We start from the raw sequence: 230,686 nt of genomic DNA on the forward strand, positions 1-230,686 counted from the left end.
GGCCAACGGATCCATTCCATCCGATTCACTCAAACTAGCCCAGTTCTTCAAGGAAAGCCATCCAGCATATATTAATATGCTCGGTATACCGACCTTGTCTACCGGCGTTTTTGGCGGGATTATCGTCGGGGTATTAGCAGCTTATATGTATAATAAATTTTACAAAATTGAGCTCCCGCAATATCTTGGCTTCTTTGCTGGTAAGCGTTTTGTTCCAATCGTTACTTCTATTTCAGCACTTATTTTAGGGCTATTGATGCTAGTCATTTGGCCGCCAATCCAAGGTGCACTGAACTCATTTTCAACAGGACTGCTCGCAGCGAATGAGCCGCTGGCTGCCTTTGTATTCGGTGTCATTGAACGATCATTAATTCCATTTGGTCTGCACCACATTTTCTACTCACCATTCTGGTATGAGTTCTTTAGCTACAAGAGCTTATCAGGAGAGCTTGTCCGTGGTGACCAGCGTATTTTCATGGCGCAAATCAAAGATGGTGTTCAGCTGACAGCTGGTACATTCATGACAGGGAAATATCCGTTCATGATGTTCGGTCTTCCAGCAGCAGCACTTGCGATTTACCATGAAGCAAAACCAAAGAATAAAAAGCTAGTAGCAGGAATAATGGGATCAGCGGCCCTTACTTCTTTCCTAACAGGGATCACTGAACCGCTTGAATTCTCATTCTTGTTTGTTGCACCAGTATTATTTGCGATTCACTGTGTATTCGCTGGATTATCCTTTATGATAATGGATATTCTAAACGTGAAAATCGGGATGACCTTCTCAGGAGGGTTAATCGACTTTTTCCTATTTGGTATCCTGCCAAATAGAACCGCTTGGTGGCTCGTCATTCCAGTAGGTCTTGTCCTTGCTGTCATTTACTACTTCGGATTTAGATTCGCCATTCGCAAATTTAATCTGAAAACGCCAGGCCGCGAGGATGAAGCAGCAGACGGAGCAAGTGAGGCGAAGTCTGAAAAAGGTAATGACTTGCCTTATGAAATCCTTGAAGCAATGGGTGATCAAGAAAACATTAAGCACCTTGATGCTTGTATCACGCGTTTACGTGTTACTGTCAATGATCAGAAGAAAGTGGACAAGGACCGCTTGAAAAAGCTTGGCGCTTCAGGTGTTCTCGAAGTAGGGAACAACATCCAGGCAATCTTTGGACCGCGCTCTGATAATTTAAAAACACAAATGCAGGACATCATTGCAGGCCGCACGCCTCGTCCAGCGAAAGACCCTTCTGCAAAAGAAGAAGTCAGCCAGCAGGTCGAAGAAGTCATTGCAAAGCCGCTTCAAAATGAGCAAGGGGAAGAAATTTTTGCTTCACCAATTACAGGGGAGCTTCATCCAATTACAGATGTACCAGATCAAGTATTCTCAGGGAAAATGATGGGTGACGGTTTCGCCATCTTGCCAACAGATGGAACGGTTGTTTCACCGGTAAGAGGGAAGATCTTAAATGTGTTCCCGACGAAACACGCCATTGGCCTGCAATCTGATGGTGGACTTGAAATTTTGATCCACTTCGGAATTGATACGGTCGGCCTCAAAGGAGAAGGGTTTGAAGCATTTGTACAAGAGGGAGATCAAGTAGAAATCGGTCAAAAACTTTTAGAGGTTGATATTGATAAAATTAAGTCTGAAGTACCATCTTTGATGACTCCAATTGTATTTACCAACTTAAGTGAAGGACAATTTATTGACCTTCAAGCATCCGGTGAAATCAAAGCTGGACAAGAAAACATCATGAAAATTTCAAAATAATTTTCATAACTGCCGTTCTTGTTAGATGACAAGCTCGGCAGTATGATATAATATTGTGGATGTATTAATTGTATAAAAAGGAGATTGATAAAAATGGCTCAACAAACATTCAAAGTAACTGCAGATTCTGGAATTCACGCACGTCCTGCAACAGTTCTTGTACAAACTGCTAGTAAATATGATGCTGATATCAACTTAGAATATAATGGTAAAACAGTGAACCTGAAATCTATTATGGGTGTAATGTCTCTAGGAATTGCGAAAGGTGCTACAATCACAATCTCTGCTTCTGGTTCTGATGAAAATGATGCACTTGCTGCGCTTAAAGACACAATGAAAAGTGAAGGCCTAGGCGAGTAATGCAACAACTGAAAGGAATCGGTGCTTCAGCAGGCGTTGCGATTGCAAAAGCGTATCGTCTGGAAGAACCAGATTTAACAGTTCACCAAAAAGACATCAATGATCCAGAGACAGAAGTGAAGCGTTTTGAAGAAGCAATTCATGTTTCTAAACAAGAACTTGAAGCAATTAAAGAGCATGCGCTAAAAGAGCTTGGCCAAGACAAAGCAGATATCTTTTCTGCCCACCTTCTTGTGTTAAGTGATCCTGAACTGCTAAGCCCAGTAAAGGATAAAATCAAATCTGATAAAGTAAATGCTGAATTTGCTTTAAAAGAAACAGCGACGATGTTTGTCACAATGTTCGAAGCAATGGACAATGAATACATGAAGGAACGTGCGGCGGATATTCGCGACGTAACGAAACGTGTGATTGGACATTTGTTAGGCGTTGACATTCCAAACCCAAGCATGATTTCTGAAGAAGTCATCATCATTGCTGAAGATTTAACACCTTCTGATACTGCTCAGCTGAACAGACAATTTGTCAAAGGCTTTGCAACAGATATCGGCGGTCGTACTTCTCACTCAGCGATCATGGCAAGATCTATGGAGATTCCAGCAGTTGTTGGGACAAAAGAAGCAACAAAAACGGTGAAAAACGATGATCTGATCATTGTGGATGGTATTACTGGAGACGTCATCATTCAGCCTTCTGAAGATGAAGTGAAAGCGTATCAAAAAAAGCATGAAGACTACTTAGCTCAAAAAGCGGAATGGGCGAAACTTGTTGACCAGCCAACGGTTACAAAAGACGGCGTTCACGTAGAGCTAGCTGCAAATATCGGAACACCTGAAGATGTAAAAGGTGTACTTGAAAATGGCGGCGAAGCAGTCGGATTGTACCGTACTGAATTTTTATACATGGGCAGAGACCAGCTTCCTACAGAAGAAGAGCAGTTCGATGCGTATAAAACAGTTTTAGAGAAGATGGAAGGGAAAGCAGTGGTTGTCCGCACACTAGATATTGGTGGCGATAAAGAACTTCCTTACTTGCAGCTTCCAAAAGAAATGAACCCGTTCCTTGGCTATAGAGCCATTCGCCTTTGCCTGGAAGAGCAGGAGATTTTCAGAACACAACTACGCGCCTTACTTCGTGCAAGTACATATGGAAACTTGAAAATCATGTTCCCTATGATCGCGACGTTATCAGAATTTAGAGAAGCAAAAGCCATTTTACTTGAAGAAAAAGAAGCATTGGTTGCCGCTGGTACAGACGTTTCTGATTCGATTGAAATCGGAATGATGGTAGAAATTCCATCAACAGCTGTCATCGCAGACCAATTTGCAAAAGAAGTAGATTTCTTCAGTATTGGAACGAATGATTTGATTCAATACACAATGGCTGCTGATCGAATGAACGAACGAGTGTCTTACCTTTACCAGCCTTACAACCCAGCGATTTTACGTCTTATTACGCTTGTGATCGAAGCAGCGCATAAAGAGGGTAAATGGGTCGGCATGTGCGGTGAGATGGCAGGAGATGAAATCGCAATACCGCTACTACTTGGATTAGGATTAGATGAATTCTCAATGAGTGCAACATCCATTCTTCCAGCTAGAACGCAGCTAAGCAAGCTTTCTAAAGAAGAAGCTGCATCATTTAAAGAGCATATTTTATCACTTAGCACAACAGAAGAAGTGGTTGATTTCGTCAAGAAGACGTTTCAACAGAACTAAGTGAATGAAAACCAGACAGATGAAACTGTCTGGTTTTTTTGTCGAATTTTATCATATTGAGTCATATTGGGCAGTGAGAAGGGCACCCTATAATTAAAAAATGGAGGTGACCAGATTGCCTTTCTCAGACTACAAACCGGGTGATCAAGTATATGTGATTTATCGAAATCCACATGCTGCAAACGTAGCACAAATTAAAGAAGCAGAAATTGTTTCACATCCATACAACGAAGAAGAGCTTGCCCTCTTTTTGCTTGAAACGTATCATCCACTAGCACCAGATGATGCTGTTTTTCCAACATATGAAGAAGCAGAAGCTCTTTATCAAGACTTGTTTGAATAAGGGAGATTTTAGAAAGGATAAAAGCCATCCTGTGCGGTTAAAGTAACGGTATGAAAACCTTAAAGGTAAGGATGTGCTTAATATGATCAAACCTTTCGTTCCCCAGCTTGTTTACATTGAACCTCGGGCGTTAGAGTACCCGTTAGGACGAGAGCTGAAGGAAAAGTTTGAGGGTATGGGAATCGAAATAAGAGAAACGACTTCACACAACCAGGTCAGAAATATTCCGGGAAAAAATGACTTGCAAAAGTATCGTAATGCGAAGTCAACACTTGTCATTGGTGTGCGGAAGACATTAAAGTTTGACTCGTCTAAACCATCTGCAGAGTATGCGATCCCATTTGCAACAGGATGTATGGGGCATTGTCATTATTGCTATTTGCAAACAACAATGGGAAGTAAGCCGTACATTCGAACGTACGTCAATGTAGAAGAAATATTAGATCAGGCAGATCAATACATGAACGAGCGGGCGCCGGATATCACGAGATTTGAAGCATCATGTACTTCAGACATCGTAGGAATTGACCATTTGACACATACACTCAAACGAGCGATTGAATACTTCGGGCAGACGGACCTAGGAAAACTTCGCTTTGTCACGAAATTCCATCATGTCGATCATCTGTTAGATGCAAAGCATAACGGCCGGACAAGATTCCGTTTTAGCATCAATGCCGATTATGTCATTAAATATTTCGAGCCTGGCACATCACCACTAGATCAGCGGATTGAAGCGGCTGTTAAGGTCGCAAAGGCAGGCTATCCTCTAGGCTTTATTGTTGCTCCAATCTACATCCATGAAGGCTGGCAGGAAGGATATAAAGTTCTTTTTGAAAAGCTTGATGCAGCTCTTCCTGAAGATGTGAGAGACGATATCACCTTTGAGATGATTCAGCATCGCTTTACAAAACCAGCAAAGCGTGTGATTCAAAAAAATTACCCAAAATCAAAATTAGAGTTGGATGAAGAAAAAAGAAGGTACAAGTGGGGAAGATACGGTATAGGAAAATATATCTATCAAAAAGATGAGGAACAAGAACTGAGAGAGACTTTAGAGTCATATATAGATCAGTACTTTCCTTCTGCAAAAATTGAATATTTTACTTAAAACAAGCCTATATGGCTTGTTTTTTCTATTTAAATTTTCTTACAACTATTGAATGCGGTATCATTTTGCCGATATATAAATTAAGGTGTGAAAGTAGATGTAGGGGTGATGAGATGTTTAAGAAACTTCAAGTGAGAATAGCTGTTTTCATCTCAGTTATTTTAATTTTAACCGTCGTGGCTGTTCAAGTGGGTTCCAACTTAGTGTTAAGACCACTGATTGAACGAGATGCAAAAACCACCGCAGCAGCAACGGCAGAAAGTATGAGAGACATTATTACAGAAAAGCTTGATAATTACGGCAATACAATTAATAAACTCGCAACAAGTACAATGACTGAAGAATTTGCGCGAAAACAAACCAAGCAAACATTGGCTTTTGAAAACGATGAACTAAAAAACATGCAGGAACAGGATAAACTCATTTCGTTTGCCTATATAGGTACAAGTGACGGAAAAATGTTCGGCTTTCCGGAGTTCGATCTTGGCGAAGGGTATGATCCATCGAAACAAGGCTGGTTTAAACAAGCAGCCGAAAAGCCTGATCAGGTCGTTTGGACAGATCCATATGTTGATGAAGCAACGAAAAAAATGATTGTCTCAGCCACGAAGGCGATTGTCAAAAATGGAAAAGTCATTGGGGTCGCTGGACTTGATTTGAAGCTGTCCTCCATTCAAACGTATATAAATGAACAAGAGATTCCTTATAAGGGGACCGCTTTCTTAGTTGATGGCACAGGCACCCTTTTGGCGCATCCAACAGAGCAAGGAAAAAACATATCAAAGGTCGCTTCTGTGAAAAAAGCGCTTGACAACTCAGGTGTTGATGACAGCAAAGAACTGACGGTCCTATCTAAAATCAAAGAAGCCGATTGGACGGTTGGTGTCAGCTTTGAGAAAAGTAAACTGCTTTGGATCATAGAACAAATGAATCAAATAAGCATTATTATATCTGTCATTGCCATTATTATTGCGATGATCCTCAGCTTCTTATTGGCAAGAAGTATCACTACGCCAATCAAGCGTCTAATAGAGCATGTGCGTAAAGTGTCAGAAGGCGATTTAACAAGTACGCTTGCAGTGAAATCCCAAGATGAAATTGGTTTCCTCACGAAAAGCATTAATCAAATGACCGAGGATATCAGGGAGTTAATTGAAAAAGTGAAAGGGGCTTCAGATCAAGTTGTGAAATCAGCAGATGAAGTGACCCACATTTCAAATGAGACTTTGCTGTCTAGCGAACAGATTGCAACGGCCATTCAAGAGGTGGCAACAGGAGCGACTAAGCAGGCATCAGATGCAGAAACGATTAATGAAAAATCAGAGCATTTGTATGAGAAAGTACGCCATATGGGTGAGCTTGCCACGCAAATGCAAACCAACTCAAAATCATCTGAAGATGCCAGCTATAAAGGACTTGACGCACTTGGTGTGCTCGTCCAAAAATCAACACAAGCGAACGAAGAATCGAAAAAGGTAGAGCAAATGCTGCTAGACCTTGAGCATAAAACGAAAAATATTGAAAACGTCGTGACTGCTATTTCTGAAATCTCGGATCAAACGAATTTACTTGCACTGAATGCAAGCATTGAAGCAGCGAGAGCAGGAGAAAGCGGACGAGGATTTGCTGTAGTTGCAGAAGAAGTGAGAAAGCTTGCTGAACAATCTGCGCAGTCAACAAAACACATTAGTGAAACCGTCAAACTCATTCAAGATGAATCGAAGAAGGCGGCTGAAGCGATGACAACAGCAAGTAAAATGAATGAGGAACAAGGTGCCGCCATCAATGCAACAGGTGAGGCACTCAGCAGCATCACAATGGAAATGCAGGCACTTGTCGGTTCAATCGACAGCATTCATACACAGATCAATGAAATGACAGAAGAACAGCAGAAGATGAGTGACTCGATTCAAAGCATTGCTGCCATTTCAGAAGAATCTGCTGCCTCAGCTGAGGAAGTGCATGCGTCTACAGATGAACAAGTTCAAGTGTTAGAAAGAACGAAAACCTCAACTGAAATGCTGAACGAATCAAGCCAGGCACTGCGTCAGGCGGTTGACCGATTTAAGGTGTAATGAGCGGAAAGGAACCTTGCGATGTGAGCAAGGTTCTTTTTGTATGATAAAATAAACGAGAGGAGGTGTTGACATGGATGTCAATCTAACTGGAAAAAAAGCATTGGTGGCTGCAAGCAGTCAAGGTATTGGAAAAGCGATTGCCTTTGCTCTAGCAAAAGAAGGAGCAAATGTGATGCTCTCGGGAAGACATGAACAGAAGCTGAAAGAAACAGTCAACGAGCTGTCTCCGCTTGTTAAAGGACAGCTGACTTATCAAGTATGTGATGTATCTGACGCCGGGCAAATCAAGGCGCTTGTACAAGCGGCGGCCGGTGATGAGAAGTGTCTAGACATTCTTGTGAACAATACAGGCGGGCCAAAAACAGGGACGCTCGACACCTTAACAGATGAAGATTGGATCGAATCATTTCAGCTTCATTTACTCAGCTATATTCGATTATTAAAAGAGGCATTGCCTTATTTGAAAAAACGCGGCGCACGTGTGTTAAATATTGCGTCAATGTCAGTGAAAGAACCGATACCGGGCTTGATGCTGTCGAATACATTTAGACCTGCCATTGCCGGCTGGACAAAAACAGCCGCTCAGGAGCTTGCGAAGGATGGCATTTTGATCAATACGTTAGCACCGGGAAAAATCGAAACAGACCGTGTGAAACAGCTGGAAAAGCACCGAGCACAAAGAGAGAATCAAACGGTTGAAGAAATCAAAGCACAGGCTGAACGAGCGATCCCGCTTGGCCGTTACGGACAGCCAGAGGAATTTGCAGCATATGCAGTGTTTCTTTTATCTGAAGCCAATACATATATGACAGGTCAAACACTGATCATTGATGGTGGATTGACAAAGTCTCTTTAAGGAGGAACAAGTGATGGCACAAATCAAAACAGTTGGTTTTATAGGAATCGGTGTAATGGGACGCAGTATGGCAGGGCATTTAATGGATGCAGGCTATGAAGTTATCGTTTATACAAGAACGAAAGCAAAAGCAGAAGCATTGATTCAAAAAGGGGCATCATGGAAGCCGGCAGTAAAAGAGATTGCAGAAAGTGCAGATGCCGTCATCACAATGGTGGGATATCCATCGGATGTAGAAGAGATCTATTTAGGTGAAGATGGGCTTGTGGCACATGCCGCTCCAGGTACATATCTCATTGATATGACGACATCGAAGCCTCAGCTTGCAAAAGAAATTGAGCTGAAAGCGAAGGAAAGAGGTGTATATGCATTAGATGCACCTGTATCAGGCGGAGACATAGGAGCCCAAAATGGCACGCTGGCCATTATGATCGGCGGAGAAAGGTCAGCCTATGAAGCCTGTCTGCCGCTATTTAAGCAAATGGGTGAAAACATTCAATATCAAGGACCGGCAGGAAGCGGTCAGCATACAAAAATGTGTAACCAAATTGCCATTGCAGCGGGGATGGTCGGTGTCGCAGAGGCAATGGTCTATGCCGAAAAATCAGGGCTTGATCCAGAGCAGGTGCTCAAAAGCATCACAACAGGTGCAGCCGGCAGCTGGTCCTTGTCAAATCTTGCACCAAGAATGCTGAAAGGCGATTTCGAGCCAGGGTTTTATGTGAAGCATTTTATCAAGGATATGGGCATTGCACTTGAAGAAGCAGAGCTGATGGGGGAAGAAATGCCAGGGCTCTCACTTGCGAAGTCACTTTATGAAAAGCTGAGCGAAGAGGGTGAAGAAAACAGCGGGACCCAGAGCATCTATAAATTATGGGTCAAATAAATAAACTGCCCCGCCTAGGTGGAATAGTTTGCAGCTTTAAACAAACTCTCAAAACAAACTAAAAACCTGTCCCACATAGGGACAGGTTTTTTTGATATTATTTTCCGATGAATTGCTGCGTCCAGTAGTTGCCAGATTTCACATAACCAACACCGATATGTGTATAGCTTTTGTTTAAAATGTTCGCTCTGTGGCCTTCACTGTTCATCCATGCTGTCACAACTTCTTGAGGGGATCTTTGACCTTGGGCAATGTTTTCACCTGCTGATTTGTAAGTGATACCGAATTGCTTCATTTGATCAAATGGAGATCCATAAGTTGGGCTTGTATGAGAGAAATAGTTTTTATCTTTCATATCTTGAGATTTTGCACGAGCAGATTTGCTTAATTTAGAATCAACAGAAAGTGCCTTTAAGCCTTGCTTTGCACGCTCTTTATTTGTCAGCTCAACCACTTCTTTTTCAAATGCATTTAAGCTGCTGTCTGCTTTTGATGCCGCTGTGTCTTTTTGGTCAGCTTTAGTGTTGCTGCTTGTGTTTTCTTTTGCTGGAGTGCTTGGCTTAGAAGCAGTTGGTTTTTTCACTGATTCTTGTTTTTGTTCTTGTTTTGCTTTGTTTACTTCTTTCACTACTTTTGTTCCAGTAACAGGTTGACCGCTTTTGATCAGTTTGTTTAATAGAGCTTCGATCTCTTTTTGATTCGACTTGCTTAGCTTGTTTACATCTGAAGAGATATGTAATTTTGCTGCTAGTGTATGAAGATCAATGGCTTGATGTTGTACATTTATTACTTGTTTCAGGTTAAGCTCCTTCGCATCAGCTGAATGTCCTCCAGTGAATGTGATGAGTGCAGCAGCTGTCAGCGCTGAAAAAAAGAATGATTTCTTCTTCATATTGTAACTCCTCCTAAAATCTTTGTTTTGTTTTCTCACAAAAAATCATAACATGGACTTTTTGTTATAAACGTACCAGCATCCTCCATTGACAATGCCAGTTTGTCATTTTTGTTAAAGTCATCGTAAGAGCCGCTTCATATCAAAGGATAGGGAATTCTTCCATTTAAAGAAAACGACATAAACATACCAATATTTTAAAGTGTTAGTATATTTTTTTGCAGATTAGGGATTGACAGCTTTTTTTCACTCGTTTCGCTGTAACAACTATTACAAAAGTGTTACAATAATGAGTGGTAATTGTAAAAGATTGAAAAGGATGAGAGGAGCTACATAAGTGGGAGAGAAACAGCATCAAGGTGCTGCCGAGCAAAAAAGAATGAAGCGCCGGAACGCCTGGAGAATTAATCTCTTTTTCTTCGCTGTATTTAGTTTATTTGCTGGACTTGTGATCAAGCTTGGTGTGCTGCAAATCGTCAATGGTGAAGATTATAAAAAGCAAGCCAACCGAACAGAGGTCAAAACAGCATCATACCCGTCTCCAAGAGGAAAAATGTATGACGCGAGAGGAAGAGTCGTCGTTGATAACGAAAGTGTGCCTGCCATCGTTTATACATCAGAAAGCGGTGTGAAAGCGGAGGATAAGATTAAGGTAGCAAGAAAACTTGCGACTTATATAAAAATGGATACTGATTTTTTGAGAGAGCGTGACATTCGGGATTTTTGGCTGGCGAGTCATCCGAAAGAAGCGGATAAACTCATTTCAAAAGCGGAGAAAAAAGATATCGATGCAAAGGATGTCTATCCGCTTCAAGTAGAGCGTGTCCCAAAGAAAGAAGTCAAGGCCATCGAAAAGGATGCAGAGGAAAAAGCTGTTGCAGCGATCTACCGTAGATTTACAGGCGGATATGCCTTTGAGCCCCAAATCGTGAAGGCAATGGACCCAAACGAAGAGAAAAAAGGGGACGAAAAAGTTGCTTTACTCGATGAAACGAAAGAATCAAAACAGACTTCATCCGTGAGTTTGACATATGAAGAGATTTCACTTGTTTCAGAGCATCTTGATGAACTGCCTGGTGTGAACGTCATCAACGACTGGACAAGAAAATATCCGTATGAAAAGACCCTTTATAATGTACTTGGCGGTGTGACGACACCAGAGCAAGGAATTATTAAAGAACGTGAAGATTACTATATGGCAAGAGGCTACTCGCGAAATGACCGGGTAGGGAAGAGCTATTTAGAATATCAGTACGAGGATTTTCTAAACCCAGAGAAAGCGACCGTTCAATATACACAAGTTGGCGGGAAGCTGCTCGATGAAATCAAGCGGACAGAAGGACGAAGAGGACTTGATCTTGCGCTGACATTTGATATGGAGCTGCAAAAGGAAGTCGACAAAATTGTTGAATCAGAGCTTAGATCTGCCAGCGCGAGAAACTATATGATGGATCGTGCCTTTGTCGTCATGATGGACCCTCACACAGGGGATGTTCTCGCCATGTCGGGCAAGAAAATGGACGGCAGAGACGTTACAGATTATGCGATCGGAACATTTACGACCCAGTACGAAATGGGCTCTGTTGTCAAAGGAGCCACAGTACTTGGCGGTTATCAGGACGGGATGTCACACAACCAAGCCTATATGGATACACCTCTCTATTTTGCAGGAAGTAATGGAAAGGCGAAACAGTCTTACAAAGTTCTTGGATGGGTTAACGACATTCAGGCACTCCAAAAAAGTTCCAACGTCTACATGTTCCAAGTAGCGATGAGAATGGCGGGCATCACCTATCAAAAGGATGGTCCGTTACCTGCAAGGCCTGAGCACTTACAAAAAATGAGAAACTACTATGCGCAATTCGGTCTTGGCGTGAAAACGGGGATCGATCTGCCGCAGGAATCAAGCGGGATGCAGACGCATCCTAAGACGGTCGGCGGACTCTTGCTTGATGAAGCAATTGGTCAGTATGACACGTATACACCGCTTCAAGTGGCGCAATACATGTCGACGATCGCCAATGGAGGCAGCCGTATTCAGCCAAGAGTAGTGAAAAGTGTTCATCTTCCAACGAAGAATGATGAAGTAGGCCCAGTCGTAAAAAAATATGAGCCGAAGGTGCTGAATACGATTAACAACTCGAAAGCAGATATTGACCGCGTAAAAACGGGACTGAAAATGGTCACATCAACAGGCGGAACTGCCGCTGGCCGGTTTGGTCAGCATGATGTCGCAGGAAAAACGGGTACAGCACAAACCTTCTACTATGGCGCCAACCGCAGCTGGTGGGGAAATTCAACATACAACTTAACCTTTGGAGGATATTATCCTTCTTCTAATCCAGAGGTAGCTTTTAGTGTCGTGACACCTTATGTTTCAGATAAAGATCCTGTCATCAAAAACATCCCAAGTAAAATTGTGGATAAGTACGTTGAATTGCAAAAGAAATATGAAAAACAATAAACCGCAGGGAGCACAGCAGCAGAAAGTGCTCCCTTTTTGCTGAATTTATGGACGTTTCCCTCGATGACAGAAGGAAAATACGGGTTTTCTAGCGAATCTTTTTTATACATCAATCTAAGGACAACCCTAAAAAATGAAAAGGAGGGTCGGACGACGATGGAACAACAAATGAAAGATTCGAATCAATTATATTCGAACATCGATTTACATGCCGTTCTTTCTTCTAATGGCCGCTTTCTCTACATTTCTTCCAACTGTAAGCAGCTTTTGCTCTATGAACAAAAGGATTTACTAGGGTGTTTTTTGAAAGACTTTGTTCATACCGAAGATCAATTTCTCGTCGAAAGTTATTTTTACAATCAGCACATGCTAGAGGTTTGCCACTTTAGACTGCTAAGAAGTGATCTGACAGCTGTATGGATCGAAGCAAGCATTGATTTTGTTGCTTGTGATGGGTTAGGTAGCGAAGTAAGTAGAGAAATGATCCTGAAAATGAGGGTGCTGGATACTGAGCCCCAAAAAGCAGCATTTCAAACAACATCAAAAGTAGCAGAACAGTCGTTAGGCAGTCTGCCGGCTTTCCAAAATGTCGGTGAAGCTGAACAATTGATTGCCATGCTGCCAAATCCGTTATGTATTACGACTTTAGGGAAAATTGTGTATGCGAATGATGCGATGCTGCAATTAATGGGGGTAAGTGCAAGAGATGACATGATCGGCAAGTCCGCGTTTGATTTTATTGCTGAAGAGTACCATGACATTGTCAGAAGCCGAATAACAAGGCTGCAGCAAGGCCTTCCAGTCGGAATGATTGAACAGATATGGAAGCGTCAAGATGGGAGCAGTATTCATATTGAGGTAAAGTCATCACCGACGATTTATCAAAATCAGCGGGCAGAGCTCTTACTGCTCGTGGACATCTCATCCCGTAAAAAATTCCAAACCGTTCTTCAAAAAAGCCGGGAGAGGTATCAGCTGCTCATTCAAAACTCCATTGATACGATTGCGGTCATTCATGATCACAAGTGGGTATTTATGAATGAATCAGGCATTAAATTATTTGAAGCCGAGCATTACGATAAATTAATAGGAAAGGATATCTTTCATCAAATCCATTCCTGTGATCAGCAAAAGGTCAAAAAGAGCTTATCACGTATTATTGAAAGAGCATCAGATTCCGAGATTGTCACGATGAGCTGTCATACGTTTAAACATAAGCTGATTTATACAGAAATGGTCTGTATCCCAACTACATTTTTTGGAGAAACAGCGGTTCAAATTATTTTAAGAGATATCTCCGAACGTAAACAGACAGAAGAGCTCATGCTCCGCTCAGAAAAATTATCGATCGCAGGTCAATTGGCGGCTGGCATTGCACATGAAATCAGAAATCCATTGACCGCCATCAAAGGCTTTTTACAGCTCATTAAACCGAAAACAAAAGACCGCGATCAATACTTCGAGATTGTTTTCTCTGAGCTGAGCCGAATAGAAATTATCTTGAGTGAGCTGCTAATGCTGGCGAAACCGCAGCAAACGTCCTCAATGCAGACGCTTGATTTGAAAAAAATCATCAGCGAAGTCACAGCCTTGTTAGAAACACAAGCGAACTTAAATGGCATTTTAATGAACACAAGTGAGATAGAGGAAGGTCTCCTGATGAACGGGGATCAAAATCAGCTCAAGCAAGTGTTTATCAATTTAATCAAAAATGCCGTAGAATCCATGCCGGACGGAGGAAAGGTAGACATCACAGCCAAAGCAGAAGGTGATGGAATACTTGTCACCATTCGTGATGAAGGGGTTGGCATTCCTGAATCGGTAATGAAGCGGATTGGAGAGCCCTTTTTAACCACAAAGGAAAAAGGAACCGGACTTGGCCTCATGGTCACATTTAATATTTTAGAAAATCATAACGGGACGATCCGTGTGGATAGTCAGCCTGAAAAGGGCACCGTATTTCACATCATGTTTCCTGCAAAATAAAAACAACGGCAAGAGAGCCGTTGTTTCAATCTAGCGAATGAATGGAACGTTTTTCAAGTACAAATTGTTCTAGCCGGTCAAGTCCTTCTTTCAGCGTTTCAAGTGAATAAGCATAAGACAGGCGCACGTACCCTTCGCCGAGTGGAGAGAAGGCTGAGCCTGGTACGACCGCAAGTCTTGTACTTTCTAACAGCTCCATGCAAAAATCAAAGGAACTCATCCCAAACGATTCAATGGATGGAAAAATATAAAAAGCGCCAGAAGGTTTAATTACCGGAAGCCCCATAGAAATGAGCCGATCATATACATAATCGAGTCTTTTCTTATATTGCTCTCTCATGATCAGTGCATCATCCACACCATTTGTCACAGCTTCAAGTGCCGCCTTTTGTGAGACAGCTGAGGCACAAGACACGTTATATTGATGTACTTTTAATACATGTTTAGCAATTGGAGCTGAAGCAAATAAAAATCCAATTCTCCATCCAGTCATGCTATGAGATTTAGACAGTCCATTGATGACAATGGTCTGTTCTTTTAAGAAAGAGGCAATTGAATGATGCGGCCGGTCAAATGTCAGCTCGCTGTAGATTTCATCGGATAAAATAAAGATGTCTTTTCCTTCAAGGAGCTGGGCAATTTCTTTCAATTCTTCTTCTGAAAGCGTGACACCAGTCGGGTTTGAAGGGTAAGGAAGAACCACACACTTTGTCTTTTCCGTTAACGCATCCTCAATCAGCTTGGCATTCAATTTAAAGCCGGCATTCGTTGTGTCAATATGTACGGGCATGGCACCGCACATTCGAATGATCGGTTCATATCCGGGGTATACAGGTCCAGGTAAAATGACCTCATCGCCTTCTGTTAAAATGGTTCGAAACGCAGCATCAATTGCTTGACTTGCACCTGTCGTCACAATGATTTCTGACTCTGCATCATAATCAAGATTCACTTTCTTCTTGATATAATGCTGGATCGCTTGTCTTAGCTCTAGGAAACCAGCATTGTGAGTGTATGAGGTGAAATTCTCGTCAATGGCTGCTTTGGCAGCTGTTTTGACATGATGCGGCGTATAAAAATCGGGCTGGCCTATCGTCAATGAAACGACATCCTCATATGACGATACGAGATTTGAAAATGTTCGAATGCCTGAAATTTCAATATCCTTTACTCTTGGATTCAGCAAATGCTCCATTTCTCATCACCTTAAAAATTTATGTTTTTATCCTATTTTACCATTCACTGCATAAATGTCACCTGCGAAAGGCACTGGATATCGTTATATGTAGTCTATTCTCCTATCCATCACCGCATGAGTGATATATTGAAGAAAGAGCAACATTTATTATAGCGTAACCTCAAGAGAAAATACAGGCTGTGATGAAGATGATTAGAAAACGGCAAAACTGCGTAAACTGAAAGAACATGAGAATCAGGGTCATGGGAATGGCTTTCATAGACATACGATCTCCTAAAGGAGGACGATAGATGGAACAATCAGCGAAGACATCGAAAATCGCGTTCCTATCCGTGCTGAGCAACACATTTGTGGTCATCTTAAAAATCATTGTGGGTCTTTTAACCGGATCTGTTGCGGTTTTATCAGAAGCCATTCATTCGTTTCTCGATTTAATGGCGTCGTTTATTGCATTTATTTCTGTTCGTATTTCAAGAAAGCCAGCAGATTCTAAACATCCTTATGGACATGGAAAAGTCGAAAATATTTCTGGAACGATTGAGACCCTGCTGATTTTCGTTGCTGGCATTTGGATTATATACGAATGTGTTCACAAATTAATGCATCCAGAGCCAGTCAAGCTGCCTGTGCTTGGTATTGTGGTCATGCTGCTAGGCGCGCTCATCAATTTTGTTGTATCGAGGGTTGTGAACAAAGAGGCTGAGCGAGTACATTCAGTTGCCATGAAATCAAATGCACTGCATCTTTTAACGGATGTGTTTACGTCATTAGGGGTGGCATTTAGTTTATTGCTTGTGGCATTAACCGACTGGTATTTCCTAGATCCGATCATTGGAATGGTTCTGGCCCTCTTTATTATGCGTGAAGCGTTTAAACTCATGAAGGAAGCCTTCCCGCCGCTTGTTGATGCTCGGTTAACACCAGAGGAAGAACAATCAATCGAAGCGATCATTCAAGGATTTAGTCAAGAATTTATTGAATATCATGACTTTCGAACAAGGCGGTCTGGTGCCGAGGAATATATTGATTTTCATTTGATTGTAGATGGAAAGACAACGATTGAAGATGTTCACCAATTATGTGATCGAATTGAAGAGAAGATTCAGCTGGAATTTCCGCATGCACAAATCTTTATTCATGTGGAACCTGAAAGTGAAAGAAGCGCACAAACGTAAAAAAAGGCGATCAACCTATTCTCAGGTTGTATCGCCTTTTTTTACGCTTCATCTATGAAATGAAATCAATATCCATAAGCAGTATCGTAGTCTTCATACCAAGAGATATAAGCTGTGTCATCATTTGACAAACCATGCTTCATATCTAAAAAATCAGCCTCGCAAATATCTTCAATTACAGTCATTTCGTTGTTCTTTAATAATACGACAGTTCCCATCATGAACACCTTTCTTTAAAAAATCCTTGACTATTGTACCATTTGAAGAATCATTGTCAACAGAAGAATGGAAACAAGACGAAAATATCACAAAATGTTAAAAAATCAGGAGGTAAAAGAACTAGAAGTGCCATTTTTTTCACAAATTTTCAGTATTTATTCACATAAATCGCTTAGATCAAACTGATCTAAAATGTATGTAAAAGTGTAAAGCTCCATTGATCTTGCTATATTCATAGGATATAATAACGAATGATTATAAGAAATTTATAGAAAACATACATAATAAAGGAGAAATAGGATGGAAACCAACATAACAGAACCACACATTCAAGAAAAGAAGCATCCTGAGCTAGCAGGTGTAGGCTATCGTTTTCTTGCACACCTTTTGGACGGTATCATTATCGGTGTACCAATTGCATTTATCATGTTTATTTTGGCGTCAGTCTTTTTTATCTCAAGCCCAGAGGCAGCAATGATGATGGATGACGACAGTTATTACTATTCTTCAACCGTCATAACGGATGAGGAATGGGAAGCTATTATGGGACTGATCTTTTTCTATATAGGGGCAATCTTGATGGGTACCGTGGTGACATGGCTTTATTACGCCATCATGGAATCATCAAAATTGCAAGGAACACTTGGAAAGATGGCTCTCGGCATCAAAGTAACAAAAGTCACAGGCGAAAAGGTCACATTCGGACGTGCAACTGGCCGCTTCTTTGCAAAAGGCTTTTTGTCTCCGATCTTATATATTGGCTATATCATTGCTTTTTTCACAGAAAAAAAACAAGCACTTCACGATTTGATTGCAAGTACCATTGTTGTGAAGAAATAATGAAAAAAGCACCTCTGCTATATGGTAAGAGGTGCTTTTTTTCATAGATCGCTTGTATGGATGAGGGAAACAGCACATAAAATAGAATGATAGTGAAAATGAGGCAGGGAAGGGAGACAATCGATTGAGAACAGGAAAAAAAACCGCACAGAAAAAAGGGGCAGGCTTTGGGCTGTTTTTGACAGCACCTGTGTTAGCCTGGGCGTTGTATGATTTTGCAAATACGATCTTTTCATCAAATATGATCACCATTTTCTTCCCGTTTTACTTGCAGGAAACGATCGGGGACAGTGCGAGAATGGACCAGATCGCCAGCACCTTTATTTCTTATGCAAACGCACTAGCCAGCTTTTTTCTCGTCATTTTTACACCTTTATACGGAGTGCTGATTGATCGTACAGGAAAAAAGAAACGCTACATTACGGTGTTTACGTTCATATGTATTGCCTGTACGCTTTTGATGGGGATTTTTGCTGGGATTGATTTCTCAAGTGAATGGTTTGGGCTGCCTGTTTCTTTATTGGTCGTGGTCACCTTGTTTGTGATCGCAAAGTTTTTTTATCATTCTAGTCTTGTTTTCTATGACACCATTTTGCCCGATCTTGGGACAAAGGAAGAAATCCCGCTTATTTCAGGATTTGGTATCGCTGTTGGCTATTTAGGAACACTTGTCGGCCTCTCTGTTTATTTACTTGTCGGCAATGACCAGTTTCATGAAGCATTTATTCCGACAGCTCTTTTATTCCTTCTCTTTTTTCTACCCTTTCTCTTTTTTGTAAAAGATCCTCATCCGCTGCCACAGCGAGAGAAAAAGGCGTCTTTTTTCAGCGGGTATAAAGAGATTATTCACACGTTTAAAGAGATGAAAAAGTACAAGCCAGCTTTTATCTTTATGATTGCTTTCTTTTTTATGAATGATGCTTTACAAACAGCGATTGCGATGATGGCTGTTTATGCCAAAATCATCATTGGCTTTACAGCTGGGCAATTTATTTTGCTCTATCTTGTGTCGACCATTTCAAGTATCATTGGCTCCTTTCTGTTTGGATATATCACAAAAGCGATAGGGGCAAAGCGATCGATTACAGTCGTGTATGTCATTTTAATTGTGGCGCTGATTCTGGCTGTGACAGCGGCAACCGAATGGGTCTTCTGGATAGCGGGCAGTTTATTCGGGATTTCACTTGGCGCAAGCTGGGGGGCATCACGAATCTTGATTATTGAACTGACACCGAAGGAAAAAAGGGGACAGTTTTTTGGCCTCTTTGCATTCTCAGGGAAGGTATCTTCCATTATCGGGCCGATCATTTATGGCTCAGTTACCCTGCTGTTTGCAGAGCACGGAAATCTCGCAAGCCGCCTTGCACTAGGGTCTTTGCTCATCCTTGCAGCGATAGGACTTGTGATTCATCAATTCGTTCGAGAGAAAGCGTAAAGAAACGTCAACTTTTTACCTATGCTGCCGATATAAAAAGTACAATCTTATATTGAAGAATAGAGGGATTTCCGTGGCTTTAAACAAACAAGAAATTTTACTTGACTCTGGTACCAATGAATTGGAAATTGTGAAGTTTGAAATTGGTGCAAATCAATTCGGCATTAACGTCATGAAAGTAAGAGAAATCATTCAGCCGGTTGAGGTGACGGTTGTACCGCACTCTCACCAAGATGTAGAAGGGATGATTAGTTTACGAGGCGAGATTTTACCAGTCATCAATCTATTTTCCTTTTTTAATGTCGAGTCAGATCAGTCAGAACAAGAGAAATATATTGTGACTGAATTCAACCAACGGAAATTTGTGTTCCATACAGGAACGGTATCACAAATTCACCGCGTCAGCTGGGAAGAGATTGAGAAGCCGACTGCACTCAATCAAGGGATGGACCGTCATTTAACGGGCATCATTAAGCTTGATGAAAAAATGATTTTCCTTCCAGATTACGAAAAAATCATTTATGATATTGAATCCGCTTCTGGTGTTGATACGTATCATATGTTTGACGGTGAGAAAGACGAGAGAAGAACAGGGAAGAAGCTGTATGTCGTTGAAGATTCTCCGCTTCTCATGCGTTTATTAACAAATGAATTAACCGAAGCAGGCTATAAAAACATTGTGACCTTTGAAGATGGCAAACAGGCATATGATCATGTCATGGACCTTGTCAGCAAAGGAATCAGTGTCACAGAAGAAATTGATATGATTATTACGGATATTGAAATGCCTAAAATGGATGGCCACCGGCTAACAAAACTGCTGAAGGACAATCCTTTAACAAATTCCATTCCGATTCTTATTTTCTCTTCGTTAATCACTGAAGATTTGCGTCATAAAGGGGAAACGATCGGGGCAGATGATCAAATCAGTAAACCAGAAATTCATCAGCTGATTGAAAAAGTCGATCATTTTATTATCTAAACAAAAAACCACTCGGTATGAGTGGTTTTTTGTTGTTTAAAAATAACTTTCCCCGAGACGTTTGAAGACGGGCTTTGTGTAATGTGATTTTTGTTTTGTGGCGGCAGGTTTTTCTTTTAAACCGACATACGTTTGAAGTATTTGCTTTGCTCGGTTTAATGACATATTCGCTTTCGGATTGCGATATGATTGATTTAAATTTCCTAAGTGTGGCAAAAATTCGAAGTCTTCTTTCGTTGGTGGCAGGTGAAAATAATAATCTCCAATTTCAATCAGCACGTCGGACTGTTGTTGACTATACTTGGGATTGTTAGAGAAATGTAGGCCCACTTTTCTTCCTTTACCTTCTTGCAATAGTTTTTGCAGCGCGCGTTTTTTCAAAAGATAAAGAAACTTGGGGTTTGGTGCGGTTTTAGCATGGCGGTTAACAGTATAAATGGCTTTTGCGATGTTTTCTGCTGTAGGTTCTATGTCTTTAGTATGAGCATAATCGTCCATTTTTTCTCTCCTTTGTCTTTCGTCTTCCTGTGCTTAGTATAAATTATACGTTTTTATTAGTAAATTGCAAATAGAGTTATTGTAAAAAGAAAACCTTTGGTATAAAGGGATTAGGGAGGGTTGAAAATTTTGTGTTTTAGAATCCCCCCAAACATCCCCCAAATTATAAATTCATAGCCTCTGCAAAAACTTCAACTGATTCTATTTCTAATTCTTCAAAGGTATGGCTATATATATCATTAATCATTTGAGGGTTGTTCCCAAGACGATCAGCTATGAATTTGACTGGTATTCTTTTGCTTATCAGTATAGTCGCATGAGTATGTCGTAAACTGTGAACGGTAAATTTTTAGATTAGATTGACAGCATAAAGGAGATGTTAGAGGAACAGTCTCGAAAAGCGTTAAAACAAGTAAAGCTTTTGTCCATAAATGGATAGGGGCTTTAACTGGATAAACTTGGTTATTCGGTTAGTTAAAACGTGATATGATTGTAAAAAGGAGGTAATATCATGACATTCAAAAAAGCGTTCAATATAGGTTATTTTGTTTTGCTTTTATCTTTTATTGTCGTATATTTCTTGCTTCCAGTCGATCAATTATTTACAGCAATTATGATCCTAACCGTATTATTTGGAGTTTATCAATTTGTGATTTTCAAGAAACTAAAAGAACAAAAACAGCAATAAAAAATGCCCTAGTCTGCATTAGGCGAGGGCGATTGAAATGTAGCCATTCTCAGCGTTTGTATTTACAAAAGCCATTTAAGACGCCTTCTGCATTATTTTTCTTTTATCCATTTTATCTGGAGAGAATCCAGCTGTTTTAATTTTCTATATGCTAAAGGTGTCGTATTTTTTATTCTTTTAAACAAATTGATAAAATAGCTTGTGCTGTTGAAGCCTACTTGGTAAGCGATTTCTGTAATAGTGAGATTTGTTTCTTGAAGCAGGATGAGGCTTTGCTGAATTCTATATTCATTTACATAATGCATAGGTGATTTCTTTAAAATGTCTTTGAAGGATCTGCAGCATTCTGAGCGGCTAAGCTGACCTGCACGAGCGATATCTTGGAGAAGGATCTTTTCATGATAATGCTGATGAATCCAATTCAGCATGTGTTTCATCCGTTCATTTTTATCGTGTTTACGCGCATCATGTTTCATTTGGAAGCCATTTTGTAATAAGCTTTTCCAAATGGTGATGAGCTGAATATTGAGTTCAAGTTCATAATAGACTGGAGTTTCATCAATTAATTGTTGAATGGTTTGAATACATTGATAAATCTGCTTTGGCCAGTGATCTTTTCGGTTGAGTAAAATATAAGGTGTCTGGCTCGCATGCATATAAGGATGGACAAAAGTGGTGAATAATTCATTCGCTGTGATGAAAGAGGGAGAGACATTTAAACAAACATAAGTACATGCCGTCCCATTCGCATCTTTTACCATGTGCAGGCAGCCACTATTGATGAAAATGCCATCTCCTTGCTTTACATATAATGTCTCTTCATTAATATGAAATTCAGCCTCACCCTCTAAAATAAAGACAAATTGAAACTCGTCATGCCAGTGAAGAGGAATATAGCCGCTTCTATGATGACGAATTTTCGTATGATAAAGAGCAATAGGCCATGTTGTCGTGGAATGCTCCGTTAATTCTTTCAGGTTGTAGTCAATCAGAAAATGATGGTTGTGCATGATTCTCCTCAATATTCTTTTATTTTTATGTTCAATTCATATATCAATATGTAACAAATTGAACTACTATCAACTATATTATCATGATTTGTTGAGAATTGAGGAGAATGAAAATGAATAGGAGAAAGGGCATTTTACTTGTACTCATAGGCGCCATCTGCTGGGGTGTAGGAGGAACGATTTCACAAAAATTGTTTCAGCAATATGGGATTGATGTCGATTGGCTTGTGACGGTCCGGCTGCTCATCTCAGGGGGATTGCTTTTATTTGTTCATGTGATGACAAAAGAAAAAACACATCTGATGGGTGTGTGGCAAAAGAAGAGGACAGCGATGCAAATCCTTCTATTTGGGCTAATGGGGATGCTGTCTGTTCAATATACGTATATGGCATCCATTCAACATGGAAATGCTGCTGTGGCAACGCTGCTGCAGTATACTGCCCCTGTTATGATTATCGTGTATTTGGTCATTCGCAGGCAATCAACCTTCACTAGAAGAGATCTGGTCACAGTGGTATTGGCTTTAGCGGGTATGTTTTTCTTATTGACGAATGGTTCTATTTCAACATTAACCGTTCCATTTGCGGCAGTGATTTGGGGAATATTATCGGCTGTGGCGCTCTCGTTTTATACGTTATATCCAATTAACCTGTTAAAACAATTCGACTCTCTAGTGATTGTCGGCTGGGCAATGCTGATAGGAGGAGGCGCCCTTAGCTTGATCCATCCCCCATGGAAGGTTAATCTCACTCATTTACCTTTTGAAGCGTATGTCTATTTATTATTTGTGGTCATATTTGGAACGATGATCGCTTTTTGGTTTTACATAGAAAGTTTGCAATACTTATCACCAAAAGAGTCGAGCTTAATTGGAAGTGTTGAGCCCCTTGCAGCAGTCGTTACGACTGTTTTCTGGTTAAAAGAGCCATTCGGACTTTTCCAATGGATAGGGACAGCTTGTATTGTCTATATGATTTTATTCTTGGCATTGTATCAGCCGAAAAATGAGGGGGAGGGGTGTTGAACAATAGAAGGAATGATAAGAAGAATTGACTGAATGAAATATAAATAAAGTGAACTATTAGTTCATGATAACTACCTATTTATTAAAATGGGTAGTTTCTCAAATGATATTTTTTTATATGATGTAAGCAGATGAATTATTTTGTATGAATAGAATAAGCGCAATAAAAACAACCATTAAAGTCAGTTTCATTCGTCATTTGTTTGGCTTCACCCATGGCGCTTTCCCCATTCATATGCATGCCAATCAATGTACGGCTTGCAGCATCACCTAAAAATGCACAATCTTCTGTATGTACAACAAACTGTCCCTGTTCATTCTTTGTATGAATAAAATAGTAACTTTTTAGCATTTCCTTCACCTCCAACCTGACTATCCTACTATAAAACGTTTAATGATGTAAAGGAATTTTATTGTGAAAAACAAGAAAAAATGGATCAACAAAACAAAACGAGAGGTGCTAAAAGGATGGAGGCGTTAGTAAAGCGAGGTATATGTGATTTATTTATGCATGCTTCAAACAGATTCTATGGGCAGAGGAAATGACATGAAGGATGTTTCAGCCATGCAAAAAGGACTTTCCTGAAAAGAAAGTCCTTTTTGCTATTTACTTATTGAACTCCCTGACCCTTTAGTTCACGCTGCACGTCTAAGTCGGCAGCTTCTCTGCTGAACTTTGGCAGTGTAATGAAGTAAAAAAGGAAGACGAGTAAAATAATAAAGCCCATTCCGTAATAAATATAAGAAACATTTGTAATGAGTTTTGGAAATAATACAGCAATCAGACCTAATGTCATCGATTGAGCAAACATAGTGAGCGGATCAACCCATCCTGACACACGGCCCATCAGGCGAGGGTGGACGATTCTAGGCAGCCAGCCGCCAATGACAATGTTGACTGGGCCAATGCATGTACCAATGACAAATGATGTGACATAAAACAACCATAATGTATGGGTAGAGCCAAGGACAAAAATCAAAATACCTGCGACCAGAATTGGAATCGACATGAGATATTGCATCTTTACCTTTTTAGCGAGGACAGAGCCCATTAAGCTTCCAACGAGCAGACCTGCACCAATCGCAATGGTAAAGAAGGATGTATGCAGTTCAAAATGGTCCGGTGAAAGTCCATATTTCATTGTAAACATCGGAAGAACGGCAAATGCGCCATTGACAAGACCGAAAACAAAAAAGCCAAAAATTAAAGAAGCCAATAATTTGTTTTTTAAAATATACAGAATGCCTTCTTTAAAATCTTTCAGAGACGTTTTGATGGTCATGCCTCTCCAGCCAGCTTGTCCATTTGGCTGGCGCGCTTCAATTGGAATGTTACATGAACGAATCAGGATGCCTGAAATAATAAAGCTGACTAAATCAATTGTAATGGCACCGTGAAGTCCAATCGTTTTATACATAATGGCACCAATACCAACGCCAAATACCATAAATAAACTAAACAGCATTTGATTTAAGCCAGCGGCTTTTGCATATTGATCTTTATTTAAAATGGCCTGAACGAGAGAAGCTTCAGCTGGATAGAAGAATTTCGTAATGGCACTTCGAATAAACAAGATCAAGAAAATAAGTGGCAGTGAATTAAAATAAATAACGATGAATAATACAATCGTCAGCCCAGCTCGTATCCAATCACAATTCTCTGCGACTTTTTTACGATCAAAACGGTCTGCGACTACACCGACCATAAAAAAGACAAAGACGGTAGGAAGAGAATACATGAGCTCAGCCAATGTGGCGTATGCGGGCTGATGACTAAAATGGTCGAGCAAATAAAAGGCAAACGCCATATTGCCTACTGTTGTCCCCATTTGCGAAGCAAGTGCTGCAAAAAAGAGACGAACAAAATTTCTGTTTTTAAAAATATCCATAAATACGCTCCTTAACCTGAAGATCCCACTTTATATCATATAAAATTTTAACCATTCGTACAATTGATTTCATCTACTGGCTAATGGTCACAGGTGTTCCGTTTGGAACGAGTGAAGCAAGCTCGATGACATTCTGATTATACATGCGAATGCATCCTCTAGAAACAGCTTTACCAATTGAAGACGGGTTATTCGTACCGTGAATGCCGTAATGAATTTTTGAGAGGCTCAGCCAATAAGCGCCAAAGGGACCTCCTGGGTTTGGCTGTCTGTTGACAATATAATAAGAACCTGTCGGTGTCATATTTAAAATTTTCCCTGTTGCAATCGGATACGAACGAATAAGCTGTGATCCAGAAAACAAAACGAGACGTTTCGTTGAAATCGAAACAAAAATGCGGTAAGGGATCGTATTAGGATCCGGCAAACCAGGAATGATAATGACCTCATTTTGTTCGGGCTCGCGAGCTTGAAATGACGGATTTGCAGCCTTTAAGGCATTTGTTGTAGTTCGAAAATCAAGTGCTATAGAAGCAAGGGTTTCTCCACTTTTCACCGTGTATCGAAGCACCAAAGCACACTCCTTTTACTCAAATAAAAGAAGCCATGATGCCGTCACTTGACATACTATATGGACGGAATCAGGCCCAGTAAGGTTTCTCCTAACATTTGTCATGAGAAAGATCATTGATTATACATATGCAGGAGAGGGCGGTTTGGCTTCTATTTATACGCGAGATGTCAATGTAAAAAAGGTTAACTCGGGTTTGGCTAAAAACCGAAGCGGCAGCCGCGTTGTTCCAAGTCCACGGTTGACATAGATGCGGTGCTGATCGATGCCGTATAAACCTTCTACATATGTACGGCCGTAAGGTGCTGTGAGAACTGGTCCATAGAAAGGCAGCTGCACTTGACCGCCATGCGTATGCCCGGAAAGCTGCAAGTTAATAGGTGTTGTTTTCAGCTCTAAAGCGGCATCAGGCTCATGGACGAGCAGTAACGTAAATAAATCAGATGATACTTCCTGTTTGATTAAATCGTAATCAGGCACGCTCATCATGAGATCATCCAGTGAAGCAATCTGAATATGCGCATGATCTTTTTCTAATAGAAACACATCATTTTTACATATTGTAAATCCACAAGCCTCCATTGTATTCTCATAAAGTTCCACGCCAAATGGTCCGTAGTCATGATTTCCATAGATGGCAAGCTTACCGAACGGAGCATGAAGCTTATTCAAATAAGCCTTCGCTTTTTCATGCTCTTCAGTCGATGCTTGAAAATCAACGAGATCACCTGTGAACACAATGAGATCTGGAGATGCAGCATTGATTTTCTGAACGATGGCTTCTAAATCCTTCGCAGAAAATGTATCACTTAAATGAACGTCACTAAATTGGGCTATTTTAAACTGGTCAAATGAAGCTGGAAGCTGAGCATCTTGAATGGTCAGTGACACGGTATCGATCATGCGCGGCTCAATGTACCTGGCATATCCATATCCACAACTTGCAGCCAAAAAACCGAGAATACTCGCACCAGCTGCTCCTTTTAAAAATTGTCTGCGGGAAAGCTGCTTCATATAAGACTCCTTTATAAATAAAATTAAGTATAGCATCATATTTGGAAAATCTCCCATATGGTGCACCGAGGGTCAATCATGATATGATAGACAATAATGAATGAATAGTCATTCAAATGACACAGAGGGGGAGAACAAATGACGAAACAAACAGTGATTGTCACAGGGGGATCAAGCGGTATGGGGAAGGCGATGGCTGCTCATTTGGCAGCTGAAGGCTGGAATGTCGTGATTACTGGTAGAACGGAAGAGACGCTGGAAAAAGCGGCAAAAGAAATGAAGCAGAAGGGCGGATCGGTCGCTTATTTCCAAATGGATGTACGAAACCCGGAGGATGCTGACCATATGGTCAAGTTTGCAGTGGATACATTTGGTGATGTCGATGCCCTCATTAACAACGCAGCAGGAAATTTTTTAGTGCCAGCAGAAAAACTGTCTCCTAACGGCTGGAAGGCTGTCATTGATATTGTGTTAAATGGTACATTTTTTTGCAGCCATGCAGTGGGGAATTACTGGATTCGTCAAAAGAAAAGGGGAAGTATGATTAACATGGTGGCCACCTATGCATGGGGTGCTGGTGTAGGCGTGGCGCATTCGGCGGCAGCAAAGGCCGGTGTGTTGTCTCTTACTCGAACGCTTGCTGTGGAATGGGGGAAGCAATATCGCATTCGCGTCAATGCGATCGCACCAGGTCCAATTGAGAGAACAGGCGGTGCAGATAAACTATGGGAATCTGAAGAGGCAGCGCAAAGAACATTAGATAGTGTTCCTCTTGGCAGACTGGGCACACCTGAGGAAATTGCAGCGCTTGCGAGCTTTTTATTGTCTGAGCATGCGTCTTATATAAATGGAGATTGTATCACGATGGATGGGGGACAATGGCTCAACCAATCACCATTTTGATTGACGATGTAAGACCTGCTTTTGATGTGGTATAATCACACAAAGAGAGAAGCAGGTGATGAAAATGGTCGATCCATTGGATATTTTAACGAATATTGAAGATGTTTTCCCGCACTATCAAGCAATATTCAGTGCGGAAGAGCAAAAAGTGATAGGCTATGAGATTCTAGGAAGAATGAAGCTTGAGTCAGAAACGGTCAGCCTAGGCTCCTTCTTTACGGATTCATCTATTCCTGACGAATATAAATTGGAAGTAGATCACAAAGTATTGACTCAAGCACTTGATCTCTTCACAACTGCAGATGACGATTTGCTCATTTTTATTAATCATGATGCCAATATCCTTATGCTGGATCATGGTGAAAGCTTTTTAGAACTTTTAAAGGAATATGAAGCAAGGGGCATTCAGCTTAACCGGTTTGTTATTGAGTTTGCAGAGCATACGTTTAGCGGCGACATTGAACAGCTATACCATACGTTAACGTATTATCGTACATATGGGATTAAGATCGCCGTCTCAAATATAGGAAAAGAAAGCAGTAATCTGGACCGGATTGCCTTGCTTTCACCTGATTTATTAAAAATAGATTTACAGGCATTAAAGGCATCGGCTCCATCTCCTTCCTATGAATATGTCTTGTACAGCATTTCATTGCTTGCAAGAAAAATAGGAGCTGCCTTAATTTATGAGGATATTGAAGCAAATTTCCAGCTGCAGTATGCTTGGAGAAATGGCGGGAGATATTTTCAAGGGTTCTATCTTCATGAGCCTGCAGGAGAATTAATCGACCGAAGCCACCGAAAAGATCAGCTTAGAGAAGAATTCCAGCAATTTATTGCCCATGAGAAAAAGAAGCTGCAAGCTGTCTACGAACATTCTGAAACATTCTATAAACGAATTCATCTAGCTGTTACGACTTTAAAGAAATCGTGCAGCACAAATGATGAGCTCATTCAAAAACTGGCACTTGAACTAACAGATTGCAGCTTCCGGATTTATATGTGTAATGAAGAAGGCTTTCAAATCACTGGAAATGTGTTTAAAAAAGAAGAAGAATGGCTGTTTCAGCCGGAGTATATAGAAAAAAACTGGAGCTGGCGTCCTTATTTCCTAGAAAATATTCTTCAAATGAGAATTAGCGGAAAAGGATTTTTCAGCGATATTTACAGTGATTTAGAAACCGGTGAGAGGATACGTACGTTTTCTTATCCTTTAGAGGGTGATATGTATTTGTTTATAGACCTTCCGTATGCTTATTTATATGAGCAAGATGGATTAATTTGAAGACGCGGCGTGAAGACAAACCCTCGCATTCGTTGTCAGTCCTATGTGCCAGTGCTCACGAATGTATAATTCGCTCCGCTCCGGTACTCGTCCTTCCTAGACTTCAAAAGTTTTCTATCACGCTGAAATATAAACAAAAGGCATTTTAGCCTTTTGTCTCAATCTGAGCAGCCTCGCAGGCTGCTTTTTTTGATAGAAAAAAGAAATAAAAAATGGTTGACAATGAAACTGATAATCATTATCATTTAGTTATAGAGAGAAGCTACTCTCTGTTCCCCAACCCCTCTATCAGATCAAGATCCAAAAAACTTGGCGCTACCCCCGCCAAGTTTTTTTTGTGCTTCAATCTTTCCCTTCATGCATAGGACAGCCCAAACTCTCCATACATCTTAAGTGATGATAGTTAGACGGTAGGAGGGAAACATCATGATCAAACGTGACATGCGGCTGCTCATTGATTTGCCAAGACCAGATCACCCAGATGCAAATGGTGCCGCTGCTGTGCAAGAATTACTCGGCGGGAAATTCGGTGAAATGTCCACATTAAATAATTACATGTTTCAATCCTTTAACTTTAGAGGAAAACGAAAACTCAAACCGTTTTATGACCTCGTATCCAGTATTACGGCTGAAGAATTCGGTCATGTCGAGCTCGTAACCACAGCCATCAATCTCATGATTACAGGAACCACCCATGGCGGGGATCCAGATACGACGCCGATGAAGGCAGCTGTCGATAAACGAAATACACAGCATTTTATTCAAACAGCCCAAACAGGCTATCCGTTTGATTCAATGGCAAAACCTTGGACCGGAGAGAATGTGTTCTCAAGTGGCAACCTCATTCTTGATCTCCTCCATAATTTCTTTCTTGAATGCGGAGCTCGTACGCACAAAATGCGTGTATATGAAATGACGGACCATCCTACAGCAAGAGAGATGATCGGTTATTTACTTGTCAGGGGCGGCGTGCATATTGTGGCATATGCAAAGGCACTTGAAGTCGCTACAGGAGTAGATTTAGGGAAAATGCTGCCAATCCCAAATCTCGACAACAAATACTTTGATTCAGCGAGGAAATTTGAAGACCAGAATGTTCATACAAAGCTGTACACATTTAGTGATACGGATTACAAGGATATCAATAAAATTTGGAAAGGCAGCCACCCGATTGATGGAAAGCCGCTGACAGTCATTGAGGGCACCCCGCAAGGAGCACCTGTGCCAGATTATAGAGAATTGCCAGAAGAGTTTGCTCCGGGGATTTCTAAAGAAGATTTTGATGAAATTGCGAAACGGCTGATGAGATCTGCCGGTTTATAAAAATCATGGTGCATGAGATGAGAAAAAAGACTCAAACTAAAAAAACAGATTCTTTTTCTTTTTTTGAATTCAAGAGGAAAAATATCATCTGAGAACACTTTATGGTATGATGCTTTGTAGGACTTGTGTATAATCAATACGGGTTCATCTTGAGTTGTTTTTTTGAAAGGAGTCTTTTTTTAGAATGTCACAATTAATGGGTATCATTACAAGGCTGCAAAGTCTTCAAGAGACAGCAGAAGCTGCAAACGAGCCGGCACAGCGTTATTTCGAAGTGAACGGTGAGAAAATCTGTAGTGTTAAGTATTTCGAAAAGAATCAAACGTTTGAATTGACTGTTTTTCAACAAGGGGATAAGCCAAATACTTTCCCATTTGACAACATTGATATGATTTCGATTGAGATTTTTGAGCTTCTACAATCCTAAGCTGAATCGTATGAAATGTTTTTTCTGAGGATTCCTTCGTTTATTGCGGCAGCATACATGGATCATCATAGATGAGATGTACAAATGGAAGATGATCAATCAGCGCATTTTTCGGATAAGAGACCATTAAAAAGGAGTTCCTTTCTGTGAGTGATTCTTTTTTCTACAATCTTTCTGAAGATCATTTAGCGTTTTCTGATGTCGTCATGAGAATGAAAGACTTTATTCGAAAAGACCCTAGATCCGCCTATGTGTTATCAATTGGTACGGACTCTCAGGTCAATCAAAATGTCACAACATTTATGACTGCAATTCATCTCCACCGGATTGGCAAAGGAGCTTGGGGTTGTCTCACACAACAAGTGATCGAGAGAGCCGTGCAAAGTCTTAGAGAAAAAATTTCATTAGAGACAGCGTTTAGCCAAAAGGTATGTGCAGACATCCTTGAGGGGCCTTTAACAGAACTGATGGATTTGCTTCTTCCGTTTGCTGAGGAAGGGGCAGACCTTCGTTTTGAAGCCCATCTGGATATTGGCAAAAAAGGAAGTACGAAAGAGCTGATTCAGGAAATGACCGGAATGATCACAGCTATGGGAATTGAAGCAAAAATAAAACCCGACTCATATGCAGCATTTTGCTATGCCAATCGATACACAAAATAAATTCCGTCATTTTTCTCCAAACCTTGTCGAAACGTGCGGTTGACGATTCGATTCTAGTTCCTTATTCTAGCTGTATAGAGAGGAAGCAGACATTCAAAAGCCTGCTAATCAATATAAAAGCATATATGAAACAGGGGGCCTGATGTTGAATGAGCGTCATCGAAAATCGTTTTAATGAAGAAGAGAAAAAGCTATTATTAAACGTATTGCTGAATCAGGAATATGCTGTCGAATTACTAAGCAGTGAGATCAATGATATAGAATGTGGAACAAAAAATGTCGACGACAATACGTATAAGCAATTGATCACATTGTATGACAGAGTAAGGTTTGAGAATTAATATTGATTTAACATTCTATTAGATACTCGGGGGCTGAGTATCTTTTTTATGCAGAAAAAATCTTTCGACAAATTTCGTTTTAGTTTATGCTTAATGGTAAAGGGGAATGTATGATTGATGATTGAGAGAAAAGGGGTCGAAGAAACATGATAGAGATAGAACCGACTCAATTGCTTGAGTCAACAGTAGCCGAGCATATGATTGATGCAGATAAGGTGGCACATGTTCAAATTGGAAATAATCTTGAGCATGCCCTATTGGTTCTAACAAAAACAGGATATACAGCCATACCGGTATTAGACGCTTCTTATCATTTACACGGGTTAATTGGAACGAATATGATTATGGATAAAATCTTCGGTTTAGAACGTATCGAATTCGAGAAGCTGGACCAGTTGAAGGTTGAAGAGGTCATGCTGACGGATATTCCGAGACTTAAAACAACAGATCCTGTACTAAAAGGCGTTCACGCTGTGACGAATAATGGATTTGTTTGTGTAGAAAATGAGGAGCAGGTTTTTGAGGGCATTTTTACACGACGAGTTGTATTAAAGCGCTTAAATGAGGTCATTCATTCCGCGAAAAAATGAGCTGCAGCCCAGCTTATTTTTTTTGCCTTCATAAGTTAAAATTTATATAATGAGCATATAGAATAAGAAAAACTTATAGAGAGAAAGGGGACGCCCATGCAGCTTCAGGAGTTACATATGCTTGTTGTGCTAAGTGAAGAATTGAATATGAGAAAGGCTTCAGAGCGGCTCTTTGTCTCTCAGCCTGCATTATCTCAAAGATTGCAGACGATCGAAAAGGAATGGGGAACCAAAATCTTTTTTCGTTCACAAAAGGGGCTGACTGTGACTTCGGCAGGTGAACAGATTATTCAATTTGCAAAAGAGGTGACGGTTGAACAGGATCGAGTGAGAGAGCGAATTGATGAACTTGAGGGTGATATTCACGGTACACTCAAGCTTGCGGTGGCGTCGATTATTGGACAGCACTGGCTACCAAAGGTGTTAAAACGGTATGTTGAAAAATATCCAAATGCCAAAGTATCACTCGTTACTGGCTGGAGCAGTGAAATGCTCAAAAGCTTGTATGAAGATCACGTGCACATAGGAATCATTCGCGGTAACCCTGATTGGAAGGGGACAAAGGAATACTTGATGACAGATCATTTATATTTAGTCGATTCCGTGATCAAGGACGTAGATGAATTAATCAAGACGGAGCGGCCATTTATCCAATTTAAAAGCGACAGCACGTATTATCAGGAAATCCAGCACTGGTGGCACCAAAAATTTAAAGTGTCTCCAAAGCAGACGATTCTCGTGGACCAAATTGAAACATGTAAACAAATGGCCTACCACGGCATCGGCTACGCCATTTTGCCTTCTGTTACCTTATATGACCACGAAAAAAGTGTTTATAAAACACCGCTTGTTGATGTGAATGGAGAGCAAATCGGCCGTGACACATGGCTGCTAGGCTATGAAGCGTCTTTTCAGCTAAAACAGGTGCAAGCTTTTGTCGGTGTGGTTAAAGAAATGCTTGAAAATGATGCGGTGTAAGTACCTTCTTGGAATAGGGAGGTACTTTTTTTTATGAAATCATTTGACAATGAAAATCATTATCATTTAAAGTGTACATATAATAATTGAAAATGATTATCATTTAGATGAGGTGACCGATAGATGAAAGCACTAATTGCATTTGCGAGTATGTCTGGAAATACGGAAGATATGGCAGCGATCTTAAAGCAAACACTTGAAGGAAAAGGGATCGATACAGAGATGATGGAATTTGATGATACGAATGCAGAAGACCTTTCCTCATACGATTACGTATTCATTGGTTCTTATACATGGGGTGATGGAGATTTGCCTTATGAAGCAGAGGATTTTTATGAAGAGGTCTCTACTCTTGAACTTAGCCACATTAAAGCAGCTGTCTTTGGATCGGGTGATTACAGCTATCCGAAGTTTTGCGAGGCTGTCCATACATTCCATGACATGTTGAAATCAACGGGTGCATCCGTTTTTCCTGAAACATTAAAAATGGAGCTTGCACCGGATACAGATGAAGATGTGGCGTGCTGTCAGGAATTTGCAGCGAGCTTTTTAACGTGGGCTGCTTTGTCTGAGAAACGAGTTGAAAATCATGTTTCATAAAGGAGCAACAGCCGTTGCAGCATCTAAAAGTGGTGGATACTTTGTTGCTGTAAAACGTGAAGGCATTTTTCACTATAGTGTGGAGAGCGGATGGCAGCAGCTATTTAAGCTCAAGCATAAAATCCATGCGATCAGCTATATTGGCCCTTATTTATTCGGTGTTGGTGAAAATGGCACAGTAATTAGATCAGGAGATGAAGGCAACACATGGGCGTTATCTTCATTCCCAACAAATGCAGTCGTTTGGTCTATTACAGGACGCAAAGATGGGTTTGTATGTGCGCATGGAAAACATAGTATCTATGTGTCAAATGATTTCGGAATTTCCTGGGAAATTATGAAGCCATTTGCTCATGTGAATCATCCGCCGGTCATTCGTTCTTTATGTGCTGCAGGTGACCATCTTTATATTGGAACACAGATTCATGAGGTTCACGGAGGAATATGGGTGTATGACTTGCAAAGTGAACAGATTTTTCTTCTAAACAGAGAGGAGCACCGCATGACAGCTTCTATGCTGCTCTGTCATGAACATCTTCTTGTTTGTGCGTTAGGTTCAAAAAAAGGCAAAAAAGGATCTGTTCAAATTTTAGATTTACATACAAATATTCTGCATGATATTCAATCACAGGCCTTTGCTAGAGAAGAATCATTTTTGGATGTGTCAGAGGATAATGGCATTGTGTATGTGACCACCTCACAAGACGAACACGGATTTTCTAAAGTGTATCAGCTTGATATTGAGCAAAAAGAGCTCAAATGGTTTGATACGATCAAAGGACATGGTTTTCGTGTAGCCAATCAAAACGAAAACTTTTTCTGTGCGGGTTTATATGAAAGTAAGTTTGTCAGGCCATATGAGGAGCCTGCATTGATTCATTGATAAGGAGGAAGTAAAAGTGACAGAAAAGGTTTTATTGGTATATGCCACGATGTCTGGAAATACAGAAGCGATGGCAGATTTAATTGAAAAAGGGTTAACGGAAGCAGGAGCCAGCGTAGACCGGCATGAAGCGATGGATATTGATGCCGAGCTGCTCAATGATTACTCGCACATTATGTTAGGGGCGTATACATGGGGAGATGGCGATCTTCCGGATGATTTTATTGATTTATATGAAGAAATGGATGACCTTGATTTAACGGGTAAAGCATTTGCAGTATTTGGTTCTGGCGATACATCTTACGAACATTTTTGCGGAGCTGTTGACCTAATTGAAGAAAAAGTGAAGGAGCTTGGCGGTGACATTGTCCTGCCTTCAGTTAAGATTGAGCTGAATCCAGAAGGGGAGGAAGAAGACGAATTAATTTCTTTTGGCAGACAATTTGTTCAGCTTCACCAGCAAGAAGCGGGATAATCGGTCCCGCTTGTTTTATTTTCCATTGCGGAGATGACTCTAACACTTGTCATTAAAACACTCCTTTGGTACAGTAATGAAGTATAAATTAAGAGGAGGACATACATACATGAAACAAATGGACGCTAATGAAATTATTTCATTTATTCAAAATAGTACAAAATCAACACCTGTCAAAGTCTATATCAAAGGAGACTTAGAAGGTATTGAGTTTGGTGAACATGCAAAAACATTCATCACAGGAAACACTGGAGTTGTTTTCGGTGAGTGGAGCGAAATTCAAGAAGCGCTAGCATCTAACAAAGATAAAATTGAAGATGTTGTCGTGGAAAATGACCGCCGCAACTCTGCAATTCCGATGTTAGATTTGAAAAACATTAAAGCCCGTATTGAGCCAGGGGCAATCATTCGTGACCAAGTTGAAATCGGTGATAATGCAGTCATTATGATGGGTGCTTCAATTAATATCGGTTCTGTGATTGGCGAAGGTACGATGATTGACATGAACGTGGTGCTTGGCGGCCGTGCGACAGTAGGTAAGAACTGTCATATCGGTGCTGGATCTGTTCTTGCAGGTGTCATTGAGCCGCCGTCTGCTAAACCAGTTGTTGTAGAAGATGACGTTGTCATCGGTGCGAACGCTGTTGTTCTAGAAGGAGTGACAATTGGTAAAGGTGCAGTAGTAGCTGCTGGTGCGATCGTTGTAAACGATGTAGAGCCTTACACAGTTGTAGCAGGTACACCTGCTAAGAAAATCAAAGACATTGATGAGAAAACAAAAGGTAAGACTGAAATCAAACAAGAACTGCGTCAGCTTTAATTATATAATTCGCAGCTGAAGACAAAGACGTGGATGAGATATCCACGTCTTATTCGTATAGAAGAAAGGAAGTGAGTTCACTTGTTAAATCGTGAGCAATTAATATCAATTCGAAGAGATTTACACCAAATCCCTGAGCTTGGTTTCCAAGAATTTAAAACTCAAGCGTATCTCATTCAGCACCTTAGCACCTATTCAAAAGATCGAGTTGAGATTGAAACGTGGCGAACTGGGCTTTTTGTGAAAGTGAAGGGAACAAACCCAACGCGCGTATTTGCTTATCGTGCAGATATGGACGGTCTGTCTATTCCTGAGGAAACAGGGTATCCATTTGAATCTGTGCATGAAGGAAAGATGCATGCATGTGGACATGACCTTCATATGACCATTGCACTTGGTATCATTGATCATTTCGTTCATGAACCGATCAAAGAAGACGTATTATTTATCTTCCAGCCGGCAGAAGAAGGGCCAGGCGGAGCTGAACCGATGCTTGCAAGTGATGTATTGAAAAAATGGACACCAGACTTTATTACAGCGCTGCATATCGCACCTGAATATCCTGTTGGAACAATTGCTACGAAGCCTGGTTTGTTATTTGCCAATACGAGTGAGCTTGTGATTGAGCTTGAAGGAAAAGGCGGACACGCTGCATATCCTCATTTAGCAAATGATATGGTTGTTGCCGCAAGTGCACTTGTAGGTCAGCTGCAATCGGTCATTTCGCGTAATGTCGATCCCCTTGATAGTGCGGTCATTACAGTCGGTACAATTACCGGTGGAACGGCTCAAAATATTATTGCGCAGCATGCAAAGCTTGACGGTACCATTCGCACACTATCCCCAGAGTCTATGGACAAGGTGAGAAAGCGAATTGAAGCATTGGCAAAAGGCGTTGAAATTGGCTACGAATGCAAGGCAACCGTTCAATACCCTTCATCTTATTACGAAGTGGACAATTCAAAGGATTTGACAGAGGAATTTATGTCATATGTAGCCGAAGAAGGGCTAGCAAATGTGATTGAATGCAGAGAAGCCATGACAGGAGAAGATTTTGGCTACATGCTGAAAAAATATCCCGGCTTCATGTTTTGGTTAGGGGTCGATTCAGAATACGGCCTGCACCATGCAAAGCTCCAGCCTGATGAAAACGCGATTGAAACAGCTGTGAATGTCATGACGGCTTATTTTAAAAAGCAAGCTGGGGAATGAATAATCGAGCTGCCTCCTGTACACCTTATGAACAGGAGGTGTTCTTGATTATGACAAGAATTGGTGTAGAACAATCTTTATCCGATGTAGAAGAACTATTGAAGCAAAAAGGGTATGATGTCGTACGTATTCAAAATGAACAGCAAATGGATCAGTGTGACTGTTATGTCGTCACAGGACTAGATTCAAATGTTCTTGGCATTTCAGACACAACAACAAAGGCATCTGTTATTACAGCATCAGGTATGACGGCTGATGAAATTTGCCAAGAAGTAGAACAGCGTGTTCAATGAAACAAGAAAAAGAACCGGTAGATTATGATCCCGGTTCTTTTTGCTCTTTTTCTATATCGAGTACTTCTTTCATTTTTTTGCGCAAGATTCGTTCCACTCGCCATTGCTCCATTGTTTCAGTTTTCGCTATGATGCGCAGCACAAGGGAAGAGGAACCGAACGCCTCTACGCCGACAACTTGAGGACCTTCGATAATTTGAGGAGTTTCCTCTCGTACCTCATCACAGGCAGCTTGGAGGGCTGTGATCATCTGATCCACATTTTCATCCGGTGACAGCTCAATATCAACGAGTGCCTGCATCGTCCCTCTTGAATGATTGCTCACATTCAGTATGCTGCGATTTGGAATGAAATGAAGGGTGCCGTCAAAGCTTCGAAGCTGCGTGGTTCTTAGGCCAATTTGTTCGACGATCCCATCGAAGCCAGCGACCGTTATATATTCTCCTACATCAAATTGTTTTTCCAATAATATAAAGAATCCAGTCACAATATCACTCACTAACCCTTGAGCGCCAAAGCCGATCGCAAGTCCCACAACGCCCGCACCTGCCAGTAAAGCGGTCGGGTTATAATGAAATAAGTCGAGGATCATCACAACTAGAATAAAAATCAATAAGTAGGCGAAAATATTTAACGTCAAACTTTGCAGTGTCTGAGCTCTTGATAAAGAGACCTCATGCTTTTCAGCGAATGTTGAATAGGCGCGCTTAATCATCTTGTTTCCTATGGCTCTGATGATAAAGTAAATGGCAAAGATGGCGACTAGTTTTAGCAAAATCATACTGCTATTGAGGATAATGGAAACCCAATCTACTTGTTGAAATGCTCTCATAATCTTCAAAACCTTTCTATGTATGCTCTAAAAGAGAAGCTAATCATTTGTTCCCTTATGCAAGTCATGTTAAACTTTTGATAAGTAGAGCAGGAATTGTGACAAATCGTTAATTAAATTTATTATTAATTAATATTGACTAAAAATCGCATAAGTATTATAATTGTAATTGTGAAGTTATTAACTAAATGAGAATTTTAAGTTTTGATTCTCATTTTATATACAGCTAAGAAGACTGTATAAAGATATTATTTTTTGGAGGGATTTACATATGGCAGAGCGTTTTGTAGGAAAACAAGCTCCACGTTTTGAAATGGAAGCAGTACTTGCTAACAAGGAATTTGGTAAAGTAAGTTTAGAGGAAAACATGAAGAATGACAAATGGACAGTTCTTTTCTTCTATCCAATGGATTTCACATTTGTTTGCCCAACTGAAATTACAGCAATGAGCGATCGTTATGACGAGTTCGAAGATTTAGATGCAGAAATCATTGGTGTATCTACTGATACAATCCACACGCATCTTGCTTGGATCAATACAGACCGTAAAGATAATGGTCTAGGTGAATTAAAATACCCGTTAGCTGCTGATACTAACCACACAGTATCTAGAGAATACGGCGTTTTAATTGAAGAAGAAGGAATTGCTCTTCGCGGTTTATTCATCATTAACCCAGAAGGCGAACTACAATACCAAACAGTATTCCACAACAATATCGGTCGTGATGTAGATGAGACATTACGTGTTCTTCAAGCATTACAAACTGGTGGACTTTGCCCAGCGAACTGGAAACCTGGTCAAAAAACACTTTAATTGATAACTGAAGAAACAGGAGGGTCTAACTGATGTTAGACCTTTTTGTTTCGACACATACAATGGATGGAGGCGCTTCATAATGAAATTACGTCAACCAATGCCAGAACTAACTGGTGCAAAAGAATGGTTAAATGGAGAAGTAACAAAAGAAGATTTGATTGGTGACAAACCAACATTGATTCATTTCTGGTCAGTCAGCTGTCATCTTTGTAAAGAGGCAATGCCTCAAGTCAATCAATTCCGTGATGAATACAAGGATCAACTAAACGTTGTGGCAGTTCATATGCCTCGTTCAGAGGATGACCTAGATCTAGAAAAAATCAAAGAAGTTGCGAAAGAGCATGAAATCACGCAGCCAATCTTTGTGGACAGTGATCATCACTTAACAGAAGCCTTTGAAAACGAATATGTACCGGCATATTATGTATTTGATAAAACAGGTGCTTTGCGCCACTTCCAAGCCGGCGGAAGCGGAATGAAAATGCTTGAAAAACGTGTCAATCGAGTGCTTTCTGAGTCTGAAAAGGCTGCAGAATAAGCTTTTCCCCCATAAATGGGGGTTTTTTCATGGACAAAATTAGGAAGCATATGGCTTCGGATGAGTTTTTATGTAGGTGTTATTCCTAAGAAAAGAGAAAATGAGGGAGTTTATTAAAAAATATCCCTGAAACAAAAAGGTATAACGACCTATTTACATTTTTGTTTTGAAATGAAAATGTAAAGATTTTAACTTTTTACTATTCAGAACGTTTTTGCACAAAAGAAATTTCAGTTAGGTAAATAACTATATAAATCAAGTAGTATAAGCGTTTATTCAATTTTTTTACAATATTTTAAGGTTTGTCAAAAGCCTATAGTGGCAATGAAATGGGTGCCGATTTTTCCTCTTTGGCAAAATTTTAGTTGAAAATACCTATCTGTTAGCAAACTGTAAAATGATAAAAAAATAGTTGATAAAATTAGTTTTCTAATCTAATATTTACTATAGAATATTTTTTATATGATGAGGGGGAAATCCATTGTTTAATGAGAGGGAAGCGTTACGTTTACGATTGGAACAATTAAACGAGGCAGAAGTAAAGGTCATCCGTGAATACCAAATTGAGCGAGATGCGATTTATGCAAAATTAAGAGAATTAGACCGTCAAGGAACAGGTCTAGTGTCAGATACAAAAAAAGAAGTACGTACAGAGAGAAAGACGGATTCACTGCCTGTATTAGCTGAGCTTGCTGCGCAAGAAATGAGAAGCTACCAGCAGCCGGCACAACCACAATCATCATCTTTAGGAACAGGACAGCTAAACGGTGCGCCTGTAGGTATTCCGGAAGGATCGACAAGACGCAGAAGAGGCACAGCTCGTCCTGGCTCTAAGGCAGCGAAGCTTCGTGAAGCTGCGATTAAAACGTTAAAGCGTCATAATGCAGCGATTAAAAGCTCAGAGCTTCAAAAAGAGATTGAAAAAGAGAGCGGTCTTGAAATCCCAAATATGACAACGTTTATGCAAAGCTTAATTAAAATGTACCCTGAAGTGAAGAAGCCTTATCGCGGACAGTATATTTTAGAAGGCGACATTCAAACAGAAGACGAATAAATAAAAAACTGCTGGGCATAAAAATCCAGCAGTTTTTTATTTTGAGAATTATTTCTTTTGATCAACTGTATAGACAATTTTGCGTTCCTTGGGCAGGTGATCACGCTGTTTTTTGAAGCTGTCGATTTTGACTGTCATGACCTCTCCATTATGCTGCACTGCATCGACTTGTTCCTGAAGTGTTTGAACTTGTTCGTTGAGTTTCTTCAAGATCGGTTCGATTTCTTCTGTCGTTTGCAGGATGCGGTCTCGTGAGAATGGCTGTGCATTTGTTTGTGCTGACTGGTCAATATCAGCAAAATGAGATGCGATCCATTCTTCGCTTTCTGCTAACTGTTTTTGATAGCTTGTGAGTGTTTCGTAAAAAATCGCTTCTTTTGCTTTTTCAATTTGCAGTAATTTCTCCTGTGTTTCATAAAAACGCTCTTGAAGATGTCTGACGCCTTCCTGTAATACATGGAGCTCTGCGTTTTTATTGCCCAATGTTTGCTGTAGCTTCTCAATCACTGCGGATAAAGTATTTCCTTTTTTCTCCTCTTTTGCAAGTCGTTTATCTTGATCCTCTATCTGTTCATTTAATTGTTGAGAGATTTCTTTATATTTGACAACTTTCAAATGCAGCCTGTGTTTTTCTTCTGTTTCTTTTCTTCTATGATAGGTTTCCTTTTGCAGCATCTCATGGAGGAGGACCATTTTATGTAATAATTCTGATTTGCTGTAGGAGAGTTCCTGTATTTTTGAGGCAGCATCGTGTTGATCATTGGTCATTTCATCCAATTGTTGTTTTAATGTCGTGAAATCCTTTTTCATCTCATGATATTCTTGAGTTAACTTCTTATTTTTAGAATACGTATATGAGGACTGTAAATCAGAGATCATTTGTTGATATTTGGCAGTTTCAGCTTTTAAGTATAAATTCTCTTGAGATAAATCATGGAATAGGGGAGAAGCATGGCGCCTGTTCATCGATAGACCCTCCTTATTCATGTTACCAATAAAGTATGCGAAAGGAGTGCGATTAGAACAACCATATCAAAGGAGGACTTAGAGGATGCACGTAGTGAATGTAATTTTAGCTGGAGGAGCTTCCAGACGCTTTGGAGAGCCAAAGGCAAGTCATATGTATCAAGGGAAACCATTATATGAGCATGTGAAAGAGCAGCTTTTAGGAGGGCAGACGGTTATCATCAGCCATCCGTCGCTTCTTCCTTTTTTCAAAGCAAGAGGTGAACAAAGTGTGTGGTTAGATGATGAAGAGGTGCGCGGATGCGGACCGCTTGCCGGCATATACACGGCGATGCAAAAGCAAAAGGCAGAATGGTATTTAGTAACGGCATGTGACATGCCTTTCATCCGGAAGGAAACAGCGGAAGTGTTATCGTCTTATTGCAGCGAGCACACAGACGCCATCATTCCGCTTGTTGAGGGCAGATTACAGCCTTTGTTTGCGCTTTATCACCGCCGCTCTCTTCCGTTTATTCGCGCGTGTTTAAAAGAGAATCAATTAGCCATTAAAGATTTGCTTCAAAAGCTTCAAGTGCGCATCGTTTCAGAGGAAGAACTGAACGTGACATCAAACGAATTTCGTAATATCAATAAAAGAAGCGATTTACCTGAAAACGGTATGATATGATACATAAAAACGGTAAGGAGAGAGCAGCATTGAATGACCGATATTCAAGACAAATCTTGTTCCCTCCGGTTGGGGAAAAAGGACAGCATGGGCTGGCTGAAAGTCATGTTCTGATCGTTGGAGCCGGTGCTCTTGGTACCGCCTCTGCGGAAGGACTTGTTCGGTCTGGCATCGGTACGCTTACGATTGTCGATCGTGATTATGTGGAATTTTCAAATTTACAGCGGCAGCAGCTGTACACGGAACATGATGCAAAGGCACATGTGCCAAAAGCAGCTGCGGCAAAAAAACGTCTCGAGCAGATCAATCATGAAGTGACGATTCACGCCCTAATTGAAGATGCAGGGGCGGCGCTGTTAAGGCCGTTATTCCAGAGAGCAGATATCGTCATTGATGCAACAGATAATTTTGAGACAAGAATGGTGATGAATGATTTATCACTAGAAACGAAGACGCCGTGGATATATGGCGCTTGTGTGAGCAGTCAGGGGATGTATATGGCCATATTGCCGGATAAAACGCCATGTTTATCATGTGTGTTCACGGCAATGCCTGTTGGCGGCTTGACGTGCGACACAGCGGGGATTATTTCACCTGCCGTTCAAATGGTTTCTGCTTATCAGCAAACAGAGGCACTCAAATATTTAACAGGTCATGAAGAGCAAATCGAGCGGAAATTTGTCACGTTTGATCTTTGGCAGTCTACATCCTTTAAAATGGATTTATCTCGCACGAAGCAGAAAGACTGTCCAACTTGCGGCACGGCAAGAACCTATCCTTATTTACATGACCAGCGTAAAAAATCCACGGTGCTTTGTGGACGTGACACCGTTCAAATTGTATCAAAGGATTTAGCAAAACTATCATTTCAGCATATAAAAGAGCGGCTCTCATCTATATGTGAGGTGGAAGTAAACGACTTCTTAATCCATGTACGCTACGAAAACTACCGAATGGTCTGTTTCAAAGGGGGACGTGCATTAATCCATGGAACAAATGATGAAAAAGAAGCCAATTCATTACTAGCAAGACTGCTAGGGATATAGGAGTGAAGTGTGATGGAAAGACGGCAGCCAATACAAGTAGAAGAGGCCATAAAGAAAGTCCACCAATACGAAAAACATGGAGAAATAGAATGGGTCCCTTTAAAGGACAGCCTTGGACGGTTTATTGCAGAAGATATTTTGGCAGACCATGATGTTCCGGCATTTGATCGTTCTCCGTATGATGGCTTTGCACTTCGGGCAGAAGATACAAAAGAAGCATCAAGCGAGCATCCAGTTGAATTCGAAGTCATTGATCATATTGGTGCAGGAATGGTCTCAGCAAAAACCATCGGTCCCTTTCAGGCCATTCGTATTATGACAGGAGCAAAAATTCCAAATGGCGCAAATGTCGTTATCATGATTGAACTGACGAAGACTTTTGAAAAAGGCGGCAAATCATTCATGTCACTGAAAAGACCGCTGAAAAAGGGAGACAATATTTCTCGTCAAGGAGAAGAGGTACTCAAAGGAAACGTGATGGTCAACAAAGGAACAGATGTCACTCCTGGCGTCACGGCTCTATTGGCGACATTCGGATATGCGGTAGTGCCAGTTGTCAAAAAACCGGTGATTGGCATTATCTCAACAGGCACAGAGCTTCTTCAAGTAAGTGATGCCATGGTGGACGGCAAGATTAGAAATAGTAATCTTAGTATGGTCTATGCGCAAGTACTTGAGGCCGGAGCTGAGCCGCTTGATTTAGGCGGAGTCTCCGATGACTTTGACAAAAGTTATCATGCAGTAAAAGCAGCCATGAGCAAGGTAGACATTCTGATCACAACAGGCGGTGTGTCAGTGGGCGATTTTGACTTTCTGCCTGCCATTTATGAAAAACTGGGAGCCAAGGTGCTGTTTAATAAAGTAGCCATGAGACCTGGAAGTGTGACGACTGTGGCTGCAATGCCAAATGGTCAATTGCTGTTTGGGCTGTCCGGAAATCCTGCTGCCTGTTTTGTGGGCTTTGAATTATTTGTGAAGCCGATCATCTATAAATGGTATATGAAAGAAAATCCATTTCCCGCTTTTGCTGAGGCGAAACTCACACATGATTTTCCAAAAGCCAATCCGTTTACTCGTTTTGTCAGGGCTGCCCTTCAATTCACTGGCAGTCACATCAGTGTGACTCCGACAGGTCTTGATAAATCAAGTGCAGTGACCTCTATTGCAGAGGCTAATTGTTTCATCGTGCTGCCTGGGGGAACAAGAGGTTTTCAAGCAGGTGATCAAGTTGCTGTTCTGCTGTTTCAGCACAAAGGCGGTGGTTCCTCGTGCTGGATGACAAATTAAGCATATTACAGCTGGTCGGTTATCAAAATAGCGGCAAGACCACGTTGATCGAAAAGCTCTGTCAGCTGGCTGAACGTGAAGGGCTGAAGCTAGGCTGCTTTAAACACCATGGACATGGCGGGACACCAGATCGTCTTTTCAAAGAAAAAGATACCGATCGATATGTACAAGCAGGGGCATATGCCGCAGGTGTGGAAGGAGAGGGTGAATTTCACTTTTCGATGCAGCACATCACGTTAGAGCAGTTGCTCAGCATGTGTCAGCATCTTCCGTTAGACGCAGTGCTCATAGAGGGGTACAAACAGGCGACTTATCGCAAAATCGTTTGTGTAAAGAATGAAGAGGAGCTTATTGACCTTTCAACTCTTTCTAATATACAAGCAGCTATTTATTTTTCTCAAGAGGATCCATTAACCGAAAATTACCCGTTTCCTGTGTTTTCATCTTTTGATAAGCGCGGGATGACATTTGCTTTTCACTTATTGAAGGGAGGCGGCACGTTTTGAGCGAACTTTTTAAAATAACAAAAACACCGATTGAGGTAAACGAATTGATTCAGCATGTGACAAGACGAAAGGCAGGAGCGATTACAACGTTTATCGGGACGGTCAGAGAATGGACAAACGGCAAGAAAACATTGCGTTTAACGTACGAAGCATACATACCAATGGCGGAAAGCATGCTAAGGCAGATTGGACAAGAAATGAAGAATCGGTGGCCTGACACTGAAGCAGCGATTGTGCACCGTATTGGAACACTTGAGATAACGGATATTGCTGTTGCGATCGCCGTTTCTTCTCCTCATAGGAAGGCTGCCTACGAAGCCAATGAATATGCTATTGAACGAATCAAGGAAATCGTTCCTATTTGGAAAAAAGAATATTGGGAAGATGGAGAGGCCTGGATAGGTAATCAGCTTGAAACGGTTTCATATCCAGAAGGTAAACCTAGCCATCTTCAACTTGCAGAGAAAGAAGGTGATCAGCATGATTAATGTGTTATTGTTCGCCGGCCTTGCTGAGAAGGCCGGGAAACAACAAATCATCATTCAAAAAGAACAAACAACGGTTGATGAGATTAAAATAGAATTACAGGAGGTATATGGTGTTGATGCTGCACAAAATGTAATGGTTGCAGTCAACGAAATATATACGAGGGAAAATGCTGAAGTGCGTAGCGGGGACACTGTTGCACTCATTCCTCCTGTAAGTGGTGGATAATAGATATTAGAGGATTTGGTTATGGCCGCCCGGCTGTAACCAATTTTTTATGTGTGAAAAGTTTGTAGAGGTACTTGGGTATGATCTTCGTAAATAAAACATCCCCTTCTTGCTTTAGAAATGTGAGGATCGAGCTGCTGAATGAGATCATACAATTCGCTGATTCGTCTCACATTGAAATCTGTTTGGGCTTGAAGCTGTTCCTTTAATTCTTTTGTGCTCACAATGCTTCCCTTTTTCTCTTTGATAATATCTACACATCTTGCAGCGTAGTATATTTTGTCGTTAGAAGGTCTGCTTTCTTTCATATCAAGTAATTTGAGCTCATGATAAATCGATTCTCTTTCCTTTCGAAAGTATTGCCATGCTTCTTGTTCCTTTTCATACAGTAAAATCAATTGCATTTTCAATTTTTCTCTTAACATTCACTTGACTCCATTTCCACTATCATTTAACCTACCTCTATTTTACATTATATGAAAAAATAACTTTTGATCAAGTAAAATCCCTTTATTTTTAATTTTTTAATATGAAAGTATTGATACTAAAGACTTATTTGTTCTGTAAAAGAAACCAATCATAGTCCTATAAAGCCGGGATTTGTCCAAATTACTAGGATTATTTTAACAAAAAATTGTTGTGTCTATCTAAGACCATGCGAATCCAAAAGAAAAGGATATTTATTCCGAAAGACATATTGTTTACTTAATAAAATGTTTTTAAGTCAGTAAAAGCACGATTCTTGATATGAATATGGTCGGATCATGGGGTCATTTGAAGGGTTTCATTCGTGAAAATAGAATAATAGATAAAATTTTTTCTCAACGAAAATAAGAAAATCAAATGATCGATCATTTATTGGCAATCTTTTGATAAAATAGAAAGAAAAAGAGCGTCATTGTGCGTTTGCATATTTGCTTGACATAGAGAGGATGACATTTGGTGAAAAAAAACATGCAAAAACCTACGATCATTGGAGTGAGCACAAGACCATCAGAGCACCTGAAAAGAGTATGGGAAAATCCAGTTGTTTGGTGGCCTTTATCTTGTGTGCTTATTTTAACAGTTGTTGTGACTTATTTGTCTGAGCTCGTAAATAAGGGAATGTGGGCAGATTTAAGTTTGCCGGTACCTGTTGTTTATGTGGTGACGCTCATTGGTCTGGTATTTGGGATTGTCATCAATGCTGCTATATATAAGTTCATCGTATTTTTAGCGAAAGGTGATGCATCATTTCGGCAGCTGTTTTCAGCGGTTCTGTTCATTACACCCGTTACGATCATTGGGACGATTATTTCTCATTTGGCAGTAATCCTTTTTCATGTTCCAAAAGATGTCACGGTTACTTCGTTAAACGCACTCATTCGAATTTCTGGTCCATGGCATGCGGTGTTAGCCAATATCGATCTATTTGTGATCTGGAATCTTGTTTTAACAGGCTTTTTATTCATCCAAGTTGGGCGTATATCACCGAGAATTTCTTGGGTGATTATAGGCGTCTTTTATATCTTATCGTTAATTTTTCAATATGTAGGAACAGCAATTAACATATCAGTAAGCTGGGGGTAGAATGTTTTTATGAGAAAGAAAATCATCATCGGATCTATTTTAATTATTGTGATTGGACTATTTATTGGATTTAATATTGCGAAAAACCAAGCAAAGCCTGTTTCTACAGCAGCGATTAAAACAGTCAAACTCACGCCGAAAGAAATCACATCTACGGTGATGACACCCGGGACACTTTCATTCTCTGAAGAGCAGTTCATCTATGAAGAAGAGGAAAAGGGGAAATTGAAGGGAATTGCTGTGAAAGAAGGGGAAAAGGTAAAGGCTGGAACGCCGCTTCTTACATATGAAAACAAGGAACTGGAGCTTGAGGAGCAGCAGCAAGCATTAGCCGCTGAGTCAAGTACATTAAAATTGGAACAATTGCAAAATAGGCTGAGTGAATTAGATGAGAAAAAAGCAGGCGGTTCTGACGCTAATGCCAAAAGCGAGCGAGATCAGCTTCAATTAGAACTGAAAGCGGCTGAATTAGAACAAAAGCAAGCAAAGATCAGCCAAGAAAAAGTAAAGGCGCAAATAGAAGATTTAACCGTACATAGTAAAATTGATGGAACAGTGATTTCCATTGAGCAAGAGGCCGGAGCAGGGGGGCCGGAAGATAGGCAGCCGATCATCCATATTGGTAATGAGAAAAAAATGATCGTGCGGGGTTTGATCTCAGAGTATGATGCCATCAAAATCAAAAAGAAACAAAAAGTGAAGGTAACGTCTGATGTCATTCGCGGGAAGAGCTGGCAAGGAGTCGTGAAAAAAGTAGGTGCTGTTCCTGTCCAGACTGCGGCCGAAACAACTTCGAGCGATCAAACGGTTCAATATCCTGTTGAAGTTGAAATAAAGGGGAAGAAACCTGAGGCGAAGCCTGGTTTTAAAATGATCATGGAAATTGAAACAGATAAGCGCCAGGCGCAAACAATTCCTGAAACAGCAGTAAAAAAAGAGACTGATGGACAATACGTTTATGTTGTTCGAGAAAATGTACTGAAAAAAGTAAAAGTGGTCATAGGGGAAACGTCAGGTCATGATCTTGAAGTGACAAAAGGTGTCAAGGCAGAGGACCAAATCATTGCTCATCCAACAGATGACATGTATGACGGAATGGAAGTGAATGCTGAATGATTCAGCTTTCCAACGTAACAAAAAGCTATGAGGTCGCACACGAAACATTTGATGTATTAAGTGACATGAATCTTGTCATTGAAAAAGGTGAGTATATGTCCATTATGGGCCCGTCAGGCTCTGGAAAGTCAACATTAATGAATATTATTGGCTGTTTAGACCGTCCGACGACGGGACAATATCATTTTCAAGGTACAGAGCTGTCAGCAGCAAAGGATCAAGAGCTCGCGGTTATTCGAAATCAATCCATTGGATTTGTTTTTCAGCAATTTCACCTCCTGCCAAGGTTAAATGCGAGACGCAATGTTGAACTTCCGATGATTTACGCTGGGATCAGCCAAAAGGAAAGAAAAGAACGTGCGGAATTGGCACTTGAAAAGGTTGGTTTGGCAGATCGAATGAAACATATGCCAAGTGAGTTGTCAGGAGGACAAAAGCAAAGGGTGGCAATTGCACGAGCGATTGTCAATAAGCCTCAGCTTATTTTGGCAGACGAACCGACTGGTGCTCTCGACTCAAAAACAAGCATGTCAATTATGGAACAGTTTACACAGCTGAATGAGGAAGGGACAACGATTGTGCTTGTCACCCATGAAGAAGAAATAGCTGCTTATACAAACCGTACGGTCGTTGTGAGAGATGGACGGCTTGTTGAAGATAGATGGATGCAAGGGGACGCTATGAATGAAACTCTTTGAAAATATCAAAATAGCGCTGAATTCGGTTTTAGCTCATAAATTACGTTCTATTTTAACGATGCTTGGGATTATTATTGGTGTTGGATCAGTCATTGCAGTCGTGGCGATCGGTCAAGGCGGTGAGCAAATGTTAAAAGGATCGATTTCAGGTCCAAACAATACCATTGATATGACATATACGCCTTCTGACGAAGAGTTAAATGCAAATCCAAATGCTTTATTCGAAGCCTCATTTACTGAGGAAGACATAAAAAGCATTAGGACAATCAATGGGGTGAAGCAGGTCGCTTCCTCGACTGCACAAGGAATGCAGCTGAGATTTCAAGATACGACAGTTGATGCGACAGTTAACGGCATAAATGAGGGGTATACGGATGTACATTCATTACAAATCGCAGAAGGAAAGAATTTAAGAGATATTGACTTTAGAAGCGGCAGAAGAGCTGCCCTCATCTCGGATGGCTTACAAAAAGAACTATTCAATGGACAAAAGGCATTAGGTGAACTGATTTGGATGAACGGACAGCCAGTTGAAGTCATCGGTGTGTTAGCAAAACAGAAAGGGATGTTTTCATTTGATATGAATGAATTATATGTCCCATTTGCGATGCTCACCTCCACATTTGGTATGAATGAATATGATAAGTTGTCTATTCAAGTCGCACATGCGGATCAAATGAAGGAAGTAGGAAAGAGCGCGGCTGCCATATTAAATGAAAATCATCATACAGAAGATGCTTACGAAATGATCAATATGGAAGAAATCGCAGAAGGGATCGGTCAAATAACGTCCGTTATGACAACGATCATTGGCTCAATAGCCGGAATCTCTTTACTTGTCGGCGGCATCGGTGTGATGAATATTATGCTCGTTTCTGTGACAGAGAGGACAAGAGAAATCGGTATTCGAAAGGCGATGGGCGCAACAAGGGCGCAAATTCTCGTTCAGTTTTTAATTGAGTCTGTCGTTTTAACACTCATCGGCGGGCTGATGGGAATTGCACTTGGTTTAGGCGGTGCTTCGCTAGTTTCACTATTTGCCGGCTGGCCGTCTCTCGTATCTTGGCAAGTGGTTTGTGGAGGCGTACTGTTTAGTATGCTCATTGGTATTGTTTTTGGGTTAATTCCTGCGAATAAAGCAGCGAGACTAGACCCTATTGAATCGCTCAGGTATGAATAATTCGGAGAAGAAAAAAGCATACAAACGGTTTACATTCGCCTTCATTACCCATCAAAAGCTTTTATGCAAATCGCATAAAAGCTTTTTTTAGTTCCATTGAATGAAATAAAAAATGATAGAAATGCTAATATCATGACTTTCATCTTAATGTCACATATTTTTCAGTTTACAAATGGTACATATAAAGGTAAGATGACCATGGTGAAAGATTTTGATAGTTATTGAATGTATTTGATTGTTTTGTATTGATAATGTTGAAAAAAGCGATTACAATAAAGGTGCGCGCAAAATGAATACGTTTTCAAAAGGGGTGTTCTCATGTTAACACCGGAAAGACATCAACTCATTATCGACAGCTTAGAAGAAAATGATGTCATTAAAATACAGGACTTAACGATGATGACGGATGCGTCTGAATCTACAATTAGAAGAGATTTATCAGCCCTTGAAGAAAAAGGATTTCTGAAAAGGGTTCATGGAGGAGCGGCCAAGGTTTCGAGTATTCGCCTTGAACCAGATGTATTTGAGAAATCTGCCAAAAACCTTCAAGAAAAGTCATTGGTAGCAGAGGCAGCGGCATCTCTTTTAAAACAGGGTGACTGTATTTATTTAGATGCAGGTACAACCACACAGCAAATGATTGAATATATCGATCCAGATCAAGATATTGTCGTGGTGACTAACGGTGTGATGCACATTGAAGCACTTATGAGAAAAGGCATTACCTTTTACTTGACAGGCGGATCAGTGAAACATCGAACAGGAGCCATGGTGGGAGCCTCAGCTTTGACAGCGATGGAAAATTATCGTTTTGACAAAAGCTTTGTTGGGACAAACGGCATTCATCCCGAGGCGGGTTTTACAACACCTGATCCAGAGGAAGCACTCATGAAAAAAAGAGCCATGAAACAGGCGAAAAAAACCTATATCTTATCAGATGCCTCGAAGTTTGGCGAAATATCGTTTTCAACCTTTGCTAGTTTACAGGAAGCCACCATTATCACAAACGACGCAAAAGAGGATTCATTCGATAATTACCATGAAAAAACGGTTATAAAGGTAGTGAAAACATGATTTATACAGTTACTTTAAACCCATCAGTTGATTACATTGTACACGTGGAGGATTTTGCAGTCGGCGGTTTAAATCGTTCAACCTATGATCAAAAATATCCAGGTGGTAAAGGAATTAATGTCTCAAGGCTATTAAAACGTCACGGTGTTGAATCAAAAGCACTTGGATTCATTGGTGGATTTACAGGCAAATATATTCAAGATTTTTTACAGAACGAACAATTACAAACAGCCTTTCACGAGGTGTCAGAAGATACAAGAATTAATGTGAAACTAAAAACAGGTGAAGAGACAGAAATCAACGGCCTCGGCCCATCAATTACTGAAGCGCAATTTGAGTCATTTCTATCTCAATTTTCTTCATTAACTGAAGGAGATGTCGTGGTTTTAGCTGGCAGCATTCCTTCTTCATTACCTCATAACACATATGAGCGTATTGCTGAAGTTTGCAAAGAGCAAGGTGTAAGAGTTGTTCTTGATATTTCTGGCGAAGCGTTAAAAAAAGCAGCTGACATGAAACCATTCTTAATGAAGCCAAATCATCATGAACTGGGTGAAATGTTTGAGACGAGTATTTCATCAGCAGAAGAAGCAATTCCTTATGGGAAAAAGCTGTTAGAACAAGGTGCTGAACATGTCATCGTCTCCATGGCTGGAGATGGCGCCCTTTTATTCAGTAAAGAAGGAATCTATCAGTCCAATGTTCCAAAGGGAACGCTCGTTAATTCAGTTGGAGCAGGAGATTCAGTCGTTGCAGGGTTTTTAGCCGGCGTTTCAAAAGGCCTTTCAATTGAAGATTCATTTAAGCTTGGTGTTACTTCAGGAAGCGCTACAGCCTTTTCTGAGGAGCTTGGCACAAAAGAGCTTGTTGACACACTATTACCACAAGTAAAAGTCACACGCATTTAAAGGAGGAGTCATCATGAAAATTACAGAACTACTCACGAAGCATACCATTAAGCTTCAATTAGACAGCCAGCAGAAAGAAGCAGTCATTGAAGAGCTGGTCACTGTTTTAGATACAGCAGGCAAGTTAAATGATAAAGAGGGCTACAAAGAAGCTGTGATCAATCGTGAAAAACAGAGCTCTACTGGTATTGGCGAAGGAATTGCCATCCCGCACGCTAAAACAGCAAGTGTAAAAGAGCCTGCCATTGCATTTGGCCGCTCAACTGCTGGTGTTGATTATGAATCACTAGACGCGCAGCCGAGTCATCTTGTCTTTATGATTGCCGCAACTGAAGGCGCAAACAACACGCACTTAGAGGCACTTTCTCGTTTATCCACACTTCTAATGCGTGAAGAAATCCGAAAGCAGCTCCTTGAAGCGGCGACTGAAGATGAAATCATTGAGATCATCAATACACATGATCAAGATGATGAAGAAGAAGAGGAAGTTCAAGAGGAGCCGGCAGCAGAAGGAAAACCCGCTAAAATTTTAGCAGTAACAGCTTGCCCAACAGGCATTGCCCATACATTTATGGCAGCAGATGCTTTGAAAGAAAAAGCAAAAGAAATGGGCGTTGACATTAAAGTTGAAACAAATGGCTCTGGCGGTATTAAACATGCCCTTACAGCAAAAGAAATTGAAGAAGCACCAGCCATCATTGTGGCAGCGGACAAGCAAGTAGAAATGGAACGCTTTAAAGGCAAGCATGTCATTGAAGTCCCTGTAACAGCTGGTATTCGCCGTCCACAGGAATTAATTGAAAAAGCAATCAATCAAGATGCGCCGATTTATAAAGGTTCAGGCGGCAGTTCTTCTAAAGAAGAAAATGAATCATCTGGCAAAGGAAGAAGCGGATTTTACAAGCACTTAATGAGTGGTGTAAGTAACATGCTTCCATTTGTTGTCGGAGGCGGTATCCTTGTTGCGATTTCATTCTTCTGGGGCATTAACTCAGCAGATCCTAAGGACCCTTCATTTAATTCATTTGCAGCTGTCTTAAAAGGAATTGGCGGCGATAATGCGCTTGCCTTAATCGTTGCTGTATTAGCTGGGTTTATTGCCATGAGTATTGCAGATCGTCCAGGTTTTGCGCCAGGTATGGTCGGTGGTTTTATGGCGTCAGCAGCAGGTGCAGGGTTCTTAGGCGGACTGATTGCTGGTTTCCTAGCAGGTTACATTGTTGTGCTGCTCAAAAAAGTATTCACATTCGTACCGCAGACACTCGACGGGATTAAACCGGTTCTGCTGTATCCATTGTTCGGTATTTTCTTCACAGGCATTATCATGCATTATATTGTCAACACACCAGTGAAAATGGTGATGGACGGATTAACACATTGGCTTGAATCATTAGGTACGGGAAACCTTGTCTTAATGGGTATTATTTTAGCTGGTATGATGGCAATTGATATGGGAGGCCCAATTAACAAAGCGGCTTACACATTTGGTCTTGCAATGATTGCTGCTGGCAACTATGCACCGCATGCTGCAATTATGGCAGGCGGAATGGTACCACCACTAGGTATTGCACTTGCAACAACGATCTTTAGAAATAAGTTCTCAAAACGTGACCGTGAAGCAGGGATTACATGTTACTTCATGGGAGCTGCCTTCATCACTGAAGGGGCGATCCCGTTTGCGGCAGCAGATCCTCTTCGTGTGATTCCTTCAGCTGTTATTGGTGCAGCAGTTGCTGGCGGATTAACGGAATTCTTTAGAGTGACGCTTCCTGCACCGCATGGCGGACTATTTGTTTTCTGGGTAACAAATCATCCAGTTCTTTATATCATCAGCATCTTAATCGGTGCTGTTGTGACAGCGATTTTACTGGGTATTTTGAAAAAACCAGTCAGGCAAGAAGCGTAATGCAGAAGAGAAGCATCGTGAAAAACGGTGCTTCTTTTTGTTTAATCATCAGTGAATTAGGAAAAAATATCTAATTAGATGGTTGTCTTGTGAATTTTTAAATGACATATGATAAAGTAAAGTTATTCAATTCACGTTTCAAGTCTTTTAGCAGAAAGTCTTAGGAGGAAGCAGTATTTTGAACGAAGAAAACAAACAAAACGAAAATGAAATTCAATCTGATGCGAAGCAAGCCAAAACAGAGAAGAAAAGTTCACTGTTTGAATGGATCAAAGCCATTTTAATCGCACTTGCACTCGTCTTGCTCATCCGTACGTTTATATTTGAACCGTATGTGGTGGAAGGAGAGTCAATGGAACCAACACTTCATGATGGGGAAAAGCTGTTTGTCAACAAAACCATTAACTATCTCGGTGGTGTAAAACGCGGTGACATCGTGATTATTAATGGAAAAGATGGTCAGAAGATTCATTATGTCAAACGATTGATCGGCCTTCCAGGTGATACGATTGAAATGAAGGATGATACGCTTTACATTAATGGTAAAAAAGTAGATGAGCCTTATTTAAAAGAGAATAAGGCGCATGCGAAAGAGTATGAAGTGCATTTAACTGGAGATTTTGGCCCAGTGAAAGTACCGAAAAACGATTACTTTGTGATGGGGGACAACAGACTGAATTCCATGGACAGCAGAAATGGACTTGGCCTCATTGAAAAGGATCGGGTTGTCGGGACATCAGAATTTGTTTTCTTCCCATTTGGCGACATTCGACAGACAAAATAAAAGCACCTTCTCATGGGCAAGAGAAAGGTACTTGAACGAGCGACCCTTACAGAAGGGTCGTTTTTAATTTGGCGTGAGCACTGTAACAATGATCACAATCGCTAGAACAGAAGCGAATACAGATCCGGTAATGGCTAAAACGGATCGAAACAACCCGATCTTTAGGTTTTCTTTTCCCCGCTTTTGTAAAAAACGTTTGGAAAAGATGTGAACCAGTGTGTAAATGAGGATAAGCCCAATATAAAGGCCAAAGTCCCTCGCATTAAAGCCTGTTGCAGATAAATAAATGCCCATAAAGAAAATCAATAAACAGTATTCCATCAGTGTGAGTAATCTCAAATCGCCCGAACTCCTTCAATCAATCATTCCCGTTTATTATATCATAATAGACAAAAAGCCTTCGTTCTTAGCGAGAGACGTTTCTATCAAACGTTATTCATGTTATACTTCATATTGATGAATGAGTGATGGAGGATTAATAAATGATTGCAGTAAATAATGTTAGTTTGCGCTTTGCTGATCGTAAACTATTTGAAGAAGTAAATATTAAATTCACTCCTGGCAACTGCTACGGATTAATTGGTGCCAATGGAGCTGGTAAATCAACGTTCCTAAAGATTCTTTCTGGTGAAATTGAGCCTCAAACGGGCGATGTTCATATGAGTCCTGGTGAGCGTTTAGCGATTTTAAAACAGAACCACTTTGAATACGAAGAGTTTGAAGTGCTGAAAGTCGTCATCATGGGTCACAAACGTCTATATGACGTGATGCAGGAGAAAGATGCGATCTATATGAAACCTGATTTCTCAGATGAAGACGGGATTCGTGCAGCGGAGCTTGAAGGTGAGTTTGCTGAATTAAACGGCTGGGAAGCTGAAAGTGAAGCAGCGATCCTATTAAAGGGCCTTGGCATTCCAGAAAGCCTTCAATCGAAGAAAATGTCTGAGCTTGGCGGTTCTGAAAAGGTAAAAGTACTTTTAGCTCAAGCTTTATTTGGCAAGCCTGACGTTCTTCTTCTCGATGAGCCGACGAACCACTTGGACTTACAAGCAATCCAGTGGCTCGAAGAGTTCCTCATTAACTTTGAAAATACCGTCATCGTCGTTTCGCATGATCGTCATTTCTTAAACAAAGTATGTACACATATTGCGGACCTTGATTTCGGAAAAATCCAAGTATACGTCGGTAACTATGATTTTTGGTATGAGTCCAGCCAGTTAGCGCTGAAACTAAGCCAAGAAGCAAATAAGAAAAAAGAAGAACAAATTAAGCAGCTTCAAGAATTCGTTGCCCGGTTTAGTGCGAACGCTTCTAAATCGAAGCAAGCGACATCAAGAAAGAAATTGCTTGATAAAATCTCTTTAGATGACATTAAGCCGTCTTCACGTAAATATCCGTATGTTCATTTTGCGCCAGAGCGCGAAATCGGAAATGATGTCCTTCAAGTAGAAGGTCTATCAAAAACAATTGACGGTGTGAAAGTACTGGATAATGTCAGCTTTATTATGAACCGCGAAGATAAAATTGCGTTCTTAAGCCGTAACGAGCTTGCTGTGTCCACTTTATTTAAAATCCTTGCTGGTGAAATGGAGCCAGACAGCGGATCATTTAAATGGGGCGTCACAACGTCACAAGCCTTTTTCCCGAAAGATAATAGTGAATACTTTGAAGGAAACGATGTTGATCTCGTTGATTGGCTTCGTCAATATTCTCCGAATGATCAAAGCGAAAGCTTCCTGCGTGGTTTCCTAGGACGTATGCTTTTCTCTGGGGAAGAAGTGAAGAAAAAAGCAAGTGTCTTATCAGGAGGAGAAAAGGTTCGTTGTATGTTATCAAAAATGATGCTGTCTGGAGCGAATATTCTGCTGCTGGATGAGCCAACGAACCACTTAGACCTAGAATCCATTACAGCGCTGAATAACGGCCTCATGAGCTTTAAAGGAGCTATGCTCTTCTCATCTCATGACCATCAGTTTGTTGAAACAGTCGCAAACCGGATTATCGAAGTGACGCCAAATGGCATCGTCGATAAACAAACAACATATGATGAGTTCTTATCAGATCAAGACATCCAAAAAAGACTTGAAGAGCTTTACGCATAAATAAAAAAAGACATCCATAGGATGTCTTTTTTTGATTAAATCGCCCAGTTTCCATTTCGGAAGATCGGTTCGCGTTTCCCGTCTTTTGTGATCCCGTCAATATTCATTTCCTTTGAACCAATCATAAAATCAACGTGTGTAATACTGCTGTTCACACCCGCTGCATCCAATTCTTCTCGTTTCATTTCTTTTCCGCCTTCGATATTAAACGCATATCCGCTGCCGATGGCAAGGTGGTTTGATGCATTTTCATCGTAAAGTGTATTGTAATAAAGAATATTTGAGTTAGAAATTGGTGAATCATCTGGTACGAGGGCAACCTCACCTAGATAATGAGAGCCTTCATCTGTTTCAACGAGAGATTTTAACATATCTTCGCCTTCTTTTGCTTTCACATCCACAATCCGGCCATTTTCAAAGGTTAATGAAAACTCATCAATGATGTTTCCAGCATAGCTGAGCGGCTTTGTGCTTGAGACTGTCCCGTTTACACCGTCTTTTTTCGGTACGGTAAAGACTTCTTCTGTCGGCATGTTGGCCATGAACGAAACGCCGCGTTCACTTACGCTGCCAGCACCTACCCAAATATGCTGCTCTGGAAGCTCGATCGTTAAGTCTGTGCCCGGTGCTTCATAATGAAGCTTGTGGTAGTGGCGTTCATTGAGTATTTTGACCTTTTCGTTTAATGACGCATCGTGCTTTTTCCAAGCCTCAACTGGATCTGCTTGATCAGCGCGTGCGACTTTAAAGATTTGATCCCACAATAACGTGACAGCTTCTTCATCTGTATGATCAGGGAAAATCTTTTTCGCCCATTCTTTTGATGCAGCACCTACGACTGTCCAAGCGACTTTGTCAGATTGAACGTATTGACGATATGTATGTAGTGCTGAACCAGCAGCTTTTTGCTGTGCAGCGATTTTTTTCGAATCAATGCCTCGCAAAAGGTCAGGGCTTTCTGACAGGATGGTAATAAAAGCGCCTCCGCGTTTTGCGATGGTTTCCATCATCTGTGCTTCCCATTCAGGGAATTGCTCAAATACATCTTGCGGTGCATGTTCATATTTTAAACGAGTGAGAACACCATCACTCCAGCGGATATGTACGTTTTTCGCCCCGCGCTCATACGCGTGTTTCGCTACAAGACGAACAAGATGTGCAGATTCAGTAAATGCGGATACAACGACTTCCTGCCCCTTTTGTACATTCACACCGACCTCAACGATGGTCTTCGCATATTGATCTAGTTGTTTTTCAAATGAACTCATAAAAACCCCTCCTTTAGTCATGTTCATCATATCAGATTTATGACCGAAAAGGAAAATGGGGAGCCCGTTTAAAGCCAAAATAAAAAAGCCGCTTTCGTGCGGCTTTTTTAGCGGTTCAGTTGTTTCACAGGCTGTGCATTAGAAGGCGGCATATGTGAAAACGACAGGCTCATTCCTCCTAAAATAATACCCGTTAAAATGACTGTGACAACGACCCGTTTACCTAAATCAAGCAACATGTTCTTCCTCCTTCACGTTTATCCATTTCTCACGATATGATCAAAATGACAAAAAAAGAAGTAGAACAAGAAGATTATTTTAAAGTTTTTTGCAATTTGTCGATCACTTCTAATGAACGACCTGTTCCAATGGCAACAGATTCAAGGGGATTGGCTGCAATATGGACTGGAACAACAATCTCTTGAGAAAGCCATTCTTGTATTCCATTTAAAAGAGCGCCTCCGCCAGTTAAAATGACGCCGCGGTCTACAATATCTCCGCTTAGCTCTGGAGGGCTGTCCTCTAATGTGGCACGAATTGCTTCTAAAATATGAAGAAGTGATTCTCGCATGGCGCCTTGAATTTCATGAGAGACAAGTGTGATCGTTTTTGGCAGACCTGTCACAAGGTCGCGACCGCGCACTTCTAATGATTCAGGCTCATGTTCAATAAGACCATATCCAATTTCCATTTTCACCTGCTCGGCCGTCCGTTCGCCGATTAATAGGTTATATTTCTTTCTGACAAACGTAATGATATCTTCATCCAGCTGATCGCCGCCAATTCGGATCGAATGACAAGAGACAACGCCGCCAAATGAAATGATCGCAACTTCTGTTGTTCCGCCGCCAATATCGACTACGACGTTCGCCACAGGCTCGTCTACCGGAAGATCAGCACCGATTGCAGCTGCAACAGGTTCTTCAATTAAATGCACATGCTTTGCTCCGCAGTTTTTCACAGCATCGCTGATGGCGCGGCGCTCAACAGCTGTTGAACCAGAAGGTGTACATACAACGACAGTTGGCTTTCTGAAGGTAAACCCGATATTTTTTCCTGCTTTTTTCATGATTTGTTTAAGTAAATCTGTTGTCATATCATAATCAGCGATGACACCGTCTTTCATCGGACGGATCGCAACAATTTTCCCAGGTGTTTTCCCGATCATTTCTTTTGCTTCTGATCCGACGGCAAGTACAGTCTTTGTTTCTGTATCGACTGCTACGACGGACGGTTCATTTAAAATAATTCCCTTATTTTTACTATAAACCAATATGTTAGCTGTTCCTAAATCAATTCCAATTTCGGCATTTTGAAACATGTTTTCACCCAATCTCTATTTTTGCTGTTTTAAACAATTTTACATTTAAAAGTTCAGAGGGTTGATGTCATTTGTGGGGGTTTGTGATCACCTTGAAATGAATCTGTAAAATTCAAGTATCATTTTGACAATCACAATAAATTTTCCCTTTGTTTTTTCTTTTATGAAAAAAATTTTTATAGAGGAGAAACCTTTTAAGAATCTCTTACGTCTACGATATATCAATTGGTGAAAAACAGATTGATCTTGAGCTAATGAAAGAAAGAGGGAACGAAATTGAAATCTATCGGAGTCGTAAGAAAAGTAGACGAACTAGGGCGTATTGTGATGCCAATCGAATTGAGAAGAGCACTTGATATCGCTATTAAAGACAGTATGGAATTTTTTATAGATGGAGATAAAATCGTCTTGAAAAAATATCAGCCAGAGGGCGTTTGTCTCATGACTGGTGAGATTACATCAGAGAACCATGAATATGGAAATGGTCAAATTACATTAAGCGCTGAAGGCGCAGAACTGCTGTTAAAAGAACTGCAAGAAGCTCTTCAGAAGTAATCAAAATAGTCTGCTCTCTTCCTTTGTGCTGAGAACAGGCTATTTTTTCTTTAAAAAAGTTCCTTAAAAATGCCCCATCTCCCTCAAAAAATAAGTGGAAAATGGTACAATTGACAAAGAATCTCAGGGCGGCAGGTGGAATCATTTGAACAAAACATATCAAGTTCGGATCGTGTTATCTGTTCTTGCATTTATCTTAATCATAAGCTGGGATTTCTTTTATTATGTAGGCGGCTATCAAATTAATTGGCCGCTCGATCTAGCCTTTACAGTCGTTGTGTTAGTAGGGATCTGGGTTGTCTCAGGATATGTAGACCGCTTGAATTTACTTGTGTCAGATCTAAATAAGAGAGAAAAAGAAGCACACGAACTGACAGAGCGGCTGAATCGAATTACAGATAACTTGCAAGAAATTGTCTTTGAAACAGATGAAAAAGGGCACATCATTTTCTTAAATCAAGCATGGAAACAAATGACCGGCTATGACATAGATGAATGTCTAGGTACGATGTACAATCAGTACTTTGATCAAGAAGAAAGAGTTATTCAGCATTTGTCATCTGTCATCAAAGAGCATAAAGATTCAGGGCGGATCGAGCTGCGGCTTCTTCATAAAGAGGGAAAGAAAGTATGGGGAGACGTTCATTATAAGCTCTACTTTGATGAGGAGCACCAGTTTACTGGAGGTATTGGAACAGTTGCAGATATTACAAAACAAAAGCTGGCAAAGCTTGAGCTTGAAAAATCAAATCAACAAGTGCAAATGCAGGCGCAAAAGCTGGCCGTTGCAGGACAAATAGCCGCTGGAATCGCCCATGAAGTCAGAAATCCGCTGACCTCAGTAAACGGCTTTTTGCAGCTGATGAAAACACAATATCCTGAAAGAACCGATTATTTTGACATTATCTTTTCTGAAATTAAACGGATTGATTTTGTTTTAAGTGAGCTGCTGGTGCTGGCAAAGCCGCAGTCGGTCCATTTTCAAGAAGTTCAGCTTCATGGACTGTTAGAACAGGTGATTACATTGCTAAAAACCAATGCAGTCCTTTCGAATATTGATCTCAAACAGCCATTTAAAAAGCAGGATGCCGGCGCTATATTAGCAGACGCTAACCAAATGAAGCAGCTGTTCATTAATTTAATCAAAAATGCCATTGAGGCAATGCCTGAAGGCGGCAGTATATACATATCAACAGAAAAAGTGATGAACGAATGGAAAATTACCATTCAAGATGAAGGAAAAGGGATGTCTGAAGAGGATATTCAGAAAATATATGATCCTTTCTTCTCCACAAAAACAGAAGGGACAGGACTTGGCCTCACCATCTGTGCAGCGATTTTAAAAGATCATCACGGTAGGATGGATGTGGTCAGTGAGCTGGGAAAAGGTACAGCTTTTCATATCTATTTACCTGTGTGGCAAAAAAGCAGACACCAGCAAGGTGAGAGGACGTGATTTCATGAAGGAGAAAGCTTTATTTGTATATGGGACGCTTCTGCAGCATGAAGAGCACCACGAGACGTATATGAAAGAAAGCAGGCCATTAGCTAAATCAGCTTGGATCAGCGGCAGAATCTATGATACAGGTCAAGGATACCCTGCGTGCGTTCTAAAAGAGAAAAGCACAGTATATGGAGAATTGTACGAGGTAACCGCAAGCACGCTGAATAAGATAGATTTGCTTGAGGAAGGGTATGACAAGCAGGTGGTCGATGTCATGACAGACAAAGGGCCGGTGGCGGCTGTTACATACACTTTACCAAAGCAGAAGGCATCATCGCTGAAGGAGATCGAGAGCGGCTGCTGGAAGGAATATAGAATGTGGCAGCAGAAGCCGGCATCCTTCTATTATTTTGCCTATGGCTCCTGTATGGATGATGCAAGATTTAAACTGGCAGAAGTTGATCATTATTTTAAACAAATCATCGGCGGCGGTGCTCTGAACGGCTTTACAACTAGATTTACATTGGTAAGGCCTGATGGATCAAGAGCCGATATGGTAGAAGACGGCGGAGAAACAGAGGGTGTTTTATATGAGGTTCCTTTTGATGCCATTCGATATTTGTACAAACGAGAAGGCGTCTATGAGGGCACATATCGTCCAGCTTTTGTCGATGTCAAAATAGGTGATCAAATATATGAAGACTGTTTAACCTTTCTTGTTCTTCAAAAGAGCGAAGAAATTGCTCCGCCAGGTCATTACCGCAGTGAAATTGAAAAAGGAGCAGATCTTTACTTAAGTGAAGCATTCCGCAAAAAAATTCGCTCGCATATGGATTCATTAATCAAACCGTAGTAAAATGCATGGTAAGTGAGATAAAAGGAGTCTGAACATGAAAAAGGAATATGCAGTCATTGGTCTTGGACGCTTTGGCGGAAGTATTTGTAAGGCGCTGAGCGAAGAAGGACTTGAAGTCATGGCCATGGATATGAATGAAGATCGAGTGAACGAATACGCGAAAATTGCGTCACATGCGGTCATTGGTGATTCGACGGACGAATCTGTTTTAAAAAATCTCGGCATTCGCAATTTTGATCATGTCATCGTTGCGATTGGTGAAAACATTCAGGCCAGTATTTTAACGACGATTATGCTGAAAGAGCTTGGCGTTAAAATGGTCACAGTAAAAGCGCAAAACGATTACCACGAAAAGGTGTTAAATAAAATTGGAGCTGATCGCATCGTTCATCCAGAGCGGGACATGGGCAGACGAATTGCACATAAAATCATCTCCAATAACGTATTAGATTATCTTGAGCTGTCAGATGAGTACAGCCTCATTGAAATCGTTGCCAACAGCAGGCTTGCAGGGCATTCTCTTTTAGATCTCGATATTAGAGCGAGATATGGCATTAATATTGTGGCGATTAAGCGTGGAAAAGAAGTGATTGTTTCACCGCTCGCAGATGAAATGATTCAAAAAGAAGATATTCTGATTGTCATTGGGGCAGTTGCCGATATCGGACGTTTTGAAAAACGAGAAATGCAGAACGATTATTAAACACTCCTAGGCGGGGTGTTTTTTAATATGATTGTGTACACATGAGGTGGACAGTGAAGAGGGAAGAAGACATTAAAAGGGCTGTTTTGTTCTGCATAAACAGCTAAAGTCATTCATCATATTTTTCATGCAATTATCACTATTCAGAAATAAAAATCAGTCTTTTTATCTGGGTGATTTTCTCTAAATGTCATTGACTGGGCAAACAGATTCGTTTACGATAAGAAACATTATATTGTTTACTTGGAGGAGGCAGTGTCGTTGGATAAGGAGCTTTTCAGACATCAAATTGAGGTAGCTGCAAAGAGAAAAAAAGCAGCCCTAGTGATTAAACATGCGAAAGTTATGGACGTGTTTAACCAGGAATGGATAGACGCTGATGTCGCTGTTGAAAATGGACAAATAGTAGGGATTGGAGAGTACGAGGGAGAACAGGAGCTGGATGCAGCAGGTCAAATGCTTGTACCTGGTTTTATTGATGGCCACGTTCATATCGAGTCCTCTATGGTTACCCCTGCTGAATTCTCCAAAGCTGTCGTCCCGCGCGGTGTGACAACTGTCGTAACAGACCCGCATGAAATTGCCAATGTGTCAGGGATCACAGGCATCCGTTTTATGCTGGAAGAAGCGAGAAAAGCTGCCTTAAATATTTATTTCATGCTGCCATCCTGCGTACCGGCAGTCAGTTTTGAGCGATCAGGTGCTGTTTTAAAAGCGAAAGATTTAAAGCCTTTGTATCAAGAGAAAGAGGTTCTTGGTCTTGCCGAGGTGATGGATTACGTCGGTGTGGAGCAGGCTGAAGAAGATATGCTTCAAAAACTGCTTGATGCTCAAAATGAGAATAAATTGATTGATGGCCATTTAGCAGGCTTAACGGACCGATTAATAAACGTTTACCGCACAGCTAGTGTCCAAACAGATCACGAGGTAACAACAGCCGGCGAAGCCCTTGAACGTGTAAAACGAGGCATGTATGTCATGCTGAGAGAAGGCTCTGTTGCCAAAAACGTGAAAAGCGTTTTACCAGCTGTGAATGAAAAGAATGCGAGACGTTTTTTCTTTTGTACCGATGATAAACATTTAGATGATTTAATGGCTGAAGGAAGTATTGATGAACAAGTACGTATGTCTATAAAAGAAGGGTTAGACCCATTTTTAGCGTATCAAATGGGAAGTTTAAACGCAGCGGAGTGTTTTGGCCTCAAAACAAAGGGAGCCATTGCGCCAGGCTTTGATGCTGATTTTATGCTTGTCTCTGATCTTCATCAAGTAGACATCACCAGCGTATTTATTGCAGGAGAATTGGTGGCGCAGCATGGAGAGTACAAGCCAAGTGTCGAAAAAATTGCACCAAGTCCAGCCTTATTACAATCTGTTCATGCTATAGACGTTCAAGAGCAGGATCTGTCTCTGCCTATCACAGCTCATCAAAAAATGAATGTCATCCGCATTATTCCAAATCAGTTAGAAACAAAATTAGAACGCATCTCTCCATCAGAAACGAACGGACAATTCACTAGTGATACAGAAAGAGATGTATTAAAAATGGTGCTTGTTGAACGCCATCAAGGCTTATCTGAAATGGGGATAGGGGTTGTCAGCGGCTTTGGATTAGAAAAGGGCGCAATTGCAACAACGGTTGCGCATGATTCTCACAATTTAATTGCGGTTGGCACAAATGATGCTGATATCGTGAAAGCCATTGACGCGTTAAAAGAAGCAGGGGGCGGTTTGACGGTTGTCAAAGAGGGTCAGTCTCTTCATACGCTGCCATTACCGATCTCTGGTTTACTTTCAGATCAGCCGGCACATCTTGTAAATGAAAGCCTTCATGCACTCCATGAAGCGTTGAAAGAAACAGGCTTCACTTTAGATTTTAATCCATTTTTGACGCTGTCCTTCTTGGCACTCCCAGTCATTCCTGATGTGAAAATGACGACAAAGGGTTTGTTTGATGTCAGAAGCTTTCAGCATCTCCCAATTCAATCATAAAAAGAGAGAAACCGCATATGTATATATGCGGTTTTTTCAATGAACGGTGAAAAAAAGAGACACAGCCAAGCGGCTTGTGTCTCTTTTTGTGATTACACTTCCATAATAATCGGTAAGATCATTGGACGGCGTCTTGTTTTTTCATAAAGGAAAGGTGCAAGGGTGTCAGTAATTTCGTTCTTAATTTCAGACCACTGAGTTGTCTTACGTTCCATTACTTTTTCAAGATGCTTCGAAATTAAATCCTGTGCATCGTTGATCAGGTCTCCAGATTCTCTCATGTAGACAAAACCTCTTGAGATCAAATCAGGACCAGCAGAGATTTTGAATTCTTTCATGTCCATGCTGACGACTACAATAACAAGGCCCTCTTCAGAAAGAATGCGGCGGTCTCTTAAAACGATGTTTCCGATATCGCCAATACCGCTTCCGTCGATATACACGTTGCCTGATGGAATTTTGCCAGCGACACTTGCTTCGTCACCTTTCAGTGCCAGAACTTCACCGTTATCCATGATAAAGCAGTTTTCCTCAGGGATGCCGCAATCATTCGCAAGTTTGATATGCGTTTTTTGCATGCGGTATTCACCGTGAATCGGCATAAAGAATTTTGGTTTAATTAAACGGAGCATGAGTTTTTGTTCTTCTTGTCCGCCGTGACCAGATGTATGAATATTATTTAGCGAGCCATGAATGACCTCAGCGCCGGCGCGATAAAGCTGGTTAATGGTGCGGCTTACACTAATATTGTTACCTGGGATCGGTGAAGATGAGAAGACAACAGTGTCTCCAGGGTTAATGGAAATCTGGCGGTGAGTACCGTTCGCAATACGAGAAAGAGCTGCCATCGGTTCACCCTGGCTTCCAGTACAAAGAATGGTCACTTTGTTTGCTGGAAGGCGGTTGATTTCATTATGTTCAATAAACGTGTTTTTTGGACATTTAATATAGCCAAGATCTTGTCCAATATCAATAGCAGACTCCATACTGCGTCCAAATACAGCGACTTTTCTGCCGTTGGCAACAGCAGACTCAATCACTTGCTGAAGTCTGTGAATGTTTGAAGCAAACGTGGCAAAGATGATGCGTCCATCGACTTTTCTAAAGATGTCATCAATGCTTTCACCTACGCGTCTTTCAGACATCGTAAATTCTGGGATTTCACTGTTTGTACTATCAGATAAAAGACAAAGAACGCCTTCTTTTCCGATCTCAGCCATTTTGGTTAAATTGGCAGGCTCGCCAACAGGAGTAAAGTCAAACTTGAAATCACCTGTATGTACGATGTTACCAGGAGGTGTCTTCACGACAATTCCATAAGAATCTGGAATACTGTGTGTCGTTCTAAAGAAAGACACAGCTGTTTTTCTAAATTTAATGGTATCTTCTTCTTCAAAAATGTGAAGTTTTGTTTGTCTCAAGAGACCATGCTCTTCCAATTTATTACGAAGTAGGCCGATTGCGAGTTTGCCGCCGTAAACTGGAATATTCACTTGCTTGAGAAGGTAAGGGATACCGCCGATGTGGTCTTCATGTCCGTGAGTGATGAAAAGACCTTTGATTTTATCTTCGTTTTTAACTAAGTACGTATAGTCAGGGATGACGTAGTCAATTCCAAGAAGCTCGTCTTCAGGAAACTTAATGCCTGCATCAATTAAAATGATTTCATCTTGAAATTGAACGCCATACGTGTTTTTACCGATCTCGCCTAAACCGCCGAGCGCAAAAACTGCCGCCTGATCGTTTTTAACAAATTTCATTCCTCTCATAGCTCCAATACTTTAAAATTTTCACTTTCTCGTTCATAGTCTAAAAAAGCACCGTCTACAGGCTGAATGAATTCAATGTTGTAGTTATGTTTTTTCAACTTATCGCGTACGTCTCTTTCAGAAACCGCTTCAACGTATAGTGAATCTGTGTGTTCTCTTACAGGTACCTCAGTAGTACTTGCCTGAAAAAATACCTTATATATCATCCAAATCTCTCCTTAAATACCGTATGTTACACTCGCTTATTCTATTATATTAAAAAAACGCGCATAAGAAAAGTCTCTGAGAAAAAAGGACCTTCGGCAAATGTGCGGAAGATCCTTTTAAGCAATTGATTTTTTGCGAAGCATGTCCTTCCATTGTCTTCGAATTTTCTTACGCAGACGACGAAGCATCACATGCCGCCTCCTTTCGGGTTGAAGTAAGCTTAACCAGTGTGTTCCGGTCTCTCTATATACTTGTATTATATGATGTTTCTATTGAATGTTACATGGTTATATGTGGGAAATAGGCGCTTTCAAAAGGAATTGGTTTCGAAAGCTGAAATCTTTCTGTATGATGAAAGGGAGTGTGTATACATAACGAAGAGCAGGAGGGCGAGATATGAATAAAAAAGTCATCTTCTTTGATATCGACGGTACTTTATATGACCATGATAAAAATATACCTGAGTCAACGAAGCGAGCGGTTCATTTATTAAAAGAAAAAGGTCATCATCTCTTTATTGCATCTGGGCGTTCTCCTTTTCTGATCCGGCCCATTTTAGAAGAATTAGGGCTTGACTCATTCATTGCTTATAACGGTCAGTATGTCATGTATGAGGGAGACGTTATTTACGGCAATCCGCTGAAGCAGGAGCTGATGGAGCGGATTTATGAGACAGCGGATCGTCATGATCATCCGCTCGTTTTTATGGGAGAAGAAACGATGAAGGCGTCTGTGCCGAATCATCCGTTTATCCATGAAGGAATCGGTACTTTGAAAACAGAGCATCCTGAGCACGATGTATCTTTCTTTAAAGAAAACGACATTTTTCAAATGCTGTTATTTTGTAAGGCAGAAGAGGAAGTGGAGTATAAGGCATTCCGCGAAGAAATTGACCTTGTCAGATGGCATGAGCTGTCAACGGACGTTCTGCCAAAAGGCGGATCAAAAGCTGAAGGAATCAAACGAGTCATCGAAAGACTTCCTTACGATCAAAAGGATACCATTGCCTTTGGAGACGGATTGAATGATAGAGAAATGATTTCGTTTGCTGGAACAGGCGTGGCGATGGGAAATGCTGTGAGTGAACTGAAAGCATTGGCTGATTTTGTGACAAAGCCGGTAGATGAGGACGGCATATTCCATGCAGTGACCCAGCTTGGCCTCATTGAAGAATAAAAAAGAAGACCCTTAGATCGCGGGTCTTCTTTTTTATGTTATGATCTGCCGATCGCAACAGAGTTTTCTGGCTCAGCGAACGGCTGATCCTTTTGAATATGATCATAAAACATAATGCCATTTAAATGGTCAATTTCATGCTGAAAAACAATAGCGGGGAACCCTTTTAGACGGATATCAATGTCCTCTCCTTCAAGCGTAGTGGCCTTGACCCTGATTTTTTGATATCGAGGAACAAATCCAGGGATGGCTTCATCAACTGATAAGCAGCCTTCACCAGTCGCTAAATAAGCTCTTTTGACTGAATGACTGACAATACGCGGGTTGAACAGAGCATAGCTGTATTCTTCTCCGTCTTCATCCTCACAGTGAACAGCGATCATGCGTTTACTAATATTGATTTGCGGAGCTGCCAATCCAACGCCGGGTCTTAGTCCGTATTTTTCAGCAATGTCAGCATCCTGACTGTTTTTGACGAATTCGATCATGTCAGCTAATTGCTGTTTTTCCTCTTCTGTCGGCGGGAGCTCGACCGATTCAGCTGTTTGTCTTAAGACGGGATGTCCGTCCCTTACGATATCATCCATGGTAATCACAAAACTTCACTCCTATTTCCTTTGTATGTAAAGTATATAAAATGATACACAACATATGCAATGAAATAAAGAAGACCGGTCCTGTGAGACCGGTCAGAGGCTTAAACAGCCTTAGCAGCAGCCACCGCCGCCGCCTAAGAATGCTGCGCCAACGATAATTAATAGGATGAAAAGCACAACGATTAAAGCGAATGTACGTCCGCCGCCGTATCCGTATCCACCGCCATAACTTGGGTAACAACAGCCGCCGCCATATCCGCCACCGAATCCATACCCGTAACCGCCGTATCCACCATACATACTTCCATGACTATAATTAGACATACTTTTGACCTCCTTTGGAAATACACTTGGCCTCTCATAAGTGAAGGCGAAGCGTGTAATATAAACTATGTATGAATGCACTATTTGTATAGTCATGCGCCTATTGCTTGAAAAAAATCTTCTCCGCCTCATCTGACTGACCTCTTTCCTTGTCACAAACGTCTATAAAAATTATAGTGGTATGTGGAGACGTAAAGGGGGACCTTGTCATGAGACAGATGAAAAAAAGCATGAAAGCAGGTGCTGCTTTAGCGGGGATATGTACCCTTTTGCTGACAGGGTGCGGAGGTCAAAGTCCGTTCAATGATATGCAGGACGCGATGAAGAAAATGAGTGAAAAAGAAGCATCCTTCGAAAAAGAGCAAGGTACACTGCAAAGCTATGAGGAAAAAGAGCAGAAGCTGTATAAAAAAATGATTCAAACAACAAAGGACCATACAAAAACAGTGGCAAGCCTTTCTGATCAGGCGTTAGCATCGGCAGCACAAAGAGAAGAACATTTAAAAACAGAAAAAGTCAGTATGGATGAATCGAAAAAAGAATTGAAAACAGTAAAGGAATCTGCTGCACGATTGCAAGATGCGGAGTTAAAAGAGAAAGCAGATCAAACGGTCAAATCAATCGAGAAACGATATGCGTCATATGATCAGCTTTACAAGGAGTATCAAAAGGCGCTGAAACAAGATCAGCTTTTGTATCAATCTTTAAAGAAAAAGGATCTAGGATATGAAGAGCTGAAGTCAAAGCTGAAGACCGTGAATCGTTCATATAGCAAAGTCAGAAAAGAAAGTAAGAAGTTCAATCGATATACAGATCAATTGAATGATCATAAAAAGGCTTTGTATAAAGCAACAGATCAAGGATCGAAAAAGAGCTGAAAAAACAGCTCTTTTTTTATTTTTCGACAAAAACAAACATTTTCTATTGTAGTACAGCAGTACACTCTATACTAGTACAGATTAGGTTGTTTGTTAAACAGATTGATACAGTTCACCATAAAAAGTAAAGCGAATACATTTATTTAAATAAAGCCGTTAAATCAATTGACGGACTATTTTTCTTGTTGTAAACTATTCCTTGTTAACAGAAGTTGTATTAGTTTTTTGTGAACTATCGTTAATACAGTTATAAGGACTCAAAAACGAGTGATCAACCAATGTTTCGACAACGATCTTAGTGGCTATTATATACAGGAGTCATATGAGTATTTTGGGTTATCCTATATCTGTATGTATAAATGGATTCACGACAAATGGACTGTTAAAAGAAAGGAAGAGGTGACTTTAGAATGGCTGCAAAAACAAAAAAAGCAATTGTTGATAGCAAAAAGCAATTTGATGCCATCAAAAAGCAGTTTGAAACGTTTCAAATTTTAAACGAAAAAGGCGAAGTCGTAAACGAAGCGGCAATGCCGGATCTTTCAGATGACCAATTAAAAGAATTAATGCGCCGTATGGTGTTTACACGAGTATTAGATCAACGTTCAATTTCATTGAACCGTCAAGGACGTCTTGGCTTCTATGCGCCAACAGCTGGACAAGAGGCTTCTCAGCTTGCAACTCACTTTGCACTTGAGAAAGAAGATTTCATTCTTCCAGGATATCGTGATGTACCACAATTAATCTGGCATGGTCTTCCGCTAACAAAAGCATTCTTGTTCTCTCGCGGACACTTTGTTGGTAACCAAATGCCTGAAGATGTGAATGCACTTTCACCGCAAATCATTATCGGTGCTCAAATCATTCAAGCTGCTGGTGTAGCTCTTGGTTTGAAAAAGCGCGGTAAAAAAGCTGTTGCAATCACTTACACTGGTGACGGTGGAGCTTCACAAGGTGATTTCTACGAAGGTATTAACTTTGCAGGGGCTTACAAAGCGCCAGCGATTTTTGTTGTCCAAAACAACAGATATGCGATCTCTACACCTGTTGAAAAGCAGTCTGCTGCACAAACAATTGCACAAAAAGCAGCTGCAGCTGGTATCGTAGGCGTACAAGTTGACGGGATGGATGCATTAGCTGTTTATGCAGCAACTGCTGAAGCTCGTGAGCGCGCTGTAAATGGTGAAGGTCCAACATTAATCGAAACTCTTACATTCCGTTACGGCCCACATACAATGGCTGGTGACGATCCAACAAGATATCGTACAAAAGAAGATGAAAACGAGTGGGAGCAAAAAGATCCATTGGTACGCTACCGCAAATTCTTGGAAAACAAAGGCCTATGGTCTGAAGAAGAAGAGAATAAAGTGATCGAAGATGCAAAAGAACAAATCAAACAAGCGATCAAAGAAGCTGACGAACAGCCTAAGCAAAAAGTCACTGACTTGATTGAAAACATGTACGATGTAAAACCATTCAACTTAGTTGAACAGCTTGAAATTTACAAACAGAAGGAGTCGAAGTAAGCCATGGCGCAAATGACAATGATTCAAGCGATCACTGATGCGTTACGCACAGAACTGAAAAATGACGAAAACGTTCTCGTTTTCGGAGAAGACGTTGGTAAAAACGGCGGCGTATTCCGTGCGACTGAAGGATTGCAAAAAGAGTTTGGTGAGGATCGTGTATTCGATACTCCACTTGCTGAATCTGGTATTGGCGGTCTTGCTATTGGCCTTGGACTACAAGAATTCCGCCCGGTAATGGAAATTCAATTCTTCGGATTCGTTTACGAAGTATTAGATTCTGTTTCTGGACAAATGGCTCGTATGCGTTACCGTTCTGGCGGACGCTGGCATTCCCCAGTGACAATCCGTTCTCCATTCGGCGGGGGAGTTCACACACCTGAGCTTCACGCTGACAGCTTAGAAGGACTTATCGCACAACAGCCTGGTATCAAGGTTGTTATTCCTTCAACACCTTACGATGCAAAAGGACTTTTAATTTCTGCAATTCGTGACAACGATCCTGTAGTGTTCCTTGAGCATATGAAACTTTATCGTTCTTTCCGTCAGGAAGTTCCTGAAGAAGAGTACACAATTGAAATCGGTAAAGCTGACGTGAAACGTGAAGGTTCTGACCTTTCAATCATCACTTACGGTGCAATGGTTCACGAATCACTAAAAGCTGCTGAAGAGCTAGAAAAAGAAGGCGTTTCTGCTGAGGTTATCGACCTTCGTACAGTAAGCCCGCTTGATATTGAAACAATCATCGCTTCTGTTGAAAAAACAGGCCGTGCGATCGTTGTTCAAGAAGCACAAAAACAAGCGGGTATTGCTGCAAACGTAGTAGCTGAAATCAATGACAGAGCGATCCTTAGCTTGGAAGCACCAGTACTTCGTGTAGCTGCACCTGATACTGTATTTGCTTTCTCTCAAGCTGAGAGCGTATGGCTTCCAAACCATAAAGATGTACTTGAAACAGCGAAGAAAGTTCTTGAATTTTAATTAAATGACAGAGGGGAAAAGAATTTATTTCTCTTCCCCTTTATCAATTACATGACCGTGTAAATATACACAACAAGGGTTCAACAAAATCTAGGAGGCGAAAAACAGTGGCATTTGAATTTAAACTTCCGGACATCGGAGAAGGTATCCACGAAGGTGAGATCGTTAAGTGGTTTGTTAAACCAAACGACGAAATCAATGAAGATGACGTTTTAGCAGAGGTACAAAATGATAAAGCAGTTGTAGAAATTCCTTCACCTGTTAAAGGAAAAGTATTAGAATTAAAAGTTGAAGAGGGAACAGTTGCAACTGTAGGACAAACAATCATTACGTTTGATGCACCTGGTTACGAAAATCTTCAATTTAAAGGCAGCGAAGAAGAAGGCGAAGCAAAAACTGAAGCTCAAGTACAAGGTACTGCTGAAGCTGGTAACGAGCCAGAGAAGAAAGAAGTAGCACAAGAAGAAGCGGCAGCAGCAACTGGTGCAGGCGCACAAGAGCAAGTAGACGCTGATCCAAACAAACGCGTGATCGCTATGCCATCTGTACGTAAATATGCTCGCGAAAAAGGCGTTGAAATTTACAAAGTTGCAGGTTCTGGTAAAAACGGCCGTGTGTTAAAAGAAGATATCGACAGCTTCGTTAATGGTGGTTCTGCAGCTCAAGAAGCAGCACCTCAAGCAGCTGAAAGTGCGAAAGAAGCAGCAGCTCCTAAAGCGGCAGCAGCTCCAGTTCTTGAAGGAGAATTCCCAGAAACTCGCGAGAAAATGAGCGGAATCCGCAAAGCAATCGCAAAAGCAATGGTGAACTCTAAGCATACAGCTCCTCACGTAACATTAATGGATGAAGTTGATGTAACAAACCTTGTTGCACATCGTAAACAATTCAAACAAGTTGCAGCTGATCAAGGAATCAAGTTAACTTACTTGCCTTACGTTGTAAAAGCTCTAACTTCTGCTTTGAAAAAGTACCCAGTACTTAACACTTCTATCGATGATAAAACGGATGAAGTTGTTCAAAAGCATTACTACAACATCGGAATTGCAGCTGACACTGAAAAAGGCTTGCTAGTTCCAGTTGTGAAAAATGCAGATCGCAAAGCGATTTTCGAAGTTTCTAACGAAATCAATGAGCTTGCAACAAAAGCACGTGATGGTAAATTGGCTCCAGCTGAAATGAAAGGTGCATCTTGCACAATCACAAACATCGGTTCTGCTGGTGGACAATGGTTTACTCCAGTCATCAACCACCCAGAAGTAGCGATCCTTGGTATTGGACGTATCGCTGAAAAAGCGGTTGTTCGTGATGGCGAAATCGTTGCAGCTCCAGTCTTAGCTCTTTCCCTAAGCTTTGACCACCGTATGATTGACGGAGCTACTGCGCAAAATGCCCTTAACCACATCAAGCGTTTATTGAATGATCCACAATTAATTTTAATGGAGGCGTAATGTCATGGTAGTAGGAGATTTCCCAATCGAAACAGATACTCTTGTCATCGGTGCAGGTCCTGGTGGATATGTAGCTGCTATTCGTGCTGCACAGCTTGGACAAAAAGTAACAATCGTTGAAAAAGGAACACTTGGCGGTGTATGTCTAAACGTTGGCTGTATCCCTTCAAAAGCATTAATCAATGCTGGCCATCGTTTCGAAAATGCTAAGCATTCTGAAGACATGGGTATCAAAGCTGAAAACGTAACAGTTGATTTCACAAAAGTTCAAGAGTGGAAAGCTTCTGTTGTTAATAAGTTAACAGGTGGAGTTCAAGGTCTTCTTAAAGGAAATAAAGTAGACATCGTCAAAGGTGAAGCTTATTTCGTAGACAGCAACTCTGTACGTGTAATGGATGATAATTCAGCACAGACTTATACGTTCAAAAATGCAATTCTTGCAACTGGATCTCGTCCAATTGAATTGCCTACTTTTAAATACACAGACCGCGTGATCAACTCAACTGGTGCTTTAGCGCTTAAAGAAGTACCTAAAAAGTTAGTTGTCATCGGTGGTGGATACATCGGTACTGAGCTTGGTACTGCTTATGCAAACTTTGGAACAGAAGTTGTGATCCTTGAAGGTGGAGACGAAATCCTTCCAGGTTTCGAGAAGCAAATGAGCTCATTGGTTAAACGCAACCTGAAGAAAAAAGGAAACGTTGAAATCCATACAAACGCTCTTGCAAAAGGCGTTGAAGAAAAATCTGATGGTGTCACTGTTACGTTCGAAGTAAAAGGCGAAGAAAAAACAGTTGATGCTGATTACGTACTTGTGACTGTTGGTCGTCGTCCAAACACTGATGAGCTTGGTCTTGAGCAAGTTGGTGTTGAATTGACTGACCGCGGAGTTGTCAAAACAGACAAACAATGCCGTACAAGCGTATCTAACATCTATGCAATTGGTGACATCGTTGATGGACCACCACTTGCTCACAAAGCTTCTTACGAAGGTAAAATTGCAGCTGAAGCAATCGCTGGAGAGCCAGCTGAAATTGATTACCTTGGTATTCCTGCTGTTGTATTCTCTGAGCCAGAACTTGCAACTGTTGGATACACTGAAGCAGAAGCAAAAGCAGAAGGTATCGAAATCGTTGCAGCGAAATTCCCATTCGCAGCGAACGGACGTGCACTTTCTCTTGATGCAACTGATGGCTTCATGAAAATGATCACTCGTAAAGAGGATGGTCTAGTGATCGGTGCTCAAATCGCAGGTGTTGGCGCTTCTGATATGATTTCAGAGCTTAGCCTTGCAATCGAAGCTGGAGTGACTGCTGAAGATATCGCTATGACAATTCACGCTCACCCAACATTAGGTGAAATTACAATGGAAACGGCTGAAGTAGCAATCGGAAGCCCAATCCACATCGTAAAATAATGAAACCTATGAAGCCCTCTCCTTGATGGAGAGGGTTTTTTTGCTGCTCTGAACACCATATGAAAAACCCCTCATGAGATGAGGGGTTTTTTCATATGGATATATATAAGTGTAAGGTAAATATCATTAGTTTGTATTGACGCGGTCTAAAGCATGACATAAAGGCGATAAGATCTCCTGTTTACTGCGGACATTTCCTTCCACCTTCACGATCACTTTTTCATCATTGACAAGTAAAATAGCCGGTAATTCGTCCACTTCATTTTTCCAGCCTTTACGATCTTCTTTCACAATCATTTTTGACATTTCCTTAGGGTATTCATTTTTTAATTCGAGGACTGCATCATAATATGGGCTTTCTTTATCAAGGTTTTCTGCATCAGTAAAAAAGAGAATTCTCGGTTTTTGAATATGACGGACTTGGTCGGTCTGATTCGGTATGATATACGCAAATGAGCATGAACTAAGTACAAAGAGCATGGGGAATATAATGAGAAGTGTCCTCATAAAATTCAATCTATTCACCTCAAAATCATTTGGGGTTGTCCCAACATTTTTAGGAGCTTGTTCCCTGTTAGTCACTCTAGTGTATCATGTCCCTTTTGACAATTTTCGATTGTTACTCAATTGTTACAGAATTGATATGAAGCAAAATACAATTGAAACGTTCCCTCAATATGATGAGAAAAAAGCACATATTTATAAAAAATGATTAAATGTGTCATACAATTAACCGTTGACAACTTAAATGTGACATCATATTATAGAAATAAGAAATAGATCAAACGCTTTCAAACTATGAATGAAGAAAAGGGGAATGTACGTGGGTACAATTATTTGTCAAGATTGCAATGAAACCATTGATCAGTTTGAAAATGAAAAAGTGACAACGCTATACGGAACGTGCGGTCACTGTCATTGCTGTGATGAAGCCTCTGAATAAATAAAAAAGCATGCAGCTCCATTTGGGGCTGCATGTTTCTTTTTTATAAAATTGGTTTTTGTTCCTTAATCACACGGATCATTTCAAGCGTTGAATCTTCAGGTCCTTGGACAGGGAGACCAATTTCAATATTTTTAAAGATATACGATATATTTTCTTCTGTGATAATTTCACCTGGTATAAAAATCGGAATACCTGGCGGATACACCATCACAAACTCTGCGATAATGCGGCCGACTGCTTCCTTAAACGGAACGACTTCCGTTGTAGCGTAAAAGGCGTCACGCGGCGTCATAGCAAGCGATGGAATCTCAGGCAGCAGCACTTCCGTTACCGCTTGTTTGCCGCCCTCACGAGTAGAGGCTGCGGCAATTTCCTGCATCGCCGTCACGAGCGTATCAATTGTCTCATCTGAATCGCCAGGGGTGACGATACATAAAATGTTGTACAGGTCAGAGAGCTCTACTTCAATTCGGTAACTTTCTCTCAGCCACTTTTCGACATCATGTCCGTTTAACCCAAGGTCTTTAATAGAGATAATTAATTTCGTTGGGTCATAATCGTAAGTGGAAGCTGAACCGAGTACTTCCTTGCCAATGCAGGTAATGCCGTCAATTTGATTCAAACGGTCTCTCGCTGATTCAGCCAAACGAATGGCTTCATCAGCTAGTGCCTTACCTTCAGTGGCTAATCGTTTTCGAGCGACATCAAGTGACGCTAAGAGCAAATAAGAAGTGGACGTTGTCGTCAGCATACTCAAAATCGATTGCACGCGGTCTTTTGAAACAAGCCCTTCCTTCATATTTAAAATAGAGCTCTGCGTAAGAGAGCCGCCAAGTTTATGGACACTTGTTGCTGCCATGTCGGCACCTGCCTGCATGGCAGAGAGGGGAAGCTCATCATGAAAATGTATATGCACACCGTGTGCTTCATCGACAAGGACAGGCACATCAAATGAATGGGCAATGTCTACGATTGATTTTAAGTCTGCTGAAATACCAAAATACGTTGGATTAATGACAAGCAAACCTTTCGCATCTGGATGCTCAGTGAGCGCCTTTTTGGCTGATTCAGGTGTAATCCCGTGAGAGATGCCAAGCTCTTTGTCTATTTCTGGGTGAATAAAAACAGGAACTGCGCCAGAAAATACAATCGCGGACATAATTGATTTATGGACATTACGCGGAACGATAATTTTATCTCCAGGTCCGCATACCGTCATCACCATTGTCATGATGGCCCCGCTTGTTCCTTGAATGGAGAAAAACGTATGATCAGCACCGAAGGCTTCAGCAGCAAGCTCCTGTGCTTCTTTTATCATCCCTCGAGGTGAATGTAAATCATCGAGAGGTTCTATATTAATGAGGTCAATGCTTAATGCATTGTCGCCAATGAATGCTCTAAATTCAGGATCCATTCCGGCTCCTTTTTTATGGCCTGGAATGTGAAATTGGACTGGATTCGTTGCTGCGTGTTTTTTTAGTCCAGTATATAAGGGTGTATCATGTTGTGACAATTGCTTTCCCACCTTCATCGAAATACCTGCTATTATTGTGCCAATTACAGCAGATTTCATTGCATAAAACAAAAGAATTATATTATGAACTGATCGGAATGTAAAGCATAAAATCAATCGGTTTCTGATCAAACAGATGCTATAATAAAAGTTCAAATGAGAAATGAGTGTTAAAGTGAGGGACAAGTAAATGGAATATCAATATCCAATGGATGTCGACTGGACGACAGAGGAAAAAATTGCGGTCATTTCATTTTTTCAGGCTGTTGAAAAAGCCTATGAAAAAGGAATTGCGAAGCAGGAGTTATTAGATGCTTATAAACGATTTAAAGAGGTTGTGCCATCAAAAGCAGAGGAAAAAACGCATTGTGCGGCTTTTGAAAAGGGAAGCGGGTATTCCCCTTATCGTGCAGTGAAAACCGCAAGAGAGGCAGAAGAGACAGCCGTTATACGCATGTAAAAAACGAGCCTATAAGGGCTCGTTTTTTTATACAGATTCTTTCTGTGTGAAGCGGTATAGATACGTCAGCGTGCGGAAGGCATTTTCGATTTTCGATAGGAATTCTTCATTATTCATTTGAACGACTTCCTCTCTAGGCAGCTGGATGCCGCATAGAAGCTCGGCTTTCTTGACTGTTTGAACACGTTCAAAAAGCGTTTTCAGCTGTTCGGAATCTAGTTCGCTGTGCCGCATGACATCTGGTTTCATATGATCTTTAGACCAAACAAAATCTTGCGGTATTTTCTGCTGGATGGTGTCTAGCTCTTTTTCAAACAGCTGGCCGTACTCACCTTTCACTGGAGATTCATAAATGAGCGCAAACCAGACAAAGACATGTGTTTTCCAAAGCCCAATTTGAAAATGAGGGAGTTTTTTATATCCGCGCTTACTGTTTGCAAAAGCAACCCATGTATCATTTGGCGGGTTGACAGATCTTCTAGCATGCTTTGCGACGTGTACAAACATTTCGTCTCCTGTAATAGAAGAAAGAAGTGGTGCAAAATGTTCGCCAAGTGCCTCAAGCTTTGGACGTACTCTTTCTTTTAATACAGTCATTCGTTCATCTAAACCATCAACTGTGAATGTTTCAAAATCTTCATCTCTAAAACGCATTTCACTCATGTTATGCCTCCTGTATCTTTTCGCTGATCATATTTTATCATAGCTTGGGTCAAGCTCAAAAAAAGATGCACCGTCAGATAAAAGATTGTAAAGGGCGTGGTGCAGCGTTTAAAACCTTTCATTATGTGGTACATCATTAATAGGTAAAGACACAATTTTCAGAATGTCGTTGCGGTTATGCGATCGCTTCATACGATATAAGCAAGAACAATTTCTCTTATCGATTGAATTTTTTATCAATGAAAACTGACAAGGAATGAATCATTCTCTGGAAGGGGCGTTGACCAATGAAGCAAATCGTGAAGCAGGGCTATAGACAGGAGAAGAAAAATCGCATCGCTGTGTGGAGATTAGAGGTTGATTATGAGCTTTCTACGCTTCATGAAGCCATCGAACAAAAAGATGACATCCAAATCGAACGCAGCAAACGAAAGCTTGAGCGCCTAAGAAAAGAATGGGAGCAGCTTCAAGGGTAAAACAGGGTGAGGTAAAAACGAACCAATTCATCGGTTCGTTTTTGTATGAAGCTGCTTTTTTCTTGCTTTTACGTACATAATATCAGTATGCTATTACAAATAGGTCCTACATAGAAAAGAGGTTTACAATCTGATGACAAACTGGGTGGAAATTGACCGTCTTGCAAAGCTCTGGGTAAAAGAAGCAGGGAGCCGTATTAAAGCGTCCATGCAGGAAGGTCTATCAATTGAAACAAAATCAAATCCAAATGATCTAGTCACGAATATCGATAAAGAAACAGAACGTTTTTTTATTGAAAAAATACAGTCGGCATTTTCAGATCATCACATTTTAGGAGAAGAGGGACAAGGGGAAGAGGTCACCTCACTCGATGGAATTGTGTGGATCATTGATCCGATTGATGGCACAATGAACTTTGTCCATCAAAAGCGCAACTTTGCCATTTCAATCGGGATATTTGAAAATGGTGTGGGGAAAATCGGTCTTATTTATGACGTCATTCATGACGAGCTCTACCATGCCATTAAAGGAGAAGGAGCCTATATGAACGATATCCTGCTCCCTCCATTAAAAGATGTGGAGATTGAAAAAGCCATTGTGGGTATTAATCCGACATGGGCGATTGAAAGTCCTTATTTTGACGCCAAACCATTTGCCCGTCTAGTGCGTGACGTGAGAGGGACACGAACGATTGGATCAGCTGCCCTTGAGCTTGCTTATATTGCAAGCGGCAGAAGTGACGCATATGTCACCTTAAGGCTTGCACCGTGGGATTATGCAGCGGGCTGCGTGCTGCTTGATGAAGTAGGGGCCGTTTACTCAAATATTCACGGAGAACGTCTTACGTTCCTAGACAAAAACAGCATAGTGGCTGGAAAACGATCCATTTGTGAAAAAATCTTGCATGATTACATAAAAGAAAGCGGAAATAAAAAATAAACGACATCACTTCATGAGAATGAAGTGATTTTTTGTTTTTCCTGAAACTGTAAGGCGGAAGTCTATACGCTTTATTGGCTGAAATAAAAAACCCCCATCTGGATGAACCAGGTGGGAGTTTTTCTGAGATTAGCTTAATTTTTCTTTCGCAATTTGAACTGCATCATAGAACGTTTTCAATTGCTCTTGAGGAATTTTCTTAAGCATTTGGTTGAAAACAAGTAATTCAGTAGAGCTGAATCCAAGACCTTTTGCGATTTTTGAATCAATCACAACGTTTCCTTTTTTGTCTAGAACAAGGGCATCACCAGCAAGATCAGCAATTCTGATCACTGATTTGAAAAGCTTTTCAAATTTAGCCGCTTCTTCTTTTGTAAGACCAAGTTCAACAGCTTTTGCTGCATCAAAAACCAATTTCCCTTTTTCGTTTTTAGTGATGCTTTCACTGAAAACGATTGTAAGAACAGCTGCGCGATCTAAGAATTTCTCAGCAGTCGCCGCTTCTTCTTCAGTTAGTCCGAGCTCAACAGCTTTTTTCACATCAAATGTGTAGCTGTTGTCTTCCTCAACAAATGAATTGATGAGAATGTTGATGACACGCTCGTTTTTCTCCAATAATTCTTTAATGATTTGCTGCTGTTCAAAAGGAATTCCTTTGAAAGTTGCAGCGCTTGCTTGCCCAGGAGCTACTGTTGTGAAAGTAAGAATGATAGCTAAAGCGAAAAATACAACAGAGCTGAGCGATTTGCTCAAAAACTTCTTCATGCTTCTTTTCTCTCCCTTTTCTGTTAAATTTTGTTGCAAGAAAAGCATACCATGAGAAACTTTGTGGAAGAATAGGAAAAATGTAACTTTCTGTTTGATTTTGGAGAACTATAAAAGTTCTTGTCGAAAAATGGAGGGGTTCAGATTGCTTACTTTTGTCAACTCTTCAAGATACGTTCCGTCTGATGAATGAAGCTTTCATAGGTGATTTGTCTTGTTTTTACTCAAAATAAAAAGCCTTCTACATATAGAATGTAAAAGGCTTTTAACTAATTTTATGATTGCACGTTTAATTTTCTTTTTAATGTAAATCCTGTACCCATGAAAATCATGGCGAACACGATACTAAAACATATGCCCAGTATGTTTTTTTCTGCAAGAGATACCCCAATAAACGCCATACTGACAACTGCAAGTAATGCACATAATAATAGAAGCCATTTGATTTGTTTCATTTGTCTCCATCCCTTTTTTTAGAGTTAATATAAGTTTACAGAAAAACGATCGGCATTTAAAGGGGATTGTGATATAATATGAAAGTTATCTAATTATTTTAGGAGATGAAAATGTGAAACTTCGAAAAGACCTTCGCAACATCGCAATTATTGCCCACGTTGACCATGGTAAAACGACGCTTGTTGACCAATTGCTCCATCAAGCTGGTACTTTCCGTGCGAATGAAAATATCGCTGAGAGAGCCATGGATTCAAATGATTTAGAGCGAGAGCGCGGTATTACGATTTTAGCTAAAAATACTGCGATCCATTATAAAGATACACGCATTAATATTTTAGATACACCAGGACACGCCGATTTCGGTGGTGAAGTTGAGCGTATCATGAAAATGGTAGATGGTGTACTCCTCGTTGTGGATGCTTATGAAGGCTGTATGCCTCAAACACGCTTTGTGCTGAAAAAAGCACTTGAGCAAAACTTAACACCAATCGTTGTCGTCAATAAAATTGACCGCGACTTTGCTCGTCCGGCTGAAGTAGTTGATGAAGTGATCGACTTGTTCATTGAATTGGATGCAACAGAAGAACAGCTTGAATTCCCAGTTGTCTATGCATCAGCAATCAATGGTACAGCAAGTAACGATGCGAGCAAGCAAGATGAAAACATGGAATCTTTGTTTGAAGCCATTGTGAACCATATTCCTTGCCCAGTTGATAACCATGAAGAGCCGCTTCAATTCCAAGTGGCACTACTTGATTACAATGATTATGTTGGCAGAATTGGAATCGGCCGTGTATTCAGAGGAACAATGCAAGTAGGACAGCAGGTAGCCTTGATGAAAGTCGACGGCACTGTGAAACAATTCCGAGTAACAAAGATCTTTGGTTTCCAAGGGTTAAAACGAGTGGAAATCAACGAAGCGAAAGCGGGAGATCTTGTCGCTGTATCTGGAATGGAAGACATCAACGTAGGTGAAACGGTTTGTCCGGTAGAACACCAAGAAGCACTTCCAATCCTTCGTATTGATGAGCCGACACTTCAAATGACGTTTGTTGTAAACAACAGCCCATTTGCAGGCCGTGAAGGAAAATACGTGACATCACGTAAAATTGAAGAGCGTTTAGAGCAGCAGCTTCAAACAGACGTCAGTCTTCGTGTGGATCCAACTGATTCACCTGATGCTTGGGTTGTTTCTGGACGCGGAGAGCTTCACTTATCCATTCTCATTGAGAATATGAGACGTGAAGGTTTTGAATTACAAGTATCGAAGCCAGAAGTTATTGTAAAAGAAGTTGATGGTGTTCGATGTGAGCCTGTAGAGCGCGTTCAAATTGATGTACCAGAAGAGCATACTGGCTCTGTTATGGAATCAATGGGTGCAAGAAAAGGTGAAATGATTGACATGATCAATAATGGTAACGGTCAAGTTCGCCTGATCTTTACAGTGCCATCACGTGGTTTAATTGGTTATACAACTGAATTTCTTTCATTAACTCGTGGTTTTGGTATTTTGAACCATCCGTTTGACAGCTCCCAGCCAATGCAGTCTGGTCAAGTTGGCGGACGCCGTCAAGGTGTACTTGTTTCAATGGAAACAGGTAAAGCGACTGCTTACGGAATCCAAGGTGTTGAAGAGCGCGGTGTGATCTTCGTTGAGCCGGGTACTGAAGTATACCAAGGGATGATTGTTGGGGAGCATAATCGTGAGAATGACCTTGTTGTAAACGTAAGCCGTATGAAACAACAAACAAACGTACGTTCAGCGACGAAAGATCAAACGGTTAGCATGAAAAAACCTCGTATTATGTCACTTGAGGAATCTCTTGAGTACTTGAATGAAGACGAATACTGTGAGGTTACACCTGAATCAATTCGTCTTAGAAAGAAAATTTTAGACAAAAACGAACGTGAGAAAGCAGCGAAGAAGAAAAAGCTAGCAGGATTATCTTAATTCCATGAAGAATTAAAAAGATAGAACCCTGAAAGATAAGGGGAGGGAATCTTTTTGAATGATCAGGAAGTAAGTGAAAATCTATCCTTTTTCGCGATGCTGTTTCGTGTCGATGAAAATCCGCAAACAGGGATGTGGCTCCTATATGGCACCATCCTTGTTTTAGCGATTATTGTTTTTAAGCTCGGCTTTGCAAGACGTTTACCGATTTTAAAAGCGCTCGTGATTTATTTGTTTTTGATTTTTGGCTGCACGTTTCTCACATTTCTAGGTATCTTCCTTCCAGTAGCGGAAGGACTGGTTGTGGCAGCTGCCATTTTGATTATTTATAAAATACGGCTGCATCGTGCGAAAAAAGAAGGAACAGTTAATACGTAAAAAAAGACCTGAACATGTGTCAGGTCTTTTTTTATGTCTTTTGTTCTTTCTTTCCTTTTTTCTTCTTTTTCTCTTTCGTCGCAGGATCCTGATAAAGAGAGAATCTGCCAGTTTTGATGCGAGCTTCAGTCTTTATTTTAATGCGTTCTTGGCAGTCATCGCACATATATGTATGAATTGGCCGGTTTCTTAACCGTTTAGCAACAAGTGTATCATCATCAATGGTTTCAAGCTTTTCACATAATGAGCACTTCACTCTCATCATTTTCACCTCACTTTATTGCATTTATTATAGCATGTTTTCCAGCTACTTAAAATCAGCGTAGAAAAAGGCTTATATCACAGGAGATATAAGCCGTTCTCATTATTTCTTCTGATTCATATGATGGTTTGATTGGTCGTTTTGATTTTTTTCTAACTGTTTTTGATCCTGTTCTTTGAGCTGATTATTCGGATCATTTGTCGGGTCTTTTTCGTTACGCTCGATCTCATTTCTCGGCATCTCTGGCATCACGCGGCCGACAATGGCAGCCAGTTCGTCCATAATACCGCTTACCGGACGGCCTGCTTGGATTTCTTTGCCCATTTCTTTTAAACGGCTGACTGTATCTGGATCAGCAACCACAACAGCATTTGCACCTTCAGGGTCATTTCTCAGCGCTTTTGCAACTGAATATTTAATGGTTTCTACTTTGCTTCTATCTAAATCATCTTTTACATCAATACCAACAACAGCATAGCGGCCGATGACAATTGCCGTTGCATCATTGACATCTGCTACATGCTCTGTCACATTGACAAGATGCTGCGCAACATCTGTAGATGGGCGGGCTTGATTTGTCTTTTTCTTGGATGAGTCTGACACCCGTACTAAGTGCTGGCGTCCATCTTGCTTGTCCAGCGCTTCTGGCTTTTCCTGCTGCTGGCAAGCGCCTAACAGAATGATCGTTTGAATCATGAATAATGTTAAAAATAGTCGCATCTAAATTCCCTCCTTCACAAACTGCATGATTTATTTTATTGTTGAATTAACCTTCTAACTTTATTCATGAAAACATATATTTTAACAATCGTTTTGGGAAAGACAAGGATGAATGAAACCCCGATCAGGAGGCGAAGGACCTGAGTAAAATTTATGTATTAGACACAAATGTGTTATTACAGGATCCGAATTCAATCTTTTCATTTGAAGACAACGAAGTCGTCATTCCGGCCGTTGTGTTAGAAGAAGTAGACTCGAAAAAGAGATATATGGACGAGGTTGGGCAAAACGCCCGGCGCGTCTCACGTTTAATCGACGGTTTGAGATCGAAAGGGAAACTGCATGAAAAAATTACGCTAGAGTCAAAAGGGACGCTGCGCATCGAGCTGAATCATCGCTCTTTCCATGAGCTTCAAGAAATTTTTATTGAAAAAACGAACGATAATCGGATTTTAGCGGTCGCGAAAAATTTGAGCTTAGAGGAAGAAACAAAGCCTCACGGCCGGCCTGTCATTTTGGTCAGTAAGGATGTCTTAGTCAGGGTAAAGGCAGATGCGATAGGTCTTCAGGCAGAGGACTTCTTAAGTGACCGTGTGCTGCAAAACGAAGACATTGATAACGGCTATCATGAGCTCTATATTCCGACCGAGCAATTGAATACATTTTATAAGCAAAGTCAATTGCCGATAAAAGAAGTCACAAGTGCACCATTAAACCCTCATCAATTTGTCATTATGAAGGGGAATGAAGGCGGTTCTGCTTTAGGAATGCTTGATCAAAAAGCAGAGAACGTGAAACGGCTTATTTATGATCAAGAGCATGTTTGGGGAATCCGTCCGAAAAATGTTCAGCAGACGATGGCCCTAGAGCTGCTATTGCGCCGTGATATTCCGCTTGTGACATTGATCGGAAAAGCGGGTACTGGTAAAACACTGCTTGCACTTGCTGCCGGATTAATGCAGACAGAGGATCTCGGCATGTTTAAAAAACTGATCGTAGCCCGTTCCATTGTTCCTGTCGGCAAGGATTTAGGCTACTTGCCAGGTGAAAAGGAAGAGAAACTCAGACCATGGATGCAGCCGATTTATGACAACCTGGAATTTTTATTTAATACAAAAAAACCTGGTGAACTTGATGCGATTTTGGCGGGTATTGGTTCTATTCAAGTCGAAGCTTTAACGTATATCCGCGGAAGAAGTATCCCTGATCAATTTATTATCATTGATGAGGCGCAGAATTTAACGAAACACGAGGTGAAAACATTATTAACGCGCGTCGGAGAGGGAAGTAAAATTGTGCTGATGGGGGACCCGGAGCAGATTGATCATCCTTATTTAGACAGCTTAAATAATGGGCTTACGTATGTCATTGAGCGGTTCAAAGGACAGCAAATATCTGGACATGTCAAGCTTGTCAAAGGAGAAAGGTCTGGACTTGCACAGCTTGCAGCTGATTTGCTGTAGTCCAGACCCTCTGTCTTATGTAATGATGAGCTCTTTGACACCTTTTATCGGCTGAGTGAGGTTGGACTGATCTGCGAAATAAACGTGGATTGGTCCTTCTTCAGTCATCGGCTTCCCATTTTGGCTGAAGTGTGCAATGCTTTCCATTGCCTGAGAAAGCGGAACAGCAATTGTCTCTGTTTCTGTGACAAATTCGCATGTATCTGCATGTTCAAGCGGTTCTGCATTTTTCAGCATATCACCCAGCTTCATTCCGAAGCTGCCTGTGACGAGTCTTTCCTTTTCGTACTTCTTCTCTGTTTTTAAAGTGGGTGGAAGTGTTTGACCTTCTCTGATCACCCGCTCTTGGTCAAGCTCCTGATCCAGCTGATTTTCTTCATTTGCTGCGCTGTTTTCAAAAAATGAATCCATTAAAAATTTGCGGTCATCAAAAATCCATACACTTGGATCAATGGTGATCTTGTACTTTACGTTCCCCTTAATTTGAATAATACTCATGTTCAAGACAACCCCTTTCCACCATAAATTATAGAAGTTTTCTCCTGCTTTGTCACTTTCATAAACATGCTTCTCCTTGTACACACTAATCGTACATGAAACATAGGGAGGATATTGGGCATGGCATGTCGCGACAATGAAGAGCTTCAGCGATTTGTAGAAGAAGCAAAAAAAGTGGCCAAAGATGGCAAAGTAGCATCCTATATTCCCGCTCTCGCCAAAGCGGATCAGACAGATTTATCTGTGGCTGTGTACCATGTGAGTAATACTTGCCACTCGGCAGGAGATGTAGATAAACGCTTTACCCTGCAAAGTATTTCTAAAGTATTAGCCCTTGCGCTCGTACTCTCAGAAGAAGGGCCAAAAAAAGTCTTTCAATTTGTTGGACAAGAGCCTACAGGTGATCCGTTTAATTCAATGATTAAGCTGGAAACAGCAAGTCCGAATAAGCCGCTGAATCCAATGATTAATGCAGGAGCGCTTGCAGTCACAAGCTTAATAAGAGGAGCGACTCCGCAAGATCAGCTGAACCGCCTGCTTGGCTTTATTAGAGAGCTCGCAAATGATAAAAGCATTACATACTGCAAAGAGACAGCGGCATCCGAATTTGAGACATCGATGATTAACCGGGCTATGTGCTATTATATGAAGCAATATCATATTATTAGAGGGAACGTAGAAGAGGTCATGGACGTGTATACGAAACAATGCGCCATCATGATGAACAGCTTAGATTTGGCGAAAATTGCTTGTGTTTTTTCATTAGATGGCAGACATCCAGAGACGGGCCAGCAAATTCTTTCAAAAGATGTCGCTAGAATTTGTAAAACCTTTATGGTGACGTGCGGCATGTATAATGCAAGCGGGGAATTTGCCATTAATATCGGCATACCTGCTAAAAGCGGTGTTTCAGGCGGGATTATGGGAGCGGCACCATATGATTTTGGGATCGGAATTTTCGGTCCTGCACTGGATGAAAAAGGGAATAGTATTGCTGGGATTAAGCTGCTTGAGCTCATGAGTGAAAAATATGAGATGAGTATCTTTTAATGAGGAATGTCTTCTTTTTATTTTTACAAAGCGAACTGTACAAATCTGCTTGCAATTTTGGGCGTTTCGCTTTATGATAAATAGAAGAATTAGGTACTCGCCTGGGGAACGGAGGGATACTTTTGGCGTCAGAAATTTTAGTCGATCATCGGCAAAAAGCACTGGCTTTATTAAAATTGGATGCAGATAAAATTTTAAAATTGATCCAAGTGCAAATGGACAACTTAACGATGCCGCAATGTCCTCTTTATGAAGAGGTTTTAGATACTCAAATGTTCGGATTATCGAGGGAGATTGATTTTGCTGTCCGGCTTGGATTAGTTGATCAACATGAAGGCAAGAAACTACTCGATAAACTTGAGAGAGAGCTTTCCGCACTTCATGATGCGTTCACAAAAAAATAACGATTGAAAACTCAAACTTCCACAACATAGGTTTGAGTTTTTTTGTCCTCTCATTTCTTTTATGGATTGACGGCAAACGGACTTGATTCTTTCATGAATGACGAACAATATAAAAGAGGTAAAACGGGATCAAACGGAGAAAATGTAGTAGAATAAGAACAGCTAAGAAGATATCAAGCAGTAGAAACAGACGTTAGGAAGAGGATTATATGTTAAAGAGAATGCTAAAATCGTATGACTACTCATTATTGTTCGCCATCATCTTAATCAGCGCATTCGGTTTGGTTATGGTATATAGCTCAAGTATGATTACATCTGTTATCAGATACGATGCCGCGCCAGATAACTTTTTTAAGAAACAGCTCTTATTTATGATTGTTGGAGCAGCCATCTTAATCTTTACAGCATTAGTTCCATATCAGCTGTTTTCAAATAAGAAATTCCAGATTGGTATGCTGCTGATTTCAGTTTTTTCCCTCATCTATGTGTACTTTCTCGGTCATGTTGCAGGGAACGCAAGAAGCTGGATCAAATTAGGCCCTTTTAGTCTTCAGCCAGCTGAATTTGTGAAGATTGTCGTCATCATCTATCTTGCTGCGGTCTATGCCAAAAAGCAGCATTATATTGATCATATTTTAAGAGGTGTCACGCCTCCAATCGTGATTGTCTCTATCCTGTGCGGATTTATCATTTTGCAGCCAGACTATGGGACAGCCTTTATTATTGGCATGATTGCCCTTGCGATGATTTTATGCTCAGGCTTTAGCGGCAAAACGCTTGCGAAGCTGCTGGCGCTATTTAGCGCAGTGATGGTCGTCGTGACCCCGTTTATTATTCTTTTTTGGGATAAAATTTTCACGCAAAATCGTCTCGGACGTTTTGAGAGTTTCCAAGATCCATTTAAAGATGCAGGGGCTACTGGGCATCAATTGATTAATTCATATTATGCGATTGGATCAGGCGGCTTTTTTGGACTCGGTCTAGGGGAAAGTGTTCAAAAGTACGGGTATCTTCCAGAACCGCACACAGATTTTATCATGGCAATTATCTCAGAAGAGCTTGGTTTTTTCGGCGTGTTTTTTGTTCTCGCTCTTCTTGGTTTCATCGTCGTGAAAGGTTTTTATATTGCGAGAAAGTGTGAAGATCCGTTTGGAAGTTTGCTTGCAATAGGAATTTCCTCCATGATTGCGATCCAAACTTGTATCAATTTAGGCGGTGTTTCAGGTCTTATTCCAATTACTGGGGTGACACTTCCGTTTATCAGCTACGGGGGATCGTCTATCATTTTACTTAGCATCTGTATGGGAATGCTGCTGAATATCAGCATGTTTACTGAATATAAAGAGCGTTATAAAAAGAAAAAATCAATAAGCAGACCATCGGTTGAAAAAAATGGATTGCAGAAAACTTTGAATCTTTAGAAAACAAAAGTGTACAGTTTTCATTTCTTCCTTTATTATAGAGTACATATAAAATTTTAAGGGATATGGAGGAGTGAGAATGTCACAGAGAACAATTCAAAAGGTTCTAGTTGCAAACAGAGGGGAAATCGCTATCAGAGTCTTCAGGGCCTGTACAGAGCTCAACTTACGTACAGTGGCCATTTATTCCAAAGAAGACTCTGGCTCTTATCATCGCTATAAAGCTGATGAAGCATATCTAGTTGGAGAAGGGAAAAAACCGATTGATGCCTACCTCGATATCGAGGGGATCATCGAAATTGCAAAACGAAATGACGTGGATGCGATTCATCCAGGCTACGGATTTTTATCCGAAAACATTCATTTTGCAAGACGATGCGAAGAGGAAGGCATTCAATTTATCGGTCCAACTTCTCAGCATTTAGATATGTTTGGAGATAAAGTAAAGGCGAGAGATGAAGCGAAAAAAGCTGGTATTCCAGTCATTCCAGGAAGTGACGGACCAGTTGATTCGGTCGAAGAAGTCGAAAAATTCGGTGAAGAATACGGTTACCCGTTTATTATTAAAGCTTCACTAGGCGGCGGCGGCCGGGGTATGCGCATTGTCAGATCAAAAGAAGAGCTGAAGGAAGCCTATGACCGTGCGAAGTCAGAGGCAAAAGCTGCTTTTGGAAATGACGAAGTATACGTTGAAAAGCTGATTGAAAATCCAAAACATATTGAAGTGCAGGTGATTGGAGACAATCACGGCAATATCATTCATTTATATGAGCGTGACTGCTCTGTTCAAAGGCGGCATCAAAAGGTCATTGAAGTGGCGCCAAGTGTGTCTCTAACAGATCAATTGCGTGAAGATATTTGCGAAGCAGCTGTCCAGCTGGCCAAGAATGTATCATACATTAATGCAGGGACTGTAGAATTCCTTGTTGCAAATGGAGAGTTTTACTTTATTGAAGTCAATCCAAGGGTGCAGGTAGAACACACGATTACAGAAATGATCACAGGTGTCGATATCGTTCAAACCCAAATTCTTGTTGCAAAGGGGCATAACCTTCACAGCAAAGAAGTTGGTATTCCAAAGCAAGAAGATATCTTTACACACGGCTTTGCCATTCAATCAAGGGTCACAACAGAAGATCCTTTAAATGACTTTATGCCAGACACAGGAAAAATTATGGCCTACCGCTCAGGTGGGGGATTTGGTGTACGTCTTGATACAGGGAACAGCTTCCAAGGTGCGGTCATTACACCTTATTACGACTCACTATTGGTCAAGCTGTCTACATGGGCGCTCACGTTTGATCAAGCGGCTGCTAAAATGGTTCGAAATTTACAAGAATTCAGGATTCGCGGGATTAAAACTAACATCCCATTTCTTGAAAATGTGGCTAAGCATGAGAAGTTCCTAAAAGGGGAATACGATACATCGTTTATCGACTCAACGCCAGAGCTATTTAATTTCCCTAAGCAAAAAGACCGTGGAACGAAGATGCTGACTTATATTGGTAACGTTACCATTAATGGGTTCCCGGGTATTGCGGAGAAAAAGAAGCCTCATTTTGACAAGCCAGACGTACCGAAGCTTCCTCTTAATCAAGAGATTCCGTCTGGGACAAAACAATTGTTAGATACGCATGGACCTGAGGGACTTGCCAACTGGGTAAAAGAACAAAATAACGTCCTTTTAACTGACACAACCTTTAGAGATGCGCATCAGTCTCTGCTTGCGACACGCTTCAGAACACATGATTTAAAGAAAGTTGCCCAGCCGACAGCAGGTTTATGGCCAGAGCTGTTTAGTATGGAAATGTGGGGCGGGGCTACATTTGATGTTGCGTACCGTTTCTTAAAAGAAGATCCTTGGGAACGATTGAAAGAGCTTCGTCAAGAAGTGCCAAACACGCTGTTCCAAATGCTGTTAAGATCATCAAATGCTGTCGGATATACAAACTATCCGGATAATGTGATCAAAGCATTTGTAAAAGAATCAGCCGAGGCAGGCATTGATGTGTTCCGTATTTTCGACAGCTTAAACTGGGTCAAAGGCATGACGCTTGCCATTGATTCTGTTCGGGAATCAGGCAAAGTGGCAGAGGCGGCCATTTGTTATACGGGAGATATTCTTGATCCATCTCGTCCAAAATATGATCTTGATTACTATGTATCTCTTGCAAAAGAGCTTGAATCTGCCGGCGCGCATATTTTAGGTATTAAAGATATGGCGGGGCTATTAAAACCGCAGGCAGCCTACGAGCTAGTCTCTGCTTTAAAAGATGAGCTTACGATCCCTATCCACCTTCATACGCATGACACGAGTGGAAATGGACTGTTCACCTATGCAAGAGCGATTGATGCAGGTGTTGATATTGTGGATGTTGCCGTCAGCTCTATGGCAGGACTCACATCGCAGCCAAGTGCAAGCTCACTTTATTATGCTTTAGATGGACATGAAAGAAAGCCAGACATGAATGTCCAATCTGTCGAACGCCTTTCTCAATACTGGGATTCCGTCAGAAAATACTATCATGAATTTGAAAGCGGCATGAATTCGCCTCATACAGAAATTTATGAGCATGAAATGCCTGGCGGTCAATATAGTAACTTGCAGCAGCAGGCGAAAGGTGTCGGTCTTGGCGAGCGCTGGAATGAAGTAAAGGAAATGTACAGACGTGTGAATGACATGTTTGGTGATATTGTAAAGGTAACACCATCCTCTAAAGTAGTTGGAGATATGGCACTTTACATGGTGCAAAATGATCTAACAGAAGAAGATGTTTATGAAAAAGGCGCAACACTAGACTTCCCGGATTCTGTTGTGGAATTATTTAAAGGCTATTTAGGCCAGCCGCATGGCGGATTCCCAGAAAAGCTGCAAAAGCTGATTTTAAAAGGGGAAGAGCCTCTTACTGTCAGACCTGGTGAGAAGCTGAAGCCAGTGGACTTTGAAGACATTAAGAAGCAGTTCAAAGAATCTCATGACCTGACGTTAACAGAGCAAGACGCAATTGCGTATGCCTTATATCCGAAAGTCTTTTCTGAATTTGTCCAAACAGCAGAAAGCTATGGTGACATCTCTGTTCTTGATACACCAACGTTCTTCTACGGGATGAGGCTTGGAGAAGAGATTGAGGTAGAAATCGAAAAAGGAAAAACCCTGATTGTCAAACTCGTATCAATTGGTGAACCGAATCCAGATGCCACAAGAGTTCTTTACTTTGAGTTAAATGGCCAGCCGCGTGAAGTGGTGATTAAGGATGAAAGCATCAAATCCTCCGTTCAAGAAAAAATGAAGGCGGACCGTTCAAATCCAAATCACATCGCCGCATCGATGCCAGGCACTGTCATTAAAGTACTCGTGGAAAAAGGGCAGAAAATTTCACAAGGTGAGCATTTGATGATCAATGAAGCCATGAAAATGGAAACGACTGTACAAGCACCATTTTCTGCGGTCGTAGATGAAATACATGTGACAAATGGAGAACCGATTCAAACCGGTGATCTGTTAATCGTATTAAAGCCTGAATAAGAAGTGAGACACATCCACCGTGATGTGTCTTTTTTGAGCGCATTAAAATGTGCAGCAGCCAGTGAGAGTGATTACACTATAGAGTGAGGTGAAGAAGGTTGGACAACATTGTTGTGATTTGGTTTCGCCGGGATATGCGATTAGATGATCATATCGCCTTATCAAAAGCGATCACATATGCAAAAAAACACGAGTACAAATTATTTGCTCTTTATCATCTAGATCCATTTTTTACTGAAATGGACCTCGATTTAAACAACGAACATTTTTTTCAAAGCTTGGCGCATTTTATCAAGAAAGCAAGAGAATCTCAAATGTATGTTCATCTTCTCTATGGTGATGTCTTGCGTGCCTTTCAGCAAGTTATCGATGTGTATGACATCAAAGCTGTCTTTTTTAATGAAGATCAAGTGGGAATCGGTCAAAAGCGTGACCATCAAGTAACCGCTTTTTTAGAAAAGAAGGGCATTCATGTATCAAAATGGCAAGATACACACCTTCACGGGGCGCAAGATATCTTAAAAAGGGATGGCACTCATTATCAAGTGTTTACTCCATACTATCAATCATGGCGAAAGCAAGAGAAGCAGCCTGTGATAAAAGTTGACAAATCATTTCTCAGCAGCGCTCATACGATTTGTGATGAGTCACTTTCACACAAAGGGAATGACAAACTACGCAGTATAATCATGAGATGCTCAAGAAAATTTGATCAAATCGGTTCACGCAAAGCGATGAACACGCTGCATGACTTTATCCAAAAAAGACTAACACGTTACCATGAAAAACGAGATATGCCATCTGTTTTTGGAACGAGCAAGCTGTCACGTTTCTTGAAAACAGGGACTATCTCAATTCGAACGATCTTTTATGCGGTACATGAGGAAGCACTGTTTGAAGACGAGGGCAGAGAAACCTTTATCAAAGAGCTGGCGTGGCGAGATTTTTACCATATGATTTATGCTCATTATCCAGAAATGAAAGAAAAAGAAATCAATTCAGCGTTTCAAGGGATGAAATGGAATGAAGATGAGACGCTGTTTGAAGCATGGTGTAAAGGTGAAACAGGCTTTCCTCTCGTTGATGCAGGGATGAGACAGTTAAATGAGGAAGGCTGGATGCATAACCGTTTAAGGATGGTCACCGCCTCATTTTTAACAAAGGATTATTTGATTGATTGGAGAAAGGGAGAATCGTATTTTGCAAAAAAGCTTGTGGATTATGATGAGGCTTCGAATATCGGAGGATTTCAGTGGGCAGCTTCTGTTGGGACAGATGCCGTGCCGTACTTCCGTATTTTTAACCCAACGACCCAGTCAAAGCGGTTTGATCCAAGCGGGGAATATATTAGAAGATATGTACGAGAGCTAGAGCATGTTGAGGAAAAATGGATTCATGAACCAAGTAAAATGCCGATAGATGAACAACGGAAATCGAGCTGTGTGCTGGGTGATACATACCCGCTGCCGACAGTTGATCACAAGGAAAGACGCAAAAAAGCCATCTCGCTATTCGAAGAAGCAAAACGACAATAAAGAATCCCCCTCTCTACATGAAAGGGGGATACAATTTTTATCTAAATGGCTCTTTGCTTTCATATTTAAACCGGGCAATAAGTAAGCAGAAGTAGCATAGTACCCCAAACAAACAAGAAATAAAGAATGAATGAGCCAGCGCGTAACCAAGTGCAAGCTGAGAATAAACAGACATCACACCTGAAATGGCTTGAAGTGTAATCAGAATGGCTGAGATAATCCACCCATAATAAAGCTGCTTCTGTTCTTTATAATGTTTTATGGCATGGAACATAGCGACAAATATCCAGACGAATAAAAGAAGTGCTGCTGCTCGGTGAGACATTTGAACCCACTGATTAAAATACGCTGGAAGCGCACCGTCTTTTGAACAAAACGGGAAGACAGAACAAGCAAGGCTTGACTTTGTATGTCTCACATAAGCGCCCGTATATACCACGATATACGTATACGTAATCAACCCATAAATATGGAACTGCATTTTTTTGCCGATATGAAGCGGCTTCACAAGCTTTGTTTCAGATCTGGTTGCTTCAAAGACAAGAAGTGCAAGCAGTAATACTGAAGCAAATGAAATGAGTGAAATACCGAAGTGCAGTGCCATCACAAGTGCGTTAGAACCAAATACGACGGCAAGAGCTCCTAACAGCGCTTGAAGCATTAAAAATATAATGGACATGATGACCAAAAATTTGGTTTCACGGAATACTGGACTAATTTTTTTCCAGCATAAGACCGCCAGTGCCAGAACAAGAATGGTGGAAACCCCTGTTGACATGCGGTGACTCCATTCGATGATGGAAGCGGGGTTCATTTCAGGAAAGAAACGACCGTGGCAAAGGGGCCACTGTCTACCGCAGCCAAGACCCGAACCGGTTTTCGTCACAAGCGCACCGCCAATCAGCACGATCAGCATCACAAACGTTGTGATCACGCTCAATAGCCTTAAAGCAAATTTCATCAAATTATTTCACCTTCTCTAAAAAACTTCTGATGTAAATGAAAACCTCACATGCTCTCAAGTTTAAGCCAAATGCGTGTTCTGTTGCAATTCATAATGACCAAAGTTCACAAAAAAATGATATGTTAGTTCACAAAGTTTACAGATTTAGAGTGCTTGATCTTTCTTTGACAGTCTGATAGAAATAGAGGAGAGAATATTTCATTTTGCACCGCCTTCTGAAACACACATATATCCTAATAAATTCACGAAAAGTTCACAAATAACTTCAAGTTTGTCGTTTATTATTTAATAGGATGTTTTTTTACAGCTGTTTATCTTGTATGATAGAGTTGTAATGATTTTACGTGTCATTCGTTCGTTTGAAGGTTTGGGCAAGGGAGGTTATACACATTGGCAAATTCCAAAACAGCCGCGGAAGCAGCTATTCATGGACAAATAGAAGAAACAACAGCGTGGAAAGATTTTCTTGCTCTGATTAAAATGGGCATCGTCAATTCCAATTTCATTACGACATTTACTGGAATGTGGCTTGCTTTTTATTTTACAGGTATGAGTTTTCTTGGAAATCTTGATATTGTGCTGTTAACAATGATTGGTTCTTCTCTTATTATTGCCGGTTCATGCGCAATTAATAATGCGTTTGACCGTGATATTGATATATTAATGGAAAGAACAAAAACAAGACCGACGGTTACAGGTAAAATTCAGCCGGGGCAAGCGTATGCATTTGGCATTCTGCTTGTTGTATTAGGACTCATTATGCTTCTGATGACAACCATTACATCAGCAGTGATTGGATTTATTGGAGTCTTTACTTATGCGGTTCTTTACACCATGTGGTCTAAACGCCATTACACGATCAATACAGTTATCGGAAGTGTATCTGGCGCGGTTCCGCCATTAATCGGCTGGACAGCTGTCACAGGTACAATCGACACAACGGCTTGGGTTTTGTTTATGATTATGTTCATTTGGCAAATCCCGCACTTCCTGTCACTTGCGATTAAGAAAACGGAAGATTACCGTAAGGCGGGCATTCCAATGCTGCCAGTTGTTTACGGCTTTGAAGTCACAAAACGCCAGATCATCATTTGGACAGCATGTCTTCTACCGCTTCCATTTTTCTTAGGTGGATTAGGATGGCCGATTGTCGCACTTGGTACATTGCTTAATATTGGATGGCTTGTTATTGGCCTTATGGGCTTTAAAATGAAAGACATCATGAAGTGGTCGACGCTCATGTTCGTTTATTCATTAAACTACTTAACCATCTTTTTCGTAGCGATGATTATTATTACACTATTCTAGAGTGAAATACACTTTGATCACATCAAAACAATGGCTATATCTTATAACACAACATTTTCTAACAACTATGAAAGCCGCCTGATATTCAGTTCTATTTAGGCGGCTTTCTGTTTATACATAGATGGTATTTTGAGTAAAAACATCATTTTTTTATGAAAAGAGGAAATGTAAGTGCTTTTATAAGAGGCGGGGGTTATAGATGGGTGAGAAGTGATTTTATAAATAAGAGGTAAAAAGCGAAAGGCAAAGGAGATCAAGCAAAAGGGGTTGGGACAAATTATGATAAGAAAATGGCGTGTTTATTCACTGTTTCTCTTACTGACGCTCGTTTTGGCGGGCTGTGGTGAACCATACTTATCAACACTCAAGCCAGTTGGGGAAGTAGCAGATAAACAGTTTTTCCTAACGGTACTGAGTACACTTATTATGGTTCTTGTCGTCATTGTTGTATCGATCATTTTCTTTTACGTCATCATTAAATTCAAACGTTCTAAAGTGGGAGAAGATACGATTCCAAAGCAGGTGGAAGGGAACCGCAACTTGGAAATCACATGGACAGCGATTCCGATTCTTCTACTCATTATTCTCGTTGTACCTGTTGTTGCATACACGCTTGAACTAGGGGACACAAGCGCTATGGATAAGAAAAAACGAGATCCTGAAAAGACACTTGTTGTTAATGTAAGGGCCAGCTTATATTGGTGGGAATTTGAATACCCTGATTATGGGATTGTCACAAGTCAGGAATTGATCGTACCAACAGATCAAAAGGTGTATTTTAAGCTGAAAGCATCCGATGTCAAACACTCATTCTGGATTCCATCGGCTGGCGGTAAAATTGATACAAACACAGATAATGAGAACAAATTTTATTTAACCTTTGACTCGAAACGAACGAAAGATGCAGGGGAATATTTCTACGGGAAATGTGCGGAGCTTTGCGGGCCGTCACATGCTTTAATGGACTTTAAAGTTAAAACGCTTTCTCAAGATGAGTTCTTAGGATGGACGAAAAAAATGGCTGATTACAAGAAGCCTGAATCCACAAAGGATCTCGCTTTAGAGGGTGAAAAGCTATTTAAAGAGAAAAACTGCTTAAGCTGTCACGCAGTAGAGCCTGGTGACAAGCGGCCGGAAGCAGCAAGGACAGCACCAAACCTTGCGACCTTCGGAGAGCGAACGAAAGTAGCTGGAATCAAAGACATGAACAAAGAAAATGTGAAAGCATGGCTGAAAGATCCGGAAAGCTTTAAACCAGGTAATAAAATGACAGGAACGTACCCTAAATTAAATGACTCAGAAGCAGATGCACTTTACGAGTATTTAAAAGGTCTTAAAATCGAGTAACGCCTAGAGCAGATATTCAAGAGGGTATGTGATCGATGTGAAGTTTTTGTTAAGAGCTCCCGAATATGTCTCTACAACCGAGAAGCCGTCATCTGTCAGACATAGTCTGCTTAAAGGATCGTGAAGAAAGACATCTATATGAAAAGGGGCAAATGGGAGATAAGAGGGGGATTTCATGGTGAGTACAATAGCTAAAAAGCGGGGGTTTGGCGCTGTCTTATGGGATTACTTGACAACGGTTGACCACAAAAAAATTGCCATATTATATTTAGTGGCAGGGGGATTTTTCTTTTTGGTTGGCGGGATAGAAGCGATGTTTATCCGTATTCAGCTAGCCATCCCTGAAAGTGATTTTGTCAGTGCAGGGGTTTACAATGAAATCATGACGATGCATGGAACGACAATGATTTTCCTTGCAGCTATGCCGCTTTTATTTGCATTAATGAATGCGGTTGTACCAATTCAAATTGGTGCACGTGACGTAGCATTTCCGTTTGTGAATTCACTTGGTTTTTGGTTATTCTTTTTCGGAGGAATTTTCTTAAACCTTGGATGGTTTATGGGCGGAGCACCTGATGCTGGCTGGACTGCATACGCTTCGCTCACGCTGAATTCAGAAGGGCATGGAATGGATTTCTATATTTTAGGTTTGCAGATTGCGGGTATTGGTACGCTGATTGCCGGGATTAACTTTCTTGCAACGATTATTAATATGAGAGCGCCTGGCATGACGTATATGAGAATGCCGCTCTTTACTTGGACGACATTTGTCGCCTCTGCACTTATTTTATTCGCATTCCCGCCGCTGACAGCAGGGCTTGCGATGCTGATGCTTGATAGAATGTTTGATACGAGCTTTTTCAATCCAGAGCTTGGAGGAAATACAATCATTTGGGAGCATTTGTTCTGGATTTTCGGACACCCGGAAGTATATATCTTGATCCTGCCGGCATTCGGGATCTTCTCTGAGATCATTCCGGTGTTTGCAAGAAAAAGATTGTTTGGTTACTCGTCCATGGTGTTCGCTACTGTATTGATTGGTTTCCTTGGATTCATGGTATGGGCGCATCACATGTTCACTACGGGGCTTGGACCTATCGCCAATGCGATCTTTGCTGTAGCGACAATGGCAATTGCGGTGCCAACAGGAATTAAAGTATTCAACTGGCTGCTCACGATATGGGGCGGTAATGTGAAGTTTACAACGCCGATGCTTTATTCTGTTGCCTTTATTCCGTCGTTCTTACTTGGCGGGGTAACTGGGGTCATGCTTGCGGCAGCTGCAGCGGATTATCAGTTCCATGATACGTATTTTGTTGTGGCGCATTTTCATTACGTCATTATCGGCGGGGTTGTATTCGGTATTCTAGCAGGTGTGCATTACTGGTGGCCGAAGATGTTTGGAAAAATACTGAATGAGAAGCTTGGAAAAATTGGCTTTGTGCTGTTTTTCATCGGTTTCCATTTAACTTTCTTTATCCAGCATTTTCTCGGTCTATGGGGCATGCCGCGCCGGGTCTTTACATTCCTGCCAGGTCAGGGTCTCGAGCTTGGGAACTTGATCAGTACGATTGGGGCACTGTTTATGTTTGTAGCTGTTGTGATCATGCTGATTAATATCATCTGGACAACAGCCAAAGGGGAGCGTGTATCGAGCGATCCTTGGGGAGATGGAAGAACACTTGAATGGGCAGTGTCTTCGCCTCCGCCAGAATACAACTTTAAACAGCTTCCGCTTGTTAGAGGACTAGATCCATTATGGATTGAAAAAATGGATGGTAAAAAAGGAATGACAGCATCTGAACCGCTCGATGATATTCACATGCCGAATAACTCCATCTTGCCTGTCATTATCTCATTCGGTCTATTTGTGTCAGCGTTTGGTTTCATGTATCGTCAAGAGCACAGCTGGGGGCTTCCGGTGATCTTCATTGGTCTTGGCATTACGTTTGCGACCATGCTGGTTAGGTCTCTGAAAGATGATCATGGATACCATATTCACAAAGAAGATTTGACTGACGACGATGATAAAGGGGTGAAAGCATAATGGAACCACAAAAAATGACGGCGGAAACCTTTCCGGCTTCTCCTGAGAAGGCCACGTTAGAAGGGAAGAATAAGTTTGTCGGGTTCTGGCTGTTTCTTGGAGGAGAAACCGTTCTGTTTGCATCGCTTTTCGCCACTTATTTGGCGCTGAAAAACTCAAATGCAGGCGGAGCAAAAACAACTGATATGTTTGACCTCACACTTGTCTTTATTGCCACAATGCTTCTATTAACGAGTAGTTTAACGAGTGTGTATGCCATGTATCATATGAAAAACTTTGCCTTTAAAAAGATGCAGCTTTGGCTTGGTATCACGGTCCTTTTAGGTGCTGGATTTTTAGGGGTTGAGATTTATGAGTTTTATCACTATGTGCATGCGTATGAGTTTACGATTACCAGCTCAGCTCTTGGTTCTTCCTTCTATACACTTGTAGGAACTCACGGAGCTCACGTTGCCTTCGGACTTTGCTGGATTACCGCTCTTATGATTCGAAATATGAGACGCGGACTTGATTTATACAATGCGCCGAAATATTATGTGGCAAGTCTCTATTGGCACTTCATTGATGTTGTGTGGGTCTTCATCTTTACCGTTGTATATTTAATGGGAATGGTGGGATAAGAATGGGAAATAAAAACACAAATCAGTCCAAAGTCGATCTTGTATATCGTAAAAAGAAAAATGCCGAGGAAATGAAGCATCAGCTCATTTCCTTCGGCTTGATGATTGGATTAACATTTGTTGCGTTTTTAACGATCGCCTCAGAAGACGTTGGAAATTGGTTCGCAGTACCATTTATTTTACTGCTTGCAGGCATTCAGGTAGCTTTTCAGCTTTATTATTTTATGCACATGAACCAAAAAGGGCATGAAACACCCGCCTTGTTTCTATACTCAGGTGTGTTTGTTGCGTTTATTACCGTATTAGCCTTTTTGACCATTATATGGTGGTAAACCCGCTTTGCCCTTGAAGGAGGCGCAGCAATGGAGAACTTAGAAATATTCGGATTTCGGGCATTATGGAGCCCTTATTATTTGACTTGTATTGTGATAGCAGCTGCTCTTTATCTGCTTCTTGTGACAAAGGGAAAGCACCGTGCGACGGTGAAAGAGAAAACGTTATTTCTGACGGGGCTTGTTCTGTTATATGCTGTGAAAGGGAGCCCAATTGATTTAATGGGGCATATTATGTTTAGTGCACATATGGCGCAAATGGCGGTGCTGTACCTAGTCATCCCGCCTCTCCTTATTACAGGATTGCCTCCAGCCATATGGGAGCGGATCATTCAAACACCAGGTATTCAAGCTGTTTTCCGTTTGTTTTCCAAACCTTTAATTGCACTGCTTGGATTTAACGGATTGTTTTCGCTGTATCACATTCCGCTTGTGTTTGATTTTGTGAAAACAGATCCGTTTTACCACGCATTGATGACGGTGGTTATTTTTATCGCTGCCTTTTTCATGTGGTGGCCGCTTGTCCATAAAGTCCAAAGTCAGCCGCAGATCACAGGCATTTTGAAGCTTGGATATATCATGGCAGACGGGATATTGATGACTCCGGCCTGTGCACTCATCATGTTTAGTGAGGCACCGATCTATGCAACCTATTCAGATGCAGGCGCATGGATACAAGCACTGCATTTATGTGTGCCAAGTGATATGCTTGCAGGCCTTGCTCTCACTGGCCCTGATATGTTCCACACATTGCCGCTGCTAGAGGACCAGCAGCTAGGTGCCATTTTAATGAAAATTATTCAGGAGATTGTGTACGGCTCTATTCTTGCTGTTGTCTTCTTTGACTGGGCAAGAAAAGAAAGAGCGAAAGATGCCGTACCAGATGCGCTTATTCCGAAATATGAATAAAAAAAGCACAGCCATCTGGCTGTGCTTTCATCGTATGAGGAAAAGGGCTAAATCATTTTAGCTCTTTGTTTTATGCTTCAGCCGTCATGGCTTCTAGTTTTTCCTTCAGCTGTGCAAGTGTTTTTTTGCTCGATTGGATGAGAGACTTAGGGAATTCTTCGCCTTCGCCGTATTCAACGCCATGTGGATAATAGTGTTTTCCAAGTAATGGTGTTAGAAGCTGAATGTGTGCTTTTTTGGAACCGACATCTCCTTCAGTAGCGTAGCCGGAAATCCGTAAATAAAAGGTTCCCTCTACCATGCTGTACTTTCTGTCGTATGTCACACGCTCATAATCCCATTGATCGGCTCGTACAAATCCTTCACTTTCCATAATGAAATCTAATTTATTTAAGTCAGCTGATACCTTTTCAATCCCCGTACCTTCAAACTTCACCCAAAACCCCTCCTTATAAAATTTCCCTTTACTGACAATCATAGTATGAAAGCGTTAAACTTTCAACTGTGAAAGGTATGTTCTTTTATAAGCTGGTTACAGTAATAAAGAAAATAACGGATGGAGGAATCAACGTGAAAACGAAAAAAATCAAAGATATTATGACCAAAAAAGTAGTGACATGTAATCAAGATGACAATACGTATGAAGCAGCAGTCAAAATGAGAGATGCTGATATTGGTGCCATTCCAGTGGTTGACGGAGATCAGCTCGTAGGAATAGTGACAGACCGTGACCTTGTGCTTAGAGGCATTGCAGAAAAAAAGCCAAACTCACAGGAAGTAGGCTCGCTGATGACAAAGGAAGTATTAACAGCTGAAGAAGATGCAACACTTGAAGAAATTGTCCGGCTCATGTCAGAGCATCAGCTCCGCCGCATTCCCGTTGTGAAAAACGGCGCATTAACAGGGATTGTCGCTCTTGGAGATTTATCAGTCGAAGATTTATCAAATGATCGCGCGGGAGAGGCACTGACAGAAATCTCTCAACAGGATCAAGATCATGGACAAGGATTTCTTCATTAAGAGGGGCATATTTTAAATTCGTGTTAAATAGGCTGTATTGTCGTTGATAAATGGAGCAAGTTTTGTTTAAATGACAGTAGAAGGTACTTTTTGTACCTTGCCAATTTAACGGAGGTGTTTATTTGAAAACTGTGCTCAAAACACTCCTCATCCTCCTGATTATATCTGGAACGTACGTTCTGTTTATTCAATATGGATCTTCACCAGAAAAAGAAAACAGCAATGAACCGAAGGTGTCTAATGAAGAAACATCTAGCGATAAGCCGATCAACATCCCAAAAAAAGGGCTCATGTCCTTTATGGGGAAATCTTCAAACGAAGTGCTTAAACAGCTGGGAGAACCAGATCGAATTGATCCTTCCGCATATGATTATGACTGGTGGATTTACAACCAATCGAAGAAGCACTATATTCAAGTAGGGGTAAAGGATAGTAAAGTGGTGACCTTGTTTGCAACAGGAGACGGTCTGAATGTAGAACCGTTTAAAATCGGTCAAGCCACAAGTGAAGTATTTAAGAAAACACAAATTGCACCTTACATTCATGTGGAGGATGAACAAAATTCATACCGCTTTGAATTCTCAGAAGATGATATGAATACAAGACCTACTGTGAAAGTGGGAGATGATGTGTATGTTCAGCTTTACATGGATAAGTTTGAAAGCACCCTTTCAAGTATCAGGGCCTTCAACGCAGATACATTTGTGAAACAAAAGCCGTATGAGGTGGTCTACCGAGGTCAATTGGTAGAACCTGAGGCGATATCAGGCGAAAAGTGGAAAGATATCGAAGCTTCCAGTCAAAAACAAATTTTTGATATGACCAATATTATCCGCCATAAGTACAACCTGCCGATCTTAAAGTGGGATGATGAAACCTCTGAAGTGGCATTCATGCATAGTGAGGACATGAAAGAGAATCATTATTTCTCCCATGAATCTAAAAAATACGGTACGCTGAAAGACCGGTTAGAAAGAGGCGAGGTGGGCTTTCAGCTCGCAGGTGAAAACATTGCCTATAACTATGTCGATGGACCTGCAGCGGTAGAAGGCTGGCTCAATAGTGAAGGTCACAGGAAGGCGTTATTAAATAAAGATTACACGCATCTTGGCGTAGGGGTGAAAGAAAAATATTACACTCAAAATTTCATCAAGAAAACTTCTTAAACGAAAGCAGCTGCTGGTCGCAGCTGTTTTTTTGATGGTTAAAAAGAGGCTCACCAAAACAGATGCTGGTGTATATAGTATAGTAGGCATTTGTATGGGGGGTGAGGATATGACAAACAAGCAAAAACAAACATCCATTGATGAATTTAAACAATTCGTCAGACGCCATCCGAAGTTAATTCAAGAAGTGCAAACGCAAGAAAAAAGCTGGCAAAGTGTATACGAGAATTGGGTCATGTTTGGTGAGGAAGATGAGATGTGGTCACCTTACCGGCAATCGAAATCTGAAGATGCGAAAGAAGAAAAAGCCTCTAAGCCAAGTGAAACAGGAAAAGCAGATTTTATGTCTAAAATGGTTTCTGCTGTGAAAAAAATGGACGCTGATCAAATGAATGAACAGATTAACAAAATGAGCCAGTCTATTTCCTCTTTACAAAGCTTGCTCGGCCAATTTTCATCCAATGGTTCAAAGAAAGGTTCATCTGGAGGCAGTCAGCACCCATTCTCCTTCAGGAAAGATTAAGTGAAAGGGGATGCTTCTGGTGCGAAAAGAAGTACAGGAATTTGTCATGGCCGAAGAGGAGCGAATCAAATTCATAAGGCAGCGTCCTATCTGGTACAGACAGCTGACGCGACATCCTGAAAATCTAACGTCCTTTGAATTAGATAAAATGAACTTTTACGAAAAAACCATTCCTCATCGTGTGAGTCAGTTGAGCAATAGCGTCCAAATGGCTGAAATGATGATTCAAATGTTCCAAGCAATGCGCAATCAAAATGGAGCCGGTTGAGGCTTTTTTTGAGTTGATTAAGATGTCTATTTCCTGAGCATCCTATAAAAGTAGATGAAAGGAGAATCAGATGATGAAATGGATGCTGTCAATAGGCGCATTGCTTTTTCTTGTCACCGGGTGTCAAAGTCAACATGAAGAAAAGCAAGTGATTAAGCAAGACCCAGCAGTACCAGTCATGCAGCAAGCCCAAAGCGAAATGAAGCAGCAAGGCTTTTTGAAATACAAAGTGCAAGGGTCGTCTGTCTATATAGAAAGTACACTTCAAGATTTTCATCTTCAGCCAAAGCGTCTGAAAAAGAACGAGAAGGCGGGATATTTCACAGTGTATGTAGACGGGAAACGTGCAGGGAATGAGTATACCGCGGCATTTGTGGTCAAGCATCTTTCAAAAGGAAAGCATAAAATGACTGTTGTGCTGAATTCCCGTCATCCTGAATATAAACAGAAAAGAGAAACATGGGATGTATTTGTCACGTAAAAGCATTTTCTGATCCATAGGTTTCGTGGTAAACTATGAATTGGAGGTGCAACATTTATGTATGCGACAATCGAATCTGTGGAGCTCCAAGAGGAAGCAAATCAATTGGCTGCCATGATTCTTCAGTCGGAGGAGGCTGAACATTACCGCAACTGCTTTAAGCGTCTCCAGCAAGACGAAGAAGCCCAACAAATTATTGCCCATTTTACAAAAGTAAAAGAGCAGTATGAGGATGTGCAGCGGTTCGGCAAATATCATCCGGACTATAGAACGATCTCAAAGGAAATGCGTGAGGTCAAAAGAAAGCTAGATCTTCACGATACAGTGGTTGATTTCAAAAAAGCAGAAACAGCGATTCAATCCATCTTAGATGAGATTAGTATTGAAATCGGTCAAGCTGTATCAGCATATATTAAAGTTCCAACAGGGAACCCATATTTTGATGGTCTATCATCATGCGGCGGTGGCTGTGGATCAGGTGGCAGCTGCGGCTGTAAAGTATCTTGACGAGACTTGAATGTCTCGTCTTTTACATAATGAATGAAAAGAATTGAAAAGCGGCAGGTGAAAAGATGGAAACCAAACGTCAAGGGATGGTCGTCTGGCTGCATTCGTTAAAGCAGTCAAAAGCGCTAAGAAAATTCGGGAATGTTCACTATATTTCAAGGAAAATGAAATATGCTGTGATCTATTGTGATATGGATGATCTTGAGCGCCATATGGCTAAACTCAGCTCGTTACCATTTGTGAAACGTGTTGAGCCTTCATATAAACCTTTTATTAAATTAGAGTACGAATCCAAATTGGACAAAGCAAAAGAGTATGATTATAAGGTGGGCTTTTAAAGACACAAAAAAATCCCCGCGGCATCACCCGCGGGGTCCTTCTATTCTTAATGATTCATTAAGGAGAAGGCAAAGGGAGAGGAGAAACCGGAGGAAGAACTTATGGGGAAACGTAAGTCTTCTCCGCGGTTGGCAACAGCACCACATCAGATGCTGTTATAAGTAGTATGACCCCGGATTTCTTGATCTATACATAGAAAATGAATGAATATCCGCGCATTGTTCCTTGAGGAGTGATGTGGTAAGATAATGTTGAATTTTTTGTCATAAACAATGACGAATAGAAGCAAGTAGAAAAAGTGGTGGAAAAATGAGAGTCATCTCTGGAACGAGAAAAGGCCGCACACTTAAAGCGGTACCAGGTCAATCAACAAGACCGACGACAGATAAAGTAAAAGAATCAATATTTAATATGATCGGCCCGTATTTTGATGGCGGATGGGCTCTTGATTTATTTGCAGGAAGCGGTGGTTTAGGGATTGAAGCGCTTTCTAGAGGATTCGATCATTGCATATTTGTTGATCGAGATATAAAGGCGATTCAGACGATTAAAGGAAACCTGAATCAATTGTCGCTAATGGATCAAAGTGAAGTGTTTCGAAATGAAGCAAAGCGTGCACTTGCAGCTGTTGTGAAACGAGAGGAATCCTTTCAAGCCATTTTCCTTGATCCGCCCTATAAAGATCAACAGCTAAAAGCACTTCTTGAAATGATTGACGAGCACGCCTTGTTAACAGATGACGGCGTGATCGTGTGTGAGCATGATAAAGATGTGAAGCTACCAGAAGAAGCAGGGCAGCTCCACATCACAAGACAGGAACTGTACGGATTGACTGGTATTACGATCTATAGAAAGCGGGGAAATTAGCATGGGGAACATAGCCGTTTGTCCGGGCAGCTTCGATCCAGTTACATTGGGGCATTTGGATATCATCAAAAGAGGTGCAAAGATTTTTGATGAAGTGTATGTATGTGTACTAAATAATTCATCTAAAAAACCGTTATTTACTGTTGAAGAACGGTGTGAGCTTATTCGCCAAGCAACGAAGGAGCTGCCAAATATCAAAGTTGAATCGTTTCACGGTCTGCTTGTTGATTATGCGAAGCAAAAAGAAGCCAAAGTTATTTTACGCGGACTAAGAGCTGTGACGGACTTTGAGTATGAGATGCAAGGCACCTCAATGAACAAAGTGTTAGACGATGAAATTGAAACGTTTTTTATGATGACCAACAATCAATATTCCTTCTTAAGCTCCAGCATTGTCAAAGAAGTAGCGAAATATCATGGAGCAGTCAACGATCTTGTACCAAAAGAGGTAGAAGCAGCGCTGAAGGAAAAATTTAATGGATGAGTGCACCCGGCACTCATCCATTTTTTAATTTCCGATAGTATAGCGCGATATACACTATCATACTGCAAAGTGTGATGAAGGGACCGGCTTTCACAAGCTGATTCCAAAGCACGCTGCTGAACATGACGACCTGCTGGCTTGCATCAAAGGCGCCCGCTGGGAGAGCCATGTTTGATCGAGAGACATAAAGAGGCTTGAATAATAAAAAGGCAAAAACAGCTGCATAAATTCCGTGAAGCAAACGGGCGAAGAAAAACGGTTTAAAGCGGATATCGGTTGCAGCTAAAATGCCGGCGACTTGGGCTTGAACAGAAAACCCGCTGAATCCTAAAATAAAGCTGACGACAATGGTTTTAGCGAGAAGGGTGACTTCCTGTGACCCCGTCATCTGGCTTCCTAATGTGATTTCAAATAAACCGGCAATCATGGCAAGGTCTAATTCTGGCGGAAGATGCATCGTTTGCAGCATATATCCGAGCCCGATAGATAAAAGGTCTGTCACATGGACAACTGAAAGCATTTTGCTAAACACAGAAAATAAGATAATAAAGCCGCCAATCATAAAGAGTGTTTGGACTGATGACATGACTGCATCACTTAAAATTTGGCCGAGCGGTCTTTTCTCTGCGAGTCTTGCTGTATGAAGAGCATTGAATGCCTCTTTAAACGGCGGGAATAAAAACTTCTTTCGGCTTCTTAGGTGTGCATCATGCCGCGCTTTATATCCCCTCATCGTCACACCAACAGCGAGATTCCCTAAATAATGAGCGCTGGCCAATACAATGCCTAAAGCTGGATGATGAAAAAAACCAACAGCCACCGCACCGAAAATAAACAATGGATTCGATGAATTTGTAAAGGAAACGAGACGCTCTGCTTCGATCCGCGTCAGCTGCCTTTCCTGCCTCAGTCTTGTCGTTAATTTCGCACCAGAAGGAAACCCTGAAGCCATTCCCATAGCCAGTACAAATCCTCCTACACCCGGCACCCGGAAGATGGGGCGCATAAATGGCTCTAATAATACCCCGACAAATCTGACAATCCCAAAACTAATTAATAGCTCGGATAAAATAAAAAAAGGAAGCAATGATGGAAATACAACCTCCCACCACATTGCAAGTCCATTTTTCGATGCTTGCAAAGAGGCTTGTGGGTGTGTAATCACAGTGGCTGTTAAGAAAATAAAAAAAGCAGCGATGAACAGAGTGTTCCATTTTTTCATGGAGATTTCGCCCCTTGCCGTTATGATCTATTGGCGAGCTCGTGATTATAGAAAAAGAAACTAGCCGAGCCTGTCTTCTATTACTATACGAGCAGTAGGGGCATGTTTAGACCTATAGATTCGTATATATGCATAGAAAGAGGAGGGTGGATTTTCATGAAGCGACCGGTCATCGGGCTTGCACTAGGCTCCGGGGGTGCGAGGGGAATGGCGCATATCGGGGTTTTGTCTAGTCTTGAGAAGCAAGGGATACAGGTAGATATGATCGCTGGAAGCAGTATTGGCGCACTTGTTGGGAGCTTTTATGCGGCAGGACAAGACGTAGAAAAAATGAAAAAACTTGCACTTGTCTTCAGAAGAAAGTATTATGCTGACTATACACTGCCAAAAATCGGTCTTTTAAAAGGAAATCGAATTTTGCAGCTGATTCACACGTTTACATATGGGAAAAAATTCGAAGAATTAAGAATGCCCCTTGCGGTGGTTGCCTGTGACCTCGAAACAGGGGAGAAGGTTGTGTTTAAAGAAGGGTCTGTCTCACAAGCAGTCAGAGCAAGCATCAGCATTCCAGGCGTGTTTGTTCCTCATGAAATGGGCGGCAGACAACTAGTGGATGGAGCGGTTGTTGACCGCATTCCTGTGTCTGTTTTAAAAGAAATGGGCGCAGACCTTATTATCGCCTCTGATGTATCTAGGGTGAAAAAAACAGAAAAGGCGACGAGATTATCGGATGTGATTATGCAAAGTTTGGACATCCTTCAAAATGAATTGGTCCGTCATCAAACCATTCATGCAGATCTCATGATTCGGCCGAGGCTTGAAACATTCAGCTCCAGTTCATTCACACAGGTTCAGGAGATGATTGAAGCTGGTGAGCTCGCCGCAGACCAATTAGCAGGTGAACTGAAAGATGTCATTGATAAATGGGAGTGTTAATCGAATGAAAAAATTGAATATTCGCTGGCTCAGCTTTTTTGTTATTGTTCTTGTCTTATTTGGCTTAACTTTTGTTAAACTGCCGTATTACGTGACAAAGCCGGGTGATGCAACAGAGATTGCCCCTCACATTCAAGTGGATGGTGGATACGGCGAGAAGGGCAGCTTCTCTCTTATGACGATAAAAGTAGGTCCAGCCAATCCGTATACGTATTTACTTGCGAAAATGAATAAATATGACGAGATCGTCCCAGAAGAAAATATTAAAGCGGACGGAGAGTCGGATGAAGATTATATGAAAAGACAGCTTCAGCTGATGAAAAGCTCTCAAGAAAATGCCATGATTGCAGCGTATACAAAAGCAGGCAAAAAAGTAGATTATACGTTTAATGGGGTATATGCGAGCTACGTCATGAAAGGCATGCCTGCTTATGGCAAAATTGAAGTGGGCGACCGGATTAAAAGCGTTGATGGCAAGACGTATGATTCTGCTGATAAAATGGTGTCGTATATCAGCCGTCAAAAAGCTGGTACATCTGTCCGTTTTGTCCTTGAACGAAACGGCAAGGATATCACGCAGAAAGTGAAGTTAAAACCTTTTAAAGAAGAGCCGAATCGAGTCGGAATTGGCGTATCTTTATTTACAGACCGAAATGTGAAAGTGTCGCCATCTATTAAGGTGGATATTGAAAATATCGGCGGCCCGTCGGCAGGTTTAATGATGTCACTTGAAATTTATAATCAGCTGACAAAAGAAGACGAAACACATGGCTATGCGATTGCAGGGACTGGAACGATAGACGCTGATGGTACGGTCGGGCCAATTGGCGGAATAGATCAAAAGGTTGTTGCAGCAGATAAAGCAGGAAAAGATATCTTCTTTGCACCAAACGATAAAGGTGATCCAAATTCAGACTACAAAAATGCAGTGAAAACAGCGAAAGATATTAAAAGTAAGATGAAAATCGTTCCTGTGGACACAATGCAGGACGCACTGAACTATTTAAACAAGTTAAAAGAGAAAGCATCTTAAGTGAAAAAAGAGCAGCCCTTATCAAGGCTGCTCTCAGCGTGTAGACAAACCCTCGCATTCGGTGTCAGGTCTCTGCGCCGGTACTCACGAATGTCAAATTCGCTCCGTTCCGGTGCTCGCCCTTCCTAGACTTCAAAGGTTTTCTATCACGCTGAAAAGAAGACAAAGGGATAAAATAAAGATCATTTTAGCCCTTTGTCAACAATCAGAGAGCAGCCTTAGGCTGCTCTTTTTATCGAGATTGGAAGAGACCAGTCTCTTGATCATAGCGGATCGGTGAGGTTTTAAATTCTGCTTCTGTTAACTTTGTTTGCATTGGTTCGCTGATGGGAAGGCTGAAGACGCGGGAAGCGCGAATGTCAAGATCAAGGGCAGGATGTGAAAAGGAAGACAGCTTGCTGACAAGCGGTACGTCCAATTCCTTTTTGACAAGAGATAAGTATTGCTGACCTTTCTTTGACATACCAAGTAAACGAATGTATGGCGCGTGTTTCTCCTTTAGCAGCTCATGCATAACAGTTTTCTTCACCCTCATTAAAAGGTGCGTATTCATCCGCTGCAGCCTTGTCCACGTATATCGTTTTGTTTTCACAAGTGATAGATATTCCTCGTAGGTGGACGCATGTGTGATCGCCTTTTGCATGCGGTGTTCGATGCCTTCTTCAATTTCATAGATGCCTTCTAATTCTGCTGTATCCATTGTGTGAAACACATGTTTTAAGAAGCTGAAATAGTCTTCTTGCGTATGTAAAAGATCATAAGAAGAATAATAGTCATGTAATTGCTTAAGCGAGGCTGCCGGGAGATAAGAGGCGACAGTTTCAAATGACCCATTCTCTTTTAAGGCTTTTCGGATGCTTGTAGCGCTTGCGATTTTCTGATGTTTAGGAAGCTCTTGATCATGATAACCGGATGCAATTCTTTGAGAGGTAAAGGGCTCTATGTGAGGAGATCTCTCTAAGATGGCTTTGACATAATGGAAGCCTAAAATGTTATTAGGCCTAGACAGATCCAGTAAGTGTTTCGGATCAATGACCTCTTGAAACGCAGCGGCAGCGGCAGCCGGATAACTAAGACCTTCTTTTACCTTTGCTTTTGTGAAAAGGTCGATTTCTTCTTTTTTCTCATGCCAAGCGTGCGCTGTTCGCTCAAATGCTTTGATGTCTCCGTCCTCACTTCCGAAAAAAAGGGAGCGGCATTTTAAAGCATCTAGAATAGACACAGCGCCGTTTGCAAAGGTTTCTGCCTTTTGCACTGCATATATGTATGGAAGCTCACACACGATGTCTACACCGTTTTGCAATGCCATTTTTGTTCGTGCCCATTTTGAGACGATAGCGGGCTCTCCGCGCTGGAGAAAGGATCCGCTCATGACGGCAATGGCTACATCTGAGGAGGTATGTGTTTTCGCCTGGCGAACATGATAGGCATGTCCATAATGAAATGGATTGTACTCGACAACAACTCCTGTTGCTTTCAATAGATGTTCCGCCTTTCTTGCTATGGTTAAATGGTCTATGCTACAGTAGCATAAGGGAAAAATGAAGCCCATTTTTTTCAGTGTAGGCATTCCGTGAACTGATGTCAAACAACGCTCTGACATCACAAAGGACTGTAAAGAAAAAATATTGACAAATAGCATGATGAAAGCTATAATCATGTTTGTTGCTCTTAGAGGTGATACAATTGAAATGGACAGTTTATCAGTTACATCAAAAAGCTAAAAACAGCTTCGATTTTCATGAGACGGTTGACTTAAATGAACTTACTAGCCTTCATTCAGATATACGTCGTATTTCACCGGTAGAGGTGAAAGGGACTGGAGTGATCGAATCAAAGCAAGTCGCATTTGATTTAACCATCACAGGTGAAATGACACTGCCTTGTTCAAGAACGCTTGTTGATGTAAATTATCCATTTGCGATTTCAACGAAAGAACTATTTGTACTTCATAAGACAGACGATATAGAAGATGAAGACGTATCTGTTGTAGAAGACGATATCATCGACTTAACGCCTATAGTCAAGGAAGAAATTCTTCTTGAAGTGCCGATGCAAATCTTTTGCGACCAAACAGACGTAAAAGGTGCTGCGCCACAGGAAGGGAATGACTGGGCGGTCATTTCGGAAGATGCACATCAAAACCGAATTGATCCGCGTCTGGAAGGCTTGAAGAAGCTCTTAGAAGAAAATAATGAATCTTAACTCTTTAAGGAGGTGGGAATAATGGCTGTACCTTTTAGAAGAACTTCTAAAATGAAAAAAAGATTGCGTCGTACGCATTTCAAACTACAAGTACCTGGTATGGTAGCTTGCCCAGAATGCGGTGAAATGAAAATTTCTCATCGTGTCTGCAAATCTTGCGGAACATACAAAGGCAAAGACGTAAAAAGCAACTAATGCTTGATAAAAAAGCGTAAGGGAATCTTCCCTTGCGTTTTTTTATTTGTCTATTTTTTAGGTTTCTCTCCTGCAAATAGTCTATCTACTCTAGTAAGCGCATATGATGTGGTATTCAGATTCAGGGGGGATGATCAATTGACGATTACAAGGCAGGACGCATGGACACAAGATGAAGATTTACTTTTAGCAGAAGTCGTCTTAAGGCATATTCGAGATGGAGGAACGCAGCTTTCCGCATTTGAGGAAGTCGGGAAAGCATTGTCAAGAACAGCGGCAGCATGTGGATTCAGATGGAACTCATACGTCAGAAAACAATATCAGGCAGGCATTGAGCTGGCGAAAAAACAGCGGAAAGAACTGCGTAAAAAGATTGGAATTCATTCCTCGGGTTTACCGCAAAATACGCTAACCATAGAAGAGAAGGCATCTTCAGATCAGGCTGAATTGACCTTGCGAGAAGTGATTCAGTTTTTAGAGAAGCTTGAAAAAGAACCGGCTGGCTCAGCTTATTTACGCGAAGAACTGGCGGACACGCAGCATCAACTGAAGTCGCTCACAGAAGAAAATGAACATTTGAAGCGGCAATTAAAAATGACAGAAGAAGACTACCGGGCACTTATTGGGATTGTTGAAAGAGTCAAACAGAATATCAACTTAAAAGAATATGCTAAATAAGAAAACGCCCCTCACAGAGAAAGGAGGGGCGTTTTGCCATCAGTGATTAAGCGGATTCACCTGTATTCTTTTGAATATGGGCAGGTTCCCAGATGAGTGGATTTTCACCTTTGTCGCGTTCCATATCATATTTTACCGCTTCAAAGCCCATTTTATCCCAAAAACCAGCAGATTTGACGCGTGGATTGGTCCGGATTGGCAGTCCGAAAGATTTGGCGAAATCAACAAGTGCCTCGCCGTACCCTTTACGCTGATACCCAGGAAGCACTTCCAGCTTCCACAGCTCTAAATAATCATGATTGTGGTCAAAATACGTTGTCGTCGAGCCGTCCACTTGATAAAGGCTCATACGTGCAACCAGCTTATCTCCAAAATAAATCCCGTAAAATGGAGAGTTGCTGTCATTTTCAATCATATTACTTTCAAGGTCTTCAAGCATGGATAGTTCTTGTATGCCATATTCCTTAAATTGTTTAAATTCCTCTAAAGTTTTGTAATTGATTAGAAGTCGTTTTACTTGTGTCATATGATCTTCCCCCTTACACACATAATGTTGACAGTGATGTCGTTGAAGGCGTTTTCATCCCATCCGCCTCAAAAAGTTTTTACACTTATTATTATAGTTTTTAAATTAAAAAAATTCAATCGCGGCGCGCCATCTGCTTTTTGCATCGCGGCTTGAAACTGTTAAAATGGTTGATATGATGAAGTAAACAGAAAAAGGGAAGTGCGGCAGTTGAACATTGGAATCATTGGCGGCGGTGCGATTGGTCTGCTTTGTGCCAGTTATTTATCACAGCATCATGACATCACTGTTTTGACAAGAAGAAAAGAACAAGCAGAGAAGATTCGAACATCAGGTATTAAGCGAACGGTAAAAGGAGACACATTCCTGGCGTCTGCGGAGGCAAGGGCAGGGATTACAGGAGTATTTGATCTGCTGATTGTGACGGTGAAATATCACCAGCTGCAAGAGGTGCTTGATGAACTATCCACATTACCTCGTCAACGAATCTTATTTTTACAAAATGGCATGGCCCACTTATTAGATTTAGAAAACTGGGACACGCCGCATTCGATATATATCGGTGTTGTAGAGCACGGGGCGATGAAGGTATCAGATCATGCAGTAAACCATACAGGGATTGGTGTCATCAAGTGGGGGGCTTTTCATCCTGAGGATGCAGCTGATGTGAGAAATGCTTTGAATGAAACGCCGGCCCAATTTCAGATGATTTATACGGATGAATGGAAAAAAGTGCTGGAGGAAAAACTGCTGGTCAATGTCTGTATTAACCCGCTCACGGCTTTATTGCATGTGAAAAATGGAGAATTGATCGCAACTCCTGCATATGAATACATGATGAAATGTGCATTTGAGGAAGCATTGTCCATTCTAGGTCTGGCTGAAAAAGAGCGGCTCTGGTCACACGTCGTTTCCATTTGTAAGAAAACGGCCGCCAATCAATCGTCAATGCTTCAAGATATCGTCAAAGGCCGTGAAACCGAAAGAAAAGCCATCGTTGGCTATCTTTTAAAAAAGGCTCAAGCTCAAGAAATTCTGGCGCCACATCTTACTTTCTTCAATCGAAGCTTGGAAGTATTGGAAAAAAAGCAAACAAAATCTTTTGAGTGAGCTCATTTACATGCTATACTTTTTTCGGGAAACTAACTATTTATTGAAGAAAGGAAGTTCTAAACATGCAATTGACTGAACTTTCCATCCGAAGTCAGAATTTATTCATACGTGATTATATAGAAGAAAAAAAAGAGATGACTGCTTTTTTTGATTATGATATACATTCTGAGCACACATGGAAAAAAAGATACGACGATCTCATGGAAATGAGCTTCCCGCGCGAGGCTTTAGCGGATTATATGAGCGCATACCACGCAAAGTTTGAATCGACAGCGATGCGTCAGAACATTGAAAAGATCCGTGATGAACGGAGTGTCATGGTGGTTGGAGGACAGCAGGCAGGCCTACTGACAGGACCGCTTTATACCATACATAAAATCATATCCATTATTCAGTTCGCAAAAGAAAAAGAATCAGTGCTTGGCGTTCCTGTGATTCCAGTCTTTTGGGTAGCAGGTGAGGATCATGACGTAGATGAAATTAATTTTGTCTACACATCTGGCGAAAAAGGTCCAGTCAAGCAAAAGCTGCCATTACATAACGTCAAAAAAACTGCTGCCAAAAGAACACCTCTGCATCAAGAAAAAACAGAGAAATGGCTCCGCGATGTGTTTTCAACATATGAAGAATCTGCGTATACAAATGACTTGCTTGATCAGCTTCTTCGATGTTTACGCAAATCACAAACATTTACGGATTTCTTTGAATGGATTGTATGCGACCTTTTTGAAGAAGATGGACTGCTTCTATTTAATTCAGGAGACTTAGGCGTCAAACCACTTGAGCGTACGTTATTCAAGCATATTGTTGAGACAAATGATGCGGTCACAGCTCGTTTGAATGAAACGCAGGCTGCCATGAAACGAGCGGGATATCAGCCTATCATAGAAGCTGGTGACAATCAGGCGAACCTGTTTTACGAATATGATGAAGAGCGTTTCCTTATTGAAAAAGAAAACGGCCAGTTTTCTATATCAGAAGTGGGGCTTACGTGGACAAAAGAAGAGCTTTTGCAGGAAATTGAGGAGCACCCAGAACGGTTCAGCAACAATGTGGTGACGCGTCCCTTAATGCAGGAAACCCTTCTCCCAACACTTGCTTTTATGGCAGGCCACGGTGAAGTCAACTATTGGGGAGAACTGAAAGGAATTTTTGAGCATTTTGAATTAAAGATGGCACCCGTTCTTCCAAGACTGCACGTGACCATTCTTGAAAGGCACATCGATAAGAAGCTGCCGGTCAGAGAACTTTCTCTTGAAGAAGTGCTCACAAACGGAGTAAAAGAAAAGAAAGAGGCTCACTTTGAGCAAAGCCTTCCAGACAGCTTTGTTCAAGCCGTTGATCAGGCGAAACGTGAATTAGCGAATGTTCATGGCGTACTGAGGCAAGAAGCACTGGAGGTTGAACCAAACTTCGAACAGCTGCTAGATAAAAATGCCAAATTTATCGAAGACCAGCTTCAATTTGTTTATCAAAAGGTGGCGCAGCGTGTGGAAGAGAAGGAAGGATATATCCTTCGAGATTTTGAACGGATTGAAAACAGCTTAAAACCATTAGATGCCCCGCAAGAAAGAATTTGGAATATCATGTACTTTTTAAACAAATATGGTCCAGAATTCTTCAAAACGTTCAAAAATCTGCCATTTTCATTTCAAAACAAGCAGCAAATTGTCAAACTTTGAAATAAAGTTTTAATGAACCCTGACTAGTTCAGGGTTTTTTTTTATGTAGAAACAGTGTAAAATAAGTTTTGTGGAGAGAAGTGGTGGATAGTGGAGAGTAAGGGTGAGAAAGTGGGGCTCTGATTATCATGTTCATGGGTGAATACCAACATACGATTGATACAAAAGGGCGCATGATCATCCCTGCTAAATTTAGAGACGGTCTCGGAGAACAGTTTGTGCTGACGAGAGGGCTTGATCAATGTTTATTTGGCTACCCTATGAGTGAGTGGAAACTAATCGAAGAGAAACTCAAAGCACTGCCGCTAACGAAAAAAGATGCACGTGCGTTTACCCGGTTCTTCTTCTCTGGCGCAGTTGAATGCGATCTGGACAAGCAGGGGCGTATTAACATCGCATCAAACCTACTCCAATATGCAAAACTCGAAAAAGAATGTGTGGTCATCGGCGTTTCAAATCGAATTGAGTTGTGGAGTAAGTCGATCTGGGAACAATATACAGAAGAGCAAGAAGATTCTTTTGCTGAAATTGCTGAAAACATGATTGGATTTGATATATAATAATCCCTTGTGCAGCAAGCTTTCTACACATTCATTTCTATTTGAAAAAGGTGGGACCATAACATCATGTTCCAACATGAGACAGTATTATTAAAAGAAACAGTTGACGGTTTAAACGTCAAAGAAGACGGTACATATGTAGACTGCACGCTAGGCGGAGCAGGTCATAGCTCATATTTACTATCTCAACTATCAGAAAAAGGTACATTGATTGGATTTGACCAAGACGATGCTGCACTGGATCATGCACGAGAGAAGCTCGCGGATTCTAAAGCGAACATTCTTTTCATAAAAAGCAACTTCCGATATTTAAAAGAACGTCTGAATGAACAAGGTATTACAAGCGTAGACGGTGTGATTTTTGACCTTGGGGTTTCATCTCCTCAGCTCGACACACCAGAGAGAGGCTTTAGTTATCACCATGATGCACCTCTTGACATGCGAATGGATCAAACAGCCGCATTGTCGGCAAAACAAGTGGTGAATGAATGGCCATTTGAAGATCTAGTTCGGATTTTCTACAAATATGGGGAAGAAAAATTCAGCAAGCAAATCGCACGCAAAATTGAAGAAGCTAGAAAAAAAGGACCAATTGAAACTACAGGTGAGCTTGTCGACATTATCAAAGAAGGAATTCCCGCACCTGCAAGACGAACTGGCGGACATCCAGCAAAAAGAGTGTTTCAAGCGATCCGAATTGCCGTAAATGATGAATTGAAAGTTTTTGAAGAAGCACTAGAACAAGCAATAGAGTTACTCAATCCGAAGGGGAGAATTTCTGTCATTACATTCCATTCACTTGAAGACCGGATTTGTAAAAGTACATTTAAAGAAATGTCTTCTCTTCCAGAACTTCCGCACGGACTACCAGTGATTCCAGAAGGACTTGAACCAAAGCTGAAGCTGATCACGAGAAAACCAATCGTTGCATCAGAACAAGAGCTGGAACATAACAACCGTGCCCGTTCAGCGAAGCTCCGAATTGCAGAAAAAAAGTAAAACGACACCATAGATGATGATAAAAAGGAGGTTTCTTATGAGTAATTTGGCTTACCAAAGAGAAGTAAAACAATATCAAACAGAGCAGCAAGGCCAATCGGTTGTTATTAAAAGAAGAGGTTCTATCACACTTGGTGAAAAAATCTTACTTGTCATGTTTGTCATGGCTCTTATGTGCAGCTCCATTCTCATCATTTCTAAAGCCTTTGCTGTCTATCACGCTAATATTGAAGTCCAGAAATTAGAACAGCAAGTATCTTTAGAATCGAAGAAGATCACTGAGCTTCAAAAAGAAAAAGACTTGCTGAGTGAACCGGAGAGAGTCATTGATACTGCGAAAAAAGCAGGCTTAAGCATTTCGAAAGATGTTAAGAAGGTCGATTAAGATGGCGATGCCTAAAAAGAATAAAATGATGAACAGAGGCGCGGCAATTGCGAGTATTTGCTTCGCCCTGTTTTTCTTTATCATCCTTGCACGTTTTATCTATATTCAGATTACAGGAACGGTCGATGGCCAAGTGTTAGCCGCAAAGGCAAATGAACAATATCAATCGAAGAAAACACTTGAAGCCAAAAGAGGGTCTATTTTAGACCGAAATGGAAATGTGATTGCAGAGGATACGTCTGTTTATAAGCTCATTGCGGTCATGAGCAAGAAAATGACAGTCGACCCAAAGCACCCGATGCATGTCGTCGACAAAGAAAAGACAGCAAAAGAGCTGTCAAAAGTCATTGATATGAGTGAAAGCGAAATTTTAAAGCGTCTGAATACTAAAGGTGCGTTCCAAGTGGAGTTTGGTAAAGCTGGGAAAGACATCAGTTTTTCAACAAAGGAAAAAATTGAAAAGCTAAAGCTTCCAGGGATCGCATTTGAAAAAGACACGAAGCGATATTATCCAAACGGCATGTTTGCGTCGAATCTGATCGGTTATGCAAGATTAGATGAGGCAACGAAGGACATGTCAGGCGCGATGGGACTTGAGAAGGCGCTGAACAAATTTTTAAAAGAAAAAGACGGCTATGTGACATATAACAGTGACAGAAGCGGATGGGCTCTTCCAAATAGTAAAGAAGACATTGTCGCTCCGAAGGATGGGAAAAATGTCACGCTGACCATCGATCAAAAAATCCAGGCGTTCCTTGAAGAAAGTATGACGCAGGTTGCCAAAAAATATAAACCGAAGAAAATCATTGCCACAGTCGTTGACCCAAAAACGGGAAAGGTGCTCGCGATGGGACAGCGGCCAAGCTTTAATTTAAATGAATTAGACATTACGAATTATAACAATGATGTCATTTCATATGCGTTTGAACCAGGTTCAACGATGAAAATCTTCACACTTGCTGCAGCAATCCAAGAAGGGGTCTACCAAGGCAATGATAAATATCAATCTGGTACTTATAAAGTAGGAGGAGGCCTTGTAAGAGACCACAACAATGGAAATGGCTGGGGAAAAATTGACTTTCATGAAGGTGTTCTCCGTTCGTCTAACGTAGCTTTTGCAAAGCTGGCAAAAGAAAAACTAGGCTTCACGCGCTACGAACAATATTTGCAGAAGTTCCATTTCTATGACAAAACAGGTATTGACTTGCCGAACGAAGCGTCTAGTAAAATCAATTACAGATACGAATATGACAAAGCATCGACGGCTTACGGTCAAGCGTCTGCCATTACACCGATTCAACAAATAGAAGCAGCGACAGCGATAGCAAACGGCGGAACGATGATGAAGCCATATGTCATTGATCATATTACAGACCCGAACACAAACAAAACAATTTTACAGCACGAACCAACAGTAGCTGGAAAGCCAATTTCCTCTGATACAGCAAAGCAAGTCCGTGACATTTTAGGTGAGGTGGTTTCCTCGAAGATTGGAACAGGCCAGCCTTACCAAATCAAAGGATTTGACGTTGCTGGGAAAACAGGAACAGGACAAATTGGCGGTGCCGGCGGTTATCTCAAAGGAAGAAACGATTACGTCTTTTCATTTATGGGAATGGCGCCAAAAGATGATCCGAAGCTGCTCGTTTATGTAGCTGTACAGCAGCCGCAGCTGTCTGACACAGAAACTGGCTCTGCCCCAGTTGCACAAATTTTTAACCCAGTGATGAAAAATAGTCTGCTATATTTAAATATTGCACCAACAAAAACAGACGATAAAAAATCAGGCGAACAAAAAGTGAAGCAAGAAACAATGCCTTCATTCTTAGATTTAGAAGTGAAGCAGGCGGAAACAGAAGCCAAAAACAAAAACTTAACGCCTGTTGTCATCGGCGACGGCCTCTCCATTAAACGACAGTGGCCAAGTGCAGGCTCTGAATTCTCTGAAAGCCAGAAAGTTTTCTTGAAAACAGCAGGAAAAACGATAAAAATGCCTGATATGACAGGCTGGTCGAGACGGGAAGTCCTTCAATATGCATCCATTTCCGGTGTGCATATCGAAACAAAGGGACAAGGATATGCTGTCAAACAAAGTGTGAAAAGAGGATCGGAGATTTCAGATGAAGTCGTCACTGTGACATTTAAAAGTCCGAATTAACTGCAAAACCTAGCAAACCACTTGCTAGGTTTTTTCTTTTGCCGAGCGGGATAGACGAGACGTTCTACATAAGGACGGGCCTGCATATGATGGAAACAAGCCATATGTATGTAAGGAGTGAACCAGGCGTGCGAGTATCAAGTGTAACAGTGAGAAAACGATTGCTTTTCGTGCTGCTGTTTGGGGTGATCATTTTTTTCATCATAGATACTAGATTAGGATATGTACAGTTTATTATGGGCGAGAAGCTCACAAGCTTAGCAAAAGATTCATGGAGCCGGAACCTCCCGTTCGAACCAGAAAGGGGAGATATTTTGGACCGAAATGGGGTAGAGCTTGCGACGAACAAAAGTGCCCCATCTATATTGGTCGTCCCGCGGCAAATTAAAGATCCGGCAGAAACAAGCAAAAAACTGGCGGCAGTACTGAATATGTCTGAAGAGAAAGCGTACAAGCACGTCACAAAGAAAACATCCATCGAACGAATTTCTCCAGAAGGGAGAAAAGTATCTCATGAAAAAGCAAAAGAAGTCAGAGAGCTTGATTTAGATGGTGTTTATGTTGCAGAAGACAGCATCAGACACTATCCGTTTGGCAGTTTTCTTTCTCATGTGCTGGGCTTCGCTGGAATTGATAATCAAGGGTTACTTGGACTGGAAGCCTATTATGATGATGACCTAAAAGGTGAAAAAGGCTCTGTGAAGTTCTATTCCGATGCAAAAGGGCAGAAAATGCCAGATGAAGCAGATGATTATACACCGCCTAAAGATGGTCTTGATATGAAGTTAACTGTCGATGCGAAGGTGCAAACCATTATAGAACGGGAATTAGACAATGCGCAGGCAAAATATAACCCAGATGGGATGATTGCAATTGCGATGAACCCGAAGAACGGTGAAGTGCTTGGGATGTCGAGCAGACCGGATTTTGATCCAGCGGATTATCAATCAGTTGACTCGAAAGTGTTTAACCGAAATCTACCGGTGTGGAGCACATATGAGCCAGGTTCGACGTTTAAAATTATTACGCTTGCAGCAGCACTAGAAGAGAAAAAAGTCAATTTAAAACGTGATCATTTTTTTGACAGCGGTTCTGTGACAGTTGATGGTGCAAGACTTAGGTGCTGGAAAAAAGGCGGCCACGGATCACAGTCATTTTTAGAAGTGGTTCAAAACTCCTGTAACCCCGGTTTTGTTGAACTAGGCGACCGTCTAGGAAAGGATAAATTATTTTCCTATATTAAAAATTTCGGGTTTGGCCAAAAAACAGGAATCGATCTTCAAGGGGAAGGACGAGGTATTTTGTTCCCGCTGGACCGGGTTGGTCCTGTAGAGCAGGCGACAACTGCCTTTGGTCAAGGTGTATCTGTTACGCCGATACAGCAAGTAGCTGCCGTAGCAGCTGCGGTAAATGGCGGAACACTTTACACGCCGTACATTGCAAAAGAATGGATAGATCCAATCACAAAAGAGGTAGTGAAAAAGCAATCACCGATTGCCAAAAAGAAAGTGATTTCAGCAGAAACATCCAAAGAAATCAGATATGCGCTTGAAAGTGTAGTCGCTCAAGGAACTGGCCGAAATGCATTTGTTGAAGGATATCGAGTTGGCGGAAAAACAGGGACAGCACAGAAAGTAAAAGACGGCAAGTACATGGAAAATAACCACATTGTGTCGTTTATCGGGTTTGCGCCTGCTGATGATCCAAGTATCGTTGTATATGTGGCTGTAGATAACCCGAAAGGCACTATTCAATTTGGCGGGACAGTTGCTGCACCAATTGTGGGTCATATTATGCGGGACAGCCTGCCTGAGATGGGTGTGAAAAAAAGAAAAGGACAAATTGAAAAGAAGTACCAGTGGCTGGACACAAAAACCATTGAAGTACCGAATCTTGTAGGGGGATCTGTTTCAGACCTTGAATCCTTACTGATTAACCTTAAGATCGATGCTTCTGGAACGGGCAGTAAAGTGGTGAAGCAATCACCTGCTGCCGGGACAAAGGTCAAGGAAGGCTCCACCATCAGATTATACTTAAACGATGAATAATAAAGAATGAACAGAGGGTAGCCGCACTCATTCGGCTGCCTCTTTTTGTTGAAAGAGAAGGTCTGTTTGAAAAAAAGAGCCTAAAGTGTGTTTTTTCCAAGAGAAACTTAAGGAATACGCTGGATGTATCCTTTTTTTTACGATAAAATATAGACTGTGTGTTTTTTTCACAAGACATGCACGTGAACGAATTTGAGAGGTTTGATATGAAATGAAATTACAAGAACTCCTTACATACTTTAAAAGTGAAAATGACGAATTAATAAACGAAAATCCTGATATCACTTCCATTGAAATGGATTCAAGAGAGGTGAAAAAAGGAAGCCTTTTTGTCTGTATAAAAGGCTATACAGTAGATGGACACGATTATGCTGAAAAAGCGGTGAAAAGCGGGGCTGCAGCGATTGTAGCAGAACACCCTCTTAACATATCAGATGTACCAGTCATTATTGTAAAACACTCTCAAAGAGCTCTTGCAAGAATAGCTGATGCGTTTTACGAGCAGCCAACTCATAAGCTGAATCTCATCGGGATCACAGGAACAAACGGAAAAACTTCGACAACACACATGATTGAACAAATGATGAGAAAAGCTGAAAAGAAAACAGGCTTAATCGGTACAATGTATATGAAGGTGAATGATGACATTCTCGATGTGAAAAACACTACACCTGAAAGTGTCACACTTCAGAAAACCTTTAAACAGATGCTTGACCAAGATGTAGACACAGCCATTATGGAAGTTTCATCACATGCACTGCATCTTGGCAGGGTACATGGATGTGATTATGATATTGCCGTTTTCACAAACCTTTCGCAGGACCATCTTGATTACCACAACACAATGGAAGAATATAAACATGCGAAAAGCTTGCTATTTTCACAGCTTGGCAGTGCCTTTCATCACGATAAGCCAAAGCATGCGATTTTAAATGCAGATGATGACGCTTCGAGTTATTATGAAAAAGTTACAGCTGCTGAAGTCATGACATATGGCTTAGAGCAAAAAGCAGATGTGATGGCAAAGAATATTCAAATCAAACCGAAGGGAACTCAATTTGATTTGATCACTCCAATTGGCACAAAAAATGTGACAGTTGCCCTCATCGGTAAGTTTAATGTGTACAACATCCTAGCAGCTGTATCAGTAGGGATCGTATCTGGCTTAACATTTGAAACGATTGTAAGTGCTATTGAAGAGCTGGAGGGAGTCAAAGGCCGATTTGAACTTGTGAACTGTGATCAAGATTTTCCTGTTATTGTCGATTACGCCCATACACCTGACAGCTTAGAAAATGTCCTGACAACGTGTAGAGAATTAACAGAGGGCAAAATTTTCTGTGTGATAGGCTGCGGCGGTGACCGTGATAAAACAAAGCGTCCTCAAATGGCCCAAATCGCTGTGAAGTATGCAGATGAACCTGTATTTACATCAGACAATCCAAGAAGCGAAGATCCTTCAGCTATTTTAAAGGATATGGAAAATGGGGTGCCAGACGCATATTATCATAGTTTTGTGAATCGCAAACAAGCCATCTTTTTTGCAATTGCCAATGCGAAAAAAGGCGATACAGTCTTAATAGCGGGTAAAGGTCATGAGACATATCAAATCGTCGGCGATCAAGTTTACGATTTTGATGATGCAAAGGTTGCTATGGACGCTATTTTAGATCTAAACAAATCTTAAAATGATGAAAAGAGTGTAATGAAATGAAGCATTTTGTACAAAAACAACATACGAAGAACGTGAATGAATACCTTAATAATGAATGTAATTTTCTGATGGAAAACGGCTTTGGAAATTCGGAAGGAGTAAAGAACGATGCTTGAACAGGTGATATTGTTTACAATCATAATGGGATTTTTAATCAGTGTTCTTTTATCCCCGATTTTTATTCCGTTTTTAAGAAGGCTTAAATTTGGTCAAAGTATTAGAGAAGAAGGACCACAGTCTCACCAAAAGAAATCAGGTACTCCGACAATGGGCGGAATTATGATTATCTTTTCTATTACAATTACAACGATTGTGATGATCAACAAATTTTCTGAGATTAGTCCAGAAATGTTTTTATTGTTATTTGTCACGCTTGGCTACGGTCTATTAGGATTTTTAGATGATTATATTAAAGTAGCGATGAAACGAAACCTAGGTTTAACATCGAAACAGAAATTAATCGGTCAAATTGTGATCGCAGTGATTTTTTATGCAGTCTTCCATTATTATCAGTTTGCAACGACGATTCGCATTCCAGGAACAGATGTCAGCTTTGATTTAGGATGGGCTTACTTTATCCTTGTCGTTTTCATGCTTGTCGGAGGTTCTAATGCCGTGAACTTAACGGATGGACTGGATGGTCTATTATCTGGAACTGCTGCAATTGCCTTCGGAGCCTTTGCTATACTGGCTTGGAATCAATCACAGTACGATGTAGCGATCTTTTCAGTAGCTGTTGCTGGAGCCGTTCTAGGGTTTCTTGTGTTTAACGCGCATCCTGCAAAAGTATTTATGGGTGATACAGGGTCGCTTGCTTTAGGCGGAGCGATTGTAGCGATTGCCATTTTAACAAAGCTTGAAATTTTGCTTGTCATTATTGGAGGAGTATTTGTTGTCGAAACGTTATCTGTTATTCTTCAAGTGATCTCCTTTAAAACAACTGGAAAAAGAATCTTTAAGATGAGTCCGCTTCACCACCACTATGAGTTAGTTGGCTGGTCTGAGTGGAGAGTAGTTGTCACCTTCTGGACAGCTGGTTTATTACTTGCTGTTTTAGGAATTTACATCGAGGTGTGGTTATAATTGAATAAGATGCAAATGTTAAAAAACGAAAATGTACTAGTATTAGGTCTTGCAAAAAGCGGATATGCGGCAGCTTCAATTCTTCATGAGCATGGAGTAAATGTCATAGTAAATGACCAAAAGCCGTTTGAAGAAAATGAACCTGCTCAGCTTCTTTCTGAAAAGGGGATTGATGTCATTTGCGGCAGCCATCCTCTTCGTATGTTCGATGATAAAGAAATTACGATTTTAATTAAAAATCCAGGAATTCCATATGAAAATGTGATGGTTCAAGAGGCGCTTCGCCGCCAAATTCCAGTTTGGACGGAAATAGAATTAGCTTATCATTTAACCTCAGCTCCTTTTATTGGGATTACTGGATCAAATGGAAAAACCACTACCACGACTTTGATTTATGAAATGTTGAAACAAGACCGTCAAAAAACTTTAGTGGCAGGTAATATTGGCACAGTTGCCAGCGAAGTCGCTGCAAAGGCAGCTGGTGATGAGTGGATCGTAACTGAACTCTCTTCTTTTCAGTTAATGGGAACAGTTGAATTCAGACCTAAAATCAGCTTAATATTAAATATTTTTGATGCACATTTAGACTATCACCACACTCGTGATGAATATGAAAAAGCAAAGCAGAAAGTTTACGCACATCAACTGGATGATGACATAGCAGTCATTAACCTCGATGATCCATCAGTCGTAAAACTGGCTGAAGCTTCAAAAGCAAAAAAAGTGTTTTTCTCCGTGAAAGAGCAAGTAGAACATGGTGCGTATATTAAAAATGGTGCGATCTACTACATGAATGAACATATCATCGATTTAAAGGATGTTGTTCTTCCTGGTGAGCATAACCAAGAAAATATTTTGGCAGCTATTTGTGTCGTGAAAAATGCAGGCTGTTCAAATGAAGCAATCGCACACGTTCTCACGACATTTAGTGGAGTGAAGCACCGTCTGCAGTTTGTAGATACAATTCAAAGCAGAAAATTCTATAACGATAGTAAAGCCACCAATATACTGGCAACAAGTAAAGCATTGTCAGCTTTTGAGCAGCCGACTATTTTATTAGCCGGCGGACTTGACCGGGGCAATGAATTTGATGAATTGAAACCTTTTATGAAAAATGTAAAAGGAATTATTACATTTGGTGAGACGGCACCTAAGTTTGTGAAGCTTGGTGAAGAACTGGGAATACATCACGTAAAACATGTCGATAATGTTGAACAAGCAGTACCTGCGGCGTTTAACATTTCTGAAGAAGAAGACGTGATTTTATTATCCCCGGCTTGTGCAAGCTGGGATCAGCATAAAACATTTGAAGAACGTGGAGACATGTTTGTAAACGCCGTGCATATGCTTAAATAAGGGCTTGTCTCTCGTATGACTGACAGCCCAAATGAAATTATGCTTGGGGTGTCGGTCTCTTGACGAATAAGAAAACTTCTCCGGACTTTTTGCTTGTTGTCATTACGTTACTTTTATTGACGATTGGTTTAATTATGGTGTACAGCGCTAGTGCTGTGTGGGCATCGTATAAATTTGATGATTCGTTTTATTTTGCAAAAAGACAGCTTTTGTTTGCCGGAATCGGAGTTATCGCGATGTTTTTCATTATGCGAGTCGATTATTGGACGTGGCGGACTTGGTCAAAGATATTGATTGCTGTTTGTTTTCTCCTTTTGCTGCTTGTACTTATTCCTGGTATCGGTATGGAGAGAAATGGATCAAGAAGCTGGATCGGTGTCGGTGCGTTTAGTATTCAGCCCTCTGAATTTATGAAGCTTGCGATGATTGCGTTTCTTGCAAAATTCTTATCTGAAAAACAAAAAAATATCACATCCTTTCGTAAAGGTTTCGCACCAGCATTAGGCATTGTGTTTTCTGCATTTGCCATCATCATGCTGCAGCCAGATTTGGGAACAGGGACGGTAATGGTTGGAACCTGTATTATTATGATATTTGTTTCAGGTGCGAGAATTGCTCACTTTATATTTCTCGGTCTTTTAGGGCTCAGCGGATTTGCTGCACTAGTCTTATCAGCGCCCTACCGCATAAAACGAATTACATCGTACTTAAATCCTTGGGAAGATCCACTAGGCAGTGGGTTTCAAATTATTCAATCCTTATACGCTGTTGGTCCAGGCGGTTTGTTCGGGATGGGTCTCGGTCAAAGTAGACAAAAATTCTTTTATTTACCTGAGCCTCAAACAGACTTCATCTTTGCAATATTGTCTGAAGAACTTGGCTTTATAGGAGGATCACTCATTTTGCTGCTCTTTAGTGTTCTATTATGGAGAGGCATACGAATAGCACTTGGAGCTCCAGACTTATATGGAAGTTTCCTAGCAGTTGGCATTATTTCAATGGTTGCCATTCAAGTGATGATTAATATCGCAGTTGTTACTGGACTTATCCCTGTGACAGGTATCACGCTCCCATTCCTAAGTTATGGCGGCTCATCACTGACATTAATGCTGATGGCCATTGGCGTACTCTTGAATGTAAGCAGGTACGCTAGATATTAATGCTGCTAGTTCATGAAACCATGATGACATTTATTTTGCAAAAGTACAAAAAAATGATTTGAAGAGTGAAAAAGACAGCTTTAGTATCCGAAAACATGTTTTTTACCTCTTCTTTACAGGTTTTAACGGAGCCCTGTTGTTTAAAACAGGGTTTATACTTTGTTCAGAGCAGAAAAAAATTGAGGGGAAATGGTATAATGCGTATAGTAATCAGTGGAGGCGGAACAGGCGGACATATTTATCCGGCCTTAGCTTTTATTAAAGAAGTGAAAAGACTGCATCCTGATGTAGAATTTTTATATATTGGTACTGAAAATGGACTTGAAAAGAAAATTGTAGAAAGAGAAAATATCCCTTTCAAGTCCATAGAAATTTCAGGTTTTAAAAGAAAGCTTTCCTTTGATAATGTAAAAACGGTGATGAGGTTTCTAAAAGGCGTTCAAAAAAGCAAATCTTACTTAAAGGAATTTAAGCCAGATGCGGTCATTGGAACAGGTGGTTATGTGTGCGGCCCTGTTGTTTATGCAGCTTCTAAGCTGAAAATTCCGACCATTATTCACGAACAGAACAGCCTGCCTGGTATCACAAATAAGTTTTTAGCAAGGTATGTTGATAAGGTAGCCATCTGTTTTGAAGAAGCAAAGGCACATTTTCCATCTGAAAAGGTTGTATTTACGGGAAACCCTAGAGCCTCTGAAGTCGTCTCTATAAAAGAGGGGAAATCTCTGAAGGAGTTTGGGCTGGATGAAAAGAAAAAAACGGTTCTTATTTTTGGCGGGAGCCGGGGGGCTGCGCCGATTAATAGAGCAGTTATTGACATGCAAGATGAATTAAAGGCTAAGAACTATCAGCTTTTATATATCACAGGTGAGGTTCATTATGAAAAAGTGCTGAACGAACTAAAGGAAAAAGGTGCAGCACCTAATATGATGACAAAGCCTTTCTTGCATCAAATGCCGGAGTACTTGAAATCGATTGATGTGATTGTTGCAAGAGCGGGAGCCACAACGATTGCTGAAGTGACAGCCCTTGGAATTCCAACTATTTTTATTCCAAGTCCATACGTGACGGCAAATCACCAGGAAATCAATGCAAGATCACTAGAAAAGCATGACGCTGCAATCGTTTTAAGAGAATCAGAGCTTTCTGGAGAGAGCCTCCTTCATGCCATTGATGAAATTGCTGGTCATGAAGAAAAATTAAACGAAATGAGCCGTTTAACAAAAGAACTCGGAGTACCAGATGCGGCTGGACGTTTATATAATGTATTAAAAGAAATTACGACTACATGATGGAATGATATTAGGTAAGGCGGAGGGTAATATGGAGAACTTGAAGAATGAATTATTAGAAGCGCAAGTCGGTAAAGTGCTTGAAAATGAGCCGCTTGCAAATCATACGACAATGAAAATAGGCGGGCCGGCTGATCTATTGATCGTTCCTAAAGATATTGATGCAGTTAAAACGATCATGGATCAGATAAAAAAACACCATGCGGACTGGACGGTTATTGGAAGAGGATCAAATTTACTCGTACTTGATAAAGGAATACGCGGTGTCGTCCTGAAGTTAGGCGCTGGACTTGATCACTTAACTGTAAATGGTGAAGAAATTACAGTTGGCGGCGGCTATTCTGTTGTAAGGCTTGCAACGTCTCTTAGTAAGCAGGGTCTTTCAGGGCTGGAATTTGCAGCTGGTATTCCAGGGTCTATTGGCGGCGCTGTTTATATGAACGCAGGTGCGCACGGATCTGATATCAGTAAGATTCTTGTGAAAGCGAGAATCTTATTTGAAGATGGAAGCATCGAATGGCTAACAAATGAGCAGATGAACTTTAGCTACAGAACGTCTGTCCTTCAAAAGGAACGACCAGGCATTGTTCTCGAGGCCGTGTTTAAGTTAAAACAGGATGATCGCGAGAAAATCACAAAGAAAATGCAGCAAAATAAAGACTATCGCAAGGAAACACAGCCTTATAATCGACCATGTGCGGGAAGTATTTTTCGAAATCCGCTGCCTGAATATGCAGGACAGCTTGTAGAAAAAGCGAATTTAAAAGGGTACCAAATTGGCGGAGCAAGAATCTCTGACATGCATGGAAACTTTATTGTGAACGCTGGCGGGGCTACTGCTCAAGACGTGCTGGACTTAATTCAGTACATCCAAAAGAAAATTAAAGATGACTACAATGTAGATATGCATACAGAAGTAGAAATTATCGGTGAAGCAAATTAAAAGCAAGTTTTATGAATGATGGCATCACAGGAAAACAAACGGCATGAAGAATGCCGTTTGTTTTCTCATCAAAATGATGACCCAAAGGTGTGGACAAGCAGCTTTGAATGGGGTGAAGAATATATATGCGGCCTGATCATGAAAATGAAAAGATCGTCAATATAGAAGAACGGATTCCTAAAATTAAAGAACAAAGGAAGCAGAAAGCGAATCGGAGACTAATCTCTTTTATTCTACTGTTTTTTATCATGGTTTTAATCATTATTTATTTGCAGACACCAATCAGTAAAATTTCTTCTTTAACTATTACGGGTAACGAGCATGTCCCTACAAAACAGCTTGTGAAACTTTCCCAGATTAAAGAAGGCGAAACAGAGTTTTGGAATTTAAATAAAGATTTAACAGCAGATCATATTAAACAAAACAAACTGATTAAAAGTGTCAGTATTAAAAAACATTTTCCAAATAAGGTTAGTATTGCTGTCAAAGAATATGCCAATATTGCTTATCTTCAAAAGGGAAATCTATACTATGAGCTTCTTGAAAATGGGACAGTATTGCCAGAAGAAGTCACACCAAGTCATGCAGGACCTATTTTTGTTGATTGGGACAATAAAGAGAAGCTGAAGCAAACGGTTAGAACTTTAAATCAGCTGCCAGCCTCTATTCAGGAACTCATCTCAGAAATATATTATGTGCCGACAAGCTCAAACCAGTGGCTCGTTAAATTTTATATGAATGACGGGAACACCGTGATTGCATCAATTAAAACATTCGCTGAAAAAAGAAAAACCGACCCTGCCATTGTAAAAGAACTTTCGCCATCTGAAAAAGGCACAATCCATATGGAAGTCGCGACGTATTTTGAAGCGTTTAAATCTAAGAAAAAGGAAGATGAACGTTGAGAGGCAAAACAGTTATATTCTCAATTGTAATGCTTGTTCTTGGTTTTCTGATTTCTTTTTCATACCAATATACAAAGCAGCATCAGGCAGATGTCATCCGAACAGAGCAATGGAAAAAAGAATATTCCTTGAAAAGTCAGCTGACAAAGCAAGAAAAGGCGAATCAGAAACTTGAAAAAGAATTATATAGCCTACAATCACAGGTTCAAGCCACTGAGGCCAATTTGAAAAATGAAAAAGAGCAGTATTTTAATGTATTGGAAGATGTTGAGAAATACAGGATGTTTACAGGAGAGATCGGTGTAAAAGGAAAAGGGGTAAAAGTATCCCTTGAAGATGCATCTTATATCCCGAGTGGACAAAATGTCAATAATTACATTGTTCATGAGAGCCATATTTTTCATGTGATAAACGAACTGTTTATATCAGGGGCCTCTGCTGTATCTATTAATGGACAGAGAATTACGCACCAATCGTACATACATTGTAACGGCCCAGTTGTCACAGTTGACGGGGTTCAGCATCCAGCGCCATTTGTTATTTCTGCTATTGGTGATCCGGCTGTGCTAATACCTGCATTAAATATTGCAGGAGGAGTAGTCGATCAGCTGACAAGTGATCACATTTCGATGACGATTGAAAAAAAGGATATTCGTATGAATCCTCTTTTAAAACACAAAGATTAAAAGTGAAAAGGTGAGTGGTGTTGAGGAAAAAGAAGCCTTTACTTAGTTTGACAGCCTTAATGGTGATATTCGGCATCATGGTCTCCATCCAATTTAATTCATTGCAAAAGCCCAAAGTTCGTGATACTCGCGATGTGTGGGAGCTAAGAGAGGATTTATCTGCATCTAAAAGTAAAGAATTGGATTTACTGAAAGAAATTGATAAATACGATGAAATGCTGAAAAAGTATGGTCATCAAGGAGATCAATCAAAAGAAGCACAACTGACAAAAACATTAAAAGATTTAAAAGAAAAGGCTGGTTTTACAGAAGTGACAGGGGAAGGAATTGAAGTTGACATCTCTCAGCTTTTCTCCAAGGAACTGACCGGGGAAGAAGTGAAAAATATCCCACCTGATCTTCTGAAAAAGTTAATCAACGAAGCCAATATGTATGGGGCAAAACATATTTCCATTAATGACCACCGTGTGATTAATACAAGTGTGATTCGAGATATTAATGGCACGACGAAAATGGATGGCTACAGCTTAGATGGTGATGAAGTGACCATCAAGATGATCAGCGACCAGGCCGACAAATTATACAGCCGTTTAAATGTATCAGATATTGGTGATTTGTTTGCTCAGGAAAATTTCGGCTTAAGTATTAGCCAGCCGAAGCAGCAAATTCAATTAAAAGCATATGACGGTGCGATTCAGTTAAACGAGTTGAAGCCTCTTGACGATGTAAAGGAGGGAAAATCTTAATGTGGCTTCCTGTACTTGGCTTAATCATAGGAGTTGCGATCGGTTTCTTAACAAATTTTACGATACCGAATGAGTATTCTAATTATCTTTCCCTCGCTGTACTTGCTGCGCTTGATACATTGATTGGTGGAATCAGGGCACATCTGCAAGGGGCATACGATGAACTAGTGTTTGTATCAGGCTTTTTCTTTAATATTATACTTGCAATAAGTTTAGCTTTTCTGGGCGTCCATCTTGGTGTAGACTTGTATTTAGTCGGAATGTTTGCTTTCGGCGTTAGATTGTTTCAAAATATAGCAGTTATTCGAAGAATTCTACTAACAAAATGGACAATTTCTAGAGAAAAAAAGAAAAAAAGTGAGTCATAAAAAAGGATATACATATGATGTAACGAATATTTTCAGTAATCCTAATAAAAAATGTTGATTTTTTAAGTTTTGTTACACACTTGTAAAAACACATTCATTGTATTGTTGTTCAGCAAATAATAGAATAGAAAGTATTGATATGTGAGGAGGTGCCATAGAATGAACAACAATGAAATTTACGTCAGCCTTGACATCGGTACATCCAATATAAAAGTCATCGTCGGAGAAATGGCGGATGATTCGCTTAACATTATAGGTGTTGGAAATGTCCCTTCAGAAGGGTTAAAAAAAGGATCGATTGTTGATATAGATGAGACAGTTCATTCTATTAGACAAGCATTTGAACAGGCTGAAAGAATGGTAGGTTTTCCTTTACAAAAGGCGATTGTCGGAATTAACGGAAACCACATTCATATTCAGAACACGAGCGGCGTGGTCGCAGTATCTAGTGAAAACAAAGAAATACATGCTGAAGATGTGAGACGTGTCTTAGATGCTGCACAGGTAGTATCTATTCCTCAAGAACATCTCGTCGTAGACGTCATCCCGAGACAATTTATCGTCGACGGAAGAGATGAGATTACTGATCCGAAAAAAATGCTTGGTGTTCGGCTAGAGGTGGATGGAACGTTAATTACAGGTTCTAAGACGATTCTACATAACTGGCTCCGATGTGTAGAAAGAGCTGGAATTGAAATTATGGATATTTGCTTGCAGCCGCTCGCATCGGGCTCAGCAGCATTATCGAAAGATGAAAAAAATCTAGGGGTAGCTCTCGTCGATATTGGCGGCGGATCTACAACGATTTCCGTATTTGAAAACGGGCATCTCTATTCTACTCACAGTATCCCTTTGGGCGGAGAGAACATTACAAAAGATTTGTCTATAGGACTTAGAACTTCTACTGAAGAAGCTGAACGAATCAAAAAACAATTTGGACATGCGTTTTATGATGAGGCATCGTCTGAGGAAACATTTGAAGTTTCTGTCATCGGTACCGATCAGAAACAGACGTATACACAGCTTGAAGCGGCTAATATCATCGAGGCGCGGCTGGAAGAAATCTTGCTCTTTGTGGCAGAGGAATTAAGAAATATGGGTGTCCATGATTTGCCTGGAGGATTCGTTTTAACAGGTGGACAGGCAGCTATACCAGGTATCCTTTCTCTTGCACAAACGGTCTTGCAAAACAATGTTAGAATTGCAAGTCCGAATTATATTGGGGTGAGAGAACCTCAGTATATGACAGGAGTGGGTCTGATCCACTTTGCTTATCGCAATGCAAAGATTCAGGGCAGACAGGTTGGATTCCAAATGCCGGATGAGGCGTTTCATGAAGTAGGCGCGTCCATGGAGCCGGTTTCTTCTGCACCACAAGTGAAAGAAGCGCAGCCAAGACCGAAAGTAAAACAAAAAGCACAAGAAGAGACAAATAAAAAACCGGGCAAAATGAAAAAACTATTTAATATGTTCTGGGAATAGAATTAGATTTTCGACGGATTAGGAGGATTCAGCATGTTGGAGTTTGAAACAAATATAGACGGCCTAGCATCAATTAAAGTAATCGGAGTAGGTGGAGGCGGAAATAACGCTGTCAACCGAATGATCGAAAATGACGTACAAGGTGTCGATTTCATTGCAGTCAACACAGATGCACAGGCGTTAAATCTATCAAAAGCAGAAACGAAAATGCAAATCGGTGCTAAGCTGACAAGAGGGCTTGGAGCAGGTGCGAATCCTGAAGTCGGTAAAAAAGCTGCTGAGGAAAGCAAAGAACAGATTGAAGAAGTATTAAAAGGCGCAGACATGGTCTTTGTTACTGCTGGTATGGGCGGTGGAACTGGTACGGGTGCTGCACCTGTCATTGCAAAAATCGCAAAAGATTCTGGTGCATTGACAGTTGGAGTCGTGACTCGTCCTTTCACATTTGAAGGAAGAAAGCGTCAGCTTCAAGCAGTCGAAGGAATTGCTTCTATGAAGGAAGCAGTTGACACATTAATTGTGATTCCAAATGATCGCTTGCTTGAAATTGTTGATAAAAACACGCCAATGCTTGAAGCATTCCGTGCAGCAGATAACGTACTACGACAAGGTGTTCAAGGGATCTCAGATCTTATTGCTACACCAGGTTTAATCAACCTTGACTTTGCTGACGTGAAAACGATCATGTCCAATAAAGGTTCTGCTCTTATGGGTATCGGTGTTGCGACTGGTGAAAATCGTGCCGCTGAAGCTGCGAAGAAAGCTATTTCTTCACCACTTCTGGAAACGGCAATCGACGGTGCACAAGGTGTCATCATGAATATTACTGGTGGTACGAACCTAAGTCTTTATGAGGTACAAGAAGCAGCGGACATTGTGGCTTCTGCATCTGATGAAGATGTAAACATGATTTTCGGTTCTGTCATTAATGATAACTTGAAGGATGAAATTGTGGTAACCGTGATCGCAACGGGATTTATTGAGCAAGAGCCAGAGGTGTCAAAACCACAAAGAAATCCATTAGGGCAAGGATTAAAGCAAAATCAATCCATTCCTCAAAAACGTGAAGTCAAGCGTGAGGAACATCAGCAGTCATCATCTCAGCCGAGACAAAATACACAATCAAGCGATGATACGCTGGATATCCCAACGTTCTTGCGCAATCGTAATAAACGCTAATCGAGTATCACTCATCCCCTTCCACCGGAAGGGGATTTTTTCATGTCCAATATATAAAGAAACCTGTATCACTCCTAATCAAAAAGTCTTAAATCTGTCTGGGCTACTTTATTCAACATATGTATTTCGACTTAGAGTGATTAAGTAAAAAGAATCATTTTTAAATCCTATTACAAAAAGCGACAAAATGATGAACTTTATTTGACTACATTAAATAGAACACCATGAATCTTGTCATGAACAAAGGAAAGGGAGGAGTTAAACCCATACACTGTTTGACCATTTGAGGAGGAGGGATTTGATTGAAAGTGAAGTTTCGCAAGACCGCCGGCTATCGTTTGATGAGTCTTTTGGTGATTGGTACTTTAACGATGACAAGCTTTGGGATGGTTCAAGCAAAATCGACTTCTACCTCATATCAAGAGGAAGCTGTTTCCTCCAAGAAAACAAAAGCAAAGATCTCATCTAGATTAATGAAACAGTTTCAACAAGAAGACAAGGTGACCTTTTTAGTCAAAATGAAGGAACAAACCAATGTCAAAAAAGTGGCGAAGGATGCTGTGTCAAAGGCCAAAAAACAGAAGTTAACAGCAGCTAAAACGCAGTACACAAAAAGATCAGCTGTCGTATCAGAACTAAGAGCGACGTCTGAAGAGACGCAGGAAGCGCTGCTTGCTTATTTACAAAAGGCACAAAAGAAAAAGCAAGTGAAGGATATTCATTCGTACTATATTGTAAATGGTCTCGCTGTGACGGGAACGAAAGAAGTCATGGAAAAGGTGGCTTCCTTCCCAGAAGTAGATCAAGTGCTGCCAAATGAAATCCGTCAAATCCATCGTCCTGTTGATTTGAAAACTTCAAAGAAAAACAAACAAATCAAAGCAGCAGATGGAATCGAGTGGAACATTTCTCAAGTTCATGCCCCAGAAGCGTGGGCTTTAGGCTATGACGGAACTGGTACCGTTGTGGCAAGTATTGATACAGGTGTGGAATGGGATCATCCTGCATTAAAAGAAAAATACCGTGGATTTGATCCTGCACGTCCGAATGAACCTTCTCATGAATTCAATTGGTACGATGCAACGACAGGTTCTGAAGCGCCATACGATGATTTAGAGCATGGTACACATGTAACGGGAACGATGGTTGGCTCTGAGCCAAATGGAGAGAATCAAATTGGAGTCGCACCAGGTGCAAAATGGATCGCGGTGAAAGCTTTCTCAGAAGATGGTGGATCAGATGCTGATCTGCTTGACGCAGGTGAATGGATTTTAGCTCCAAAAGATAAAAACGGAACCCCTCATCCAGAAAAGGCGCCAGATGTGGTCAATAATTCTTGGGGCGGTGGGCCTGGTCTTGATGATTGGTATAAAGATGTGGTCAATGCTTGGAGAGCTGCGGACATCTTCCCAGAATTTTCAGCTGGTAATACGGATTTATTTAACCCTGGCGTTGAGGGATCTATTGCAAATCCTGCGAACTATCCCGAAGCCTTTGCGACGGGTGCAACAGATCAAAACAACAAACTGGGTTCTTTCTCTTTGCAAGGTCCCTCTCCATATGGAGTCATGAAACCAGATATTGCGGCCCCAGGGGTAAACATTCGTTCTTCTATTCCAGGGAAAGGGTATGAGGATGGCTGGAATGGAACCTCGATGGCAGGTCCGCATGTTTCAGCTGTTGTGGCTCTTCTGCGCCAAGTACAGTCAGATCTGTCTGTTGAAGAGATTGAAGAAATTCTCATTGATACTGCAAAACCACTGACAGATCAGCAATTCCCGGAATCCCCTAACAATGGCTATGGGGCAGGATTAGTTGATGCAAAAGAAGCCATCACAGCATTAACAGATGGAATTGGCAAGATTGAAGGGCAGGTAACAAAAGAAGGAGAAGATACAGAACCACCTGTTTTTTCTCATAAAGGACCGAATGAAATTTTTGCCTCTACGCCAACACCTCTTAGTATTACAGCAGAAGATGAAGTAGCTGTGACAAATGTCTCCTTGAGCTATCAAGTGGATCAAGGGAGAAGGGAGACGCTGCAAGCAAAACGAACGGATGGAAATCATTTAAAAGGGACATATGTTGTCCAGCTCCCAGAACTTGAGGGAGAAAACGTCACGTACCGATGGATTGTGAAAGATTTTGGAGAAAATGAAGCCGCATCAGAACCGTATACGCTTCCGATTAAAACATCCATCACGACTGGCTACTCGCAAGATTTTGAAGCTTGGCCAAGTGGATGGTTCAGTGGTGGAACAAAAGATCCTTGGCAGTGGGGGAAGCCGACCACAGGTCCGAAACAAGCCTTTACTGGAGATCATGTCTACGCTACAAACCTAGACAGTCCTTATGAAAATCAAACAGATGCTCATTTATCTATGCCGATGATTGCTGTACCTGAGTCAGGCTCCTCCTTTTTACAATTTCAATACTGGCATGACCTTGAAGCAAATTATGACTATGTGCATATTCATGTGCAGCCTGAGGGGGAAGATGCTGTCCAAGTGGCAGCCTACACAGGCAAAACAAGTGGATGGACAAAAGGAGAAGTTGATTTATCTGCCTACAAAGGTCAGAACGTGAGAGTTATTTTTCAGCTAAGAACGGATGGCAGTGTGACAAAAGACGGTTTTTATTTAGATGATGTGAAAATAACAGATCAAGCCTTGCCTCAAAAGGCAAAGAAACAACTTGGCGTCATCAAAAAAGAAAAGCCAGCACAGGAGCAGAAGAAACCCGTCGATCCGAAAAGTGCAAAGCCTGCTAAAATAAAAGAAAAGCATGTCCAGATGAAAAAGGAAAAAAGTGTAGATGCCCCATCTATCAAAGCTCTTCCGATGAAGGCAGAAATCAGTGTTCTTGAAAGCGGCAAGTCCACGTACACGGATGAAGCGACAGGGAGATATCAGCTTTCTCATGGTGCAGGGGAATTTACAGTGAAAGCTGAAGCATATGGCTTTGAATCACGCACCCAAAAAGTCAATATTTCTGCAAATGATCAGGCAGAGGCAAATTTCTCCTTACAGCCACTAGAAAAACGAACGATATCTGGCACAATTGTAAGCGAAGCAACGGGTGAAAAAGTAAAGGATGCTACGGTTTATCTTGTAGAGGATGCGAAAGTTGAGCCGGTGAAAACTGATGAATCTGGTGAGTTTTCTCTAGAGGCATTGAGCGGTGTGTATACAGTCAAAGTATTTGCGAAAGGGTTTAAAGGATATTCGTTTACAGCTGATGTGACAGAAAAGCCGCTTGAAAAAGCAATCAAGCTGGAACCTTTCATCGGTTTTGCTGGCGAAATTGGCTACGATGACGGAACAGCTGAAAATGCGCGGGCGTTCTATGATCCTGGTAATGGCTGGGCGGTGAAATTTTCATTAGAAAAAGGGAAGAAACAAGCGCAGGTCGCAGGGGGACTTTTCCGTTTCTGGACAACAGAGTGGCCAGCCCCTGGCGGGAATGAATTTGCGGTTGAAGTGTATGATGCTTCCGGAAAGGACGGTGCTCCAGGTAAGAAAATCGCTGGACCTTTCAAAGCGAATGCGCTGCGTAATGGTGAATGGACAAAAGTAGATTTAGAAGATCAAGCCATTACGGTGGATGGAGATTTCTATCTTGTCTATATTCAAACGAAAAAGAATACGGAATCTCCAGGCCTTGCAACAGATGAAGATGGACCAAATGCTGAAAGAAGCTGGCAGCTGACAAGCGGTGCCTTTTCTCCTTCTCCAAAAGAAGAGGGAAATTATATGATTCGTGCGCTTGTCCAATATGAAGCAGATGTGCCAGAAATAACATCTCCAAAGGCTGGAACGATCACGAACAAAGATGAACTGGAGATTGAAGGTAAAGCCTCTCCAGGGCTTGATGTAGCGATCTATCAAAACGATAAAGAGATTGCCAAAGTGAAAGCAGATCAGTCGGGTGCTTTCAAAGAGAAGGTTACAGTGTCAAGCGGAGAGCATGTATTTACGGCTGCCACTGTTACGGATAAAGGCGCAACGAAAAAATCCAAATCAGTCAAGGTGATCATTGATCAAACAGCCCCAGTGGTAACGATAGATACACCAAAAAAAGGGGAAAAATCTAACAAAGAATCACTCACTGTAGAAGGAAAGGTAACCGATGATCATCTTGATCAAGTCACTGTGAATGGAAAAAAGGCAGCAATAAAAGATGGGAAATATTCTGCAAGAATCCTGCTTGAGAACGGGAAAAATACGATCAAAGTTACAGCAAAAGATGCAGCAGGAAACAAAGCGACTAAAAAAGTCGATATCGATGTTCAATACGAAGCGCCTGAGATTTCTAAGCTGACACCAGCAGAGAATGTCAATCTATCATCAGGTGAGTCTGTTAAAATTTCATTTAACAGCAGAGAAAAGCTAGACGCAACGTTTGTCATTCATATGCCGCTGACAAACGCGAGATCAAAGCTGCAAAATACAACAGAACTTCCGCTTCGTGAGGTAGCCGGCGGAACATATGAAGGCTACTGGACAGCTACTTCTACCGCCAAAGCAAAAGGTGCAGTAATTGAAGTGATTGTTCGGGATGATTATGGAAATGTTACTCGACAAAAGGCTTCAGGCACATTAAATATCAATGAAAAATAATCCTTAAAAAAAGGCACGACTCCTTGGAGCGTGTCTTTTTCGTTTCGAATAATTGTTTGAAAGCTTGTCCGGAAGCACACTCTCTTGCTTTGTGCTCTCATTCCTCGACAAAAACAATAACAATCCACCAAAAGTTCTCTATCATCCCCAACAAGAATTGACAGACTTCCATCTCTTGGCTGTTTTATACTGGTACAAACAAGTGCAAGTACTGCTTTTGATTCTTTGTTTCAGATGAAAGGAGCAGAAGGTGGTCATTTATTTAGATGTGATTTGGCTGTTAAACTTTTGTTTTGATCTATTGCTTCTCTTACTCACTGCATTTATTCTCAAACGACAAGTAAAAAAACGGCGATATATGTTAGGAGCTCTGATTGGATCGAGCATTGTTCTCTTGCTCTTTACACCATTTGCAATGTTTGTGTCACACCCTTTGGGCAAACTGCTTTTTTCTGTCTTGATCGTGCTTGCTACTTTTGGATTTCAAAGATTTCGATCCTTTTTTCAAAACCTGTTTGCTTTTTACTTTATCACATTTTTGATGGGAGGAGGCATGATCGGGGTTCATTCGTTTTTACAAACCAATACTGTTATTCAAGACGGGCTGCTGATTTCACAAAATGATGGCTTTGGTGATCCCATTAGCTGGCTTTTCGTTTTAACCGGCTTTCCTGCGATTTGGCTGTTTTCAAAGAAAAGATTAGGAGAGGTCGGTGCGAAAAAAAGACAGTTTGATGAACAAGTCCTTGTGGAGATACACATTCACGGGGAGATCATCCGTTTAAAGGGACTCGTCGATTCCGGTAATCAGCTGTATGATCCTATGACGAAAACACCTGTGATGATCGTTCAAGCAGATCAGCTCATGTCCATTTGCGGAGAGCCATTTATAGAGCTTATGAAGCAGTCTCATCCTGTTGAAGTGATGCAAAAGCTCGATGATCAATTTCCGCTTCTTGACCGTTTAAGACTTGTTCCATATCGAGCGGTCGGTCATGATCACGGGTTTCTTCTATGCTTAAAACCAGATACGGTCATCATTTATTCAAAGACGCATATGATCCAGCCAGCCAAGTGTTTTGTAGGCATGAGTCTGAGCGGTTTATCAGCAGATCAGGAATTTCAATCCATCATTCATCCAGATATGTTAGAGGGAAAAATCATCCAAGGGGTGTCTTAAGTTTTGGTGATGTCTTTTATCTTACGAGGTCAACTTGACATTTAGAAGGGAGAAGAAGATGAAAAAATTAAAATTTAAACTCACTTACTACTGGTATAAACTCCTCATGAAGCTAGGTCTTAAGAGTGATGAGATTTATTATATTGGTGGTAGTGAGGCGCTGCCGCCGCCATTATCAAAGGATGAAGAGCAGGAACTGCTTGTCAAATTACCAAAAGGTGATCAAACAGCAAGGGCCATCCTGATCGAAAGAAATTTGCGGTTGGTGGTCTACATCGCAAGAAAATTTGAAAACACAGGGATTAATATTGAGGATTTAATTAGTATTGGAACTATTGGTCTAATTAAGGCAGTCAATACATTTAATCCAGAAAAAAAGATCAAGCTTGCGACATATGCTTCGAGATGTATTGAAAACGAGATTTTGATGTATTTGCGCCGAAATAATAAAATTCGTTCAGAAGTGTCGTTTGATGAGCCGCTCAACATTGATTGGGACGGAAATGAACTGCTTTTATCAGACGTACTTGGAACAGATGATGATATTATCACACGGGATATTGAAGCAAATGTAGATAAAAAACTGTTGAAAAAAGCGCTGGAGCAATTAAATGACCGCGAAAAGCAGATTATGGAGCTCAGATTCGGTTTAGTTGGCGGTGAAGAAAAAACCCAAAAAGATGTCGCTGATATGTTAGGAATTTCCCAGTCGTATATTTCAAGACTTGAAAAAAGAATTATTAAACGATTACAAAAAGAATTTAACAAAATGGTCTAAAAAAATTTTTTTGAAAGCTCTGTCCCTTTGCTGTCAAAGGTATCAACTTCTTTTCTCATGATTCTCATCATCACTCGTGCATATTTTTCCATCCCAAGGAGATACTGAACTTTGTACAACAGCTCCTGTAGGGAGGGAAAAAAGTGTCCAGAAATAAAGTGGAAATCTGCGGAGTCGACACCTCCAAACTGCCTGTTCTGAAAAACGAAGAGATGAGAAAATTGTTCAGACAGCTGCAGGATGAGGGTGACGATACAGCAAGAGAAAAGCTAGTCAATGGCAATTTGCGGTTGGTTTTAAGTGTGATTCAGCGTTTTAACAACAGAGGCGAGTATGTGGATGATCTCTTCCAAGTAGGCTGTATCGGATTAATGAAATCAATTGATAATTTTGATTTAAGCCACAATGTCAGATTTTCAACTTATGCGGTCCCTATGATCATAGGAGAAATCCGTCGATACTTGCGTGATAACAACCCAATTCGGGTGTCTCGTTCACTAAGAGATATTGCCTACAAAGCGCTTCAGGTTCGTGAGAGGCTGATTAGTGAGACAAGCAAGGAGCCAACGGCAGAAGACATTGCCAAAGTGCTGGAAGTGCCTCATGAGGAAATTGTCTTTGCCCTAGATGCGATTCAAGATCCTGTTTCTTTGTTTGAACCGATCTATAATGACGGAGGAGATCCGATTTATGTGATGGATCAAATTAGTGATGATCGGAACAAAGACACACAATGGGTAGAGGAATTGGCCTTAAAAGAGGGAATGCGCAGATTGAATGATCGAGAAAAAATGATTCTCCGCAAACGCTTCTTCCAAGGAAAAACGCAAATGGAAGTCGCTGAAGAGATCGGGATTTCTCAAGCACAAGTCTCAAGACTTGAAAAAGCAGCCATCAAACAAATGAATAAAAACATCTTTTAAAGCCGCCGCTTCATGTGCGGCTTTTTTCATTCTTGGAAAGAGCACGTCTCTAGTATTGACTCTGTTATTTTTTTCATTTAATCTGTTTTTAACAAATGTTATTTTAGATATCATTTGTTAGGGAACACTTAAGCGGAAAGAAGGGTTATTATGACATTCCATGATGAAAGAAGGCTGCTCATTAAGGTTGCGCATATGTATTATGAAGAAGGCGCCACTCAATCTAAAATAGCAGATGCTGTTGGGGTTAGCCGTTCGCTCATATCGAAATATTTGGCAAAAGCACGTGAAGCAGGGATCGTGGAAATCATTATTCATGATGAAATGAATCAACAATATGGATCTTTAGAAAGAAAAATAGAGCGGAAATACGGGCTGCGAGAAGTCGTCTGTGTGGAAACGCTCAGCCAAGAAACAACAAAAAGCCGAATCGGCGCTGCGGCGGCAGGCTTTTTATTAAAAGTCATGAAGGATGGACAAGTCATCGGTTTTTCCTCAGGAACCACTTTGCATGAAATGGCGAAATCGCTTACGTCAGTTCAGCACTACCCATCCGTGACATTTGTTCCGCTTGTCGGGGGTGTGGGAAACGAAGATGTTGATATCCATGCCAATTATATTATTGCGAGATGCACAGAGGCACTCAAATCTAAATGTGAGTTTTTACATGTGCCTGTCATGCTTGATACGAAAGAAGCGAAGGATGTACTGATACGGCAGCCGTCAATCAAAAAAGTGATTGAATTAGGAGAATCATCAAATATTGCGGTTGTCGGGATTGGCGGGGTTCCGCAGCATTCAACGATGGTGAAATCTTATATGACAAGCGGTGAGGAGGATATTCTTCAAGCGAAGGATGTAGCGGGTGACATTTGCTATAACTTTATTGATCACCAAGGAGAAGTGTATCCCCACCCATGGAACGACAGGGTAATGGGCATAAGCCCGCAAAAGTTGAAAGAAATCCCGCTAGTCATTGGTGTCGCTGGAGGAGAAGAAAAAGTTGAAGCGATCCGGGCAGCCTTAGAAGGTGGATTAATTCATGTATTAATTACGGATGAACGAACAGGAGATGCCTTATTAAAGTAACTACCTAATATGATTAGGTAGTTTTTTTGAGTCTTTAGACTCAAAAAGATTGAAAATTTTATCGATTTTATCTTGACACAAAGTTGACACATCATATAAACTAAGTTCATAACAAATGATAAATAAAATAACAAATGTTACAAGAAACAGATTTTTGTTAATTTTTATAACATTTGTTAAAAGTTTCAGATTATTTTTCTAGCAATCTACCCGAGAAGCAAGAAAACCTGAAAGGATGATTTAGATGTCAATCTATCAACAGTTGTTAGCTCGAGAACGCAGTGGAGATCCAATCAAAGTAGGAATTATTGGGGCAGGCCAAATGGGCTTTGGACTTATTTCACAAATTTCTAAAATTCCAGGCATGATTGTAGCAGGTGTTTGTGATATTCACCTTAGTGCAGCAGAGAAGGCAGCGAATTTTTACAAGCAGCATGCGAAGCCGCATCAAATGGTCGTCACAAATGATTATAGAGAAGTGATTCAATCAGATTTTGTGGAAGTTGTCGTAGATGCAACAGGAGTGCCAGAGGTCGGAGCAAACATTTCTTTGGAAGCGCTTAATTCAAAGAAACATCTCGTTCTTTTAAATGTAGAAGTTGATATTACCATCGGTTTGGTGATGCATAAATTATTCACAAATGCAGGACTTGTTTATTCTGGATCAGCTGGAGACGAACCGGCAGCAACACTAGAATTATATGAATTTGCAAAAACAATGGGACTTGAGGTGCTCGTTGCTGGGAAAGGCAAGAACAACCCATTCTTCCCAGAAGCAAATCCAGATACGTGTAAAGCAGAAGCAGATAGTAAACATATGAGTGCACATATGCTCGCTGCCTTCCAAGACGGAACAAAAACAATGGCAGAAATGAACTTATTAAGTAACGCGACAGGGCTTTTGCCAGATAAAGTCGGTATGCACGGAGTCGAAGCAAATTTAGAGAATGTAGCAGATAAATTGAATCAAAAACAACAAGGCGGCGTGCTCGATAACTTCGGAGTCGTTGAATATGTAAATGGACTTGCTCCTGGCGTATTCGTTATCGTCAAGAGTGATCTAGAGCCAGTAGATGAAGAGCTTCGTTACTTAAAAGTTGGAAAAGGTCCTCACTACACGCTTTACCGTCCTTTCCACTTAGCGAGTCTTGAAACACCTGTTACCATCGCAAAAGCGGTCTTACAGCATGATTCATCGATCCACCCGATTGGTGTACCAGTGTCAGAAACAGTCGCTGTTGCGAAAAGAGATATTAAAGCAGGGGAATCACTTGACGGAATTGGCGGATACTCCGTAAGAGGTGTACTTGAAACGCATCAAGACATGAAAACGAACGGTCACATTCCAATTGGCTTAATCAGCGGAAAAGTCGTAGCGAAAAAAGACATCAAATTAGGACAGTTCCTTACTCATGATGATGTAGAGCTTGATTCAAACACAACCGTCTGGAAGCTGCGTTCATTACAAGATCACTTATTTCAATCATAAGGACGTGAAGCTATGGAAAAATTAGCAATCGTACTTTGTATCATTCTCATCGTGCAGTATGGGTTATCTTTTATTCAAATCAAGTATTATCGCAAAAGCATGGACTCACTGATTGATGACTACAGAGGGAAACAAGGCTATCACTTATTTTCAGGAATGGAACGGCGCAAAGTTGGCCCTGGGGCCATTGCGCTCATCATTGTGGATGAATCGTATATCATTCAAAAATGCCATGTGCTTGGCGGCGTGTCGATCTTATCTAAATTTAAAGAAGTCCCTGCATATGAAGGCAAGCATGTAGGGGCTGTGCTGGACGAGCACCACATGATGAAGAAAACGTTGAAAAAGCGCAAAAAAGCGCCAGCTGTCATGCAAGCACTTTCCATGGCGGCTGAACAGGCACTTGTCTCGATTTCGAAAAAAAATATAACAAATGTGAACTAAAGAAAGGGGAGATGAAACATGGAATGGATTCAATGGTTTGGAGAGCACTTTATCGGAATGTTTGAAGCCGGCGGAAAGCAGTTCATGGGTCTGATTACAGGTATCGTTCCAACGCTTGTTGTGTTACTTACTTTCACTTATGCTGTCATGAAATTTATTGGAGAAGAGCGAGTGAATAGAGCCATTCAGTTTGCAGCGAAATATACCATTTTGCGCTACACGTTAATGCCGATCTTATCTGTACTTATTTTGACAAACCCAATGGCTTATACGTTTGGCCGCTTCTTACCTGAAAAACAAAAACCAGCATTCTATGATTCAGCTGTTTCATTTGTTCATCCGGTGACATCACTGTTCCCGTATGCCAACGCAGGAGAACTATTTGTCTATTTAGGAATTGCGAACGGGATTAAAGAAGCTGGATATTCAATGTCAGAGCTTGCTGTTCGTTACTTCTTAGTCGGGATCGTCGTCATTTTGCTACGCGGAATCATTACTGAATGGATTACAAAATATTTAGCAGGAAAAATGAAAGCGAATTCACAATAGGGGAGGGTTAGACATGACAAACCACAAAGTATTTGTTGCAAAAGGTGCTGGCGGATGGGGAGAAGGCTTAGAGCTTGAACCAACTGGTAAAAGAAGAAAGGTCGTTTCCATTACAGGGGGAGGCATTCACCCGGTTGCACGTAAAATTGCAGAAATGACAGGGACAGAAGCATGTGATGGCTTTAAAAACTCTATACCAGAAGATGAAATGATGTGTGTTGTCATTGACTGCGGGGGAACAGCGCGAATCGGACTTTATCCAATGAAACGCATTCCAACTGTAGACGTTTTGGCATCCTCTCCTTCTGGGCCGCTTGCTAAACATATTACAGAAGATATCTTCGTATCAGGCGTAACAGAAAAAGATATTTCCTATGCAGAAGCATCTGATGGTGAGGCGAAAGCAGAAGGTCAGGAAAACAGTGAGTCGATTGACAAAGAGAATTTCAAAGAAACGTATGCAAAGCTGAAAGAGGAAAATATTGAGCGGCAGGAAAAGGGCAATTTCCTGATGAGATTCTCACGCGGAATCGGGAAAGTCACCGGTACGTTCTACCAGGCTGGCCGTGATTCTGTTGATATGCTTTTGAAAAACATTATTCCATTCATGGCATTTGTCAGTATGTTAATTGGAATTATCAATTATACAAAAATCGGTGATCTGATTGCCCATTTTCTATCACCTTTGGCAGGATCTCTTTGGGGGCTCTTACTGCTCGTTGTGGTCTGTACACTGCCGTTCCTATCACCTGTCTTAGGACCTGGAGCAGTCATTGCCCAAGTCATCGGTGTTCTGATTGGTAGTCAAATTGCACTAGGAAACATTCCGCCTCAATTTGCACTTCCTGCACTATTTGCCATCAACGGTCAAGTAGGGTGTGATTTTATTCCAGTGGGGCTGTCACTTGGTGAAGCGAAGCCGGAAACGGTACAATATGGGGTACCAGCTGTTTTGTATAGCCGTCTTATTACAGGGGTTCTATCTGTTGTGATCGCATACGTTGCCAGCTTCGGTATGTATTAAACGTATTAAAGGAGGAATCGAGATACATGGTAACACAATCTGTCGTAAAAGAAATTGGGATCTTAGTCCCGCAATTTAAAGAAGATAAGCTGATTGTTTTATTTGGACCCGCAGCGCCGCAGGAATTAAGAGATATGTCTGTCATTCATGAGTTCGAACATCTAGAAGAAGAGCCGCTGAAGCTAGGCGGAACCATTCAAGTGGGCGATCAAACGTACACGATCACAGCCCTAGGCAATAAAGCAAATGACAACTTTAAAGAGCTCGGCCATATTTCGATCTACTTCCAAGAGCCGTTTGATGATGTATTACCAGGAGCTGTATTTGCATCCCCGCACACGTTTCCTGATATAAAAGAAGGCGTACGAATTGAAATTTCGTAACCTTGTAAAAAAGCTGTTCCTAAATTGGAGCAGCTTTTTTATATGAGGTTTACCAGAAAGAGCATTTACGATATGCTGTAAACATTCATTATTTGTATATTCAGAATTTTTACTCAGGAGGAAGTTATGGTATCACTTGAATTGAAGAATGTTTCATTAAAAAGAAATGGGAAATGGCTGCTGCAGTCTGTTGACTGGCAGGTAAATAAGCAGGAACACTGGGTGCTTTACGGTTTAAATGGTGCGGGAAAAACCGCTTTATTAAATATGCTCTGCTCCTATTATTTCCCCACGTCAGGCGAGATGACAGTGCTGGGGCATGTCTTTGGCAAGGAAGCTCTTGGTGAAAAGCTCAGGAGGAAAATTGGTCTCATCTCAGCGGGACTTGAAAAGAAATTGCATAGAGACGACAATGCTTTTGAAATTGTACTTAGCGGCGCATTTGCTTCTATCGGGCTTTATGAAACCCCGACAGATGAAATGAGAGAGAAAGCCATTGATCTATTAAAAGCATTTGGTTCATTCAAATATGCCAACAGAACATATGAAACCCTCTCACAGGGAGAGAAGCAAAAAGTCTTGATTGCGAGGGCTTTAATGAATGATCCGCAGCTTTTGATTTTAGATGAACCTGTGACGGGTCTTGATTTTTTAGCAAGAGAGCAAGTGCTGGAGACCATCTCATTTATTGCAGCAAAGCCTGATGCGCCTACTTTGCTCTATACGACCCATCATGCAGAGGAGATTCTGCCTGTTTTTCAGCACACCTTATTATTAAAAGATGGATCTGTTTTTGATCAAGGAGAAACGAAAGAAATGATGACAAGCGGCTTGCTTTCTTCTTTTTTTGAATGTCCGGTAGATGTCATGTGGAGAAATGGCCGTCCGCATTTAAGTAAATTGTAGATAAAAGAAACTATTGGTCTGCGTCCCTGCTTTTCCATCATACATATTATAGTAGAAAACGAAAGGCGGGGAAGGACAGATGATCAGTATTTCTGAATTCCAAATCAAGGATGTCGTCGATGTATCCAGCGGAAAAAAACTAGGCACCATTGGGGACATTGATATTAATGTGACAAGCGGCAAAATACAAGCGATTATTATTGGCGGCACAGGTAAAATGATGGGATTTTTCGGAAAAGAAGAGGAAATGATCGTCCCTTGGCGAAATATAGTAAAAATTGGCGAAGATGTGATACTTGTCCGATTGTCTTCTTAATTCATATAACTCCTCAATGAATCATTCAATTTTTCCTTAAAACAAACTCTCCATTCTCAGCAAACAATGTCTTTTTCGGGTAAAAAGATTACGTTTTCATATCAATTTGAAAAAAAACCTGCAGAAAGGGCACATTTGAGTGTAATATTTAATGAATCCCACTAACTGTCTATGCATGTCTTGTGGTAAAATAGGAGCGATATAAAGAGAGATGAATGAAAGGTGGGAGGCAGCTTTGACACACAAATATGACCCCTTTCAGCAGAAATCACCATATGCAATGACCATTCATGATTGGACGAACATGCCATGTTCTGGAAAAGAGGTATTGGCCGGATTTACGACAAAAAATGGCGGCTTCAGCCTACCTCCATATCAATCATTGAACACCGGACTCCATGTAGGAGATGATGCTTCTAGTGTTCAAATGAATCGTCAAGTCATAGCAGATGCTGCTGCTGTGCCGCTCTCTGATTGGGTGTTTGCAGACCAAACACACGAGGATCGCATCCTAAAAGTCACCAAGGAGCAAAGAGGAAGAGGAAGTCTTCATTATCATGAGGCACTGCCTGGTACAGACGGTTTATATACGTCTGAGACGAACATGATGCTCGCTCTTTGTTTCGCTGATTGTGTTCCGCTTTATTTTCTAGCTCCGCAAAACGGATTAATTGGAACGGCTCATGCCGGCTGGAAAGGAACCGTCAAGCAAATTGGTGCAAAGATGGTTGATGTATGGGTCAGCCAAGAAGATGCCAAGGCCGATCATATTCAAGTCGTCATTGGACCATCCATTGGCAGCTGCTGCTACATAGTCGATGACGCAGTCATGGATCAAGTGAAACAGCTTCCTTTTTCAACAGAGGATGTGTATTCCGAGATTTCACCAGGACAATATAAAATTGATTTGAAAACATTAAACAAAAACGTATTGCTTCATGCAGGAATAAAGGAAGAAAACATACATGTCAGTTCGATGTGCACAAGCTGCAATGATCAGCTTTTCTTCTCACACCGGCGTGATCAAGGGAAAACAGGACGTATGATGTCTTTTGTCGGGTTTAAGGAGGCATAAGTGCAATTGAATGTACGAGAGAATCTCAGACAAATAAATGAACAAATAAACGAAGCATGTAAAAGAGCCGGTAGACATCCAGCAGATGTATCGGTCGTCGCTGTGACAAAGTATGTCTCCATTGAACGAGCACAAGAAGCCAAAGAAGCAGGAATTATGCACTTTGGTGAAAATCGTGACCAAGGGTTACTTGAAAAGCAGGCGGCCATAACCGATGAAAACATTAGCTGGCACTTCATCGGCAGTTTACAAACACGAAAAGTGAAATCTGTCATTCAGTCAATTGACTACTTACATTCGCTCGACAGGATGTCTCTTGCGAATGAAATTGAAAAAAGAGCGGATCACACAGTTCGCTGTTTTGTACAAGTGAACACATCTCTTGAGGAGTCAAAACACGGCTTGAAAAGTGAAGACGTCATTCCATTTGTAAAGCAGCTTGCTGATTTCAAACAGATTGAAATTGCTGGACTGATGACGATGGCTCCATTTACAGATGATCACACTGTGATTCGCAACTGTTTTAAAACATTAAAAAATCTTCGAGAAGAAGTAAAACATCTTAACCAAGTAAATGCACCTTGTCAGCATTTATCGATGGGCATGTCAAATGACTTTGAAATCGCAATTGAAGAAGGTGCGACATTCGTTCGGATTGGCTCTTCACTTGTTGGAAATGAAACAGGAGGTGCGTGACATGAGCATAAAAAATAAGTTTAAAAGCTTTTTCACTCTCGACGATGAAGAGTATGAGTACGAATATATTGATGAAGAAAGAGAACCCGTTCAAGAAGAAAAAGGAACGAAGGACAAAGCAGCATTTCAAGATCGCCCGCAGACAGGAAAACAAAATGTCGTCAGCTTGCAAAGCGTGCAAAAATCCTCTAAAGTGGTGTTAAGTGAGCCGCGTGTTTATGCAGAGGCGCAGGAGATTGCAGACCATATTAAAAACAGACGTGCAGTCGTCGTGAATTTGCAGCGCATTCAGCATGATCAAGCAAAGCGAATCATTGACTTCTTAAGCGGAACCGTTTATGCAATCGGTGGAGACATCCAGCGTATTGGCTCGAATATATTCCTCTGCACACCTGATAATGTAGATGTATCTGGTACAATATCAGAGCTATTGACAGAGGAAGAACCTCAGAGGTGGTAAATCATAGTGATTCTAAATTTCATTTTTAATATTTTAGGAACGGTATTAACGATTTACTCATTCGCGATTATTATTTACATCTTTATGTCATGGGTGCCATCTGCAAGAGAAACTGTGTTTGGCCGTTTTCTGACAAATATTTGCGAACCGTATTTAGAACCATTTCGTAAAATTATTCCGCCAATCGGCATGATTGACATCTCGCCGATTGTGGCATTGCTTGTGATCCGTTTTGCATCATCATATGGACTAACTGGTCTTTACAATATGATTGTGCGCTTCATGTAAACAGGCTGCCGGGCTTGGCACTGCCAGGCTCTTTTACATAAGAGGGGAACAAAATGAGCGATATCTATCAGCATTTTAGAAAAGACGAACAGCCATTTGTCGACCAAGTGTTAGGCTGGAAAAAAATCGCACTCGACCAATATCGAATGAAATTAACAGATTTCCTTGATCCGCGTGAGCAATTTATTACTGAGTCCGTCATCCAGCATGGCGAAGAACTTGGGGTCATGTTTTTTGGCGGGTATGAGGGAGCGGAGCGCAAAAGGGCCCTCATTTATCCTGATTATTTAGAACCTTCTATTCAAGATGTTGAGCTGTCATATTTTCAGGTGAACTATGCGAAAAAGTTTATTTCCTTAGAACACCCGAAGCTTCTCGGCTCATTGATTGGGACAGGCTTGAAGCGTCAAAAATTCGGAGATCTATTATTTTCAGAGGAAGATGTGCAGTTTATTTGTACAAGTGATGTCGCCGATTTTGTGCGGGCGCAGCTGACTCATGTCGGCAGAGCAGCCGTTTCATTAGAGGAAATCACACAGGCAGAAATAAAGCCAGTGATCACGAAGACTGATATCAAAGAAGATACCATTTCTTCACTTCGGCTTGATGCTGTATGTGCTGCTGTCAGCCGTCAGTCTCGGCAAAAAGCACAGCTTTTAGTCAAAAATGGGCTTGTCAAAGTCAATTGGAAAGTCACAGAGGACCCTTCCTTTACAATCGGTGAAGGCGATCAGCTCTCTGTTCGGGGATTTGGCCGCTTTAGCCTCAAAACGATTGATGGGAAGACCAAAAAAGATAAATTCAAAGTAACATTTGAGCTTCTGACATAACGAACTTGAATCTGGAGGTGGCGAGGTTGCCATTAACACCTAATGATATTCATAATAAAACGTTCACAAAAAGCTTTCGTGGCTATGATGAAGATGAAGTAAACGAGTTTTTAAGCCAAGTACGTAAAGACTATGAGATTGTACTTCGTAAAAAGAATGAGCTTGAAGACAAAGTAAACGAGCTTGACGAAAGACTAGGTCATTTTGCAACAATTGAAGAGACATTAAACAAATCGATTCTTGTGGCGCAGGAAGCAGCAGAAGACGTAAAACGTCATTCTGATAAAGAAGCAAAATTGATTATTCGTGAAGCAGAGAAAAATGCAGACCGTATTATCAACGAAGCGCTGTCAAAATCAAGAAAAATTGCAATGGAAATCGAAGAGCTGAAGAAACAGTCGAAGGTCTTTAGAACTCGTTTCCAAATGCTCATCGAAGCGCAGCTTGATCTTCTGAAAAATGACGATTGGGATCATTTACTGGAATATGAAGTAGACGCTGTCTTTGATGAAAAAGAATAAGCGCATCATCTTGACATGACGTGCTCATGTTGCATATAATACCATCATAAATTAACAAGAGATAAACGTTTGAAAGGGACACTCGCAGCTGTCACATGCGTAATAAAGCGAATCAGGGATGGTGGAAGCCTGACATTACGAGACGCTGCAATGAGATCACCCCTTTAGTTCCTTTTCTGAAAAAAACAGTAAGAAAAGGCGTCTGATCACGTTACGATTTTAGAGTGGATAAGCGGCTCTTTCATATCGCTTGTCTAAAAGGGTGGTACCGCGAGACAAGCCTTCTCGTCCCTTATGGGATGAGAGGGCTTTTTTTATTGTTTTTTAATCAGAATTTGCATGTGGAGGAATGGGTATGAACTACAAAGACACCTTATTAATGCCGAAAACAGAATTCCCGATGAGAGGGAACTTGCCGAACAAAGAGCCTGAAATCCAAGAGGAGTGGGCAGAGAAAGACATCTATCAAATGGTTTTAGAGCGGACTAAAGGACGCCCGACGTTTATTTTGCATGATGGACCTCCATATGCGAATGGTGACATTCATATGGGGCATGCACTCAATAAAATCCTAAAAGATTTTATCGTCCGTTTTAAATCAATGAACGGGTATCATGCACCGTATGTTCCGGGCTGGGATACACACGGGCTGCCAATTGAAACAGCTCTCACTAAAAATAAAAAAGTCAAACGCAAAGAAATGTCTACAGCAGAATTCCGCAAACTATGCGAGGAGTATGCTTGGAAGCAAATTGAAGGTCAGCGCAGCCAGTTTAAGCGATTAGGCGTTAGAGCAGACTGGGACAATCCATATGTCACATTAAAGCCTGAATACGAAGCACAGCAAATCCTTGTCTTTGGTGAAATGGCGAAGAGAGGCTATATCTATAAAGGATTAAAGCCTGTTAACTGGTCTCCTTCAAGTGAATCAGCCCTCGCTGAAGCGGAAATTGAATATAAAGACAAACGTTCACCATCGATTTACGTTTCGTTTAAAGTAAAAGATGGCAAAGGCGTTCTTGAAAACGGCGAACAATTCATTATCTGGACAACAACACCTTGGACGCTTCCTGCAAACCTTGGCATTTGTGTTCATCCAAACTTAGAGTACAGTGTTCTTCAAGTCGGTGCTGAGCGTTATGTCGTTGCATCTGAACTGGTTGAACAAGTAGTAAAAACACTCGGCTTTGAAGAATACGAAGTTGTGAAAACATTAAAAGGTAAAGAATTAGATAAAATCGTTGCAGCACATCCAATTTACGATAGAAATTCTCTTGTGATGCTTGGCGAGCACGTGACAACTGATGCGGGAACTGGCTGTGTTCACACAGCACCAGGCCACGGGGAAGATGACTTTATTGTCGGTATGAAATACGGTCTTGATGTGCTCTGTCCAGTGGATGAAAAAGGTGTGATGACAGATGAGGCGCCTGGTTTTGAAGGACTATTCTACGAGGATGCCAATAAAGCCATCACAGAACAGCTTGAAGCAAAAGGTGCGCTGAAAAAGCTCGACTTTATCACACACTCCTACCCGCATGACTGGAGAACGAAAAAACCAACGATTTATCGTGCGACAGCTCAGTGGTTTGCATCTATTAAAGATTTTAGAGAAGCGTTATTAGACAATATTAAAGAAACAAAATGGGTTCCAGCATGGGGAGAAACACGCCTGTTCAATATGGTGCGTGACAGAGGTGACTGGTGCATTTCAAGACAGCGTGTATGGGGCGTTCCAATTCCGGTCTTTTATGCGGAAAATGGTGAGCCGATCATCACGGACGAAACCATTCAGCATGTATCTCAATTATTTAGAGAGCATGGCTCGAATATTTGGTTTGAAAAAGAAGCAAAAGAGCTATTGCCAGAAGGCTTTACACATCCAGGCAGCCCGAATGGTGAATTCACAAAAGAGCAGGACATCATGGATGTATGGTTTGATTCCGGTTCTTCTCACCAAGCTGTTTTAGAAGAAAGAGATGACCTAGTCCGTCCGGCAGATCTTTACCTTGAAGGCTCTGACCAATATCGCGGCTGGTTTAACTCCTCTTTATCAACAGCAGTTGCTGTTACTGGAAAAGCACCATATAAAGGGGTTCTAAGCCACGGCTTTACGCTTGATAAAGAAGGACGTAAGATGAGTAAATCATTAGGCAATACGATTGATCCAACGAAGGTCGCGAAGCAGCTTGGTGCAGAAATTCTTAGACTTTGGGTATCTTCAGTCAACTATCAAGCCGATCATCCAGTGTCTGATGATATTTTGAAACAAGTAGCAGAAGTCTATCGTAAAATCCGTAACACCTTCCGCTTCCTGCATGGAAACTTATTTGACTTTGACCCAGCAGTTAATGCCGTGCCAGTAGAAGAGCTTCGCGAAGTGGATCAATACATCATGATCAAATTAAACAAATTGATTGATAAAGTGAAAAAAGCTTATGATGATTACGAATTTGCGGTCGTCTATCATGCGATTCACAATTTCTGTACGATTGAGCTCAGCTCTTTCTATCTCGATTTTGCAAAGGACGTCGTCTACATTGAGCATGCCGATCATCCAGACCGCCGCAGCATGCAGACGGTCTTCTACGAAACATTAATGGCTTTAGTGAAGCTGACTGCACCAATTCTTCCGCATACCGCAGATGAGTTATGGAGCCACTTAAGCTTTGTTGAAGAGCCAAGTGTTCAGTTAACAGATATGCCAGAAGGTGTGCTAGTTCCTCAAGCTGAAGCGACAGAAACGAAGTTTGACCGCTTTATGGAGGTACGTGACGATGTGCTAAAAGCGCTGGAGATTGCGCGTAACGAGAAAGTCATCGGACGTTCACTTGAAGCAAGTGTGACGCTTTATGCGACAGATGAAGTGAAAAACCTTCTTGCATCCATTAAAGAAGATGTGAAGCAGCTCTTTATCATCTCTGAATTAACGGTAGAAGATGAGCAGCATGCAGATACATCAGCACCTGAATATACATCAGGACGAATTGTGGTTCAGAAAGCAGAAGGAGAACTGTGCGAGCGTTCCCGCATTATTTCAAAAGACGTTGGGGCAAATCCGAAATACCCAACATTGTCGCTGAAAAATGCTGAAATCGTGGAGAAATATTACCAGAAATAACAGTGCGATATCACAAGCTGGCGCCCCGTCATATGCGGGGCGTTTTCTTTTATGAGAAAATGACAGCGTTTAGAACGAAAGGAAAAATCTTATGGCTTTAAAGTGACCAGTCGGGGCAACAATATGATTATCACGACAGGGCAGGAGTTGAAATAGCGACATGAATGGCGATCTAGAGACGATTTACACGGAACTCCTTCAAATGAAAGAAGAGCTGCAATCTAAACTGTTTGAATACGCATCATTTCGTTCACCCGCTGAGCATGTCACATTGAATGAGGTCAAAACGACCACGCTTCTTTATCACATCAAAGAAGAGCTGCAAGATGTGTCTCTCGCTATTGCAAAAATTGAACAAGGAACCTATGGCATATGTGAGGCAACAGGAGATGTGATTCCGCTTGAACAAATGAGCATTCTTCCTACCGCCCGCACGGCTGACGACTTTTTATATCATAAGCAATACGAGAAAAAAGCATTCACTCCTTATCCTTATGAATCGAATGATTCTCATTTTGAAGCCTTCCACATGTAGGGAGGTTTTTGTCTGTCAACTAAAGTTTCTTTACTCCTTCCTGTTTTCTTGATAAAATGCTTAAAGATCAAAGTATGAAGATGGAGGAACGTGTGTGTTCTATTACATAATCGCATTCGTTATCATTTGTTTAGACCAATTAACAAAATGGCTCATTGTCAAAAATATGATGCTCGGTGATTCTGTTCCAGTCATTGATGGATTCTTTTATATCACATCTCACCGAAATTCAGGAGCCGCATGGGGAATTCTCCAAGGGCAAATGTGGTTTTTCTATGTGATCACACTCGTTGTTATTGCGGGAATTGTTTATTACTTACAAAAACATGGACAAAAGGACAAGCTGCTGGGAGTAGCGCTGGCCTTAATGCTTGGCGGAGCGATCGGCAACTTTATTGACCGTATTTTCCGTCAGGAAGTGGTTGATTTTGCTCATTTCGTATTTGGGGATTATCACTACCCAATCTTTAATATTGCAGATTCTTCTCTCTGTGTAGGGGTTATTCTGCTCTTCATTCAAATGCTGTTAGATGGAAAGAAAAATAAGGAGTCAACTACATGAATCAAGTAAATATTGCCGTTTCAGAAGAACAAACGAGTGAACGGCTAGATAAATTTCTAAGCACGACAGAACCAGAATGGTCAAGAACCCAAGTCCAGCAATGGGTAAAAGATGGGCTGATCGAAGTAAACGGGAAACAAGTAAAGGCCAATTACAAAGTACAAGCTGGGGATCAAATCAAAGTGGAGATTCCAGATCCGGAAGCGCTAGATGTAGAAGCAGAACCAATGGATCTTGATATTTATTATGAGGATGCAGATGTGTTAGTTGTAAATAAACCACGAGGAATGGTCGTTCATCCAGCGCCGGGTCATGTGTCAGGAACACTTGTAAATGGACTGATGGCACATTGCAAAGACTTATCAGGGATTAACGGTGTGATGCGTCCTGGAATTGTCCACCGAATTGATAAAGATACGTCTGGGCTGTTAATGGTCGCGAAAAACGATATGGCACATGAGTCACTCGTCAATCAGCTGGTGGCTAAAACTGTTACAAGAAAGTATACGGCTGTTGTCCACGGTATTATCCAGCATGATACAGGAACAATTGATGCACCAATTGGCAGAGACAAAAAAGACCGCCAAAGCATGACGGTCACAAAAGAAAATGCAAAACAAGCCGTTACTCACTTTGATGTGATTGAACGCTTTAAAGACTTCACGGTTGTCGAATGCCGTCTTGAAACAGGAAGAACACACCAAATTCGTGTTCATATGAAATATATCGGCTACCCTCTTGCAGGAGATCCGAAATATGGGCCGAGAAAAACAGTCGATTTTAATGGACAGCTGCTGCATGCAGGTGTTTTAGGATTTGATCATCCTAGAACAGGAGAATATATCGAGTTCACAGCACCAATTCCAGCTGATATGCAGGCTTTTATCGATTCATTAAGAAATAACGATTGACAGGCCGTGCTTTTTCTGAAATAATAAACAAAGAAATTGAGATTCTTTAAAACAGTCCAGAGAGGCTGAGAAGGATAACGGATCAATTTGTGCACGCGTATGCACAAATGAACGCCCCTCTCTGCCCTTTGCAGAAGGGGCTTTTTATTTGTCAAAAAGAGGTGTAAAAGATGGAACAAAAAGCAGTCATTCTTGATGAACAAGCGATCAGACGAGCGCTTACCCGAATTGCACATGAAATGATTGAGCGCAACAAAGGGATGAAGGATGTCATCCTTGCCGGGATCAAGACAAGAGGCATACATCTTGCAAAGCGCCTTGCAGAGCGCATCGAGCAAATTGAAGGGAATCCAGTCACTGTAGGTGAACTTGATATTACGCTATACCGTGATGACCTGACAAAAAAGACAGACAACCAAGACCCGCTTGTAAAGGGTGCAGACATACCAGCTGACATTAATGACAAAACACTTATTGTTGTTGACGATGTCCTGTTTACAGGCAGAACCGTCAGAGCCGCTATGGATGCCCTTGTGGATGTAGGAAGACCATCTTCCATTCAGCTGGCTGTGCTCGTTGACCGGGGACACCGGGAGCTGCCGATTCGAGCGGATTATATCGGGAAAAACATTCCGACTTCAAAAGCAGAGACAGTCATGGTTCAGCTCAATGAAGTAGATCAAAACGACCTTGTCGCTATATATGAAAAATAACCTTTTTAAATGCATTCCAGAGAGTTTGCAAAGAGGGCAATAACAGAGACACCGAGCACACGGCTAACATGACGTGTCTGGTTTTTCTAGGCCTCTTTGCGCATACTCGCAAAGAGGCTTTTTTAATGAAAAAGGACACATCTAGGAGGAAAATCATGAGTCAGCAAAAAGCCAATTTAGGCATTCGAGATATCCCAAAACCATTCACATGGCTGTCACTTAGCCTTCAGCATTTGTTTGCGATGTTTGGTGCGACCATTCTTGTACCAAAAATCATTGATATGAGTCCAGCCGTCGCGCTCATCTCAAGCGGTGTGGGAACGATTGTTTACTTAATTATCACAAGAGGACAAATTCCGGCGTATCTTGGATCGTCCTTTGCCTTCATCGCCCCCATACTGAATGTTAAAGCAACGGGCGGCCCTGGAGCCGCAATGGTTGGCGCCTTCATGGCGGGTGTCGCTTATGCACTCATCGCCCTGTTCATTAAATGGCTCGGCACAGGCTGGCTGATGAAGCTTCTGCCGCCGGTTGTCGTAGGACCAGTCATTATGGTCATCGGACTCGGACTCGCTGGAACAGCAGTCAACATGGCAATGTATGTTGATCCGAATGCCACCGAGCTAGTTTACAGCCTCAAGCATTTAATGGTTGCTGGCTTCACACTGGCTGTGACCATTATTAGTATGATTTTCCTAAGAGGATTCCTTAGCTTAATCCCAGTATTAATCGGCATCATCAGCGGCTATCTCTTTGCCTTAACTCAAGGCATTGTGAACTTCCAGCCGGTCATTGACGCAAAATGGTTTGCTGTACCAGACTTCGTCGTGCCATTTGTCGACTATACACCTGCTGTGACATTAAGCATTCTCACAGTGATGGTGCCGGTTGCCTTTGTCACAATGTCTGAGCATATCGGCCACCAAGTGGTGTTAAGTAAGGTCGTAGGACAAGATTTTATTAAAAAACCAGGTCTTCACCGTTCCATTTTAGGAGACAGTGCGGCGACGATCTTCGCTTCACTTATTGGCGGACCGCCAACAACAACTTATGGAGAGAACATTGGCGTACTTGCCATCACAAGAGTGTTCAGTATCTTCGTCATCGGCGGAGCAGCGGTGTTTGCGATCTGCTTCGGTTTTGTAGGAAAAATATCAGCATTAATCAGTACAGTGCCGTCCGCGGTGATGGGAGGCGTTTCGTTCCTGCTCTTTGGAATCATTGCTTCAAGCGGCCTGAGAATTCTGATTGATCATAAGGTGAATTTTGAAGAAAAGCGTAATCTCATTATCGCATCAGTCATCCTAGTCATTGGAATTGGCGGGGCATTCATTGAGGTGAAACAAATCAATCTCACCCTATCTGGAATGGCACTTGCTGCGATTACAGGTGTCCTGTTAAATCTGATCCTGCCGCATCAAAAAGCAGAAGATGACAACTCAAATGAATCAAATACAGAAAACCTTTTAAAAGAAGTCCAGTGAGGCTGACAAGGGTTCTAAATGGAGCAGAATGCACAAAAGTGCCGCTGCTTCTTTTGGAGAACCCTAAGCTGCCGAGGCTTAGGGTTTTTTTGAACCTGAAAGTGATGAAAAACTAGAGGGGGAAGAAAAAATGAATGATTTATCGACAATGAGCAGCTTATCAAAAGAAGAGATTTTACAGCTGATTGAAGAAGCAGCTGCACTCAAAAAGGGGAAACAAGAACATGGATTAGCCGGAGAATTTGTGGCAAACCTCTTCTTTGAACCAAGCACAAGAACACGTTTTAGCTTCGAAGTAGCAGAGAAGAAACTTGGGATGAATGTCCTGAGCTTAGATGCGGCTAGCACCTCCGTTCAAAAGGGCGAAACACTTTACGATACGGTAAAAACACTCGAATCGATCGGAGTAAAGGCATGTGTGATCAGAGACAGCACCGATGAATATTATAACGAGCTGATTGGGAAGGTTGGAATTCCCATCATCAATGCAGGAGATGGCTGCGGGCAGCATCCAACCCAATCACTGCTTGACCTCATGACCATCTTTGAAGAGTTTGGCGGCTTTGAAGGCTTAACGATTTCGATTCATGGAGACATCAAACATAGCAGGGTGGCAAGATCAAATGCTGAGGTTTTAACGAGGCTGGGAGCGACAGTCCTCTTTTCAGGACCTGCTTCCTTCCAGGATGAACAAAACCCTCACGGAACGTATGTCCAAGTAGATGAAGCCATCGCACAATCTGATGTGGTGATGCTGCTTAGAATCCAGCATGAACGGCACGCTGAAAAAATGGGCAGTGAAGATTACTTATCAACTTATGGATTAACAGTAGACAGAGCAAACAAAATGAAAGAACGCGCGATTATTATGCATCCAGCACCAGTAAACAGAGGTGTTGAAATAGATGATTCATTAGTAGAGTCCAAGCAGTCAAGGATTTTCAAACAAATGGAAAATGGTGTTTATATCCGAATGGCCGTATTAAAAAGAGCTTTTCAAAATAGCACACTACATCAAAAAGGGAGAGATTCTGTCTATGTCATATCTCATTAAAAACGGTTTTATCTTAACAAGCACAGGTGAAAGAGTGCAGCAGGATATTAGGGTAAAAGGAAAAGTGATTCAAGCGATTGGTCACCTAGAAAGAGAAGACGGAGAAGAGGTTATTGATGCAGCAGGGCTATTTGTGTCACCAGGCTTGATCGATCTGCATGTGCATTTAAGAGAGCCGGGCGGAGAGAAAAAGGAAACGATTGAAACAGGCTCTAAAGCAGCCGCAAGAGGCGGATATACGACGATTGCAGCGATGCCGAATACAAGGCCGGTTCCAGATACAAAAGAGCAAATGGAATGGCTGTTGAATCGAATCGAAGAGACCTCATCTGTAAGAGTGCTGCCATACGCCTCCATCACAACGAGACAAATTGGGGAAGAGATGACGGATTTTGCAGCACTAAAAGAAGCAGGCGCCTTTGCTTTTACAGATGACGGTGTCGGCATCCAAACAGCAGGCATGATGTACGAAGCGATGAAACAGGCAGCAAGTCTTGATCAAGCGATTGTGGCGCACTGTGAAGATAACTCGCTCATTTACGGCGGATGCGTTCATGAAGGAGAATTTTCAAAAGCAAATGGGTTACACGGAATACCGTCCATTTGTGAATCGGTGCATATTGCAAGAGATGTTCTTTTAGCAGAAGCAGCGAACTGTCATTATCATGTATGTCATATCAGTACGAAAGAATCTGTGCGGGTCGTACGCGATGCAAAAAAAGCAGGCATCCGTGTGACGGCTGAGGTGTCACCGCATCACCTGCTGTTGTGTGATACGGACATTCCAGGTCTTGATACAAATTATAAAATGAACCCGCCGCTCAGAGGAAAAGAGGATCGCGAGGCATTGATCGAGGGACTGTTAGATGGAACGATTGATTTCATCGCAACAGACCATGCGCCGCATACAGAAGAAGAAAAGAACGAAACCATGCAGCGTGCCCCGTTTGGAATTGTGGGACTTGAAACAGCGTTCCCGCTTCTGTATACACGATTTGTCAAAACAGGCGAATGGACATTAAAAGAACTCGTTGATTATATGACAATCAAACCAGCAGAAGCATTTTCCCTTCCATACGGAAAGCTTGAAGAAGGGCACATAGCTGATATCACACTTATTGATTTAAACAAAGAAATGGCAATCGATAAAACAAGCTTCTTATCTAAAGGGCAAAATACACCGTTTGACAAATTGACTGTATCAGGATGGCCGGTCATGACACTTGCATCTGGGAAAGTCGTTTATGAAGAGGGGAGACTAGTAAAATGAAGAGACGCTTAGTGCTAGAAAACGGAACAGTATTCGAAGGAACAGGCTTTGGCAGCTTAGAACCATCAGTCGGAGAAGTTGTCTTTAATACAGGGATGACGGGCTATCAAGAAATTTTATCTGATCCATCATACTGCGGACAAATTGTCACACTAACTTACCCGCTTATTGGCAACTATGGCATTAACCGTGATGATTTTGAATCGATCACACCGTTTGTAAAAGGGCTGATTGTGAAAGAGCTTTGTGAAAAGCCCTCAAACTGGCGCTCTTCATACTCACTCGATGAATATTTAAAAATGAAAAACATTCCGGGGCTGAGCGGAATCGATACACGGAAGCTGACTCGAATGATTCGAAGTGCAGGCACTTTAAGAGGGGCGTTTGCAGGACCTGATGAACGAGTAGAAGACGTTGTCCGCCGCCTTCAAACATTGCAGCTGCCAACAGATCAAGTGAGTCAAGTATCTGTGAAAAATGCGTACCCAAGCCCAGGCAGAGGAAAAAGAATTGTCCTTGTCGATTTCGGCATGAAGCACGGTATTTTGCGCGAGCTCAATAAACGTGACTGCGACGTCATTGTGGTGCCATACAACATCACTGCAGATGAAGTGCTGCAGCTAAAGCCTGATGGCATCATGCTTTCAAACGGACCTGGAGATCCCGTGGATGTACCGGAAGCCGTTGAGATGATTCAGCAATTGATTGGAAAGGTGCCGCTCTTTGGAATTTGCCTCGGACATCAATTATTTGCTCTAGCGTGTGGTGCAAGCACAGAAAAAATGAAATTTGGCCACAGAGGATCAAACCATCCGGTGAAAGAACTAGCAACTGGCAAGGTGACACTGACGTCTCAAAACCACGGCTACACGGTTAGCAGTATTAACGAAGACGTGCTCGAAGTCACACATATTGCCCTAAACGACAATACGATTGAAGGATTAAAACATAAAGAAGTACCAGCATTCACTGTTCAGTACCACCCAGAAGCATCACCGGGTCCAGAAGATGCAAACTACTTATTTGACCAGTTCATGGAAATGATTCATACGACTGAGAAAGAAGGGGAAGAAGTATGCCAAAACGCGTAGACATCAAAAAGATTTTAGTAATCGGATCAGGTCCTATCATCATCGGTCAGGCAGCGGAGTTTGACTATGCAGGCACACAGGCTTGCTTAGCGCTAAAAGAAGAGGGCTATGAAGTCGTTCTTGTCAACTCTAACCCTGCAACCATCATGACAGATACAGAAATGGCTGATAAGGTATACATCGAACCACTGACACCAGAATTTTTAACACGAATCATTCGAAAAGAACGCCCTGATGCAATCTTACCAACGCTTGGCGGGCAAACTGGATTAAACCTTGCAGTTGAATTATCAGAGCTTGGCGTATTAGCTGAATGCGGCGTTGAAGTACTCGGTACAAAGCTGTCAGCCATCCAAAAAGCAGAGGATAGAGATTTATTCCGTAATTTAATGAATGAACTAAATGAGCCAGTACCAGAAAGTGAAATCATTCATAACCTTGAAGAAGCGATGGCGTTCACGGATCAAATCGGTTTCCCTGTCATTGTCAGACCAGCCTATACATTAGGCGGAACGGGCGGCGGTATTTGTACAAACGAGCAAGAACTGAAGGAAATCGTTGAAAACGGTCTGAAGCTTAGCCCAGTCACACAATGCTTACTTGAAAAAAGCATTGCCGGCTTTAAAGAAATTGAATATGAAGTCATGCGAGACAGCGGTGACCATGCAATCGTTGTTTGTAACATGGAAAACTTTGACCCTGTCGGCATCCATACAGGTGACAGTATTGTTGTAGCACCAAGCCAAACGTTAAGTGACCGAGAATATCAGCTGCTTCGAAATGTGTCGCTTAAGCTGATCCGTGCACTTGGCATTGAAGGCGGCTGTAATGTTCAGCTGGCACTTGATCCAAACAGCTTTCAATACTATATCATCGAAGTAAACCCGCGTGTGAGCCGTTCCTCTGCGCTTGCGTCAAAAGCAACAGGCTATCCAATTGCCAAATTGGCAGCGAAAATTGCTGTCGGCTTAACGCTTGATGAAATGATGAACCCAGTCACAGGTAAAACCTATGCAGCCTTCGAGCCGGCACTTGACTATATCGTTTCTAAAATACCGCGCTGGCCGTTCGATAAATTTGAATCTGCCAACAGACGTCTTGGTACGCAAATGAAGGCAACTGGTGAAGTCATGGCGATCGGCCGTACATTAGAAGAGTCTCTTCTAAAGGCAGTACGTTCACTTGAAGCCGATGTGCATCACATTGAATTAAAAGATGAAGCAGACATCACAAATGAAGTGCTTGAAAAGCGGATTATCAAAGCGGGAGACGAACGATTATTTTATATCGCTGAGGCACTTAGAAGAGGCTATACAGTCGAACAAATACATGAATTCTCAAAAATTGATTACTTCTTCCTTCATAAGCTGGAAGGCATTATCGTCTTTGAGAAGACATTAAAAGAAAACAAAGGCAATACAGACGTATTAAAAGAAGCAAAAGAAAAAGGCTTCTCAGATATCTACATTAGCCGCGAGTGGAATATGAACGAAGCGGATGTCTACAAGCTAAGACAAGAAGCAGGCATTGTACCTGTATACAAAATGGTGGATACATGTGCAGCAGAATTTGAATCAGAGACACCATATTTCTACAGCACGTATGAAGATGAAAATGAATCAGAACGGACTGACAAGAAAAGCGTCATCGTATTAGGTTCAGGTCCTATCCGAATTGGACAAGGAGTTGAATTTGATTATGCGACCGTTCACTCTGTGTGGGCAATTAAACAAGCAGGCTATGAAGCGATCATTATTAACAACAACCCTGAAACGGTCTCAACAGACTTTAGTATTTCAGATAAGCTTTACTTTGAACCACTCACTGTAGAAGATGTCATGCACATCATCGACCTTGAACAGCCTGAAGGAGTCGTTGTTCAGTTCGGCGGACAAACGGCGATCAACCTAGCAGACGAATTATCAAATAGAGGGGTTAAAATTCTTGGAACTTCTCTAGAAGACCTAGACCGCGCAGAAAACCGGGACAAGTTTGAACAAACGTTGGAAACACTCGGTGTGCCGCAGCCTAAAGGGAAAACAGCAACGTCTGTGCCTGAAGCTGTAGCGATTGCCAATCAAATCGGCTACCCAGTCCTTGTCCGTCCTTCCTATGTATTAGGCGGCCGCGCGATGGAAATTGTGTATCAAGAAACAGAGCTTCTTCACTACATGGAGAATGCGGTGAAAGTCAATCCGCAGCATCCGGTGTTAATTGACAAGTATTTGACAGGAAAAGAAATTGAAGTAGATGCCGTGTCTGATGGAGAAACTGTCGTGATCCCAGGCATTATGGAACACATTGAAAGAGCCGGAGTTCACTCTGGTGACTCGATTGCGGTCTATCCGCCGCAAACATTGTCTGAGGACATCAAAGCGAAGATCGCAGAATACACGATCAAGCTTGCCAAAGGACTCAACATTATTGGGCTTTTGAACATACAATTTGTCCTATCAAAAGGTGAAGTGTATGTACTTGAAGTGAACCCGAGATCAAGCCGGACGGTTCCTTTCTTAAGTAAAATTACAGGCATTCCGATGGCAAACCTTGCGACAAAAGTCATCTTGGGGGACAAGCTCAAAAATTATGGCTACGAAGAAGGGCTTCATACAGAGCAAGAAGGAGTGTACGTCAAAGTTCCAGTCTTCTCTTTTGCAAAATTAAGAAGAGTGGATATTACACTCGGGCCTGAAATGAAATCAACAGGTGAAGTCATGGGGAAAGATGTCACGATCGAAAAAGCCTTATATAAAGGATTGATTGCATCAGGCATTCAAATTCCTAAAGACGGAACAGTTCTTCTGACAGTGGCTGATAAGGATAAAGAAGAAGGACTTGAGATCGCAAGAAGATTCCATTCGATCGGCTATCATATTTTAGCAACAGAAGGAACAGCGAATTATTTAAAACAAGCCTCCATTCCATCAAGTGTGGTCGGCAAAATTGGAGAAGAAGGCAAAAATCTTCTCGATGTCATTCGAAACGGGGAAGCCCAATTCGTGATCAACACATTAACAAAAGGAAAACAGCCGGCAAGAGACGGCTTTAGAATTAGACGTGAATCAGTTGAAAACGGAGTGGCCTGCTTAACGTCCCTAGACACAGCAGAAGCCATTTTAAGAGTGCTTGAGAGCATGACATTTAGAGCGGATGAAATGCCAGAAGTGAAAACGAATGCTGAGGTGACAGTAACGATATGAAAAAAGCATACTTGACGGTCGTCTCGAACCGAGAGATCGCTGATCATATTTACGAAATGACATTAAAAGGTGACCTTGTGGACTCCTTTCAAACGGCTGGACAATTTCTTCATCTAAAGGTCAGTGAATCCATGACACCGCTGCTGAGAAGACCGATCAGTATTGCCAACATTCATGCCGAGCAAAAAGAAGCAACGATCATTTACCGCGCAGAGGGAGAGGGGACAAAGCTCCTCTCCCAAAAGCGGGAGGGAGAAACAGTTGATGTATTAGGGCCGCTTGGAAACGGGTATAATCCTTCAGTCGTCAAGCCCGGAGAGACGGCATTACTAGTCGGCGGCGGAATTGGCGTACCGCCTCTATATGAGCTGTCCAAGCGTTTAACGAAAAAAGGCGTCATCGTAAAGCATGTCCTCGGCTTTCAATCGAAAAAGGATGTATTTTACGAGGAGAAATTTCAAGCACTCGGCGATACGTTTATTACAACTGTTGATGGCACATACGGTGCTAAAGGCTTTGTAACAGATGTGATAAAAGAGCAAAACCTGAGCTTTGATGTGCTGCTCTCCTGCGGTCCGACACCTATGCTAAAAGCGCTGAAAGACACGTATCCTGATAAGCCCGTCTACATTTCGATGGAAGAACGAATGGGCTGCGGGATTGGTGCCTGCTTTGCATGTGTCTGTCATACCGATCAGCTCGACAAACCTTACGTCAAAGTCTGTCTTGATGGACCTGTTTTTAAAGCAGAGGAGGTGGCATTGTCATGCTAAACGTTGAGTTACCGGGATTATCTTTAAAGAATCCAATTATCCCTGCATCAGGCTGCTTTGGATTTGGGAGAGAATTTGCATCCTTATATGACCTATCATTACTGGGCGGTATCATGATCAAAGCCACAACCCTTGAACCGAGATTTGGCAACCCGACTCCAAGGGTAGCTGAGACAGGAGCCGGTATGCTCAATGCAATCGGCCTTCAAAACCCAGGTCTAAAAGGCGTACTTGAAAATGAGCTGCCTTGGCTTGAGCAGTTTGATACGCCTATTATTGCGAATGTTGCTGGCTCACAGGTTGAAGATTATGTTGAAGTAGCCAAGCAAATCAGCCAAGCCAAAAATGTTCATGCCCTTGAACTGAATATTTCTTGCCCAAATGTTAAAACAGGCGGGATCGCCTTTGGTACAGATCCAAATATGGCAGCATCATTAACAAAAGCAGTCAAGGACGTCTCTTCTGTACCTGTCTATGTCAAGCTGTCACCTAACGTAGCCAATATTGTAGAGATTGCTCAAGCGATTGAAGCTGCTGGAGCGGATGGACTCACCATGATTAACACATTAATTGGGATGCGTTTAGATTTAAAAACGGGGAAACCCATCCTTGCCAATAAAACAGGCGGATTATCAGGACCAGCTGTCAAACCTGTCGCTGTGCGCATGGTGCATGAGGTGAGTCAAGCGGTTTCTATTCCGATTATCGGGATGGGCGGAGTGCAAAGTGCTGAAGATGTACTTGAATTTTTACTAGCAGGTGCAAGTGCAGTAGCTGTCGGTACAGCCAATTTTGTGAATCCATTTATTTGTCCGGAAATCATTGAAGAGCTGCCAAATGTGTTAGCAGCATATGGTTATTCATCTGTAGAGGAATGTATCGGAAGGAGCTGGAAACATGAAGCACTTGCCCATCATCGCGCTTGATTTTCCTTCAGGACAGGAGGCGCTTACCTTTTTAGATCCCTTTGAAGGGACACCATTATTTGTGAAGGTCGGCATGGAGCTGTTTTACCAAGAAGGACCTGCCATCCTTGATGAGCTGAAAGAAAAAAATTGCCACATTTTTCTCGATTTAAAATTACATGACATTCCAACAACGGTGCAAAAAGCGATGAACCGGCTTGCCGCACTTGGCGTTGATTTGGTCAATGTGCATGCTGCTGGCGGGAAACGAATGATGCAGGCTGCATTAGAGGGACTTGAAAGCGGGACTCCTGCTGGACAAAGCCGTCCGGGCATTATTGCAGTGACCCAGCTGACTAGTACGTCAGAAGACATGATGAGAAACGAATTACTCATTGACCGTCCGCTGCAAGAGACTGTTATCCGGTACGGTCAATTAGCATATGAAAGTGGGCTGGACGGGGTTGTTTGCTCTGTTCATGAATCTAAAGCACTTCATGAACATATCTCACCCTCCTTTCTCACTGTAACGCCAGGTATTCGCTTACCAAATGATCAAACTGATGACCAAAAGCGTGTGGCGACACCTGCCTATGCAAAAGAGCAAGGTGTTTCACAAATTGTTGTCGGAAGATCAATCACAAAAGCGGATAAACCAATAGAAGCCTATCATCAAATTTTGAAAGAGTGGGAGTGACTGCCAGATGAAATCAAAAATCGCGAAACATCTATTACAAATCAAAGCGGTCTCATTAAAACCAGACGAACCGTTTACATGGGCGAGCGGTATAAAATCACCGATCTATTGTGATAACCGCCTCACATTATCATATCCAGAAGTCAGACACGACATTGCGGAAGGTCTAAAAGATTTGATTCTCACTCATTTCAAGGGAGCAGAGGTTGTCGCGGGTACTGCAACAGCGGGCATTCCGCATGCGGCATTAGCGGCAGACCGCTTGAACATCCCAATGTGTTATGTCAGAAGTAAGCCGAAAGCACACGGAAAAGGAAATCAAATTGAAGGGGCTGTATCGAAAGGCCAAAAGGTTGTCGTCGTTGAAGACCTTATTTCCACAGGAGGCAGTGTGCTTGAAGTGGTCGCTGCTCTTCAAGCTGAGGGCTGCGAGGTACTAGGAGTCGCCGCAATCTTCACATACGGACTGCCAAAAGCAGCAGCCGCTTTTCAAGAAAAAAATATTCCGTATGTCACCCTGACAGACTATGACACATTGACAGACGTGGCACTTGAACTGAAAGCGATTGAGCCGTCTGCGATGAACAAACTAAAACGCTGGAGACAAGATCCGTCCTCTGAATCTTGGATGGAAGAAACGGTCTGTAAAGAAGAGAAAGGACTAGGATGAAGAGCATTTTAGCCTCCTATCGTTAACAAAAGCTGTGCTTGCCCGCACGGCTTTTTTATTTGGGTAAAAATAGTAAAATAGACTCAAATTTTAATAAAAACTAATCCTATCAATAAAGTCGGGTTGACTTTTGTTTGAATTGTGTTAATATTTAAGACAAATTGAAACTCTTATCCAGAGAGGTGGAGGGACTGGCCCGATGAAACCCGGCAACCTGCGATTCGCAAGGTGCTACTTCCTGCAAAATGATTCTATTTTGAAAGATAAGGAAATCGTGAGCTTCCTCATCTTTCTTTCGGACTGAAAGAAAGTTTTTTTATTTTAACGGTGAGGAGGAAGAGGAGATGGAAGTGAAACAAAATCAGGATGAGGACTTAGTAAAGCATATGCAAGAACTGATTGGGGATATGAAATTCGGTTCAATTACGTTAATTGTTCAGGACGGTCAAGTGATTCAAGTGGAAAAAAACGAAAAAATTAGATTGAAGTAGTGCGGAAATTAGCAATATGAGCGGTACTCCGGAAGGGGAGAAATCATGTTAACTTATGAAAATTGGCAAGAGCCGTCCATTACATTTCAAGAGGATGATTTGTATAAAGGAGCCCTGTCTGTACTGAAATGGGCGTACGGTCATTATGGTGACCAGCTCGTGTATGCGTGCAGCTTTGGCATCGAGGGCATCGTTCTGATTGATCTGATTGCAAAAGTAAAAAAAGATGCGAGAATTGTCTTTTTAGATACAGGTCTGCATTTTAAGGAAACATACGACACAATTGATGCGGTAAAGGAAAGATACCCGGGTTTAGACATTGTATTGAAAACGCCTGAGCTGACGGTTGAACAGCAAAATGAGCAGCACGGTGATGAATTATGGAAAACAAATCCTCAAAGCTGCTGCCATATGCGTAAGGTCATTCCTTTACAAGAAGCTCTCTCTGGTTATCCAGCATGGCTTTCCGGTTTAAGAAGAGAGCAGTCACCAAAACGAGCAGGGACGAATTTCTTAAATAAGGATGAGAAATTCAAATCAGTGAAAGTATGTCCGCTCATCCATTGGACGTGGAAGGACATATGGAGATATGCATCTAGAGAGGAACTTACTTATAATCCGCTGCATGACCAAGGATATCCAAGTATCGGCTGTGCACCGTGTACACAGCCAGCATTTACTGCAGATGATCTGCGTTCTGGCAGATGGTCAGGAACAGCAAAGACAGAGTGCGGATTACATGAGTAAGGGAGCATAACGTATGGAAATCGCCGCAATTTTATTTAGTCTATTCTTTGCTTTAAACATAGGCGCAAGCGGGGCAGCTGCTTCTATGGGCATTGCGTATGGATCAGGTGCCATTCAAAAGCCCATTTATGCACTCAGTTTTTGTGCAGTGGGAATTTTAGCAGGTTCAGTGATTGGCGGCGGCGAGGTCGTCAAAACGATCAGCTCTGGTATTATGCCAGAATCAGTCATTACACTTGAAATCGTTTGTATTATCATTGGTTCTGCTGCACTATCACTTTTCATAGCGAATCTCATGGCGATTCCTTTATCAACAAGTGAGGTCACAGTAGGGGCTGTGGTTGGTGTGGCAGTCGCGTATAAAGTATTGTTTGTGAAATCCATTTTAGTGATTGTGGCATTTTGGGTCATCATCCCGCTTTTTGCCTTTCTTTTTACCTTTGCTGTCGTCAAAATCATCAGAATGTTCCCTAAACGGAAGCTGTCTAAAAAAGGCACAGCTATTTTATCTGTCGTATTAATCCTCAGCGGATTTTTAGAGGCATTTTCAGCCGGTATGAACAATGTGGCAAATGCTGTCGGCCCGCTCGTCGCTTCAGGCGTTTTGTCTGTTGGGCAGGGAACACTTTACGGCGGAATCTTCGTCGCAGCAGGGGCCCTCTTGCTAGGCAGAAGAGTGCTGGAAACAAACGGAAAGAAAATTACCCGCTATCAAACAGGCGAAGGGATTTTACTTTCGAGTACCGGTGCCGGGCTTGTCATCGTCAGCTCTATTTTTGGGCTGCCCGTTCCACTTACGCAAATCACCTCCTCGTCTATCATCGGGCTTGGAATGGCAAAAGGCGGGCCTAACATTTTTCACAAACATGTTGTGAAAAAAATGCTGAAAGTATGGGTGGTCTCACCTTTTTTATCACTCAGCCTCTCGTATTTGCTTGTGAGCCTTTTCTTAAAAGGAGACTATTACTCTATCTTTATCATGATGAGTGTACTGCTTGCCTCACTTGGTGCGCTGAGTCTGATGAAGGCAGTCAAAAATGAAAGCAGCTCTATTCATGAACAGGGCGGCGGGATTTAACCATAAATCCGACTATTAACATCTAATAAATATGAACATTGAGAGGAAGATGAACAAATGAGTTTAACACCACATGGTGGCGTATTAATTAATCGAGTAAATGAAGAATATGATCTCAGCACGGCTGCGAAGGAAATTGAACTAGATGCGATTTCCTTTGCAGACCTTGAACTCATTGCAATTGGCGGATATAGTCCAATTGAAGGGTTTTTAACAAAAGCTGATTATGAAGCAGTTGTAAGCAGTATGCGGCTAGCAAGTGGTGTCGTTTGGTCTCTTCCTATTACACTGCCAGTGACAAAAGAAAAGGCGGCGGAAATCCATCAAGGCGATATCGTGCGCTTATCCTACAATGGAACTGTATATGGGGTCATTGAAGTAGAGGATCAATACACACCAGATAAAGAAAAAGAAGCGGTGAATGTCTATAAAACAGATGACCGCAATCATCCAGGCGTGAAAAAATTATTTGAACGCGGCGATACTTACATTGGCGGAAAAATTACACTGACGAAACGCAGTGAAAAACCATTCCCTCAATTTACGTATGAGCCAGAAGAAACAAGACGTCATTTTAAAGATAACGGCTGGAAAACCATTGTTGGTTTCCAAACGAGAAACCCTGTTCATCGTGCTCATGAATATATTCAAAAAACAGCACTGGAAACAGTCGATGGTTTATTTTTAAATCCGCTTGTCGGTGAAACAAAATCTGACGACATCCCGGCAGATGTAAGAATGAAAAGCTATCAAGTATTATTGGACGGTTATTATCCAAAAGACCGCGTCTTTTTAGGTGTTTTTCCTGCTGCAATGCGTTATGCTGGACCAAAGGAAGCCATTTTTCATGCGCTAGTGCGGAAAAATTATGGCTGCACCCATTTTATTGTTGGAAGAGATCATGCAGGTGTTGGTGACTATTACGGCACATACGAGGCGCAGGAACTATTTGATCAATTTACAAGCGAAGAAATCGGCATTACTCCATTAAAATTTGAACACAGCTTCTACTGTAATACATGTGAAGCGATGGCCACTCCAAAAACGTGTCCTCACGACAAAAGCGAGCATGTCATTCTTTCAGGTACAAAGGTTCGAACAATGCTGAGAAACGGTGAATTACCACCAAGCACGTTCAGCCGAAAAGAAGTCATTGAAACATTAATCGAAGGATTAAAAACGACGGTATCTTAATGGGAGGGTATGACATGAGCAACGAACATATCGTGTGGCATGATTCATCAATTACAAAAAAAGAATATCAGCAGAAAAACAATCATACGAGCGGCATTATCTGGCTTACAGGTCTAAGTGGGTCAGGTAAATCAACGATCGCGAATGCAGCCGCGAGAGAGCTGTTTGAACAAGGCTACCAAGTCACAGTTCTTGACGGCGATAACGTGCGGCACGGACTCAATAAAGATCTAGGGTTTTCAGATGATGACAGAAAAGAAAACATCCGCCGGATCGGAGAAGTAGCAAAATTATTTGTGGAGCAAGGGACGATTGTCATCACTGCTTTTATTTCTCCATTTCAAGAAGACCGCCACACTGTCAGACAGTTGGTCGAAGATGGGGAATTTCACGAAGTATTTGTCAAATGTGATCTGAACGTGTGTGAAGAGCGTGATCCAAAAGGGTTATATAAAAAGGCGAGAAACGGTGAAATTCCGTTTTTCACTGGAATCGATTCACCGTATGAAGAGCCTGCTGCGCCTGAGCTCGTATTAGATACAGGGGAATTATCCCGTGAGGAATCTAAACAGCGTCTTGTTGATTATGTAAAAGGAACAACGAAATAATCGCCTGATGGCAGGGGGAGAAAAGCAAGATGGGGAAAGTATACATTGTGGGTGCTGGACCCGGTGACCCAGATTTAATAACATTAAAGGCCCATAAGGCGATACAGCGGGCAGATGTCATCTTATATGATCGTCTTGTCAATCAAGAAATTCTCGCCCATGCCAAACCGGAGGCGGAATTGATTTATTGCGGCAAGCTGCCAAATCATCATACAATGAGACAGGAAGCTATCAATGAAGCGCTTGTGGCTCATGCAAAGGAAGGGAACGTTGTCGTTCGGCTGAAAGGCGGCGACCCCTTTGTCTTTGGCCGCGGCGGTGAAGAAATCGAATGCTTAGCTGAGCACGGAATTCCGTATGAGGTCGTCCCAGGAATTACTTCTGGGATTGCAGCGGCTGCTTATGCGGGCATCCCTGTGACACATCGTGAATTCAGCTCAAATGTTGCTTTTGTCACGGGTCACTATCAAAAGGATGAACATTTTGAAGAAAAGTGGGAGGCGCTGGCTACAGGGATTGATACTCTTGTGATTTACATGGGTGTCAAAAACGTGGAAAGAGTGCAGCGCCTGCTTTTGAAAAATGGACGGGACCCAGAAACACCTGCTGCATTTATACACTGGGGAACCACAACAAGGCAAAAGACAACGTGCTGCACGGTGGCGACACTGTCTGAAACCGTTGAAAAAGAAGGGATCGAGCATCCAAGTTTAATTGTTGTTGGAGATGTCGTTCATTTTCATCAAAAGCTGAACTGGTTTGAACCTGCATTCATTGAGAAATGAGAATGATAGAGAAAAGACACGTGCATACATCGTGTCTTTTCGTCTGATGAAAACAAGTGAGAGGGAGGAGCCGCATGAAACAAGCTGTCCTTTATGTTGGGCATGGAAGCAGGGTAAAAGAAGCACAAGATAAGGCCATTTCTTTTATGAAAAGCTGTATGCCGTTAGTGAAAGCAGATATACAAGAAATTTGTTTTTTAGAGCTGACGGACCCTTCTATAGAAGAAGGATTTGAGGCCTGTGTGAAAAAAGGAGCGACACACATTGCAATCGTCCCGCTCCTCCTTTTAACTGCCATGCATGCCAAATCGGATATCCCGGTCGAAATTGAGAAAGTGCATGCGCGTTTCCCGCAAGTGAAGGTCACATATGGAAAGCCAATCGGCGTGAATCAAGAAGTAACAAAAGCGGTTGCCGCAAGAATTGAAGAAGCAGGATATCAAGGCGCGCGCGCGCGGATTCTTTTAATTGGCCGCGGGAGCTCTGATCCGGATGTGAAGCGAGATGTGTTTGGCATTGCAGACGATGTCCGAAATCTGCTTCCGCATGCAGAGGTTCTTCCGTGTTTTATTACAGCATGTGAGCCAAATTATCGAGATGTTCTCGCGCAGTTATCAGCAGATGACGATGGGCCTGTCTATCTCGTTCCTTACTTGCTGTTTACGGGGATTTTAATGAAAGAAATTGAAAGTGAAGCCGCTCAGGCGAGAAAGCGGCTGAAAGATGTCCGGGTATGCCGGTATATTGGCTTTCATCCGCATGTCAAATCGGCTTATATTGAACGCGTGCAAGAAACCATTTTAAACAAAGACGATGCGTTTCGTTTCCGAGGAGAAATCCATGCTTCCAGTCCATCTTGATTTAACCGATAAACAAGTGGTCATCGCCGGCGGCGGATCTGTCGCGTTAAGAAGAGCAAAGGCATTGTGTACGGAGTCTTGCCAGATAACCGTTGTGAGTCCTAATATTTCTGAAGAGATGGAACGCCTCATTGATACATATGCGCTCAATTGGAAGGAAAAGAAAGTAGACGCTGAAGATTTAAAGGATGCGTTTTTCATTGTTGCTGCTACAAACGACCCTTCGGTAAATGAATGGATTGCACAAACAGCACAGCCTCACCAGCTCGTGAATTGTGTGAGCCAATCTGAGCTCGGCAATGTGATGGTGCCGAAGGTTGTCAAAGCAGGAAAAGTGACGATTTCAGTTTCTACAAGCGGTGCAAGCCCCGCCCGGACAAAACAATTGGCTGCGGCAATTGAATCCTTGCTTGAAGAAGAGGATATTGACGCACTTGATGCCCTTTACATCGAAAGAAAAAAACGACAAAGAAAAAGCCGATAAAATCGGGGACTGACCCTCGATTTTATCGGCTTTTTTATTTATTTTCTCAGCTTGAGCACAAGATCTTCGTCAGGCGTGACAAATAATGTTTGCTGCTGATCATACGTAACAAAGCCAGGCTTTGCTCCGTTTGGTTTTTTCACATGCCGGATTTTCGTATAATCGACAGGAACGGAGCCGGACTCTTTTGCCTTCGAGAAGTAGGCGGCAATTTGAGCCGCTTCAAGCAGCGTTTGTTCATCAGGTGCTTGGTGGCGGATGACGACATGTGATCCAGGAATATCCTTTGTATGCAGCCAAATATCATCACGAGCAGCTGCCTTTGTAGTCAAATACTCGTTTTGTTTGTTGTTTTTTCCGACTAAAATTGGTATGCCTTGGGACGATTCATACGTTTCGAGCTGAATGGCCGCCGGTTTTTTCTTTTTGGCGTGGCGCTTTTGTTTGGCGCGCAAATATTTTCCTTCAACAAGCTCTTCTCTCATTTCCTCTAAATCCTTCGGCGAAGCAGAGGACAGCTGCTGAATCAGCTCTTCAAAATAAGCAATTTCTTCATGTGTCCGCTTAATTTGTTCATTTACAGCTTCTACAGCATTTTTTGCCTTTTGATATTTTGTGAAATATGCCTGTGCATTTTCAGAAGGGGTTTTATTTGTTTTGAGCGGGATCGTGATTTCTCCGCCGTCTTCATCGTAATAATTGATGACAGTCGCTTCTTTATCCCCTTTTTTAATCGCATATAAATTGGCTGTTAACAGCTCACCATAGAGCTGATATTTGTGTGCATCTTGAGATTCTTCAAGTGTTCTTTTTAGCTTTTTCAGCTTGTTTTCATTTTTCTTTTTTTCATTGACGACAAATCGTTCAAGGTCTGCCGCCTGCTGTTTGACTCTGTCTCTCTCAGCTTTTCCGAAATAAAAGCGGTCAAGCAGCTGGCTGAGTGAGTCGAATGTCTTCATCTCGCCATGGACATGCTGAAGCTCTAATAAATAAAAATACTCTTTCCCGTCTTTTCTTGTGAGCTGCGGCGTAAAAGAATGCATGCGAATGAGCTGGAACATGTCGAGCAGTGTATTTGGAATTGTTTCTTGATTGGCAAGGCCGGCCCGGTGTACTGCTTCCTTTGCAAACAGCGGGGAAACCCCAGAGAAGGTATCGACAATTTGATTCGCGATCTTTCCTTCTTGAAAGCGTAAATGCTTCAAAATATCATCCTTTGTCACGTCAAAAGGATTCAATTTTTGCTGCGCAGGCGGCAGAAGGTATTCATGACCAGGAAGCACCGTTCGATAGCTGTTCACAGATGGAGAAAGGTGTTTTAAACCATCAATGATCTGCTGCGTTCCATCCTCTACAAGAATCAAATTACTATGACGTCCCATGATTTCAATGTAAAGCTTACGCGTCTGTTCATCACCGATTTCATTTCGGCTTCTCACATGAAGCACGATCACCCGGTCAAACCCAATCTGTTCAAAACGTTCAATAAAGCCACCCTCAAGATGCTTTCTGAGCAGCATACAAAACATCGGCGGCTCGCTTGGATTGTCGTATTGATGCTCTGTGAGCTGCACTCTCGCATAGCTCGGATGAGCCGATAAAAGCAGCTTGTGATTTTTCCCGTTTGCCCGAATATGAAAAATCAGCTCGTGTTTATATGGCTGATGGATTTTTGAAATCCTCCCGCCAGTTAAAGTCTCTTGCAATTCATTTGTCATACCATATGTAAAAATGCCGTCAAATGACATGTTGGATACACCCTCTTCTTTCACACAAATCTACTGAAAGAACCTTCCGTTTTCTCGTTCTTTAGGCAGTCTTATTATTATAGCATGATTTAGGACGAGTCTGAATAAACTGGCTTATAGAACACTGCATATGAGAGAGAACAAAAGAGGAGTGGACGAGGTCAAATGAATTGGCATGAACTGAACCAAACCGATTTATTAAAAACAATGAATACATCGATAGGTGACGGACTGTCAGAAAAAGATGTACAAAAGCGGCTTGAAAAACACGGGCCAAATGAATTGCAGGAAGGAAAAAAGGCGTCGGCTCTGATCATTTTTTTAGCACAGTTTAAAGATTTCATGGTGTTAATCTTGCTGGCAGCAACAATCATTTCTGCCTTTTTAGGAGAATACATTGATGCTGTTGCAATTGTAGCCATTGTTTTAATTAATGGTGTACTCGGCTTTTATCAAGAACGCCGGGCGGAAAAATCCCTTCAAGCGTTAAAAGAATTATCAACTCCGCACGTGTATGCAAGGAGAAATAATGAATGGGTCAAGATCCCGTCTAAACATCTCGTGCCAGGGGATATTGTGAAATTTTCAAGCGGAGACCGGATTGGGGCAGATATTAGATTACTAGAAACAAAGAGCTTAGAAATCGAGGAGTCCGCTCTCACTGGTGAGTCCATCCCAGCGGTCAAACACGCAAGTCCGCTTTCAAGCGGTCATGTCTCTCTCGGAGATTTGACGAACATGGCCTTTATGGGGACGCTTGTCACTAGAGGCAGCGGCGTAGGGATTGTCATTGGTACAGGGATGAATACGGCGATGGGACAAATTGCCGGCATGCTGGATGCAGCAGGTAACATGGAAACGCCGCTGCAAAGACGTCTCGAGCAGCTTGGGAAAATTCTGATTGTGGCTGCTTTATTTTTAACGGTGCTCGTTGTTGTTCTCGGGGTTGTGCAAGGACATGAATTGTATCATATGTTCCTAGCGGGAGTATCTCTTGCTGTTGCGGCGATTCCAGAAGGCCTGCCGGCGATCGTCACTGTTGCACTTTCCCTAGGGGTGCAGCGGATGATCAAACAAAAATCGATTGTCAGAAAGCTCCCCGCGGTGGAAACACTCGGCTGCGCGTCAATCATTTGCTCAGATAAAACAGGAACGATGACGCAAAATAAAATGACCGTGACCCATGTGTGGGCAGAGGGGAAAACGTGGAATATTTCTGGCACAGGCTACGAGCCATCCGGTGACTTTACCTTGAACGGAGAAATCGTCCATGCTGACAAGCACCCAAGCCTGCAAAAGGTGTTATTATACGGGGCGCTTTGTAATACATCGACCATCGTTGAAAAAGACGGGGAGATGAGGCTTGATGGAGATCCGACAGAGGGGGCGCTTCTCACCGCAGCACGTAAAGCGGGTTTTACAGAGCAATTCATCGAAGCTGGATTTCATGTCATTGAGGAGTTTCCTTTTGATTCAGAAAGAAAGATGATGTCAGTCGTCGTTGAAACGAATCAAAAAGAGCGGTATGTCATTGCAAAAGGTGCGCCGGATGTACTAATGAACCGTTCAAGTCATATCATGCACGGCGGGCGCACAGCTTCTTTTTCAGCCACTCACAGGCAAGAAACAGAAGCTGCAATTCAAGGCTTAGCAAGACAGGCGCTTAGAACCATTGCCATTGCCTATAAAAAAGTCGGTCTGACGGAAAAAATCACCTCTGTAAAGCAGGCTGAAACCGATTTAACATTGATCGGGTTAGAGGGCATGATCGATCCACCGCGCCCTGAAGTCAGACGAGCGATTAAAGAGTGCCGGGATGCCGGGATTAAAACGGTCATGATTACAGGCGACCACGTAGAAACGGCCAAAGCGATTGCCAAAGACTTAAGCCTTTTACCGAAGCAAGGACAGGTGCTCGACGGAAAAGCGCTTGATCAGATGAGCGACAAAGAGCTTGAGCAAACGGCTGAAAATGTATACGTCTTTGCCCGGGTTTCCCCTGAGCATAAACTGAGAATTGTCAAAGCCTATCAAAAAAATGGTCATGTTGTGGCGATGACAGGTGACGGGGTCAATGATGCGCCTGCCATTAAACAAGCAGATATTGGCATTTCCATGGGCATCACTGGAACAGACGTAGCCAAAGAAGCGTCTTCTCTTATTTTACTTGACGACAACTTTGCGACCATAAAATCCGCCATTAAAGAGGGCCGGAATATTTATGAAAACATTCGTAAGTTTGTCCGTTATTTGCTGGCATCAAATGTCGGAGAAATTTTGGTCATGCTGTTTGCGATGCTCCTCGCGCTTCCGCTTCCGCTCGTTCCTATACAAATCTTATGGGTAAACCTTGTCACAGATGGTCTGCCGGCTATGGCACTTGGCATGGATAAGCCAGAAGGCGATGTCATGAAGAGAAAGCCGCGGAATGTGAAAGAGGGCATTTTTGCTAGAGGGCTTGGCTGGAAGGTCATCTCAAGAGGATTCCTCATCGGGCTTGCGACCCTTTTGGCATTTATATTTGTGTATCACCGCGATCCAAACAATCTGCAATATGCACAGACTGTCGCATTTAGTACGCTTGTTTTGGCGCAGCTCATTCATGTATTTGACTGCCGCAGTGAACGGTCCATTTTTGAACGTAATCCATTTGGGAACCTTTATTTGATCGGTGCGGTTTTGTCATCACTTTTACTCATGTTTGTGGTCATTTATTACCCGCCGCTTCAGCCGATTTTCAAAACGGTGGCGGTTGCACCAATTGATTGGCTGCTGATCATTGGGATGTCAGCACTGCCAACTTTTTTACTGGCAGGATCACTTTTGACAAGAAAAAAATAATTGATTATGGTATAATTTTGAGGTAATAGTGTCTGCTATTACCTTTTTCATTTTATTAATATGAAAGAATTGGGTGTTTTGACATGATACGCAGTATGACGGGATTCGGCCAAGCGAGTAAAACGGATGGAGAACTGACAGTGTCAGTTGAGCTAAAATCGGTCAATCACCGTTTTAAAGAGGTTCATGCCCGTTTGCCGAGGCCGCTTTTATATTTCGAAGATACATTAAAAAAGATCATTCTTCGTCACGTGCAGCGCGGTAGAATTGAGCTGTTTGTCACGATTGAAGGCGGTAAACTAGCAAGCCGGTCCTTACAGATCGACTGGCCGCTGCTTGATGAATACATGAAAGCCGCAAAAGACCTCGAGGAACGCTATCACATTTCAGGCATTCAGCATGCACATGACTTATTGGGGCTGGAGCTTGCCGTTCAAGTGGAAGAGTCAGCCAGCCGAAATGAACAGTTAGAGCAGCTGCTGATGGAAGCTTGCGAGGCTGCTGTCAAGGAGCTTTGCTTCATGAGAGAGCAAGAGGGCGCATCACTTCAAAAAGACTGTGAACTGAGGCTTTCTGAACTAGAGGCCTATACAGAAGAAATCAAAGTCTTTGCACCAGAGGTTGTGAGTCAGTACAAAGAACGATTGAATCAGCGATTGCAAGAATGGATCGGAGAGGCGCTTGACGAGAGCAGACTAACGACAGAGGCTGCCATTTTTGCTGACCGGTGTGACATTACAGAAGAGATTACGAGACTGAAAAGTCATTTTCAGCAGTTTCAGCAAATCTTGCTGCAAGGCGGTGCTGCCGGCCGAAAACTTGACTTCCTTGTACAGGAGCTCAACCGTGAAGTGAACACCATTGGATCAAAAGCGAACCATCACCATTTAACAAAGCTGGTGGTTGAAATGAAAAGTGCTATTGAAAAAATAAAAGAACAAGTGCAAAATATAGAATAGTCATTGTGTATGCTGTTTACAGTGCGTCTCTTTCGGCGAGACTAGAGACGTTTATATTACAGGGGGACGAAAGAAGATGACCATAAAGTTGATCAATATCGGATTTGGAAACATCATTTCAGCGAATCGGATGATTTCGATCGTCAGTCCGGAATCAGCACCGATTAAACGAATGATACAAGACGCAAGAGATCGAGGCATGCTCATAGATGCTACATACGGAAGAAGAACCCGTGCTGTTGTCATTATGGACAGTGACCATGTCATCTTATCTGCCGTTCAGCCTGAGACTGTCGCGCAAAGACTTTCTGTAAAAGAAGAAATCATAGATGAAGGGCAGGGGTAATACGCCATTATGAAAGAAAGAGGACTTTTAATCGTTCTCTCTGGACCTTCGGGAGTTGGAAAAGGAACGGTCAGACAAGCCATTTTCTCCCAGGAAGATACGAAATTTGAATACTCTATTTCTGTGACGACACGCAAACCGCGTGAAGGTGAAAGAAATGGTGTCGATTATTTCTTTAAAACCAGGGAAGAATTTGAACATATGATTGAAAACAAAAAGCTGTTAGAATGGGCAGAGTACGTCGGGAATTACTACGGCACGCCTGTTGACTATGTAGAACAGACATTAAGCGAAGGAAAAGATGTTTTCCTTGAAATTGAAGTGCAAGGTGCACTTCAAGTAAGAGAAGCATTCCCGGAAGGTCTTTTTATTTTCCTTGCACCGCCTAGTCTTTCAGAACTTCAAAACCGTATCATTACTCGCGGTACAGAATCTGAGGAGCTCATTCGAAACCGAATGGCTGCTGCGAAAGAAGAAATTGAAATGATGGATGCTTACGACTATGTCGTTGAAAACGATGATGTCGAGCTTGCTTGTGAAAGAATTAAAGCGATCGTCCTTGCAGAACACCTGCGCAGAGACAGAGTCGCACCAAGATATAAAAAAATGCTGGGGGTAGAATAAACCATGTTAGATCCTTCAATTGACTCATTGATGAACAAACTTGATTCAAAATATACACTTGTAACAGTGTCGGCACGCCGTGCACGTGAAATGCAGATCCATCAAGATCAGCAGATTGAAAACACAAAGTCTTACAAATTCGTAGGCAAAGCACTAGAAGAAATTGACGCTGGTCTTTTGACATTTGAAAAAGAGGATCAAGAATAACACATCGCTTCTGCAATGCAGATACGATACGTTCAAAAAAGTCAAAACTATGATTGGTTTTGACTTTTTTGAATTGTAGACGAATTTGTGAAAAAGGCCGTTAAGGGGGACAAACAAATGTTACAGTCAAAAAATATATTGCTCGGTGTCAGCGGAGGAATCGCCGTATATAAAGCAGCAGCACTTACTAGTAAACTCGTACAAGCAGGCGCAAATGTAAGAGTGATTATGACGGAATCTGCTCGTGAGTTTGTGTCTCCGCTTACCTTCCAAGCACTGTCTCGGCATGAGGTATATGTAGATACATTCAAAGAAAACAATCCAAAAGTCATTGCACATATTGACGTAGCTGACTGGGCCGATCTCATTCTTGTTGCCCCTGCAACAGCACATACGATTGGTAAAATGGCCGCTGGACTTGCAGATGATATGCTCACGACGACTTTGCTTGCTTCTACAGCGCCTGTATGGGTCGCACCAGCGATGAATGTGCATATGTATGATCACCCGGCTGTGAAACGGAACATTCGCACATTATATGAAGACGGCTACCGGTTTATTGAGCCGAGTGAAGGTTATTTAGCCTGCGGGTACATTGGAAAAGGGCGATTAGAAGAGCCTGAAAAAATTGTGGAACACATCCGGGCCTTTTTTGAAGAGCCAAAAAGCTTACCGCTCTCAGGTAAAAAAGTCGTGGTGACAGCAGGTCCTACACGTGAAGTGATCGATCCTGTCCGGTTCTTTACAAACCGTTCTAGTGGAAAAATGGGCTATGCGATTGCAGAGGCTGCTCAGCAAATGGGTGCAGATGTTACGCTGATTTCTGGACCTGTTTCTTTAACTGAACCTGACCATGTACATGTAGTGCACGTTGAATCAGCTGAAGAGATGTATCATGCTGCGCTAGATGTATACGGGGAAGCTGATCTTGTCATTAAATCAGCAGCTGTCGCCGATTACACCCCTGTCACGACATATGCTCATAAAATGAAAAAACAGGCCGGCGCTCTGGACATTGAATTCACCCGGACAAAAGATATTTTAAAAGAGCTGGGGAAAAGAAAAGAGCATCAAGTGCTGGTCGGATTTGCAGCTGAAACGCAGGATGTAGAATATTATGCGAAAAAGAAAATTGAATCCAAGCATCTAGATATGATTGTGGCCAATAACGTCACTAAAGAAGGTGCAGGCTTTGGCACAGATACCAATGTGGCAGCGATCATCAAAGCAGATGGAACGAAAAAAGAGCTGCCGATGATGAGCAAAAAAGACCTCGCTTTTGAAATTTTAAAGGAGGCAATAATGCTGCTTCCAAAAGAGCGTGATCGCGCATGATTGCTGAAGTCATCGTAGATGTCACAACGAAAGCCATTGACCGGCCATTTGATTACCGGGTACCAGATCGATTCAAAGATCTCGTCAAAGCGGGAATGAGGGTGGTCGTTCCCTTTGGTCCGCGGAAGATTCAAGGGTTTGTGACAAAAGTCAAAGAGGAAACAGACATCAAGACAGGAAGCATTAAAGAGATAGTCGATTTATTTGATTTATCACCTGTTCTGACAGATGAGCTACTGGAGCTTTCTCACTGGCTGACGGAAAAAACATTGTCCTATCATATTACGGCACTTCAATCGATGCTGCCCGCAGCCATGAAGGCAAAGTATGAAAAAGAAATACAGGTGCTATCAGAGGAAGAACTTCCGCAGTCATTGAAAGAGCTTTTCGGTCAGCGAGAGAGCATTCTTTATGCTGACATCCCGTCTGAACAATTAAAACAGATTCAAAAGCATGTCCAAAAAGGTCATCTAGAGGTGAGATACCATGTCTCGCAAAAATCTGGAAAGAAAAAGGTCCGCATGCTCCAGCTGGCTGTATCGAAAGAAAAACTTGAAGAAAAGCAGCAGCAGCTAAAGAAAAATGCGGTAAAACAAAAGGCACTGATTTCCTACTTGCTTCAAGCGGGAGAGGCAACCTTTTTAGCGAAAGACTTGCAGCAGCAAACAGGCGCGAGTTCTCAAACGCTTAAAACCTTTATTCAAGAAGGGCTGTTAACAGAAAGCTATGAAGAGGTCTACCGGGATCCTTACCGTGACCGGGAGTTTACACCATCTGCATCACTTGATCTCACGCCTGAGCAAAGAGAGGCGGCAAAACATATTCATCAAGCAGTCAGTGAGGATCAGCACGCAACCTTTTTACTGCACGGAGTGACAGGAAGCGGCAAAACGGAGATTTACTTGCAGACAATTGATCATGTTCTTCAAAAAGGCAAAGAAGCGATCGTTTTAGTTCCTGAGATTTCGTTAACCCCTCAAATGGTGCAGCGATTTAAAGAACGATTTGGCTCAAATGTGGCTGTTCTTCACAGCGGCTTATCGACAGGAGAAAAATATGATGAATGGCGGAAGATTCATCGCAAGGAAGTCAAGCTTGTCGTTGGCGCAAGATCTGCTGTTTTCGCTCCATTTGAAAATTTAGGCATGATTATTATAGATGAAGAGCATGAATCCTCTTATAAACAAGAAGAAATGCCTCGTTATCATGCCAAGGATGTCGCCATTGAACGAGCAGTGCGGCATCAATGTCCAGTCGTATTAGGCAGTGCAACACCTTCACTTGAAACCTATGCACGTGCAAAAAAAGGCGTCTATACATTGCTGCCGCTCAAGCACCGCGTCAACCAGCAGCAGATGCCGCACGTTTCGTTAATTGATATGAGAGAAGAACTAAGAAATGGCAACCGCTCCATGTTCTCAGAAGAATTAATGATCAGGTTAAAGGAAGTGCTTGAAAGAAAAGAACAAGCCGTTTTATTTCTGAACAAAAGAGGCTATTCATCCTTTGTGATGTGCCGTGATTGCGGATATGTGGAGCAATGTCCTCATTGCGAAATTTCTCTCACCTATCACCGCTATCAAAAACGGCTGAAGTGCCATTATTGTGGTCACGAAGCTCCAGTACCTTCTGAATGTCCAGAATGCCACAGTGAGCATATTCGCTATTTTGGAACTGGCACGCAGCGAGTAGAAGAAGAACTGACAAAGGTATTGCCTGAGGCGCGTGTGATCCGAATGGATGTGGATACAACGTCACGTAAAGGTGCTCACGAAAAGCTTCTTACGTCTTTTGGCAATAAAGAAGCGGACATTTTGCTCGGGACGCAGATGATTGCAAAGGGGCTGGATTTCCCAGATGTCACACTTGTTGGTGTTCTCAGTGCGGATACATCCCTTCACATCCCTGATTTTCGTTCAAGTGAAAAAACATTTCAGCTTCTCACACAGGTCAGCGGCAGAGCAGGGCGCCATGAAAAAGCGGGCTCGGTCATTATTCAATCGTATACGCCTTCTCACTATAGTATTGAATTAACGAAGCAGCATGACTACGAAGCCTTTTATGAACAGGAGATGCTGCATCGACGCCACCAGTCCTATCCGCCTTATTACTTTTTGGCAATGGTGACAGTGTCACACGAAGAAGTGACGAAGGCAGCACATGTCACTGATCAAATTGTCCAGTTCCTAAAAATGAACTGTGCACCGAATACTCGAATCCTTGGTCCGGCCGCATCGCCAATCGCTAAGATCAAAGATAGATATCGGTATCAATGCGTGATAAAATACAAAAGGGAAAATGAACTGGCAAGTTTACTACGGAAAATACAAGACCATTATCAAAAGGAAATGGAACAAAAACAATTGATGATTTCAATAGATATGAATCCATATATGATGATGTAAAACGGAGGGCTGTAAGTGGCAGTAAAACCAATAGTCATACATCCGGCAGAAGTGCTTGAACAAAAGACAGAGCGCGTCGGTACATTCGATAAAAAGCTTAAAAAACTGCTGGATGATATGTATGATACAATGCTTGAGCTAGATGGAGTTGGACTAGCAGCACCACAAATCGGTATTTCAAAAAGAATCGCTGTTGTAGATATCGGAGAAGAATCTGGCAGAATTGACTTAGTGAACCCCGAGGTGCTTGAAGTAGAAGGAAGCCAGACAGATATTGAAGGCTGCCTGAGCTTTCCATCTTTATACGGCACTGTAGAGAGACCGAACTATGTGAAGGTAAAAGCCTTTGATAAGAAAGGCAAACCATTTACAATAGAAGCAGACGGATTTTTAGCAAGAGCTTTATTGCACGAAATTGATCATTTAGACGGCATTTTATTTACGTCAAAAATCATTGAGACTTATACAGAAAAAGAACTTGCGGAAATGGAAGGGTGAAGAAAATGGCACGTATCGTATTTATGGGAACCCCTGATTTCTCAGTACCTGTGCTGCAAACACTGATAACAGAAGGATACGAAGTGGTAGGGGTTGTCACGCAGCCAGACCGCCCAAAAGGAAGAAAACGAGTGCTCACACCGCCTCCTGTAAAAGTGGAAGCCTTAAAGCACGGCATTCCTGTGTTGCAGCCTGAAAAGGTGCGCCTTGATGAAGAAATTGATAAGGTGCTTGCATTACAGCCGGATTTAATCGTCACAGCGGCATTTGGACAAATTTTACCAAAGCGATTACTCGATGAACCTAAGTTTGGCTGTATCAATGTTCATGCCTCGCTGCTGCCAGAACTAAGAGGCGGCGCGCCGATCCATTATGCGATCCTTCAAGGCAAAAAGAAAACAGGCGTTACCATCATGTACATGGTGGAAAGACTTGATGCAGGTGACATGATCAGTAAAGTAGAAGTAGAAATCGATGAATTAGACAATGTCGGAACATTGCATGACAAATTAAGTGTTGCAGGTGCCGCGCTGCTAAAAGATACGGTGCCAAATGTTCTGAGCGGGTCTATTTCTCCGATTCCGCAAAATGAAGAAGCGGCCACATATGCACCAAATATTAAGCGGGAGCAAGAAAGATTAGACTGGACAAAAACCGGCGAAGAGCTTTACAACCAAGTTCGCGGGCTAAATCCTTGGCCAGTTGCCTATACTGAATGGAACGGCGCTCATCTAAAAGTATGGGAAGCGAAAAAGGTTCCGCTTCAAGCGCAAGAAGAACCCGGGAAAGTGATTGAGCTTCAAAAAGAAGGTCCGGTCATTGGAACTGGGAATGAGCAAGGCCTTTTATTAACAGGTGTGCAGCCAGCTGGTAAGAAAAAAATGAGCGGCGAAGACTTCTTAAGAGGCGCAAATATCGAAATTGGACAGAAATTAGGGTTAATGAATGAAGAAAAGTAATGTGAGAGAAGTAGCGCTGGACGCTTTAATCAAACTCGAACAAAACCAGGCTTACAGTAATTTGCTGTTGCAGTCAGTCATGAAAGATAAAGACTTAGCTGATCAGGACAAACCGCTGTTAACAGAGCTTGTATATGGTACACTGCAAAATAAGCTGGCATTAGATTATATGCTGACGCCCTTTGTGAAAAAACCGCAAAAGGTCGCTCCATGGGTGATGCAGCTTTTGCGGATGTCTCTTTATCAAATGGTGTACCTTGAAAAAATACCAGATCGTGCAGCCGTTCATGAAGCTGTCGAGCTAACGAAAAAGCGCGGACACAAAGGCATTTCTTCACTTGTGAACGGTGTTCTTCGTTCCGTGCAAAGAGAAGGCGTTCCGTCATTTGATGCGATCAACGATCCCGTAAAGCGGCTGTCCATTGAGACAAGCCACCCATTATGGCTTGTGCAGGAGTGGGTTCAGGCGTACGGGTTTGAAGCGGCAGAAAGCATGTGCCGCATTCATTTAGTCCCGCCAAAGCAAACCCTTCGTGTCAATCGAATGAAAATTGACCGCACGGCACTGCAGCAAAAACTAATGGATGCAGGTATTGAAACGGAGCTTGGCGACTTATCTGAAGATGCACTTAAGCTCATGAAAGGGTCCATCGTCTCAACCCCTTCTTTTCAAGAAGGCTATGTGACGATACAAGATGAAAGCTCGATGCTTGTCGCAAGAGCGCTCGACCCTCAGCCGGGAGAAACGGTGCTTGACGCCTGTGCGGCTCCTGGCGGAAAATCAACACATATTGCAGAACGTATGAACGATGAGGGCAAAATTGTTTCTCTTGATTTACATGAACATAAAGTGAAACTCATCAAACAAGCAGCAAAACGTCTGAACCTTACTCACATTGAGGCAAAAGCACTTGATGCAAGGAAAGCGGCAGACTATTACAGCGAAGCTTCGTTTGACCGTATTCTCATTGATGCACCGTGTTCCGGTTTTGGCGTCATTAGACGAAAACCAGATATGAAATATACAAAGTCACAAGAAGACTCAGCAAGGCTTGCAGCTATCCAGCAGGCCATTTTAAAGGAAACGGCCCCGCTTTTAAAACCGGGCGGAACCCTTGTATACAGTACGTGTACAATGGACCCAACAGAAAATCAACAAGTGATTCATGCGTTTTTACAAGAACACCAAGACTTCGAACCCGATCTATCTCTTAATGAACGGCTGCCTGAGCAGGTTGCTCCGTTTGTTCAAAACGGAAGTGTACAAATTCTTCCTCATTATTTCGGAACAGATGGTTTCTTTATTTGCAGCATGAGAAAGAAGGGATAAAAAATGACAGAACAAAAAGTAAGAAAAGAACTGAAGACAGAAATGCCGTCGATCTACTCATTTGAGCTTCACGAAATGAAAGAATGGTTAAAAGAACAAGGCGAAAAGCCTTTCCGCGCAGCCCAAATTTTCGAGTGGCTTTATGAGAAACGTGTGACATCCTTTGACGATATGTCTAACCTTTCAAAGGATTTAAGAGAAAAATTAAAAAATCAATTTGCGATCACCACATTAAAAACCGTGATCAAACAAACGTCTCAAGACGGAACGATCAAGTTTTTATTTGAATTACATGATGGCTATACGATTGAAACAGTGCTGATGCGCCACGAATACGGCAACTCTGTCTGTGTCACAACTCAGGTTGGCTGCCGAATTGGCTGTACATTCTGTGCATCTACACTTGGCGGGTTAAAACGAAATCTTGAAGCAGGAGAAATCGTTGCTCAAGTATTGAAAGTGCAGCAGGCACTTGACGAAACAGATGAGAGAGTCAGCTCGGTTGTCATCATGGGAATTGGCGAACCGTTTGATAACTTTGACGAAATGCTTGCTTTCCTTAAAATCATCAACCATGACAACGGCTTAAATATTGGTGCGCGTCATATTACAGTGTCGACAAGCGGAATCATTCCAAAGATCTATCAATTCGCTGATGAGCAAATGCAAATCAATTTTGCTGTCTCTCTGCATGCACCGAACACAGAGATCAGAAGCCGTCTGATGCCAATCAATAAGGCATATAAGCTGCCGAAATTAATGGAAGCCATTGAATACTACATTCAAAAAACGGGTAGACGTGTCAGCTTTGAATACGGCCTGTTTGGCGGAGTAAATGATCAAGTTCATCATGCAGAAGAGCTTGCAGACTTATTAAAAGGAATCAAGTGCCACGTGAACCTCATTCCGGTGAACTATGTACCGGAAAGGGATTATGTAAGAACACCGAGAGAACAAATCTTCCTATTTGAAAAAACGTTGAAAGAACGCGGCGTAAACGTAACAATTAGACGAGAGCAAGGCCATGATATTGATGCTGCTTGCGGTCAGCTAAGAGCGAAGGAGCGTCAGGAAGAGACGAGGTGACGAATGTTGATAAGGGCAGCCTTTCAAACCGATACAGGAAAAGTCCGTCAGCATAATGAAGATGATGCAGGTATTTTTGAAGCAAAAGAAGACACCCTTCTAGCTGTTGTAGCAGATGGAATGGGAGGTCATCTTGCTGGTGATGTCGCCAGCAGGATGGCCGTCTCTTCTTTAAAAGAATACTGGGAAGAAACATCTTCAATTCCAGCAAAACCAGCAGAGCAAGAAAGCTGGTTAATCTCAAAAATAAGTGACATTAATGATCAAGTATATGAACATGCGAAAAACAATGAGGAGTGCCAAGGAATGGGGACGACCATTGTTTGTGCGCTCGTTCATTTGCAAACGGTCACAATTGCCCATATTGGAGACAGCCGCTGCTACTTGCTGAGAGAAGGAGCACTGACCCAGCTAACGGATGACCATTCACTTGTAAATGAGCTTGTGAAAACAGGTGAAATTTCTAAAGAGGATGCAGAATATCATCCAAGAAAAAACGTGCTCACAAAAGCTTTAGGAACAGATAAACACGTTCAAATTGATGCACATACTTTTGAAGTAGACCCAGGAGATCAAATCCTGCTTTGCTCAGATGGTTTATCCAATAAAGTAGAAGAAGAGAATTTGATTCATATTTTAACGCAAACGACCGCACCAGATGAAAAAGTAACAGCATTAATCCAAACAGCGAATGACAACGGCGGTGAAGATAACATTACAGCAGTATTGTTAGAAATCTCCTCCCAGCCAGAGGAGGGTGACAGCAAGTGTTGATCGGAAAACGGATCAGCGGCCGTTATCAGATTCTTCGCGTCATAGGCGGAGGCGGAATGGCAAACGTTTATTTGGCGGAGGACATGATTTTAGATCGCGAAGTTGCGATTAAAATTTTGCGCTTTGACTTTGCAAGCGATGATGATTTTATTAGACGTTTCCGGCGCGAGGCGCAATCAGCCGCAAGCTTAGATCATTCAAATATTGTCAGCATCTACGATGTAGGGGAAGAAGATGACATTTATTATATTGTCATGGAATATGTCGAGGGGATGACGCTGAAAGAATACATACACGCCAATGGCCCGCTTCATCCGAAAGAAGCCGTTCGCATTATGGAGCAAGTCGTTGCGGCAATGGAAGAAGCGCATGCAAAGCAGCTCGTCCACCGGGACATTAAGCCTCACAATATATTAATAGACAACATGGGGAATATTAAAGTCACTGATTTTGGGATTGCCATTGCACTCAGCTCAGCGACCATCACCCACACAAATTCGGTTCTAGGATCCGTGCACTATTTGTCTCCAGAGCAAGCCCGCGGAGGTCTTGCGACGAAAAAGTCAGACATCTATTCACTTGGAATTGTGCTCTATGAACTCATTTCTGGACGCATGCCATTTGAAGGGGAATCAGCTGTCAGTGTTGCGCTGAAGCATTTGCAATCAGAGCCGCCATCTGTAAGAAGGTGGAATCCTTCTGTTCCACAAAGCGTGGAAAACATCATTTTAAAGGCAATGGCCAAAGATCCATTTTATCGATATGAAGATGCATCTGAAATGCAAAAAGATCTGCAAACTGCTTTCGACCCTTCAAGACTAAAAGAAAAACGCTTTGTCATTGAAGAGGATCATGAAGCAACGAAAGCGATCCCAATCATTCAAGATCATCAAGTCGATCAAGACAATGAAAAAACAGCTGTCCATCCGGTGCAAAAACCGAAGAAAAAAGAGAAACAAAAGCCGAAAAAGAAACGAAAAAAATGGCCTTGGGTTGTGGCATCCATCCTGTTTATTCTAACTGCTGCGACCATTTTAGCTATCACTGTGTTTCCCGGACTGCTCTTTCCAAAAGATGTTGAGGTCTCTGATGTATCTGGCATGACGATTGAAAAAGCAGAGGACACCTTGAAGAAAGCCGGCTTTACCGTCGCCTCTGAACCAATTGAGATCGCTGATGAAAAAATTGAAAAAGGGCTTGTCGTCAAAACAGACCCGAAAATCGGCACAAAGGTAAAAGAAGGAACCGAGATTCAGCTTTACCAAAGTACTGGCAAAGAAAAGACCGAATTACCTGATGTAACAGGTGAAAAGGTTGATAAAGCAAAAGAATTATTAGAGAAAAAAGGGTTTAAGCATGTTGTTGTGGAGGAAGTAAATGATAATGACACCGAATCTGGGATTGTCATGGAACAGAAACCTTCAGCGAGTACTGAGCTTGTGGCAGCAGATGAAGAAGTGACGTTGACGGTCAGCATAGGTCCTGCCGATATTACATTGCGGGATTTAACGACATATAGTAAACAGGCTGCATCGAATTATTTAGAGGATAACGGATTAAAGCTTGATGAAAAAGAAGCGTATTCTGATGATGTGCCAAAAGGTGAGGTGATGAAGCAGGAACCAGGAGCTGGTACTGCTGTGAAACCAGGTGATACGGTTAAAATCACCTTCTCACTTGGACCGAAGAAAAAACCGGCTAAAACGGTAACTGAAAAGATTGCCATCCCGTATGAGCCAGTAACTGAAGGGCAAGAGATGACCGTTCAGATTTCCATTGACGATGCTGAGCATAGCATTTCTGATTCATATGAAACCTTTAACATCACTGCACCAACTGAACGGACCATTAAATTTAAGATTGAACCAGGTCAAAAAGGATACTATCAAGTGACAGTTGATGATAAGGTCGTAAGCTCTAAAACAATCGAATACCCTGACGATGAATAAAGGAGGGACTTTATGCCTGAGGGCAAAATTATTAAAGCATTAAGCGGATTTTATTATGTGCTCGATGAGTCTCTAGAAAGTGGAAAAGTGATTCAGTGCAGAGCGAGAGGCATTTTTCGGAAAAACAAAATCACACCTCTTGTTGGAGATTATGTTGTATATCAAGCGGACAACGATAAAGAAGGCTACTTATTAGAAGTAAAAGAGCGGACAAACGAACTTGTTCGTCCGCCTATTAGTAACGTCGATCAAGCGGTGCTCGTTTTCTCTGCGACAGAACCGACCTTTAGCACATCGCTTTTAGACAGATTTCTAGTGCTGGTGGAAGCAAATGATATTAAGCCGATTATCTGTATCACAAAAATGGACTTATTGAAAACAGATGAAGAGCGTGAAAGTATTCAAGGCTATGCAGAGGACTATCGGCAAATTGGGTATGATGTTCATGTAACATCCACGATCGAGGGAGACGGAATTGAAAAGCTGACCCCGCATTTTCACAATAAAATCACTGTATTTGCCGGTCAGTCTGGTGTAGGTAAGTCCTCTCTTTTAAATGCGATGAGTCCTGATTTGGCGCTGAAAACCAATGATATTTCCTCTCATCTTGGAAGGGGGAAGCATACGACAAGACATGTCGAACTCATTCGTACAGCAGAAGGGCTCATTGCAGATACACCTGGCTTTAGCTCGCTCGAATTTACCGGCATCGAAGCGGAAGATTTATGCCTTTACTTTTTAGAAATTAAAGAGCGGAGTGCAGATTGTAAGTTTAGAGGCTGTCTGCACGTGAAAGAGCCTGGCTGTGCGGTAAAAGGCGCGGTCGAACAAGAGCAAATCAGAGCGTATCGCTATCAGCATTATTTAGAGTTTTTAACTGAAATCAAAGACAGAAAGCCGAGGTACTAACTCATGGTTTATATTGCCCCTTCCATTTTATCAGCAGATTTCGCCAATTTGGAGAAAGATATCCGTGATGTGGAACAAGGCGGAGCGGATTACATTCATATCGACGTGATGGACGGCCATTTTGTACCGAATATTACATTTGGGCCGAATGTTGTGGAAGCAATCAGACCGCATACAAAGCTGCCGCTCGATGTTCACTTAATGATTGTGCAGCCAGACCGGTATATTCCTGCATTCGCTAAAGCAGGTGCTGACATTATTTCGGTCCATGTAGAAGCTTGTCCGCACTTGCACAGAACGATACAGCACATAAAAGAACAAGGCGTAAAAGCAGGCATCGTCTTGAACCCGCACACACCTGTTTCTCAGATTGAGCATGTATTAGAGGATGTAGACCTTATCTTATTCATGACGGTGAATCCTGGTTTTGGCGGACAGGCGTTTATTCCATCTGTCCTCACGAAGGTAAAAGAAGTGAAGTCCCTTAGCGAACAAAAGGGCTTATCAGACTTACTCATAGAAATAGACGGCGGTGTCAATGTAGAGACTGCAAAGAGCTGTAAAGAGGCGGGCGCTAACTTACTTGTGGCCGGCTCAGCGATATACGGTAAAAACAACCGTGCAGCAGCCATTCAGGCCATTCGAGAAGCGTAAAAAAAGGAACCAAAGTCACTCTGATCTTTGGTTCTTTTTACATGGAGAGGAGCGTATATCATGCACATACATATCGTAGCCGGCGGTCCTTTTGATTACATCCCGCCCCTTGAACATGAAGCATCACAGGACGATATTCTCTGGGTCGGTGTAGACCGGGGGACGCTCTTTTTACTAGAGCACGGCATCATGCCTGCCAAGGCTTTTGGTGATTTTGACAGTGTGACAGAAGAAGAGCTTTGCGAGCTGAAAAAGAAATTGCCTGCCTTGAATGTATTTCAGGCTGAAAAAGATGAAACCGATTTAGAGCTTGCGCTGAACTGGGCCATGCGCCAGCACCCTGCGCATATTCACATTTACGGCATTACAGGAGGAAGGGCTGATCACTTTCTAGGAAATATTCACCTTCTATATCAAGGCATTCAGCACAAGCAGAACATCACTCTTGTAGATAAGCAAAATATCATTCAAATGTTTGGTCCTGGTACATACGAAATAAAAGAAGACCCTGATAAAAAATATGTGTCGTTTCTGCCCTTTGGTACATCGGTTGAAAAGCTGACATTAAAAGGTTTCAAATATCCTCTGAAAAATTGTCATATTGAGCCTGGTTCCACACTATGTATTAGTAACGAACTCATCCACTCAAATGGTACTTTTTCTTTTCATGAAGGCATATTAATAATGGTAAGAAGCAAAGATTGACCAACCTATCAATGTGGATGGCTGATTAAGCTCAATTGTGCTGCAAGCGGTACTTTTAGGAGGGGGACAAAATGAAATTTTATACAATCAAACTGCCTAGATTTCTTGGCGGCATTGTCCGTGCGATGCTTGGTTCATTTAAAAAAGATTAATGAGTAATCTCCTTTATTTCCACATAAAAACGCCTGCTACAGTTTATTGTAGCAGGCGTTTACTCTTCTTGCTTATACACGCTCAACTTTACCAGATTTCAAAGCTCGAGCTGATACATATACTCTTTTAGGCTTACCGTCCACTAGAATACGAACTTTTTGAAGGTTCGCGCCCCATGTACGTTTTGTAGAGTTCATTGCGTGAGAACGGTTGTTCCCAGCTTTTGTTTTTCTGCCTGTAATAACGCATTTACGTGCCATTTGTTTCCCTCCTAACTGCGAAAACATCATCATATTCTTCATATACGTACTTAGAGATGCCTCAAGATACTTTAATAATTTACCACAGCTTCAAGGGGTTTGCAAGGATTGTTTACTCCTCTTTCAAGAAAAATACCTTGACATCTTGATAAAAAATCGAGGCTATAGTATAAGTAGGATTGGGTCGGATTGAATGATTTCTTTTAAAAAGAAGGGTCTTATAGTAAAATAGTGATAACTCAGGGCAATTTCTCAAAAAGGGGGAACCAATGTGTCCATTGAACTTAGAACGAAATACGGACAAATTGATATATCAAATGAAGTCATTGCAATGGTGGCAGGAGGCGCTGCGATCGATTGCTATGGTATTGTTGGCATGGCGTCCAAAAACCAAATTAAGGACGGCTTGACGGATATTCTCCGCAAAGAGAACTTCAGCCGGGGTGTTCTTGTGCGTCAGAAAGAAGACCGCATTCATATTGATATGTACATCATCGTCAGCTACGGTACAAAAATATCAGAAGTCGCACATAATGTTCAAACGAAAGTCAAATACACGATTCATCACACAATTGGACTTTCTGTTGACTCGGTCAACATTTATGTACAAGGAGTAAAAGTTACGAACCCGTAGTAAGGAGGAAATATATTGTCTATTAGAAATCTTGATGGCCGCTCATTTGCAAAAATGATTCTTGCAGGTGCTCACCATCTTTCTCAAAACGCACAAATTGTGGATGCGTTAAATGTTTTTCCAGTGCCAGATGGAGACACGGGGACAAATATGAATTTGTCGATGACTTCAGGGGCAAAAGCAGTTGAAGAAACAAACACCGATCATATTGGGAAGGTCGGCGTGGCCCTGTCAAAAGGGTTATTGATGGGCGCAAGAGGAAACTCTGGCGTGATCCTGTCACAGCTCTTTAGAGGTTTCAGTAAACATATTGAACAAAAAGAAACGATTGATGCAAAAGAATTTGCTCTTGCCTTACAGGCGGGTGTTGATACAGCATATAAAGCCGTGATGAAACCGATTGAAGGAACGATCTTAACAGTTGCAAAGGATGCAGCAAAGAAAGCGGTTGCTGTTTCGGCAGCAGAGGATCAAATTGACCGCGTTCTAGAGTTAACGATTGAGGAAGCAAGAGCTTCACTTGATCGAACGCCAGATCTGCTTCCTGTCTTAAAAGAAGTGGGTGTTGTCGATAGTGGAGGTAAAGGACTTCTATGCGTATATGAAGGTTTCCTTGCTTCATTAAGAGGTGAAGAGCTTCCTCCTAAATCGGCTTCTTTACCTACGCTAAAAGAACTCGTTAGTGCAGAGCATCATAAAAGTGCACAAAGCCATATGAACACAGAAGATATCGAATTTGGCTACTGTACTGAATTTATGGTGAAATTTGAAGAAGACAAACAGTCCTTTGATGAGAATGCCTTCAGAGAAGACTTAAGTGAATTCGGAGATTCACTTCTTGTGGTGTCTGACGATACACTGGCGAAAGTTCATATTCATGCCGAGCAGCCAGGAGATGTTTTATCATATGCACAGCGCTACGGCAGCTTGATTAATATGAAAATTGAAAACATGAGAGAGCAGCATAGCTCAATCGTGAACGAAGAAAGAGAACATGTGCCTGCTGCACCAAAAGCACCTGCTGCTGAAAAACAGCGCTTTGGTGTGGTCAGTGTCGCAATGGGAGAAGGAATTGCTGACTTGTTCAAAAGCATCGGAGCTTCCGTCGTCATTGAAGGCGGGCAGACGATGAATCCGAGCACAGAAGACATTGTCACAGCAATAGAAAGCGTACATGCCGAAACCGTCTTTATCTTACCTAATAATTCTAATATTGTCATGGCAGCTAAACAGGCGGCAACTGTCTCAAACCGTGAGGTCGTTGTCATTCCGACGAAGACCGTTCCTCAAGGAATGTCGGCACTTCTTTCTCTCAATGAAGCAGCTTCAAATGAAGACAATGAAAGAGCGATGCTAGAAGCGATTGACCATGTGAAAAGCGGGCAAATTACCTTTGCAGTAAGAGATACTCAAATTGATGGAATCGACATTGCGAAAGGTGACTATATGGGTCTGTTCAACGGGAAAATCACGTTAACAGCGAAAAATCAATTAGATGCAGCAAAAGAACTTCTAACCAAAATGGTGACAGAAGATGATGAGATTGTCACCATCATTAAAGGGGAAGATGCATCATCTGATGAGCTGGATGCGTTACAAGCCTTTATTGAAGAAACATTTGAAGATGTAGAAGTTGAAGTCCACGATGGAAAACAGCCGCTTTATTCATATATTTTAGCGGTTGAATAACGAAAGAAGGGCAAATAAAGCCCTTCTTCTTCTTTTGCAATTTTTTACTAGCCATTCAACGGTGAAATGAGTTGCGGGAAACGAATGAATCCATTAGTCTAAAGAAAGAACCAAACCATACGCGAGTGGTGATGAGAGGGGAAGACCTATGAAATTTAGAAGTGTGTTTGATATTATTGGACCTGTCATGATTGGGCCATCAAGTTCGCACACAGCGGGTGCGGCTCGTATAGGGAGAGTAGCCCGCAGCTTATTTGGAAGAGAACCGAAACGAATTGTCGTTTCATTTTATGGTTCTTTTAAAGATACGTATAAAGGACACGGTACAGATGTCGCCATTATCGGCGGTGTTCTTGACTTTGATACATTTGATGAACGAATCAAAACAGCGATTGATATTGCAAAAAGCAAAGAGATTGACATTGAATTTAAAGAAGAAGAGGCGGTGCCGGCGCATCCGAATACAGCAAAAGTAGAGATTTCAGATGCGAACGGAAGCCTTGAACTAATCGGGATTTCCATCGGCGGAGGTAAAATTGAAATCACAGAATTAAATGGCTTTGAGCTCAGACTCTCAGGGAATCATCCTGCCATTCTTGTGGTTCATAACGATCGCTACGGGACGATTGCGGCAGTTGCCAATGTCTTAGCGAAATTCGCCATCAACATCGGTCATATGGAAGTGGCGCGTAAAGATGTCGGGCAAGAGGCACTGATGACCATTGAAGTAGATCAAAATATTGACCCAGCTGTCCTATCAGAGCTAGAAACGCTGCCAAACATTATTCAAGTCACACAAATTGCAGAGTAACAACAAGGAGGTTATGAATGATGTTTAAAAACGTCAAAGAACTCGTGCAGCTAACAGAAGAACGGAATACCTCCATTTCAGAAATTATGATTGTGCAAGAAATGGAAGTGACAGGGAAGTCACGTAAGGAAATTTTCTCCCAGATGTACCGCAACCTAGAAGTGATGGAGCAGGCCGTTGAAAACGGGCTGAAGGGTGTGAAATCATTATCAGGCTTAACAGGCGGAGATGCAGTCAAACTTCAAGCCTATATCGCATCAGGCAAAACACTGTCTGGTCATACGATATTAGATGCTGTCAGTAAAGCAGTTGCAACAAATGAAGTCAATGCCGCAATGGGAACCATTTGTGCCACGCCTACAGCAGGCTCAGCAGGTGTTGTACCAGGTACGTTATTTGCAGTAAAAGAAACATTAAAGCCAACAAAGGAACAAATGGTCAGATTCCTATTTACTTCTGGCGCATTTGGTTTTGTTGTGGCGAATAACGCCAGCATTTCCGGTGCAGCAGGCGGCTGTCAGGCAGAGGTAGGTTCTGCATCAGGTATGGCGGCAGCAGCTATTGTCGAAATGGCAGGCGGGACACCGCAGCAATCTGCAGAAGCGATGGCGATTACACTGAAAAATATGCTTGGACTTGTTTGTGATCCAGTAGCGGGACTTGTCGAGGTACCGTGCGTGAAACGAAATGCAATGGGTGCATCTAACGCTATGATCGCAGCAGACATGGCTCTTGCCGGCATCACAAGCCGCATTCCATGTGATGAAGTCATTGATGCGATGTACAAAATCGGTCAAACGATGCCAACGGCTCTTCGCGAAACAGCACAAGGCGGACTCGCTGCGACACCGACAGCAAGAGAGCTTGAAAAGAAGATTTTCGGAGGTGTGACCTCATCTCGTGATACAGAAACTGCAAGATAGTGTCTCTGTCCTGAAGGGGATTGGAGAGGAAACCGAAAAAACACTCAATGAACTTGGAATCTACACAGTAGCCGATTTACTCGGCTACTTTCCTTATCGATATGACGACTATGAGCTTCGTAACTTAGAAGAAGTAAGGCATGACGAACGTGTCACAGTTGAAGGGAAAGTACATAGTGAGCCCGTTCTCACCTACTATGGCAAAAAACGAAGCAGGCTGACATTCAGGCTGCTTGTCGGGCGTTTTCTCATCACAGCAATTTGCTTCAATCGCCCTTATTTAAAACGAAGCCTTGTGTTAGGTGATACGGTATCCGTCACTGGCAAATGGGATAAAAACCGTCAATCTATTATGGTGCAGGAATTTAAAAAAGGGACGCACGAGCAAGATGGCAGTATTGAGCCCGTTTATTCAGTAAAAGAAAATGTGACCGTGAAAATGATGAGACGCTTTGTGAAGCAAGCCTTATCACTTTATGCAGACAAAGCTGAAGATCCATTGCCAACGCAGCTTGTCTCTGCCTATAAACTCATGTCCTATCAGGAAGCATTAAAAACCATTCATCTCCCAGAAACAAGAGACTCGCTCAAGCAAGCAAGACGCCGTTTTGTGTACGAGGAATTTCTCATCTTTCAGCTGAAGATGCAGGCGATTAGAAAGAAAGAACGAGAAAAAACATCAGGCATCCAGCATCCGTTTTCCAAAGAGGCAGTTTTTGAGTTTGTTGACAGCCTGCCATTTCCGCTGACGAAGGCACAATCAAGAGTGCTTGATGAAATCATGTCGGACATGGCGTCTCCATATCGAATGAACCGGCTGCTCCAAGGAGATGTAGGTTCAGGGAAAACAGCTGTTGCAGCCATTGCGCTTTATGCCGCTCATTTATCAGGCTTTCAAGGTGCATTAATGGTCCCAACAGAAATTTTGGCAGAACAGCATGCTGATTCCCTTTACCAGCTGTTTGAAAAATGGGGGCTGAATATCGCCCTTTTGACGAGCTCTGTGAAAGGAAAGCGACGCAGAGAATTGCTTGAACGTTTAAAAGAAGGCGAGATTGACATATTAGTCGGCACGCACGCACTCATTCAAGACGAAGTCGAATTTCAGCAGCTCGGTCTTGTCATCACAGATGAGCAGCACCGGTTTGGCGTAGAGCAGCGGAAAAAACTAAGAAGCAAGGGGCAGGACCCAGATGTCTTGTTTATGACTGCCACACCTATTCCGCGAACACTTGCGATCACTGTCTTTGGAGAAATGGATGTCTCCGTCATTGATGAATTGCCAGCGGGCAGAAAACAAATCGAAACGTATTGGGTGAAGCATGACATGCTTGAGAGAATTCTTGCTTTTGTGGATAAAGAGCTGAGAAAAGGAAGACAGGCATATATAATTTGTCCGCTCATTGAAGAATCAGACAAGCTGGATGTCCAAAATGCGCTTGATGTCCATAGCATGCTCACTGAGGCATACCGCGGCAAGTGGTCGATCGGCTTAATGCATGGGAAGCTGGCGAGTGATGAAAAAGATCAGGTCATGAGAGCCTTTACCGCAAATGAAGTGCAAATTCTCGTTTCAACCACAGTCGTTGAAGTCGGGGTCAATGTGCCGAATGCAACCATCATGGTCATTTATGATGCAGACCGCTTTGGACTGTCTCAGCTTCATCAGCTAAGAGGCCGGGTCGGACGAGGAGAGCATCAATCATTTTGTATTTTAATGGCTGATCCAAAATCCGAAACAGGAAAAGAGCGGATGCGGATCATGTCCGAAACAACCGATGGCTTTGAACTGTCTGAAAAGGACTTAGAACTAAGAGGACCCGGCGATTTCTTTGGTAAAAAACAAAGCGGGATGCCTGAATTTAAAGTAGCAGATATGGTCCATGACTATAGAGCGCTGGAAACGGCTAGAAAAGATGCGGCAGACCTTGTCCAATCGGACGCTTTTTGGACTGATCCCGAATACAAAGAACTCCGGCAAACGCTGATAGACAGCGGTGTGCTGGGCGGAGATAAATTAAGCTGATCAAACGCTGGAGGAATTTTCTTGTCTTTTTGAAACAAGGATTGATTTATCATCTATGAGATTATATACTACTATTAGTACCTAGTCATAAATGTACGGATGGTGTCTGCATATGAAACTAAATAAAAAAGAACGTCAAAAGCTTCTCCAGCAAACGATCAGCTCGACTCCATTCATTACTGATGAAGAATTGGCAAGTAAATTCGGTGTCAGCATACAAACGGTTCGTCTTGATCGTTTAGAGCTGTCGATCCCTGAATTACGCGAAAGAATTAAGTATGTGGCCGAAAAGACATTAGAGGATGAAGTGAAGTCACTTCCACTGGATGAAGTGATTGGAGAAATGATTGATGTAGAGCTTGATGACCAAGCCATTTCCATTTTAGAAGTGAGAAAAGAGCATGTATTCAGCCGAAACCAAATTGCCAGGGGACATCATCTCTTCGCCCAGGCAAATTCGCTGGCAGTTGCCGTCATCGACGATGAACTGGCTTTGACAGCAAAAGCGAATATCAGGTTTACAAGGCAGGTTAAACAAGGCGAAAGAGTTGTCTCTAAAGCCAAAGTAGCCTCACATGATAAAGAAAAAGGAAGAACCGTAGTTGAAGTAAACAGCTATGTTGGTGAGGAAGTTGTCTTCTCAGGTGACTTCGTCATGTATCGCTCAAAACAAAAGTAAAAGGTGGCACGTAATATGAGAATTGCAGTCGATGCAATGGGGGGAGATCATGCCCCTAAAGCCATTATTGACGGTGTGCAAAAAAGCTTAACAGCATTTTCAGATATCGAGATTACACTTGTCGGCGATGAAAACAAAATCAAACCATACATAACAAACAACGATCGCATCACGATTTTAGATGCAAAAGAAGTCATCGAACCGACGGATGAACCAGTGCGTGCAGTTAGACGTAAAAAGGATTCATCTATGGTGAAAATGGCGCAGGAAGTATCCGAGGGACGAGCAGATGCCTGCATCTCAGCAGGAAATACTGGAGCCCTAATGACAGCTGGACTGTTTATCGTAGGCAGAATCGACGGTATTGACAGACCGGCACTTGCCCCAACTTTGCCAACACTGGATGGCAGCGGCTTCTTATTACTAGATGTTGGTGCCAACGTTGATGCTAAACCAGAACATCTCGTGCAATATGCCATGATGGGATCAATCTACGCAGAGCGTGTCTTCCCAAAGAGCAATCCGCGTGTTGGACTGTTAAATGTAGGAACAGAAGATAAAAAAGGCAACGATTTAACGAAAAAAACCTTTGAATTATTAAAAGCATCAGACTTGAATTTCGTAGGAAATGTAGAGTCTCGTGACTTATTAGAAGGTGTTGCTGACGTTGTTGTCACAGATGGTTTCACAGGAAATATTGCGCTTAAAACAATTGAAGGCACAGCCCTTTCTGTATTTAAAATGCTGAAAGAAACATTAACATCCAGTTTTACAGCAAAAATAGCAGCAGGCATGATGAAGCCGAAATTAATGCAGATGAAATCTAAAATGGATTACTCCGAATATGGCGGTGCCGCATTATTTGGTTTAAAGGCACCTGTCATTAAAGCGCATGGCTCCTCTGATGAAAATGCCATTTTCCATGCAATTCGTCAGGCGCGTGATATCGTAGAAAAAGACGTTTCAGCCATCATTCATCAAGAAGTCCAAAAAGAAACGACGAATGAGTCTTAATGGAGGTAAAGCAGCATGACTAAAATTGCATTTTTATTCCCTGGCCAAGGCTCTCAAAAAATTGGCATGGGAAAAGATTTATTTGACCAAGAAGCAGTATCTAAAGCTGTTTTTGAAGAAGCAGACAAGACCCTCGGGTTTGACTTATCTTCTATGATTTTTGAAGGGGATGCAGAAGAACTGACGCTCACCTTTAACGCGCAGCCAGCTCTTTTAACGACAAGCATCGCCATCTTAAAGAAATTTGAAGAGAGCGGAATCAAAGCAGATTATGCAGCAGGACACAGTCTTGGTGAATACACTGCCCTCGTTGCAACAGGCGCACTTTCGTTTAAAGATGCTGTTTATGCAGTCAGAAAGCGCGGAGAGTTAATGAATGAAGCTGTCCCAGCAGGAGAAGGCGCCATGGCGGCGATTCTCGGCTTAGACAAAGCGGCACTTTTAGAAGTGACAAAAGAAGTGACAGAAAGCGGTCATCTTGTAGAACTCGCTAACTTAAACTGTCCTGGTCAAATCGTGATCTCTGGTACAGCAAAAGGGGTAGAACTTGCTTCAGAGAAAGCGAAAGAAAAAGGCGCAAAACGTGCAATTGCCCTTGAAGTGAGCGGACCTTTCCATTCTGCATTAATGAAACCAGCCGCTGAAAAATTTACGGATGTTTTGTCAAAGCTGGATGTTGCGGATGCGAAAACACCGGTCATCTCAAATGTAACAGCAGACATCGTGACTTCCCGAGATGAAATTGAGACAAAACTGATTGAACAACTGTATTCTCCTGTTCGTTTTGAAGAAAGTGTGGATCGCCTTATTGATTTAGGCGTCACAACATTTATTGAAATTGGTCCTGGCAAAGTGCTTTCAGGTCTTGTGAAAAAAGTGAATCGCCGCCTGACGACGATTTCCGTTTCAGATCAAGAAACAATTGAAGCAGCCATTCAAACATTGAAGGGGGATTCTTGATGCTTACAAATAAAACAGCCGTTGTAACAGGAGCATCACGCGGGATTGGCCGATCCATCGCGATTGATTTAGCGAAAAGTGGTGCAAATGTTGTCGTGAACTATTCTGGAAACGAAGCAAAAGCAAATGAAGTCGTAGATGAAATCAAAGCACTCGGCCAGCAGGCATTTGCTGTGAAAGCTGATGTCTCAAATGCTGAAGAAGTACAAGCCATGATGAAACAAGCGATTGATACCTTTGGTTCAATTGACATTCTTGTGAATAATGCAGGGATCACAAAGGACAACCTGCTCATGAGAATGAAAGAGAATGAATGGGATGATGTCATTAACATAAACTTAAAAGGTGTTTTTAACTGTACAAAAGCTGTGACACGTCAAATGATGAAGCAAAGAAGCGGAAGAATCATCAATTTGGCTTCAGTCGTTGGTGTGTGTGGAAACCCTGGACAAGCAAACTATGTTGCAGCAAAAGCTGGCGTCATCGGATTAACGAAAACAACAGCAAAAGAGCTGGCAACTCGTCACATTACAGTTAATGCAGTAGCACCAGGCTTTATTTCAACAGATATGACAGACAAGCTTGATGAAAATGTACAGACGGAAATGCTCAAGCAAATTCCGCTCGCACGCTTTGGTGCACCTGAAGATATTAGCAACGTCGTTGTCTTTTTAGCTTCAGAAGGAGCAGGTTATATTACAGGCCAAACCATCCAAGTAGATGGCGGAATGGTCATGTCCTAAGAAATATCAAAATTTCATTAGGTTTTCTCTAGTTTTTTAAAAACAATTCAACTATAATACTTTGAGGGGAGGTGAAAGGCAATGGCAGACGTATTAGAGCGTGTATCAAAAATTATTGTAGACCGCCTTGGCGTTGATGAGGCTGACGTGAAAATGGAAGCTTCATTTAAAGAAGATTTAGGCGCTGATTCCCTTGATGTAGTTGAGCTAGTTATGGAACTTGAAGATGAGTTCGATATGGAAATTTCTGACGAAGATGCTGAAAAAATTGCAACAGTCGGTGACGCTGTGAACTACATAAATAACCAGCAATAAGTGTAACAAAGTCCCGTCTACTTTTGACGGGACTTTGAAAATTTATGTTAGTTTCAACACATTCAGCTGATCAATTGTCAGCCTTTTTCAGATGCTGGGAGCAATGTTTCCCTGCATGTAGAAAGAGAGACTCCATATATTCAGTATCCTTAAAGGCGATTACGCCTACCTGGAGGTTGCTATGCCAAAACAATATAAAGACAAACAGAAACAGAGCAAAAAACTAGAGCAATTTAGAGAATTCCAGCAGCGCATTTCTGTACAATTTAAAAATGAAAAGCTTCTATATCAAGCCTTTACCCATTCCTCTTATGTGAATGAACACCGGAAAAAGCCATACGAGGATAATGAAAGACTTGAATTTTTAGGAGATGCTGTTTTAGAATTGACCATCTCTCAATTTTTATTTGCAAAATATCCAGCGATGAGCGAGGGAGATTTAACGAAACTAAGAGCGGCGATCGTATGTGAACCGTCACTTGTATCACTAGCACATGAGCTGTCCTTCGGAGACCTTGTTCTTTTAGGAAAAGGCGAAGAAATGACAGGCGGCAGAAAACGCCCAGCACTCTTAGCGGACGTATTCGAGGCGTTTATCGGTGCACTTTATTTAGATCAGGGGCTTGAGCCGGTTGAACGTTTCCTAGAAGCGTACGTCTATCCGAAAATTAACGATGGAGCATTCTCGCACGTCATGGACTTTAAAAGCCAGCTGCAAGAATTTGTACAGCGCGATGGAAAAGGTGTGCTCGAATACCGTATCCTGCATGAAAAAGGGCCTGCACATAACCGGGAATTTGAAGCAAATGTATCCCTTCGAGGTGAAGTGCTCGGAATTGGAAATGGACGCTCTAAAAAAGAAGCAGAACAGCACGCTGCACAGGAAGCACTTGCTAAATTGCAGAAACATCATATGAACCAATAAAATCCCCCTCGTTATTCAGGGGGATTTCACTCTGTTTTCCATCATCTTTTTTCACTTCATATGGTAAGATGATAGTACTTTAAATACATAAGGAGGATCACTCTCATGTTCCTCAAACGTTTAGACGTGATAGGATTCAAATCATTTGCACAGCGAGTGACCGTGGACTTTGTTAAAGGGGTCACAGCTGTGGTTGGACCAAACGGGAGCGGCAAAAGTAATATTACCGATGCTATCCGCTGGGTACTTGGAGAACAATCAGCGAAAAGCCTCCGCGGAGGAAAAATGGAAGATATCATTTTTGCAGGAAGTGACTCAAGAAAAAGAGTCAATCTAGCAGAGGTGACTTTAACATTAGATAACGAAGATCACTTTTTACCGATCGATTTTCACGAAGTCAGTGTGACAAGAAGGGTCTATCGCTCAGGAGAAAGTGAATTTCTCATAAACAATCAATCTGTCCGCTTAAAGGATATTATTGATCTTTTCATGGATTCAGGTCTTGGGAAGGAAGCTTTTTCAATCATCAGCCAAGGAAAGGTAGAGGAAATTCTATCAAGTAAGGCAGAAGAGAGAAGAAGCATCTTTGAAGAAGCGGCTGGCGTTTTGAAATATAAAACAAGAAAGAAAAAAGCCGAGAATAAACTGTTTGAAACGCAGGACAACTTAAACCGAGTAGAAGATATTCTGCATGAACTAGAAGATCAAGTAGAACCATTAAGAATGCAAGCATCCATTGCAAAGGACTATTTGCAAAAAAAAGAAGAGCTTGAAAATGTCGAAATCGCCCTAACTGTCCATGACATCGAAGCACTTCATGAAAAATGGACAACACTTGGTGAAGCAGTCGAGCGCTTCAAACAAGATGAAATGAAGCAGTCTACAGATATCCAAGCAAAAGAAGCCAAAATTGAAGAGTCAAGAGACCGCATTCAAGCGCTTGACGAATCAATTAATGATCTGCAAGAAGTTCTTCTTTTCACAAGTGAGGAATTAGAAAAGCTTGAAGGAAAAAAAGAAGTGCTAAAAGAGCGGAAAAAAAATGCGGCCGCAAACCAAGGACAGCTTGAAGAAACGCTCGTTCGTTTAACTGAAAAGCAAGCGCTGTTAACCGAAAAGATTGAGCAGCAGAAAATCACGCGTGACAGCCTGCAAAAAGAAGTGCAGCAGCTAAAAGATGAAGTGAACACAAAGCAGCATCAACTGTCGCTTCATAGTGAAGATGTGGAAGGTCAAATTGAACAGCTGAAAAGCGATTATTTTGATCTGCTTAATGAACAGGCTTCCATCCGTAATGAACGTAAATTACTAGAAGAACAGCAGCGCCAAGCAGCGATGCAGCTAGAGCGGCTGACGCAAAATAACCAAAAACATATCGAAGAACGAGTGTCTGTTAAAGAAAAGAAAACAGAAGCTGAGCAGCAGCTTTCAGCACTGGAAGAAGACATTCTAGCTCAAGTAAAACGCTTTAGAGAAGCAGAACAAAAGCTTGAGCAAATGAAACGTCAATACGAGAAAAAAGAAACGGCTCTTTACCAAGCCTATCAATACGTACAGCAGGCAAAATCCAAAAAAGAAATGCTTGAATCCATGCAGGAAGACTTCTCAGGCTTTTTCCAAGGAGTGAAAGAGGTCTTAAAGGCAAAAGAACGGTTAGGCGGTATTCATGGTGCCATTGCAGAGCTGATTCAAACGGATCAGCAGTATGAGACATCGATTGAAATTGCGCTGGGTGCAGCCACGCAGCACGTCGTTACAGAAAATGAAGCAGCTGCGAGACAAGCGATTGGATACTTAAAGCAGCATTCCTTTGGACGTGCAACCTTCCTGCCAATGAACGTGATCAAAGAAAGAACCATTCAGCTCAGAGATGTTCAAACAGCAGAGCAGCATGCTGCATTTATCGGCGTAGCGAGTCACCTTGTTTTCTTTGACGAAAAGTATCAAAAGGTGATTCAGAATTTGCTTGGAACTGTGCTGATCGTTAGAGACTTAAAAGGCGCCAATGAACTGGCGAAAATGCTTGGACATCGTTACCGTATCGTGACTCTTGATGGAGATGTCGTAAACCCCGGCGGTTCAATGACCGGTGGCGGCGTAAAGAAAAAGAACAACTCTCTTCTTTCAAGAAACCGGGAGATCGAAACGTTAACAAAGCAGCTCGTTGAAATGGAAGAGAAAACAACGATCCTTGAAAAAGAAACAAAAGAAACGAAGCAATTGATCGGAGCAAACGAAAGCCAATTAAACGAACTGCGTCAGCGCGGCGAAACGCTTCGTGAAAAGCAGCAAGATCTCAAAGGGAAGCTATACGAACTGCAAGTTGCAGAAAAAAATATCAATGCTCATCTTGAACTCTATGATCAAGAAAAAGAAGAATTGCAGCAGCGTTCTACTGAACTCGCGGAGAAGGACAAAAAGCAGGTCGCTCTTGAAGCCTCTATAGGTGAGAAACTGACGGCTCTTGATCAAGAAATCAATACATTAACAAAGCGTAAGCAGACGCAAAGCTCAACGAAAGAAACCATTTCTGCTGAATTAACTGAGCTGAAAATCTCGCTTGCCAAAAAAGAGCAGTCCTTAGCGAATGAACAAGAAAAGCTTTCGAGCTTAATGGCTGAATTAGAAGAAGCTGAACAGACGCTGATGGAAACAAAAGAAGATCTGTCACTCTTAACAAATGAAATGTCATCTAGTTCAAGCGGAGCCGAACAACTGGAAGAAGCGGCGAAAGAGAAGCTGGAAAACAAAAACAAAACAACCGCACTCATTTCAGAGCGCCGTAAGCAGCGTCTCGCTCTTTCTGAAACATTAGAATTCGCTGAACGTGAGCTTAAAGAACAAAAACGTTTGTATAAGCAGCTCACCACAAGCTTAAAAGATGAAGAAATTAAGCTTGGCCGTATGGAAGTCGAGCTCGATAACCTGATCGCTTATTTGAACGATGAATATGCTCTTTCATTTGAAGGAGCAAAAGAGATGTATCAGTTGACGTTATCGCCAGATGAAGCAAGAAAACGAGTGAAGCTGATCAAACTAGCCATTGAAGAGCTTGGAACAGTAAACTTAGGCAGCATTGACGAGTATGAACGTGTGAATGAACGCTATCTTTTCTTAACAGAACAGCGAAATGATCTGACAGAAGCGAAAAATACATTATTCCAAGTCATCGAAGAAATGGATCAAGAGATGACAAAGCGTTTCTCTGAGACATTCTCTCAAATCCGCGGGCACTTTGAATCTGTTTTCCAAGCATTATTTGGCGGCGGAAGAGCAGATCTTAAACTGACAGATCCAAATGATTTACTCAACTCTGGCGTTGATATTGTCGCGCAGCCGCCAGGGAAAAAACTGCAAAACTTAAGCCTTCTTTCAGGCGGAGAGAGAGCCTTAACAGCGATCGCTTTACTATTCTCTATCTTAAAAGTGAGACCTGTTCCATTCTGCGTGTTAGATGAGGTAGAAGCGGCGCTTGATGAAGCAAATGTTTTCCGTTTTGCGCAATATTTAAAGAAATACAGCCAGGAAACACAGTTCATTGTCATTACGCACCGCAAGGGAACAATGGAAGAAGCCGATGTGCTCTACGGCGTGACGATGCAGGAGTCAGGTGTTTCTAAGCTTGTATCTGTCAAACTAGAAGAAACGAAAGAGCTTGTCCAGTAATTAAAGGAGGTTTTTGAACCAATGAGCTTTTTTAAGAAATTAAAAGAAAAATTTACGCAGCAAACCGATACAGTATCAGAAAAGTTTAAAGATGGACTCGAAAAAACGAGAAACTCCTTCCAAGGAAAAGTAAATGAACTGATTTCCCGCTACCGCAAAGTCGACGAAGACTTTTTTGAAGAGCTGGAAGAGGTTCTGATCGGCGCTGATGTCGGTTTCACAACTGTGATGGAACTGATTGATGAGCTGAAAAAAGAAGTGAAATTAAGAAACATTCAAGACCCAAGCGAAGTACAAGCGGTCATTTCTGAAAAACTGGTTGACATCTACAATAGCGGAGAGGAACAAATCTCTGCTCTGAACATTGAAGACGGGCGTTTGAATATCATTTTATTTGTAGGCGTCAACGGTGTTGGAAAAACAACGACTATCGGCAAACTTGCAAACAAGCTGAAAAATGAAGGGAAATCCGTCATTTTAGCAGCAGGTGATACGTTCCGTGCCGGTGCCATCGAGCAGCTTGAAGTGTGGGGAGAACGTTCAGGTGTTCCTGTCGTCAAACAAACAGCAGGCTCTGATCCAGCAGCGGTGATCTATGATGCCGTTCAATCAGCAAAAGCGAAAAATGCGGATGTCCTCATCTGCGATACAGCAGGAAGACTTCAAAACAAAGTCAACTTGATGAAAGAGCTGGAGAAGGTCAAGAGAGTTATTGAACGCGAGGTTCCAGATGCACCTCATGAAGTATTGCTCGCTCTTGATGCGACAACGGGTCAAAACGCAATGGCACAAGCTAAGGAATTTTCTAAAGCGACAAATGTGACAGGGATTGCCTTAACAAAGCTTGACGGTACTGCAAAAGGCGGAATTGTTCTTGCGATTCGAAATGAGCTGAACATTCCTGTGAAGCTTGTCGGTTTAGGTGAAAAGGTGGACGATCTGCAAGAGTTTGATGCAGAATCGTATGTGTATGGATTATTCTCAGACGTAATTGATCAACAAGACTAACAAAAAAATGCCGGCAAATCTGCTGGCATTTTTATTTATGCGTAGCTTCATGAAGTGACAAGATAAAAACTTGACACACAGAAGAGAACCGTGTAAACTTAGTTGATGTAAAGGGAATGAACTTAACAAAGGGGAGAGAGCCCATGACGCTTGAAAAAACAACGAGAATGAATTACTTGTTTGACTTCTATCAATCGTTGTTGACCGCAAAGCAAAAGAGCTACATGTCGCTTTACTACCTAGACGATTTTTCCCTCGGTGAAATTGCGGATGAATATGAAGTATCAAGGCAGGCTGTTTATGATAATATTAAACGGACTGAAGCGATGCTTGAACAATATGAAGAAAAGCTGCTCTTGTTTAAGAAATTTAAAGAGCGTAAAGAACTTCTCAAAAAAATGAGAGAGCTTGTAGCTGATTCTGCGCAAACAGAAGAAGCAGAAGCTTTAATTGAATCGCTTGAGAAATTAGATTAGGAGGCGGCACAGTATGGCATTTGAAGGATTAGCCGACCGACTGCAGCAGACGATTTCAAAAATCCGCGGCAAAGGAAAAGTGTCAGAACAAGATGTAAAAGAAATGATGCGCGAGGTACGCCTTGCCCTTCTTGAAGCTGACGTCAATTTTAAAGTAGTCAAAGACTTTGTGAAAAAAGTAAGTGAGCGGGCAGTTGGACAAGAGGTCATGAAAAGCCTTACCCCTGGACAGCAGGTCATTAAAGTTGTAAAAGAAGAACTCACTGAATTAATGGGCGGAGAAGAGAGTAAGATCGCTGTAGCGAAAAAATCTCCAACAGTCATTATGATGGTTGGTCTTCAAGGGGCAGGTAAAACAACCACAACAGGGAAGCTTGCCAATTTACTTCGCAAAAAACATAATCGCAAGCCGATGATGGTAGCTGCTGATATTTACCGACCAGCAGCGATCCAGCAGCTTCAAACGCTTGGGAAACAGCTTGATATGCCGGTGTTTTCATTAGGTGATCAAGTCAGCCCTGTCGAAATTGCCAAACAGGCAATTGAAAAAGCGAAAGAAGAACACCATGATTATGTCATTTTAGATACAGCAGGACGTCTTCATATCGATGAAGAATTAATGGATGAACTTCAGCAAGTAAAAGAAGTAGCAAATCCAGAAGAAATTTTCCTAGTTGTTGACTCTATGACAGGTCAAGATGCTGTCAATGTCGCGAAAAGCTTTAATGAACAGCTTGGTTTAACAGGTGTCGTTCTAACAAAACTAGACGGTGATACAAGAGGCGGTGCAGCACTTTCTATTCGAGCTGTCACCAATACGCCGATTAAATTCGCTGCACTAGGAGAAAAGCTTGACGCGATTGAACCATTCCATCCAGAGCGGATGGCATCAAGAATTCTTGGCATGGGAGATGTGCTCACGCTGATTGAAAAAGCACAGGCAAACGTCGACCAAGATAAAGCGAAAGAGCTTGAGCAAAAAATGCGGACAATGAGCTTCACGCTCGATGATTTCCTCGAGCAGCTTGGCCAAGTTCGAAATATGGGTCCACTTGATGAACTGATCCAAATGATGCCGGGAGCCGGTAAAATGAAAGGGCTCAAAAACGTCCAAGTAGACGAAAAGCAGCTCAATCATATCGAAGCGATCATTAAATCAATGACGACCGAGGAAAAAGAACAGCCAGAGGTCATCAATGCAAGCCGAAGAAAACGGATTGCAAAGGGAAGCGGAACATCTGTACAGGAAGTCAATCGCCTTTTAAAGCAATTTGATGAAATGAAAAAGATGATGAAGCAAATGACCAACATGTCCAAAGGAAAGAAAAAGGGCTTTAAATTACCATTTATGTAATTGGTTATACATGATAAAACCGTTGTTAAGAAAAAACACTTTACAAACCCTTTTATCATTGTTAATATACTATCTTGTTGAAATATTTTCGGAGGTGCTAGTAAAATGGCAGTAAAAATTCGTTTAAAACGTATGGGAGCAAAAAAATCTCCTTTCTATCGTATTGTTGTAGCAGATTCTCGTTCACCACGTGACGGTCGTTTCATCGAAACAGTTGGAACTTACAACCCAGTGGTATCACCAGCTGAGGTGAAAATCAACGAAGAATTAGCGCTTAAATGGCTTCAAAATGGTGCGAAACCATCTGATACAGTTCGCAATCTTTTCTCAAGCCAAGGAATTCTTGAAAAATTTCATAATGCGAAAAACAGCAAATAATGAATGAGCTGTCCTTGGAAGAATTGATTGTGTCCATCGTCGAGCCACTTGTTGATTTCCCTGAAGATATTCACGTATCTTCATTAGAAAAAGATGAGCAGGTGATTTACACACTGTCTGTCAATGCTGAAGATACCGGAAAAGTGATCGGAAAGCAGGGACGTACAGCAAAAGCGATACGAACAGTCATTTTTGCAGCAAGTGCAGAGTCTTCTAAGAAAGTTCAACTTGAGATTGCTGACTAAAAAGGGAGAGGGCTTAGGACCTCCCCTTTTTTTACACGTTTAAATCTATTTTTCGTTATACTGTAGAGGACAAATGCCTTCGGATAGGGGGACAAAAAGGAAGATGCAGATCATTCAACATGTCACCGTGATGCAAGTATTAACTGAAAGCAGTAAGGACAAACTGTTAACGACTTTTTTGGAGAAAAAAGAAAGACTAGAACGTGAATGCAATCAACTATATTTTCAACTAAAAAAACATGAAAAAGAACCACATCAGCAAGAAGCCATCCCTCAATTTCAAAAAGCGATCGATAAAAGGCAAGAGAAGATCCGGCAAATTGATTTTCAAGTAGAGCAGCTGCATATTTTGCCGCTTGGAAGTGAAATGAAAGAAACAGAAGTGGATGCACTGGTTGAAGTAAAAATAGGTGATAAATGGGATGACAAGATGCAAGATAATGTCATCGTCGTGAAAGACGGCACCATTGTGGAAATACGTCAGGGGTGATTGAGAACATGGAGCTAGAATGGTTGAATGTTGGAAAGATCGTCAATACACACGGAGTGCGCGGAGAAGTACGTGTCGTGTCAAAGACAGATTTCCCAGAAGAGCGCTACAAAAAGGGAAGCGTCCTCTATATTTTTAAGCAAGGTCAAAGCGAGCCGCTGAAAGTGACTGTCGCATCGCATCGCCAGCACAAACAGTTTGATTTGCTCACATTTGAAGAAATCAACTCATTAAATGAAGCAGAGCATTTGAAAGAATCAATCTTAAAGGTAGAAAAAGAACATCTTGGGTCATTAGACGAAGGAGAATTTTATTTCCACCAAATCATCGGCTGTGAAGTATACGATGAAGAGGACAAGCTGATCGGCCAAATCAAAGAAATCCTTACGCCAGGGGCAAATGATGTGTGGGTGGTTGGAAGAAAAGGCAAAAAAGATGCCCTCATTCCATATATACCATCTGTCGTCAAAAAGATCGATATCTCATCCAAAACCGTACACATTGAAGTGATGGAAGGACTTATTGACGAATGAAAATCGATTTCTTAACCCTTTTTCCTGAAATGTTCGAAGGTGTGCTTCACTCATCGATCTTAAAAAAAGCACAGGAGAAAGAAGCTGTCTCATTTCAAGTCGTCAATTTTAGAGAGTATTCGGATCATAAGCATAAAACAGTGGATGACTATCCGTATGGCGGCGGTGCTGGTATGGTACTGAAAGCGCAGCCCGTATTTGATGCGGTAGAAGATTTAACAAAGAAAGCAAGCACGAAACCCCGAATCATTCTTGTCTGTCCTCAAGGGGAAAGATATACACAAAAGAAAGCAGAAGAACTTGCAAAAGAAGAGCATCTTATGTTCATTTGCGGCCACTATGAAGGCTACGATGAGCGCATCAGGGAGCATCTTGTCACAGATGAGATCTCAATCGGAGATTTCGTCCTCACAGGCGGAGAGCTGCCAGCGATGATGATTGCAGACAGTGTGGTCAGGCTTTTGCCTCATGTGCTTGGAAAAGAAGCGTCTCACATCGAAGATTCATTCAGTACAGGTCTGCTTGAGCACCCGCACTATACAAGGCCAGCGGATTATAAAGGACTAAAAGTGCCGGATGTGCTTCTCTCTGGAAATCATGCCAAAATTGAAGAGTGGCGGCGCAAAGAATCCTTGAAGCGAACCTATACAAGACGGCCAGATTTGATCGATTCTTGCAAAACATTAACGGATGAAGAAAAAAGATGGCTTTGGCAGCTTCATAATGACTAGATTGTATTGCACACGGCATAGAGGTATGATATGATACTACTTGTGACTTGGACGGCTTGCTGATCCAAGTTTGAAAACGATGTTCCGCTGCAATGAAGAAAGAGGACATGAGCATCTGTTGGAAGGAGTTGAAAACGATGCAACATTTGATTGAAGAAATCACAAAAGAACAATTACGCACTGATCTTCCTGCGTTCCGTCCTGGTGACACTTTACGTGTACATGTTAAAGTTGTCGAGGGTACTCGTGAGCGTATCCAGATCTTTGAAGGTGTTGTAATTAAGCGTCGTGGTGGTGGAATCAGCGAAACTTTCACAGTTCGTAAGATCTCTTACGGTGTAGGCGTTGAGCGTACATTCCCTGTACACACACCAAAAATCGCTAAGATCGAAGTTGTACGTCACGGTAAGGTACGTCGTGCGAAACTTTACTACCTACGTGAACTTCGCGGTAAAGCGGCTCGTATCAAAGAAATCAGACGATAATGATATCAAAGGAAAGAGCTTGTTACCTGTAACAGGCTCTTTTTTTGTACAATGTATAGAGATAACAGGTAGAAGAAAGAAGGTGCACATATGACGATTCAATGGTTTCCAGGCCATATGGCAAAAGCAAGACGTGAAGTCACAGAAAAATTAAAACTCATCGACATCGTATTTGAATTAACCGATGCAAGAATTCCGATGTCCTCTAGAAACCCAATGATCGAAGAAATCCTTCAAAACAAACCCAAAATCATGCTCTTAAACAAAGCAGATAAAGCAGATCCTCGTATGACAAAGGAGTGGCAGGCGCACTTTGAGCAGCAAGGCGTTCGGTCACTTGCCATTAACTCAGTCGATGGACAAGGGTTAAATCAGATCATCACGGCTTCAAAAGAAATTTTAAAAGAAAAATTCGACCGCATGAAAGCAAAAGGCGTCAAACCACGTGCAATTCGAGCACTAATTATCGGGATTCCCAACGTCGGAAAATCGACCTTAATCAATCGTTTAGCAAAAAAGAACATTGCCAAAACAGGAGACCGGCCTGGTATTACGACATCACAGCAATGGGTGAAGGTAGGGAAAGAACTAGAACTGCTTGATACCCCTGGAATCCTCTGGCCGAAGTTTGAAGATGAGCAGGTAGGACTCAGGCTTGCGGTGACTGGAGCGATCAAAGATTCGATCATCAACTTACAGGATGTCGCTGTGTATGCACTTCGTTTTCTAGAAGAGAATTACCCAGAGCGATTAAAAAAACGCTATGATCTAGCGGAGATACCTGAAGATACGGTTGAGCTGTTTGATGCAATTGGCACTAAGCGCGGCTGTCTAATGAGCGGGGGATTCATAAACTATGACAAAACCACCGAAATCATTATTCGGGATATTCGAACAGAAAAATTTGGTCCCCTCACTTTTGAGAAGCCTGAAAGCTAAAAGACACGCAGCTCATGCGGGTCTTTATTTTTTGCGAAAAACTGCCGATATAAAGAAGGAGGCTGCGAAAAAGCCTATGTACACGGTGAAGCAAATAAAAGAACTAATAGAAAAGCATGCAGGCGACGAGTCATACATTCGCGAGCTTGTGAAAGATGATACGAGAAAAAGTGTCCAAAAACTGATAGAAAAGTGGCACAAAGAGAGAGAAAAGCAGCAAGCACTTCACGCAGCATGGCATGACATGCTGCAATTTGAAAACAAAGCAAAGACGCAGGGATACACATGTATTGCTGGAATAGATGAAGCAGGAAGAGGACCGCTTGCCGGCCCAGTTGTGGCAGCAGCCGTTATATTAAAGGAAGAGACAGTCCTGCTCGGTTTAAACGACTCAAAGCAATTATCTGAGAAAAAAAGATTGGCTTATTATGATTTAATTCAAAAAGAAGCACTTGATATCGGAATCGGCATTGTTGATGCGGCTACGATCGATGAAATCAATATTTATGAAGCATCAAGACTGGCGATGGTAAGAGCTGTAGAGCAGTTAACTCATACACCTGATTATCTACTCATAGATGCCATGACACTCCCGCTTTCTACCCACCAAGAGAATATCATCAAAGGAGATGCAAAAAGTGCATCCATTGCAGCAGGTGCATGTATTGCGAAGGTGACAAGGGATCAGATGATGGAAGAGTACGGGCGTAAATATCCTGAGTATCAATTTGAAAAACATAAAGGGTACGGAACGAAAGAGCACCTGGCTGCGATTCAAACACATGGTGCTACCCCAATCCACCGATTATCGTTTGCGCCGGTGAAATCTGTTATATCATAAATTTTAATCTAAGGAGGCTGCCTGTGATGACAAGAGTTGAGGATATACATACAGCACTGAATAGCCGGCTGAATACGGCCGAATCGGTTCCATTAAACACCGAAGGGAAGGATAATGTTCATCGGCTGATTCTCGGCAAGGTACTAAAAATGCTTGGAGATGATACAGCCCTTGTTCAAATAGGCTCAACGAAAATAAAAGCACAGCTGGCGGCTCAGCTTAAAGCAGACGCGTTTTATTGGTTCCAATTTGAACAAGAGGGTGGAGGCAGCCTCAATAAACTAAGACCCGTTCAGCAATTTGATCAAGATCCTAAGACATTAAAAGATGCAGCAGCCAAACTATTAGAAGGTCTCTCACTGAAAAATGGGATTGAAAACATGCTGACGGCTACAGCTTTTTTAAAGGAAAAGCCGGTCATCAACGAAGGAGAGTTAAAAACGGCAGTGAAGTGGATCGAACAGCTTCAAGGAGCTGATGTGAAGAAAGGGCTCCAGGCACTTCTCTTTGCTTTAAAGAAAGATTTACCGATCCAGCAAGGGGTGCTTCAATCTATTTTAGCCGTAAAATCATCCTCTGCCCTTCACCAGGATATAACAGCGCTATTAAATCAATTAACACAGCTTCCGAAGCACACAGATGCCACACAGACCCTTATACAAGCCGTTCGGTCAGTTGTAGATGCAGAGACAGCCATCCATGCAGAAAAGCTCTTATCGGTCCTTCTAGCAGCGAGAGAAGGCGTGGCGAAGCAAGACGGCAATTCACCAATAACGACTCCGCTCAATCCGTCTCAGCAAAAAGAAAATAGTCTTGCCTCAATTGTACAAGAGCGTCAGCCGTCCCAAGTTCTTCAGACAAACGTGCAGCAGCAGTCAACAAGTCCAACAGCGCTGCAAATTCCGCTTCAGCAAATTGAGCGGATACTGACAAGCTTGATGAAACAAGGTGCAGACGGGCAGCAAGAGCCTAACTTAAAACAGCTCACAGCATTGCTGCAAGGGCTCCAGCAGGCAGGATCTCAGCCTGACGCAAAAGGAGCTGTGCTTCAAAAAGAGTTTCCCTTCCTGTCAAAAAGAGAGGCAAAAGCTTTGGCCCAGGTGGTGCAGCAGACTGAACCAACATTAAGCAATAAAACTGATGTGCTCGATTTACTTATGACGATGAAAAAGGCAATTGGTGTACGTGATGAAATCGGTATGCTGAAACTGCTCGAAAAAGGCAGCCAGGATGTCAAAAGTCAGGAGCTGCACCAATTAAAGCTTGTGCTGAATGATGTGAAGCAGGCGGATTTACCAGAGCACGTTAAAAAAGAAGTGGATCAATTATTTCATAGATTGAATGGGCAGTTATTTGTGCAGCAGGAGAACCAAACCGTCAGTCAAATGATGGTTTCCTATCCTCTTTTCTCAAAACATAGTGTTCAAGATTTAACCTTTATACTAAAGGGACATAAGAAAAAAGATGGCTCTATTGATATTTCTCAGTGCCGCCTGATGTTTTATCTAAACATGGAAAACCTTGAAGAAACCTTAATAGACTGTACGATTCAGCAAAAGGTCATGTCTATTACTGTCGAGACAGCCCATGAACTGCAAGGAACCATTAATCCGATGATTCCGGCTGTTCGGGAGAATTTAAATGCTCTAGGATACAGTTTAACGGGAATTACAGCAAAAAAGAGACAAGAGCCAGTAGATCCGTCTCAATTTCTAGATGAACACTTTCATAAAATCAGCGAGAAAGGGCTGGACTTACGAGTATGAAGGATTCAAAACCGCTTAGAAGAGCGGTCGCTCTGCATTACGATGAAGAAAAACAAAAAGCGCCAAAAGTCGTTGCAACAGGCAGCGGCTATGTGGCAGATCATATTATTGAAGAAGCAAAAAAGTCGGGAGTCCCAATCCAGGAAGACCGTAATTTAGTCGAACTCATGCGACATTTAACATTAGATGAGGAGATCCCCGAAGCGTTATACGATACTGTAGCAGAAATTTTTTCGTTTATCTACAGATTAGATCAAAAAATGAAAAAATAAGGTAAAAAAAGTGATTTGGCTGAAAAATTTATATTTTTAATAAAATAAAAGTTTGAATGTTTAGAAGGATTTTACGATTTTACATAGAACCCTAGACATTCTCTTTTTTATTCTTTAAAATGAAAGCGCAGTCTATTTTATAATTTTTGTTTCTACATATGTTGGGAGGATGGGAAATGAATATCCATGAGTACCAAGGAAAAGAAATCCTAAGAAAATATGGGGTTTCAGTTCCAAATGGTAAAGTAGCATTTACACCTGATGAAGCAGTGAAAGCATCAGAAGAGCTAGGGAGCTCTGTATATGTCGTAAAAGCACAGATTCATGCAGGCGGCCGTGGTAAAGCAGGCGGGGTAAAAATTGCAAAAACGAAAGATGAAGTGAAAGGGTTTGCAGAGGAATTGCTCGGCAAGACACTTGTCACACATCAAACAGGGCCTGAAGGGCGCGAAATAAAACGCTTACTTATTGAAGAAGGCTGCGATATTCAAAAGGAATACTATGTTGGACTAGTTTTGGACAGAGCGACATCAAGAATTGTATTGATGGCATCTGAAGAAGGCGGTACTGAAATTGAAGAAGTAGCAGAAAAAACGCCAGAAAAAATCGTCAAAGTGGTCATCGACCCAGCGATTGGCCTGCAAGGCTATCAGGCGAGAGAAGTAGCATTTAAAATTAATATTCCAACAAAATTAGTTGGCCAAGCTGTTAAGTTTATGACAAGCCTTTACAATGCGTTTATTGAAAAAGATTGTTCAATTGCTGAGATTAATCCACTTGTTGTAACAGGCGATGGAAAAGTCATGGCACTTGATGCAAAATTAAACTTTGATAGCAATGCCTTATATAGACAAAAAGATATATTAGAATACCGTGACCTTGATGAAGAGGATCCAAAAGAAATTGAAGCATCTAAATATGACTTAAGCTACATTTCTTTAGATGGAAATATTGGCTGTATGGTCAATGGAGCAGGACTTGCGATGTCTACAATGGATATCATCAAGCATTACGGCGGGGACCCTGCAAACTTCCTAGATGTTGGCGGCGGTGCAACAGCTGAAAAAGTAACGGAAGCATTTAAAATCATCTTATCTGATCAAAATGTCAAAGGGATTTTCGTGAACATTTTTGGCGGCATCATGAAATGTGATGTGATTGCAGAAGGTGTTGTTGAAGCGACGAAACAGGTCGGCTTAACATTACCACTTGTTGTACGTCTTGAAGGAACAAACGTTGAATTAGGGAAGAAAATCCTGAGTGATTCAGGCTTAAATATCACTTCTGCTGAGTCTATGGCTGACGGGGCAGAAAAGATTGTATCTTTAGTCAAGTAGAGCAGAAAGGCAGGGAACCTAAATGAGTGTATTTATTAATAAAAATACGAGAGTAATTGTTCAGGGGATTACCGGTTCAACCGCATTGTTCCATACAAAACAAATGATTGAGTACGGAACAAATATCGTTGGCGGTGTCACACCTGGAAAAGGTGGAACTGAAGTAGAAGGAGTTCCTGTATTTAATACTGTATCTGAAGCAGTGCAGACTACTGGAGCGAACGCTTCTGTTATCTATGTACCAGCACCATTTGCGGCAGATGCCATTTTAGAGGCTGTTGACGCAGAAGTCGATCTCGTCATTTGTATCACTGAACATATTCCAGTGCTTGACATGGTCAAAGTGAAACGGTATATGGAAGGGAAAAAGACAAGACTAGTTGGGCCAAACTGCCCAGGTGTCATCACACCTGAAGAATGTAAAATTGGTATCATGCCTGGCTACATTCATAAAAAAGGTCATGTGGGTGTTGTTTCTCGTTCTGGAACGCTTACATATGAAGCGGTACATCAGCTTTCAGAAGCTGGTGTTGGACAATCGACAGCTGTAGGAATCGGGGGAGACCCGGTAAATGGGACAAACTTTATTGATGTTTTAAAAGCATTCAATGAAGATCCTGAAACGCATGCTGTGATTATGATCGGTGAAATCGGCGGTACGGCTGAAGAAGAAGCAGCTGAATGGGTAAAAGCAAATATGACTAAGCCAGTCGTTGGCTTTATTGGCGGTAAAACGGCGCCTCCAGGAAAACGTATGGGACATGCTGGTGCCATTATTTCTGGTGGTAAAGGAACAGCTGATGAAAAGGTAAAAACAATGCGTGAATGTGGAATTGAAGTGGCAGAAACACCATCTGTCATGGGAGAAACGTTGATTAAAGTATTAAAAGAGAAGAATCTCTTCGAAGCTTGTAAAACGCATTAATGACACAAGAAGACTTGTTCTTTGGCAAGTCTTCTTCTTTCTATTTTAAACTGGAGGAATGGTATGTACAACGTGTCCGAAAGAATGATTTTTCACCGCTTAAAAGGCCTCATCTCACCCTCATTATTAACAAAATGGTGGAAAGTCGATCCTGAGCTATATATAAATGAAGAAACACATCATTTTAAACAGGATCGAGCGTTACAAACGATCGACTTTACCCGCTTAAAACAAGCTGAAGAAAATGAATTCCCCATTTTTCAACACATCGTTCAAGCCTATTTAAAGCAAAACATTCACATGATTCCCATCACATCACCCTTATATCCCAGCACACTAAAAAATATTTATGATCCTCCCCCTGTGTTATTCCTAAAAGGAAACGTATCATATTTAAATGAAGAAAAAAGTTTAGGTGTAGTCGGCACGCGAGTTCCATCGTCTTATGGAGAAGCATGTGTGAAGAAAATTGTTGGTGAGCTTGTAAAGGAAGATTGGATGATTGTCAGTGGTTTAGCTAAAGGAATCGATGGACTTGCACATAAAGAGTGCATCAGAAAAAAAGGAAAAACGATCGGCATTATAGCAGGCGGTTTTCAGCATTTATACCCAAAAGAGCATGAGCAAATGGCTCAATACATGGGCGAGCATCATTTGCTTTTGTCAGAGCATCCTCCTTATGTCAAACCAGAAAAGTGGCATTTTCCAATGAGAAATCGTTTAATTAGTGCACTGACGAAAGGAACCATCGTGATACAGTGCAAAGAAAAGAGCGGTTCTCTTATTACAGCCTATCAAGCACTTGAGCAAGGAAAAGAGGTATTTGCAGTTGCTGGATCCATCTTTGATCCTAATTCCACAGGTCCGGCAAGACTCATTCAGCAGGGAGCAAAGCTTGTTCATTCAACAAAAGATATTTTAGAGGAATTCTCCTTCCGCAGCGTTCAATATACTGAACCAACATAAAAATATCGTTTGACAAAAGACATCGGAATATTTAATAATAGTGAGGATTTAAGTTTACACTTTGTTTTTCGTGTTTATAATGATGTTCATCATAAAGAATTTTTAATGATTGCCTGTTAGATAGGTGCAATTAACATAAATATGAATTGTGAAATGTATAAAGAGAGAACACCTCTTAAGGGGGATTTTGAGTATGGCTGATTATTTAGTCATCGTTGAGTCGCCAGCAAAGGCGAAAACGATTGAGCGTTATTTAGGAAAAAAGTATAAAGTAAAAGCTTCAATGGGGCACGTAAGGGATTTACCGAAAAGTCAGCTCGGTGTTGATACTGAGCATGACTTCGAACCGAGATATATTACGATTCGCGGGAAAGGCCCGGTTTTAAAAGAATTAAAAACAGCGGCGAAAAAAGCAAAAAAAGTCTATCTCGCAGCTGACCCCGATAGAGAGGGAGAAGCGATTGCTTGGCATTTAGCACACAGCCTTGACCTTGACCTCTCTTCTGAATGCCGCGTTGTTTTTAACGAGATTACAAAAGATGCGATTAAGGATTCCTTTAAGCATCCACGTATGATCAATATGGACTTAGTTGATGCGCAGCAGGCAAGACGGATTTTAGATCGTCTCGTTGGGTATAAAATCAGTCCGATTTTATGGAAGAAAGTGAAAAAGGGCTTAAGTGCCGGACGTGTTCAATCAGTTGCACTCCGCCTGATTATTGATCGCGAGAATGAAATTAATGAATTTAAACCAGAAGAATACTGGACTATTGACGGTACATTCCTTAAAGGAAAAGAAAGCTTCGAAGCGAGTTTCTTTGGCCTCAATGGTAAAAAACATCCATTGAAAACAAAAGAAGATGTAAAAGAAATCCTTTCGAAATTAAAAGGAAGCAAATTCTCTGTAGAGAAAGTAACGAAAAAAGAGCGGAAACGTAATCCAGCCGTTCCGTTTACGACTTCTACTTTACAGCAGGAAGCTGCAAGAAAATTAAACTTCCGTGCGAAAAAAACAATGATGATTGCACAGCAATTATATGAAGGAATTGATCTTGGTAAAGAAGGTACAGTCGGTCTCATTACATATATGAGAACGGACTCAACACGTATTTCCAATACGGCGATTGAAGAAGTATCTGCTTTCATTGATCAGACGTACGGCAAGAATTTCTTAAACACAACAAAACGACCGGCCAAAAAGAATGAAAATGCACAAGATGCTCACGAAGCCATCCGCCCGACTTCTACGTTAAGAAAACCGGCAGATGTCAAGCATGTGCTAAGCCGCGATCAGCTTCGTCTGTATAAATTGATTTGGGAACGATTCGTGGCAAGCCAAATGGCGCCGGCTGTTCTTGATACAATGAGTGTGGATCTTGATCATAACGGTCTTACTTTCCGTGCGAATGGCAGTAAAGTGAAATTTCCTGGGTTTATGAAGGTTTATGTGGAAGGAAAGGACGACCAGCTAGAGGAAAAGGACAAAATGCTTCCTGATCTCAAAGAAGGGGATACAGTTCTTTCAAAAGATATCGAACCTGAACAGCACTTCACACAGCCGCCTCCGCGTTACACTGAGGCAAGATTGGTCAAAACACTTGAAGAGCTCGGTATAGGCCGTCCATCTACGTATGCACCAACATTAGATACGATTCAAAAGCGCGGCTATGTCGCACTTGATAATAAACGATTTACTCCGACAGAGCTTGGAGAGATTGTACTCAACTTAATCATTGAATTCTTCCCTGAAATCATTAACGTTGAATTTACAGCGAAAATGGAAAAGGAACTTGATAGCGTTGAAGAAGGTACGATCGAATGGGTTCGTATTATCGACAGCTTCTATCAAGACTTTGCAAAACGGGTAGAAAAAGCTGAAGCAGAGATGCAAGAAGTTGAGATTGAGCCGGAATACGCCGGAGTTGATTGTGAAGAGTGCGGACATCCGATGGTGTACAAAATGGGTCGATACGGTAAGTTCATGGCTTGCTCTAACTTTCCTGACTGCCGTAACACAAAACCAATTGTCAAAGATATCGGTGTCAAATGCCCGTCTTGTCATGAAGGAAACATTGTTGAACGAAAATCGAAGAAACGCCGCATTTTTTACGGCTGTGATCGTTTTCCAGAGTGTGAATTCGTCTCTTGGGACAAACCAATTGAAAGAAAGTGTCCAAAATGCGAAAATATGCTTGTAGAGAAAAAGCTGAAAAAAGGCGTTCAAGTTCAATGTGTGAACTGTGATTATAAAGAGGAACAACAAAAATAGCGGTGAGCAGCCTTGTTCACCTGCTTTTTTATGTCATCAAACAGACCTTACGAAATAGGAGAGTTGTACAATGAGTCAATTTGTAAATGTGATCGGAGCCGGTTTAGCTGGAAGTGAAGCAGCATGGCAAATCGCTAAACGAGGCATTAAAGTCAATTTATATGAAATGAGACCTGTGAAACAAACGCCGGCTCACCACACAGATAAATTTGCGGAGCTTGTATGCAGCAACTCACTGCGTGCGAATGCTTTGACAAATGCAGTAGGTGTATTAAAGGAAGAAATGCGTCATTTAGATTCAGCCATCATCGCAGCAGCAGATGAAAGCTCAGTTCCTGCTGGCGGCGCGCTTGCAGTAGACCGTCATGAATTTGCAGCAAACGTGACAGACCGCGTGAAAAATCATCCGAATGTTACTGTCTTTCAAGAAGAGGTGCAGAGCATTCCAGAAGGTCCGACAATTATCGCGACTGGCCCGCTGACATCTGAAGCACTTTCCAAAGAATTAAAATCGTTAACAGGAGAAGAATATCTCTATTTCTACGATGCAGCAGCACCTATTCTAGAGAAAGACAGCATTGATATGGATAAGGTGTACTTGAAATCTCGCTATGACAAAGGAGAAGCTGCTTATTTAAACTGTCCAATGACAGAAGAAGAATTCGATCGTTTTTATGAGGCGCTCATTTCTGCTGAAACTGTACCATTAAAGGAATTTGAAAAAGAAATCTTCTTTGAAGGCTGTATGCCAATTGAAGTCATGGCGAAAAGAGGAAAGAAAACGATGCTGTTTGGTCCGATGAAGCCAGTAGGACTTGAAGATCCGAAAACAGGCAAAAGACCTTACGCTGTTGTTCAATTAAGACAGGATGATGCAGCAGGTACTTTATATAACATCGTTGGCTTCCAGACACATCTGAAGTGGGGCGATCAAAAGGAAGTATTCCGTTTGATTCCAGGTCTTGAAGAAGCAGAGATTGTCCGTTACGGCGTGATGCACCGTAATACATTTATTAACTCGCCAAGCCTTTTAAGACCGACTTATCAGTTTAAAAATAGAGATGATCTATTCTTTGCCGGACAAATGACAGGCGTTGAAGGGTATGTCGAGTCCGCAGCGTCGGGACTAGTGGCAGGTATTAACGCCGCTCGTTTTGTCAAAGGAGAAGAGCTTGTGACACTTCCGGAGGAAACGGCGATTGGCAGTATGGCTCACTACATCACATCGACAAACAAGAAAAGCTTCCAGCCGATGAATGCGAATTTTGGTTTGCTGAAAGATCTAGGAGTTCGAATTAAAAACAAACAAGAACGTTATGCAGAGTACGCTAAGCGTGCAATCGAAACTATTCAAACTATTTCGAAATCTCTGTAGTAAAACATTGCACGGAAAGCAAGATATGTGATACCATTTAAAAGCCTTAAAGAGGTGTAAAAATGACGAATAAACAGCGTCTTGTCCACTTATTCATTGAATATCTGCAAATTGAAAAAAACTATTCAGCTTTAACGATCTCAGGATATACAGAAGCCATTGAAGAGTTTGTCAGATTTATGAACATTCAAGGAATAGACGGTTTTGAAGAGGTATCCTATCAAGATACGAGAATTTATTTAACAGAAGCTTATGAAAAAGGCCTGACAAGAAGAACGATTAGTAAGAAAGTCTCTGCGCTTCGCAGCTTTTATAAATTTTTATTAAGAGAACAGCTTGTGAAAGAAAATCCTTTTTTACTCGTTAGCTTACCAAAGCAGGATAAGCGGATTCCTTCATTTTTGTATGAAGAGGAACTAAAAGAGCTTTTTACAGTTTCTGATGTCAGCACACCACTTGGGCAAAGAAATCAAGCCATTTTAGAACTTCTTTATGCAACAGGTATGAGGGTCAGTGAGTTATGTTCATTAAAAGAATCTGATCTTGATTTATCGATGGATACAGTGCTTGTTCATGGGAAAGGCAGCAAGCAGCGGTATGTTCCTTTCGGGTCATATGCTCATGAAGCGCTCATTACTTATTTAGAGGATGGAAGGCAGAAGCTGAAAGCTAAGGGGAAAGACCGCGCTGATACTCATGTGTTTTTGAATCAGCGCGGGACGCCTCTTACAGACAGAGGTGTTCGATTCATTCTCACTGAATTAATGAAAAAGGCGTCAGGTACATTACATATCCATCCTCACATGTTGAGGCACACCTTTGCCACGCATCTCTTAAACGAGGGAGCAGATTTGAGAAGTGTTCAAGAACTTCTCGGTCATTCAAATTTATCATCTACACAGGTGTACACGCATGTATCAAAAGATTCTTTAAGAAACACGTACATGTCTCATCACCCAAGGGCTTTTAAACGATCCTAAAAGGAGGTTTTTTCATGTCATCATTTCATGCAACAACCATCTTTGCCGTTCAACATAAAGGAAAAAGTGCAATGGCTGGCGACGGTCAAGTTACTTTCGGGCAGGCTGTCGTGATGAAACACACAGCAAAAAAAGTGCGCCGTCTTTTCGGAGGCAAGGTGCTTGCAGGTTTTGCAGGTTCAGTAGCAGATGCTTTTACACTCTTTGAAAAGTTTGAAACAAAGCTTGAAGAATATGGTGGTAACTTAAAGCGGGCAGCCGTAGAACTAGCGAAGGAATGGCGAAGTGACAAGATGCTAAGGCAGCTTGAGGCTATGCTCATCGTCATGAATAAAGAAAGTATTTTGCTCGTCTCTGGAACTGGAGAGGTCATTGAACCAGATGATGGGATTTTGGCCATTGGCTCAGGCGGCAACTATGCGCTTAGCGCCGGGAGAGCTCTCAAAACCCATGCAGGTGATCATCTCACAGCGAGAGAAATTGCAAAGGCCGCTCTTGAAACGGCCGGAGAAATCTGTGTCTACACGAACGATCAAATCACTTTAGAAGAGCTTGAATAGAAAGGACATGAGACGTATGGAGAAAAAGCCGTTTACCCCAAGAGAGATAGTTGAAAAGCTTGATCAATACATCATTGGTCAGCTTGATGCGAAAAAAGCAGTGGCGGTGGCTTTAAGAAACCGTTACAGAAGAAGTCTTTTACATGATAAGCTAAAGGATGAAGTCGTTCCTAAAAACATTTTAATGATCGGCCCAACAGGTGTGGGGAAAACAGAAATTGCCCGCAGAATTGCTCGAATTTCTGGTGCGCCTTTTATTAAAGTGGAAGCGACGAAGTTTACTGAAGTGGGTTATGTCGGCCGTGACGTAGAGTCCATGGTGAGAGATTTAGTTGAAACAGCGATTAGACTTGTCAAAGAAGAAAAGATGAAAGATGTTCAAGAAGAAGCAGAAAAACAAGCAAATAAACGTCTTGTTCATTTACTTGTTCCTGGTAAGAAAAAGAGCCAGTCTGTGAAAAATCCTTTTGAGATGCTGTTTGGCGGTTCTGATGAAGATGACCGTGATCGAGATCATTCAAATGAAGAAGTGGAACT

General features: G+C 41.7%; 236 protein-coding genes, 1 pseudogene, 1 riboswitch and 1 other annotated feature (2 of these 239 cut by a window edge). Of the genes and pseudogenes, 201 read left to right on the top strand and 36 right to left on the bottom strand.

The window, feature by feature from the left end; genetic code table 11:
* The 9 genes and pseudogenes from ptsG to BA81_RS08490 form a co-directional block, all read left to right on the top strand.
* A protein-coding gene (gene ptsG / locus BA81_RS08455) for a glucose-specific PTS transporter subunit IIBC (protein ID WP_024424696.1) crosses the window boundary here: on the top strand, positions 1 to 1,771 show its 3' portion. Its footprint begins 329 nt before the window's first position; only the last 1,771 of its 2,100 coding nucleotides appear in the window; its start codon lies off the left edge, out of view; it ends in the stop codon at positions 1,769 to 1,771.
* A 93-nt stretch (positions 1,772 to 1,864) separates the two neighbouring features.
* The gene (locus tag BA81_RS08460; protein WP_003211078.1) at positions 1,865 to 2,131 is read left to right on the top strand and encodes a phosphocarrier protein HPr; all 267 of its coding nucleotides are present in this window, start codon (positions 1,865 to 1,867) and stop codon (positions 2,129 to 2,131) included.
* Positions 2,131 to 3,849 (top strand): phosphoenolpyruvate--protein phosphotransferase, encoded by a 1,719-nt coding sequence (ptsP, locus tag BA81_RS08465; protein WP_034281562.1) that lies wholly within the window; start codon positions 2,131 to 2,133, stop codon positions 3,847 to 3,849. Before BA81_RS08460 ends, ptsP begins: the two co-directional genes overlap by 1 nt.
* A 100-nt stretch (positions 3,850 to 3,949) precedes the next feature.
* Positions 3,950 to 4,192, top strand: a complete 243-nt coding sequence (locus BA81_RS08470) for a transcriptional regulator SplA domain-containing protein (protein ID WP_044331928.1) — start codon at positions 3,950 to 3,952, stop codon at positions 4,190 to 4,192.
* Positions 4,193 to 4,274: 82 nt separating this feature from the next.
* Positions 4,275 to 5,303, top strand: coding sequence for a spore photoproduct lyase (splB, locus tag BA81_RS08475; protein WP_034281564.1), 1,029 nt, complete (start codon positions 4,275 to 4,277; stop codon positions 5,301 to 5,303).
* Between the two features lie 113 nt (positions 5,304 to 5,416).
* Positions 5,417 to 6,439 (top strand): annotated as a pseudogene (locus BA81_RS20145) (HAMP domain-containing protein); the annotation flags it as partial.
* Positions 6,431 to 7,378, top strand: a complete 948-nt coding sequence (locus BA81_RS20150; RefSeq protein ID WP_411859200.1) for a methyl-accepting chemotaxis protein — start codon at positions 6,431 to 6,433, stop codon at positions 7,376 to 7,378. The pseudogene BA81_RS20145 and the gene BA81_RS20150, both read left to right, overlap by 9 nt.
* Before the next feature lie 73 nt (positions 7,379 to 7,451).
* Complete coding sequence (locus BA81_RS08485) at positions 7,452 to 8,237, top strand: SDR family oxidoreductase (protein ID WP_034281567.1); 786 nt, start codon at positions 7,452 to 7,454, stop codon at positions 8,235 to 8,237.
* A 13-nt stretch (positions 8,238 to 8,250) separates the two neighbouring features.
* Complete coding sequence (locus BA81_RS08490; RefSeq protein WP_034281568.1) at positions 8,251 to 9,123, top strand: NAD(P)-dependent oxidoreductase; 873 nt, start codon at positions 8,251 to 8,253, stop codon at positions 9,121 to 9,123.
* Between the two features lie 97 nt (positions 9,124 to 9,220).
* Here BA81_RS08490 and BA81_RS08495 read toward each other — a convergent pair whose 3' ends face one another.
* On the bottom strand, positions 9,221 to 10,015 hold the full coding sequence (locus BA81_RS08495) for a CAP domain-containing protein (protein ID WP_034281569.1): 795 nt from the start codon (positions 10,013 to 10,015) through the stop codon (positions 9,221 to 9,223).
* A gap of 337 nt (positions 10,016 to 10,352) precedes the next feature.
* On the opposite strand from BA81_RS08495, the gene BA81_RS08500 reads away from it, so the two are divergent.
* Both BA81_RS08500 and BA81_RS08505 read left to right on the top strand, forming a co-directional pair.
* Entirely contained in the window at positions 10,353 to 12,479 is a 2,127-nt protein-coding gene (locus BA81_RS08500; protein ID WP_034281570.1) for a peptidoglycan D,D-transpeptidase FtsI family protein, read from the top strand.
* A 156-nt stretch (positions 12,480 to 12,635) separates the two neighbouring features.
* Positions 12,636 to 14,465, top strand: coding sequence for a PAS domain-containing sensor histidine kinase (locus tag BA81_RS08505; protein ID WP_034281571.1), 1,830 nt, complete (start codon positions 12,636 to 12,638; stop codon positions 14,463 to 14,465).
* Positions 14,466 to 14,490: 25 nt separating this feature from the next.
* On the opposite strand, the gene BA81_RS08510 is transcribed toward BA81_RS08505, so the two are convergent.
* Positions 14,491 to 15,660, bottom strand: coding sequence for an aminotransferase A (locus BA81_RS08510; RefSeq protein ID WP_024426854.1), 1,170 nt, complete (start codon positions 15,658 to 15,660; stop codon positions 14,491 to 14,493).
* A 293-nt stretch (positions 15,661 to 15,953) separates the two neighbouring features.
* Between BA81_RS08510 and BA81_RS08515 the strand changes: the two genes are divergently transcribed.
* A complete protein-coding gene (locus tag BA81_RS08515; RefSeq protein ID WP_024424706.1) occupies positions 15,954 to 16,838 on the top strand; it encodes a cation diffusion facilitator family transporter in 885 nt (294 codons plus the stop codon).
* 65 nt (positions 16,839 to 16,903) lie between these two features.
* Here BA81_RS08515 and BA81_RS19750 read toward each other — a convergent pair whose 3' ends face one another.
* Complete coding sequence (locus tag BA81_RS19750; RefSeq protein WP_162842519.1) at positions 16,904 to 17,056, bottom strand: hypothetical protein; 153 nt, start codon at positions 17,054 to 17,056, stop codon at positions 16,904 to 16,906.
* Between the two features lie 301 nt (positions 17,057 to 17,357).
* On the opposite strand from BA81_RS19750, the gene BA81_RS08520 reads away from it, so the two are divergent.
* From BA81_RS08520 to BA81_RS08530, 3 genes are all read left to right on the top strand, one after another.
* Positions 17,358 to 17,897, top strand: a complete 540-nt coding sequence (locus BA81_RS08520; RefSeq protein WP_024424707.1) for an RDD family protein — start codon at positions 17,358 to 17,360, stop codon at positions 17,895 to 17,897.
* A 124-nt stretch (positions 17,898 to 18,021) separates the two neighbouring features.
* Positions 18,022 to 19,332: an MFS transporter gene (locus BA81_RS08525; RefSeq protein ID WP_034281575.1), complete on the top strand. Its 1,311-nt coding sequence runs from the start codon at positions 18,022 to 18,024 to the stop codon at positions 19,330 to 19,332.
* Positions 19,333 to 19,405: 73 nt separating this feature from the next.
* Complete coding sequence (locus tag BA81_RS08530) at positions 19,406 to 20,314, top strand: chemotaxis protein (protein ID WP_024424709.1); 909 nt, start codon at positions 19,406 to 19,408, stop codon at positions 20,312 to 20,314.
* A 36-nt stretch (positions 20,315 to 20,350) separates the two neighbouring features.
* Here the strand turns inward: BA81_RS08530 and BA81_RS08535 are convergent, their stop codons facing one another.
* Both BA81_RS08535 and BA81_RS19200 read right to left on the bottom strand, forming a co-directional pair.
* Positions 20,351 to 20,812 (bottom strand): YkyB family protein, encoded by a 462-nt coding sequence (locus BA81_RS08535; protein ID WP_008356877.1) that lies wholly within the window; start codon positions 20,810 to 20,812, stop codon positions 20,351 to 20,353.
* Between the two features lie 163 nt (positions 20,813 to 20,975).
* Complete coding sequence (locus BA81_RS19200; RefSeq protein WP_326848880.1) at positions 20,976 to 21,122, bottom strand: hypothetical protein; 147 nt, start codon at positions 21,120 to 21,122, stop codon at positions 20,976 to 20,978.
* Positions 21,123 to 21,323: 201 nt separating this feature from the next.
* Between BA81_RS19200 and BA81_RS19755 the strand changes: the two genes are divergently transcribed.
* Positions 21,324 to 21,500: a hypothetical protein gene (locus BA81_RS19755; protein WP_169737552.1), complete on the top strand. Its 177-nt coding sequence runs from the start codon at positions 21,324 to 21,326 to the stop codon at positions 21,498 to 21,500.
* A 92-nt stretch (positions 21,501 to 21,592) separates the two neighbouring features.
* Here BA81_RS19755 and BA81_RS08540 read toward each other — a convergent pair whose 3' ends face one another.
* The gene (locus BA81_RS08540) at positions 21,593 to 22,510 is read right to left on the bottom strand and encodes an AraC family transcriptional regulator (RefSeq protein WP_034281578.1); all 918 of its coding nucleotides are present in this window, start codon (positions 22,508 to 22,510) and stop codon (positions 21,593 to 21,595) included.
* 113 nt (positions 22,511 to 22,623) lie between these two features.
* On the opposite strand from BA81_RS08540, the gene BA81_RS08545 reads away from it, so the two are divergent.
* A complete protein-coding gene (locus BA81_RS08545; protein WP_034281580.1) occupies positions 22,624 to 23,535 on the top strand; it encodes a DMT family transporter in 912 nt (303 codons plus the stop codon).
* Between the two features lie 136 nt (positions 23,536 to 23,671).
* Here the strand turns inward: BA81_RS08545 and BA81_RS08550 are convergent, their stop codons facing one another.
* The 4 genes from BA81_RS08550 to BA81_RS08565 all read right to left on the bottom strand — a co-directional run bounded on the left by BA81_RS08550 (position 23,672) and on the right by BA81_RS08565 (position 27,009).
* On the bottom strand, positions 23,672 to 23,887 hold the full coding sequence (locus BA81_RS08550) for a hypothetical protein (RefSeq protein ID WP_024424712.1): 216 nt from the start codon (positions 23,885 to 23,887) through the stop codon (positions 23,672 to 23,674).
* A 259-nt stretch (positions 23,888 to 24,146) separates the two neighbouring features.
* Positions 24,147 to 25,424 carry an MFS transporter gene (locus BA81_RS08555; protein WP_034281582.1) on the bottom strand — a complete coding sequence of 426 codons (1,278 nt, stop codon included), beginning with the start codon at positions 25,422 to 25,424 and terminating at the stop codon, positions 24,147 to 24,149.
* A gap of 73 nt (positions 25,425 to 25,497) precedes the next feature.
* The gene (locus BA81_RS08560; RefSeq protein ID WP_034281584.1) at positions 25,498 to 25,995 is read right to left on the bottom strand and encodes a L,D-transpeptidase family protein; all 498 of its coding nucleotides are present in this window, start codon (positions 25,993 to 25,995) and stop codon (positions 25,498 to 25,500) included.
* Between the two features lie 156 nt (positions 25,996 to 26,151).
* A complete protein-coding gene (locus BA81_RS08565) occupies positions 26,152 to 27,009 on the bottom strand; it encodes a metallophosphoesterase (RefSeq protein ID WP_034281586.1) in 858 nt (285 codons plus the stop codon).
* Between the two features lie 138 nt (positions 27,010 to 27,147).
* Here BA81_RS08565 and fadH point away from each other — a divergent pair, with 138 nt between their 5' ends.
* From fadH to BA81_RS08635, 14 genes are all read left to right on the top strand, one after another.
* Positions 27,148 to 27,912, top strand: coding sequence for a 2,4-dienoyl-CoA reductase (gene fadH / locus BA81_RS08570; protein WP_034281588.1), 765 nt, complete (start codon positions 27,148 to 27,150; stop codon positions 27,910 to 27,912).
* A 64-nt stretch (positions 27,913 to 27,976) separates the two neighbouring features.
* A complete protein-coding gene (locus BA81_RS08575) occupies positions 27,977 to 29,197 on the top strand; it encodes an EAL domain-containing protein (RefSeq protein WP_034281946.1) in 1,221 nt (406 codons plus the stop codon).
* A gap of 426 nt (positions 29,198 to 29,623) precedes the next feature.
* The gene (locus BA81_RS08580; protein ID WP_034281589.1) at positions 29,624 to 30,520 is read left to right on the top strand and encodes a manganese catalase family protein; all 897 of its coding nucleotides are present in this window, start codon (positions 29,624 to 29,626) and stop codon (positions 30,518 to 30,520) included.
* A gap of 184 nt (positions 30,521 to 30,704) precedes the next feature.
* On the top strand, positions 30,705 to 30,947 hold the full coding sequence (locus tag BA81_RS08585) for a YkuJ family protein (protein WP_003212254.1): 243 nt from the start codon (positions 30,705 to 30,707) through the stop codon (positions 30,945 to 30,947).
* Between the two features lie 146 nt (positions 30,948 to 31,093).
* Entirely contained in the window at positions 31,094 to 31,609 is a 516-nt protein-coding gene (locus BA81_RS08590; protein WP_034281591.1) for a ribonuclease H-like YkuK family protein, read from the top strand.
* A 149-nt stretch (positions 31,610 to 31,758) separates the two neighbouring features.
* On the top strand, positions 31,759 to 31,950 hold the full coding sequence (abbA, locus tag BA81_RS08595; protein ID WP_003210802.1) for an antirepressor AbbA: 192 nt from the start codon (positions 31,759 to 31,761) through the stop codon (positions 31,948 to 31,950).
* Between the two features lie 146 nt (positions 31,951 to 32,096).
* Entirely contained in the window at positions 32,097 to 32,540 is a 444-nt protein-coding gene (cbpB, locus tag BA81_RS08600) for a cyclic-di-AMP-binding protein CbpB (RefSeq protein WP_034281593.1), read from the top strand.
* Between the two features lie 96 nt (positions 32,541 to 32,636).
* On the top strand, positions 32,637 to 33,518 hold the full coding sequence (ccpC, locus tag BA81_RS08605) for a transcriptional regulator CcpC (RefSeq protein WP_024424721.1): 882 nt from the start codon (positions 32,637 to 32,639) through the stop codon (positions 33,516 to 33,518).
* 123 nt (positions 33,519 to 33,641) lie between these two features.
* Positions 33,642 to 34,118, top strand: coding sequence for a flavodoxin (locus tag BA81_RS08610; RefSeq protein WP_024426866.1), 477 nt, complete (start codon positions 33,642 to 33,644; stop codon positions 34,116 to 34,118).
* Positions 34,108 to 35,001, top strand: a complete 894-nt coding sequence (locus tag BA81_RS08615; protein WP_034281596.1) for a WD40/YVTN/BNR-like repeat-containing protein — start codon at positions 34,108 to 34,110, stop codon at positions 34,999 to 35,001. The genes BA81_RS08610 and BA81_RS08615 overlap by 11 nt, the downstream gene beginning before the upstream one ends.
* Positions 35,002 to 35,017: 16 nt before the next feature.
* On the top strand, positions 35,018 to 35,476 hold the full coding sequence (locus BA81_RS08620; protein ID WP_080701188.1) for a flavodoxin: 459 nt from the start codon (positions 35,018 to 35,020) through the stop codon (positions 35,474 to 35,476).
* Between the two features lie 109 nt (positions 35,477 to 35,585).
* Entirely contained in the window at positions 35,586 to 36,296 is a 711-nt protein-coding gene (gene dapD / locus BA81_RS08625) for a 2,3,4,5-tetrahydropyridine-2,6-dicarboxylate N-acetyltransferase (protein WP_008347987.1), read from the top strand.
* 81 nt (positions 36,297 to 36,377) lie between these two features.
* Complete coding sequence (locus tag BA81_RS08630) at positions 36,378 to 37,508, top strand: N-acetyldiaminopimelate deacetylase (protein ID WP_034281599.1); 1,131 nt, start codon at positions 36,378 to 36,380, stop codon at positions 37,506 to 37,508.
* A 50-nt stretch (positions 37,509 to 37,558) separates the two neighbouring features.
* A complete protein-coding gene (locus BA81_RS08635) occupies positions 37,559 to 37,801 on the top strand; it encodes a YkuS family protein (RefSeq protein WP_024424725.1) in 243 nt (80 codons plus the stop codon).
* 22 nt (positions 37,802 to 37,823) lie between these two features.
* Here BA81_RS08635 and BA81_RS08640 read toward each other — a convergent pair whose 3' ends face one another.
* On the bottom strand, positions 37,824 to 38,633 hold the full coding sequence (locus BA81_RS08640; RefSeq protein ID WP_024424726.1) for a mechanosensitive ion channel family protein: 810 nt from the start codon (positions 38,631 to 38,633) through the stop codon (positions 37,824 to 37,826).
* Positions 38,634 to 38,904: 271 nt separating this feature from the next.
* Between BA81_RS08640 and ahpA the strand changes: the two genes are divergently transcribed.
* The 3 genes from ahpA (at position 38,905) to rok (ending at position 41,042) form a co-directional block, all read left to right on the top strand.
* Entirely contained in the window at positions 38,905 to 39,447 is a 543-nt protein-coding gene (gene ahpA / locus BA81_RS08645) for a biofilm-specific peroxidase AhpA (protein ID WP_003211758.1), read from the top strand.
* A gap of 82 nt (positions 39,448 to 39,529) precedes the next feature.
* Positions 39,530 to 39,988: a TlpA family protein disulfide reductase gene (locus BA81_RS08650; protein WP_024424727.1), complete on the top strand. Its 459-nt coding sequence runs from the start codon at positions 39,530 to 39,532 to the stop codon at positions 39,986 to 39,988.
* 481 nt (positions 39,989 to 40,469) lie between these two features.
* Positions 40,470 to 41,042: a transcriptional regulator Rok gene (rok, locus tag BA81_RS08655; RefSeq protein WP_024426871.1), complete on the top strand. Its 573-nt coding sequence runs from the start codon at positions 40,470 to 40,472 to the stop codon at positions 41,040 to 41,042.
* A 48-nt stretch (positions 41,043 to 41,090) separates the two neighbouring features.
* On the opposite strand, the gene BA81_RS08660 is transcribed toward rok, so the two are convergent.
* Positions 41,091 to 42,008: a coiled-coil domain-containing protein gene (locus tag BA81_RS08660; protein ID WP_034281601.1), complete on the bottom strand. Its 918-nt coding sequence runs from the start codon at positions 42,006 to 42,008 to the stop codon at positions 41,091 to 41,093.
* Between the two features lie 85 nt (positions 42,009 to 42,093).
* On the opposite strand from BA81_RS08660, the gene BA81_RS08665 reads away from it, so the two are divergent.
* The 6 genes from BA81_RS08665 to moaD are packed head-to-tail and all read left to right on the top strand — an operon-like array spanning position 42,094 to position 46,228.
* Complete coding sequence (locus BA81_RS08665) at positions 42,094 to 42,675, top strand: molybdenum cofactor guanylyltransferase (protein WP_034281602.1); 582 nt, start codon at positions 42,094 to 42,096, stop codon at positions 42,673 to 42,675.
* Between the two features lie 29 nt (positions 42,676 to 42,704).
* Positions 42,705 to 43,721: a thiazole biosynthesis adenylyltransferase ThiF gene (locus BA81_RS08670; RefSeq protein WP_034281603.1), complete on the top strand. Its 1,017-nt coding sequence runs from the start codon at positions 42,705 to 42,707 to the stop codon at positions 43,719 to 43,721.
* Between the two features lie 9 nt (positions 43,722 to 43,730).
* Positions 43,731 to 45,008: a molybdopterin molybdotransferase MoeA gene (locus BA81_RS08675; RefSeq protein WP_034281604.1), complete on the top strand. Its 1,278-nt coding sequence runs from the start codon at positions 43,731 to 43,733 to the stop codon at positions 45,006 to 45,008.
* Positions 44,990 to 45,514: a molybdopterin-guanine dinucleotide biosynthesis protein B gene (gene mobB / locus BA81_RS08680; protein WP_034281948.1), complete on the top strand. Its 525-nt coding sequence runs from the start codon at positions 44,990 to 44,992 to the stop codon at positions 45,512 to 45,514. The genes BA81_RS08675 and mobB overlap by 19 nt, the downstream gene beginning before the upstream one ends.
* The gene (locus tag BA81_RS08685; RefSeq protein WP_034281605.1) at positions 45,511 to 46,002 is read left to right on the top strand and encodes a molybdenum cofactor biosynthesis protein MoaE; all 492 of its coding nucleotides are present in this window, start codon (positions 45,511 to 45,513) and stop codon (positions 46,000 to 46,002) included. The genes mobB and BA81_RS08685 overlap by 4 nt, the downstream gene beginning before the upstream one ends.
* Complete coding sequence (moaD, locus tag BA81_RS08690; RefSeq protein WP_034281607.1) at positions 45,995 to 46,228, top strand: molybdopterin converting factor subunit 1; 234 nt, start codon at positions 45,995 to 45,997, stop codon at positions 46,226 to 46,228. The genes BA81_RS08685 and moaD overlap by 8 nt, the downstream gene beginning before the upstream one ends.
* A gap of 47 nt (positions 46,229 to 46,275) precedes the next feature.
* Here moaD and BA81_RS08695 read toward each other — a convergent pair whose 3' ends face one another.
* Positions 46,276 to 46,653 (bottom strand): Rok-like winged helix domain-containing protein, encoded by a 378-nt coding sequence (locus BA81_RS08695; RefSeq protein WP_034281609.1) that lies wholly within the window; start codon positions 46,651 to 46,653, stop codon positions 46,276 to 46,278.
* Between the two features lie 529 nt (positions 46,654 to 47,182).
* Here BA81_RS08695 and yknW point away from each other — a divergent pair.
* The 8 genes from yknW (at position 47,183) to lepB (ending at position 55,463) form a co-directional block, all read left to right on the top strand.
* Complete coding sequence (gene yknW, locus BA81_RS08700; protein WP_240491037.1) at positions 47,183 to 47,797, top strand: YknW family membrane protein; 615 nt, start codon at positions 47,183 to 47,185, stop codon at positions 47,795 to 47,797.
* Between the two features lie 9 nt (positions 47,798 to 47,806).
* On the top strand, positions 47,807 to 48,913 hold the full coding sequence (locus tag BA81_RS08705; protein WP_034281611.1) for an efflux RND transporter periplasmic adaptor subunit: 1,107 nt from the start codon (positions 47,807 to 47,809) through the stop codon (positions 48,911 to 48,913).
* On the top strand, positions 48,910 to 49,611 hold the full coding sequence (locus tag BA81_RS08710) for an ABC transporter ATP-binding protein (protein WP_034281612.1): 702 nt from the start codon (positions 48,910 to 48,912) through the stop codon (positions 49,609 to 49,611). Before BA81_RS08705 ends, BA81_RS08710 begins: the two co-directional genes overlap by 4 nt.
* Positions 49,598 to 50,791 carry an ABC transporter permease gene (locus tag BA81_RS08715; protein ID WP_034281613.1) on the top strand — a complete coding sequence of 398 codons (1,194 nt, stop codon included), beginning with the start codon at positions 49,598 to 49,600 and terminating at the stop codon, positions 50,789 to 50,791. The genes BA81_RS08710 and BA81_RS08715 overlap by 14 nt, the downstream gene beginning before the upstream one ends.
* A 318-nt stretch (positions 50,792 to 51,109) precedes the next feature.
* On the top strand, positions 51,110 to 51,865 hold the full coding sequence (locus BA81_RS08720; RefSeq protein ID WP_034281614.1) for a DeoR/GlpR family DNA-binding transcription regulator: 756 nt from the start codon (positions 51,110 to 51,112) through the stop codon (positions 51,863 to 51,865).
* Complete coding sequence (gene pfkB / locus BA81_RS08725; RefSeq protein ID WP_034281616.1) at positions 51,862 to 52,773, top strand: 1-phosphofructokinase; 912 nt, start codon at positions 51,862 to 51,864, stop codon at positions 52,771 to 52,773. Before BA81_RS08720 ends, pfkB begins: the two co-directional genes overlap by 4 nt.
* Positions 52,774 to 52,786: 13 nt before the next feature.
* Complete coding sequence (locus tag BA81_RS08730) at positions 52,787 to 54,679, top strand: PTS fructose transporter subunit IIABC (RefSeq protein ID WP_024424741.1); 1,893 nt, start codon at positions 52,787 to 52,789, stop codon at positions 54,677 to 54,679.
* Positions 54,680 to 54,890: 211 nt separating this feature from the next.
* Positions 54,891 to 55,463: a signal peptidase I gene (lepB, locus tag BA81_RS08735; protein WP_029706712.1), complete on the top strand. Its 573-nt coding sequence runs from the start codon at positions 54,891 to 54,893 to the stop codon at positions 55,461 to 55,463.
* A 63-nt stretch (positions 55,464 to 55,526) separates the two neighbouring features.
* Here lepB and BA81_RS08740 read toward each other — a convergent pair whose 3' ends face one another.
* The gene (locus tag BA81_RS08740; protein ID WP_034281618.1) at positions 55,527 to 55,802 is read right to left on the bottom strand and encodes a hypothetical protein; all 276 of its coding nucleotides are present in this window, start codon (positions 55,800 to 55,802) and stop codon (positions 55,527 to 55,529) included.
* 143 nt (positions 55,803 to 55,945) lie between these two features.
* Here BA81_RS08740 and BA81_RS08745 point away from each other — a divergent pair, with 143 nt between their 5' ends.
* The gene (locus BA81_RS08745) at positions 55,946 to 57,565 is read left to right on the top strand and encodes an ABC-F family ATP-binding cassette domain-containing protein (protein WP_024426884.1); all 1,620 of its coding nucleotides are present in this window, start codon (positions 55,946 to 55,948) and stop codon (positions 57,563 to 57,565) included.
* A 35-nt stretch (positions 57,566 to 57,600) separates the two neighbouring features.
* On the opposite strand, the gene BA81_RS08750 is transcribed toward BA81_RS08745, so the two are convergent.
* The 3 genes from BA81_RS08750 to mreBH form a co-directional block, all read right to left on the bottom strand.
* On the bottom strand, positions 57,601 to 58,833 hold the full coding sequence (locus BA81_RS08750) for an aminopeptidase (protein ID WP_034281621.1): 1,233 nt from the start codon (positions 58,831 to 58,833) through the stop codon (positions 57,601 to 57,603).
* A gap of 107 nt (positions 58,834 to 58,940) precedes the next feature.
* On the bottom strand, positions 58,941 to 59,072 hold the full coding sequence (locus tag BA81_RS19650; RefSeq protein WP_003210922.1) for a protein YkpC: 132 nt from the start codon (positions 59,070 to 59,072) through the stop codon (positions 58,941 to 58,943).
* Positions 59,073 to 59,146: 74 nt separating this feature from the next.
* Positions 59,147 to 60,154 (bottom strand): rod-share determining protein MreBH, encoded by a 1,008-nt coding sequence (gene mreBH / locus BA81_RS08755; RefSeq protein ID WP_024424745.1) that lies wholly within the window; start codon positions 60,152 to 60,154, stop codon positions 59,147 to 59,149.
* 276 nt (positions 60,155 to 60,430) lie between these two features.
* On the opposite strand from mreBH, the gene abhA reads away from it, so the two are divergent.
* The 5 genes from abhA (at position 60,431) to ade (ending at position 65,704) form a co-directional block, all read left to right on the top strand.
* On the top strand, positions 60,431 to 60,709 hold the full coding sequence (gene abhA / locus BA81_RS08760; RefSeq protein WP_024424746.1) for a transcriptional regulator AbhA: 279 nt from the start codon (positions 60,431 to 60,433) through the stop codon (positions 60,707 to 60,709).
* Positions 60,710 to 60,854: 145 nt separating this feature from the next.
* The gene (locus BA81_RS08765) at positions 60,855 to 62,165 is read left to right on the top strand and encodes an ATP-binding protein (protein WP_034281622.1); all 1,311 of its coding nucleotides are present in this window, start codon (positions 60,855 to 60,857) and stop codon (positions 62,163 to 62,165) included.
* 4 nt (positions 62,166 to 62,169) lie between these two features.
* Positions 62,170 to 63,006 carry a gamma-glutamylcyclotransferase family protein gene (locus BA81_RS08770; protein ID WP_034281623.1) on the top strand — a complete coding sequence of 279 codons (837 nt, stop codon included), beginning with the start codon at positions 62,170 to 62,172 and terminating at the stop codon, positions 63,004 to 63,006.
* A gap of 37 nt (positions 63,007 to 63,043) precedes the next feature.
* On the top strand, positions 63,044 to 63,712 hold the full coding sequence (locus BA81_RS08775) for a potassium channel family protein (protein WP_008345123.1): 669 nt from the start codon (positions 63,044 to 63,046) through the stop codon (positions 63,710 to 63,712).
* 261 nt (positions 63,713 to 63,973) lie between these two features.
* Positions 63,974 to 65,704, top strand: coding sequence for an adenine deaminase (ade, locus tag BA81_RS08780; RefSeq protein ID WP_034281626.1), 1,731 nt, complete (start codon positions 63,974 to 63,976; stop codon positions 65,702 to 65,704).
* A 92-nt stretch (positions 65,705 to 65,796) separates the two neighbouring features.
* Here ade and rnjA read toward each other — a convergent pair whose 3' ends face one another.
* Both rnjA and BA81_RS08790 read right to left on the bottom strand, forming a co-directional pair.
* On the bottom strand, positions 65,797 to 67,464 hold the full coding sequence (rnjA, locus tag BA81_RS08785; RefSeq protein ID WP_012009818.1) for a ribonuclease J1: 1,668 nt from the start codon (positions 67,462 to 67,464) through the stop codon (positions 65,797 to 65,799).
* 5 nt (positions 67,465 to 67,469) lie between these two features.
* Complete coding sequence (locus BA81_RS08790; protein ID WP_008345114.1) at positions 67,470 to 67,679, bottom strand: DNA-dependent RNA polymerase subunit epsilon; 210 nt, start codon at positions 67,677 to 67,679, stop codon at positions 67,470 to 67,472.
* Positions 67,680 to 68,076: 397 nt separating this feature from the next.
* On the opposite strand from BA81_RS08790, the gene BA81_RS08795 reads away from it, so the two are divergent.
* Positions 68,077 to 68,856, top strand: coding sequence for a Cof-type HAD-IIB family hydrolase (locus BA81_RS08795; protein ID WP_024426890.1), 780 nt, complete (start codon positions 68,077 to 68,079; stop codon positions 68,854 to 68,856).
* 38 nt (positions 68,857 to 68,894) lie between these two features.
* On the opposite strand, the gene def (BA81_RS08800) is transcribed toward BA81_RS08795, so the two are convergent.
* A complete protein-coding gene (gene def, locus BA81_RS08800; protein WP_034281628.1) occupies positions 68,895 to 69,452 on the bottom strand; it encodes a peptide deformylase in 558 nt (185 codons plus the stop codon).
* A 111-nt stretch (positions 69,453 to 69,563) separates the two neighbouring features.
* Positions 69,564 to 69,752, bottom strand: a complete 189-nt coding sequence (locus BA81_RS08805; protein WP_034281949.1) for a YjcZ family sporulation protein — start codon at positions 69,750 to 69,752, stop codon at positions 69,564 to 69,566.
* A gap of 233 nt (positions 69,753 to 69,985) precedes the next feature.
* Here BA81_RS08805 and BA81_RS08810 point away from each other — a divergent pair, with 233 nt between their 5' ends.
* The 5 genes from BA81_RS08810 to lpdA all read left to right on the top strand — a co-directional run bounded on the left by BA81_RS08810 (position 69,986) and on the right by lpdA (position 76,026).
* Positions 69,986 to 70,654: a YkyA family protein gene (locus tag BA81_RS08810; protein ID WP_034281630.1), complete on the top strand. Its 669-nt coding sequence runs from the start codon at positions 69,986 to 69,988 to the stop codon at positions 70,652 to 70,654.
* A 410-nt stretch (positions 70,655 to 71,064) separates the two neighbouring features.
* Positions 71,065 to 72,180, top strand: a complete 1,116-nt coding sequence (gene pdhA / locus BA81_RS08815) for a pyruvate dehydrogenase (acetyl-transferring) E1 component subunit alpha (protein ID WP_024424754.1) — start codon at positions 71,065 to 71,067, stop codon at positions 72,178 to 72,180.
* Positions 72,181 to 72,183: 3 nt separating this feature from the next.
* Complete coding sequence (pdhB, locus tag BA81_RS08820) at positions 72,184 to 73,161, top strand: pyruvate dehydrogenase complex E1 component subunit beta (RefSeq protein WP_012009824.1); 978 nt, start codon at positions 72,184 to 72,186, stop codon at positions 73,159 to 73,161.
* A 107-nt stretch (positions 73,162 to 73,268) separates the two neighbouring features.
* A complete protein-coding gene (locus tag BA81_RS08825; protein ID WP_034281632.1) occupies positions 73,269 to 74,609 on the top strand; it encodes a dihydrolipoamide acetyltransferase family protein in 1,341 nt (446 codons plus the stop codon).
* Positions 74,610 to 74,613: 4 nt separating this feature from the next.
* A complete protein-coding gene (gene lpdA, locus BA81_RS08830) occupies positions 74,614 to 76,026 on the top strand; it encodes a dihydrolipoyl dehydrogenase (RefSeq protein WP_024426892.1) in 1,413 nt (470 codons plus the stop codon).
* Positions 76,027 to 76,152: 126 nt separating this feature from the next.
* Here lpdA and BA81_RS08835 read toward each other — a convergent pair whose 3' ends face one another.
* Complete coding sequence (locus tag BA81_RS08835; RefSeq protein WP_227001729.1) at positions 76,153 to 76,533, bottom strand: hypothetical protein; 381 nt, start codon at positions 76,531 to 76,533, stop codon at positions 76,153 to 76,155.
* A gap of 316 nt (positions 76,534 to 76,849) precedes the next feature.
* Here BA81_RS08835 and BA81_RS19205 point away from each other — a divergent pair, with 316 nt between their 5' ends.
* Positions 76,850 to 76,969, top strand: coding sequence for a GapA-binding peptide SR1P (locus BA81_RS19205; protein WP_003212464.1), 120 nt, complete (start codon positions 76,850 to 76,852; stop codon positions 76,967 to 76,969).
* A 43-nt stretch (positions 76,970 to 77,012) separates the two neighbouring features.
* Here the strand turns inward: BA81_RS19205 and BA81_RS08845 are convergent, their stop codons facing one another.
* On the bottom strand, positions 77,013 to 78,485 hold the full coding sequence (locus BA81_RS08845) for an aminotransferase class I/II-fold pyridoxal phosphate-dependent enzyme (protein ID WP_108909025.1): 1,473 nt from the start codon (positions 78,483 to 78,485) through the stop codon (positions 77,013 to 77,015).
* A gap of 190 nt (positions 78,486 to 78,675) precedes the next feature.
* Here BA81_RS08845 and BA81_RS08850 point away from each other — a divergent pair, with 190 nt between their 5' ends.
* Positions 78,676 to 78,945: a UPF0223 family protein gene (locus BA81_RS08850; RefSeq protein WP_034281639.1), complete on the top strand. Its 270-nt coding sequence runs from the start codon at positions 78,676 to 78,678 to the stop codon at positions 78,943 to 78,945.
* A gap of 27 nt (positions 78,946 to 78,972) precedes the next feature.
* Here BA81_RS08850 and BA81_RS08855 read toward each other — a convergent pair whose 3' ends face one another.
* Positions 78,973 to 79,608, bottom strand: a complete 636-nt coding sequence (locus tag BA81_RS08855; RefSeq protein ID WP_024426894.1) for a DUF1054 domain-containing protein — start codon at positions 79,606 to 79,608, stop codon at positions 78,973 to 78,975.
* A gap of 287 nt (positions 79,609 to 79,895) precedes the next feature.
* On the opposite strand from BA81_RS08855, the gene BA81_RS08860 reads away from it, so the two are divergent.
* Positions 79,896 to 80,084, top strand: coding sequence for a hypothetical protein (locus tag BA81_RS08860; RefSeq protein WP_024424761.1), 189 nt, complete (start codon positions 79,896 to 79,898; stop codon positions 80,082 to 80,084).
* A gap of 133 nt (positions 80,085 to 80,217) precedes the next feature.
* Positions 80,218 to 81,024 carry an inositol monophosphatase family protein gene (locus BA81_RS08865; RefSeq protein WP_034281641.1) on the top strand — a complete coding sequence of 269 codons (807 nt, stop codon included), beginning with the start codon at positions 80,218 to 80,220 and terminating at the stop codon, positions 81,022 to 81,024.
* A 129-nt stretch (positions 81,025 to 81,153) separates the two neighbouring features.
* Here the strand turns inward: BA81_RS08865 and BA81_RS08870 are convergent, their stop codons facing one another.
* Positions 81,154 to 81,789 carry a hypothetical protein gene (locus BA81_RS08870; RefSeq protein ID WP_034281643.1) on the bottom strand — a complete coding sequence of 212 codons (636 nt, stop codon included), beginning with the start codon at positions 81,787 to 81,789 and terminating at the stop codon, positions 81,154 to 81,156.
* A 275-nt stretch (positions 81,790 to 82,064) separates the two neighbouring features.
* Complete coding sequence (locus BA81_RS08875; protein ID WP_034281645.1) at positions 82,065 to 82,244, bottom strand: DUF5325 family protein; 180 nt, start codon at positions 82,242 to 82,244, stop codon at positions 82,065 to 82,067.
* A 113-nt stretch (positions 82,245 to 82,357) separates the two neighbouring features.
* Between BA81_RS08875 and typA the strand changes: the two genes are divergently transcribed.
* Together typA and BA81_RS08885 are read left to right on the top strand one after the other, a co-directional pair.
* Positions 82,358 to 84,196 (top strand): translational GTPase TypA, encoded by a 1,839-nt coding sequence (typA, locus tag BA81_RS08880; RefSeq protein ID WP_034281646.1) that lies wholly within the window; start codon positions 82,358 to 82,360, stop codon positions 84,194 to 84,196.
* 96 nt (positions 84,197 to 84,292) lie between these two features.
* Positions 84,293 to 84,574: a YlaH-like family protein gene (locus BA81_RS08885; RefSeq protein ID WP_044334035.1), complete on the top strand. Its 282-nt coding sequence runs from the start codon at positions 84,293 to 84,295 to the stop codon at positions 84,572 to 84,574.
* Between the two features lie 31 nt (positions 84,575 to 84,605).
* Here the strand turns inward: BA81_RS08885 and BA81_RS08890 are convergent, their stop codons facing one another.
* Together BA81_RS08890 and BA81_RS08895 are read right to left on the bottom strand one after the other, a co-directional pair.
* Positions 84,606 to 84,836: a YlaI family protein gene (locus BA81_RS08890; protein ID WP_024424769.1), complete on the bottom strand. Its 231-nt coding sequence runs from the start codon at positions 84,834 to 84,836 to the stop codon at positions 84,606 to 84,608.
* Positions 84,837 to 84,938: 102 nt separating this feature from the next.
* Positions 84,939 to 85,556 carry a YhcN/YlaJ family sporulation lipoprotein gene (locus BA81_RS08895; RefSeq protein WP_034281647.1) on the bottom strand — a complete coding sequence of 206 codons (618 nt, stop codon included), beginning with the start codon at positions 85,554 to 85,556 and terminating at the stop codon, positions 84,939 to 84,941.
* A gap of 140 nt (positions 85,557 to 85,696) precedes the next feature.
* On the opposite strand from BA81_RS08895, the gene BA81_RS08900 reads away from it, so the two are divergent.
* Positions 85,697 to 87,019 (top strand): PhoH family protein, encoded by a 1,323-nt coding sequence (locus tag BA81_RS08900; protein ID WP_034281649.1) that lies wholly within the window; start codon positions 85,697 to 85,699, stop codon positions 87,017 to 87,019.
* A gap of 15 nt (positions 87,020 to 87,034) precedes the next feature.
* Here the strand turns inward: BA81_RS08900 and BA81_RS08905 are convergent, their stop codons facing one another.
* Positions 87,035 to 87,517: a hypothetical protein gene (locus BA81_RS08905; protein ID WP_034281650.1), complete on the bottom strand. Its 483-nt coding sequence runs from the start codon at positions 87,515 to 87,517 to the stop codon at positions 87,035 to 87,037.
* A 120-nt stretch (positions 87,518 to 87,637) separates the two neighbouring features.
* Between BA81_RS08905 and glsA the strand changes: the two genes are divergently transcribed.
* The 5 genes from glsA to BA81_RS08930 all read left to right on the top strand — a co-directional run bounded on the left by glsA (position 87,638) and on the right by BA81_RS08930 (position 95,453).
* Complete coding sequence (gene glsA, locus BA81_RS08910; protein WP_034281651.1) at positions 87,638 to 88,567, top strand: glutaminase A; 930 nt, start codon at positions 87,638 to 87,640, stop codon at positions 88,565 to 88,567.
* Between the two features lie 122 nt (positions 88,568 to 88,689).
* Positions 88,690 to 88,971, top strand: coding sequence for an Fpa/YlaN family protein (locus BA81_RS08915; protein WP_003212509.1), 282 nt, complete (start codon positions 88,690 to 88,692; stop codon positions 88,969 to 88,971).
* A gap of 209 nt (positions 88,972 to 89,180) precedes the next feature.
* Complete coding sequence (gene ftsW, locus BA81_RS08920) at positions 89,181 to 90,392, top strand: putative lipid II flippase FtsW (protein WP_034281653.1); 1,212 nt, start codon at positions 89,181 to 89,183, stop codon at positions 90,390 to 90,392.
* Between the two features lie 79 nt (positions 90,393 to 90,471).
* Positions 90,472 to 93,918 (top strand): pyruvate carboxylase, encoded by a 3,447-nt coding sequence (gene pyc, locus BA81_RS08925; RefSeq protein ID WP_034281655.1) that lies wholly within the window; start codon positions 90,472 to 90,474, stop codon positions 93,916 to 93,918.
* Positions 93,919 to 94,016: 98 nt separating this feature from the next.
* Positions 94,017 to 95,453 carry a cryptochrome/photolyase family protein gene (locus BA81_RS08930; RefSeq protein ID WP_227001716.1) on the top strand — a complete coding sequence of 479 codons (1,437 nt, stop codon included), beginning with the start codon at positions 94,017 to 94,019 and terminating at the stop codon, positions 95,451 to 95,453.
* A 37-nt stretch (positions 95,454 to 95,490) separates the two neighbouring features.
* Here BA81_RS08930 and BA81_RS08935 read toward each other — a convergent pair whose 3' ends face one another.
* A complete protein-coding gene (locus BA81_RS08935) occupies positions 95,491 to 96,414 on the bottom strand; it encodes a COX15/CtaA family protein (protein ID WP_034281657.1) in 924 nt (307 codons plus the stop codon).
* A 393-nt stretch (positions 96,415 to 96,807) separates the two neighbouring features.
* Between BA81_RS08935 and cyoE the strand changes: the two genes are divergently transcribed.
* The 6 genes from cyoE to ctaG all read left to right on the top strand — a co-directional run bounded on the left by cyoE (position 96,808) and on the right by ctaG (position 102,980).
* Positions 96,808 to 97,725 carry a heme o synthase gene (gene cyoE / locus BA81_RS08940; protein WP_034281660.1) on the top strand — a complete coding sequence of 306 codons (918 nt, stop codon included), beginning with the start codon at positions 96,808 to 96,810 and terminating at the stop codon, positions 97,723 to 97,725.
* 279 nt (positions 97,726 to 98,004) lie between these two features.
* On the top strand, positions 98,005 to 99,072 hold the full coding sequence (gene coxB, locus BA81_RS08945; RefSeq protein WP_034281662.1) for a cytochrome c oxidase subunit II: 1,068 nt from the start codon (positions 98,005 to 98,007) through the stop codon (positions 99,070 to 99,072).
* Between the two features lie 175 nt (positions 99,073 to 99,247).
* A complete protein-coding gene (gene ctaD, locus BA81_RS08950) occupies positions 99,248 to 101,119 on the top strand; it encodes a cytochrome c oxidase subunit I (RefSeq protein ID WP_034281664.1) in 1,872 nt (623 codons plus the stop codon).
* A complete protein-coding gene (gene ctaE, locus BA81_RS08955) occupies positions 101,119 to 101,739 on the top strand; it encodes a cytochrome c oxidase subunit III (protein WP_024424780.1) in 621 nt (206 codons plus the stop codon). Before ctaD ends, ctaE begins: the two co-directional genes overlap by 1 nt.
* A gap of 2 nt (positions 101,740 to 101,741) precedes the next feature.
* Complete coding sequence (ctaF, locus tag BA81_RS08960; RefSeq protein WP_024426910.1) at positions 101,742 to 102,071, top strand: cytochrome c oxidase subunit IVB; 330 nt, start codon at positions 101,742 to 101,744, stop codon at positions 102,069 to 102,071.
* Between the two features lie 30 nt (positions 102,072 to 102,101).
* Positions 102,102 to 102,980, top strand: a complete 879-nt coding sequence (gene ctaG, locus BA81_RS08965; protein ID WP_034281665.1) for a cytochrome c oxidase assembly factor CtaG — start codon at positions 102,102 to 102,104, stop codon at positions 102,978 to 102,980.
* Between the two features lie 70 nt (positions 102,981 to 103,050).
* On the opposite strand, the gene BA81_RS08970 is transcribed toward ctaG, so the two are convergent.
* Positions 103,051 to 103,416 (bottom strand): YugN family protein, encoded by a 366-nt coding sequence (locus tag BA81_RS08970; RefSeq protein ID WP_024424282.1) that lies wholly within the window; start codon positions 103,414 to 103,416, stop codon positions 103,051 to 103,053.
* Between the two features lie 161 nt (positions 103,417 to 103,577).
* Here BA81_RS08970 and BA81_RS08975 point away from each other — a divergent pair, with 161 nt between their 5' ends.
* From BA81_RS08975 to coaD, 9 genes are all read left to right on the top strand, one after another.
* On the top strand, positions 103,578 to 104,000 hold the full coding sequence (locus BA81_RS08975) for a CBS domain-containing protein (protein ID WP_029706548.1): 423 nt from the start codon (positions 103,578 to 103,580) through the stop codon (positions 103,998 to 104,000).
* 122 nt (positions 104,001 to 104,122) lie between these two features.
* Positions 104,123 to 105,166 carry a CAP domain-containing protein gene (locus tag BA81_RS08980; RefSeq protein WP_024424280.1) on the top strand — a complete coding sequence of 348 codons (1,044 nt, stop codon included), beginning with the start codon at positions 104,123 to 104,125 and terminating at the stop codon, positions 105,164 to 105,166.
* A 109-nt stretch (positions 105,167 to 105,275) separates the two neighbouring features.
* A complete protein-coding gene (locus BA81_RS08985; protein WP_034281667.1) occupies positions 105,276 to 105,689 on the top strand; it encodes a YlbD family protein in 414 nt (137 codons plus the stop codon).
* Positions 105,690 to 105,708: 19 nt separating this feature from the next.
* Positions 105,709 to 105,957 (top strand): YlbE-like family protein, encoded by a 249-nt coding sequence (locus tag BA81_RS08990; RefSeq protein WP_024424278.1) that lies wholly within the window; start codon positions 105,709 to 105,711, stop codon positions 105,955 to 105,957.
* 73 nt (positions 105,958 to 106,030) lie between these two features.
* A complete protein-coding gene (locus BA81_RS08995) occupies positions 106,031 to 106,438 on the top strand; it encodes a hypothetical protein (RefSeq protein WP_034281669.1) in 408 nt (135 codons plus the stop codon).
* 57 nt (positions 106,439 to 106,495) lie between these two features.
* The gene (gene ricF / locus BA81_RS09000) at positions 106,496 to 106,945 is read left to right on the top strand and encodes a regulatory iron-sulfur-containing complex subunit RicF (RefSeq protein WP_007499807.1); all 450 of its coding nucleotides are present in this window, start codon (positions 106,496 to 106,498) and stop codon (positions 106,943 to 106,945) included.
* A gap of 65 nt (positions 106,946 to 107,010) precedes the next feature.
* Entirely contained in the window at positions 107,011 to 107,283 is a 273-nt protein-coding gene (locus tag BA81_RS09005; protein WP_024424276.1) for a YlbG family protein, read from the top strand.
* Positions 107,284 to 107,593: 310 nt separating this feature from the next.
* Positions 107,594 to 108,151 carry a 16S rRNA (guanine(966)-N(2))-methyltransferase RsmD gene (gene rsmD / locus BA81_RS09010; RefSeq protein ID WP_024426916.1) on the top strand — a complete coding sequence of 186 codons (558 nt, stop codon included), beginning with the start codon at positions 107,594 to 107,596 and terminating at the stop codon, positions 108,149 to 108,151.
* A 1-nt stretch (position 108,152) separates the two neighbouring features.
* Positions 108,153 to 108,635, top strand: a complete 483-nt coding sequence (gene coaD / locus BA81_RS09015; protein ID WP_024424274.1) for a pantetheine-phosphate adenylyltransferase — start codon at positions 108,153 to 108,155, stop codon at positions 108,633 to 108,635.
* A 13-nt stretch (positions 108,636 to 108,648) separates the two neighbouring features.
* Here the strand turns inward: coaD and ylbJ are convergent, their stop codons facing one another.
* Positions 108,649 to 109,857 (bottom strand): sporulation integral membrane protein YlbJ, encoded by a 1,209-nt coding sequence (gene ylbJ / locus BA81_RS09020; RefSeq protein WP_034281671.1) that lies wholly within the window; start codon positions 109,855 to 109,857, stop codon positions 108,649 to 108,651.
* Between the two features lie 156 nt (positions 109,858 to 110,013).
* Between ylbJ and BA81_RS09025 the strand changes: the two genes are divergently transcribed.
* Together BA81_RS09025 and BA81_RS09030 are read left to right on the top strand one after the other, a co-directional pair.
* A complete protein-coding gene (locus BA81_RS09025; protein ID WP_034281674.1) occupies positions 110,014 to 110,793 on the top strand; it encodes a patatin-like phospholipase family protein in 780 nt (259 codons plus the stop codon).
* A 4-nt stretch (positions 110,794 to 110,797) separates the two neighbouring features.
* Complete coding sequence (locus BA81_RS09030) at positions 110,798 to 111,826, top strand: SepM family pheromone-processing serine protease (protein WP_025092533.1); 1,029 nt, start codon at positions 110,798 to 110,800, stop codon at positions 111,824 to 111,826.
* Positions 111,827 to 112,058: 232 nt separating this feature from the next.
* Here the strand turns inward: BA81_RS09030 and BA81_RS09035 are convergent, their stop codons facing one another.
* Complete coding sequence (locus BA81_RS09035) at positions 112,059 to 113,306, bottom strand: nucleotidyltransferase (RefSeq protein WP_034281954.1); 1,248 nt, start codon at positions 113,304 to 113,306, stop codon at positions 112,059 to 112,061.
* Between the two features lie 206 nt (positions 113,307 to 113,512).
* Between BA81_RS09035 and BA81_RS09040 the strand changes: the two genes are divergently transcribed.
* The 3 genes from BA81_RS09040 (at position 113,513) to gerR (ending at position 114,904) form a co-directional block, all read left to right on the top strand.
* Complete coding sequence (locus BA81_RS09040) at positions 113,513 to 114,031, top strand: YceD family protein (RefSeq protein WP_019743276.1); 519 nt, start codon at positions 113,513 to 113,515, stop codon at positions 114,029 to 114,031.
* A 21-nt stretch (positions 114,032 to 114,052) separates the two neighbouring features.
* The gene (gene rpmF, locus BA81_RS09045) at positions 114,053 to 114,226 is read left to right on the top strand and encodes a 50S ribosomal protein L32 (protein ID WP_008354700.1); all 174 of its coding nucleotides are present in this window, start codon (positions 114,053 to 114,055) and stop codon (positions 114,224 to 114,226) included.
* A gap of 138 nt (positions 114,227 to 114,364) precedes the next feature.
* Entirely contained in the window at positions 114,365 to 114,904 is a 540-nt protein-coding gene (gene gerR, locus BA81_RS09050; protein WP_034281678.1) for a sporulation-specific transcriptional regulator GerR, read from the top strand.
* 46 nt (positions 114,905 to 114,950) lie between these two features.
* On the opposite strand, the gene BA81_RS09055 is transcribed toward gerR, so the two are convergent.
* Entirely contained in the window at positions 114,951 to 115,430 is a 480-nt protein-coding gene (locus BA81_RS09055) for an N-acetyltransferase (protein ID WP_007499784.1), read from the bottom strand.
* Positions 115,431 to 115,640: 210 nt separating this feature from the next.
* Between BA81_RS09055 and BA81_RS09060 the strand changes: the two genes are divergently transcribed.
* The 59 genes from BA81_RS09060 to BA81_RS09345 all read left to right on the top strand — a co-directional run bounded on the left by BA81_RS09060 (position 115,641) and on the right by BA81_RS09345 (position 178,092).
* Positions 115,641 to 116,540, top strand: coding sequence for a 2-dehydropantoate 2-reductase (locus tag BA81_RS09060; protein ID WP_034281680.1), 900 nt, complete (start codon positions 115,641 to 115,643; stop codon positions 116,538 to 116,540).
* 65 nt (positions 116,541 to 116,605) lie between these two features.
* Complete coding sequence (bshC, locus tag BA81_RS09065) at positions 116,606 to 118,225, top strand: bacillithiol biosynthesis cysteine-adding enzyme BshC (protein WP_034281681.1); 1,620 nt, start codon at positions 116,606 to 116,608, stop codon at positions 118,223 to 118,225.
* A gap of 128 nt (positions 118,226 to 118,353) precedes the next feature.
* Entirely contained in the window at positions 118,354 to 118,785 is a 432-nt protein-coding gene (gene mraZ / locus BA81_RS09070) for a division/cell wall cluster transcriptional repressor MraZ (protein ID WP_003211163.1), read from the top strand.
* A 66-nt stretch (positions 118,786 to 118,851) separates the two neighbouring features.
* On the top strand, positions 118,852 to 119,784 hold the full coding sequence (gene rsmH / locus BA81_RS09075; RefSeq protein WP_034281682.1) for a 16S rRNA (cytosine(1402)-N(4))-methyltransferase RsmH: 933 nt from the start codon (positions 118,852 to 118,854) through the stop codon (positions 119,782 to 119,784).
* Positions 119,785 to 119,821: 37 nt separating this feature from the next.
* Complete coding sequence (gene ftsL / locus BA81_RS09080; RefSeq protein WP_024424265.1) at positions 119,822 to 120,169, top strand: cell division protein FtsL; 348 nt, start codon at positions 119,822 to 119,824, stop codon at positions 120,167 to 120,169.
* 7 nt (positions 120,170 to 120,176) lie between these two features.
* On the top strand, positions 120,177 to 122,327 hold the full coding sequence (locus BA81_RS09085) for a penicillin-binding protein (RefSeq protein ID WP_034281955.1): 2,151 nt from the start codon (positions 120,177 to 120,179) through the stop codon (positions 122,325 to 122,327).
* 128 nt (positions 122,328 to 122,455) lie between these two features.
* The gene (locus BA81_RS09090) at positions 122,456 to 124,375 is read left to right on the top strand and encodes a stage V sporulation protein D (RefSeq protein WP_024424263.1); all 1,920 of its coding nucleotides are present in this window, start codon (positions 122,456 to 122,458) and stop codon (positions 124,373 to 124,375) included.
* 211 nt (positions 124,376 to 124,586) lie between these two features.
* On the top strand, positions 124,587 to 126,062 hold the full coding sequence (locus BA81_RS09095; protein WP_034281683.1) for a UDP-N-acetylmuramoyl-L-alanyl-D-glutamate--2,6-diaminopimelate ligase: 1,476 nt from the start codon (positions 124,587 to 124,589) through the stop codon (positions 126,060 to 126,062).
* A gap of 135 nt (positions 126,063 to 126,197) precedes the next feature.
* Positions 126,198 to 127,172 (top strand): phospho-N-acetylmuramoyl-pentapeptide-transferase, encoded by a 975-nt coding sequence (mraY, locus tag BA81_RS09100; RefSeq protein ID WP_003211854.1) that lies wholly within the window; start codon positions 126,198 to 126,200, stop codon positions 127,170 to 127,172.
* Positions 127,173 to 127,181: 9 nt separating this feature from the next.
* Positions 127,182 to 128,528 carry a UDP-N-acetylmuramoyl-L-alanine--D-glutamate ligase gene (gene murD, locus BA81_RS09105; protein WP_034281957.1) on the top strand — a complete coding sequence of 449 codons (1,347 nt, stop codon included), beginning with the start codon at positions 127,182 to 127,184 and terminating at the stop codon, positions 128,526 to 128,528.
* 59 nt (positions 128,529 to 128,587) lie between these two features.
* The gene (gene spoVE / locus BA81_RS09110; RefSeq protein ID WP_024424259.1) at positions 128,588 to 129,688 is read left to right on the top strand and encodes a stage V sporulation protein E; all 1,101 of its coding nucleotides are present in this window, start codon (positions 128,588 to 128,590) and stop codon (positions 129,686 to 129,688) included.
* A 197-nt stretch (positions 129,689 to 129,885) separates the two neighbouring features.
* Positions 129,886 to 130,980, top strand: coding sequence for an undecaprenyldiphospho-muramoylpentapeptide beta-N-acetylglucosaminyltransferase (gene murG, locus BA81_RS09115; RefSeq protein WP_034281684.1), 1,095 nt, complete (start codon positions 129,886 to 129,888; stop codon positions 130,978 to 130,980).
* Between the two features lie 31 nt (positions 130,981 to 131,011).
* The gene (murB, locus tag BA81_RS09120; protein WP_034281685.1) at positions 131,012 to 131,923 is read left to right on the top strand and encodes a UDP-N-acetylmuramate dehydrogenase; all 912 of its coding nucleotides are present in this window, start codon (positions 131,012 to 131,014) and stop codon (positions 131,921 to 131,923) included.
* Positions 131,924 to 132,048: 125 nt separating this feature from the next.
* A complete protein-coding gene (locus BA81_RS09125; RefSeq protein WP_034281686.1) occupies positions 132,049 to 132,828 on the top strand; it encodes a cell division protein FtsQ/DivIB in 780 nt (259 codons plus the stop codon).
* Positions 132,825 to 133,514, top strand: coding sequence for a DUF881 domain-containing protein (locus tag BA81_RS09130; RefSeq protein ID WP_034281688.1), 690 nt, complete (start codon positions 132,825 to 132,827; stop codon positions 133,512 to 133,514). Before BA81_RS09125 ends, BA81_RS09130 begins: the two co-directional genes overlap by 4 nt.
* Before the next feature lie 20 nt (positions 133,515 to 133,534).
* Positions 133,535 to 134,260, top strand: coding sequence for a DUF881 domain-containing protein (locus BA81_RS09135; protein ID WP_034281689.1), 726 nt, complete (start codon positions 133,535 to 133,537; stop codon positions 134,258 to 134,260).
* Positions 134,260 to 134,628, top strand: a complete 369-nt coding sequence (locus BA81_RS09140; protein WP_003210988.1) for a small basic family protein — start codon at positions 134,260 to 134,262, stop codon at positions 134,626 to 134,628. Before BA81_RS09135 ends, BA81_RS09140 begins: the two co-directional genes overlap by 1 nt.
* 159 nt (positions 134,629 to 134,787) lie before the next feature.
* Positions 134,788 to 136,110, top strand: a complete 1,323-nt coding sequence (gene ftsA, locus BA81_RS09145; RefSeq protein ID WP_034281692.1) for a cell division protein FtsA — start codon at positions 134,788 to 134,790, stop codon at positions 136,108 to 136,110.
* A 33-nt stretch (positions 136,111 to 136,143) separates the two neighbouring features.
* Positions 136,144 to 137,289, top strand: a complete 1,146-nt coding sequence (gene ftsZ / locus BA81_RS09150; protein ID WP_024426931.1) for a cell division protein FtsZ — start codon at positions 136,144 to 136,146, stop codon at positions 137,287 to 137,289.
* Between the two features lie 302 nt (positions 137,290 to 137,591).
* A complete protein-coding gene (locus tag BA81_RS09155; RefSeq protein WP_034281693.1) occupies positions 137,592 to 141,908 on the top strand; it encodes a S8 family peptidase in 4,317 nt (1,438 codons plus the stop codon).
* A 250-nt stretch (positions 141,909 to 142,158) separates the two neighbouring features.
* A complete protein-coding gene (gene spoIIGA, locus BA81_RS09160) occupies positions 142,159 to 143,088 on the top strand; it encodes a sigma-E processing peptidase SpoIIGA (RefSeq protein WP_034281695.1) in 930 nt (309 codons plus the stop codon).
* Between the two features lie 58 nt (positions 143,089 to 143,146).
* Entirely contained in the window at positions 143,147 to 143,866 is a 720-nt protein-coding gene (gene sigE, locus BA81_RS09165; RefSeq protein ID WP_007499746.1) for an RNA polymerase sporulation sigma factor SigE, read from the top strand.
* Positions 143,867 to 144,009: 143 nt separating this feature from the next.
* Complete coding sequence (sigG, locus tag BA81_RS09170) at positions 144,010 to 144,789, top strand: RNA polymerase sporulation sigma factor SigG (RefSeq protein WP_024424250.1); 780 nt, start codon at positions 144,010 to 144,012, stop codon at positions 144,787 to 144,789.
* A gap of 150 nt (positions 144,790 to 144,939) precedes the next feature.
* Positions 144,940 to 145,878 carry a sugar-binding transcriptional regulator gene (locus tag BA81_RS09175; protein ID WP_024424249.1) on the top strand — a complete coding sequence of 313 codons (939 nt, stop codon included), beginning with the start codon at positions 144,940 to 144,942 and terminating at the stop codon, positions 145,876 to 145,878.
* Positions 145,879 to 146,122: 244 nt separating this feature from the next.
* On the top strand, positions 146,123 to 147,367 hold the full coding sequence (locus tag BA81_RS09180) for an NAD(P)H-dependent oxidoreductase (RefSeq protein ID WP_024426935.1): 1,245 nt from the start codon (positions 146,123 to 146,125) through the stop codon (positions 147,365 to 147,367).
* A gap of 12 nt (positions 147,368 to 147,379) precedes the next feature.
* Positions 147,380 to 147,811: a transcriptional regulator GutM gene (locus tag BA81_RS09185; protein ID WP_024424247.1), complete on the top strand. Its 432-nt coding sequence runs from the start codon at positions 147,380 to 147,382 to the stop codon at positions 147,809 to 147,811.
* An 18-nt stretch (positions 147,812 to 147,829) separates the two neighbouring features.
* Positions 147,830 to 148,360, top strand: coding sequence for a PTS glucitol/sorbitol transporter subunit IIC (gene srlA / locus BA81_RS09190; protein WP_024424246.1), 531 nt, complete (start codon positions 147,830 to 147,832; stop codon positions 148,358 to 148,360).
* A 13-nt stretch (positions 148,361 to 148,373) separates the two neighbouring features.
* Entirely contained in the window at positions 148,374 to 149,384 is a 1,011-nt protein-coding gene (gene srlE / locus BA81_RS09195; protein ID WP_024426936.1) for a PTS glucitol/sorbitol transporter subunit IIB, read from the top strand.
* Between the two features lie 26 nt (positions 149,385 to 149,410).
* Positions 149,411 to 149,767 (top strand): PTS glucitol/sorbitol transporter subunit IIA, encoded by a 357-nt coding sequence (locus BA81_RS09200; protein ID WP_007499733.1) that lies wholly within the window; start codon positions 149,411 to 149,413, stop codon positions 149,765 to 149,767.
* Between the two features lie 126 nt (positions 149,768 to 149,893).
* A complete protein-coding gene (locus tag BA81_RS09205) occupies positions 149,894 to 150,673 on the top strand; it encodes an ABC transporter ATP-binding protein (protein WP_034281697.1) in 780 nt (259 codons plus the stop codon).
* Between the two features lie 79 nt (positions 150,674 to 150,752).
* Complete coding sequence (locus BA81_RS09210; protein WP_008344958.1) at positions 150,753 to 150,989, top strand: YlmC/YmxH family sporulation protein; 237 nt, start codon at positions 150,753 to 150,755, stop codon at positions 150,987 to 150,989.
* Between the two features lie 235 nt (positions 150,990 to 151,224).
* Positions 151,225 to 152,064 (top strand): peptidoglycan editing factor PgeF, encoded by an 840-nt coding sequence (gene pgeF / locus BA81_RS09215; protein WP_193510689.1) that lies wholly within the window; start codon positions 151,225 to 151,227, stop codon positions 152,062 to 152,064.
* A 6-nt stretch (positions 152,065 to 152,070) separates the two neighbouring features.
* Positions 152,071 to 152,760, top strand: coding sequence for a YggS family pyridoxal phosphate-dependent enzyme (locus BA81_RS09220; protein WP_034281959.1), 690 nt, complete (start codon positions 152,071 to 152,073; stop codon positions 152,758 to 152,760).
* 1 nt (position 152,761) lies between these two features.
* Positions 152,762 to 153,220 carry a cell division protein SepF gene (sepF, locus tag BA81_RS09225; RefSeq protein ID WP_024424241.1) on the top strand — a complete coding sequence of 153 codons (459 nt, stop codon included), beginning with the start codon at positions 152,762 to 152,764 and terminating at the stop codon, positions 153,218 to 153,220.
* A 6-nt stretch (positions 153,221 to 153,226) separates the two neighbouring features.
* Positions 153,227 to 153,508 carry a YggT family protein gene (locus BA81_RS09230; protein WP_024424240.1) on the top strand — a complete coding sequence of 94 codons (282 nt, stop codon included), beginning with the start codon at positions 153,227 to 153,229 and terminating at the stop codon, positions 153,506 to 153,508.
* Positions 153,509 to 153,561: 53 nt separating this feature from the next.
* Positions 153,562 to 154,338 (top strand): YlmH family RNA-binding protein, encoded by a 777-nt coding sequence (locus tag BA81_RS09235; protein WP_034281702.1) that lies wholly within the window; start codon positions 153,562 to 153,564, stop codon positions 154,336 to 154,338.
* Between the two features lie 26 nt (positions 154,339 to 154,364).
* A complete protein-coding gene (locus BA81_RS09240; protein WP_008344947.1) occupies positions 154,365 to 154,859 on the top strand; it encodes a DivIVA domain-containing protein in 495 nt (164 codons plus the stop codon).
* A 59-nt stretch (positions 154,860 to 154,918) separates the two neighbouring features.
* Positions 154,919 to 155,155 (top strand) — a binding site (T-box leader).
* Between the two features lie 59 nt (positions 155,156 to 155,214).
* Complete coding sequence (ileS, locus tag BA81_RS09245; RefSeq protein WP_034281704.1) at positions 155,215 to 157,980, top strand: isoleucine--tRNA ligase; 2,766 nt, start codon at positions 155,215 to 155,217, stop codon at positions 157,978 to 157,980.
* 160 nt (positions 157,981 to 158,140) lie between these two features.
* Positions 158,141 to 158,515, top strand: coding sequence for a TraR/DksA family transcriptional regulator (locus BA81_RS09250; protein WP_024424237.1), 375 nt, complete (start codon positions 158,141 to 158,143; stop codon positions 158,513 to 158,515).
* A gap of 94 nt (positions 158,516 to 158,609) precedes the next feature.
* Positions 158,610 to 159,077: a signal peptidase II gene (lspA, locus tag BA81_RS09255; RefSeq protein WP_024424236.1), complete on the top strand. Its 468-nt coding sequence runs from the start codon at positions 158,610 to 158,612 to the stop codon at positions 159,075 to 159,077.
* On the top strand, positions 159,074 to 159,988 hold the full coding sequence (locus tag BA81_RS09260; protein WP_024426940.1) for an RluA family pseudouridine synthase: 915 nt from the start codon (positions 159,074 to 159,076) through the stop codon (positions 159,986 to 159,988). Before lspA ends, BA81_RS09260 begins: the two co-directional genes overlap by 4 nt.
* A gap of 170 nt (positions 159,989 to 160,158) precedes the next feature.
* The gene (gene pyrR, locus BA81_RS09265; protein ID WP_024424234.1) at positions 160,159 to 160,701 is read left to right on the top strand and encodes a bifunctional pyr operon transcriptional regulator/uracil phosphoribosyltransferase PyrR; all 543 of its coding nucleotides are present in this window, start codon (positions 160,159 to 160,161) and stop codon (positions 160,699 to 160,701) included.
* 155 nt (positions 160,702 to 160,856) lie between these two features.
* On the top strand, positions 160,857 to 162,185 hold the full coding sequence (locus BA81_RS09270) for a solute carrier family 23 protein (protein ID WP_025092549.1): 1,329 nt from the start codon (positions 160,857 to 160,859) through the stop codon (positions 162,183 to 162,185).
* Positions 162,186 to 162,315: 130 nt separating this feature from the next.
* Positions 162,316 to 163,239, top strand: a complete 924-nt coding sequence (locus BA81_RS09275; RefSeq protein ID WP_034281705.1) for an aspartate carbamoyltransferase catalytic subunit — start codon at positions 162,316 to 162,318, stop codon at positions 163,237 to 163,239.
* A complete protein-coding gene (locus tag BA81_RS09280; RefSeq protein WP_034281707.1) occupies positions 163,223 to 164,509 on the top strand; it encodes a dihydroorotase in 1,287 nt (428 codons plus the stop codon). The genes BA81_RS09275 and BA81_RS09280 overlap by 17 nt, the downstream gene beginning before the upstream one ends.
* A complete protein-coding gene (locus tag BA81_RS09285; RefSeq protein ID WP_034281708.1) occupies positions 164,506 to 165,600 on the top strand; it encodes a carbamoyl phosphate synthase small subunit in 1,095 nt (364 codons plus the stop codon). The genes BA81_RS09280 and BA81_RS09285 overlap by 4 nt, the downstream gene beginning before the upstream one ends.
* Positions 165,585 to 168,800, top strand: coding sequence for a carbamoyl-phosphate synthase (glutamine-hydrolyzing) large subunit (carB, locus tag BA81_RS09290; protein ID WP_034281710.1), 3,216 nt, complete (start codon positions 165,585 to 165,587; stop codon positions 168,798 to 168,800). The genes BA81_RS09285 and carB overlap by 16 nt, the downstream gene beginning before the upstream one ends.
* The gene (locus BA81_RS09295) at positions 168,797 to 169,573 is read left to right on the top strand and encodes a dihydroorotate dehydrogenase electron transfer subunit (protein ID WP_034281712.1); all 777 of its coding nucleotides are present in this window, start codon (positions 168,797 to 168,799) and stop codon (positions 169,571 to 169,573) included. Before carB ends, BA81_RS09295 begins: the two co-directional genes overlap by 4 nt.
* Positions 169,567 to 170,499, top strand: coding sequence for a dihydroorotate dehydrogenase (locus tag BA81_RS09300; protein WP_034281714.1), 933 nt, complete (start codon positions 169,567 to 169,569; stop codon positions 170,497 to 170,499). The genes BA81_RS09295 and BA81_RS09300 overlap by 7 nt, the downstream gene beginning before the upstream one ends.
* Positions 170,471 to 171,175 carry an orotidine-5'-phosphate decarboxylase gene (gene pyrF, locus BA81_RS09305; RefSeq protein ID WP_034281716.1) on the top strand — a complete coding sequence of 235 codons (705 nt, stop codon included), beginning with the start codon at positions 170,471 to 170,473 and terminating at the stop codon, positions 171,173 to 171,175. Before BA81_RS09300 ends, pyrF begins: the two co-directional genes overlap by 29 nt.
* Positions 171,176 to 171,182: 7 nt before the next feature.
* Positions 171,183 to 171,845: an orotate phosphoribosyltransferase gene (gene pyrE, locus BA81_RS09310; RefSeq protein ID WP_034281719.1), complete on the top strand. Its 663-nt coding sequence runs from the start codon at positions 171,183 to 171,185 to the stop codon at positions 171,843 to 171,845.
* 167 nt (positions 171,846 to 172,012) lie between these two features.
* Positions 172,013 to 172,115, top strand: a riboswitch (SAM riboswitch).
* 116 nt (positions 172,116 to 172,231) lie between these two features.
* Positions 172,232 to 172,336, top strand: a complete 105-nt coding sequence (locus BA81_RS19215) for a DUF2292 domain-containing protein (RefSeq protein ID WP_369810469.1) — start codon at positions 172,232 to 172,234, stop codon at positions 172,334 to 172,336.
* A 45-nt stretch (positions 172,337 to 172,381) separates the two neighbouring features.
* Positions 172,382 to 173,083 carry a phosphoadenylyl-sulfate reductase gene (locus BA81_RS09315; RefSeq protein WP_024426945.1) on the top strand — a complete coding sequence of 234 codons (702 nt, stop codon included), beginning with the start codon at positions 172,382 to 172,384 and terminating at the stop codon, positions 173,081 to 173,083.
* 13 nt (positions 173,084 to 173,096) lie between these two features.
* Positions 173,097 to 174,161: a sulfate permease gene (gene cysP, locus BA81_RS09320; protein ID WP_034281721.1), complete on the top strand. Its 1,065-nt coding sequence runs from the start codon at positions 173,097 to 173,099 to the stop codon at positions 174,159 to 174,161.
* A 57-nt stretch (positions 174,162 to 174,218) separates the two neighbouring features.
* Positions 174,219 to 175,355: a sulfate adenylyltransferase gene (gene sat / locus BA81_RS09325; protein ID WP_024426947.1), complete on the top strand. Its 1,137-nt coding sequence runs from the start codon at positions 174,219 to 174,221 to the stop codon at positions 175,353 to 175,355.
* A gap of 14 nt (positions 175,356 to 175,369) precedes the next feature.
* Positions 175,370 to 175,963 carry an adenylyl-sulfate kinase gene (cysC, locus tag BA81_RS09330; RefSeq protein ID WP_034281722.1) on the top strand — a complete coding sequence of 198 codons (594 nt, stop codon included), beginning with the start codon at positions 175,370 to 175,372 and terminating at the stop codon, positions 175,961 to 175,963.
* A 29-nt stretch (positions 175,964 to 175,992) separates the two neighbouring features.
* A complete protein-coding gene (cobA, locus tag BA81_RS09335; protein WP_024426949.1) occupies positions 175,993 to 176,748 on the top strand; it encodes a uroporphyrinogen-III C-methyltransferase in 756 nt (251 codons plus the stop codon).
* Between the two features lie 74 nt (positions 176,749 to 176,822).
* On the top strand, positions 176,823 to 177,608 hold the full coding sequence (locus BA81_RS09340; RefSeq protein ID WP_034281724.1) for a sirohydrochlorin chelatase: 786 nt from the start codon (positions 176,823 to 176,825) through the stop codon (positions 177,606 to 177,608).
* Entirely contained in the window at positions 177,589 to 178,092 is a 504-nt protein-coding gene (locus BA81_RS09345; RefSeq protein WP_034281726.1) for a precorrin-2 dehydrogenase/sirohydrochlorin ferrochelatase family protein, read from the top strand. The genes BA81_RS09340 and BA81_RS09345 overlap by 20 nt, the downstream gene beginning before the upstream one ends.
* Positions 178,093 to 178,130: 38 nt before the next feature.
* On the opposite strand, the gene BA81_RS09350 is transcribed toward BA81_RS09345, so the two are convergent.
* Complete coding sequence (locus BA81_RS09350) at positions 178,131 to 179,840, bottom strand: Rqc2 family fibronectin-binding protein (protein WP_034281729.1); 1,710 nt, start codon at positions 179,838 to 179,840, stop codon at positions 178,131 to 178,133.
* 165 nt (positions 179,841 to 180,005) lie between these two features.
* Between BA81_RS09350 and BA81_RS09355 the strand changes: the two genes are divergently transcribed.
* The 17 genes from BA81_RS09355 to spoVM all read left to right on the top strand — a co-directional run bounded on the left by BA81_RS09355 (position 180,006) and on the right by spoVM (position 197,573).
* Positions 180,006 to 182,681 carry a calcium-translocating P-type ATPase, SERCA-type gene (locus BA81_RS09355; protein ID WP_034281732.1) on the top strand — a complete coding sequence of 892 codons (2,676 nt, stop codon included), beginning with the start codon at positions 180,006 to 180,008 and terminating at the stop codon, positions 182,679 to 182,681.
* Positions 182,682 to 182,764: 83 nt separating this feature from the next.
* Positions 182,765 to 183,640, top strand: coding sequence for a YicC/YloC family endoribonuclease (locus tag BA81_RS09360; RefSeq protein ID WP_034281735.1), 876 nt, complete (start codon positions 182,765 to 182,767; stop codon positions 183,638 to 183,640).
* A 76-nt stretch (positions 183,641 to 183,716) separates the two neighbouring features.
* A complete protein-coding gene (remA, locus tag BA81_RS09365; RefSeq protein ID WP_008344898.1) occupies positions 183,717 to 183,986 on the top strand; it encodes an extracellular matrix/biofilm regulator RemA in 270 nt (89 codons plus the stop codon).
* A 9-nt stretch (positions 183,987 to 183,995) separates the two neighbouring features.
* Positions 183,996 to 184,610: a guanylate kinase gene (gene gmk, locus BA81_RS09370; RefSeq protein WP_024424214.1), complete on the top strand. Its 615-nt coding sequence runs from the start codon at positions 183,996 to 183,998 to the stop codon at positions 184,608 to 184,610.
* A 3-nt stretch (positions 184,611 to 184,613) separates the two neighbouring features.
* Positions 184,614 to 184,817 carry a DNA-directed RNA polymerase subunit omega gene (rpoZ, locus tag BA81_RS09375; RefSeq protein WP_003211647.1) on the top strand — a complete coding sequence of 68 codons (204 nt, stop codon included), beginning with the start codon at positions 184,614 to 184,616 and terminating at the stop codon, positions 184,815 to 184,817.
* A gap of 117 nt (positions 184,818 to 184,934) precedes the next feature.
* Positions 184,935 to 186,152 carry a bifunctional phosphopantothenoylcysteine decarboxylase/phosphopantothenate--cysteine ligase CoaBC gene (gene coaBC, locus BA81_RS09380; protein WP_034281738.1) on the top strand — a complete coding sequence of 406 codons (1,218 nt, stop codon included), beginning with the start codon at positions 184,935 to 184,937 and terminating at the stop codon, positions 186,150 to 186,152.
* A complete protein-coding gene (gene priA / locus BA81_RS09385) occupies positions 186,149 to 188,557 on the top strand; it encodes a primosomal protein N' (RefSeq protein WP_034281740.1) in 2,409 nt (802 codons plus the stop codon). Before coaBC ends, priA begins: the two co-directional genes overlap by 4 nt.
* 15 nt (positions 188,558 to 188,572) lie before the next feature.
* Positions 188,573 to 189,055 (top strand): peptide deformylase, encoded by a 483-nt coding sequence (gene def, locus BA81_RS09390; RefSeq protein ID WP_034281741.1) that lies wholly within the window; start codon positions 188,573 to 188,575, stop codon positions 189,053 to 189,055.
* A gap of 5 nt (positions 189,056 to 189,060) precedes the next feature.
* On the top strand, positions 189,061 to 190,014 hold the full coding sequence (fmt, locus tag BA81_RS09395; RefSeq protein WP_034281743.1) for a methionyl-tRNA formyltransferase: 954 nt from the start codon (positions 189,061 to 189,063) through the stop codon (positions 190,012 to 190,014).
* A complete protein-coding gene (gene rsmB / locus BA81_RS09400; protein ID WP_034281745.1) occupies positions 190,001 to 191,344 on the top strand; it encodes a 16S rRNA (cytosine(967)-C(5))-methyltransferase RsmB in 1,344 nt (447 codons plus the stop codon). The genes fmt and rsmB overlap by 14 nt, the downstream gene beginning before the upstream one ends.
* A gap of 3 nt (positions 191,345 to 191,347) precedes the next feature.
* Positions 191,348 to 192,430 carry a dual-specificity RNA methyltransferase RlmN gene (gene rlmN, locus BA81_RS09405; RefSeq protein ID WP_024424208.1) on the top strand — a complete coding sequence of 361 codons (1,083 nt, stop codon included), beginning with the start codon at positions 191,348 to 191,350 and terminating at the stop codon, positions 192,428 to 192,430.
* Positions 192,431 to 192,433: 3 nt separating this feature from the next.
* Entirely contained in the window at positions 192,434 to 193,204 is a 771-nt protein-coding gene (locus tag BA81_RS09410) for a Stp1/IreP family PP2C-type Ser/Thr phosphatase (RefSeq protein WP_034281746.1), read from the top strand.
* Entirely contained in the window at positions 193,198 to 195,153 is a 1,956-nt protein-coding gene (pknB, locus tag BA81_RS09415; RefSeq protein WP_034281748.1) for a Stk1 family PASTA domain-containing Ser/Thr kinase, read from the top strand. Before BA81_RS09410 ends, pknB begins: the two co-directional genes overlap by 7 nt.
* Positions 195,154 to 195,165: 12 nt before the next feature.
* Entirely contained in the window at positions 195,166 to 196,062 is an 897-nt protein-coding gene (rsgA, locus tag BA81_RS09420; protein WP_034281749.1) for a ribosome small subunit-dependent GTPase A, read from the top strand.
* A gap of 3 nt (positions 196,063 to 196,065) precedes the next feature.
* Positions 196,066 to 196,716: a ribulose-phosphate 3-epimerase gene (rpe, locus tag BA81_RS09425; RefSeq protein ID WP_034281750.1), complete on the top strand. Its 651-nt coding sequence runs from the start codon at positions 196,066 to 196,068 to the stop codon at positions 196,714 to 196,716.
* Between the two features lie 60 nt (positions 196,717 to 196,776).
* Complete coding sequence (locus BA81_RS09430) at positions 196,777 to 197,421, top strand: thiamine diphosphokinase (protein ID WP_034281751.1); 645 nt, start codon at positions 196,777 to 196,779, stop codon at positions 197,419 to 197,421.
* A gap of 71 nt (positions 197,422 to 197,492) precedes the next feature.
* The gene (gene spoVM, locus BA81_RS09435) at positions 197,493 to 197,573 is read left to right on the top strand and encodes a stage V sporulation protein SpoVM (RefSeq protein WP_008354550.1); all 81 of its coding nucleotides are present in this window, start codon (positions 197,493 to 197,495) and stop codon (positions 197,571 to 197,573) included.
* A gap of 72 nt (positions 197,574 to 197,645) precedes the next feature.
* Here spoVM and rpmB read toward each other — a convergent pair whose 3' ends face one another.
* Positions 197,646 to 197,834, bottom strand: coding sequence for a 50S ribosomal protein L28 (rpmB, locus tag BA81_RS09440; RefSeq protein ID WP_003212514.1), 189 nt, complete (start codon positions 197,832 to 197,834; stop codon positions 197,646 to 197,648).
* Between the two features lie 271 nt (positions 197,835 to 198,105).
* Here rpmB and BA81_RS09445 point away from each other — a divergent pair, with 271 nt between their 5' ends.
* The 33 genes from BA81_RS09445 to hslU form a co-directional block, all read left to right on the top strand.
* A complete protein-coding gene (locus BA81_RS09445; protein WP_008344871.1) occupies positions 198,106 to 198,468 on the top strand; it encodes an Asp23/Gls24 family envelope stress response protein in 363 nt (120 codons plus the stop codon).
* Positions 198,469 to 198,483: 15 nt separating this feature from the next.
* On the top strand, positions 198,484 to 200,157 hold the full coding sequence (locus tag BA81_RS09450; RefSeq protein ID WP_034281752.1) for a DAK2 domain-containing protein: 1,674 nt from the start codon (positions 198,484 to 198,486) through the stop codon (positions 200,155 to 200,157).
* Between the two features lie 148 nt (positions 200,158 to 200,305).
* Positions 200,306 to 200,968: an L-serine ammonia-lyase, iron-sulfur-dependent subunit beta gene (sdaAB, locus tag BA81_RS09455; protein ID WP_024424201.1), complete on the top strand. Its 663-nt coding sequence runs from the start codon at positions 200,306 to 200,308 to the stop codon at positions 200,966 to 200,968.
* A gap of 20 nt (positions 200,969 to 200,988) precedes the next feature.
* The gene (gene sdaAA / locus BA81_RS09460; protein WP_034281960.1) at positions 200,989 to 201,891 is read left to right on the top strand and encodes an L-serine ammonia-lyase, iron-sulfur-dependent, subunit alpha; all 903 of its coding nucleotides are present in this window, start codon (positions 200,989 to 200,991) and stop codon (positions 201,889 to 201,891) included.
* A complete protein-coding gene (gene recG, locus BA81_RS09465; RefSeq protein ID WP_034281753.1) occupies positions 201,869 to 203,917 on the top strand; it encodes an ATP-dependent DNA helicase RecG in 2,049 nt (682 codons plus the stop codon). Before sdaAA ends, recG begins: the two co-directional genes overlap by 23 nt.
* Before the next feature lie 112 nt (positions 203,918 to 204,029).
* Positions 204,030 to 204,596, top strand: coding sequence for a transcription factor FapR (gene fapR, locus BA81_RS09470; RefSeq protein WP_034281755.1), 567 nt, complete (start codon positions 204,030 to 204,032; stop codon positions 204,594 to 204,596).
* A gap of 15 nt (positions 204,597 to 204,611) precedes the next feature.
* Complete coding sequence (plsX, locus tag BA81_RS09475; RefSeq protein ID WP_034281756.1) at positions 204,612 to 205,610, top strand: phosphate acyltransferase PlsX; 999 nt, start codon at positions 204,612 to 204,614, stop codon at positions 205,608 to 205,610.
* 15 nt (positions 205,611 to 205,625) lie between these two features.
* A complete protein-coding gene (gene fabD / locus BA81_RS09480) occupies positions 205,626 to 206,570 on the top strand; it encodes an ACP S-malonyltransferase (RefSeq protein WP_034281758.1) in 945 nt (314 codons plus the stop codon).
* Entirely contained in the window at positions 206,570 to 207,313 is a 744-nt protein-coding gene (fabG, locus tag BA81_RS09485) for a 3-oxoacyl-[acyl-carrier-protein] reductase (protein ID WP_024424196.1), read from the top strand. The genes fabD and fabG overlap by 1 nt, the downstream gene beginning before the upstream one ends.
* Before the next feature lie 81 nt (positions 207,314 to 207,394).
* Positions 207,395 to 207,628 carry an acyl carrier protein gene (gene acpP, locus BA81_RS09490; RefSeq protein WP_008344853.1) on the top strand — a complete coding sequence of 78 codons (234 nt, stop codon included), beginning with the start codon at positions 207,395 to 207,397 and terminating at the stop codon, positions 207,626 to 207,628.
* A 181-nt stretch (positions 207,629 to 207,809) separates the two neighbouring features.
* Positions 207,810 to 208,553 (top strand): ribonuclease III, encoded by a 744-nt coding sequence (gene rnc, locus BA81_RS09495; RefSeq protein WP_034281759.1) that lies wholly within the window; start codon positions 207,810 to 207,812, stop codon positions 208,551 to 208,553.
* Positions 208,554 to 208,658: 105 nt separating this feature from the next.
* Positions 208,659 to 212,219, top strand: coding sequence for a chromosome segregation protein SMC (gene smc / locus BA81_RS09500; RefSeq protein ID WP_034281761.1), 3,561 nt, complete (start codon positions 208,659 to 208,661; stop codon positions 212,217 to 212,219).
* A 21-nt stretch (positions 212,220 to 212,240) separates the two neighbouring features.
* On the top strand, positions 212,241 to 213,227 hold the full coding sequence (ftsY, locus tag BA81_RS09505) for a signal recognition particle-docking protein FtsY (RefSeq protein WP_034281762.1): 987 nt from the start codon (positions 212,241 to 212,243) through the stop codon (positions 213,225 to 213,227).
* A gap of 143 nt (positions 213,228 to 213,370) precedes the next feature.
* Positions 213,371 to 213,703, top strand: a complete 333-nt coding sequence (locus BA81_RS09510) for a putative DNA-binding protein (RefSeq protein WP_012009935.1) — start codon at positions 213,371 to 213,373, stop codon at positions 213,701 to 213,703.
* A 13-nt stretch (positions 213,704 to 213,716) separates the two neighbouring features.
* Positions 213,717 to 215,057 (top strand): signal recognition particle protein, encoded by a 1,341-nt coding sequence (ffh, locus tag BA81_RS09515; RefSeq protein WP_034281763.1) that lies wholly within the window; start codon positions 213,717 to 213,719, stop codon positions 215,055 to 215,057.
* A 105-nt stretch (positions 215,058 to 215,162) separates the two neighbouring features.
* Positions 215,163 to 215,435: a 30S ribosomal protein S16 gene (gene rpsP / locus BA81_RS09520; RefSeq protein ID WP_008344841.1), complete on the top strand. Its 273-nt coding sequence runs from the start codon at positions 215,163 to 215,165 to the stop codon at positions 215,433 to 215,435.
* Positions 215,435 to 215,680, top strand: a complete 246-nt coding sequence (locus BA81_RS09525; RefSeq protein WP_024424192.1) for a KH domain-containing protein — start codon at positions 215,435 to 215,437, stop codon at positions 215,678 to 215,680. Before rpsP ends, BA81_RS09525 begins: the two co-directional genes overlap by 1 nt.
* 103 nt (positions 215,681 to 215,783) lie before the next feature.
* Positions 215,784 to 216,170, top strand: a complete 387-nt coding sequence (locus BA81_RS09530; protein ID WP_024424191.1) for a YlqD family protein — start codon at positions 215,784 to 215,786, stop codon at positions 216,168 to 216,170.
* Positions 216,171 to 216,178: 8 nt separating this feature from the next.
* Complete coding sequence (gene rimM / locus BA81_RS09535) at positions 216,179 to 216,703, top strand: ribosome maturation factor RimM (RefSeq protein ID WP_024424190.1); 525 nt, start codon at positions 216,179 to 216,181, stop codon at positions 216,701 to 216,703.
* The gene (gene trmD, locus BA81_RS09540; protein ID WP_024424189.1) at positions 216,700 to 217,434 is read left to right on the top strand and encodes a tRNA (guanosine(37)-N1)-methyltransferase TrmD; all 735 of its coding nucleotides are present in this window, start codon (positions 216,700 to 216,702) and stop codon (positions 217,432 to 217,434) included. Before rimM ends, trmD begins: the two co-directional genes overlap by 4 nt.
* Before the next feature lie 137 nt (positions 217,435 to 217,571).
* Positions 217,572 to 217,919: a 50S ribosomal protein L19 gene (gene rplS / locus BA81_RS09545; RefSeq protein ID WP_008354510.1), complete on the top strand. Its 348-nt coding sequence runs from the start codon at positions 217,572 to 217,574 to the stop codon at positions 217,917 to 217,919.
* A 90-nt stretch (positions 217,920 to 218,009) separates the two neighbouring features.
* Positions 218,010 to 218,858 (top strand): ribosome biogenesis GTPase YlqF, encoded by an 849-nt coding sequence (gene ylqF, locus BA81_RS09550; RefSeq protein ID WP_034281765.1) that lies wholly within the window; start codon positions 218,010 to 218,012, stop codon positions 218,856 to 218,858.
* A 76-nt stretch (positions 218,859 to 218,934) separates the two neighbouring features.
* Positions 218,935 to 219,699, top strand: a complete 765-nt coding sequence (locus BA81_RS09555; protein WP_034281766.1) for a ribonuclease HII — start codon at positions 218,935 to 218,937, stop codon at positions 219,697 to 219,699.
* A 26-nt stretch (positions 219,700 to 219,725) separates the two neighbouring features.
* Positions 219,726 to 221,465 carry a hypothetical protein gene (locus BA81_RS09560; RefSeq protein WP_034281767.1) on the top strand — a complete coding sequence of 580 codons (1,740 nt, stop codon included), beginning with the start codon at positions 219,726 to 219,728 and terminating at the stop codon, positions 221,463 to 221,465.
* Positions 221,462 to 221,737, top strand: coding sequence for a FlhB-like flagellar biosynthesis protein (locus BA81_RS09565; protein ID WP_003211418.1), 276 nt, complete (start codon positions 221,462 to 221,464; stop codon positions 221,735 to 221,737). Before BA81_RS09560 ends, BA81_RS09565 begins: the two co-directional genes overlap by 4 nt.
* Before the next feature lie 176 nt (positions 221,738 to 221,913).
* Positions 221,914 to 223,074, top strand: a complete 1,161-nt coding sequence (sucC, locus tag BA81_RS09570) for an ADP-forming succinate--CoA ligase subunit beta (protein WP_024426972.1) — start codon at positions 221,914 to 221,916, stop codon at positions 223,072 to 223,074.
* A 22-nt stretch (positions 223,075 to 223,096) separates the two neighbouring features.
* Positions 223,097 to 223,999 (top strand): succinate--CoA ligase subunit alpha, encoded by a 903-nt coding sequence (sucD, locus tag BA81_RS09575; RefSeq protein ID WP_007499624.1) that lies wholly within the window; start codon positions 223,097 to 223,099, stop codon positions 223,997 to 223,999.
* 63 nt (positions 224,000 to 224,062) lie between these two features.
* Positions 224,063 to 224,965: a DNA-processing protein DprA gene (dprA, locus tag BA81_RS09580; protein ID WP_034281769.1), complete on the top strand. Its 903-nt coding sequence runs from the start codon at positions 224,063 to 224,065 to the stop codon at positions 224,963 to 224,965.
* A gap of 193 nt (positions 224,966 to 225,158) precedes the next feature.
* Positions 225,159 to 227,234, top strand: coding sequence for a type I DNA topoisomerase (gene topA / locus BA81_RS09585; RefSeq protein WP_034281770.1), 2,076 nt, complete (start codon positions 225,159 to 225,161; stop codon positions 227,232 to 227,234).
* A 70-nt stretch (positions 227,235 to 227,304) separates the two neighbouring features.
* On the top strand, positions 227,305 to 228,609 hold the full coding sequence (gene trmFO / locus BA81_RS09590) for an FADH(2)-oxidizing methylenetetrahydrofolate--tRNA-(uracil(54)-C(5))-methyltransferase TrmFO (protein WP_024424183.1): 1,305 nt from the start codon (positions 227,305 to 227,307) through the stop codon (positions 228,607 to 228,609).
* A 62-nt stretch (positions 228,610 to 228,671) separates the two neighbouring features.
* A complete protein-coding gene (xerC, locus tag BA81_RS09595) occupies positions 228,672 to 229,589 on the top strand; it encodes a tyrosine recombinase XerC (protein ID WP_034281771.1) in 918 nt (305 codons plus the stop codon).
* Between the two features lie 14 nt (positions 229,590 to 229,603).
* Positions 229,604 to 230,149: an ATP-dependent protease subunit HslV gene (gene hslV / locus BA81_RS09600; protein ID WP_034281773.1), complete on the top strand. Its 546-nt coding sequence runs from the start codon at positions 229,604 to 229,606 to the stop codon at positions 230,147 to 230,149.
* A gap of 16 nt (positions 230,150 to 230,165) precedes the next feature.
* Positions 230,166 to 230,686, top strand: partial view of an ATP-dependent protease ATPase subunit HslU gene (gene hslU / locus BA81_RS09605; RefSeq protein ID WP_024424180.1) — the start only. It continues 880 nt past the right edge of the window; 521 of the gene's 1,401 nt are visible here — the first part of the coding sequence; its start codon is at positions 230,166 to 230,168; the stop codon falls past the right edge of the window.

Origin of the sequence: Bacillus safensis FO-36b (assembly GCF_000691165.1) — a bacterium.
Lineage (GTDB): Bacteria > Bacillota > Bacilli > Bacillales > Bacillaceae > Bacillus > Bacillus safensis.

What these genes read in the sequence shown, in the direction of transcription:
- BA81_RS08460 (WP_003211078.1), top strand. Translation starts at nt 1,865, where the DNA reads ATGGCTCAACAAACATTCAAAGTAACTGCAGATTCTGGAATTCACGCA.
- ptsP (WP_034281562.1), top strand. Translation starts at nt 2,131, where the DNA reads ATGCAACAACTGAAAGGAATCGGTGCTTCAGCAGGCGTTGCGATTGCA.
- BA81_RS08470 (WP_044331928.1), top strand. Translation starts at nt 3,950, where the DNA reads ATGGAGGTGACCAGATTGCCTTTCTCAGACTACAAACCGGGTGATCAA.
- splB (WP_034281564.1), top strand. Translation starts at nt 4,275, where the DNA reads ATGATCAAACCTTTCGTTCCCCAGCTTGTTTACATTGAACCTCGGGCG.
- BA81_RS20150 (WP_411859200.1), top strand. Translation starts at nt 6,431, where the DNA reads ATGACCGAGGATATCAGGGAGTTAATTGAAAAAGTGAAAGGGGCTTCA.
- BA81_RS08485 (WP_034281567.1), top strand. Translation starts at nt 7,452, where the DNA reads ATGGATGTCAATCTAACTGGAAAAAAAGCATTGGTGGCTGCAAGCAGT.
- BA81_RS08490 (WP_034281568.1), top strand. Translation starts at nt 8,251, where the DNA reads ATGGCACAAATCAAAACAGTTGGTTTTATAGGAATCGGTGTAATGGGA.
- BA81_RS08495 (WP_034281569.1), bottom strand. Translation starts at nt 10,015, where the DNA reads ATGAAGAAGAAATCATTCTTTTTTTCAGCGCTGACAGCTGCTGCACTC.
- BA81_RS08505 (WP_034281571.1), top strand. Translation starts at nt 12,636, where the DNA reads ATGGAACAACAAATGAAAGATTCGAATCAATTATATTCGAACATCGAT.
- BA81_RS08510 (WP_024426854.1), bottom strand. Translation starts at nt 15,660, where the DNA reads ATGGAGCATTTGCTGAATCCAAGAGTAAAGGATATTGAAATTTCAGGC.
- BA81_RS08515 (WP_024424706.1), top strand. Translation starts at nt 15,954, where the DNA reads ATGGAACAATCAGCGAAGACATCGAAAATCGCGTTCCTATCCGTGCTG.
- BA81_RS19750 (WP_162842519.1), bottom strand. Translation starts at nt 17,056, where the DNA reads ATGGGAACTGTCGTATTATTAAAGAACAACGAAATGACTGTAATTGAA.
- BA81_RS08520 (WP_024424707.1), top strand. Translation starts at nt 17,358, where the DNA reads ATGGAAACCAACATAACAGAACCACACATTCAAGAAAAGAAGCATCCT.
- BA81_RS08535 (WP_008356877.1), bottom strand. Translation starts at nt 20,812, where the DNA reads ATGGACGATTATGCTCATACTAAAGACATAGAACCTACAGCAGAAAAC.
- BA81_RS19755 (WP_169737552.1), top strand. Translation starts at nt 21,324, where the DNA reads ATGACATTCAAAAAAGCGTTCAATATAGGTTATTTTGTTTTGCTTTTA.
- BA81_RS08540 (WP_034281578.1), bottom strand. Translation starts at nt 22,510, where the DNA reads ATGCACAACCATCATTTTCTGATTGACTACAACCTGAAAGAATTAACG.
- BA81_RS08545 (WP_034281580.1), top strand. Translation starts at nt 22,624, where the DNA reads ATGAATAGGAGAAAGGGCATTTTACTTGTACTCATAGGCGCCATCTGC.
- BA81_RS08550 (WP_024424712.1), bottom strand. Translation starts at nt 23,887, where the DNA reads ATGCTAAAAAGTTACTATTTTATTCATACAAAGAATGAACAGGGACAG.
- BA81_RS08555 (WP_034281582.1), bottom strand. Translation starts at nt 25,424, where the DNA reads ATGGATATTTTTAAAAACAGAAATTTTGTTCGTCTCTTTTTTGCAGCA.
- BA81_RS08565 (WP_034281586.1), bottom strand. Translation starts at nt 27,009, where the DNA reads ATGAAGCAGCTTTCCCGCAGACAATTTTTAAAAGGAGCAGCTGGTGCG.
- fadH (WP_034281588.1), top strand. Translation starts at nt 27,148, where the DNA reads ATGACGAAACAAACAGTGATTGTCACAGGGGGATCAAGCGGTATGGGG.
- BA81_RS08575 (WP_034281946.1), top strand. Translation starts at nt 27,977, where the DNA reads ATGGTCGATCCATTGGATATTTTAACGAATATTGAAGATGTTTTCCCG.
- BA81_RS08580 (WP_034281589.1), top strand. Translation starts at nt 29,624, where the DNA reads ATGATCAAACGTGACATGCGGCTGCTCATTGATTTGCCAAGACCAGAT.
- BA81_RS08585 (WP_003212254.1), top strand. Translation starts at nt 30,705, where the DNA reads ATGTCACAATTAATGGGTATCATTACAAGGCTGCAAAGTCTTCAAGAG.
- abbA (WP_003210802.1), top strand. Translation starts at nt 31,759, where the DNA reads ATGAGCGTCATCGAAAATCGTTTTAATGAAGAAGAGAAAAAGCTATTA.
- cbpB (WP_034281593.1), top strand. Translation starts at nt 32,097, where the DNA reads ATGATAGAGATAGAACCGACTCAATTGCTTGAGTCAACAGTAGCCGAG.
- ccpC (WP_024424721.1), top strand. Translation starts at nt 32,637, where the DNA reads ATGCAGCTTCAGGAGTTACATATGCTTGTTGTGCTAAGTGAAGAATTG.
- BA81_RS08610 (WP_024426866.1), top strand. Translation starts at nt 33,642, where the DNA reads ATGAAAGCACTAATTGCATTTGCGAGTATGTCTGGAAATACGGAAGAT.
- BA81_RS08615 (WP_034281596.1), top strand. Translation starts at nt 34,108, where the DNA reads ATGTTTCATAAAGGAGCAACAGCCGTTGCAGCATCTAAAAGTGGTGGA.
- dapD (WP_008347987.1), top strand. Translation starts at nt 35,586, where the DNA reads ATGAAACAAATGGACGCTAATGAAATTATTTCATTTATTCAAAATAGT.
- BA81_RS08635 (WP_024424725.1), top strand. Translation starts at nt 37,559, where the DNA reads ATGACAAGAATTGGTGTAGAACAATCTTTATCCGATGTAGAAGAACTA.
- BA81_RS08640 (WP_024424726.1), bottom strand. Translation starts at nt 38,633, where the DNA reads ATGAGAGCATTTCAACAAGTAGATTGGGTTTCCATTATCCTCAATAGC.
- ahpA (WP_003211758.1), top strand. Translation starts at nt 38,905, where the DNA reads ATGGCAGAGCGTTTTGTAGGAAAACAAGCTCCACGTTTTGAAATGGAA.
- BA81_RS08650 (WP_024424727.1), top strand. Translation starts at nt 39,530, where the DNA reads ATGAAATTACGTCAACCAATGCCAGAACTAACTGGTGCAAAAGAATGG.
- BA81_RS08660 (WP_034281601.1), bottom strand. Translation starts at nt 42,008, where the DNA reads ATGAACAGGCGCCATGCTTCTCCCCTATTCCATGATTTATCTCAAGAG.
- BA81_RS08665 (WP_034281602.1), top strand. Translation starts at nt 42,094, where the DNA reads ATGCACGTAGTGAATGTAATTTTAGCTGGAGGAGCTTCCAGACGCTTT.
- moaD (WP_034281607.1), top strand. Translation starts at nt 45,995, where the DNA reads ATGATTAATGTGTTATTGTTCGCCGGCCTTGCTGAGAAGGCCGGGAAA.
- BA81_RS08695 (WP_034281609.1), bottom strand. Translation starts at nt 46,653, where the DNA reads ATGTTAAGAGAAAAATTGAAAATGCAATTGATTTTACTGTATGAAAAG.
- yknW (WP_240491037.1), top strand. Translation starts at nt 47,183, where the DNA reads ATGCAAAAACCTACGATCATTGGAGTGAGCACAAGACCATCAGAGCAC.
- BA81_RS08705 (WP_034281611.1), top strand. Translation starts at nt 47,807, where the DNA reads ATGAGAAAGAAAATCATCATCGGATCTATTTTAATTATTGTGATTGGA.
- BA81_RS08710 (WP_034281612.1), top strand. Translation starts at nt 48,910, where the DNA reads ATGATTCAGCTTTCCAACGTAACAAAAAGCTATGAGGTCGCACACGAA.
- BA81_RS08715 (WP_034281613.1), top strand. Translation starts at nt 49,598, where the DNA reads ATGAAACTCTTTGAAAATATCAAAATAGCGCTGAATTCGGTTTTAGCT.
- BA81_RS08720 (WP_034281614.1), top strand. Translation starts at nt 51,110, where the DNA reads ATGTTAACACCGGAAAGACATCAACTCATTATCGACAGCTTAGAAGAA.
- pfkB (WP_034281616.1), top strand. Translation starts at nt 51,862, where the DNA reads ATGATTTATACAGTTACTTTAAACCCATCAGTTGATTACATTGTACAC.
- BA81_RS08730 (WP_024424741.1), top strand. Translation starts at nt 52,787, where the DNA reads ATGAAAATTACAGAACTACTCACGAAGCATACCATTAAGCTTCAATTA.
- BA81_RS08745 (WP_024426884.1), top strand. Translation starts at nt 55,946, where the DNA reads ATGATTGCAGTAAATAATGTTAGTTTGCGCTTTGCTGATCGTAAACTA.
- BA81_RS08750 (WP_034281621.1), bottom strand. Translation starts at nt 58,833, where the DNA reads ATGAGTTCATTTGAAAAACAACTAGATCAATATGCGAAGACCATCGTT.
- BA81_RS19650 (WP_003210922.1), bottom strand. Translation starts at nt 59,072, where the DNA reads ATGTTGCTTGATTTAGGTAAACGGGTCGTTGTCACAGTCATTTTAACG.
- mreBH (WP_024424745.1), bottom strand. Translation starts at nt 60,154, where the DNA reads ATGTTTCAAAATGCCGAAATTGGAATTGATTTAGGAACAGCTAACATA.
- BA81_RS08770 (WP_034281623.1), top strand. Translation starts at nt 62,170, where the DNA reads ATGAAGGAGAAAGCTTTATTTGTATATGGGACGCTTCTGCAGCATGAA.
- BA81_RS08775 (WP_008345123.1), top strand. Translation starts at nt 63,044, where the DNA reads ATGAAAAAGGAATATGCAGTCATTGGTCTTGGACGCTTTGGCGGAAGT.
- rnjA (WP_012009818.1), bottom strand. Translation starts at nt 67,464, where the DNA reads ATGAAATTTGTTAAAAACGATCAGGCGGCAGTTTTTGCGCTCGGCGGT.
- BA81_RS08790 (WP_008345114.1), bottom strand. Translation starts at nt 67,679, where the DNA reads ATGATATATAAGGTATTTTTTCAGGCAAGTACTACTGAGGTACCTGTA.
- BA81_RS08795 (WP_024426890.1), top strand. Translation starts at nt 68,077, where the DNA reads ATGAATAAAAAAGTCATCTTCTTTGATATCGACGGTACTTTATATGAC.
- BA81_RS08805 (WP_034281949.1), bottom strand. Translation starts at nt 69,752, where the DNA reads ATGTATGGTGGATACGGCGGTTACGGGTATGGATTCGGTGGCGGATAT.
- BA81_RS08810 (WP_034281630.1), top strand. Translation starts at nt 69,986, where the DNA reads ATGAGACAGATGAAAAAAAGCATGAAAGCAGGTGCTGCTTTAGCGGGG.
- pdhA (WP_024424754.1), top strand. Translation starts at nt 71,065, where the DNA reads ATGGCTGCAAAAACAAAAAAAGCAATTGTTGATAGCAAAAAGCAATTT.
- pdhB (WP_012009824.1), top strand. Translation starts at nt 72,184, where the DNA reads ATGGCGCAAATGACAATGATTCAAGCGATCACTGATGCGTTACGCACA.
- lpdA (WP_024426892.1), top strand. Translation starts at nt 74,614, where the DNA reads ATGGTAGTAGGAGATTTCCCAATCGAAACAGATACTCTTGTCATCGGT.
- BA81_RS08835 (WP_227001729.1), bottom strand. Translation starts at nt 76,533, where the DNA reads ATGAGGACACTTCTCATTATATTCCCCATGCTCTTTGTACTTAGTTCA.
- BA81_RS08850 (WP_034281639.1), top strand. Translation starts at nt 78,676, where the DNA reads ATGGAATATCAATATCCAATGGATGTCGACTGGACGACAGAGGAAAAA.
- BA81_RS08855 (WP_024426894.1), bottom strand. Translation starts at nt 79,608, where the DNA reads ATGAGTGAAATGCGTTTTAGAGATGAAGATTTTGAAACATTCACAGTT.
- BA81_RS08860 (WP_024424761.1), top strand. Translation starts at nt 79,896, where the DNA reads ATGAAGCAAATCGTGAAGCAGGGCTATAGACAGGAGAAGAAAAATCGC.
- BA81_RS08865 (WP_034281641.1), top strand. Translation starts at nt 80,218, where the DNA reads ATGACAAACTGGGTGGAAATTGACCGTCTTGCAAAGCTCTGGGTAAAA.
- BA81_RS08870 (WP_034281643.1), bottom strand. Translation starts at nt 81,789, where the DNA reads ATGAAGAAGTTTTTGAGCAAATCGCTCAGCTCTGTTGTATTTTTCGCT.
- BA81_RS08875 (WP_034281645.1), bottom strand. Translation starts at nt 82,244, where the DNA reads ATGAAACAAATCAAATGGCTTCTATTATTATGTGCATTACTTGCAGTT.
- BA81_RS08885 (WP_044334035.1), top strand. Translation starts at nt 84,293, where the DNA reads ATGCTGTTTCGTGTCGATGAAAATCCGCAAACAGGGATGTGGCTCCTA.
- BA81_RS08890 (WP_024424769.1), bottom strand. Translation starts at nt 84,836, where the DNA reads ATGAGAGTGAAGTGCTCATTATGTGAAAAGCTTGAAACCATTGATGAT.
- BA81_RS08895 (WP_034281647.1), bottom strand. Translation starts at nt 85,556, where the DNA reads ATGCGACTATTTTTAACATTATTCATGATTCAAACGATCATTCTGTTA.
- BA81_RS08905 (WP_034281650.1), bottom strand. Translation starts at nt 87,517, where the DNA reads ATGAGTATTATTCAAATTAAGGGGAACGTAAAGTACAAGATCACCATT.
- glsA (WP_034281651.1), top strand. Translation starts at nt 87,638, where the DNA reads ATGGCATGTCGCGACAATGAAGAGCTTCAGCGATTTGTAGAAGAAGCA.
- ftsW (WP_034281653.1), top strand. Translation starts at nt 89,181, where the DNA reads ATGTTAAAGAGAATGCTAAAATCGTATGACTACTCATTATTGTTCGCC.
- pyc (WP_034281655.1), top strand. Translation starts at nt 90,472, where the DNA reads ATGTCACAGAGAACAATTCAAAAGGTTCTAGTTGCAAACAGAGGGGAA.
- BA81_RS08935 (WP_034281657.1), bottom strand. Translation starts at nt 96,414, where the DNA reads ATGAAATTTGCTTTAAGGCTATTGAGCGTGATCACAACGTTTGTGATG.
- coxB (WP_034281662.1), top strand. Translation starts at nt 98,005, where the DNA reads ATGATAAGAAAATGGCGTGTTTATTCACTGTTTCTCTTACTGACGCTC.
- ctaD (WP_034281664.1), top strand. Translation starts at nt 99,248, where the DNA reads ATGGTGAGTACAATAGCTAAAAAGCGGGGGTTTGGCGCTGTCTTATGG.
- ctaE (WP_024424780.1), top strand. Translation starts at nt 101,119, where the DNA reads ATGGAACCACAAAAAATGACGGCGGAAACCTTTCCGGCTTCTCCTGAG.
- ctaF (WP_024426910.1), top strand. Translation starts at nt 101,742, where the DNA reads ATGGGAAATAAAAACACAAATCAGTCCAAAGTCGATCTTGTATATCGT.
- ctaG (WP_034281665.1), top strand. Translation starts at nt 102,102, where the DNA reads ATGGAGAACTTAGAAATATTCGGATTTCGGGCATTATGGAGCCCTTAT.
- BA81_RS08975 (WP_029706548.1), top strand. Translation starts at nt 103,578, where the DNA reads ATGACCAAAAAAGTAGTGACATGTAATCAAGATGACAATACGTATGAA.
- BA81_RS08985 (WP_034281667.1), top strand. Translation starts at nt 105,276, where the DNA reads ATGACAAACAAGCAAAAACAAACATCCATTGATGAATTTAAACAATTC.
- BA81_RS08995 (WP_034281669.1), top strand. Translation starts at nt 106,031, where the DNA reads ATGAAATGGATGCTGTCAATAGGCGCATTGCTTTTTCTTGTCACCGGG.
- ricF (WP_007499807.1), top strand. Translation starts at nt 106,496, where the DNA reads ATGTATGCGACAATCGAATCTGTGGAGCTCCAAGAGGAAGCAAATCAA.
- BA81_RS09005 (WP_024424276.1), top strand. Translation starts at nt 107,011, where the DNA reads ATGGAAACCAAACGTCAAGGGATGGTCGTCTGGCTGCATTCGTTAAAG.
- rsmD (WP_024426916.1), top strand. Translation starts at nt 107,594, where the DNA reads ATGAGAGTCATCTCTGGAACGAGAAAAGGCCGCACACTTAAAGCGGTA.
- coaD (WP_024424274.1), top strand. Translation starts at nt 108,153, where the DNA reads ATGGGGAACATAGCCGTTTGTCCGGGCAGCTTCGATCCAGTTACATTG.
- ylbJ (WP_034281671.1), bottom strand. Translation starts at nt 109,857, where the DNA reads ATGAAAAAATGGAACACTCTGTTCATCGCTGCTTTTTTTATTTTCTTA.
- BA81_RS09025 (WP_034281674.1), top strand. Translation starts at nt 110,014, where the DNA reads ATGAAGCGACCGGTCATCGGGCTTGCACTAGGCTCCGGGGGTGCGAGG.
- BA81_RS09030 (WP_025092533.1), top strand. Translation starts at nt 110,798, where the DNA reads ATGAAAAAATTGAATATTCGCTGGCTCAGCTTTTTTGTTATTGTTCTT.
- rpmF (WP_008354700.1), top strand. Translation starts at nt 114,053, where the DNA reads ATGGCTGTACCTTTTAGAAGAACTTCTAAAATGAAAAAAAGATTGCGT.
- BA81_RS09055 (WP_007499784.1), bottom strand. Translation starts at nt 115,430, where the DNA reads ATGACACAAGTAAAACGACTTCTAATCAATTACAAAACTTTAGAGGAA.
- bshC (WP_034281681.1), top strand. Translation starts at nt 116,606, where the DNA reads ATGCAATTGACTGAACTTTCCATCCGAAGTCAGAATTTATTCATACGT.
- mraZ (WP_003211163.1), top strand. Translation starts at nt 118,354, where the DNA reads ATGTTCATGGGTGAATACCAACATACGATTGATACAAAAGGGCGCATG.
- rsmH (WP_034281682.1), top strand. Translation starts at nt 118,852, where the DNA reads ATGTTCCAACATGAGACAGTATTATTAAAAGAAACAGTTGACGGTTTA.
- ftsL (WP_024424265.1), top strand. Translation starts at nt 119,822, where the DNA reads ATGAGTAATTTGGCTTACCAAAGAGAAGTAAAACAATATCAAACAGAG.
- BA81_RS09085 (WP_034281955.1), top strand. Translation starts at nt 120,177, where the DNA reads ATGCCTAAAAAGAATAAAATGATGAACAGAGGCGCGGCAATTGCGAGT.
- BA81_RS09095 (WP_034281683.1), top strand. Translation starts at nt 124,587, where the DNA reads ATGAAATTACAAGAACTCCTTACATACTTTAAAAGTGAAAATGACGAA.
- mraY (WP_003211854.1), top strand. Translation starts at nt 126,198, where the DNA reads ATGCTTGAACAGGTGATATTGTTTACAATCATAATGGGATTTTTAATC.
- murD (WP_034281957.1), top strand. Translation starts at nt 127,182, where the DNA reads ATGCAAATGTTAAAAAACGAAAATGTACTAGTATTAGGTCTTGCAAAA.
- murG (WP_034281684.1), top strand. Translation starts at nt 129,886, where the DNA reads ATGCGTATAGTAATCAGTGGAGGCGGAACAGGCGGACATATTTATCCG.
- murB (WP_034281685.1), top strand. Translation starts at nt 131,012, where the DNA reads ATGGAGAACTTGAAGAATGAATTATTAGAAGCGCAAGTCGGTAAAGTG.
- BA81_RS09125 (WP_034281686.1), top strand. Translation starts at nt 132,049, where the DNA reads ATGCGGCCTGATCATGAAAATGAAAAGATCGTCAATATAGAAGAACGG.
- BA81_RS09140 (WP_003210988.1), top strand. Translation starts at nt 134,260, where the DNA reads ATGTGGCTTCCTGTACTTGGCTTAATCATAGGAGTTGCGATCGGTTTC.
- ftsA (WP_034281692.1), top strand. Translation starts at nt 134,788, where the DNA reads ATGAACAACAATGAAATTTACGTCAGCCTTGACATCGGTACATCCAAT.
- ftsZ (WP_024426931.1), top strand. Translation starts at nt 136,144, where the DNA reads ATGTTGGAGTTTGAAACAAATATAGACGGCCTAGCATCAATTAAAGTA.
- sigE (WP_007499746.1), top strand. Translation starts at nt 143,147, where the DNA reads ATGAAAAAATTAAAATTTAAACTCACTTACTACTGGTATAAACTCCTC.
- BA81_RS09175 (WP_024424249.1), top strand. Translation starts at nt 144,940, where the DNA reads ATGACATTCCATGATGAAAGAAGGCTGCTCATTAAGGTTGCGCATATG.
- BA81_RS09180 (WP_024426935.1), top strand. Translation starts at nt 146,123, where the DNA reads ATGTCAATCTATCAACAGTTGTTAGCTCGAGAACGCAGTGGAGATCCA.
- BA81_RS09185 (WP_024424247.1), top strand. Translation starts at nt 147,380, where the DNA reads ATGGAAAAATTAGCAATCGTACTTTGTATCATTCTCATCGTGCAGTAT.
- srlA (WP_024424246.1), top strand. Translation starts at nt 147,830, where the DNA reads ATGGAATGGATTCAATGGTTTGGAGAGCACTTTATCGGAATGTTTGAA.
- srlE (WP_024426936.1), top strand. Translation starts at nt 148,374, where the DNA reads ATGACAAACCACAAAGTATTTGTTGCAAAAGGTGCTGGCGGATGGGGA.
- BA81_RS09200 (WP_007499733.1), top strand. Translation starts at nt 149,411, where the DNA reads ATGGTAACACAATCTGTCGTAAAAGAAATTGGGATCTTAGTCCCGCAA.
- BA81_RS09205 (WP_034281697.1), top strand. Translation starts at nt 149,894, where the DNA reads ATGGTATCACTTGAATTGAAGAATGTTTCATTAAAAAGAAATGGGAAA.
- BA81_RS09210 (WP_008344958.1), top strand. Translation starts at nt 150,753, where the DNA reads ATGATCAGTATTTCTGAATTCCAAATCAAGGATGTCGTCGATGTATCC.
- sepF (WP_024424241.1), top strand. Translation starts at nt 152,762, where the DNA reads ATGAGCATAAAAAATAAGTTTAAAAGCTTTTTCACTCTCGACGATGAA.
- BA81_RS09235 (WP_034281702.1), top strand. Translation starts at nt 153,562, where the DNA reads ATGAGCGATATCTATCAGCATTTTAGAAAAGACGAACAGCCATTTGTC.
- ileS (WP_034281704.1), top strand. Translation starts at nt 155,215, where the DNA reads ATGAACTACAAAGACACCTTATTAATGCCGAAAACAGAATTCCCGATG.
- BA81_RS09250 (WP_024424237.1), top strand. Translation starts at nt 158,141, where the DNA reads ATGAATGGCGATCTAGAGACGATTTACACGGAACTCCTTCAAATGAAA.
- BA81_RS09260 (WP_024426940.1), top strand. Translation starts at nt 159,074, where the DNA reads ATGAATCAAGTAAATATTGCCGTTTCAGAAGAACAAACGAGTGAACGG.
- pyrR (WP_024424234.1), top strand. Translation starts at nt 160,159, where the DNA reads ATGGAACAAAAAGCAGTCATTCTTGATGAACAAGCGATCAGACGAGCG.
- BA81_RS09270 (WP_025092549.1), top strand. Translation starts at nt 160,857, where the DNA reads ATGAGTCAGCAAAAAGCCAATTTAGGCATTCGAGATATCCCAAAACCA.
- BA81_RS09275 (WP_034281705.1), top strand. Translation starts at nt 162,316, where the DNA reads ATGAATGATTTATCGACAATGAGCAGCTTATCAAAAGAAGAGATTTTA.
- BA81_RS09280 (WP_034281707.1), top strand. Translation starts at nt 163,223, where the DNA reads ATGTCATATCTCATTAAAAACGGTTTTATCTTAACAAGCACAGGTGAA.
- BA81_RS09285 (WP_034281708.1), top strand. Translation starts at nt 164,506, where the DNA reads ATGAAGAGACGCTTAGTGCTAGAAAACGGAACAGTATTCGAAGGAACA.
- carB (WP_034281710.1), top strand. Translation starts at nt 165,585, where the DNA reads ATGCCAAAACGCGTAGACATCAAAAAGATTTTAGTAATCGGATCAGGT.
- BA81_RS09295 (WP_034281712.1), top strand. Translation starts at nt 168,797, where the DNA reads ATGAAAAAAGCATACTTGACGGTCGTCTCGAACCGAGAGATCGCTGAT.
- BA81_RS09300 (WP_034281714.1), top strand. Translation starts at nt 169,567, where the DNA reads ATGCTAAACGTTGAGTTACCGGGATTATCTTTAAAGAATCCAATTATC.
- pyrF (WP_034281716.1), top strand. Translation starts at nt 170,471, where the DNA reads ATGAAGCACTTGCCCATCATCGCGCTTGATTTTCCTTCAGGACAGGAG.
- pyrE (WP_034281719.1), top strand. Translation starts at nt 171,183, where the DNA reads ATGAAATCAAAAATCGCGAAACATCTATTACAAATCAAAGCGGTCTCA.
- BA81_RS19215 (WP_369810469.1), top strand. Translation starts at nt 172,232, where the DNA reads ATGCAAGAACTGATTGGGGATATGAAATTCGGTTCAATTACGTTAATT.
- BA81_RS09315 (WP_024426945.1), top strand. Translation starts at nt 172,382, where the DNA reads ATGTTAACTTATGAAAATTGGCAAGAGCCGTCCATTACATTTCAAGAG.
- cysP (WP_034281721.1), top strand. Translation starts at nt 173,097, where the DNA reads ATGGAAATCGCCGCAATTTTATTTAGTCTATTCTTTGCTTTAAACATA.
- sat (WP_024426947.1), top strand. Translation starts at nt 174,219, where the DNA reads ATGAGTTTAACACCACATGGTGGCGTATTAATTAATCGAGTAAATGAA.
- cysC (WP_034281722.1), top strand. Translation starts at nt 175,370, where the DNA reads ATGAGCAACGAACATATCGTGTGGCATGATTCATCAATTACAAAAAAA.
- cobA (WP_024426949.1), top strand. Translation starts at nt 175,993, where the DNA reads ATGGGGAAAGTATACATTGTGGGTGCTGGACCCGGTGACCCAGATTTA.
- BA81_RS09340 (WP_034281724.1), top strand. Translation starts at nt 176,823, where the DNA reads ATGAAACAAGCTGTCCTTTATGTTGGGCATGGAAGCAGGGTAAAAGAA.
- BA81_RS09345 (WP_034281726.1), top strand. Translation starts at nt 177,589, where the DNA reads ATGCTTCCAGTCCATCTTGATTTAACCGATAAACAAGTGGTCATCGCC.
- BA81_RS09350 (WP_034281729.1), bottom strand. Translation starts at nt 179,840, where the DNA reads ATGTCATTTGACGGCATTTTTACATATGGTATGACAAATGAATTGCAA.
- BA81_RS09355 (WP_034281732.1), top strand. Translation starts at nt 180,006, where the DNA reads ATGAATTGGCATGAACTGAACCAAACCGATTTATTAAAAACAATGAAT.
- BA81_RS09360 (WP_034281735.1), top strand. Translation starts at nt 182,765, where the DNA reads ATGATACGCAGTATGACGGGATTCGGCCAAGCGAGTAAAACGGATGGA.
- remA (WP_008344898.1), top strand. Translation starts at nt 183,717, where the DNA reads ATGACCATAAAGTTGATCAATATCGGATTTGGAAACATCATTTCAGCG.
- gmk (WP_024424214.1), top strand. Translation starts at nt 183,996, where the DNA reads ATGAAAGAAAGAGGACTTTTAATCGTTCTCTCTGGACCTTCGGGAGTT.
- rpoZ (WP_003211647.1), top strand. Translation starts at nt 184,614, where the DNA reads ATGTTAGATCCTTCAATTGACTCATTGATGAACAAACTTGATTCAAAA.
- coaBC (WP_034281738.1), top strand. Translation starts at nt 184,935, where the DNA reads ATGTTACAGTCAAAAAATATATTGCTCGGTGTCAGCGGAGGAATCGCC.
- priA (WP_034281740.1), top strand. Translation starts at nt 186,149, where the DNA reads ATGATTGCTGAAGTCATCGTAGATGTCACAACGAAAGCCATTGACCGG.
- fmt (WP_034281743.1), top strand. Translation starts at nt 189,061, where the DNA reads ATGGCACGTATCGTATTTATGGGAACCCCTGATTTCTCAGTACCTGTG.
- rsmB (WP_034281745.1), top strand. Translation starts at nt 190,001, where the DNA reads ATGAAGAAAAGTAATGTGAGAGAAGTAGCGCTGGACGCTTTAATCAAA.
- rlmN (WP_024424208.1), top strand. Translation starts at nt 191,348, where the DNA reads ATGACAGAACAAAAAGTAAGAAAAGAACTGAAGACAGAAATGCCGTCG.
- BA81_RS09410 (WP_034281746.1), top strand. Translation starts at nt 192,434, where the DNA reads ATGTTGATAAGGGCAGCCTTTCAAACCGATACAGGAAAAGTCCGTCAG.
- rsgA (WP_034281749.1), top strand. Translation starts at nt 195,166, where the DNA reads ATGCCTGAGGGCAAAATTATTAAAGCATTAAGCGGATTTTATTATGTG.
- rpe (WP_034281750.1), top strand. Translation starts at nt 196,066, where the DNA reads ATGGTTTATATTGCCCCTTCCATTTTATCAGCAGATTTCGCCAATTTG.
- BA81_RS09430 (WP_034281751.1), top strand. Translation starts at nt 196,777, where the DNA reads ATGCACATACATATCGTAGCCGGCGGTCCTTTTGATTACATCCCGCCC.
- spoVM (WP_008354550.1), top strand. Translation starts at nt 197,493, where the DNA reads ATGAAATTTTATACAATCAAACTGCCTAGATTTCTTGGCGGCATTGTC.
- rpmB (WP_003212514.1), bottom strand. Translation starts at nt 197,834, where the DNA reads ATGGCACGTAAATGCGTTATTACAGGCAGAAAAACAAAAGCTGGGAAC.
- sdaAB (WP_024424201.1), top strand. Translation starts at nt 200,306, where the DNA reads ATGAAATTTAGAAGTGTGTTTGATATTATTGGACCTGTCATGATTGGG.
- sdaAA (WP_034281960.1), top strand. Translation starts at nt 200,989, where the DNA reads ATGTTTAAAAACGTCAAAGAACTCGTGCAGCTAACAGAAGAACGGAAT.
- fapR (WP_034281755.1), top strand. Translation starts at nt 204,030, where the DNA reads ATGAAACTAAATAAAAAAGAACGTCAAAAGCTTCTCCAGCAAACGATC.
- plsX (WP_034281756.1), top strand. Translation starts at nt 204,612, where the DNA reads ATGAGAATTGCAGTCGATGCAATGGGGGGAGATCATGCCCCTAAAGCC.
- fabD (WP_034281758.1), top strand. Translation starts at nt 205,626, where the DNA reads ATGACTAAAATTGCATTTTTATTCCCTGGCCAAGGCTCTCAAAAAATT.
- fabG (WP_024424196.1), top strand. Translation starts at nt 206,570, where the DNA reads ATGCTTACAAATAAAACAGCCGTTGTAACAGGAGCATCACGCGGGATT.
- acpP (WP_008344853.1), top strand. Translation starts at nt 207,395, where the DNA reads ATGGCAGACGTATTAGAGCGTGTATCAAAAATTATTGTAGACCGCCTT.
- rnc (WP_034281759.1), top strand. Translation starts at nt 207,810, where the DNA reads ATGCCAAAACAATATAAAGACAAACAGAAACAGAGCAAAAAACTAGAG.
- smc (WP_034281761.1), top strand. Translation starts at nt 208,659, where the DNA reads ATGTTCCTCAAACGTTTAGACGTGATAGGATTCAAATCATTTGCACAG.
- ftsY (WP_034281762.1), top strand. Translation starts at nt 212,241, where the DNA reads ATGAGCTTTTTTAAGAAATTAAAAGAAAAATTTACGCAGCAAACCGAT.
- BA81_RS09510 (WP_012009935.1), top strand. Translation starts at nt 213,371, where the DNA reads ATGACGCTTGAAAAAACAACGAGAATGAATTACTTGTTTGACTTCTAT.
- ffh (WP_034281763.1), top strand. Translation starts at nt 213,717, where the DNA reads ATGGCATTTGAAGGATTAGCCGACCGACTGCAGCAGACGATTTCAAAA.
- rpsP (WP_008344841.1), top strand. Translation starts at nt 215,163, where the DNA reads ATGGCAGTAAAAATTCGTTTAAAACGTATGGGAGCAAAAAAATCTCCT.
- BA81_RS09525 (WP_024424192.1), top strand. Translation starts at nt 215,435, where the DNA reads ATGAATGAGCTGTCCTTGGAAGAATTGATTGTGTCCATCGTCGAGCCA.
- BA81_RS09530 (WP_024424191.1), top strand. Translation starts at nt 215,784, where the DNA reads ATGCAGATCATTCAACATGTCACCGTGATGCAAGTATTAACTGAAAGC.
- rimM (WP_024424190.1), top strand. Translation starts at nt 216,179, where the DNA reads ATGGAGCTAGAATGGTTGAATGTTGGAAAGATCGTCAATACACACGGA.
- trmD (WP_024424189.1), top strand. Translation starts at nt 216,700, where the DNA reads ATGAAAATCGATTTCTTAACCCTTTTTCCTGAAATGTTCGAAGGTGTG.
- rplS (WP_008354510.1), top strand. Translation starts at nt 217,572, where the DNA reads ATGCAACATTTGATTGAAGAAATCACAAAAGAACAATTACGCACTGAT.
- ylqF (WP_034281765.1), top strand. Translation starts at nt 218,010, where the DNA reads ATGACGATTCAATGGTTTCCAGGCCATATGGCAAAAGCAAGACGTGAA.
- BA81_RS09555 (WP_034281766.1), top strand. Translation starts at nt 218,935, where the DNA reads ATGTACACGGTGAAGCAAATAAAAGAACTAATAGAAAAGCATGCAGGC.
- BA81_RS09560 (WP_034281767.1), top strand. Translation starts at nt 219,726, where the DNA reads ATGACAAGAGTTGAGGATATACATACAGCACTGAATAGCCGGCTGAAT.
- BA81_RS09565 (WP_003211418.1), top strand. Translation starts at nt 221,462, where the DNA reads ATGAAGGATTCAAAACCGCTTAGAAGAGCGGTCGCTCTGCATTACGAT.
- sucC (WP_024426972.1), top strand. Translation starts at nt 221,914, where the DNA reads ATGAATATCCATGAGTACCAAGGAAAAGAAATCCTAAGAAAATATGGG.
- sucD (WP_007499624.1), top strand. Translation starts at nt 223,097, where the DNA reads ATGAGTGTATTTATTAATAAAAATACGAGAGTAATTGTTCAGGGGATT.
- dprA (WP_034281769.1), top strand. Translation starts at nt 224,063, where the DNA reads ATGTACAACGTGTCCGAAAGAATGATTTTTCACCGCTTAAAAGGCCTC.
- topA (WP_034281770.1), top strand. Translation starts at nt 225,159, where the DNA reads ATGGCTGATTATTTAGTCATCGTTGAGTCGCCAGCAAAGGCGAAAACG.
- trmFO (WP_024424183.1), top strand. Translation starts at nt 227,305, where the DNA reads ATGAGTCAATTTGTAAATGTGATCGGAGCCGGTTTAGCTGGAAGTGAA.
- xerC (WP_034281771.1), top strand. Translation starts at nt 228,672, where the DNA reads ATGACGAATAAACAGCGTCTTGTCCACTTATTCATTGAATATCTGCAA.
- hslV (WP_034281773.1), top strand. Translation starts at nt 229,604, where the DNA reads ATGTCATCATTTCATGCAACAACCATCTTTGCCGTTCAACATAAAGGA.